Annotated in this window: 131 protein-coding genes, 1 pseudogene and 1 riboswitch; of the genes and pseudogenes, 47 read left to right on the top strand and 85 right to left on the bottom strand. The window is 43.9% G+C overall.

Features of this window, described 5'->3' with window-relative positions; genetic code table 11:
• From D1614_RS16740 to D1614_RS16705, 6 genes are all read right to left on the bottom strand, one after another.
• Window positions 1-3,761, bottom strand: a 3,761-nt coding sequence (locus D1614_RS16740; RefSeq protein ID WP_194086712.1) for a choice-of-anchor L domain-containing protein, incomplete at its 3' end; no start/stop codon positions are given.
• Between the two features lie 1,067 nt (window positions 3,762-4,828).
• Entirely contained in the window at window positions 4,829-5,047 is a 219-nt protein-coding gene (locus tag D1614_RS26385; RefSeq protein WP_119439109.1) for a porin family protein, read from the bottom strand.
• Window positions 5,048-5,091: 44 nt separating this feature from the next.
• Entirely contained in the window at window positions 5,092-5,460 is a 369-nt protein-coding gene (locus D1614_RS26380; protein ID WP_162304541.1) for an outer membrane beta-barrel protein, read from the bottom strand.
• A gap of 345 nt (window positions 5,461-5,805) precedes the next feature.
• Window positions 5,806-7,716: a sulfatase family protein gene (locus D1614_RS16720; protein ID WP_206610056.1), complete on the bottom strand. Its 1,911-nt coding sequence runs from the start codon at window positions 7,714-7,716 to the stop codon at window positions 5,806-5,808.
• A gap of 235 nt (window positions 7,717-7,951) precedes the next feature.
• A complete protein-coding gene (locus D1614_RS16710) occupies window positions 7,952-9,373 on the bottom strand; it encodes a sulfatase family protein (RefSeq protein ID WP_119439106.1) in 1,422 nt (473 codons plus the stop codon).
• Window positions 9,374-9,420: 47 nt separating this feature from the next.
• Window positions 9,421-9,705: a hypothetical protein gene (locus D1614_RS16705; RefSeq protein WP_119439105.1), complete on the bottom strand. Its 285-nt coding sequence runs from the start codon at window positions 9,703-9,705 to the stop codon at window positions 9,421-9,423.
• A 12-nt stretch (window positions 9,706-9,717) separates the two neighbouring features.
• Here D1614_RS16705 and D1614_RS27840 point away from each other — a divergent pair, with 12 nt between their 5' ends.
• Entirely contained in the window at window positions 9,718-11,997 is a 2,280-nt protein-coding gene (locus D1614_RS27840; RefSeq protein WP_119439104.1) for an NADP-dependent malic enzyme, read from the top strand.
• On the opposite strand, the gene D1614_RS16695 is transcribed toward D1614_RS27840, so the two are convergent.
• A complete protein-coding gene (locus tag D1614_RS16695; protein ID WP_119439103.1) occupies window positions 11,994-12,551 on the bottom strand; it encodes a hypothetical protein in 558 nt (185 codons plus the stop codon). The two genes, D1614_RS27840 and D1614_RS16695, sit on opposite strands and share 4 nt — an antisense overlap.
• Window positions 12,552-12,637: 86 nt before the next feature.
• On the opposite strand from D1614_RS16695, the gene recR reads away from it, so the two are divergent.
• From recR to D1614_RS16680, 3 genes are all read left to right on the top strand, one after another.
• A complete protein-coding gene (recR, locus tag D1614_RS16690) occupies window positions 12,638-13,264 on the top strand; it encodes a recombination mediator RecR (protein ID WP_119439124.1) in 627 nt (208 codons plus the stop codon).
• 78 nt (window positions 13,265-13,342) lie between these two features.
• Window positions 13,343-15,301 carry a glycosyltransferase gene (locus D1614_RS16685; protein WP_119439102.1) on the top strand — a complete coding sequence of 653 codons (1,959 nt, stop codon included), beginning with the start codon at window positions 13,343-13,345 and terminating at the stop codon, window positions 15,299-15,301.
• Window positions 15,298-15,825 (top strand): GNAT family N-acetyltransferase, encoded by a 528-nt coding sequence (locus D1614_RS16680; protein WP_175579287.1) that lies wholly within the window; start codon window positions 15,298-15,300, stop codon window positions 15,823-15,825. Before D1614_RS16685 ends, D1614_RS16680 begins: the two co-directional genes overlap by 4 nt.
• A 145-nt stretch (window positions 15,826-15,970) precedes the next feature.
• On the opposite strand, the gene D1614_RS16675 is transcribed toward D1614_RS16680, so the two are convergent.
• Window positions 15,971-16,420: a type I restriction enzyme HsdR N-terminal domain-containing protein gene (locus D1614_RS16675; protein WP_119439122.1), complete on the bottom strand. Its 450-nt coding sequence runs from the start codon at window positions 16,418-16,420 to the stop codon at window positions 15,971-15,973.
• 112 nt (window positions 16,421-16,532) lie between these two features.
• On the opposite strand from D1614_RS16675, the gene D1614_RS16670 reads away from it, so the two are divergent.
• The 6 genes from D1614_RS16670 (at window position 16,533) to D1614_RS16645 (ending at window position 21,701) form a co-directional block, all read left to right on the top strand.
• Entirely contained in the window at window positions 16,533-17,303 is a 771-nt protein-coding gene (locus D1614_RS16670) for an AMP nucleosidase (RefSeq protein WP_119439101.1), read from the top strand.
• Window position 17,304: 1 nt separating this feature from the next.
• The gene (holA, locus tag D1614_RS16665; protein ID WP_119439100.1) at window positions 17,305-18,306 is read left to right on the top strand and encodes a DNA polymerase III subunit delta; all 1,002 of its coding nucleotides are present in this window, start codon (window positions 17,305-17,307) and stop codon (window positions 18,304-18,306) included.
• 2 nt (window positions 18,307-18,308) lie between these two features.
• The gene (locus tag D1614_RS16660) at window positions 18,309-18,923 is read left to right on the top strand and encodes a rhomboid family intramembrane serine protease (RefSeq protein ID WP_206610055.1); all 615 of its coding nucleotides are present in this window, start codon (window positions 18,309-18,311) and stop codon (window positions 18,921-18,923) included.
• 2 nt (window positions 18,924-18,925) lie between these two features.
• Window positions 18,926-19,750 carry an aminotransferase class IV gene (locus tag D1614_RS16655; protein WP_119439099.1) on the top strand — a complete coding sequence of 275 codons (825 nt, stop codon included), beginning with the start codon at window positions 18,926-18,928 and terminating at the stop codon, window positions 19,748-19,750.
• Window positions 19,751-19,996: 246 nt separating this feature from the next.
• The gene (locus tag D1614_RS16650; RefSeq protein WP_119439098.1) at window positions 19,997-21,172 is read left to right on the top strand and encodes a sialidase family protein; all 1,176 of its coding nucleotides are present in this window, start codon (window positions 19,997-19,999) and stop codon (window positions 21,170-21,172) included.
• An 85-nt stretch (window positions 21,173-21,257) separates the two neighbouring features.
• Complete coding sequence (locus D1614_RS16645) at window positions 21,258-21,701, top strand: hypothetical protein (RefSeq protein WP_119439097.1); 444 nt, start codon at window positions 21,258-21,260, stop codon at window positions 21,699-21,701.
• A 91-nt stretch (window positions 21,702-21,792) separates the two neighbouring features.
• Here D1614_RS16645 and fabF read toward each other — a convergent pair whose 3' ends face one another.
• From fabF to mazG, 5 genes are all read right to left on the bottom strand, one after another.
• Window positions 21,793-23,037 (bottom strand): beta-ketoacyl-ACP synthase II, encoded by a 1,245-nt coding sequence (gene fabF / locus D1614_RS16640; protein ID WP_241558127.1) that lies wholly within the window; start codon window positions 23,035-23,037, stop codon window positions 21,793-21,795.
• A 69-nt stretch (window positions 23,038-23,106) separates the two neighbouring features.
• Window positions 23,107-23,667, bottom strand: a complete 561-nt coding sequence (locus D1614_RS16635; protein ID WP_119439096.1) for a TetR/AcrR family transcriptional regulator — start codon at window positions 23,665-23,667, stop codon at window positions 23,107-23,109.
• Window positions 23,668-24,107: 440 nt separating this feature from the next.
• Window positions 24,108-24,533 (bottom strand): SRPBCC domain-containing protein, encoded by a 426-nt coding sequence (locus D1614_RS16630; protein WP_119439095.1) that lies wholly within the window; start codon window positions 24,531-24,533, stop codon window positions 24,108-24,110.
• Between the two features lie 127 nt (window positions 24,534-24,660).
• Window positions 24,661-26,184 carry a glycosyltransferase family 39 protein gene (locus D1614_RS16625; RefSeq protein WP_119439094.1) on the bottom strand — a complete coding sequence of 508 codons (1,524 nt, stop codon included), beginning with the start codon at window positions 26,182-26,184 and terminating at the stop codon, window positions 24,661-24,663.
• Between the two features lie 207 nt (window positions 26,185-26,391).
• A complete protein-coding gene (gene mazG, locus D1614_RS16620) occupies window positions 26,392-27,168 on the bottom strand; it encodes a nucleoside triphosphate pyrophosphohydrolase (protein WP_119439119.1) in 777 nt (258 codons plus the stop codon).
• 216 nt (window positions 27,169-27,384) lie between these two features.
• Between mazG and D1614_RS16615 the strand changes: the two genes are divergently transcribed.
• The 5 genes from D1614_RS16615 to D1614_RS16595 all read left to right on the top strand — a co-directional run bounded on the left by D1614_RS16615 (window position 27,385) and on the right by D1614_RS16595 (window position 33,235).
• Entirely contained in the window at window positions 27,385-28,383 is a 999-nt protein-coding gene (locus tag D1614_RS16615; protein ID WP_119439093.1) for a PhoH family protein, read from the top strand.
• 114 nt (window positions 28,384-28,497) lie between these two features.
• Window positions 28,498-29,442 carry a phosphoribosylaminoimidazolesuccinocarboxamide synthase gene (locus D1614_RS16610; protein ID WP_119439092.1) on the top strand — a complete coding sequence of 315 codons (945 nt, stop codon included), beginning with the start codon at window positions 28,498-28,500 and terminating at the stop codon, window positions 29,440-29,442.
• A gap of 65 nt (window positions 29,443-29,507) precedes the next feature.
• Window positions 29,508-30,017 (top strand): TlpA family protein disulfide reductase, encoded by a 510-nt coding sequence (locus D1614_RS16605; protein ID WP_119439091.1) that lies wholly within the window; start codon window positions 29,508-29,510, stop codon window positions 30,015-30,017.
• Window positions 30,018-30,542: 525 nt separating this feature from the next.
• Window positions 30,543-31,742, top strand: coding sequence for a S8 family peptidase (locus D1614_RS16600; protein ID WP_119439090.1), 1,200 nt, complete (start codon window positions 30,543-30,545; stop codon window positions 31,740-31,742).
• A 260-nt stretch (window positions 31,743-32,002) separates the two neighbouring features.
• Window positions 32,003-33,235, top strand: a complete 1,233-nt coding sequence (locus D1614_RS16595) for a S8 family peptidase (RefSeq protein WP_206610054.1) — start codon at window positions 32,003-32,005, stop codon at window positions 33,233-33,235.
• Window positions 33,236-33,280: 45 nt separating this feature from the next.
• Here the strand turns inward: D1614_RS16595 and D1614_RS16590 are convergent, their stop codons facing one another.
• Both D1614_RS16590 and lgt read right to left on the bottom strand, forming a co-directional pair.
• Window positions 33,281-34,354, bottom strand: coding sequence for a serine hydrolase domain-containing protein (locus D1614_RS16590; protein WP_119439089.1), 1,074 nt, complete (start codon window positions 34,352-34,354; stop codon window positions 33,281-33,283).
• Between the two features lie 60 nt (window positions 34,355-34,414).
• Window positions 34,415-35,254, bottom strand: a complete 840-nt coding sequence (lgt, locus tag D1614_RS16585) for a prolipoprotein diacylglyceryl transferase (RefSeq protein WP_119439088.1) — start codon at window positions 35,252-35,254, stop codon at window positions 34,415-34,417.
• A 168-nt stretch (window positions 35,255-35,422) separates the two neighbouring features.
• On the opposite strand from lgt, the gene trhO reads away from it, so the two are divergent.
• Complete coding sequence (gene trhO, locus D1614_RS16580) at window positions 35,423-36,460, top strand: oxygen-dependent tRNA uridine(34) hydroxylase TrhO (RefSeq protein WP_119439087.1); 1,038 nt, start codon at window positions 35,423-35,425, stop codon at window positions 36,458-36,460.
• A gap of 132 nt (window positions 36,461-36,592) precedes the next feature.
• A complete protein-coding gene (locus tag D1614_RS16575; RefSeq protein WP_119439086.1) occupies window positions 36,593-37,576 on the top strand; it encodes a tRNA dihydrouridine synthase in 984 nt (327 codons plus the stop codon).
• A gap of 76 nt (window positions 37,577-37,652) precedes the next feature.
• On the opposite strand, the gene D1614_RS16570 is transcribed toward D1614_RS16575, so the two are convergent.
• The 7 genes from D1614_RS16570 to D1614_RS16535 form a co-directional block, all read right to left on the bottom strand.
• Window positions 37,653-38,240: a DUF2202 domain-containing protein gene (locus D1614_RS16570; protein WP_119439085.1), complete on the bottom strand. Its 588-nt coding sequence runs from the start codon at window positions 38,238-38,240 to the stop codon at window positions 37,653-37,655.
• Window positions 38,241-38,287: 47 nt separating this feature from the next.
• A complete protein-coding gene (locus D1614_RS16565; RefSeq protein ID WP_119439084.1) occupies window positions 38,288-39,547 on the bottom strand; it encodes a hypothetical protein in 1,260 nt (419 codons plus the stop codon).
• A 172-nt stretch (window positions 39,548-39,719) separates the two neighbouring features.
• Window positions 39,720-40,187 (bottom strand): response regulator transcription factor, encoded by a 468-nt coding sequence (locus D1614_RS25765; RefSeq protein ID WP_162304540.1) that lies wholly within the window; start codon window positions 40,185-40,187, stop codon window positions 39,720-39,722.
• 626 nt (window positions 40,188-40,813) lie between these two features.
• Window positions 40,814-42,289 (bottom strand): ketol-acid reductoisomerase, encoded by a 1,476-nt coding sequence (gene ilvC / locus D1614_RS16555; RefSeq protein ID WP_119439082.1) that lies wholly within the window; start codon window positions 42,287-42,289, stop codon window positions 40,814-40,816.
• Window positions 42,290-42,525: 236 nt separating this feature from the next.
• Window positions 42,526-43,239 carry a hypothetical protein gene (locus D1614_RS16545; protein WP_147384280.1) on the bottom strand — a complete coding sequence of 238 codons (714 nt, stop codon included), beginning with the start codon at window positions 43,237-43,239 and terminating at the stop codon, window positions 42,526-42,528.
• A gap of 291 nt (window positions 43,240-43,530) precedes the next feature.
• Window positions 43,531-44,412, bottom strand: a complete 882-nt coding sequence (locus D1614_RS16540) for an AraC family transcriptional regulator (protein WP_119439079.1) — start codon at window positions 44,410-44,412, stop codon at window positions 43,531-43,533.
• 6 nt (window positions 44,413-44,418) lie between these two features.
• Window positions 44,419-45,090 carry an outer membrane beta-barrel protein gene (locus D1614_RS16535; protein WP_119439078.1) on the bottom strand — a complete coding sequence of 224 codons (672 nt, stop codon included), beginning with the start codon at window positions 45,088-45,090 and terminating at the stop codon, window positions 44,419-44,421.
• Between the two features lie 118 nt (window positions 45,091-45,208).
• Between D1614_RS16535 and D1614_RS16530 the strand changes: the two genes are divergently transcribed.
• Window positions 45,209-46,012, top strand: coding sequence for a phosphatase PAP2 family protein (locus tag D1614_RS16530; protein ID WP_162304539.1), 804 nt, complete (start codon window positions 45,209-45,211; stop codon window positions 46,010-46,012).
• Window positions 46,013-46,321: 309 nt separating this feature from the next.
• Here the strand turns inward: D1614_RS16530 and D1614_RS16525 are convergent, their stop codons facing one another.
• From D1614_RS16525 to D1614_RS16505, 5 genes are all read right to left on the bottom strand, one after another.
• Window positions 46,322-46,660: a cupin domain-containing protein gene (locus tag D1614_RS16525; RefSeq protein WP_119439076.1), complete on the bottom strand. Its 339-nt coding sequence runs from the start codon at window positions 46,658-46,660 to the stop codon at window positions 46,322-46,324.
• Window positions 46,661-46,708: 48 nt separating this feature from the next.
• Window positions 46,709-47,935, bottom strand: a complete 1,227-nt coding sequence (locus D1614_RS16520; RefSeq protein ID WP_147384278.1) for a transaldolase family protein — start codon at window positions 47,933-47,935, stop codon at window positions 46,709-46,711.
• A 278-nt stretch (window positions 47,936-48,213) separates the two neighbouring features.
• The gene (locus tag D1614_RS16515; protein ID WP_119439074.1) at window positions 48,214-51,387 is read right to left on the bottom strand and encodes a T9SS type A sorting domain-containing protein; all 3,174 of its coding nucleotides are present in this window, start codon (window positions 51,385-51,387) and stop codon (window positions 48,214-48,216) included.
• Between the two features lie 483 nt (window positions 51,388-51,870).
• Entirely contained in the window at window positions 51,871-53,115 is a 1,245-nt protein-coding gene (gene odhB, locus D1614_RS16510; protein WP_119439073.1) for a 2-oxoglutarate dehydrogenase complex dihydrolipoyllysine-residue succinyltransferase, read from the bottom strand.
• Between the two features lie 97 nt (window positions 53,116-53,212).
• Window positions 53,213-55,975: a 2-oxoglutarate dehydrogenase E1 component gene (locus D1614_RS16505; RefSeq protein WP_119439072.1), complete on the bottom strand. Its 2,763-nt coding sequence runs from the start codon at window positions 55,973-55,975 to the stop codon at window positions 53,213-53,215.
• A 179-nt stretch (window positions 55,976-56,154) separates the two neighbouring features.
• Between D1614_RS16505 and D1614_RS16500 the strand changes: the two genes are divergently transcribed.
• Together D1614_RS16500 and D1614_RS16495 are read left to right on the top strand one after the other, a co-directional pair.
• Window positions 56,155-56,598 (top strand): DUF4293 domain-containing protein, encoded by a 444-nt coding sequence (locus D1614_RS16500; RefSeq protein ID WP_119439071.1) that lies wholly within the window; start codon window positions 56,155-56,157, stop codon window positions 56,596-56,598.
• 11 nt (window positions 56,599-56,609) lie between these two features.
• Window positions 56,610-57,335, top strand: coding sequence for a nucleotidyltransferase family protein (locus D1614_RS16495; RefSeq protein ID WP_119439070.1), 726 nt, complete (start codon window positions 56,610-56,612; stop codon window positions 57,333-57,335).
• Between the two features lie 188 nt (window positions 57,336-57,523).
• Here D1614_RS16495 and D1614_RS16490 read toward each other — a convergent pair whose 3' ends face one another.
• The 3 genes from D1614_RS16490 to D1614_RS16480 form a co-directional block, all read right to left on the bottom strand.
• Window positions 57,524-58,405: a glycosyltransferase family protein gene (locus D1614_RS16490; protein WP_119439069.1), complete on the bottom strand. Its 882-nt coding sequence runs from the start codon at window positions 58,403-58,405 to the stop codon at window positions 57,524-57,526.
• A gap of 109 nt (window positions 58,406-58,514) precedes the next feature.
• Window positions 58,515-61,316 carry a M16 family metallopeptidase gene (locus D1614_RS16485; protein WP_119439068.1) on the bottom strand — a complete coding sequence of 934 codons (2,802 nt, stop codon included), beginning with the start codon at window positions 61,314-61,316 and terminating at the stop codon, window positions 58,515-58,517.
• A 59-nt stretch (window positions 61,317-61,375) separates the two neighbouring features.
• Complete coding sequence (locus D1614_RS16480; RefSeq protein WP_162304538.1) at window positions 61,376-62,209, bottom strand: HAD-IIB family hydrolase; 834 nt, start codon at window positions 62,207-62,209, stop codon at window positions 61,376-61,378.
• Between the two features lie 361 nt (window positions 62,210-62,570).
• Here D1614_RS16480 and dapB point away from each other — a divergent pair, with 361 nt between their 5' ends.
• From dapB to D1614_RS16455, 5 genes are all read left to right on the top strand, one after another.
• Window positions 62,571-63,287 carry a 4-hydroxy-tetrahydrodipicolinate reductase gene (dapB, locus tag D1614_RS16475; RefSeq protein WP_119439066.1) on the top strand — a complete coding sequence of 239 codons (717 nt, stop codon included), beginning with the start codon at window positions 62,571-62,573 and terminating at the stop codon, window positions 63,285-63,287.
• An 11-nt stretch (window positions 63,288-63,298) separates the two neighbouring features.
• Window positions 63,299-64,639, top strand: coding sequence for a signal peptidase I (lepB, locus tag D1614_RS16470; protein WP_119439065.1), 1,341 nt, complete (start codon window positions 63,299-63,301; stop codon window positions 64,637-64,639).
• Between the two features lie 99 nt (window positions 64,640-64,738).
• Window positions 64,739-65,089, top strand: a complete 351-nt coding sequence (locus D1614_RS16465) for a LapA family protein (protein WP_119439064.1) — start codon at window positions 64,739-64,741, stop codon at window positions 65,087-65,089.
• 2 nt (window positions 65,090-65,091) lie between these two features.
• Window positions 65,092-65,727 (top strand): WbqC family protein, encoded by a 636-nt coding sequence (locus tag D1614_RS16460; protein WP_206610053.1) that lies wholly within the window; start codon window positions 65,092-65,094, stop codon window positions 65,725-65,727.
• A gap of 11 nt (window positions 65,728-65,738) precedes the next feature.
• Window positions 65,739-66,068: a transporter suffix domain-containing protein gene (locus D1614_RS16455; RefSeq protein WP_119439063.1), complete on the top strand. Its 330-nt coding sequence runs from the start codon at window positions 65,739-65,741 to the stop codon at window positions 66,066-66,068.
• 4 nt (window positions 66,069-66,072) lie between these two features.
• Here the strand turns inward: D1614_RS16455 and D1614_RS16450 are convergent, their stop codons facing one another.
• Complete coding sequence (locus D1614_RS16450) at window positions 66,073-66,648, bottom strand: porin family protein (protein ID WP_119439062.1); 576 nt, start codon at window positions 66,646-66,648, stop codon at window positions 66,073-66,075.
• 261 nt (window positions 66,649-66,909) lie between these two features.
• Between D1614_RS16450 and D1614_RS16445 the strand changes: the two genes are divergently transcribed.
• The 4 genes from D1614_RS16445 to rocD all read left to right on the top strand — a co-directional run bounded on the left by D1614_RS16445 (window position 66,910) and on the right by rocD (window position 72,901).
• Window positions 66,910-67,413, top strand: coding sequence for a hypothetical protein (locus D1614_RS16445; RefSeq protein WP_119439061.1), 504 nt, complete (start codon window positions 66,910-66,912; stop codon window positions 67,411-67,413).
• A gap of 762 nt (window positions 67,414-68,175) precedes the next feature.
• Window positions 68,176-69,153 carry an isoaspartyl peptidase/L-asparaginase family protein gene (locus D1614_RS16440; RefSeq protein WP_119439060.1) on the top strand — a complete coding sequence of 326 codons (978 nt, stop codon included), beginning with the start codon at window positions 68,176-68,178 and terminating at the stop codon, window positions 69,151-69,153.
• Window positions 69,154-69,206: 53 nt separating this feature from the next.
• Window positions 69,207-71,267 carry a BatA domain-containing protein gene (locus D1614_RS16435; protein WP_119439059.1) on the top strand — a complete coding sequence of 687 codons (2,061 nt, stop codon included), beginning with the start codon at window positions 69,207-69,209 and terminating at the stop codon, window positions 71,265-71,267.
• A gap of 410 nt (window positions 71,268-71,677) precedes the next feature.
• Window positions 71,678-72,901: an ornithine--oxo-acid transaminase gene (rocD, locus tag D1614_RS16430; RefSeq protein ID WP_119439058.1), complete on the top strand. Its 1,224-nt coding sequence runs from the start codon at window positions 71,678-71,680 to the stop codon at window positions 72,899-72,901.
• A 129-nt stretch (window positions 72,902-73,030) separates the two neighbouring features.
• Here rocD and budA read toward each other — a convergent pair whose 3' ends face one another.
• A complete protein-coding gene (gene budA, locus D1614_RS16425) occupies window positions 73,031-73,795 on the bottom strand; it encodes an acetolactate decarboxylase (RefSeq protein WP_119439057.1) in 765 nt (254 codons plus the stop codon).
• A 150-nt stretch (window positions 73,796-73,945) separates the two neighbouring features.
• Between budA and D1614_RS16420 the strand changes: the two genes are divergently transcribed.
• The 3 genes from D1614_RS16420 to D1614_RS16410 all read left to right on the top strand — a co-directional run bounded on the left by D1614_RS16420 (window position 73,946) and on the right by D1614_RS16410 (window position 77,077).
• Window positions 73,946-74,989 carry an agmatine deiminase family protein gene (locus D1614_RS16420; protein ID WP_119439056.1) on the top strand — a complete coding sequence of 348 codons (1,044 nt, stop codon included), beginning with the start codon at window positions 73,946-73,948 and terminating at the stop codon, window positions 74,987-74,989.
• A gap of 6 nt (window positions 74,990-74,995) precedes the next feature.
• Window positions 74,996-75,880, top strand: coding sequence for a carbon-nitrogen hydrolase (locus D1614_RS16415; RefSeq protein ID WP_119439055.1), 885 nt, complete (start codon window positions 74,996-74,998; stop codon window positions 75,878-75,880).
• 192 nt (window positions 75,881-76,072) lie between these two features.
• Window positions 76,073-77,077, top strand: coding sequence for a YeeE/YedE thiosulfate transporter family protein (locus tag D1614_RS16410; RefSeq protein WP_119439054.1), 1,005 nt, complete (start codon window positions 76,073-76,075; stop codon window positions 77,075-77,077).
• A gap of 176 nt (window positions 77,078-77,253) precedes the next feature.
• Here the strand turns inward: D1614_RS16410 and D1614_RS16405 are convergent, their stop codons facing one another.
• The gene (locus tag D1614_RS16405) at window positions 77,254-79,752 is read right to left on the bottom strand and encodes a LysM peptidoglycan-binding domain-containing protein (RefSeq protein WP_119439053.1); all 2,499 of its coding nucleotides are present in this window, start codon (window positions 79,750-79,752) and stop codon (window positions 77,254-77,256) included.
• A 209-nt stretch (window positions 79,753-79,961) separates the two neighbouring features.
• On the opposite strand from D1614_RS16405, the gene guaA reads away from it, so the two are divergent.
• The 6 genes from guaA to D1614_RS16375 all read left to right on the top strand — a co-directional run bounded on the left by guaA (window position 79,962) and on the right by D1614_RS16375 (window position 86,479).
• A complete protein-coding gene (gene guaA / locus D1614_RS16400) occupies window positions 79,962-81,491 on the top strand; it encodes a glutamine-hydrolyzing GMP synthase (protein ID WP_119439052.1) in 1,530 nt (509 codons plus the stop codon).
• 72 nt (window positions 81,492-81,563) lie between these two features.
• Window positions 81,564-83,192, top strand: coding sequence for a S41 family peptidase (locus D1614_RS16395; RefSeq protein ID WP_119439051.1), 1,629 nt, complete (start codon window positions 81,564-81,566; stop codon window positions 83,190-83,192).
• A 6-nt stretch (window positions 83,193-83,198) separates the two neighbouring features.
• Window positions 83,199-83,810 carry a nicotinamide riboside transporter PnuC gene (gene pnuC / locus D1614_RS16390; protein WP_119439050.1) on the top strand — a complete coding sequence of 204 codons (612 nt, stop codon included), beginning with the start codon at window positions 83,199-83,201 and terminating at the stop codon, window positions 83,808-83,810.
• The gene (locus tag D1614_RS16385; protein WP_119439049.1) at window positions 83,794-84,318 is read left to right on the top strand and encodes an AAA family ATPase; all 525 of its coding nucleotides are present in this window, start codon (window positions 83,794-83,796) and stop codon (window positions 84,316-84,318) included. The genes pnuC and D1614_RS16385 overlap by 17 nt, the downstream gene beginning before the upstream one ends.
• Window positions 84,319-84,402: 84 nt before the next feature.
• On the top strand, window positions 84,403-85,329 hold the full coding sequence (epsC, locus tag D1614_RS16380) for a serine O-acetyltransferase EpsC (RefSeq protein WP_119439048.1): 927 nt from the start codon (window positions 84,403-84,405) through the stop codon (window positions 85,327-85,329).
• Between the two features lie 13 nt (window positions 85,330-85,342).
• Complete coding sequence (locus D1614_RS16375) at window positions 85,343-86,479, top strand: THUMP domain-containing class I SAM-dependent RNA methyltransferase (protein WP_119439047.1); 1,137 nt, start codon at window positions 85,343-85,345, stop codon at window positions 86,477-86,479.
• A gap of 183 nt (window positions 86,480-86,662) precedes the next feature.
• Here D1614_RS16375 and D1614_RS16370 read toward each other — a convergent pair whose 3' ends face one another.
• Window positions 86,663-86,812, bottom strand: coding sequence for a bacteriocin (locus D1614_RS16370; protein WP_119439046.1), 150 nt, complete (start codon window positions 86,810-86,812; stop codon window positions 86,663-86,665).
• 135 nt (window positions 86,813-86,947) lie between these two features.
• Between D1614_RS16370 and D1614_RS26485 the strand changes: the two are divergent.
• Both D1614_RS26485 and D1614_RS16365 read left to right on the top strand, forming a co-directional pair.
• Window positions 86,948-87,487 (top strand): annotated as a pseudogene (locus D1614_RS26485) (tetratricopeptide repeat protein); the annotation flags it as partial.
• Between the two features lie 60 nt (window positions 87,488-87,547).
• Entirely contained in the window at window positions 87,548-89,821 is a 2,274-nt protein-coding gene (locus tag D1614_RS16365) for a CHAT domain-containing protein (protein ID WP_241558126.1), read from the top strand.
• Window positions 89,822-90,033: 212 nt separating this feature from the next.
• Here D1614_RS16365 and D1614_RS16360 read toward each other — a convergent pair whose 3' ends face one another.
• The 29 genes from D1614_RS16360 to D1614_RS16210 all read right to left on the bottom strand — a co-directional run bounded on the left by D1614_RS16360 (window position 90,034) and on the right by D1614_RS16210 (window position 128,134).
• Window positions 90,034-91,545, bottom strand: a complete 1,512-nt coding sequence (locus tag D1614_RS16360; RefSeq protein WP_119439044.1) for a ring-infected erythrocyte surface antigen domain-containing protein — start codon at window positions 91,543-91,545, stop codon at window positions 90,034-90,036.
• The gene (locus tag D1614_RS16355; protein WP_119439043.1) at window positions 91,535-92,122 is read right to left on the bottom strand and encodes an RNA polymerase sigma factor; all 588 of its coding nucleotides are present in this window, start codon (window positions 92,120-92,122) and stop codon (window positions 91,535-91,537) included. Before D1614_RS16355 ends, D1614_RS16360 begins: the two co-directional genes overlap by 11 nt.
• 361 nt (window positions 92,123-92,483) lie before the next feature.
• Window positions 92,484-93,227: a hypothetical protein gene (locus tag D1614_RS16350; protein ID WP_119439042.1), complete on the bottom strand. Its 744-nt coding sequence runs from the start codon at window positions 93,225-93,227 to the stop codon at window positions 92,484-92,486.
• 126 nt (window positions 93,228-93,353) lie between these two features.
• On the bottom strand, window positions 93,354-94,190 hold the full coding sequence (locus tag D1614_RS16345; protein ID WP_119439041.1) for a sugar phosphate isomerase/epimerase family protein: 837 nt from the start codon (window positions 94,188-94,190) through the stop codon (window positions 93,354-93,356).
• A 137-nt stretch (window positions 94,191-94,327) separates the two neighbouring features.
• Complete coding sequence (locus D1614_RS16340) at window positions 94,328-95,137, bottom strand: ABC transporter ATP-binding protein (protein ID WP_119439040.1); 810 nt, start codon at window positions 95,135-95,137, stop codon at window positions 94,328-94,330.
• Between the two features lie 4 nt (window positions 95,138-95,141).
• Window positions 95,142-96,161: a FecCD family ABC transporter permease gene (locus D1614_RS16335; protein WP_119439039.1), complete on the bottom strand. Its 1,020-nt coding sequence runs from the start codon at window positions 96,159-96,161 to the stop codon at window positions 95,142-95,144.
• 3 nt (window positions 96,162-96,164) lie between these two features.
• Complete coding sequence (locus D1614_RS16330; protein ID WP_162304536.1) at window positions 96,165-96,980, bottom strand: ABC transporter substrate-binding protein; 816 nt, start codon at window positions 96,978-96,980, stop codon at window positions 96,165-96,167.
• Between the two features lie 74 nt (window positions 96,981-97,054).
• Window positions 97,055-97,350, bottom strand: a riboswitch (cobalamin riboswitch).
• Between the two features lie 40 nt (window positions 97,351-97,390).
• Window positions 97,391-98,236, bottom strand: a complete 846-nt coding sequence (locus D1614_RS16325; protein WP_119439037.1) for a DUF4349 domain-containing protein — start codon at window positions 98,234-98,236, stop codon at window positions 97,391-97,393.
• A 63-nt stretch (window positions 98,237-98,299) separates the two neighbouring features.
• On the bottom strand, window positions 98,300-98,935 hold the full coding sequence (locus D1614_RS16320) for a chloramphenicol acetyltransferase (RefSeq protein ID WP_119439036.1): 636 nt from the start codon (window positions 98,933-98,935) through the stop codon (window positions 98,300-98,302).
• Between the two features lie 260 nt (window positions 98,936-99,195).
• The gene (locus tag D1614_RS16315; protein WP_119439035.1) at window positions 99,196-99,912 is read right to left on the bottom strand and encodes an RluA family pseudouridine synthase; all 717 of its coding nucleotides are present in this window, start codon (window positions 99,910-99,912) and stop codon (window positions 99,196-99,198) included.
• 235 nt (window positions 99,913-100,147) lie between these two features.
• On the bottom strand, window positions 100,148-100,588 hold the full coding sequence (locus D1614_RS16310; RefSeq protein WP_119439034.1) for a carboxymuconolactone decarboxylase family protein: 441 nt from the start codon (window positions 100,586-100,588) through the stop codon (window positions 100,148-100,150).
• A gap of 190 nt (window positions 100,589-100,778) precedes the next feature.
• Complete coding sequence (locus D1614_RS16305; protein ID WP_119439033.1) at window positions 100,779-101,639, bottom strand: hypothetical protein; 861 nt, start codon at window positions 101,637-101,639, stop codon at window positions 100,779-100,781.
• A 142-nt stretch (window positions 101,640-101,781) separates the two neighbouring features.
• Window positions 101,782-104,523, bottom strand: a complete 2,742-nt coding sequence (locus D1614_RS16300; protein ID WP_119439032.1) for a TrlF family AAA-like ATPase — start codon at window positions 104,521-104,523, stop codon at window positions 101,782-101,784.
• A gap of 1,934 nt (window positions 104,524-106,457) precedes the next feature.
• The gene (locus D1614_RS16285) at window positions 106,458-108,041 is read right to left on the bottom strand and encodes a beta-N-acetylhexosaminidase (protein WP_119439029.1); all 1,584 of its coding nucleotides are present in this window, start codon (window positions 108,039-108,041) and stop codon (window positions 106,458-106,460) included.
• A gap of 317 nt (window positions 108,042-108,358) precedes the next feature.
• Window positions 108,359-109,426, bottom strand: coding sequence for a dihydrodipicolinate synthase family protein (locus tag D1614_RS16280; protein ID WP_119439028.1), 1,068 nt, complete (start codon window positions 109,424-109,426; stop codon window positions 108,359-108,361).
• Between the two features lie 13 nt (window positions 109,427-109,439).
• A complete protein-coding gene (locus D1614_RS16275) occupies window positions 109,440-110,477 on the bottom strand; it encodes an NAD-dependent epimerase/dehydratase family protein (protein ID WP_119439027.1) in 1,038 nt (345 codons plus the stop codon).
• Window positions 110,474-111,601 carry a M20 family metallopeptidase gene (locus D1614_RS16270; protein ID WP_119439026.1) on the bottom strand — a complete coding sequence of 376 codons (1,128 nt, stop codon included), beginning with the start codon at window positions 111,599-111,601 and terminating at the stop codon, window positions 110,474-110,476. The genes D1614_RS16275 and D1614_RS16270 overlap by 4 nt, the downstream gene beginning before the upstream one ends.
• Before the next feature lie 10 nt (window positions 111,602-111,611).
• Entirely contained in the window at window positions 111,612-112,841 is a 1,230-nt protein-coding gene (locus D1614_RS16265) for an Nramp family divalent metal transporter (RefSeq protein ID WP_119439025.1), read from the bottom strand.
• Window positions 112,842-112,862: 21 nt separating this feature from the next.
• Entirely contained in the window at window positions 112,863-114,209 is a 1,347-nt protein-coding gene (locus D1614_RS16260) for a mandelate racemase/muconate lactonizing enzyme family protein (RefSeq protein WP_206610052.1), read from the bottom strand.
• 110 nt (window positions 114,210-114,319) lie between these two features.
• Window positions 114,320-115,738, bottom strand: a complete 1,419-nt coding sequence (locus D1614_RS16255) for a Gfo/Idh/MocA family protein (protein ID WP_119439023.1) — start codon at window positions 115,736-115,738, stop codon at window positions 114,320-114,322.
• A gap of 105 nt (window positions 115,739-115,843) precedes the next feature.
• The gene (locus tag D1614_RS16250; RefSeq protein WP_162304535.1) at window positions 115,844-117,424 is read right to left on the bottom strand and encodes a Gfo/Idh/MocA family protein; all 1,581 of its coding nucleotides are present in this window, start codon (window positions 117,422-117,424) and stop codon (window positions 115,844-115,846) included.
• Window positions 117,425-117,432: 8 nt separating this feature from the next.
• Window positions 117,433-117,927: a DoxX family membrane protein gene (locus tag D1614_RS16245; RefSeq protein ID WP_119439021.1), complete on the bottom strand. Its 495-nt coding sequence runs from the start codon at window positions 117,925-117,927 to the stop codon at window positions 117,433-117,435.
• A gap of 65 nt (window positions 117,928-117,992) precedes the next feature.
• Entirely contained in the window at window positions 117,993-119,009 is a 1,017-nt protein-coding gene (locus D1614_RS16240; RefSeq protein ID WP_119439020.1) for a carbon-nitrogen hydrolase family protein, read from the bottom strand.
• Between the two features lie 125 nt (window positions 119,010-119,134).
• Complete coding sequence (locus tag D1614_RS16235; RefSeq protein WP_119439019.1) at window positions 119,135-120,112, bottom strand: aldo/keto reductase; 978 nt, start codon at window positions 120,110-120,112, stop codon at window positions 119,135-119,137.
• A 19-nt stretch (window positions 120,113-120,131) separates the two neighbouring features.
• Window positions 120,132-120,635, bottom strand: coding sequence for a DUF2271 domain-containing protein (locus tag D1614_RS16230; RefSeq protein WP_262707222.1), 504 nt, complete (start codon window positions 120,633-120,635; stop codon window positions 120,132-120,134).
• Between the two features lie 232 nt (window positions 120,636-120,867).
• Window positions 120,868-122,583, bottom strand: coding sequence for a RagB/SusD family nutrient uptake outer membrane protein (locus D1614_RS16225; protein ID WP_119439116.1), 1,716 nt, complete (start codon window positions 122,581-122,583; stop codon window positions 120,868-120,870).
• A 22-nt stretch (window positions 122,584-122,605) separates the two neighbouring features.
• A complete protein-coding gene (locus D1614_RS16220) occupies window positions 122,606-126,037 on the bottom strand; it encodes a TonB-dependent receptor (RefSeq protein ID WP_206610051.1) in 3,432 nt (1,143 codons plus the stop codon).
• Window positions 126,038-126,209: 172 nt separating this feature from the next.
• Window positions 126,210-127,259 (bottom strand): FecR family protein, encoded by a 1,050-nt coding sequence (locus D1614_RS16215; protein ID WP_162304533.1) that lies wholly within the window; start codon window positions 127,257-127,259, stop codon window positions 126,210-126,212.
• A 266-nt stretch (window positions 127,260-127,525) separates the two neighbouring features.
• Window positions 127,526-128,134, bottom strand: a complete 609-nt coding sequence (locus D1614_RS16210; RefSeq protein ID WP_162304532.1) for an RNA polymerase sigma factor — start codon at window positions 128,132-128,134, stop codon at window positions 127,526-127,528.
• Window positions 128,135-128,413: 279 nt separating this feature from the next.
• Between D1614_RS16210 and D1614_RS16205 the strand changes: the two genes are divergently transcribed.
• Window positions 128,414-128,686, top strand: coding sequence for a DUF493 family protein (locus D1614_RS16205; protein WP_119439015.1), 273 nt, complete (start codon window positions 128,414-128,416; stop codon window positions 128,684-128,686).
• Between the two features lie 144 nt (window positions 128,687-128,830).
• Here the strand turns inward: D1614_RS16205 and D1614_RS16200 are convergent, their stop codons facing one another.
• The 10 genes from D1614_RS16200 to D1614_RS16155 all read right to left on the bottom strand — a co-directional run bounded on the left by D1614_RS16200 (window position 128,831) and on the right by D1614_RS16155 (window position 139,156).
• Window positions 128,831-129,211: a hypothetical protein gene (locus D1614_RS16200; RefSeq protein WP_119439014.1), complete on the bottom strand. Its 381-nt coding sequence runs from the start codon at window positions 129,209-129,211 to the stop codon at window positions 128,831-128,833.
• An 88-nt stretch (window positions 129,212-129,299) separates the two neighbouring features.
• Window positions 129,300-130,157, bottom strand: a complete 858-nt coding sequence (locus D1614_RS16195) for a LytR/AlgR family response regulator transcription factor (RefSeq protein WP_162304531.1) — start codon at window positions 130,155-130,157, stop codon at window positions 129,300-129,302.
• A gap of 107 nt (window positions 130,158-130,264) precedes the next feature.
• A complete protein-coding gene (locus tag D1614_RS16190) occupies window positions 130,265-131,191 on the bottom strand; it encodes a metallophosphoesterase family protein (RefSeq protein WP_119439012.1) in 927 nt (308 codons plus the stop codon).
• A 15-nt stretch (window positions 131,192-131,206) separates the two neighbouring features.
• On the bottom strand, window positions 131,207-132,172 hold the full coding sequence (locus D1614_RS16185; RefSeq protein WP_119439011.1) for a metallophosphoesterase family protein: 966 nt from the start codon (window positions 132,170-132,172) through the stop codon (window positions 131,207-131,209).
• A 9-nt stretch (window positions 132,173-132,181) separates the two neighbouring features.
• Window positions 132,182-133,357 carry an alpha/beta hydrolase family protein gene (locus tag D1614_RS16180; protein WP_119439010.1) on the bottom strand — a complete coding sequence of 392 codons (1,176 nt, stop codon included), beginning with the start codon at window positions 133,355-133,357 and terminating at the stop codon, window positions 132,182-132,184.
• 22 nt (window positions 133,358-133,379) lie between these two features.
• Window positions 133,380-135,674, bottom strand: coding sequence for a ligand-binding sensor domain-containing protein (locus tag D1614_RS16175; protein WP_206610050.1), 2,295 nt, complete (start codon window positions 135,672-135,674; stop codon window positions 133,380-133,382).
• Between the two features lie 8 nt (window positions 135,675-135,682).
• Window positions 135,683-136,282, bottom strand: a complete 600-nt coding sequence (locus D1614_RS16170) for a DUF1349 domain-containing protein (protein WP_119439009.1) — start codon at window positions 136,280-136,282, stop codon at window positions 135,683-135,685.
• Between the two features lie 37 nt (window positions 136,283-136,319).
• A complete protein-coding gene (locus D1614_RS16165) occupies window positions 136,320-137,129 on the bottom strand; it encodes an HpcH/HpaI aldolase family protein (RefSeq protein WP_119439113.1) in 810 nt (269 codons plus the stop codon).
• A gap of 113 nt (window positions 137,130-137,242) precedes the next feature.
• On the bottom strand, window positions 137,243-137,980 hold the full coding sequence (locus D1614_RS16160; RefSeq protein WP_119439008.1) for an HAD family hydrolase: 738 nt from the start codon (window positions 137,978-137,980) through the stop codon (window positions 137,243-137,245).
• A gap of 324 nt (window positions 137,981-138,304) precedes the next feature.
• On the bottom strand, window positions 138,305-139,156 hold the full coding sequence (locus D1614_RS16155) for an AraC family transcriptional regulator (RefSeq protein WP_147384276.1): 852 nt from the start codon (window positions 139,154-139,156) through the stop codon (window positions 138,305-138,307).
• Between the two features lie 177 nt (window positions 139,157-139,333).
• Here D1614_RS16155 and D1614_RS16150 point away from each other — a divergent pair, with 177 nt between their 5' ends.
• From D1614_RS16150 to D1614_RS16125, 6 genes are all read left to right on the top strand, one after another.
• The gene (locus D1614_RS16150) at window positions 139,334-140,281 is read left to right on the top strand and encodes a dihydrodipicolinate synthase family protein (RefSeq protein ID WP_119439006.1); all 948 of its coding nucleotides are present in this window, start codon (window positions 139,334-139,336) and stop codon (window positions 140,279-140,281) included.
• A 77-nt stretch (window positions 140,282-140,358) separates the two neighbouring features.
• Window positions 140,359-141,831 carry a sodium:solute symporter family protein gene (locus D1614_RS16145; protein ID WP_119439005.1) on the top strand — a complete coding sequence of 491 codons (1,473 nt, stop codon included), beginning with the start codon at window positions 140,359-140,361 and terminating at the stop codon, window positions 141,829-141,831.
• 23 nt (window positions 141,832-141,854) lie between these two features.
• Complete coding sequence (locus D1614_RS16140; RefSeq protein ID WP_119439004.1) at window positions 141,855-142,940, top strand: sialidase family protein; 1,086 nt, start codon at window positions 141,855-141,857, stop codon at window positions 142,938-142,940.
• Window positions 142,941-143,167: 227 nt separating this feature from the next.
• The gene (locus D1614_RS16135; RefSeq protein ID WP_119439112.1) at window positions 143,168-145,126 is read left to right on the top strand and encodes an FG-GAP repeat domain-containing protein; all 1,959 of its coding nucleotides are present in this window, start codon (window positions 143,168-143,170) and stop codon (window positions 145,124-145,126) included.
• Between the two features lie 18 nt (window positions 145,127-145,144).
• Window positions 145,145-146,140 carry a polysaccharide deacetylase family protein gene (locus tag D1614_RS16130; protein WP_119439003.1) on the top strand — a complete coding sequence of 332 codons (996 nt, stop codon included), beginning with the start codon at window positions 145,145-145,147 and terminating at the stop codon, window positions 146,138-146,140.
• 13 nt (window positions 146,141-146,153) lie between these two features.
• Entirely contained in the window at window positions 146,154-147,017 is an 864-nt protein-coding gene (locus D1614_RS16125; RefSeq protein WP_119439002.1) for a glycerophosphodiester phosphodiesterase family protein, read from the top strand.
• A 261-nt stretch (window positions 147,018-147,278) separates the two neighbouring features.
• Here D1614_RS16125 and D1614_RS16120 read toward each other — a convergent pair whose 3' ends face one another.
• The 12 genes from D1614_RS16120 to D1614_RS16065 form a co-directional block, all read right to left on the bottom strand.
• On the bottom strand, window positions 147,279-147,632 hold the full coding sequence (locus tag D1614_RS16120; RefSeq protein ID WP_119439001.1) for a DUF3088 family protein: 354 nt from the start codon (window positions 147,630-147,632) through the stop codon (window positions 147,279-147,281).
• A gap of 156 nt (window positions 147,633-147,788) precedes the next feature.
• Window positions 147,789-149,354, bottom strand: coding sequence for an ADP-ribosylglycohydrolase family protein (locus tag D1614_RS16115; protein WP_119439000.1), 1,566 nt, complete (start codon window positions 149,352-149,354; stop codon window positions 147,789-147,791).
• Window positions 149,355-149,454: 100 nt separating this feature from the next.
• Window positions 149,455-150,447 (bottom strand): metallophosphoesterase family protein, encoded by a 993-nt coding sequence (locus D1614_RS16110; RefSeq protein ID WP_162304530.1) that lies wholly within the window; start codon window positions 150,445-150,447, stop codon window positions 149,455-149,457.
• A gap of 120 nt (window positions 150,448-150,567) precedes the next feature.
• Complete coding sequence (locus D1614_RS16105) at window positions 150,568-151,689, bottom strand: glycan-binding surface protein (RefSeq protein ID WP_119438998.1); 1,122 nt, start codon at window positions 151,687-151,689, stop codon at window positions 150,568-150,570.
• 30 nt (window positions 151,690-151,719) lie between these two features.
• On the bottom strand, window positions 151,720-153,417 hold the full coding sequence (locus D1614_RS16100) for a RagB/SusD family nutrient uptake outer membrane protein (RefSeq protein WP_119438997.1): 1,698 nt from the start codon (window positions 153,415-153,417) through the stop codon (window positions 151,720-151,722).
• Window positions 153,418-153,437: 20 nt separating this feature from the next.
• Window positions 153,438-156,911, bottom strand: a complete 3,474-nt coding sequence (locus D1614_RS16095) for a TonB-dependent receptor (RefSeq protein WP_241558124.1) — start codon at window positions 156,909-156,911, stop codon at window positions 153,438-153,440.
• Window positions 156,912-157,109: 198 nt separating this feature from the next.
• Entirely contained in the window at window positions 157,110-158,135 is a 1,026-nt protein-coding gene (locus tag D1614_RS16090; protein ID WP_119438995.1) for a FecR family protein, read from the bottom strand.
• A gap of 82 nt (window positions 158,136-158,217) precedes the next feature.
• Window positions 158,218-158,823: an RNA polymerase sigma factor gene (locus D1614_RS16085; protein ID WP_119438994.1), complete on the bottom strand. Its 606-nt coding sequence runs from the start codon at window positions 158,821-158,823 to the stop codon at window positions 158,218-158,220.
• 158 nt (window positions 158,824-158,981) lie between these two features.
• Complete coding sequence (locus D1614_RS16080) at window positions 158,982-160,181, bottom strand: TolB family protein (protein WP_206610049.1); 1,200 nt, start codon at window positions 160,179-160,181, stop codon at window positions 158,982-158,984.
• A 277-nt stretch (window positions 160,182-160,458) separates the two neighbouring features.
• A complete protein-coding gene (locus tag D1614_RS16075; RefSeq protein WP_147384272.1) occupies window positions 160,459-162,234 on the bottom strand; it encodes a DUF6057 family protein in 1,776 nt (591 codons plus the stop codon).
• 69 nt (window positions 162,235-162,303) lie between these two features.
• On the bottom strand, window positions 162,304-163,152 hold the full coding sequence (locus D1614_RS16070) for an endonuclease/exonuclease/phosphatase family protein (RefSeq protein WP_119438991.1): 849 nt from the start codon (window positions 163,150-163,152) through the stop codon (window positions 162,304-162,306).
• Window positions 163,142-163,687 (bottom strand): sugar phosphate isomerase/epimerase family protein (locus D1614_RS16065; RefSeq protein WP_147384270.1); only part of this gene is annotated, 546 nt, incomplete at its 5' end. The genes D1614_RS16070 and D1614_RS16065, both read right to left, overlap by 11 nt.

The raw sequence follows: 163,687 nt of genomic DNA, 5'->3' as shown, positions 1-163,687 counted from the left end.
ACAGTCCAGGTGTAAGTTTCGTCTTCACAGATTGTTTCGTTGGTAACGATTGGCTGTGGTTCGTCATTTACCGTAATGTTCAGGATTGTATCGGGTGCGCAGTTTGCCCCTTCGTAATGAACGGTTGTGTCTCCGTCGGTTCCAAGGTATTCCACTCCGTCCACAGTCCAGGTGTAAGTTTCGTCTTCACAGATTGTTTCGTTGGTAACGATTGGCTGTGGTTCGTCATTTACTGTAATGTTCAGGATTGTATCGGGTGCGCAGTTTGCCCCTTCGTAATGAACGGTTGTGTCTCCGTCGGTTCCGAGGTATTCCACTCCGTCGACAGTCCAGGTGTAAGTTTCGTCTTCACAGATTGTTTCGTTGGTAACGATTGGCTGTGGTTCGTCATTTACCGTAATGTTCAGGATTGTATCGGGTGCGCAGTTTGCACCTTCGTAATGAACGGTTGTGTCTCCGTCGGTTCCAAGGTATTCCACTCCGTCCACAGTCCAGGTGTAGGTTTCGTCTTCACAGATTGTTTCGTTGGCAACGATTGGCTGTGGTTCGTCATTTACGGTAATGTTCAGGATTGTATCGGGTGCACAGTTTGCCCCTTCGTAATGAACGGTTGTGTCTCCGTCGGTTCCAGGGTATTCCACTCCGTCTACAGTCCAGGTGTAGGTTTCGTCTTCACAGATTGTTTCGTTGGTAACGATTGGCTGTGGTTCGTCATTTACCGTAATGTTCAGGATTGTATCGGGTGCGCAGTTTGCACCTTCGTAATGAACGGTTGTGTCTCCGTCGGTTCCAGGGTATTCCACTCCGTCCACAGTCCAGGTGTAAGTTTCGTCTTCACAGATTGTTTCGTTGGTAACGATTGGGGACGGTTCCGGAGTTACAGTAATTGTTAAAGTATCTTTCGCCACACAATTGTTTCCATAGCTGACTTCCACAATATAGTCTCCACTGTAGCTTGGAATAGCATTACTTATAGTCGGGTTCTGCTCAATAGAAGAAAAACTTGCGGGCCCACTCCAAGAATATGAATTGGCGCCTGAAACAGTGGAGGCCAAAAGCTCAATGTCTCCACCTTCACATACTGAGTTGTCAGTAGCTGATGCAGTAACCGTTTCGGTACAACATTCTTCGATAACTACTGTTACAATAAATCTTTCGTCGCTCTCACATCCGTTGACAGTTTGTGTCGCATAATAACTAGCGCCATTTACTAGTGGTTCTGTTTCTGCCAATGGAGTTCTGTCAGATTCATGCGCATACCAAATAACGTTATCTCCTATTACTTGTAAATTGGCTATCGTTGAATTACCTCCAGTACAAAACTTTTGGGTAGTCTCTCCTGTCGGTTTTGCAGGATCATTAACTTCTACAGTAACTTTAAAGCGTGCAAGGCTTTCACAACCAGCAATAGTTTGTGTAGCATAATAATCTTCTCCATCAATTAGTGAGGTAGTAGTGTTCAGAGGAAGACCACCAGTAGCATCTGCGTACCATTGGATGTTATTTCCCAAAACGGTTAGATCCGAAATTGTCGGGATGTCAATTGAGCAAAAGTTTTGTATTGAATCTCCTGTTGGGACTGGAGAATCGTTTACGACTACATCGAATGTACAGTTGTCAGACAATGTGAAACCACCAGGTTGTGTGAGAGTTCCTGTATAAATAACTTGAGTTGTTCCAATTGGGAATTCATCTCCTGGATTGTAATTTGCAGTAACAACAAAGTTAATTCCTTCTGAACATCCACTAAGATCAGATAAAATTGCATCGTAATGAATATAATCAACTTCAATTTTATTGCTTCCAGGTCCTGTAAATTCAAACTTTAATTTGTATACCCCACTTCCTTGTGGTAGGTCGTTGGCTGAAATTGTTATTGTCCAAGGGGTTTCTGAAGGATTACTGCTATCCCCTGAACCTAATAATTTTGAATCGGAATAAGTCTTCGCTATTGTATATGCCGTACCACTTGAATTAGCTTTTAAAACTACTAAATTCCATCCGATAGTTTTAGCTGTTGATGAATTTAGCAATTGAAGATTGACTGCGATATCAACCGAGTTATCAAAGTACTGAAATGGTGCAACAAAAAATACATCGCTACTAGTTCCGTGGTACAATGCCGGATCGGGAGTCGTTGCCGATTGCCACAAACGCATATTGTTACTTCCTATTCGTTGTGTTTTGTTATAAACCCAGCAGGAATTCTGACTTTCCGGAATATTAAATTGTACGTCGAAAGAAGACCCGTCCGTTCCCCCACTTGCACAACAATTGTATGAAAGCCTTGGAGGGGTCCAATAAACAGGAGTTTCTCCTTCTCCATCAAAACAAACCTCTGTTAAATCAGAAGGAGGACAATTCTCTTTCGAAATACGACAACTGCTCGTGGTTGGCTCCGTTATTTCGACTTCCAACGGGATAGTTGCTTCGCAATTGATTGCATCTCTTGCATATACATTGTATACCCCTGCAGCAAGCCCTTCAAAAATACCAGAAGTGTTAGAAAAGTTTACGTTATCTAGACTGTAGCTATATGGAGGGGTCCCACCACTTGCCTCTACCTTAAAAGAACCATCAGTGCCTCCAATGCAAATTAAGTCATTGTGATAATTGTTTAATTCGGTAATAACAACATTATGTACGACAACCGTTACTGGTTGTATATCCGAACATCCAGAAGAAGTATCGAACCCTTTAATGTAATATGTACCAGCTGGCGCTGTTTCAGGAGAACTATATGGAATTGTTGCAAGTTCATCCTGCCAATAGCTATATGTTAAACCAGGTGAGCTTCCGACAGTAATCGCAGGTGCTGTTAAATCTATTGTATTAGGGAAACAAACAGGAGCAGGTTGGTTTATATTTACGTTTGTCGTGGAAAAACTTTTAGCTTCCAGAAAAACCCCCGCGTCCCACTTTGCGTCACTAATATCCGCAATTGCAAGTTTAATTTGATAGGTCTGCCCCGGTTGTAGTCCTTCATAAACAGCTTTCAATACGGTAGTCATCCCATCAAATTGAGTGGTAGGAGAATTACTAGTATAACTTTTACCACTTCCATTATCAATATAATAACTCTCATTTTGGGCGGGACAAGGATAAGAACCTCTTTTATCTGAAGAATAATAAGACGCATCAGTACTGGTAAAAGCACTATGTATATTTTCTATTGTTACTTCAGTTCCGCCCGAAAGTTTTGCTAAATTTACTGATCCTGATATGCCAGGTCCACTCAAAAAGAATCCAAAAGCATCATTGAACTGTGAACATGTCCATTCACGGTATTCTTCCGAAGCAAATATGTAGCTGAACTCAAGATTGCTACCTACTGCAACAAAATCAAATATTAAAACGGCGGCATCATGGGAACCTCCTCCGCTTATTGCTTCCAAATCGGGATCTCTGAAACGAGAATAGCCTTCCATATCATCTGTCTCATCCGGCATGTCATTTGGCCCTTCTGCTGCATTGATTGTTCCTGTCGACAGAATCAATCCTTCAGATAAAGGAAAATCAGAAGCCCCTTTGTTGAAATAGCCTAATTGTCGATTACCTGCATTGGAAGCATATCCCCAATCGTGGTCGCGCCAGTTTCCATACGAATTATAATAGCCAAATTTGACATTGCTTACCTGCAGACATCCTGAAATTAAAATGTTTTCAACTAGCTCTGCTTTTGTATAAGCATTGTAAGTAGCATTATCTGCGACTTCAATAGAGGAACCTACTGCTGCCGATTTTAGGGTCGGTAAAGACATTATTGTTGCTGACTTTGTCGATTCCTCTTTACTTGAGTATCGAACAAACCCCTCTTCTTGTGCAGTTCCCTGATTAACTAATAATAAGTTAAGCAAAAGAACAAGCGTGGTGAACATTGCTGTTTTAGTAAAGAGATAAGATTTAAAATTTAAGAGAAAATAATTTTGCTTGGGTAAAGTTGTTTTCATATCATTTGTTGAGTTAATATTTACAAAACCACATAGTAATTTAATCGGCGCTCAATCCCCCATTCAACCGAATGAATGATCAGTCATTAGCCGTAATTATTTATAAACTTTTGTTGATATGAAATTTTCGGAAAGATGTAAATAACCCCTTATTTTTTATCTAACGTTAAATTTCAGAATCAAATATTGCTAATGCAAATCATGACTTAATAAGATAAAATCCAAATTTTAGATTGATTCGCGTCGCTTACATATTCAATATTTTATAATAAAAAATATGTTTGCTTGGATTAAAGCAATTGTTGTGCCGATTGCTTTAATTCAGTATAGCTGAGTTGTTTTTGTTTTTGCGTCCATGAAGATATAGTTTCATTTTGGGACAAAACTCCCGGGAAGAAAAAGTAAAAACACCTTCGGATATTCTTCAAAGACACGTTTTCTGTTAAAAAATAAATTCATACTGTTATAAGAAGACTGTTTGTTCATTCAGTGCATAATCGTCATTTGATTGACATAATATACATGTTCGACATTAAGTAGAGAGTTTAGCAAGGGAGGATCAACAATTAGATTTTGGATTTGGTCATTTGAAAATGCAGAAATCAATAGGAAGAATCTACTGTTATTTTTCATGTTTGTAGCCTGCATTATTTCAATAGCTATAATTGGGGCCATTGTACTTATTTGTGCTCTAATCAAGCTGGAATTATAACCACCGAATAAAGATTATTGAAGCTTTTTAGGGAATAAAAAGACCCCCCAATGACGACAGGCTATTTCTAATATCTGATTTATAAAAAAAGCCACAAATATTTTCTTGTGGCCTTTTCTCACATTTCCTTTTTTACCCTTTCGGCTGAGGCACGAATAAAGTACTTCTACTTGCCAAACATCAGTCCTACAGAAATTTTGAGGACCCTGTTTTTAGCAAAATTATCGCTGTCACCTGCGGGGTCAATATTCGCCAAACCCAAGTCGTATCCAACTCCAAATTGAAATTTGTCTATTTCAACTCCTGCTCCCATCATCAATCCAAAATCCATCCTTTTCAGGTCATCATCGCCGCTATTCCCAGTTTTATTATCATACTCACTCATTCCTGAAACATTCTTAAACTCTCCGGTATATTTATCTTTCGAGCTTAATGCACACCTACATACGGGCCAAATAAACCGTAAACACCAATACCTCCGAAATCATAAGAAGCCTTCAAGTTTACTGGGACATCGAGGTAAAAAATATTGGTAACCGCTTCACCGCTTACGCCGCCAATTGCACTGTCTTTGATTTTGGCCCCTTTGGTCTCAAGCATTGATCCTGTCTCAAAAGCAAAGATGTCTGTTAAAGAGTGATCCATGATTGCTCCAATATGAAACCCGGGTTTCATAGTTGTTACATCAATACCAATACCTGAAATTTTCATCGAGACATCGGCCAGGTTTAAGCCACCTCTTACTCTAAAAGTAGTTTGCGCAAAAGAATTGACAATAAACAAGAAGATAGCGCCCAATAAAAAAATTTAACAGTTTTCACTGTTGATTTTTTTTATTCATTGCTTACTCTATACGATTTTCAGCATACTCGCCTTGCAGTTTGTTCAAATGGGTTACAAGGTAGTTCCATTAATATGTGTAAAACAAAAGGTAAATCAAATGTGCGTTTTTATGTTAAAGTTTAACAACGTACTACCAACGTAAGATAAAGGAAATTAATAGATATGAAAAAAGCTGCGAATCTGAACCCGGTTGCTTTTTCAGCCCCCAACTAAGGCATCAATTACAAAACAGCAACAGCAAAGCTCAAAAACCAATCAATCCCAAAATTTGGAAAATCCTTTAACTCTTGTAAAACCGGGTTATTCGATCAATCCCCATTGAATAAGCAAGGCTTTCGCCATCAAGGCATCGTAGCCTTTGTAACGCTCGTTTCCCTGCAAAATGTGTTTTCGCCGTTCGTACATATCCAGTACATTTTGCTCCAACTCTGGCGTTCTTGCTCCAATGGCATCAACGCTGTTTAAGGCAAAGTTTCGGTCGGTTCGATGAAAGACAAGCGTATCTGTCAGTATTCGGTTGTAAGTTTCCAGGGCCGGTTTTTCTTCTCCCATTCTGAAAAGTAATTCCGCTGCCAGTGTTGCTACTGCGCCCGACTCATCTTTTGCTGCTTTCCGGATCGCTTCCTCCCATCCTGGCGTAACTTTTTCACGGTGAATCAGCAAACCAACGGCTCCCCAATAGCGGATGGCGGCATTGTTACTTTGCAGATTGTTAACAAAAACATCCATATTGGCGTCAGCAGAAGTAGCAGCTTGTGCTGCATCAAGCAACGCATCAAAAGGACAGGCTTCGGAACGCATGTAATCATACATCGAGCCATCACCGGCAAAATCGTCGTATTCAGTTTCAGGTACCAGCGCCACATCGCGCACTTCACTCATCCAGCGGGTTTCAGCTTCACGCATCCGGCTCAGCACATTGGCATAAGCCGGATCATCGGCCAGGTTGTTAATCTCCCATGGATCATTTTCCGTATCGTAAAGTTCTTCCAAAGGTTTCTCCAGGAAGTAACGGCTTTGCACTTCGTTGGTTTTTCCGTCTTTAAAAGCGTCTTCCCAAGCCTGTGCCGACGGTGCTTTAAACAAGTAATCGATGTGTTGCATCGAAATCCTGAAGGGCATGTAATTTCGGATGTAGCGGTATTTCTCATCCCGAACGGCACGCACCATGTCGAACCTTTCATCCATACGCTGACGGGTCATAAAAGCATACTCGGGAGCCTTTGTTTTTTGTTCACCCAAAAAAGCGTTGCCCTGCATGTGATCCGGAATCGAAATACCGGCAATGCTTAAAAAAGTGGGCACCAAGTCAACAAAACTAACAATCCGCCCAACTTTATCGCCCGGTTTTTCGGCCGGGAAAAGATGCCTGAACTTTTCGGGAATACGGATAATGAACGGCACCCGGGTTCCGGTTTCATAAACATAGCGCTTGCTGCGCGCCAACACCCCGCCATGGTCGCCGTAATAAATTACAATGGTATTCTCAGCTTCCCCGCTTTCCTCCAATTCTTTCAGAATGTCACCAATTTCAGCATCCATCTGTTGGTTACGGTCGTAATACTGCGCCCAGTCGTGTCGTATTTCGGGCAGATCGGGATGATAAGGTGCGATCTCAACTTTGCCCGGGTCGTGCTTCAGTTCATCTGCCGGAATTTGTTTATGAATCATACTTTCGTGCGTTGTGGTATTGCTGAAAACTGCAAAAAACGGTTGCCCCGGCGCACGGTTTCTATACGTAGCTTTCCGGCTGCAGTCGTCCCAGATTGCATTCCAATCGCCACCGTAGTTGTAATCGGTTTTAACATTGTTGGTACAGTAGTAGCCTGCTTCGCGTAAATACTCAGGATAGGTTTTTACAATCTCTGATTTCGCATATTTACTCCGCATTTGCTCGTTTCCGTTCGATGCCGCATAAACCCCGGTAAGTATCGTATTTCGCGCCGGCGCACAAACCGGGCAATTGGCAAAGGCGTGTGAGTACAAAAAACCTTCCGAAGCGAGTTTGTCCAGATTGGGAGTGGTAGCCATCTCGTTGCCGTAACAGCCCAGAAAATACGCGCTGTTATCTTCCGAAGTGATCATTAAAATGTTTGGTAACTCTCCAGAGGTTTCTGCTTTATGCTGGCACGAGGACAAAAATCCAGCTAATAAGACGAATGTCATTACCCCCACAATGCCTCTTGTACATTTATCTGTAATTTGTTTCATAACGATAGCTGTTTCTTTTTTCTGAAAGTCAATTTTAAAAAATATCCAATTCTCAATTTTGAATGTAAAATATCCAACAAAATCCGGAAAATTGAATACGGGGAATTCTATGTTGGATATTCTGCATTAATAAATAAAAACAAATCCCGAATAGAAGTATCCATCTTAACTTTCATTTCTTTTGGTGATTCCCCGTAATCATGATGGTTTTATTATCTAAACATTTCTCAGGCAGTCATTCTTTCTGGCCGGGCATGGTTCCCCTCACGCGCTTTACTTTGAGCGGACCACCTGTTTCGCGATCATACCAGTCGGGAGTAAGATGTTCCGGGGTAGTATCTCCTGTCTCTTTTCTCCAGTTATTCAGCAAAGCTCTCATTTCGCTTAACACCTCCTGATAATCGGGAAGCGAAGCCAGGTTCAACAGTTGCAAAGGATCTTTCTCCACATCAAACAATTCTTCTGCCGGGCGCGGAGTCACAAAAACATCGGCCTGCGCAGGCGTTAAGCGTTCCTCATCCCGCACAATATTCAAAGCATGCTGAGTGGGCGATTTTTTAGAATCAGCCGGACCGCCATTTGCCAACGCAGGACGAGCGTTCAATACGTACAAATATTTTTGCGTTCTCACCATCCGCTCGTGGGCTTCGTAATCGTGCCAGTTATGTTCAGAAAATACTTCACTTCGGATTTCTTTTTCAGGATCGTTTAACACTGCACTGAAACTAGTCCCCTGATAACTGTCGGGCGCGTTTACCCCGGCAAGCTCCAGAATCGTGGGCGCAATGTCTACGGCACTAATCAAACTCTCTGTTTTTTGCGCGCCTGTTCTGATTTTTTTAGGCCCATAAACCACAAAAGGTGTTTTCATGCCACTGTCGTAAACCCTGGTTTTACATCGAGGGAAAGGGCTCCCGTTATCCGACATCACAATAATTACCGTATTTTCCAACACGCCCTGCCGTTCCAATTCTTCTCTCACTTTTCCCACGTAATAGTCGAACCGGGCTATTTCGTTGTAATAAGAAGCAATATCCTGCCGGGTTTCTTCGGTGTCAGCATAATACATCGGCACTTCCACTTCGCGCGGATCAAAAGTTATATGAAAAGTATCGGCTCCCCACGGCCGGTGTGCATCGAGCGAAGCCAACCAAAAGAAAAAAGGCTTGTCTTTCGGCCTTTCCCTGAGAAACCTTACCCAATTGGCTTCACCGCCGTCTCCATTGTTGTAGCCGTTGTTATCCGTGTATCGGTCGAAGGCACGATGTGTAAAATTGCCCAAATGCCACTTTCCGGCGTGGGCCGTATAATAGCCATTTTGTTTTAGCAGCAAAGGAAAGGGAATCTCGCTTTCGGGAAGCGGCGTATGCAACTCGGCCGCTCCGTTCGAATGCGGATATTTCCCTGAAATAATGCTGCACCTGCTTGGGCTGCACGAACTCGCCGTTAAAAATGCATTGTTAAACTGCATTCCTTCCGCTGACAATCGATCGATATGAGGCGTTTTCACCACTCTATTTCCGTAGCATCCAATATCATTCCAGCCAATGTCATCGGCTATAATAAAAACAAAATTGGGAAATTCTGCCGCATATGTCGTAGCGGTAAAAAAATAAAAACAGACAATAAGCAGCACGTGTTTTACAAATGATTGCATCGTTCTATTGGTTTATATTGGTTACTGGTTTTGTCCTCAAAACGTTATTAAAAGAATACGCCAGAGTCTAATGCTACTAAATTAGTGTTTTGTATAAATGTTGCCACGCTTCTACCTATTATAATTCGGATATCCCACCAATTCATGCCTGTTTGTTCTCTTACTTTGAAAGCAGGGACAGTTTCCGGAAGCAGGCATGAACATAAAACATCTTGAAAACAAACTCCGATCTGCTCAATTCTTCTTTTTTTCACCTTGCTGAACAACACCTTTTTAACTGCTGAAAAATATTTTATTCCACTTTGATTTTCAGTAAATTTAAGAGAAACCATAATTAGCTAATCATGCCAAAATTGCGTAAGATTGATGCACTCAATTACCATCAAAAAGACCGTCCGGGAAAAATTGAAGTGATCCCGACAAAACCTCACAGTACTCAATACGATTTATCTCTGGCCTACACTCCGGGGGTTGCCCAGCCCTGTCTGGAGATCAAAAAAGACATCGACAACGTCTATAAATACACGGCCAAAGGCAACCTGGTTGCGGTTGTTTCCAACGGAACAGCCGTACTGGGGTTAGGCGATATTGGCCCCGAAGCCGGTAAGCCCGTAATGGAAGGCAAAGGTTTGCTCTTTAAGATTTTTGCCGATGTGGATGTATTTGATATTGAAGTAAACGAAAAAGATCCGAAAAAACTGATTGAAGTAGTAAAAGCCATCGCTCCAACTTTTGGAGGAATCAACCTGGAGGATATTAAGGCACCGGAATGTTTTGAGATAGAAGCGGCCCTGAAAAAAGAGTTGAATATTCCGGTTTTTCATGACGATCAACATGGAACAGCGATCATTTCGGCAGCGGGTTTGCTAAACGCGCTCGAACTTGCAAAAAAAAATATCGGAGATATAAAAGTCGTAGTTAGCGGAGCAGGTGCAGCCGCCATTTCCTGCATCAAACTGTACATCAGTTTGGGGGTAAAACCCGAAAATGTGGTAATGACCGACAGCAAAGGGGTGCTCAACCGCCACCGGACCGGACTAAATTCCAGCAAACAACAGTTTGTAACCACGCGCGACCTCGACACTTTGGAAGATGCCATGAAAGGGGCGGATGTTTTCCTGGGGCTTTCAGTAGCCGATGTAGTTTCGAAGAAAATGATAAAATCGATGGCTCCTAATCCGATCGTTTTTGCCATGGCCAATCCCAATCCCGAAATTTCGTACGAAGATGCCACCTCGGTACGCGACGACATTATAATGGCCACCGGACGAAGCGATTACCCGAACCAAATCAACAACGTCCTTGGTTTTCCTTTTATTTTCAGGGGCGCACTCGACGTAAGAGCGACCACCATCAACGAAGAAATGAAAATTGCCGCGGCACGTGCACTCGCCAAACTGGCCAAGGAATACGTACCCGAAATGGTGGCAAAAGCTTACAACCAGCAAAACATCACTTTTGGGAAAGACTACATTATCCCGAAGCCGCTTGACCCGCGACTGATCACCACCGTATCGACAGCCGTAGCCAATGCTGCCATGGAAACGGGAGTAGCGCGGAAACCGATCAAAAACTGGACAGTTTACAAGCAGGAGCTCACCAACCGCCTGGGACTCGACAATAAACTGATTATGGCCATCCGCAACAAAGCCAGGCAAGATCCCAAACGGGTGGTTTTTGCCGAAGCCAACAGTTTCCGCATCCTCAAAGCGGTTCAGTCTGTATTACGCGAAGGAATTGCCAAGCCTATTCTGATCGGAAACACAGCAAAAATAAAGGCGCTGATCAAAGAAAACCAATTGGAAATTGACAACGTTCCGATCATTGATCTGCACGAAACGGTGAGCGAGGAAAAACGCCATCAGTTTGCCAAAATTCTGTATGAAAAGCGCAAACGCAAAGGAATGACCTACGAAGAAGCGCTCGAAAACATGTACAACCGCGATTATTTTGGCCCCATGATGGTGGAAACCGGTGAAGCAGACGCCTTTATTTCCGGGTTCTCGCGCACTTACTCAAGTACCATTCGCCCGGCCTTGCAGGTGGTTGGCGTACGCGAAGATTTCAACCACATTGCCGGCATGTACATTATGCTCACCAGGCGTGGCCCGCTGTTTTTGTCGGATACCACGGTAAACATGAATCCCTCGCCACAAGTACTGGCAGACACCACCGTTCTGACAGCCTGGGAAGTACGCAGGTTTACCATCGAACCCAAAATTGCCCTGCTCTCCTACTCCAATTTTGGTGCTTACAAAGGCGAAGGCAGTCCGGTGAGGGTTAAAGAAGCGGTAAAAATTCTCCACGAAAAATACCCCGACCTGATCGTGGATGGTGAAATGCAGGCCAACTATGCGCTGAACGGAAAACTGCGCTATTCGCGCTATCCGTTTAACAAACTTGGCGACGAAGATGCCAACACGCTGATATTCCCCACCCTGAGTTCGGGCAATATCACTTACAAAATTCTTCAGTCGATAGGTCCTTGCGAAGCAGTTGGTCCGATTTTGATGGGCATGAAAAAACCCATTCATATTTTGCAGCGCGACAGCTCTGTCAGGGAAATCATTAACATGACGGCCATTGCAGTGATTGATGCACAATCGATGGATACAGAAACTTAAAAACCAACGCCTACGCCAATGGTATAAAACGGCTCCCAGTCTTTGTAGGGTGAGTTTTCATCCTGGATAACATCAAAAAGCAGCTGGGCATTTACCCAGGTGTTTTTTGATAGGGGCTGGCTGAAGCCGCCTCCGACAAACAAAAACGGAACCCAGTCGCGGTTGCTGTCACCCTGGTACGTTTGAAAGTCATAATTCATCATCGAAAATTCCATATGGGCGTACACCTGTGGCACAAACCGGTAACGGGTAAACAGGCTGGCCCCGTAGTTGGTGGCATTGTAATCGTAACTCCCCCTGTCGTATTTGAAATATTCAAACGTTAGCTGGCTACCTACCGAAAACTGCGGCGTAACCTTGTATCCGATCAGGGGAGAAATCCCCACTTCGGTAACACTTCCAAACGTAAGGTTCAATCCGCCACCGTAATAAAATTTTGACGGGGTGTAGACTTCATTTGGCGACCCGGCACTTTTTTGCGCGGTGGTATTGTTTTGTCCGTACACAAAAGCAACGATGGCTGCTATCACTAGTGTCAGGAATGCTTTTTTCATGGTTTCTGTTTTTTGATCATTTAAGATACACAAAAATTAAGTATCCAAAATTCAGAATGTTGCATATTTCACTTTATTTTTGGAGCATGAACATCGACAAATATCCTTCCCGCTTACTGGAAAACGCGGTAAATGAATTTTCCAAGCTACCCGGCATCGGGCGGAAAAGTGCGCTACGGCTGGTGCTGCATTTGCTACGGCAAGACACCGAACAGGTGCATGCCTTTGGGAAGAGCCTCATCCAGCTGCGCGACGAAATCAAACACTGCAAAGTTTGCCACAACATTTCGGATACCGAGTTATGCCAGATATGCAGCAATCCTTCGCGCAATGCCAGTGTTATTTGCGTGGTGGAAAACATCCGCGATGTTATGTCGATCGAAAACACGCAGCAATTCAACGGCCTGTACCACGTATTGGGAGGGATTATTTCGCCAATGGACGGGATTGGTCCTTCTGACCTTGAAATAGATTCGCTGGTTAATCGGGTGGCATCGGGAGAAGTGATCGAAATTATTCTGGCTCTGTCTACTACCATGGAAGGCGACACCACCAACTTTTATATTTTCAGGAAGTTGAAGGATTTCGAAGTACGGATTTCAACACTGGCGCGCGGTGTATCCATTGGCGACGAACTGGAATACACCGATGAGATCACGCTCGGGCGTTCGCTGGTAAACCGTGTTCCCTACGAAAATTCGGTGGGGAGATGAGTTTTGCATCAGATTTTGCCTGTTCTTCCGTTATCCAAAAGGAATGCCTACATTTGGGCATCTTTGACTGAACTGTGTATGGATTTATCGGTCGTTATCGTCAACTACAATGTCAAACATTTTCTGGAACAGTGTCTGCACGCTGTGTTCCGGGCTGCCCAAAATGTCAGCACCGAAGTGTTTGTGGTCGATAATAATTCGGTTGACGGCTCTTCGGAACTCATCCGCGATAAATTCCCCGAAGTTTTTCTGATTGAAAATAAAAACAACGTAGGTTTCTCGAAGGCCAACAACCAGGCCATCCGGCAGGCAAAAGGCAGGTACATTTTATTGCTGAACCCCGATACCGTAGTAGAGGAAAATACCTTTGAAAAAACCGTGGCCTTTATGGATCAGCATCCTGAAGCCGGTGGTTTGGGCGTAAAAATGATCGATGGAAAAGGAAACTTTCTGCCCGAATCAAAACGCGGATTACCTACGCCGTGGGTGGCATTTTACAAAATGTTTGGCTTGTCAAAACTGTTTCCCAAATCCAGGAAATTTGGCAAGTACCATCTCTCCTATCTCAGCGAAAATGAAATTCACGAGGTGGATGTGCTGGCAGGCGCTTTTATGCTGATGCGCAAGGAAACACTTGACAAAGTGGGCCTGCTCGACGAAACTTTTTTTATGTACGGCGAAGACATCGATCTTTCGTACCGGATTCAGCAGGGCGGCTATAAAAATTACTATTTCCCGGAAACCACCATCATCCATTACAAGGGCGAAAGCACCAAAAAGGGATCGCTGAATTATGTAAAGGTGTTTTACAACGCGATGGTGATTTTTGCGCGGAAGCATTTTCCGGGTGGCAAAGCAGGTGTTTTTGCTTCGCTTATTCACCTGGCCATTTATTTCCGTGCGTTTCTGTCCATTGGGAAGCGGGTCGTCTCACGTCTCTTTTTCCCCTTGCTTGATGCGCTGCTTGTTTTCCTCGGGTTCTTTCTCATCACTCCCGTTTGGGAAGAACTCCAGTTTCATGAAGTAGATTATTACCCTCCAGTTTTTTTACAGGTTGTTGTGCCGGTTTACATCCTTTTCTTTTTGCTGGGAATCGGTTTCTCGGGAGGCTACAAAAAGCCGGTTAGTATTTACAAACTCGGGCGTGGAATCCTGTGGGGGCTTATTGCCATTTTGCTGGTGTATTCGCTTGTAGATGAAGAGTACCGCTTTTCAAGAGCCCTCATATTGTTAGGTTCTGTTTGGGCGGCGGTTTCGCTGGCAATGCTGCGTTTGTTGTTACACTGGCTAAAACCGGGAACATTTCGCTTAAATATCCAACGCAACCGGAAAATGGCCATTGTTGGTCACCCAAAAGAAGCAGAAAGAGTACAACACATTTTGGAAGAAACCCAACTGAATGCACAACTGGCAGGCTATATTGCCATCGACAACAACGATAAAGGAACACAGTACCTCGGGCAAATCAGCCAGTTAAAGGAGATCATCCGCATTAACCGAATCGATGAGCTTATTTTTTGTGCCGGAAACATTTCTTCAGCCGATATTATCAAGGCCATGCTCGACCTTACCGAGCTTGATGTGGATTACAAAATCGCTCCTCCGGAAAGTATCAGCATTATTGGAAGTAACTCCATTCACACTGCCGGCGATTTGTACGTAGTGAATGTAAATGCCATTTCAAAACCCGTTAATAAACGAAAGAAACGGATGTTCGACGTGGAAGCGGCACTATTTTTACTGCTTTCCAGCCCGGCTCTCATTTGGTTTTACAAAAACAAATCCCGTTTTATCAGCAACATTCTCAGCGTTTTGGCAGGCAAAAAATCGTGGATCGGGTTTATCCCCGAAAAAGGAACCTTTGAGCACCTCCCGGCGTTAAAACAAGGTATATTGAATCCGGGTGATTTGTTTCCCGAACTGCGGCTCGATCCCGAAAAGTTTACCCGGCTGAACATGCTGTATGCAAAAGATTACCGTTTAATTACGGATGCTGAAATTCTGTATAAATCGTGGAAAAAACTCGACCGACAATGAACGCACTGCTCACATACGGAAAAATCAGTCTTCGACCGCTGGAGCCCGAAGACATCGACCTGTTGTACCAATGGGAAAACAACATCGAGATCTGGCAGGTGAGCAATACAAAAGCACCCTTCTCAAAACATATTCTGGCACAATACCTGGCCGAATCGGCCAAAGATATTTATGCCACGCGACAGTTGCGACTGATTATTCAGGATGAAAACATGCAAGCCGTGGGAGCCGTTGATCTTTTTGATTTCGAACCCTACCATTTGCGGGCGGGTGTGGGAATTTTGATCCACCAAACCGAAGACCGCGGCAAAGGATACGCCGGCGATACTCTGCTGGCTCTTTCTGTTTATGCGCTCGAAGTACTTGGGCTCAAACAGTTGTACGCCAATATTGCGGTCGACAATGCTGTCAGCATTCATCTCTTTGAAAAAGCTGGCTTTCAGCAATCGGGCATAAAAAAGGACTGGCTAAAAACTCGAAATGGCTGGAAGGATGAAATCCTTTTTCAGAAATCGTTATGCTGATTTACAAGCAGAGATAGTAATGTGAATGTCTCAAACGACGAAAAGGCAGGTTCTCGCAAAGGCGCAAAAAAGCGCAAAGAACGCAGAGTACTGACTTCCTGTCTCTATTTGCGTGCTTTGCGTGAAAGTTGCTTCTTGCCCTTAGCTAAACAATATTAAATTCAGGAATCTCGCGCAAAAACCGGTAGCTGTTATTTACATAATCTATTTCGCAGGCAAAATGCTGCATTCCGTTTGAAACCACCACCTGCTCTACCCGCAACGCCATGTTGTACCGCACCACCTGGTCAAAAGTATCCTGGGTAATTTTCACATTGGGCGCTTTAAACTCTGCAATTAAATGAGCTTGTCCGCTTTTCGAATAAATCAACAAATCAAAGCGGCGGGATTTTCCGTTTACCATAATCTGTTTTTCAACAGCCATGCGGTTTTCGGGGTATTTTTTTTCGTTTTTCAGGTACTGAATAAAATTCTGCCGCACCCACTCTTCGGGTGTCAGCACCACAAACTTTTTACGGATGCCATCAAAAATCCATCGTTTGCCATCTTCTGTTTTGGTACGAAAAGTATAATCCGGTAAATTTAGCTTCTCCATTTCAGTTTCTTTTGCACGCATTTTTGAAGGTGACGGCGAAAAATGTACATTTGTGTCAACCTTTCAACCTTACCCATTTCAGATTGTTCAAAGGTAAAATATTTCAAACTGTATGAAGACAAAAAAAGAAATCGTTGAAAACTGGCTTCCCCGGTATACCGGCAAAAATCTGGAAGACTTAGGACAATATATCCTGTTAACCAATTTTCAGGATTATGTAGAAAAATTTGCCCGGAAGTTTGAAGTCCCGGTAGAAGGCGCCGATAAAAACATGCCAAGTGCCACTGCCGAAGGAATTACCATTATTAATTTTGGAATGGGAAGCCCGAATGCAGCCACCATCATGGACCTCTTGAGCGCTATTCATCCCAAAGCAGTGCTTTTTCTGGGAAAATGCGGCGGACTAAAAAAGAAAAACCAACTGGGCGATTTTATCCTGCCGATTGCCGCCATCCGCCGCGAAGGTACTTCCGACGACTATCTGCCGCCCGAAATTCCAGCCTTGCCGGCATTTAGCCTCGAAAGAGCGGTTTCGCACATTTTACGTAACCAGGGACAGGATTACTGGACCGGCGTGGTTACCACCATCAACCGCCGTGTGTGGGAATTCGACAGCCAGTTTAAAAAATACCTGAAGAAAACCCGCGCCATTGCGATTGATATGGAAACGGCCACCCTGTTTACAGTCGGTTTTGCCAATTCCATTCCAACGGGTGCGCTTTTGCTGGTGTCCGATCAGCCCATGATTTCGTCGGGAGTAAAAACCAGTGCGAGCGACCACAAGGTAACTTCGCAATTTGTGGAAAGACATATACAGGCAGGCATCGATGCACTGCTGGAAATCAAAAACAACGGACTTTCCGTGAAACACCTGAGATTTTAACATGGAGTTTGGCGATATTTTACAAGACCTGAAAAAGGGAATTTACCACCCTATTTATTTGTTGCAGGGCGAAGAACCTTATTTTATTGACATTATTTCGGAGTACATCGAAAAGAACGTGCTGACCGATGCTGAAAAAGGCTTCAACCAAACTGTTTTTTACGGCAAAGATTCGGATGCGATCAACATTGCGGAAAGCTCGATGCGTTTCCCGATGATGGCCAACAAACAGGTGATTATTGTAAAAGAAGCGCAAAGTTTAAACAAAATCGAATTATTGTCGTCGTATGCCGAAAAGCCACTGGAATCAACAATTCTGGTGCTGGCGCACAAATACAAAACGGTAGATGCCCGCAGTAAACTGGTAAAGGCGATCAAAAAAAACGGGGTAATTCTGACCACCAAAAAGCTGTACGAAAACCAGGTTCCGGCCTGGATCGACAAATACCTGAAAAGTCACGATTACACCATTACCCCGCAGGCAGCACAACTCCTGACTTCTTTTTTGGGGACCGACCTCAGCAAAGTAGCCAACGAGTTAAACAAACTGGTGATTGCCGTAAAAGATTCGAACCGGATTACGCCCGAGCACATCGAGAAAAACATTGGGGTGAGCAAGGATTTCAATTTAATTGAACTGCAAACTGCACTCGGCAACAAAGATATATTACGGGCCAACAAAATAATCCAGTATTTTGGCTCCAACCCAACGCTTAACCCCATTCAAAAAACCATTGCCGGGCTGTATTTCTATTATTCAAAATTATTTACCTATCATTTTCTGAAAGACAAATCGGAGCGCAGTGTGGCCGCAGAGTTACGGGTGAACCCCTACTTTGTTCGCGATTACATCAGCGCCGCCAAAAAATACTCGCCCACCAAATTGTACGAGATTATGGGAATTTTGCGCGAGTACGATCTGAAAAGCAAAGGACTCAATGTTTCCACCATGGTGGACAGCGGTGATCTGCAAAAGGAAATGATCCATAAAATTCTACACTGATTATGATGATGACCTGGTTTATAATAGGGGTTACGGTACTTATTTCGTACCTGGCATTTCGCAACCCCGAAATGGCGTCGAAGCTGCAATTCAATGCCGCACAAATTATTCACCGTAAGGAATATTATCGGCTGATTTCGCATGCGTTTATTCACGCCAACTGGGCACACCTGGGCGTAAACATGCTGGTTCTGTTCTTTTTCGGGCGCAACATTGAAGCCTATTTTAACTTTTATTTCGGCAACAAAGGAACCGCGTTTTACCTGTTGCTGTATTTTGGCGGTATTCTGGCCTCCAACCTATGGAGTCTGATCAAACACAAGAACAACTACTACTACAATGCGGTGGGTGCTTCGGGAGCCGTTTCGGCGGTACTTTTTGCCACCATCTTTTTTGATCCTTGGGAACCGTTGTACCTGTTTGCCATTCTCCCAATTCCGGGAATTCTGTTTGCAGCCGGCTATCTTTTTTATTCGTACCGGATGAGCCAGAAACAGAGCGACAACGTGGCGCACGACGCACACTTTCTGGGAGCAGTGTTTGGCTTTGTATTCCCGATTTTGTTAAGGCCCGAACTTTTCGACCGCTTTATTGACCACCTTTTTGTATTCTTTTAAGCATGAAAACGCTGATCGTCAACGGAGAAGTTTGTTCGTTGGAGGAAGTCAGCATGAACCGCTGGCTGCTGGACGATCCGGTGATTCTGTCGCAAAAGGTGTGGTTTGGTTACGGTGGCATTCCTTTGCTGAATGAAAACGTGGAAAGTCTGCACCAACAAGCGCAGGTACTCGGAGCTTCGCTTCCCCCACTGTTTCGAAACCAACGCGAGCTTTTTCGCCTCTGCAAACGCATGCTCAATAAAAACCGGTTTTATCGTTCCGGGATCATCCATATCCGGCTTTACGTATCAGGGCAAACGGTGAACTACCTGATCACTTCCGAAGCCCGCGAAATTTTTGATTTCCCGATTTCGGAACAGGGAATGCTGATCAACATCAGCCAAAACCGGAAGCCGCTTAGTTTGCTGGGCTCCTACCCTTTTTACAGCCGCTTACTCTGGGAAACCGCTCGGGGCACCCTTCGGAACGAATACCGGAATTCCATACTTCTGAACGATAAAAATTACGTTTGCGAAGGAATTGCAGCCACTCTTTTTATGGTGAAAGACCGTGTGCTGATCACCCCTTCAACAGAAGCGGGATGCTGTAACCCGGTGATCCGCGAAATTGTGCTGAAACTGGGGCACCAGATGGGCTTAAAAGTAATGGAAGTACCGGAGCTGGAAAAAGATCTGCTTTTTCACGTAGAGGAATTATTTCTCGTTAGCGAAGCAAGCGGCATTGAATGGATACTCGGCTTGGAAAACAAACGCTTCGTTCGTTCCTTTTCGCTCGACCTTCACAATGAACTCAATATTTTTCTGCAAAAGAAAGCCGCCAACTAGGCCTTCAAACTAAATTTAGATTTATGCTTCTTCTGTTTTTCTCACGAAACTCCATTCTTATTTAAACGATTAAAATATGTTAAATACATTTTTCTTCTTTGGATCATTTTGATTTATATGTACTTTTAAACGCTTGCTAATCAATAAAACTCTAATGGCATTACCCAACATAAACGCTGAATTCAGAAAAGATAATCGTATGATTATTACTGATAATCAATTAACCCAACAACTCCTCTCAAACAAATGAAAACTTTCACCGTCATCGCCTTTCTGCTTGTATTCGCTACTTCGTGTAAATTAAACCCAGAGCGCGATGAAAAAGCCATCATTGTGAAAGAACTTTGGAGCCAGTCAGACACTTCCTACAATAATTTTCGCATTCCTTCGCTTATCGTTACCTCCAACAATACGCTGCTGGCTTTTGCTGAAGGCCGTGAAGGCGGCGACACCGGCAATATCGACATTCTGTTAAAACGCTCAACCGACCATGGAAAAACATGGGAAAGCCAAACCGTTGTGTGGGACGATGGGAACAACACCTGCGGCAATCCCTGTCCGGTGATTGATCAGAATACCGGCCGAATTATCCTGTTTATGACCTGGAACCTGGGAAGCGATCACGAATCGGATATCATCCGGAAAAAAAGCCAGGACACGCGCGTTCCTTACATGACCTATTCCGACGATGACGGCTTGACCTGGTCGGAACCACAAAACATGCTGGAAAGCTGTAAAGACACAAGTTGGGGCTGGTATGCTACCGGGCCGGGTGTGGGCATTCAGCTAACATCCGCAGCATTTAAAGGACGCCTGGTTATTCCCTGCAACAACAGCTATGATGCTCCTGATTTTGAAAAAACGGATGGATTTGGCTATGGTTGCCATGTGCTTTTAAGCGACGATGGCGGAACTTCCTGGCGAATGAGCGAGATGATTGAACCGCAGGTAAACGAAAGTCAGGTAGTGGAATTAAGCGACGGAACGCTGATGATGAACATGCGCTCGTACAACAACAAAGCCTGCCGTGCTTTTTCGCTGAGCACCGACGGAGGTGAGACCTGGAGTGACATTCAACACGCGGCACAACTCGTGGAACCGGTTTGCCAGGCCAGTATTATTCATTACGGCGACTACGAGGGAAAGAATATGTACCTTTTTTCCAATCCGGCCGTTCCGTTTAGCCGAACCAATATGACCATTAAAACCAGCTTTGACGACTGCTCAACCTGGAGTAATTCAAAACTGATTTACGAAGGCCCGTCAGCCTATTCCTGCCTGACCCGCTTAAATAACGACCGCATAGCGCTGTTTTTCGAATGCGGCGAAAAAAGTCCTTATGAAAAAATGATGTTTGTATCGCTCGACCCAAGGGAGTTATTTACCCCCGGATCGGTTTTAGTCAATTTTATCAAAGAGTAATTTATACCTGCAAAAACACCCCGGGCATCAGAAATTTTGCTTCCAAAATACAATTGCCATAGTTTTTCAATAAACCAATAATCACATGATCAAAAAAATTAAATTTAGCCTCCTCCTTTTATTCGCCGTACTTCTGAACTCCTGTTCTTCCACCACCAATTCAAATGACGCTGAGCTAACAAGAACCGATGTACTGGGCACCTGGACAGTGGCTTCACAATCGTACGAGAAGCTGGCAGAAGAAAAAAATGAGGATAAAATTGTTTCGAAAATTCAACTTAATAGTGATTCTACCGTAACTGTCTTCTTCGGAAAAAGGATGGAGAAAGAAACAAAGGGAAAATGGCGCTGGAAAGTTGAAAAAACGGTTGGAAACGACACCATTTCTTTTAGCATGGAAAGTGATGTGGTAATTACCATCGGAAGACACACCCTGCTGGCCATGCAGGCCATTGAAAACAAAGGCAGGTTAAAACTGATCGCCAGAAACTATATTTTTGAGAAGAAAAACAAAAGTAGCATCCGTTAATTCCAACATACACGAATACAAAAATACCGGTGCAACCATTCGAATCGACGACTCGGACAACTGCACCGGCAGAAAGTACACAAATGCTGTGTTAATTGTATTTTCGGAATACGCTGGTTGACGTATGTCCGCCAAAACCAAAGGTATTGCTAAGCGCCACTGTCACCTCTTTTTTATGTGCTTTGTGCGGAGTAAGATTTAACTCAGGGTTGATTTGCGAATCCAGCTCCCCAAGGTTGATCGTGGGTGGAATAACCCCCTGCTCAACAGCTTTTACACACGCAATCGCCTCAATGGCACCGGCTGCTCCGAGTAAATGCCCGGTCATGGATTTGGTGGCACTTATGTGGAGCTTGTCCAAACTATTCCGGAAAACCTTCTCAATGGCCAGGCACTCGCTGATATCGCCTACCGGTGTTGACGTAGCATGAGCATTTATATAATTTACATCCTCCGGTTTCAGGTTGGCATCTTCCAACGCACCTTCCATTGCCAGCACCGCTCCCAATCCTTCAGGGTGAGTGGCTGCCACGTGATAAGCATCCGAAGCGGCTCCGTAACCAGCCAGTTCGCAATAAATTCGGGCTCCTCTTTTCAGGGCATGCTCCAGCTCTTCAATCACTAAAATCCCGGCACCTTCGCCTGCCACAAAGCCATCGCGTGACTTATCAAACGGCCGCGAGGCAGTTTCCGGGCTTTCGTTCAAGGTCGACATTGCCTTCATTGAATTAAAACCACCAACGCAAGCCTGTGTGATTGAAGCCTCCGAACCGCCGGCGATAACCACATTGGCACGCCCCAGTCGAATCAGGTCCAGCGCATTGGCAATCGCATTATTCGAAGAGGCACAAGCCGAAGTTAAAGAGTAACTTACACCGTGCAAACCATAGCGGATAGAGATCTGCCCAGTGGCAATGTTTGAAATCATTTTGGTAATAAAAAACGGGCTGAATCTTGGTTGCTGCGTGTTTTCTCCAAACTTCAGAATCTCGTCTTCAAAGGTCTGCATACCGCCAATTCCGGTCGCCAGAATTACACCTATTTTATTCCGGTCGCATGCATCCAGGTCTAAGCCCGAATCCTTAATGCCTTCATCGGCGGCTGCCAATGCGTACAGCGTGTATAAATCCATCTTGCGAACTTCCGATTTTTCGAACATCGCCGAAGGATCAAAACCTTTCACCTCGCACGCAAATTTTGTTTTATGATTTGTTGTATCAAACCGGGTGATCGGAGTTGCACCACTTTTCCCGTTTATCAAACTCTGCCAAAAATCGTTGACATTGTTTCCCAATGGAGTAATGGCCCCCAATCCTGTTATTACTGCTCGTTTCATTTTTATCAATTTTTGAAAGTGAATTGTTTTGCAATACTTACTAGTAAGTAAGTTGATTGGACAAATTTTTTAGGACTTTAGGCCCTCCTGAATGGCCTGGCAAAAACTTTTGTAATCGAAATTTTTTACGATTCTTGAAAGTTGCAGGCTGGCCACCAAACTGGAAAAGATCATCGCCGCTTTGTTGTGCGCATCTTCATTAAACACAAAAAAGCCTTTTTCCTTTCCTGAAGTAAGTATTTCAGTCAGCCAGTTTACAATCAACTCGGTCATTTTTACCAGTTCGTTCTGAGTGTTCTCATTCAGTGTATCAAAGTCGGGACCGAGTGATCCGAAAATGCAGAGTTTCTGTTCTCTATTGCTTTTTATGTAGATTTTAATAAAGGCATCCAGCTGTTTCCATTCGTCAAATCCGCGGCTGTGCATGTTATCGATCATCTCTTCGAAACGCAGAATATTTGTCTTAACAATACTGGTTCCGAGATTGGCTTTTGTAGGAAAATAGTAATGAACCGCCGCATTTTTGATCCCAAGTTCAGTAGAAATATCCTGGTAGCTAAAAGCATTGTATCCTTTGGTCAGAATCAAATTTTCACCCAATTCAATAATTCTTTCCCTGGTAACTGACATCGCTATTTTTTTGAATTACGGAACCAAAAATACTTACTAATAAGTAAGTATCCAAATTTTATTGAAAATCAGTAACAAAATTGCTTTTGACAAAGGAAACAACCCCGCCAAAGGACATGGTTTTAAATAAGCCCGAATGACGTGATTTAAGAGTTAAAAAACGATGGCTATTTATTCTCACATTGATTTGACAGATATTTTCATTCCGCTTGCGGAACTTAATTGCCCACAGACAAGGCAGATTTACGCAGAAAATAATTTTCCCCATTTGGGTGAAATAAAATTTGCGGTAATCAGCGCAATCAGCGTGAAATAAAAAGCTTTTGCAGAAATCAGCTATAATTAGAAGCAAAATGAGTGCCTCTCTAAACACTTTCAGTGAACGTGAATTTCTAAGTTCAACGAGAAATATCCACAGCTTCCAACTTCAAGCTTAAAACTTACTTTGCCTCTTCTTCAGCCAGCTTTTTGAAGTTATTCAGAATGGCCTGCCAGCCGTTTCTTTGCAACACTACAGGGTGCATGTTTTCGGCTTCAAAAGTTTCGGTCACCCTGGTTTTATCGCTTTCTTCAGTAAAAACGATATTGACCATGCGACCGTCATCAATCCGGTATTCAATAACTTTCAGTTGCTCAACACGGGTGTACTCACCCGAGAAATCAAAGCCTACACTGTCGTCACTTGCTTTCATGAGATACGAGAAACGCCCACCGGTCTGAAGATCATTTTTCGCCGTCGGACATTTCCAGTCGTCGGATGCAAAATTCCATTTTGTAATAAACTCGGGCTCTGTCCAAACCTTCCATGCCTTTTCGAGAGGTGCATTCACCAGGACTTCTACCGTAACTTTTTCGTTGGGTTCCATACTTCATCGGTTTAAAATGTTAGAATTCCTTTAGTATCCAAGTTTTAAAACAATTCAGGTGCATTTTGGTTTTGAATCGGCAAGAATCACCAATTACATCTCCTCCCACTAGATGTAAATCAACCACTCAGTGTTTTCTGCTTTCGATCTCCTCGCGAAGAATATCGTTGATCGAAACTTTTGCTCCTTGCAAAAGATAGACACTGGTTCCACGCTCCCGTGCATAGGGATTTCGAATTTTTCCGATCAAACTGATTTCCTCAAAAAACGCCTGTTCGCGGGTTCGTTCCGGATCGTCGTCGTCGCTGGTCTGCACCAGAATCACATTTTCAATTTTAACCTCGTCCAGCGGATACCAGAAAATATAATCGGCGTTCATCGAAAGTGCTTCGGTGTATTTTTGTGCAGAGTAGTAATTGATTGCCCCGGCCTGTCCGTAGTTATCGCAATGAATGATGGTATGTGGCTTGTCGTCCACCAAAGTAAAAGCCGAATCCACCAAATGCGCCAGCTCTCTCCAGCCCTGCATGTCGGCATAGTCCTGCGGAAGGTCGTGCAGTTGGCCGTCTTCCCAGCGATTGGCGCCGTATTTATTAAACAATTCCTGTTTTTCAAGTATTTGCCCGGGCGAATAAACGGGTAGCATTATGGGTGCAACAGGCATAAAAACCAGCACCGGAACCAAAATTACAGGAATCCGAAGATACTGCAGCCACCCACGAGAAAGCAATTTTTCGAGATAAACCGCACCAAAGGCGATAAAAGCCGGATACAGTCCGATGCTGTAATAATTTTTGGCTCTCAGATAGGTAAAAATGACCATGGTAAATACAAAAGCGTAGAAAAACACCCGGTAATTTTTGTGTGGCTGGTACGTATAAAACGAAACAAAAGCCAGCAGGATTACCAACAAAGATCCGGGGAAAAAGATAAGCTGGTCTATCAGAAAGTCAGCCCGGTTAACATTTACCAGTTGGGTACTTGCCAGTGTTTGCATATGCGTTACCAAAGGCAAGGCATTACTGATTTGCCAGATTATATTGGGTAATACCAGCAGCACTGCCAGCAAAGCGGCCAGCCATAAGTGTTTGTTTTTTAAAACCGCGCGCTGCCGCGTAAGTAAAATGGCCGGAACAAGACCAAGCAACAAAAAACCAATGTTGTATTTGTTTAGCAGCCCAAGTGCTAAAACCACAGCCGTATAGTACAGCCAGCGGTTCTGCTGGGTTTTAATGTATTTCAGGAGAGTAAAAAAGAGCAGTGTCCAGCACAAAAAGTCAAGAGAATTAGGCTGGTACAAAATGTTTATGCGAACAAAGACCGAAAACAAAACGCTTGTTGCCGCCAGTATTTGTGCAAACAGTCCGCCATTGAGCTCTTCCACTATTTTCCACACCACCCAAATTACAAGAGCGCCAAACAACGCCGGGAAAAACTTTACCAAGAAAACACTGTTTCCGAGTAGCAAAATAAACGAAGAAAGCAGCCCCGTAAGCGGCGGAACCGAGGTGTAACCCCAGGCAAGGTGTTTGCCCAGATCGATGTGCAGGAATTCGTCGCGGTGTAATTCGTAAGCCGGGTTAATGGCAAAATACTGTATTACAAACTTAAGCACGATAAACGCCAGCAGGATGTATTTACTTTTCTTCATGACCGTTAGTTGGGTAAATTTAGCAAGACCACGAAAGGTACTTTTTTTTACAACTCCCGGCAACGTTTTAAGACAAGTACCGGCATTGCTTCTGTGAACTGCCTTTTGGAGCAGACAAACAACCCCATTTTCCCCAACAATAATTTAGACTATGCGAACATCAAATCTAAAAACTGCCCACTACGACTGAAGACCTCTAACTAAAACCTACTCCTCTTTCTTCGCCTCTTCCCAAATCTCGTCCATTTCGGCCAGGCTCATGTCATGCAGATTTTTACCTTTTAAAAGTGTTTGGCTTTCGAGGTAATTAAAGCGTTTAATGAATTTCAGGTTGGTGCGTTCGAGCGCGGCCTCCGGATCGATCCCGTACAAACGGGCCGCATTCACCATGGCAAAAAACAGGTCGCCAAATTCGGCTTCCATCTTGTCTTCGTCCACTTTATCAATTTCGTGGCTCAGCTCGTTCACTTCTTCCCTCACTTTCTCCCACACCTGTTCGCGGTATTCCCAATCGAAACCTACGCCACTGGCTTTTTCCTGAATACGGTTGGCTTTAACCAGCGCCGGCATGGCTGTTGGCACACCTTCCAACACACGTTTGTTGCCGCCTTTTTCTTTTAGTTTGAGTGCCTCCCAGTTTTCTACCACTGTCCGCGCCGAACCATCCACATCGGTATCACCAAAAACATGCGGATGCCGGTAAACCAGCTTTTTATTGATTCCTTCCAACACATCGCCCATGTCGAAAGCGCCTTTCTCTGCCCCTATCTTCGCATAAAAAACAATGTGCAACATCAAATCGCCCAATTCCTTTTTGATTTCCTGAAGATCGTTCTTCAGAATGGCATCTCCCAACTCATAAGTCTCTTCAATCGTTAATTTCCGCAGCGACTCCAGCGTTTGTTCCTTGTCCCACGGACATTTTTCGCGGAGCTCATCCATTATCGCAAGTAATTCTTTAAAAGCCTCTATTTTTCGTTCCATCGTTTGCTGTTTAATATTCCCGAAATTAACGAATCTCATCAATCGGGGTTGAAGTAATCGGGCAAAGTTATTGAAAATTAAAAATCAAACAGGTTTTGTATCCTGCAAGAAAAAATTGTTTTGCGAAAACGTTCGTACAGACCTTTTACGATCAGTGCCCAACACACAAATTTATTTTGTAATTTTGGGCACATTCAAAAACAATAGAAGAAGCACTTGGATAAACAAATATTACTGGAAGGAATTGACCCGCTGGAGTTTTTCGGGATCAATAATGCGAAGATCGAACTGATAAAGAAACTCTTTCCCAAGATCAACATTGTAGCCCGTGGCAATGCCCTCTTTGTTCAGGGCGAGCCCAAAGAAATAAAAGCATTTGAGAAGAAGTTTGCGCTTATTTTGGATCATTATTATCAATACAATATTCTTACGGAAGAAATTATTATTGAATTGATGCAAAGTGGTGTTTCTTCGATGGAAGAAAACGGCGGAAGCGAACCCGACATCATTGTTTTTGGCAACAGCGGGAAACCGGTGAGAGCACGTACTCCCAACCAACACAGGTTGCTGGAAGAATCGGCTAAAAACGATCTGATTTTTGCGATCGGCCCTGCCGGAACCGGCAAAACCTACACCGCCATTGCACTGGCAGTCAGGGCACTAAAAAACAAGGAGATCCGCAAAATTATACTGAGCCGCCCGGCTGTGGAAGCCGGTGAAAACCTGGGTTTTTTACCCGGCGATCTGAAGGATAAGATTGACCCGTACCTGCAACCTCTTTACGATGCTTTGCAGGACATGATTCCACTTAAAAAGCTGGAAGAATTCATGAAAGACGGAACCATTCAGATTGCTCCGCTGGCATTTATGCGTGGACGAACACTAAGCAATGCTTATGTGATTCTGGACGAAGCGCAGAATACCACGATCAACCAGCTGAAAATGTTTCTGACCCGAATGGGCTTGAATGCCAAGTTCATCATCACGGGCGACATTACGCAGATCGACCTGCCCAGAAAAAGTCATTCGGGTTTGATCCAGGCACTGAAAATTCTGAAAAAGATCGAAGGCATTTCAACCATTCATTTTGACAAAAAAGACATTGTCCGTCACCGTTTGGTGCGCGATATTGTGGATGCCTACGACAAACACCAGGAAGAGAGAGAAAGGGAGAAGGAAAAGGCGGAGGCTGAGGAAAAGCAAGGAAAAAAGTAGCTGTTCAGAACGAGTAATAAAAACTTTAAACTTTTGCGCGCTAAATTTGTATAAAAAACAACTCCCAACGAACAACTGGAAATTTAAAATTCAATCATAATTAAAAACAATACAATGAGTAACGCATTAACAAAAACCGAGTTTAACTTTCCGGGCCAGAAAAGCTTTTACAAAGGAAAAGTACGCGACGTGTACAACATCAACGACGATTACCTGGTAATGGTGGTTTCCGACCGTATTTCGGCATTCGATGTGGTGCTGCCCAAAGGAATTCCTTACAAAGGACAAGTGTTGAACCAGATTGCCGAAAAGTTTCTGGATGCCACTTCTGATATTGTTCCTAACTGGAAAATTGAATCGCCCGATCCAAACGTAACCGTTGGACACATGTGCGAACCCTATAAAGTTGAAATGGTGATCCGCGGATACCTTACCGGCCATGCGTGGCGCGAGTACAGTGCCGGAAAAAGAATGCTTTGCGGTGTTGCAATGCCCGAAGGAATGGTGGAAAACCAGAAATTCCCGGAACCAATTCTGACACCAACTACCAAAGCCGACGAAGGCCACGACGAAGATATTTCGAGAGAAGATATTATTGCGCAGGGCTTGGTTGACAAGGCCGAGTACGAAATGCTGGAAGATTATACCCGTAAACTTTTTCAGCGCGGAACTGAAATGGCTGCCGAGAAAGGTTTGATTTTGGTTGATACCAAATACGAATTTGGCAAGAAAGACGGAAAGATCTACCTGATCGACGAAATTCATACACCCGACTCGTCACGTTATTTTTATGCTGAAGGCTACCAGGAAAGACTGGAAAAAGGCGAAAAGCAAAAACAGCTTTCCAAAGAGTTTGTTCGCCAGTGGCTGATCGAGAACGGCTTCCAGGGCAAAGACGGGCAAACCATTCCGGAAATGAGCGAAGAATTTGTCAATTCGGTTTCGGATCGTTACATCGAACTTTTCGAGAACATTACCGGCGACACTTTTGTGAAGTCTGACACATCGGCGATTAACGGGCGAATTGAAAAGGCCGTTAATGATTTTCTGAAGAAATAATTAACCAATACCAAGTCATTGCGCCACAATACAGGCGCAATGGCTTTTATAATTTACATTCCACGATGAAACAACTACTTTTAATCTTCACCCTGTTTTTCCTCACCACCGTTTTATATGCTCAGGATGAATTCACTTTGGCCAAACAAGGAGAAGCTGCGCCTGATTTCACTTTTGAAACAGCACCCGGAAAAACAGTAAAACTTTCGGATTTAAAAGGAAAAGTAGTCTGGATTAATTTTTTTGCCACCTGGTGTCCTCCCTGCCGGAAAGAACTTCCCCATTTACAAACAGAGGTTTACGACCAGTACAAAAACAACGACGACTTTGTACTCATTATTCTGGGGCGCGAACACTCTTGGGACGAGCTTAATAAATTCAAGAAAGAACAAAATTTCACCATGCCTTTTTCTCCCGATCACGGAAGAAAAGTGTTCTCGCTCTATGCCCAACAAAACATTCCGCGAAATTTTATTGTCGACAAAGAGGGCAATATCGCCTACTCTTCCATTGGCTTTAACGAGGAAGATTTTGCCAAAATAAAAGCGACCGTTGCCAAACTACTGGCCAAATAGCAAGCGAACAAAAACCTTTTATCCCCCTTTGTAAGCTACTGCTCTCTTTTATGTATGATGAAAATTGATGTGAGGGATAAAACTCCTTGCAGCTGGTGGAAGAACTATGCCAATACACCTATCAGTTTTCTGTACAGAAAATAAAACCCACATCATCCCTCACTGCGCCCAAAATCCACGTCTGGCAGAAATTCGGCTAAATGATTTAACTTAGAACAAGAAGTAGCCCGGTTAGAAGCATAAACGAAGAACATGCGCTTTTCTTTGCCGTATTACATCAGGTCAGTCTCCCTGAAAAAATGCAATATAAGCAGGCCAAAGCTTACAAAAAGTCAATTCACATTTCCCATCCTTCCATTTCATTTCTCTGAACACCAACGACAATATTGGCAATCACCCCAAAACTCATCAAATAAAAGTGCTTACAGAACCTATCTTTTATTGACCAAATGTCAATAAAAACAAAATATATTATGTATATTGTAAAGGACAAACTCATTCAATCATCTCACTCAACAATTAAAAATGAAAAAAACGCTGTTTAAATTATTCGCATTGGCGTTGGTATTAACGTTGGCGAATGCATGTAACGACGCATTGGTACCCGATGGCGTTGAAGAAAGTATCGAACTAAAATCAGCGAACAGTGCTCTAAAGAGTTACATCGTTGTTTTACAGGACGCTGATCTTAACCTTGAACTGACAAAATTAAAAGGTTATGAGAAGAAACAACTAGCCGTACGATCAGCCTCGGAAAAGATCATTCAAAGAACCGGTGTTTCCGGAGCTGAAATTACCTTTACGTACGGAACAGCTGTAAAAGGTTTTGCAGTAAAAATGGCTCCCGGGCAATTGAAAAAACTGGAGAGCGATCCTTCTGTAAAATATATTAATGAAGACCAGGTAATCACCTTGGTTCAACCTTATGTAAAAACAAAAGTTAAACCTGCACCGCAACCAACAGCAGAAGTTACTCCCTGGGGAATTGCGCGTGTTAACGGCGGTGTTACTTATACCGGAAACAATAAAATATGGATCATCGATACAGGAATCGACCTGGATCACCCCGATCTGAATGTTGATTTGGTAAACGGATGGAATTTCGTTGCAAACACGCAGGTTGCTGACGATGACAACGGGCACGGATCGCATTGTGCAGGTACCGCTGCGGCTATTGATAACTCGGAAGGTGTAATTGGCGTAGCTGCCGGTGCTACAGTGGTTCCGGTGAAGGTTCTAAACCGAAGAGGATCGGGCTCGTATTCGGCGATCATTGCCGGAGTTGATTGGGTAGCCGATCATGCAGCCATTGGCGATGTGGCCAACATGAGTCTTGGTGGAGGCTATGATGCTACCTTAAATTCAGCCGTGGAAACAGCTGCCGCTCTTGGTATTAAGTTCTCGCTTGCCGCCGGTAACGAAAGTACTGATGCCAACACCAAATCGCCGGCCAGTGCCAACGGAGCAAACATCTATACCATTTCAGCCAGCGACGTGAATGATAATTGGGCCTATTTCTCCAATTACGGCAATCCTCCCGTTGATTTTTGCGAACCAGGCTACAGCATTTATTCTACCTACAAAGGTGGTGGTTACACTACTATGAGTGGAACATCGATGGCTGCACCTCATGCTGCCGGTATCCTATTGCTAGGTAATATAAAACCCGATGGGACAGTAAATGGAGATCCTGATGGGAACCCGGATACTATTGGAGTTCATTAGAAAATAAATCATACTAAAAGGCAAACCCGGGTGAATATCATCCGGGTTTCTTTTTATGCATATTTCCTGACACCAAACCGACTTAACACTCCACTATACCACAAACAAAAGATATCCTTATCTGCTGAAATTAAACAAAATACCACCTGATCTGTTTGAAAGAAAACGTAGAGTTATTTTGTAACATATAACAAACCTGATTACGTAAGCACTTACAATAAAAAACAAACTCTATCTATTAATTCAAACTTACAATGAAAATGAAAAAAACGCTGTTTAAACTGTTCGCATTGGCTTTGGTATTAACCTTTGGCAATGCATGTAACGACGCATTGGTAACCGAAGATCTGGAAGAAAACCTGGAGCTGAAATCGGCCAACACTGCAAAGAAAGGCTACATTGTAGTTTTACAGGACGCTGACATTGATCTTGAACTTTCAAGCCTAAAAGGCTACGAAAAGAAACAGCTTGCCATGAAGGCAGCTACCGGCAAAATTCTGAAACGGGCCGGCATAAGTGATGCTGAAGTAGGCCATGTTTTCGGATCTGCTTTAAAAGGTTTTTCTGTTAAGATTGCCCCCGGGCAGCTAAAAAAATTGCAGGACGATCCATCGGTAAAGTACATTGAAGAAGACCGCATCATTTCCCTCGGCTTGCCCGATATAGAAGCGAAAAAAGGAAAACCCGGAGGTGGAGGTACTACCAGTCCGGCCCAGCAAACACCCTGGGGAATAAGCCGTGTAAATGGAATAACAAATTACACAGGCACCAAAAAAGCCTGGGTCGTTGACTCAGGTGTTGACCTGGATCATCCTGATTTGAATGTAAATACCAGCTTAAGCCGAAGTTTTATTATTGGAGGAAAAACAACTACTCCGGACGATGAAAACGGCCATGGATCGCATGTGGCGGGAACAATCGCTGCTAAAAACAATTCGATTGGAGTGATCGGAGTGGCCCCCGGAGCCCAGGTAGTTTCCTGCCGGGTACTCGATCGTCGCGGTAGTGGTAGTTTCTCCTGGACAGTGGCAGCACTCGACTACATTGCAACCGATGGCGTTGGAACCGCCGGCGATGTGGTCAATATGAGCCTAGGACCATCATCGCGCTATATTGATTCGTCGGTTGATGCAGCTGTGCAGGCAGTGGCAGCCAAAGGAATCAAACTCTCGATTGCAGCGGGTAACGAAAGTGATGATTGTTTCTATTATTCTCCAGCCCACAACAACGGACCCAATATTTACACCGTTTCGGCCATGTGGGAAAGCGACCGCTTTGCAACCGAGTTTTCGAACTTTGGATCGCCGGTTGATTATGCTGCACCCGGTGTGTATATTCTTTCAACCTACAAAAACGGAGGCTATGAAACCTTACACGGAACATCCATGGCAGCCCCTCACGTTGCTGGAATATTGCTTTTGGGGAATGTTTCTACCGATGGTCATGTAACATCCGATCCGGATGGAAATCCAGATCCTATTGCCGTTCATTAATATTGAACAACACGATATTTAACCCGGATTCAAACTCCGGGTTTTTTATTGCTTTTTAGTTAAAAGAATCTCAGCCACTTTGTGCAGTTCTTTCCCCACTTTTGCGCGGGTGTCGTTGGTAATTACAGCAACAACCATCTTTTCTTCCGGATAAATAATCAGGTTACTGCAACCACCTACCGAGCCGCCTCCGTGTCCGTAATAAGGCCTTCCGTATTCATCAACACCCGAAAAGAACCCCATGCCGTATTCGGTCTTTTCGCCGTTTTTCAAACTCTGCGGCGTAACCAGTTGTTGCTTTACTTCTTCTGAAAAAAGTGTATTCTGAAGCATTGCATTTCCAAACTTCACCAGATCTTCCGAAGTGGAAATAAAACCGCCGCCTGCCCATTTGTAGCTGTTATCGACATACGGCGCATTGATCACTTTTCCTTCTGCCATATCGTAATAACCGGCGCGGTAAAGTATCAGTGAATCCATGTGTTCGGCCAAAGTCTCTGTCATTCCCAGCGGATCAAAAACCCGGGTTTGCATAAAATGAAGGAAGTCCTCCCCTGCTGCCCCTTCAATTACGGCGCTCAAAAGATTAAACCCGTAACTCGTATAACGGTAAGCAGTACCGGGCTCAAACAGCAAGGTATCGTTCATAAAAATTTCCAGTCCTTCGTTGACCGTTGGATAATATTTCGACGACAGAAACTCATCGCCGTTGTAATGCCGTATTCCGGCCTGATGACCCGCTACCTGCCGGGTGGTCATCGCATATTTCTTCTCGGGGAAATAGGGTGCGTATTTTTGTACCGGGGCATCCAAGTCAATCTTTCCCTCTTCGATCAAAACACCCAAGGCAGCTGCAGTAAGGGCTTTGGAAATACTTCCGATCCGGAATTTGGTTTTGTCGGGATAAACAGGCACCTGCTGTTCGTAATTCCCGAGTCCAAAACCTTTTGAAAACACGGTGGCGCCGTCAACAGAAACCGTTGCGGTCCACCCCACCGACTCACTTTCGGTTCGCAGTTGTTCAATGTACTCTTCAAGCTCTTTTTGTTTGGGATCTTCTGTTTGACAGGCGCACAAAAACAGGGTGCCTAGTAACAGAATTGTGATCATTGATTTCATAAGCACTTGGTTTTTATTACTAAAAAAGGAATTATCTCAAAAATACGAAAATCCGATGTATTATTTGTCTTCCAAGCTCTTAGCCGTTTTTCTGATCCCATAAAAAAGAAAGCCGGCACCAATAAGCACATATGGAATACTAAGGATCTGCCCCATGTCGAGTTTCATACTTTCCTCAAAAGCTACCTGCCGTTCTTTAAGGAATTCAATAAAAAACCGCGCGGTAAAAATGAGCAGAAGGGCAAGCCCGAAAAAAGCCCCGTTCCTGAGGTACCTGCGTTTGGTTAGGTACAGCGAAAAAGTAATTCCAAAAATCAGAAAATAGGCCAAAGCCTCGTAAAGCTGCGCCGGATGCCGTGGAATATTATCCACCCGTTCAAAAACAAAAGCCCATGATTGGGTAGTGGGCATTCCCAGAATTTCGGAGTTCATCAGGTTTGCCAGGCGAATAAAAGCGCCGCCCAATGCAGCCACCACTGCAATTAAATCAATGGCATCGAGTAAACGATGTTTGGTTTTTCTTGAATAGATAATCAGCGCCACAATTAACCCCAGTGCGCCACCGTGGCTCGCCAGTCCCTGGTAGCCGGTAAATTTGATACCACCACCCTCCGGAAATTTAAATGGCAGAATCATTTCCAACGGATGCGACAGGTAATAGCCAGGTTCGTAGAACAAACAATGGCCAAGCCGGGCACCCGCCAAAATACCGATAATCCCATACAGCGAAAGCTTTTCCAGGTTTTCTGCCGGAATGTTTTCGCGCTTAAACATCCACCCCAGAATATACAGGCATAAAATCAATCCGCCTACAAACAAAAGCCCGTAGTATCGGATCGAAATTCCAAAAACATTTACAATCTCAGGATCAGGGTTCCAATGAATATAGTTTAGGATCATTCCGGGCTCGTTTAGTTATTAAGTTTCAGGTTCAATGCGGCTAAATTTAAAGAACTTTCGTTCGCCTGCAAATTATATTTCACGCAAATATTTTAAGAATAAATCCTCCTTTGTTCTTTTTCTCAAAATACCTATTTTTGCACGGCAGTTTTTAAAACGATTTTAACGATGCATTTGTACAACCGTATTAATAAGGAAGAGCTAAAACAACGTTTAGCAGAAGAAAATTTTCAACGCTTAACCATATCGTTGTATCGCTATTTTATTCTGGATGATCCGCAAGCATTTCGCGACGAGTTGTTTCGCGACTGGTTTCCCTTAGGTTGCTTTGGCCGTATTTACGTGGCCCGCGAAGGAATAAATGCGCAGATGAGCGTTCCTGAACACAACTGGGAGGCTTTTTTGGAAACATTGCAAAAGCACGAGATCTTCCGTGAAATTCCGATAAAGTATGCGATTGAAGACGATGGAAAATCGTTTTACAAACTCACCATTAAAGTGCGCCCCAAACTGGTGGCCGATGGTTTGGACGACGATGCCTACGATGTCACCAATGTGGGGACTCATTTAAGCGGCGTTGATTTTCATAACCACATTGGGCAGGAAAATACGGTGGTAGTGGATATGCGTAACTATTACGAAAGTGAGATCGGGCATTTTGAAGGAGCCATTTGCCCCGAAGCCGATACATTTCGCGAAGAGCTGGAGATTGTCACCGATTTGCTGGAAGACCAGAAAGACAAAAAAATCCTGCTTTACTGTACCGGCGGAATTCGCTGCGAAAAAGCCAGTGCCTATTTAAAACACCAAGGCTTCAACGATGTAAACCAATTGCACGGCGGAATTCTGGAATATGCCCGCCAGGTAAAAGCAGCCGGACTGGAATCGAAATTTCTGGGTAAAAACTTTGTGTTCGACGAACGTTTGGGCGAAAGCGTAAACGGGCAGATCATTTCGCGCTGTCATCAGTGTGGAGTTGCCTGCGACACACACACCAACTGCGCAAACGACGGTTGTCATATCCTGTTTATTCAATGTCCGGAATGTGCCGGGAAATACCACGGTTGCTGTACGCCCGAGTGTGCCCATGAAAAAGAGAACGGAACCGGACGCTCGGCGAAAGACCGTATTGTTTTTGGCAACAGCCGGAAATACCGAAAGAGCCTGTCGCTAATTAAGGCAGAGCGGGAGAAGGCTGAAGTTTAACAAAGTTTCATTTTGAGCGTCATCCCGAACTTGATTCGGGATCCTCTTAAAAGCGCAGTCAAATTCAGATTCGTCAACCGACGAACCGAATGACTTTCCTCGTATTTAAACAATTCCTATTTTTGCACCGCAATGAGTAATTTCTGGAACGAATTAAAAGGCCCCGTGTTTTCGCTGGCTCCCATGGAGGATGTCACCGATACTGTTTTTCGCGAAATCGTAATGGGGATGGCTGCTCCGGGTAGACTTCACGTGGTTTTCACCGAGTTTACCTCTGTAGAAGGGATGAACCACCCGGTAGGCCGCGAGCGGGTTTCTGAACGTCTAATAGTGAACGACTCGGAGCGGGAACTGCTCAAAAAACTTAACATCAAACTGGTGGCTCAAATCTGGGGGCGCGATCCGGAAATCTACCACAACATTGCCCGGTACATCACCGAAAACTACGATTTCGATGGCATCGATATCAATATGGGATGCCCGGTAAAAAAGGTGTTCAAAATTGGAGCGTGCAGCGCGCTGATTGGCGACCCGCAACGTGCCAGGGAAATTGTACTGGCTACCAAAGAAGGTACATCGCTGCCCGTTAGCGTAAAAACCCGTACCGGAATAAAAGAACACATTACCGAAAACTGGATCGGCAATTTACTGGAAGTTGATCCGGCTGCCATTATTCTTCACGGAAGAACCCAGCGCATGCAATCGGAAGGCGAAGCCAGCTGGGATGAAATTGCGAAAGCTGTTCAGCTAAAAAACAGCCTGAAACCGCATATTCCTTTTCATGGAAACGGCGATGTTTTTTCCTATGAACAGGGCTTGGATCGCATTCGGGAAACTGGAGTAGACGGAGTAATGGTCGGGCGCGGTATCTTTCAGAATCCGTGGTTCTTCAACCCCGAAAAAACAGATATTTCGAAAGATGAGCGGATTGAAAAATTACTGGAGCACACGCGATTGTTTGAATCTACGTGGAGCCCCGACAAAAACTTCAACATACTGAAACGCTTCTACAAAATTTACCTGAACAGCTTTCCGGGGGCGGCCAAAATGCGCGCCGATCTGATGGAAGTAAAAGATTACAGCGAGGTTTACTCCTATTTTAATACGGTAATGTAGCGAAACACAAAGCCGCTTTCTTACAGCGGAAAGCGACTTTGTAAGAAATGAGCCCGACCAAATTCATTACAGCCGTTTAATTCTGTTTCGATTCTACTTTATCCAGTATCCGTTCAAATGAACTCAAATGATTGTAGGAACCGTTCAACAGGTGACTGTAAACCTGCTTTACATTTTTCAGATCGGTAATCTCAATCAGGCCAGAGATATCTTCTATATCAGCACTTTCAATTAAAACGCCTGCATTCAAGGCTGAAGCTAGATCCGTTATGCTGGCCATCAGGTCGTTATAAAATGTTTGCAGTTCCTCGTTGTTAAATTGCCCGGAGATCTCTGTTGCCGAATCTTCCAATTTATAATACGTAATAAGTCGCAGCATGGCATCCATATGTTTCTGCTCGCTGGTGGCAATGTTCAGAAAAACCTGATGACCAAAGTCGACGTACAACTGCTCATAAACATCATGTGCAAGCTTTTCTTCTTCGCGCATAAACAAAATACCAAGCGAATCGGCTTCAGTTAATTCAACAGATTTCTTCACTGAACCTTTCTTTAATTCAACATCGTCAATCGATTCGTCAATTTGACTAAAAGGACCTTCACAGCTTCCAAACAGTAATAAAACGGAAGCCAGTAACAAAAAATGAATTTTAATCGTTTTCATTTTGCCTGTTTTTTAATGATGGATTTAGATTTTAACTGAAAGGCTTTTTATTTCCGTCCGCCTTTGTTTTCGCCGCCACCTCGTTCGAGAATTGTGACGTCGATATAAGTGAGATTGTTTTCATAGTCCATTACGGCTGTGCCTCCGCCTTCATCTCCACTTTCTTCTGATTCGGCCAGCATAATTTCAGCTTCCACCGCTTCTTCCAGCGGAATTAAAATTTGGGTTACACCTTCGGTAAAGAATGTATTCAGCTTTGTTCCACTGTTTTCATCAAAACTGAAAGTTATCCGATAAACCCCTGCGGGAGTGCGGATTAAGCTACCGTCAACAGGAGTATCATCATTCAGTTGACGGACATTCCAGGTGTATCCGTAAATAATCCTGCCTTTTACGTTAATCTCTGCAGAATAGAACCCCGGGCCGTCGCCACCTTCGTGTACCGAACCGTTAAAAATATGATCGCCAATTATATCACCTATGGTGTCGTTGGGTTCTATCCAACCTTCACCAGGTACCCAAATTAACGAGTCGAGCAAGGGGCTGTCTTCTGCAACAAGTATCTTTTGGATCGTAAGTCTCGCACAGTGGGAATAGACCGTTGACCTTGTTCCTTCACCCAGTAAAGGCACACCGTTTAAATCGGTAGCTAATCCGTGCACCTCATCAATGCCCCAACCATCGGTGTGACGCATTTGGTATTCCAACATAGGTTCTGTCAAATCCTCAAACAAAACCACTTCTGTGCGAACCTGCGAACGCGTATACCAATCTACCGATTCGAGGTTATCTCCCCAGTCAACCCAGTGAATATCAACCGGCGAGGCATCCCAATTGTCCGAACCGGCTTGCCAGAGGTTTTTGGGATCTTTTTGCAAATAGGCCCTTGCCAAAGGCAGCGGATTATCTGCGACAGGCTCTCCGGCAACAACCGTCAGTGACGAATCGGTGTAATCGTTACAGTAGGGTAAAACCATTGGATTAAGAGTAGTATCACTTTCCTCCGGATCGGGAGGACAACTGGCAGGGAAAATATCCGGATCGACACCATTGGTGCCCCACTGGTACCACCACACGCCTGAAAGATTGGTAACGCCCACAGTTCCCGGTAAAGCTTTTGCCACACCATCTGACCAAATTACCGGATACGAAAGGTTATTGCCTGCTTCTACAGTGGGATCAGGCTTACCTTTTTTCAAACTCATCGTTTCTGCCGACTGATCGCTAAATTCTTCGTTCATACATTGCGCGGCTACGATCGCCAGGATGAACAAAATCAATACAAAATAAAGGCTTTGCTTTTTCATAACATTGAATTTAATTGTTTAATTACTTTGATACAGGCAAGTGAAGAGGGCAGTGGAAACACAACGGCACGAATTGAATAAAATAAATTTACAACAACTCTATTTTCCTATCAATCCGCAAACCGATGAAAAAAAAGTACTAAAAGACGAGAAAAAGTAACCGAAAGTGGTATTAATTGAGCTGACCAATAAACTTTTTATAACAGCAACCGCAATAATCGGTTTCTTCGCTCAAAAGATTTTGCCGGCATGCCAAACGAAGTAAACATAACAAACTTTTCGCCTTGAATTTCTGAAGCAAATTTCGACGGTGGGTTTTTACGGTAGAGGGACTAATGGATAAATCGTCCGCAATTTCGGATGTTGTTTTCATCTCAGCCAAAAGAGTCAAAATTTGCTTTTCGCGTTTACTTATCCTTACTTCCTCCATGTCGGAGCTATCGTTAAAAATCAGGTTTGCAACCAGCGAGGAATAGTATTTTTTATCGTCGGCAACTTGCTTCAGGGCAAAAATAAGTTCTTCGGCATCGCTGCATTTTAACACAATACCCTGGATCTTTTCATGTCGAATTAAGCGAAGAATGTACTTATTAACCATATTGGTTACCAGAAGAGTTTTGATGCTGCTGTCATGGATCATTTCATTATTTCTTATGAATTGATCCAAGTTTTGGCATGGCCAGTTGAATTCAAGAATGAGAATATCAGGATTCGGGTGAGTTGATATAAGATCCTTGTTGCTTTGGGAGATAGGATACTTCCTGACTGAAAAATCGTGTCGAACAAGAATACTTTCCAAACCCTCACCAAACAACATATTTTGGTATAATATCAGTGCAAACGACGTTGCCATCCTTCTAAATACTTCTCTGCAAGTTATGAAAAATAAAGCAGACTCTTGGCAAAACAAGCCATCAATTCGCCATTTTACGAACGATACAATTTACTGACAAACAGATTTTTGACACAGTACAAAGGAACAGAACCTCTGAAATAAAATTTAATGCAGCTTCCGGCGTTTCGTCTAAAAAACAAGTAGTTTTTCGGCTATAACAGCAAAAGGTATTATCCCGAAATAAGCCTTATCATTTCCTCGTGGCTCCCCGGTGAAAGGGAAAAAGCACCTACAGTCATTGTGGTGGAGAATAACCTCTGGCTCTTTTGAAAAGACAATATTCAAGCTTTAGTGGGAGCTAAAATTGAAAAATAAAAGCCTGCCCCAAACGGAGCAGGCTTCAATTATGAAAAGTCTGTTTTTCTTTTTTCCTAGATGATCGATTTCATTGCGCCCATTGCTTCGCGCAACTCTGCACCAATAATTTCCACATCGTGGTAACGGATTTCTTCGTTGATATCGATCAATTCCTTGTTATCCACATGCGCATCGATTCCTGCGTTGAAGTTTTTACCAATCAGGTTGGTTTCAATTTTCTTCATGAAATCGGCCAGCAAAGGCTTGCAGGCATGGTCGAACAGGTAACAACCGTATTCGGCCGTATCAGAAATGGTACGGTTCATTTCGTACAGTTTCTTACGGGCAATGGTGTTGGCGATAAGTGGCGTTTCATGCAACGATTCGTAGTAAGCTGATTCTTCCTTGATGCCTGATTCAGTCATTACTTCAAAAGCCAGTTCCACACCTGCTTTTACAAAAGCCACCATCAGTGTTCCGTTATCGAAATATTCCTGTTCGCTGATCTCCACATCACCGGCTGGTGTTTTCTCAAAAGCCGTTTCGCCTGTGGCAGCACGCCAGGTCAACAGTTTCGTGTCGTCGTTGGCCCAGTCTTCCATCATGGTTGACGAAAATGCGCCACTCATAATATCATCCATATGTTTTTCGAACAGCGGACGCATAATGTCTTTCAACTCCTGCGCCAGTTTAAAGGCTTCCACTTTTGCCGGATTCGACAAACGGTCCATCATATGTGTAATACCACCCAGTTTCAAGGCTTCGGTAATGGTTTCCCATCCGTATTGAACGAGTTTTGATGCATAACCGGGATCGATACCTTTTTCCACCATTTTGTCGAAACTCAGGATAGAGCCGGTTTGCAGCAATCCGCAAAGAATGGTTTGCTCGCCCATCAAGTCCGATTTCACCTCGGCAATAAACGACGACAAAAGAACACCAGCTTTGTGCCCACCTGTTCCGGCAGCATAAGCTTTGGCAATTTCCAGTCCGTCGCCATTCGGGTCGTTCTCACGGTGAACCGCGATCAAAGTAGGAACACCAAATCCGCGGACATATTCGGCACGAACTTCCGACCCCGGAGATTTTGGAGCTACCATAATTACCGTAATATCATCGCGCACCTGCATGCCTTCTTCCACAATGTTAAAACCGTGCGAATAAGCCAGGCAAGCACCTTTTTTCATCAAGGGAACGACTTTGTTCACCACCGGAGTATGTTGTTTATCCGGAGTAAGGTTCAGAACCAGGTCGGCTTTCGGAACCAGTTCCTCGAAAGTACCCACTTCAAAACCGTTTTCAGTTGCGTTTACATACGATGCACGTTTCTGCTCAATCGCTTCCTGACGCAATGCGTAGGCAACGTTTAACCCGCTGTCGCGCAGGTTTAAGCCCTGGTTCAATCCCTGGGCGCCACAACCTAAAACAACTATTTGTTTTCCTTTTAATTTTTCTACTCCGTTTGCAAATTCACTTTCTTCCATGAAATCGCATTTTCCCAGCTGGTCTAACTGAAGACGTAAGGGAAGTGAATTGAAATAATTTGCCATCTGTTTTATTTTTTAATGATTATTCGTCTGTTACGGCTGCCGGGAAACGCTGATAGCACCTTTCACGGCTTTACTTTACAAAGCAATAAAATAATAGCCAGACTGGAATGTAAATTTACGGGATTTTTAGGTAATTTTCATGGGAGACATCAGATTAAGCCATTACTATCTCCGGAAGATAAACTTAATTTTCAATGATTTACAAATTTAAAGAAATTGCAATTTTAAAGGCAACGTTATACTCCCGTCAATTTAAATGAATCGAGAAAATAGTTGACCGAAATATTGAAATTAAATTTTGCAGGATAAATTACCTGCATGATATACATGGTATTTTTCACCAAATAACTTCTCATTTTAGTGACAGCCATACCATCCTTTATTTCTATATTTATTTCACGACCAGGATAGCCGTTGTAATCAATTACATAAGTGGAAAGTAATTTTCCCTGCACACTCGAGACCGTACCGTCTATTGAATTTTCAAAGAATGTTTCCAGTTGTTCGTCGCTCATTTTTTGGGAATCAACCACATCAGGATAAATTGTGAAACTAGCTCCATAAAGCATATTTGCATCAGAGCCCAACTTGGGTTCATACATGTACAGAATAACCTTTAAATCACCAATTTCTGTTTGCACATCCTGAGAATATTCCGCAGGTGTTTTCGGAAACATCATCTCAAAATTAGCTTTATCGCAGGTAAACGAATTCCAGTTAGTAGTATCAGAGGCGGCAAATTCTACCGATTCAATTTTTCGCATCTGTATGACCTCTTTTAATTCAGTTGCGGCATATTTTCCAACCTGAGTGAATACAGCGGCTACAACAGCACCCACAATAATCCCAATCAGCTGACTTTTGGTAAGTTTTCGCTTAGTCCGTTTTTGGGGTACTGAAGATGATGTGTCACTTTTCTTCGGGGGCTTTACAGCTGTTGTATTTTGCACCGGTACATCCGATTGACGGATACAAACCAGCTGTTTAAAATCCTCAAAATTCTTGCTTGGATTTTTACTCACCCAATCAATATAGTTATTGGGCAGATGTATTTTACATTTTCCGCAATACACCATATATTCTGAAACAACAGAATTATAATGCTCACATTTCTCACACTTTAGATAGTACATTCTGAGAGTTGATTTTTTATGAAAGTAGTAATATTTTCGATATTAAAACGGACCGGAAATTTTATTTCTCAGATTTCTTCTATGCGTTTAATTCCGTCCCTCATAAAACTACTTTAATGATCTTGCCCGGTATTGCAATGGAGACAAACCCGTTTCACGTTTAAAAAACTTAGCAAAATAACTTTGATCGGCAAAATTCAGCTGGACCGCAATGTCAGAAACACTTAAACTGGTATGCACCAGCAGCCGTTTTATTTCGAGTATCTGCTTGGCTTTAATAATTTCCGACGATGTTTTGCCGGTAAGGCGGGTAACGGTTTGCGTTAAATGATTGGGAGTAAGCGCCATCAAGTCGGCATACTGGGCCACGCTCAAATTATTAGCATAGTTCTCTTCCACCAACTGATAGAATTTTTTCACAAGCACATGTCCCTTCCCCGCAAGAACGCTTTTATCGGTATCGTACAAAGCTGCACAGAAGTGCAAAATGAGATCGAGTAGCGCGTGCAACAATTCAACCGAATACCCCTCGTTTTTCTCCAGTTCGGCAATTCCTTTCTGAAAAAGGTTTTCCAGAAACACCACATCAGAATCGCTTTGAAGCAACAACGGCGGGTTATCCTGCCGGATGGTAAAGAAAAACGGAAACTCGATGAGCCGGTTGGGGTTGTTATAATCGATCAGGTAAAACTCGGGTGTGAAAATAAAAATGAAGCCTTCGATATCGTGCGAGAACTCAATTTTATGCGCCTGTCCCGGCGACATAAAAAACACACAGGGTGGTTTTATTTCGTATTTATTGCCGTCAATTACATGCGAGCCGGTTCCCCGCGCGAGGTAGAGTACCTCAAAAAAATCGTGGCGGTGCGGATACTTTACCGAAAAATGCCGGTTGGTGTCGAACACTTCCACCTGGAACTGCTGGCTTTCGCGCTCCTGCTTGCTAAAACTGCGAAGGCTGTAAACCGGTATCCTCTCTGTTGAACTCATCTATTGCTAGTCAGACAAAGGAAGCGCATACCCAATGGTCAGCCGGAATGCACGGTGTTTCATGCTTTGATTTTTATAGAGCACGAAAACATCCGGAAATCCATAATCATACGAAGCAGAAATATCAAACCCGCCGTAACTACGATAGCCTGCTTTGGCACTTACCCCGTAATCCAGAGGTTTCATATAATCTTCATTTTCCGTACTTCCCCAGGTAATTTTGAATTGTCCTCCTTCCATCTCACCTACACTGGCTACTTCTCCCCGGCCGCTAACGCCGTAACTAACATAAGGCCCGGCCCCCACATATACTTTTGAACGGGAACGCAACTTGTAGCGGTAAAACAAATACGCAGGCATGTTTACATAAATCAGGTTTAATTTGTTTTCAATGTTGTAATCACTGATTTTCTGAGTCGTCATTTTATACTCACCCAAAAGCCCGATCGAAAATACCAGCTCTTCTTTTCGCTTCTTTTTCAGCGTTCCTTCCAGAAAAGCACCTCCATGTGCCCCCGGTCCTACAAAGCTTTCATTTAAAAAGCTGTTTCCGGCAGCCTGCTCAAACGGAATCATGGAATAACTTCCACCGGCGCTTAACACAAGGTTCTGACTTCCGGCAACATAGGCAATCACACAAAAAGCGATGGTAAATAAAATTTTTGCCTGGTTCTGCATGTGGATCTGTTTTAGTTGTTGCGGCAAGATAGTGATTATTTGCGAAACAAATTTACATAATCCGCCCAGACGCCGATGCACAGGGAGTTTGTTTCCTTCGTTTTCTTATTTTTACGGCATGAAGAAACTACCTTTAATTCTGATCGTATTTGCAACTATGTTGTCAGGCTTTCCATCGTTGGGCTTTGCTTTTTTCCCTGAAAAATCGGGGCACTCGAAACCAGCCTTCGAGAGTGCACGTTTTGGCGAATTTCATAACGACAGCCTGCACCGGATTGATTTCCGGTATGCCGACCGGAAAAGAGGCATAAAACCCTTCATCATTCCGGCTGTGCTGATTGCAGGTGGTACCGTATTTAATTACTCCGATCTGAAATACGATGCTCAGGAATGGGTATGGAAAAACCACAATTACCAGGGCGCTGCTGACGACTATCTTCGTTTTGGACCGGTTGTAGGCCTTTATGCGCTAAATGCCCTGGGCGTGAAAGCCCAAAACAACATCGGTAACCAATCGGCCATTTTGTTTAAAAGCCTTCTATTAAATACCGTCATTACCAAGTCGCTCAAAAATATCTTCGATGAAAAACGCCCGACTGGCGATCCCGGTTCCTTCCCGTCGGGGCATACATCCCTGGTGTTTGCTGCGGCACAGGTCATTCATCACGAATACGGAGAAAACAGCGTTTGGTACAGCATTGGCGCCTATTCGTGTGCCACTGTTGTAGGAGCTATGCGGTTTGCCAAGGGAGGCCACTGGTTTCCGGATGTGCTCGCCGGCGCCGGAATTGGAATGATCAGCACCGAACTTATTTATTTAACCCACCAGTACAAATGGGACTGGCAGCACATGAAACGACTCGATATTTTCCCCTTTTCCATGGGCCGGCAAAAAGGACTTACGCTGGTTTATACTTTTTAACTGAGGGATTGAGGGATTGAAGGACTGATTCGTTTTCAGTATTACAAAAGTCGCAGTTTTCAGTCACAGTTTTCAGGGAAAAATGGGTTGAATTAGATTGAATGGGTTGATCGTGAGATTGATTTTTTTGATTTTCAATATTCAACTGCCCATGGCTTGCAGCTTGTAGTCCATAGCTTATTCTCGCATTAAAGCATTAAAGCATTAAAGCATTTATGCTTTTAACAACTGAGACTGAGACAGGAAACTTGAATGCACTTGCTCCTCTGTCTCAGCCTTTGCCTTTGCCTTTGCCTTATCCTATCTTATTTACTTCAGAAAATCTTCGCGTACGGGATTAAAGCTGTCGACCAGTCGCGCAGTTGGGCTTACCAGCTTAATTGCATGCTTTACATACGGCGGAACCGCAACCATATCGCCTGCTTTTAACCGTTGCTCCGGCTCACCTTCAAAATAAAAAATAACCTCACCTTCCGCAATAAACGTGGTTTGCTCGTGTGGGTGATTGTGCAGGGGATCGGCCTCCGCCCATGGTCCTTCTGAAAAATCAACCACTACCGTCATCAGGTTTTCGGTGTGGATTAATTTTCGCTTTACCCTGTTGTTTATGATCTCGTAAGGTGTTTCGTCAAACAGTAAAACCGACATACAATTTTCTTTTCAAATATTTCTCAAACTACTTTATTCGTCTCTCGTTCATCCTGCGGTGATGATTCTTCGGATACGGTCGTCCAGTTCCTTCTGATCGTCCGTAAACGAAGCCAAACCTGCCAGGTTCAGCAAGGTATCGATGGCCAGTTCGCCACTTTCGATACGCGAAGCCCAGCGTTCGTGTTTGGGTATCTTCCCGTCAGATGCAATAAAGCCCAAATCCTTTTCACTTAAGTACGGGAACATATCGCCGCAGCCGGCACGGTGTACCCGGTCAATCAGTTCGTTGCCGTCTTTGGGGCAATCCCGATCCAGGTTGCGGGCCAAAGTTAGTTCTCCTTCGCTGATGTCCCAAAGCTTTTCGGGCGAATATTTTGCTGCCTCTTCTGTTAAATCAACCGGATACACCTCGTTCACTTTTGATGTAAATTTCCCGTCGAGGTGGATTTTTCCGTCAGCGGCCACTTTGGTGGGCATGGTAAACACATCGGTTCCGGCCAGCGCATCGAGCTGGGAATAACCGCGCAAACTGGCGGCGATCAACTGTGTCGGCACCGCATTGTTTCCACTTATTTCTTTTACTATTTTCTGAGTCGAAAGCACGGTCCGCTCCCCTGCTCCTTCACCACTACCCAGTCCGTTGTCTTTCATGTAAGCGCCAATCCGCCCCAAAAACACGTTGCAGTAATTGGGTTTGGTAATGGCCGCTACCATCAGGTTTTGACGTGCCGAAAATTCGAGTGTAAAATTGATCTTCACCCCTAACTCGCGCAAGCGGCGCGCCCCCAGCAAACCAACCGCCGTGTAGGGAACTTTCACAATAAACTGTTCGGGATTGATATCGAAATACCGCAACCCGTAGTCAACAATGGCATCAAAGTGATGGGCCGTGTTGGTATGAAGTTCCACACTTACAAAGCCGCCAAATTTCCTGGCCAGCCGCATGCCATGCCGCGCATTCAGGATAAAAGCAATTTCAACAATCTGCTCCTCCACCGGAAGCTCGCTGACAATTTCGCGTGCCTGTGCAATAAAATCATCGTAAATGCCTTTCTGAATTTCCTTGTTTACCAGCGTATTGTTGGTGGTAAGCGCGGTCATTTCGGCCGACCAGTTTTTTTCGGCTTCGTCCATGTCGCCGGTATCGAGCCACAGCTGGGTTCCTGCCTCACGCAGCGACTGCCAGAACGGATCGGCTTTTGCACTGATGCGCTCTTCGTGAATATCAGCCAAAACAAACTCTTTGATTTGCGTCTTTAATGTTTCGTTCATGGTGAAGTGATTTGAATTTGCTTTTGAATTTACAATAAAGCCCAACGGTGTCCAAGAAGATTTTCAATTTTATTAGGGGCATGAAATACGATTGCTCAGGTACGATTGTCCGTCGCATTAAAGTCAAAAAATATTTTACAAGCTACGTGAAAGGATTCGCATCAGAGCGGAGGATATGGGCAAACTAAAACGAAAAATTACGCAACCATAAACAACCTTACAAGTAGCCACATATGAACCACAATATTACTTCCGATGAACTTTTAGACATAAAAGTCTTATTGCAATATAATTTTACAACTATTGTTTGGGTTTCTGTCTATCATTAACAGATAGTGTCCGGGATTTAGGGGCGAAAGATTAATGTTGTTTTCACCTGCTGAATTGATAAATAATATTTTGTTATAAACAACATTCCCCTTCATATCATATAGCTCAACATTGCATTTTTCATTTAGGTTGTTCTCTTGAAATTTTATATGCAATAAACCATTACTTGGATTAGGATAAACAGTAAAATATCCGTTTGGCAAAACATTTGTATTTATATCCGTTGTTGATTCTAATCCGTAAGTCATAATCAATCTATCATATGCGCCATGACTATCTGTCGCTTTCAATATTATTAATGAATCCGTTGAATAATTATCATTTCGAGACAAAATTCCACCGCCAGTTAATGTTAACCAATCTGGCCCTTGCTCAATTGAATATGTAATAGAATCTCCATCAGGATCTACTGCCAGCAGTGTATCGCGATAGTTTGGATTAGAAAATTTTTCTATCTCAGGTCGCTTTATAAATAACGGAGGTTGATTAATAGACTCAGGTTGTGAAAATTTAGCTACAGTGCCCACGCTCCACACATAATATTGAATGGATGATATGTTGTTGATATAACCACAAACTAACGGATTATTAGAGACATCTACTTTAATATCTGTTATTTGAAAATTCGCGGCTAAAGTGTCGTTAATATATTGATGACTAGTTATTGAATCTCCATTGGGAGCTATTTTCATTATTGTACTATTGGGATAATTGTCTGTTATAAGTAAATTTTGGAGACTATCTTCACAAATAAGAGTCATTTTAACCGGGTACTCTTTTTTATAACAAAACTCTCTTTTATCATTAAATCGTAAGTAAATACTGCCATCATCCGATCCACCAAAAACAACAATATCGCCAGATGGCAAATCCATCGAGTGTTTACCTTCAGCTATATTCTCATCTCTATACTCCCAAAGAATTTTTCCCGTAGAGTCTATCTCAACAATCTTTATACGATCTCTGTAGCCATACTTTATTGTGCCTGTTAACAGGTATGTTCCTTCTTTTGTTTTTCTTACATGATTAATTCTCTCAAACTCCGAAATTGTTGTTCGGGAATTAAGTATTCCGTTCTCTGTCATTTCAATAATATCTCCATCTTTCGACATAAAACAGATATTACCATTATCTTGCTCTATGAAAAATCCAGGTTCATCTCTTTTTAACTCTTCCTCAAAATCTAAACGCCACAACTCTTCTAAATCGGACGATAATTTTACTATTTGTGATGGTTTGGAGTAATAAGGTAAATACAAATAAATGTTGTTCTTCGAATCAATCTGAATATCTCTTACAAGCGTACTTCTTTCTGTTTCTATAATATTTTGGGCAAGGAGATCTCCCTCTGGGGAAAATTTATAAGTATAAATATTTGGATAAACAAAGCCTGCTAAAAGAATATTACCATCTTTATTAAACACTAACTTAATATGTTCAGATCTATATGATAATTGCGTTGTCGCATCAATCGATAATCTCCTGAACCAAAGCAGATTACCTAAGGCATCAATCTTTTGCAGTAATAAATGTTGATTGTAAAAATGCTTATCTCCATCACCTATTGGTCCAATTTGGCTATCTCCGCATACATAGGTGTTGTTGAAACGATCCGAAATAACCTTTTCAAATTGAATATCTGAAGCCCCGGCACCAGTATTTATTACGCTCCATTGTTCAATCCCCTCTTCATTAAAACGGGCAACCCATTGTTCGCTATTCGTATCTTCGGGATATTGAGGTGTGAAAGTATTTCGAAGCTCTCCTGTAAAAATCAGAGAATTTTTCGTCTTAAATATATTCTCTGGATGACATCTATAGCCGTTGACACCAATTTCTTTGCGATAGTCAATTTGAGATGTATTTACAATGCGCACAAGGTTTGTTGTATAGGTTAACGAATCGAATACATTCTCTGTAAGATATACCGTATCATTTGAAACATTTAATGATCTAACGAAACCTCCCTGATTGTACTTATTATCTAAATAAATAAGGTTTTCATTTGCATTACTATCGTATTGAAGGATAAACGGCTTCATAGACATGTCGTCGTCAAATGTATAGTAAACGCCGCCATTTATATATATATTTTCGCCACACAAAGTAACTTTATGAGGATAAATGTCATCTATAGGGATACTTTCTGGTTCAATATCTGCTATCTGATTCCAGTTACTGTCAAAGTAGAATATTTTTAATTTATAATACTTTTTACCACCCCAGTCATACCACAATTTACCTACAATGACTTTTTCGCCTGTTGGAAAATTAACAAACCAAATCCTTTCATATCTCCTTGCCCCCATACCTACATCTCCTGTGTTACCTAAATGAAATTCCCTTTCAATCTCACCACTATCAGAAAAGATAGTGACCAAGAACGGGCCAACACCTGTATGAAAAGAAATAAAAGTGATTTTTCCATCAATAAGATCTAATTTGGCATTGCTATTATCGGTATTTTCAGGTAAATCAAAATGAGAAACAAAGATTTGATTCCCCTCGTTGTCGTATTTAACCAAACTATTGCCCGTATCAATTGGAGCCCGGGTTAGTAACCATGAATTCCCTACCGAATCAACAAAAAAACCACGAAAATAATCGTCTAACGCAAAATCGATCCTCTGACGATAGAAGATATTTTTCCATAAGATATTTCCCTGACTATCCTGTTTTATTACAGCTACATCTTGTGAAAAATGTCCATTATTGAAATTCTCCACCAAAATAACTGCACTGTAAAGGTTATCGTCCTTATCTAAAAAGCTTGAAACAGGAATATCTTGTGAATTAATTCCTCCTCCATCATAATTTAAAACAATTGCATCTGCTTCATCTTTAATTGATGAATACTGGGTTTCCCACAAAATTTTCCCGTTTTCGGATATTCTTGCTGAATTAAAATCGGTATTGGTAAAACTCGATTCTATTCTCCCTGTAAAAATAATTTCGTTGTTGTCGGTTATAAATGATTTTACGAGATAATCTCTACTTGTGCGTAATCCGTCGTCATAATTATAGTTCCAGAGTAAATCTTTTTGAGCTATAGAAGAATTAATAAATAACTGACTTATAATTAAAACAATAAAAACACTGTAAATGAAAGAAATCTTAGACATGGGGCATAAATATATGCACGCAATTTAACAAAAATAGTGCCTCTTGCAAGTACCTGTTTCGCGGAAACCTTCCTTTGGATTCGGTTCAAGTATTCCGCACGTGCGGAAGCCTTGCCTGAAATCGGATTCATACTTTCCGCACGTACGGAAACCTTGTTTTGGCGCCGGTTCTGACTTTCCGCAAGCCCGGAAAGGTTGATTTTTATCCGTTTCGAATGTTCCGCAGTTGCGGAAGGGTGGTTTTTTACTGAATTCGGTATTTCGGAGAGTTCAGAATACCTGTTTTTGTATAGACCTTACAGCAATTAAATTATTTTTTAATGTAGAATATCCAATTTAGAATTCCCAATATCCAATTTTCGGATTTCGTTGGATATTTCAAATTCAAAATTGAGAATTGGATATTTATTAAATTGACTTCAAAAAAAAGAACCGCTCCCCCAAAAAGAAGGAACGGTTCTCCCATATCGTATAAGTACGTTTTTAAATCCCCAGCAATAACTCGCCGGCGTCTTTTCCGTTGGTAAACATGCGTTCCGGATTTTCAATCATTTCCTTCACTTTTACAAGGAAGCCCACCGAGTCTTTACCGTCGATGATACGGTGGTCGTACGACAACGCCACGTACATCATCGGGCGGATCACCACCTGCCCGTTAACAGCCACCGGGCGTTCCACAATGTTGTGCATCCCCAGGATGGCCGATTGCGGCGGGTTGATGATTGGAGTGGAAAGCAGGGAGCCAAACACACCACCGTTGGTAATGGTAAAGGTTCCACCGGTGAGTTCTTCCACCGATATTTTTTTCGTACGGGCTTTTTCTGCCAGTTCCTTAATTTCCAGCTCGATCTCCGGCACCGATTTACTTTCGGCATTCCGCACGATCGGCACCATCAAACCTTTGGGCGTGGAAACGGCAATTCCCACATCCACAAATTGCGGCATTACGATCTCTTCCCCGTCGATCTGTGCATTTACCATCGGGTAAAATTCGGCAGCCACTGCCGCTGCTTTGGTAAAGAACGACATAAAACCGAGCTTCAGCCCGTGTTTGTCCACAAACTTTTGCTGGTACTTTTTGCGCATGTCCATCACAAAGCTCATGTCGATCTCGTTGAAGGTCGTCAACATGGCGGTTTCGTTTTTCACGGCCACCAAACGCGCGCTTAATTTCCGGCGCAGGCTCGACATCCGTTCACGTTCTTCGGCACGGCTGGCTTCGCGTTTTTGCACCACAGCAGCTGCTGCAGGAGCACTCAAAACGGCTTCCACCTCTTTTTTGCCCAGGCGTTTCAACCCGTTGATCACATCGTCTACCGAAAGATCATTCTCCTTCATCATCTCTTTGGCCACAGAAGTCACTTTCACCTTATCGTAAGCTTCCGATGCTTTTACTTCTTTGGCAGGCCCGGCTTCTTTCTTCGCCTCCACCTTCGGTTCTTCCTTTACCTCAGCCTCGGCCTTTGCCTCCGCCTTTTGGGCCACCGGAGCAACACTGGTATCGATGGTGCAAACAACGGCACCTACCTCAATCGTTTCTCCTTCGGCAGCTTTTATTTCAATTTTACCAGCTTCGGCCGCCACAATGGTCAGGGTCGCCTTATCCGATTCAACCTCGGCAATTTCCTGGTTTTTCGACACCACTGCCCCGTCTTCAACAAGCCAGCTGCCTATTTCCACTTCGGTTATCGATTCTCCCGGACTGGGAACTTTTACTTCGATTATCATGGTTTTTTATTTATCTCTAAATTTCATTCAAAGCTTTCCATAATTCTTCACATTCACAAGAAACAATGCCGAAAGCTACATAGAACTTTTCGATGGTTCATTTCCTGATGAAATGGGAGGAATCTTCTAAACGGTCACCTCTTTTTTTTGAAAAAACCGAACTGATCAGTTTCTCCAGTCCCTGACGGTGTTTCTCCATCAGTCCAACCGCAGGGCTGGCACTTTCAGGACGTGCAATCCCTTTGATTCCCAGGCAATCGAGTTTTCGCGCAAGGAACGGCCATGCACCCATGTTTTCGGGTTCATCCTGTGCCCAAATCAATTCTTCCGACTTTGGATATTTTTTCAGAATATCGTTGATCGCTTTGTGCGGTATCGGATAAATCTGCTCCATTCTCACCAGCGCCACATCTGTAATACCGTGTTCCACCTTGTACTTCGCCAGGTCGTAATACAGCCTTCCGGTAGTCAGCACCACGCGTTCCACCAAATCGGGTTCTGCCACATGGTCGTCAATAATTTCCTGGAAACCACCTTTGGTAAATTCTTCGAGCTTGGATGTTACCATCGGGTGCCGCAACAAACTTTTGGGTGTAAACACCACCAGTGGCAAACGCATGTTCATTTTCACCTGACGACGCAGCAAATGGAACAAGTTGGCCGGTGTGCTGGGCACAATTACCTGGATGTTGTTTCCGGCTGCCTGTTGCAAAAAGCGCTCGATACGTGCGCTGGAATGCTCGGGCCCCTGTCCTTCGTAACCATGCGGAAGGAAAAGTGTCAGGCCGTTCATCAACCCCCATTTTTCGATGGCGGAAGTAATGTACTGGTCGATGATTACCTGTGCCACGTTGTGGAAATCGCCAAACTGTGCCTCCCAAATCGTGAGTCCGTTGGGCTGTGCCAGCGAATAACCGTACTCAAAACCGAGAACGGCATATTCCGAAAGCAGCGAGTTATACACGCTAAACGGCGCCTGATTTTCAGCTACGTGTTGCAACGGATAGTATTTATCTTCGGTTCCTTCGATCACAAAAGCGGCATGACGGTGTGCAAAGGTTCCCCGTTCGCTGTCCTGTCCACTCACCCGCACCGGATGACCGTCGGTTACCAGCGTTCCGTACGCCAGCAACTCTCCCATCGCCCAATCCAGCCGGTCGTCGTGGATCATCATTTTCCGGTCCGAAATAATACGGTCTACCTTTTTAAAGAAAGGCAGGTCTTGTGGAAGTTCATTGATTTTTTCAGCAACCGACAAAAGCACACTTTTCTTTACACCGGTTTCGATCGTTTCGTTGAAGATCGCTTTTGAGGGCATTTCGTAAGGCTCGTAAGGCTTTACCATAAACTGGCGAATCTTCAGCTTCTCAATCTTTTCCGATTCCGTGTATTTTCCCTCCAGAAACTGGTCAAACTCTTTCACTCTCGCCCTCGAATCCTCCAGTGTCATCACACCCAGTTCGCTGAGCTTGTCGGCATAAATATCGCGTGGGTTTTTGTGTTTTGCGATGGCTTTGTACAATAAAGGCTGGGTAAAACGTGGCTCGTCGCCCTCGTTGTGCCCGTATTTGCGGTAACACAAAATATCAATAAAAACATCAGCATGAAACTTCTGACGAAACTCCATCGCCAGTTTTATCGTATAGATCAGTGCCTCCACATCGTCGCCATTCACATGGAAAACGGGTGAACGGGTAACCTTCGCCACGTCGGTACAATAGGTGCTGGAGCGCGCCTCCAGGTACGGGGTGGTAAAACCCACCTGGTTGTTGATCACCAAATGAATGGTGCCCCCTGTTTTGTAGCCGGGCAGCTGCGACATCTGAATGGTTTCGTACACCACGCCCTGTGCAGCAATGGCCGCATCGCCGTGAATAATAATGGCCGCCGCTTTGTCGTAATCGCCATGGTAAACCGAGTCGATCTGCGAACGGACCATTCCTTCGGCAATCGGTGCCACGGTTTCGAGGTGCGACGGGTTGGGCAACAGCTTCAGTTTTACCTTCTTGTTAAAGTCGGTGGTTACCTCATTTTCGTAACCCAGGTGATATTTTACATCGCCCTGCGAAATATCGTCTTCGTATTCTTTTCCGTAAAATTCCTTGAAAATATTCTGGTAAGGTTTTTCCAGAATATTGGCGAGCACATTTAAACGGCCACGGTGTGCCATTCCAATAATAAACTCTTCGAGGCCCAGTTCGGCGCCTTTCTCAATGATTGCATCCAGTGCCGGAATCAAGGCTTCGGCTCCTTCGAGCGAGAAACGTTTCTGCCCCACAAACTTTTTGTGGATGAAGTTCTCAAACCCAACCGCCAGTTTAAGGTGGTAAAAGAAATGCAACCTTTTCTCGTGGGTGTATTCTTCCGAATTCCGGGAACCTTCCATGCGTTCACGAAGCCACTGCAACACTTCAGGGTGCCGTATGTACATGTACTCCACTCCCACCGAACGGCAGTAAGTGTCTTCGAGGTGCGCTACGATGTCTTTCAGTTTTGCCGGCCCCATTCCAATTTCGTTACCGGCCTGAAATACCGTTTCCAGGTCTTTTTCTCCGAGCCCGAAGTTTTCGATCGCCAGTGTTGGCAGGTACTTACGACGGGCTCTTACAGGGTTTGTTTTTGTGAACAAATGCCCACGCTGACGATAGCCGTGTATGAGGTTTAATATTGCAAATTCTTTGTCGATGTTCTCCAACCGAACGGTGCCCGGTTTTTCCGGATAATTTTTGCGGGCCAGTTCAAATCCCGCAAAAAAATGTTGCCAGCTCTTGTCAATCGACTCAGGGTCTTCAAGATACGATTTGTAAAGGTCCTCAACTGCCTCTAACTCTTGATTTCCCACAGATGAAAACTTGTCCATTGTTGATTTTATCTTAACTTTTGATTAATATTCACAGAAACAAAGCATAAATTTTATTGTTTAGCCCTGCGCATACTTTTTATTGCTAAAGTTAGTGTTTATTCGGTTTTTTACTAATCCGCTTCATTTTGATTTTGAGAAACCTTTTGATTGGCTATTTTTGCTGAAAAATAACAACGATGATCCAACGAATTCAAACGGTATATATCCTGATTGCAGAAGTGCTGATTGTAACACTTTTTGGTTTAAAACTGGCCGACCTTTCGGTGAACGGCGAATTGCTGGAATTCTACGCCAAAGGAATTATGAACGGGCAGGAAAGTGTATTCAACGGCTTGCCTATCCTGATCTTTATCGGTCTTATTACTTTGTTGCATGTAGTGATCCTGTTTATGTACAAGAAAAGAGTCAGCCAGATCAGGTTGCTGGTTTTCACCATCATTCTGCTGCTGGGTCTTTTTGGCATGTTCTTTTACTTTGCGTATGCAGGTTTCGACGGTGCCCAGGTGGCTTTTAAAATTCCGGTGGCATTCCCGGTAGTGGCGGTTATTCTCGACTGGCTGGCCATTCGTGCCATTGGTAAAGACGAAGCGCTGATCAGAAGCCTCAACCGCTTGCGCTAAATTCGCGACCAATGGAAGCAATGATTTTTGCGGCAGGACTAGGCACCCGGCTTTTGGGTGAAACGGCCGACACACCCAAAGCGTTGGTGGATGTGGGCGGAAAACCCTTGCTGCAAAGAGCCATTGAAAAACTTTCGGCTGCCGGAGTATCAAAAATAGTTGTAAACGTGCATCATTTTGCCCGGCAGGTAATCGATTTTATTGAAAGACAGAAATGGGAAGTACCCGTTTTGATTTCCGATGAATCGGACCAGTTGCTGGAAACCGGAGGCGGACTAAAAAAAGCGGGTCCTTTGTTCTCGGGGAAAGTCCCCATCCTGATTTACAACGTCGATATCATCAGCAGCCTCGGTCTGCAACAGCTGGAATCAGTACACCTTGCTTCGGATAACCTGGCCACACTGGTGGTTAGCGAGCGGAAATCACAACGCTACTTTAAGTTTGATGCCGACATGCAACTGGCAGGCTGGATCAACAAACGAAGCGGTGAAACCAAAATCTCGCGGCCCGAAGTTTTTGACCAGGCAAAAGAACTGGCCTTTAGCGGCATCCACATCGTTCAGCCCGAAATACTGAATTACATGCCTCCCCAGGACCGTTTTTCGATTATCGAAGTTTACCTCGAACTGGCCAAAACACAAAAGATCAAAGGATTTTTAGACACTTCTGAACTTTGGATGGATGTGGGCAAACCGGATGACCTGGCTGCTGCCAGGAAGTTATTTAGTGGTCAGTGATCAGTATTCAGTCGCAGTATTCAGGGACAGAAGGATTGATGGATTGAGTACACAGTGTTCAGTCGCAGTTTTCAGTTTTCAGAGAAGGATGGATCGAATTTCACTATCCAATGATCAATTACCAGCAGCTTGTGACTCGTTACTCGAAGCACTTAGCTTATTTTCGCATTCAAGCATTTACGCATTTCTCATCTCTTCAGAATCCGGTAATTCCGGTACTCGAAAAGCCTCGCTCCAGTCCGTTTCTCAATCCAATACAACAAACGGTATTTTAGTTTCATGTTGATTTTGCTGAGATCGGGGTGAAAATCCCAGTTCAAACGGGCAATCCGCTCGCTCATCACTGCGGGATGAGTTCCGTCGAAACGGGCCAGCGCATCAAATTCTTCGGCGTAATTAAATTCCTGATCGGTTGCTTTTTTCAGGGCTTCTTCTTCCGAAATACCATCGTAAAACGCTTTTACCGCCTCTACTTTTTGCTTCATAAACCGCGGATGCCGCACCCAGCCGTAATGATAAACCTCGGCCTTAACAGGTACCACCTTTAGTTTCTGCCCGTCTTTACGGAAACCCTGTGCGTCTTTGTATGAGCGAATACTTTTGTTGTTGCGGATCACACGAATTTCTTTCCGGTACCAATGCCTGCAATCGCCCACATAATCATACGAACCATAAAAATGCCGGTAATCAAAAAGCAAGCCTTCCACTTCTTTGGTTTCGAGGTGCTTCTGCATGGCCGCTTTTACCACCGGCAGTGACTTTTCGTGCAGCGCCTCATCGCCCTGGATGTACAAACACCAGTCGTACTCCGCGGGAATGGCATCAAACGCCTTGTTGGTTTCCGAGGCGTACACACGGCCACCTTCCTTTAGCTGCTCATCCCACTCCGTGTCCACAATCGAGATCTTGCCGGGAGCAATTTTTTCAATCATGCTTCGGGTGTCATCTTCCGATTTTCCAACTGCCACCACCACATGATCACAGATGGGCAAAACCGAAGTTATCGCTTCCACAATCGGAAAATCGAACTTCCCGGCGTTTCGTATAAATGTAAATCCGCAAACTTTCATTCTGTTATTTTTCAGACGCTGAATTTGGAGCACCTAAATTATAACTTTTGATGCACAAAAAAGCCGGAGTCCCAAAAGAACTCCGGCTTTGATATCAATTATAAGATTCTTATTCGGCAGGTTCAAGCGCTACGCTTACGTAGTTCTTGAAATTAAAGTAATCGTTGAAAGCCTTTTGGGTCGACTCAACTGTCAGCTTATCTACAAGCTGTCCGAAAGTTCCGAATTCAGAGAAATCACCCTCTTTGATATAATAGGTGTTGCTCAGATTGTTGAGCCAGAAGCGGTTTTCGCGCACCTGGATTTCGCGTTCGCGGTGCATTTTTTCCTTTGCCTTGCTCAACTCATCTTCTGTCGGACCGTTTTCTGCGTATTCCTTGATAATATCGAATACTGCTTTTTTCAGCTCATCCAGTTTATCCGGCGATGTTCCGTACGAAATGGCAACGGTATATTCCGGCTGCGGGAACCTGGAAGATGACGGGTAAGCACCGATGGAATAAACACCGCCCTTGTCTTCGCGAATCACTTCCAGCAAACGTGTGCTCAGGATTTTTCCCACTGCATCAAGCTGCACCTGGTTGGCTCCGCTGTAATCAAAAGCCCCGTGAAATACGATGTATTGAATGCCTTTTTCTTCCTGGCCTTTGTGTACAACTTTTTCAACAACACCTTCCGGTTTTCGTATGCCGAGGTCCACCCATTTTTCGTTTCTGTTCAATGTAGGAATTCCTCCAATGTATTTTTCCACCAGCGGTTTGAAAGTTGCCAAATCGATGTTTCCGACAAAGAAGAATTTGAAATCAGCAGCGTCTTTGAAACGGTCTTTCCCGATCTTTTTCATTTCGGGGAAAGATGCTTCAGCCAGACGTTCAACCGACATTGGCTTTGAGCGCTCGTTGTAGTTCGACAATACGACGTTTAAGGTGTCTCTGAAGTTGGCCTCGGGTGAAGCCGATTTATTTTCCAGCACCGTGGCGTATTGTTTCATGAGCGACTGGTAGCTTACTTCATCAAAACGGGGCTCGGTGAAATAGAGGTAGAGCATCTGCAGCAGGGTTTCCACATCTTTTACAGAAGAACTTCCGTTGAAACCTTCGCGCAAGTCGCTGATATACGGGTTCAGACCAAACACTTTGTCTGAAAGCATTTTATTCAGGGTAATCTCATCAAAACGGGCGATCCCACTTTCTGACATAACATCGGTAGTAAGGTTGGCCGACACATCGTTTTCTTTCGGGTAAACCGACGTTCCGCCCAGGCTCCAGGCGTTAAACAGCACTTCATCTTCTTTGAAATTTGTTTTCTTCACCACCACGGTTGCCCCGTTTGCCAGTTTCCATTCCACGGCGTCCACCTTCTCGATCGAACGCTCTTCGTTCACCTTGCTTCCAAAAGGTTCGTCGGCAATTAGCGGCACATCCGAAACAGCATCCACATAAGCTTCCACCTCGGTGTTTTCCACCTCGTCCAGCAAAGCTCTTATCTCTTCCTCGGTTGGAACCTTGGTTTTTTCATTTTCAGGAGCAGTAATCACCACCACCCGGTTTTCTTTGGTGATCCATTCTTTGGCCAGAGCGTTTACTTCGTCCACGCTAATCCCCGGCATGAATTCCTTGAAATAAGCATATTCGTTTTCCATTCCGGGGAAAGACTCTTCAGTCATCAGGAAATTGCGCTTGTATTCGTTGGCATAACTAACCGACTTGGTGTTATTGCGTTCGTTATACGCTTTCTCCATATTGTTAAGAAGTGAGCTTTTCTGACGTTCGAGTTCCGTTTCGGTAAAACCGAATTTCTTCACCCGCTCGTTTTCAAGTAACACCTCTTTTAAGCCGGTTTCCATTTTGTCGCCCTGCGTAACCGCAATCGAAACATAGGTACTCAAAGGGCCAAACTGATGACCGTAAGCCGACTGTCCCATCAGGAAAGGAGGATCAGCTTGCTGGGTCTTCTCTGCCAAACGGCTGTTGATCATGGCTGTATACAGTTTTTCCAAGATCGAATGACGGTAATCGCCAAGAGTTTTTGATTTTTTCAGGTCGTGTTTGTAATAAACAAAGGCAACCGGGTATTGTGCTTCTTTGTCGGTGTTAATGCTTACCAGTGTTTCAGCATGGCCCGGAATCTCGAAATATTTCTTTTCTCTTGGGTTGCTGCGAGCCGGAATGGCCGAAAATTTTTCTTTTACTTTCTCCACCATCTCATTTTGGTCGAAATCGCCTACCACAATCACCGCCTGCAAATCGGGGCGGTACCAGTCGTTCCGGTAACGACGCAGTGTTTCAGGTGCACAATTTTCAATAATATCCACTTTCCCGATCGGCAAACGCACGGCATATTTTGAATCGTGCAAAAACACAGGCAACCATTTTTTCATCATGCGGTCGTTGGCTCCGCGGCCCATTCTCTCTTCTTCCAGAATGATGCCTCTTTCAGCATTGACTTCTTCGTCCGAATCATCGATCTGGCAAGCCCAGTCGTACAGTACCTGCAATCCTTTTTCCATGTATTCCGGCTGATCGAGCGGAACTTTCAACATGTAAACCGTTTCATCGAAACTGGTGTAAGCATTGATTTCGGGTCCAAATTCCATCCCGATCGATTCGAAGTAGTTAATCAATTCGTGCTTGGGGAAGTTTTTTGTTCCGTTAAAAGCCATGTGTTCACCAAAATGCGCCAACCCTTGCTGGTCGTCGTCTTCGTCAACCGAGCCGGCCTTTAAAACCAGCATTAGCTCGGCCCTGTTTTCCGGCTCGCTGTTGGCACGCACGTAATAAGTCAAGCCATTTTCGAGCATTCCTTTGCTTACTGCAGGATCTTCAGGCAGTGAACTTTTTAAATCAACATTGGTCTGAGCAGTAGCGAACAACGTACCCAGAACCAAGAATGTAATCCAGAATAACTTCATTTTTAATTTTTTTGAAATTTGTTTATGTGTATTCAATTGGGGGGAGAAATTACAATTTTTTATTCGAGTAAACGCTGAACAGAAACAGCAAAAGCGTCATTTTCGTTGCTGGGCACCAGCGGATATTTGTGCTGAATCGCCTTGGGTGAATTATCGGTAAGAAAGGAATGCCGCGTGAAATCGAGCAGATCAAAGTCGTTGTAGTCGTTTCCAATCCCCATGGTTTCATCGGCGCCAACACCGGTAAGTTTACAAACTTCATGTACACCATTCCCTTTTGAAACCGAATGATGAAATACTTCGATCCAAATGTATCCGGGCGTAATGGGCGACGACGAACGAATGACCCTAATTTCGGGGCACAGGCTCTCTATCTCGGCTTTTAGCTTTTCAAAATCGTCTTCATTCTCCTTAATAATGACCAAAAATTGGCAAAGCTCGGTTTGCGGAAGCTGAGCCGGATCAAGTTCGCTGGCATAAAACCGGTTAAAGTTGAAATAGCGTTCAAACTCTTCGCAAGGTTCGGTGCCTCTGAAGAAATAATGATTGTGATTTTCAGGCACCGGGTAAAAAGCATGAAAATTCAGCCCCCGGCTGATAAATGCATGCAGCAGCTTTTCCGAAGAAGTTTTACTCAGGTTCTGTGCAAAAAGATGTTCCTTTTTATTCCATTGGTAAATGCCAGCCCCCGACGAAAAAACAACATAGTCGAAAGGCACTTCATCGTTTAAAACTTCTTTTACCTTATTTAAATTACGTCCGGTAGCCGCTACCCTGATAATGTTACGTTCACCCAGTTTTCTCAGTGCCTCCAGGTTCGGTTCACTAATTGTCCGGTCGTTTCGGAGAAATGTCCCGTCGAGATCTGTTGCCACCAATTTAATGTTTCTCATGCTTTCAAAATTGAGGTGTAAAAGTAGCCAAAATAAGATGAGCCGCGAAAACATCTTTCTCATTTGTGGAGCTTCATTTATCCGGTGCTTTCACGCGTTGGTCGAAATAATTTTAAGTTTGGGCGCTTACTGGGTAGATTTGAGTAATATTATATCTTTGTGCCTTGATTCAGACGGCCATACTTTTAGATGCGGTGGTAAGAAATAAAGATTTTGTGGTAAAACAATAATGCCTGGTACCGGTTTTAATATGGTTCTGTCGACGATATAAACTGAAAATATTAAAACGCTTGTGAGTAAAAAGTTCTGACAGTTGTTTTTATACATCGCTTTATGCTCACCTTCTCAAATCAGAATAAAAATGAAGATCGCTCTTATAGGCTACGGAAAAATGGGACAGGAAATTGAAAAAATTGCCCTGGAACGTGGCCACGAAATAGGCTTAAAAATAGACATCAGCAACCAGCAGGACCTTACGGTTGAAAACCTTAAAGCGTGCGATGTTGCCATCGAGTTTACCATACCTGCTTCGGCTACCGCAAATTACTCGCTGTGCTTCGATGCCGGAATACCGGTAGTTAGCGGAACCACCGGATGGCTCGACAAAAAGGAGCAGGTTTACCGCGAATGTACCGAGAAAAACGGAACCTTCTTTTATGGAAGTAACTTTTCGGTAGGTGTTAACCTGTTCTTCGAACTCAACAAAAAACTGGCTGAACTAATGGCTCCCCGGAGCGAATACGATGTGGAAATGACCGAAGTGCACCACACTCAGAAACTGGATGCCCCAAGTGGAACCGCCATCAGCCTGGCAGATGATATGCTGAATATTCTCCCCGGAAAAGATACTTGGGTAAACGATGCTATACCGGCCAAAAATGAGCTAAACATTAAGTCGGAACGCGAAGGGCAAGTCCCCGGAATTCATACAGTGAGGTATGAGTCGGACATCGATTTCATTGAAATAACACACAGTGCCAAAAGCCGCAAAGGATTTGCATTTGGTGCCGTTCTGGCTGCCGAATATTGCCTCGACCACAAAGGCATTCTTAACATGAAAGACTTACTAAATCTATAATTCAAGATCGGATGATACGTTCAATACTAAGCAACAAATGGTTTAAGTTCCTTACCGTAGGACTCCTGTATTCATTGTGGGTAATTTGGCTAGGCAGTTATTTATGGTTTATCGGGCTTGCCATCATTTTTGATATTTACGTTACCCAAAAAGTACATTGGGCATTCTGGAAAAAGAAAAATCCGCCCAACGGCAAACAAACCAAAGTGGTTGAATGGGTAGATGCCATTATTTTTGCGGTAATTGCGGCTACTTTCATCCGGATGTTTTTTATCGAAGCCTACACCATTCCAACATCATCCATGGAAAAATCGATGCTGGTGGGCGATTACCTGTTTGTAAGCAAAACAGCATACGGGCCAAAAACTCCCAATACGCCGCTGTCTTTTCCTTTTGTTCACAACACGATGCCGGTTGTTGGCGGAAAATCCTATTCCGAACTTATTCAACGTCCGTACAAACGTTTGGCCGGTTTTGGCGAAATTAAAAACGATGATGTGGTGGTTTTCCACTTCCCCGAAGGCGACACGGTAGCTTTGGGAATTCCCAATGCAAGTTACTACCAGCTGATCAGGGAAAACGGAAGAGCACGCGTTTGGAGCGACAAAAGGAATTTTGGTGAAATTGTTTCGCGGCCGGTTGATAAACGCGAAAACTATATTAAACGGTGTGTGGGTATTCCGGGCGACGAAATTAAAATAACCAAAGGCCAGCTGTATGTCAACGGAAAAACACAGAAAGACTTTCCGGGCATTCAGTTCGATTATGTGGTTGAAACCAACGGAACATCCATCAACCCCAAAGCGCTTGAGAGGCTTAATATTTCGGAAGCCGATCGCGGAGTTTTCTCCAGCCAGCGCTATTTCTTCCCGCTTACCGAAAGCACTGCCGAAGAAATGAAGACATTTGCCAATGTAAAAGCAGTAACCAAAGTACTGGAAGAACCGGGCAAATGGGAACCTGCGATTTTCCCTTCCGATTCAAGATTCCCGTGGAACGTAGACAACTTTGGCCCGATAACCATTCCGGCAAAAGGTGCTACCGTTAACTTAACGGTTGACAACCTGCCTTTGTACCAACGAATTATTGCCGTGTACGAAAACAATGAACTGGAAGTAAACGGTACGCAAATCAAAATCAACGGAGAAGCAGCCACCAGCTATACCTTCAAAATGGATTACTACTGGATGATGGGTGACAACCGCCACAATTCGGCAGACTCGCGCTACTGGGGCTTTGTTCCGGAAGACCATGTGGTTGGTAAAGCTAAGTTTATCTGGCTTTCGCTGGACAAAGACAAAGGTTTCCCGGCCAACATTCGCCTGAAAAGAATGTTTAGTGTTGTGAAGTAAAGTTCACCGAAAACCACTGAGACCATCAGTAATAAAAATATTCGCAAAAAAGGATAGCCGGTACGCTATCCTTTTTTACATTTATAAAAACATTTTGTCATGAGTGCACTTGTCGTTGTAATTATTATCCTGGCCGTTCTGCTCGTGATATTCACACTTCAGAACTCGGTCGGTGTCACCGTTCATCTTTTCTTTTGGGAAATAGCCAATGCCCCCTTTGTGCTTGTCATCCTTGGATGTCTTATTCTGGGCTATTTGCTGGCCACCCTTTATTTTTACCCGAAGCTTTGGAAAGCCAGGCGCGAGTATAAAAAGGTGCTTAGGGCAAACGACGATCTTCAGCAACACGACTTAAATCATCCGTCCAAAGAGAGTTCACCGGAAATATCTGATCCGGAAGGAATTGAACTAAATGACGACGATGACAGCCATAAATTTTTTAGAGATTAAGAATGAAAATGCCGCTTTTGCTCAGCACCGCCTATTTTGGGCCAGTGCATTACTATGCTCGCTACCTTCATCATCCGGAAGTGTACCTCGAACAATACGAAAACTTTACCAAACAAACCTACCGCAACCGCTGTGTTATTCTGGCCGGCAACGGACCGGTGTCGCTGGTATTGCCCGTGGTAAAAGGGCGCGGCCCCAAAACGCTTATCAAAGACCTCGAAATATCCTACGATACAGAATGGCAAAGAAACCAGTGGCAAACCATTGTTTCGGCCTACAATTCTTCGCCTTATTTCGAATATTACCAGGACGAACTTCTGCCCTTCTTTGAAAAGAAAAGCCGCTTCCTGATGGACCATAACATGCAGATTCATGAAATGCTATGCGGTTTTATGGAAGTGGAAAACAAACTAAAGCTGACCGAAGATTTTGAAAAGGTTCCGGAAAACACCTTAAACTTCCGTCAGGCAATTTCGCCCAAAGTCAAAGAGACGTTGGACGATGCCTTTCATCCAAAGCCTTACATACAGGTTTTTAGTGAAAAGTTCGATTTTGTTCCCAACCTGAGTATTCTCGACCTGCTTTTTAATGAAGGTCCCAATGCTTATGACGTATTGATGGAAAGTATTACCTTGTAAAAAAACAAGGCATGGGAATTTCGCAAAACAAACGAATCAAACTGGGTATTTTCCTGATGGTTTTCTCGGGTGTATTTTTTGCTGCTACATTTGTGATTCCATTTTTGGAATTCTCCACCAAAACCAAAGTAATTGCCACTACCACCAGCCTTGTTCTGATGGAAATAGTTTTCTGGCTGGGAGGATTGCTGGTTGGAAAAGAGTTGTTTTCGAAATACAGGAAGCAGTTAGATCCGCGCACCTGGTTCCCCAAAAAACAGAAAACGGGAAAAGCCCTGCTTCCGGCAGAAGAGCAACAAAAAAGGCCTCACACAGGTGAAGCCTCTTCTGAAGAATTATAGTTGTCTACAATATTTTAAACCCGAGCGTGACCATAAACGTGCGGTTTTTGGCCTCCAATTCCGGTGAATTATAAACCTTGTTCGCGTGCTCCATTCTAAAATCCAGCGAGAGAAACAATACATCTACACCTACTCCATACTGAAGAGCGGTATAACGATCTTTGAAATACTGTTCTTCCAAAAAGTTAAATTTATCTGCGTCGTTGTCGGTTACAAAACTAAATACAGGGCCAGCCATTACCCGCAGATCCACCGCTTTGGCATCCAATAGTTTAACCCCCAGTAAAACCGGAACATCCACCGACTTGTAATTAAATTCAGCAGCCATCTCTCCAACATCCTTAAATTCACCGCCTTTCCGCGTAAAATACACTTCGGGTTGAACATAAACTTTACCCACTCCTACCCGGGCAAATGCTCCCCAGTGCATTTTTGTGATCGACTCTTCGCTGTAATCATTTATATCCAGACTGACTTTTGAATTATTCAGCCCCGCCTTGAGTCCCAAATCGAATATCGGCTGTGCATGTCCGATAACAGAACAAAGCACCAGTGAAAAAATAAAAAAAATACGTTTCATGTTTCTGTTTTTTTGAGTTCAATATAGTAAATAACGAAAGGTTATTTCGTTCAGTATACTCACAATACAAGTTAATTTATTTTTATTGCGGGAACGAAATTGCAGGCACGAAAATTGTTTGTCGAACCAAAAGCCAAATGAGAATCTATCTCAATGAAACGAGCATCTAAAATATTCGCATCCGAGAGGACGATTAATCCCAATAGCTATCGGGACATGCGAGTTCCATACTATGCCTTTGAATAAAACAATTTTAATAGTATGAAAAAGCGACTAATCCATATCCTAAGTCTTACCTCACTGGTTCTTTTGCAAGCCTGCGCCGCTCCAAAATATTTTCATGACCCGCTAAGCCTCAAAAGACAAAAGGAATTACGGCAATCACGATCGGCCAATGTTGTTTTCGATATCGGAGCCACTCTTACCAGTTCCATTGTAGGAGCTGCACTTGATACTGAAGTTACTTACGAGTTCTCTGATCAGCAATTCAAAAAAATAAAGCTTCTGAATATCTCTGCAGATACCATGTACATTAATATGCTGACTGATGTTTACTGGGATGAGGATAACTATTGCGATTTTATGGACATACGAATACCGCCCATGCTTGGCTGCAAAGTAATGGTTCCGGTTGATGCCAACTACCACCTGTATTTTAGCAACACCCCCGAAAGCGAAGACGATGAAATGCTCGAGATTTATACCTCATCAACCAAAAGAGTAAAGCTGGTACCGGGAATGACTCAGATAAAGGAAGAGGAATAGCTGAAAGTAAAACATTATTCCCAAAACAAAGATCCCTCAAACAACCTCCCTATAAAACTAGTTCTGTCTCCTCAAGATAATGGGAACTAGCACAATGAAGATACATTCCGCCCCCCTTCGAGACTACATTTATCCACTACCAATAAGTGTTTACAAAACACAAAAGCTCGCAAAACAGCCATCAACCGCAGAAAGCCTGCGTATTTCAATTGTTAATAAACTCACTGATTAATAAACAATACCGCCAACTGTCTTGCGCCGTATTTACAATTTATTGTATATTGTTGCTTAAGGGACAGTTTTTATTTTCTATCGGAAAGATGACAAAATCTTTGTAATCGTCTTGACACAAACAGGATGTTATTAATCAATGGTTATTTCTAATGTTTTGAATAACCATAAAAAGGGATTTAAAAAAGGGATGAAAAGTAACAGGAATCGTAGTTGGACAGTTGTGATAATCTTACTTTGTTGTATTTCGGCTGTGGTGTTTTTTCCAATGGCATCAGATAATATGACAGTGTACAAGGGAATTGTTTTTACATCTATTGCAGTTGTTTTGCTTTTATTATTTTTTCTGGTAAAAGTACATATTATTGAATCGGATGAACACCGACATATAATTGACTAACTCCGGCAGATCCGGAATTAGTCTACATTCAGCATTGTAAAACGTAGTACTCAGGACTTATAAATTCGATAATGATTTATTTTATTATCGGCATTATTATGTCATTTTTGTAAATCATTAATCAAATTAAGATGAGACTTAGTACGGTTTTATTTTTCGCCTTTCTGATTTTATCACTATCAGGTCAATCGCAAAAAAAATATACGGTCGTCATTCACGGTGGCGCCGGTGTAATGTCGAAAGAACTTATAAATGAAACGGCACGCAGCGAGTATAAAGCCAAGTTGAACGAAGCACTGGAGCTCGGGAACAAAATGCTTGCTGAAGGAGCAACTGCAACTGATGTTGTTGTAAAGGTCATTAACATAATGGAAGATTCTCCGTTGTTTAATGCCGGAAAGGGCGCTGTTTTTACCCACGAAGGAGTTAACGAACTGGATGCTTCCATTATGGAAGGTCGCACACTGAATGCAGGAGCGGTTGCCGGAGTTCGTGACATTAAGAATCCGATTAACGCGGCCCGAGCCGTTATGGAACATTCAGAACATGTGATGCTAAGCGGCCCGGGAGCTTCGCAGTTTGCCAAAGAACAGGGCCTCGAAATCGTTCCCAATACCTATTTCTATACTGAAAGCCGCTACCAGTCGCTTCAGCAATTACTAAAAAAGGAACGGGAAAGAACCGGTAAAGACAATACCGGCACTGTTGGTTGTGTGGTTCTCGACAGCTACGGAAACCTGTGTGCAGGAACTTCCACCGGCGGCATGACCAACAAGCGCTACGGGCGTATTGGCGACTCTCCTGTTATTGGCGCCGGAACGTATGCCAACAACAATACCTGTGCGGTTTCCTGCACGGGGCACGGAGAATATTACATCCGGCTGGGATTTGCCCGCGATATTTCGGCCTTAATGGAATACAAAAACCTGGATTTGCAGACCGCCTGCCGCGAAGAAATCAATAAACTCACCAACATGAGGGGCACTGGTGGTGTTATAGGAGTTGACAAGCAGGGAAACATTGCCATGGAGTTTAATACCAGTGGCATGTTCCGTGGCTATTTAAAATCAAGCGGAGAAAAAGAAATCGCTATTTTTGAGAACGAATAATAAATACATAAACCTCAGACTTCGGCCCTCCGACTTCTGAATATCACTTGTATATGAGATTTTTGTTTCCATCCTTTCTGTTCGCATTGCTGGCCATCGCTATTCCGGTCATCATTCACCTTTTTAGTTTTAAAAGACACAAAACGGTGTATTTCAGCAATGTCGATTTCCTGAAAGACATCAAAAAGGAATCAAAAAAGAAATCACGGCTCAAACAATTGCTCATCCTTGCCGCGCGCATTTTGGCCATCATTTTCCTGGTTTTTGCTTTTGCCCAGCCATACATTCCGGCCAACAGGGACACTCAAAAACAGATTCGGCAAACGGTGGCAATTTACATCGATAATTCGTTTAGTATGAATGCGCTTTCAGAACAGGGACAGCTGCTGGAAGTGGCCCGCAACAAAGCACTGGATATTTGTCTGGCTTACCCGGCCGGCACAAAATTCAGACTGTTTACCAACGACTTAAAACCCAAACATCAGCACGATTTAAACCGCGAGCAATTTATCCGCGAAGTTTCCGAAGTTCAGCCGTCACCCAATGTTGTTCCCTTTTCGCTCGTTTACAATCGCTTTTCGGAAGAACAAAATGCGGATGGATCGAAATCAGATAAAAACCTGTATTTTATTTCCGATTTCCAGCGCCCGGTTAGCGACTTCGGGAATTTTTCGGACAAAAGCATTTTCAGTTACTATCTTCCGCTGGTTCCGAACGAAGTGGCTAATCTTTACATCGATTCGTGCTGGGTGGAAGTTCCCGCTCACAGGCTGGGGCAGGAAGAAAACGTGATGGTTCGGATTAAAAACAGCTCCAACCAGCACTACCAAAACCTGCCATTGAAACTTTACCTGAACGACTCACTCAAGTCGATCACCAACTTTACCGTGGAAGCACAAAACGACATTGTGGCCAGCCTGAAATATACCAACAACACCAGCGGACTGCAGCTGGGGCGGATTGAAATAAGCGACTACCCGTTTACGCACGACAACAACTGGTACATCAGCTACCAGGTAGAACGCAACCTGAAAGCACTGGCCATTTTCAGCAACTCGAAAACGTCACAGGAAGGTCTGGCTTACCTGGAGGCTTTGTTTGCCAACGACGACTATGTTATTCTGGAGAAAATGAATGAGCAGAGTTTACAGGTTAACCGCTTGAATGAATTTAATACCATTTTCCTGGTGAACACAGAGAATTTCTCCAGCGGTTTTTTAAACGAACTGGAAACCGTGGTCAAAAACGGTGCATCCGTGGTTCTGTTTCCCGAATTAAAATCGAATCCGGCGCTGCTCAATAATTTCCTTTCGCGTTTTAATGCCAACCGGATTACCGGAACAGATTCCACCACGCAGGAAATCTCGCGCATCGAGTTTGAGAATACTTTCTACAGCGATGTTTTCAAAAAGCGGGAGCAAAATCCCATACTTCCAAAGATTAAAGGCCACCTCCGTTTTGAATCGGCCACCCGTTCCGACGAACAAAACCTGCTGGCTTTCCAAAACGGAGACAAAGCTTTGTCGCAGCTAAACATCGAAAACGGAAAAGCCTGGATTTTCAGTTTCCCGTTAAACAACGAAAACGAAGCTTTTGCGCACGATATTTTGTTTGTACCCACGCTTTACAACATGGTTCTGAACAGCCTCCCCAAACAGGAAATTTCGTTTACCGTTGGGCAAAATACTTTTTACTACCTTCCGCGAAACATCAATCTCGATCTGAATGCTTCGGTTGAAATTGTAAACCGGAAAAACCAGGATAAAATTATACCAACCGTCACTGCATCGGGACAAGGCATGCGCATCGATTTTGGAGACCAGATAACAGGCGACGGACATTACCTGATCGAAAATGATGGTGTGGCTGTTGCTTCCATGGCTTTTAACTTCGACCGCAAAGAATCGGACCTGCGCTACTTCACTGCCGACGAAATTGAATCGAACCTGGAAGAGAACCAACTGAACAATGCCACTTTGGTGCGTGCAGTAGACCGTAATTTTTCGGAAGTACTGAGCGAGATTCAGAATGGCAAACAACTTTGGAAGCTTTGCATCCTGCTGGCACTGTTTTTTATTCTTGCTGAAGTGTTGCTCATCCGTTTCTGGAAATAAAACCTTTGAACAGTTTCTTCTCTGCCAAAATCCATCAAAGATGCGATGCTGGGATTTATGATATTTTTTTCTCAATCCTTGGCTTATCTGACGGACTTTACTCATTGTCCTCTCAATGATTTCCGCTGTGACTCCCGGTGGTTAAGCCACTTGATTTTTCATCACAGAGTTACACTGAGACTTTCTGCACATCTTTAGCCCTCCGGCAGGAAAAGGACGAAATATTTATTGGACAGTAGCGATAAAAAAATGGAATCGCCTCATTCCAAAACCTTGCAACGCTTGCATTCATCTAAAAACCTTGTGAAAAATCTTCCGAACCTGATATTTCTCACTGCTCTTTAACACGGAGTTTTGGTTGCTTTTTCGGGGTAAAAATCGTATTTCTGCATAAACTTAAAACAATTTAAATGACTACACTGACCTCGAAAGATTACATGGCCAAAGAAGACAAGTTTGGCGCACATAATTATCACCCGCTACCCGTGGTTTTAGCTAAAGGCGAAGGAGTATTTGTTTGGGATGTGGAAGGAAAAAAGTATTTTGATTTCCTGGCGGCCTATTCAGCCGTTAACCAGGGTCATTGTCACCCCAAAATAGTAAAAGCCCTTACCGACCAGGCACAAACGCTGGCTCTTACCTCACGCGCTTTTTACAACAACGTACTTGGCGATTGGGAAGAATACATGACCAAATTGTTTGGCTACGATAAAATGCTGCCGATGAACTCGGGAGCCGAAGCCGACGAAACCGCTTTAAAACTCATCCGCAAATGGGCATACAAAGTAAAAGGCATTCCTACCAATGAAGCTAAAATTGTAGTATGCGACGGAAACTTCCACGGAAGAACGATCACCATTATTTCCATGTCGTCTGATCCCGATGCCTACCAACATTACGGACCTTACACGCCGGGCTTTGTCAACATTCCGTACAACGATCTGGAAAGACTCGAAGCAGAGCTGAAAGATCCAAACGTAGCCGGATTCCTGGTAGAACCGATTCAGGCAGAAGCAGGCGTTTATGTTCCCGAAGACGGCTACCTGAAAAAAGCGTCGGAACTGTGTAAAAAATACAACGTGCTTTTTGTTGCCGACGAGGTGCAAACCGGTTTGGCGCGTACCGGGAAAATGCTGGCGTGCGATCACGAAGGTGTTCGTCCCGATATTCTGGTGCTGGGAAAAGCCGTTTCTGGCGGTTTGTACCCGGTTTCGTGTGTACTGGCCGACAACGAAATTATGCTTACCATTAAACCCGGAGAGCACGGCAGTACCTATGGAGGAAACCCGATGGCCGCTAAGGTAGCCATGGCCGCCCTTGATGTATTACAAGACGAAAAACTGGTGGAAAATTCGGAACGTCTGGGTAAGATATTCCGCGCCGAAATGAAAGCAATTAAATCGGAAATGATTGAAATCGTTCGGGGAAAAGGCTTGCTGAATGCCATTGCGATTAAACCGACCAACGGCAAATCGGCATGGGATGTTTGCCTGGCAATGAAAGAAAACGGCCTGCTTGCCAAACCAACTCACGAGCACATTATCCGTTTTACACCGCCGCTGGTGATCACGGAAGAGCAAATGATGGAAGCCATCGAAATTATCAAAAAGACTTTTAAAGAATTTGAAGGATAAAATAAATTAGAATAATGCACTAAAGGGGTTCAACGTCGGTTGGACCCTTTTTTTTGACAATACTTGAATACTGAAACATTCGAGTAGATTTTGATTCAAATCGTGAAAAAACGTATTTTCATTGAAAACCTATTCTCCTTCCGCCTTTTGCAGTTCCTCACTCAGATCCTCGTCAAGCGAAGTTTTTAGAAAATGTCCTTCGGTAGGAATCTTCAGGGAGAACTCATTAATCTGATCAATTTGCAGTTGTCCGCTTTTTAGTTCGAATGCGAGCAAGTGTCCGCCAAAGTTCTTATCGTCTGACAAAAAATGCAGATGATACCCCGGAACATTCAACCCGGTAACATACGGAGGACAGTAAAAACCAACCAAGGTTCCTGAAACGTTGACAGTTTCAAATTCAGGTTGATTTTCGGTCACTTCAACCAATGGAGGATACGGCTTTCTTTGCATGGGCACACTCCGCGTTTTTACCTTTTCAAAAGTTCCCTTCAGTTTGATCGCATAAAACAAATTGGGGCTTGGGGCCAAACTGTCTATGGTCGCTTTCAGTCCGGAATATGAAAGCTTATTCAACGGGTATTCTTTCCCCGGTTCAAAATTAGTTACTGATGCAAAAGGCGTTTGAACATCAGACTCGGGATGATAAATTTTACCGTCGGCTTTTATTTGGTAAAAATGCCCGTCAAGCAGAATCATTTCCCCATCCAGGCCGTTAAAAGTACCAATGCCAAAATCTCCATATTTACCAAGTGTCTGCAAACTGGTATTCCCGTCATAAACTCCCTGCAACAAAGCATCGATAGTGGAAACCTGCACCAATTTTTGCGGCCGGTGTTGACTGCAACTAACAAATAAAAATACACCCAGCAGGAAAACCACACTTTTTATCATGAGTTCGGAATTTTGATTTAGTTTCTAAAATTAAGACAATTTTAAAATCTACGTAAGACAAAAAGATAGCCTACCAAGAAATTGGAGACATCATTAAAATATTATGTATTTCATACTATTTTTGCCCCCGGAAGTTAGTTTAAAGAATACATGAGCAATACATCAACATACGATCGTCGCTTTCCTGCCGAATGGGAGCCGCAGTCTTTTTTGCAGCTTACTTTTCCACATGCCAACAGCGACTGGGAATACCTTTTGCACAAAGCATCTGAATGTTTTGTAAACATTATCGAAGCGGCAGCCCATTTTCAGCCGGTGTTGGTGGTTTGCGACAGTGTAGCCCAGGTAAAAGCCTATTTCCCGGATTGTACAAACATTCATTTTGCCGAGGTTCCGTCAAACGATACCTGGGCGCGCGACCACGGTGGTATTACTGTTTTAACCAACGGCGGAGCGGTAGCGCAGGACTATATTTTCAACGGCTGGGGTAAAAAATTCGAGGCCGGACTTGATAATCAGATTACCCGAAAACTGTTTGAACAAAACCTGATTCAAAACAGCGAATTGGAGAGTTTCGATTTTGTGCTGGAAGGCGGTTCTATCGAAAGCGATGGTAAAGGAACAATTCTGACTACAACAGAATGCCTGATGGAGAAAAACCGAAATCCGCAGTTTTCTAAAGCAGAAATTGAAACGTTCCTGAAACAACATTTAGGAGCGCAAAAAGTGCTTTGGCTCGACCACGGATACCTGGCTGGTGACGACACCGATTCGCACATCGACACGCTGGCCCGCTTTTGCGACGAGAATACAATCGCTTATGTTGGCTGCAACAATCCGGATGACGAACATTACGAAGCTTTGCAGCAAATGAAAGAACAGCTGCAACACTTTACCAACGCTGAAGGGAAACCCTATGATTTGGTTGAACTCCCCTTCCCCGATAGTTGTTTTGACAGTGAAGGCAACCGTTTGCCGGCCACATACGCCAACTTTACCATTATAAACGGGGCCGTGTTGTTACCGGTTTATGGCGTTTCGCAAGACGATGAAGCAATTGAAATATTGACAAAAGTTTTTCCCGAAAGAGAAATTATTCAGGTAAATTGCCGGGTATTGATCGAACAGCACGGATCGTTGCATTGCGTAACTATGCAATATCCCCAAGCAGTAGTATTGAATTGTAAAAAGTAAGAAATCATGAGCAAAATAAAAGTTGGAATCGTTCAGCAGGAATGTTCAGGGAATAAGACAAGTAACATTCAGAAAAGTATTGAAGAAATAAAAAAATGTGCTTCAATGGGTGCTGAGATTGTGGTTTTACAAGAATTACACGCCAGCTTGTATTTCTGCCAGACAGAGGATGTGAACCTCTTTGACCTGGCCGAACCAATTCCCGGGCCCGATTCCGAAATTTTTGCGCAGGCAGCCAAAGAAGCGGGCGTTGTGCTCGTCACTTCGCTGTTTGAAAAACGGGCCGCCGGCTTGTACCACAACACCGCTGTTGTTTTCGAAAAAGACGGTTCTATAGCCGGTAAGTATCGGAAAATGCACATTCCGGACGACCCTGCTTTTTACGAAAAATTCTATTTCACGCCGGGCGATCTGGGTTTTAACCCGATCCACACATCGGTAGGCAAACTCGGATTATTGGTTTGCTGGGATCAGTGGTACCCCGAAGCTGCCCGCCTGATGGCGCTGGCAGGAGCAGAACTATTGATCTACCCAACGGCCATTGGCTGGGACCCATCGGATACACAGGAAGAAAAAGCACGTCAGCTGGATGCCTGGATCATTTCGCAACGCGGACATGCTGTGGCCAACGGTTTGCCCGTGATCAGCGTTAACCGCACCGGTTTTGAATCCGATCCTTCGGGCGTGGGCAAAGGCATCACTTTCTGGGGCAACTCTTTTGTGGCCGGCCCCCAGGGAGAATTTATCCGTCGTTTTTCGGCGGAATACGAACAATCCGAAGTGGTTGAAATAGATAAAGCGCGCACCGAAGATGTTCGCAGAATATGGCCTTTCTTTCGCGACCGTCGTATTGATGCCTACGGAGATATTCTGAAGCGTTACAGGGATTAAGAGTAACCTGCTTCTTTTTTCCGATTTTTAGGTTGGATTGAAAAAGGAAACTTCATACAAGAAAAGGTCATCCTTGAGCAGGAAACAATCGCAATCAGTTTCCGGAATGTGCTTTATATCAAAAATCATCCATTACCTTTAGGCTTTCAATTCTGACAACACGACCGAAAACCTTTGTAAAAATTCAATACCATGATTGTACTTACACTGTTTTTAGGATTTCTGTTTGGGCTTACACTTCAGTACGCCAGCCTCAACAAATTTAACGTCATTAGTGGCATGGCCACCCTCGACAATTTAACGGTTGCCAAAGCCATTGCCGTAGCTGTTGGTTTAGGGGCCATTCTTATCAACATCGAAATCGGAGCTGGCATGGCTTCGTACCATGTAAAACCACTGATTTTGGGAGGATTGGTTTTCGGAGGCATTCTTTTTGGAGTCGGCATGGCCATTCTGGGATATTGCCCCGGAACGCTCGCTATTTCGTTGGGAGAAGGATCGCTTGATGCACTGCTTGGAATTATCGGAGGCATTCTGGCCGGCGTTGTTTACACCCTGGTGCTTCCTTCCCTGCAAGGAATACTGGGTCCCAACCTGGGTTCTTTTTCACTCAGAACGGCGCTAGACAGCAACCTGGCTTTTTATCTGCTGGTTTTCCTGATTGGAGCCTTGTTTATCGGAGTTGCCTTTGTTTTGAACAAAGCGGAAAAGTCGAACAACTACCGCTGGCTCGTAGCTGGAATTGCGTTGGCGGTTTTAAACGTGATCGTATTCTCGAAGTTTGCTTCCGACCGCCCCATTGGAGCTTCCACCACTTATCCGTATGTAGGCGATGCTTTAGCCGGACTCACTCAAAACGAATATTTCACCAAGATTCAAAAACCGGGAAACTGGGAACTGATCTTTTTATCCGGGGCATTTTTGGCCGGGCTGATCGGATCGTTGTTGCAGAAGAAATTTGAATTTCGCCTGGTGTATGAAAACTGGGAAAAATACAAAGGCACTTCAAAAACACAGCGTGCCTTTTGGGCGTTTGCAGGCGGCTTTTTACTGATTTTTGGAGCCCGAATGGCAGGCGGATGTACCAGCGGACATGTTCTCTCCGGAGGAATGCAGATAGCTTTCAGCAGCTTGCTGTTTGCCGCAGTAGTTTTTGCCAGTCTTTTGCTTACCGGAAAATTCTTTTACAAGAAATAATTGCACCCAGGCATCAAAATAATTCACGCAAAGTCCGCAAAGCGTTGTACAAAAGAATGCAAAAACAGAATTTGACATTCAGCATTTTGTGCCCTTTGCGCTTCTTTTGCTTCTTTGCGTGAACCGGGTTCTTGCAACTTTTGGGATGCCTTCTTTTTTCTTTTAATAATTGTTGCTTATTCAGAAATCTCAGCCACCAACCGCGGTTGCCCTTTTACCCGTTCGCGTTTTACCTCGTAATTTCGGGTATAGGAAATAACCGATACGCCCTGGTTCATGTATCCGCCAAACTTGGAATATTTATCGAAGTGATAATTACCCTGAATCAGATCGACATGAAAATACGGGAGGCATTCGCCAAAATCACGACCTAATTCTGCCAAAGCCTTTACAAAATAGGTAGTAACATCGTATCCCTGGAATCCAAAATTATCGGGTTCAGTAGCAAACGCGGTCTTGAAATCGCTGACAAAACGAATCGTTTTTGGCGACCTATAATCGGTCCAGTATGGAGCCAGGTATTTAAGTTTCAGATTATGAAAATGATCAATCTGAATACTTTGATAGCTTGGGTAACGATGGGTGCCAATCAGCGTCATCGAATAATCGCTGGCAAGGTTATTCAGGTTCGAAATGGAAATGCTAAGTATTCCTTCGTCGGATGAAGGTATGTAAATGACGTTTTCCTTGGTGGTCGACATAATCCGGCGTAAACCAAAAGCGCCTTCCCGTTGAAAGTCATAGATGGTAAAATTCACCCCGTCCCGTTCACTCATAAAACCTGAGTTAAAAAACTTTTCCTGGAGCATATCCACCATTTTCCCTTCGGGCGTGCCGGCATATTCCTGTGTTTTCAGAATAATAAAATTACTGTTGTGGTATTCTTCCGCCACCATGTCTGCCGTTTGCTGTGTCAGGTAATCGCGGGTTGGGTTTACCTGGTAATAATACGGATTGGAACTCAGCAACCCGGATTGCGCAGCCAGCGGTGACACCAGCGGAATACGGTTTTTGGCGGCTATTTCAGCCACTTCCTTTTGCACTTCCGGATAAATCGGGCCAATAATCAGGTCGGTCTGTAAAAACTCGTCAGTAAAAATAAACTTTCGGACCGCATCCATACGTTGTTCGGTGTCGAAAACATGCAGGCGAACGTTTAGCCCGGTCTGCTGCAAATGATCGAGCGCCATCAAAACTCCCTCATAAAACTGCACAAAGTTTTCGCTGCTCCGGTAAAACTTCTTAAACATCGGTTTTCGCTCCACTTCAATGGTGGTATCCTGACTTGCCATCACTTCCAGCAAATGCTGATTGTTCGGAGAATGACCGTTAATATCAGCCAGAAAAATCATGGAGTCGGGAATGGCTTCTTCCCGGTTCAGCGTATCGTTGGCTTCCAAAAACAAGGGAAGGAAAAGTGCCACGTCAAAAGTTTCGGATGAAAATTCCCTTAATTGTGGTTTGCAAAACTCAGGAATTTCCATGGTCGCATCTACGGCAAAGTATTTTTCATCCGGCAGAGCCGCTTCAGGTGACACTACAGTTTCGGATACTGATTCAGTTTCGGGTTGTGTTACCGCTGCTTCCTCTGTTTTGTGCGGTATCAGGATCGTTTCGCCTTCCACCAGGTTACGGTGCTCCAACACCGGGTTGTATTTTTTTAATTCATATATACTTACATCAAATTCCTTTGAAACACCATACAATGTTTCCCCTTTCTTAACATCGTGTTTATCAAAAGCCTCTTCGTTCAAAGGCCTGGCCTCGGTTTGCTCGATCTCCGTTTCTTTAACCGGCACACGAATCACTGCACCGGCCGGAAAGTCGGTATTCAGAATCGGATTGAGTGTTTTTAATTCATTTTCTGTCACATCGTATTTCCGGGCAGTTCCCCAAAGTGTTTCTCCCGACTCGATGATGTGTTCAAAATATTTTCCTGAAAATTCTTCCTTTGGTTTTTCTACCGGAACAATCGCTGTTTCTTTCTTCGTTACAGGGATTGATAGCTTCGCACCCGCTTTCAGGTTTTTGGCAGCCGGATTCAACGCTAGAATTTCCGCCTCGCTCACACCGTATTTTTTTGCAATGGAATACACGGTTTCACCTGAAACCACCTGGTGTGTTAATGTTCCCGCAGGCAAAGGTTGCGGCTGGATTTTTACTTCCTCTTTCTTTTCTGCCACCGGTACTTTTGGAGTCTCTGCCACAGGAGCTTTTTCATTCCAAAAAGGAATTTGCAGCTTCAACCCTTTTTTGATGGTAGTTACCCCCGGGTTATGAGCATACAATTCCTCTACCGAAATTCCATACTGACGGGCAATAAAATAGGCCGTTTCATTTTTCGATTTTACCTTGTGCGTTAAAAATCCAGACGGTTTCCCCCGCTCCTGTCCCGATTTTGCCGACACATCTGCATCTTCGCGGTAAGGAATTTTTATGACATCGCCAATCTTCGGACCTTCTGTCAACTTTGGATTGTACTTCTCCAACTCTTCCCTGCTAACCTTGAATTTTTGCGTCAGAGAAAAAATGGTTTCACCTGTTTCGATCTGGTGTACAACGAATTTTTCGCCACTGATTACCACTACCTCATTCTTCTTCAGACTCTGGGCGTTTAGCGGCAATTCAAAAACAACCAACAGGAAAACAACAATAAATTTCAGAATAACCCTCATTGATAAGCGCTTAAATTTTGGACCAAAATTAACAAATAATACCCAACACAAAATTCTAACGTTTTAATTTGAAATTAATTTTAAGCCCGTTACTGAAACCTTACTTTCTGGCAGGGTTGTTAACATGTACTTCTTTTTAACCAACAATTGGCCAGGTTTTCTGGCGATATTCTTACTTTTGTGCATTCACAATCAAAAGTAAAATTTTCATGCAGGAAAAGATTCTAATTCTAGACTTTGGGTCGCAGTACACGCAATTGATCGGAAGAAAGGTCCGTGAGTTGAATGTTTATTGTGAAATCCATCCTTTTAATCACTATCCTGAGATCGACGAAAGCGTGAAAGGCGTGATTCTTTCAGGTAGTCCTTATTCGGTAAGAGACGAAGATGCGCCCCGACCCGACCTCTCGAAAATCAAAGGAACTTTGCCTGTTCTTGGGATTTGCTACGGCGCACAATACCTGGCTCATTTTTATGGCGGAGAAGTGGCTCCATCGGATTCAAGGGAATACGGACGTGCCAACCTGGGGTACATTGACCACGACAGTGAGCTTTTCAAGAATATCGGACTTCATACGCAAGTGTGGATGTCGCATGGAGATACCATTGTAAAACTTCCGAAAAACTACAAGGTAATTGCATCGACCGAAGATGTTAATTATGCCGCCTACAAAGTAGACGATGAACGCACGTGGGCTATTCAGTTTCACCCCGAGGTTTACCACACCACCGAAGGCAAACAGCTGCTGCAAAATTTTGTTTCCGACATTTGCGGATGCGAGCAAAACTGGACACCTGATTCGTTTGTGGAAACTACCGTGAATGAATTAAAGGCACAGCTGGGTAACGACAAAGTAGTGTTAGGCCTTTCGGGAGGAGTTGATTCGTCGGTTGCCGGGGTGCTGCTAAACAAGGCAATCGGTAAAAACCTGACCTGTATTTTTGTGGACAACGGACTTCTTCGTAAAAATGAATTTGAAGATGTTTTGCATTCATACAAAGACATGGGATTGAATGTGATTGGCGTTAATGCCCGTCAGAAATTTTGGGACGACCTGGCCGGAGTAACTGATCCGGAACAAAAAAGAAAGATTATTGGCCGCAACTTTATTGAAGTTTTTGATGAAGAAGCGCACAAAATACAAGATGTGAAGTGGCTCGCACAAGGCACTATTTACCCCGATGTTATTGAATCGGTTTCGGTAAACGGCCCATCAGCCACCATTAAATCGCACCACAACGTGGGTGGTTTGCCTGAGAAAATGAAACTGAAAGTAGTGGAACCGTTGAAACTGCTTTTCAAAGACGAAGTTCGTCGTGTAGGGCAAGCCCTTCAGATTAAACAGGAATTACTGGGACGCCATCCTTTCCCGGGTCCGGGGCTTGGCATCCGAATTTTGGGCGATGTAACTCCCGATAAAGTAAGAATCCTCCAGGAAGCTGATGCCATTTTTATCAACGGTCTGAAAAAATGGGGATTGTACGATGATGTTTGGCAGGCAGGGGTAATGCTACTCCCCGTGCAGTCGGTAGGCGTAATGGGCGACGAAAGAACCTATGAAAATACCGTAGCATTGCGGGCGGTAACTTCTACCGATGGAATGACGGCAGACTGGGTGCACCTCCCCTATGATTTCCTGGCAAAAATGTCGAACGAGATCATTAACAAGGTGCGGGGAATTAACCGAGTAGTATACGACATTAGTTCCAAACCGCCGGCAACAATTGAATGGGAATAGTTGTTAGGCTTTTGATATTGGTTGCCTGAAGCAATATTTGGCAGCTTACCGGGTTACATTAACAAAAAGACTATGAAAGTTTCGAAATTTAACAGAACGTCCAACTTCGGGCTAAGGGTGCTTTTAGCTTTTTTTCTGGCATGGCCTTTTGCGCAGCTTTCCGCACAGGAAAACGTTCAGCAAAGCCAGCTGAAATTTGGCCGCTTGCTTCGGTTGATTGACGGTTATTATGTTGATTCGGCCAATGTCGAAAAACTGACAGAAGATGCCGTTGTTCATGTCCTGAGTGAACTGGACCCGCATTCTACCTATATTTCAAAAGAAGAAGTGGAGAAGATGAACGAACCTTTAAAAGGGAATTTTGAAGGTATCGGCATATCGTTTAACATTTTCAAAGATACTTTGCTGGTTACAACCACCATTGCCGGAGGCCCTTCCGAAAAAGTTGGCTTACGTGCCGGCGACCGGATTGTGGAAGTGGATGGTAAAAACGTTGCAGGTATCGGGCTTAAAAACTCCGATGTTTTTGACATGCTTCGGGGAGATAAAGGCACGGAGGTAAATCTGAAGGTTTCGCGCAAATCGGAAAAAGACCTGTTGGCTTTTACCATCATCCGCGATAAAATTCCGATCTACAGCCTCGATGCCTCTTACATGCTGAATAAAAACACAGGCTACATAAAACTGAGCAGGTTTTCGGCAACTACCAACGACGAGTTTGTGGATGCCATGAAAGACCTGAAACAACAGGGGATTGAAAACCTGGTGCTTGACCTGCGTGGCAACGGCGGAGGCTATTTAAAAACCGCGATTGAAATTTCGGACCAGTTTCTTGACAACAATAAGTTGATTGTATACACAAGCGGCAGGAACGATCCCAAACGGGATTACGATGCATCGGCCAAAGGTTTGTTTGAAACCGGAAAGCTGGTTGTTTTGGTAGACGAAGGATCAGCCTCGGCAAGTGAAATTGTATCCGGTGCTGTTCAGGACTGGGACCGTGGAATTATAATTGGACGTCGTTCGTTTGGAAAAGGGCTTGTACAAAAACCGTTTTTCCTGACTGACGGATCGATGGTTCGGCTTACAACCGCCCATTATTATACACCAAGTGGCCGCTGTATTCAGAAACCGTATGAAGATGGTGTGAGCGAATACCGAAAAGATTACGCCAACCGGATGAGCAACGGAGAAATGTTTAATGCCGACAGCATTCATTTCGATACTTCTTTAAAACACAAAACACTGGTGAATGGCCGAAGTGTTTACGGAGGAGGCGGTGTAATGCCCGATATTTTTGTTCCGCTTGATACTTCACACAACTATATTTATCTGAACCAGTTGAGAAGAAAAAATGTGGTTTTCAACTACGTCCTCGATTTTATTGATACAAACCGCGATCAGCTGAAAAAAGACTATCCGGAATTTGATCAGTTCAACCGGAATTTTACCATTGGTGATGATGCGGTGGAAGAGATTGTAAGCCGGGGAGAAAAAGAAGGCGTGGAAAGAAACGATGAAAGCATTGCTTTTACAAAAGACAATTTGAAGCAAGAATTAAAGGCTTTTATCGCCCGCGATGTGTATTCGCGTAACGACATGTACAAAGTTCTCAACGAGGATGATGCTGAAATAAGTAAGGCACTGGAAGTACTCGACGATAAAAAAGAATACGAGGGCTTACTGGTAACCAACGAATAATTTTTTATGACCGAAACAATTCTGGAATGGCTTTCAGAAAACCCAATAGAGGTGCTGGGAGCCATTCTTGGTATGATATATATCTTCTTTTCGATCCGCCAGAATATCTTCACCTGGCCCACCGGACTGATTTCCTCTTTTCTGTACGTTATCGTATTTTTTGACGCAAAATTATACGCCGACATGGGACTACAGGTGTACTACGTGGTTATAAGCTTGTATGGCTGGTATTTCTGGTTGAAAGGTAAAAAAACGGATGCCGACACGCAAGTTCCTGTCAGGCTCACTGCCCCAAAACTAAGATACCTGCTGGTAGCAGCATCGGTTGTTTTGTACGCACTTATCCTGTTTATCCTCAAAAATTTTACGGATTCGGATGTTCCATACATGGATTCGTTAACAACAGCGTTGAGTATCGTCGCCACCTGGATGCTGGCAAAAAAATACATTGAGCATTGGCTGATCTGGATTTTTGTGGATGCAGTTTCGGCAGGCCTCTATGTATACAAAGGTTTATGGGCCACTGTCATCTTGTTTTTGATATACACGTTTATGGCCATTTATGGTTATTTTGCATGGAAGAAAGATTTATTGAAACGAGTTGAAGCAACGTCCTAAAATAATAGCCATTACTGGAGCCGAATCTACGGGAAAAAGCAACCTGGCCCGGGCATTATCCGAACATTACGGAGCGCCGTTTATTCCGGAATATGCACGTGACTACGTTCAGAACCTGGATAGAAAATACACCTTTGAAGATGTTGAGTACATTGCACAAAAACAGGTAGAACAATACAATGATCTCATCAACTCCGACTTCCAGGTCATTTTTCTGGATACCTGGCTACTCATTACAAAAGTATGGTTCGAAGTCGTTTTTGGCAGGGTTCCCCACTGGATTGAAAACGAATTAAGAAACACAGAAATTGATCTTTTTCTTGTCTGCGACACAGACCTTCCCTGGGTCTCAGATCCTGTTCGTGAAAACGGAGGAGAGAACCGCGAACGCCTACAGGAAAAATATATCAGTGAAATCGAAAAATATGGCTTCCCCTACAAAATCATTCAGGGCATGAACGGAATAAGAGTACAAACTGCCATCTCATTAATCGACAGGATACTTTAACCTTTATCAACAAAACATTCAATAAATCGTTTTTAATGTAATTTGTTAAGCGATACTGCTTAGCTTTGCATTAGACTAAAAATTATGACAACACAGGAATTCGAAAACCGATTGCAGAACACCATTGATAAACTGAGTGAACCCGAGTCTTACAAACTGGTTTGCCACGAACATCTCAAAGGAGAACCACTGCCTTCGAATAAAAACATTGCCCGGATTATTGAACTGGTTCGGGAAATCCTGTTTCCCGGGTATTTTGGAAATACAACCCTGCGGGGAGGAACGACCAAACACTACATGGGAGTTTATGTGGATGAACTTTACGAATTACTAAGCGGTGAAATTCTTGCCAGCATGTGTTTCGAATGTGAAGAAACAACCATTAGCAAAGTAGAACGACACCGTTCAAAAGCAGAACAAGACGCCATTGACCTGATCGAATTTCTGCCCGAAATGAGGCGCCAGTTGGTAACCGACGTTGAAGCAACTTTTCTAAACGATCCGGCTGCAAAAAATTACGGAGAAGTCATTTTTAGTTATCCCGGCATACGGGCCATCACCAACTACCGATTTGCACACAGACTGTTACAATTACAGGTGCCGCTCTTGCCACGCATTATAGCGGAAATGGCGCACAGCGAAACCGGGATCGACATCCATCCCCGGGCGCAGATCGGGGAAAGTTTTACCATCGACCATGGAACTGGTGTTGTAATTGGCTCTACCTGTATTATCGGAAGCAATGTAAAAATATACCAGGGAGTAACTCTGGGTGCCAAAAGCTTTCCGCTTGATGAAAATGGAAACCCAATAAAAGGTATACCGCGCCACCCGATCGTGGAAGACGATGTGGTAATCTACGCCGGAGCTACGATACTTGGCCGGGTAACCATTGGGAAAGGGTCAGTAATCGGAGGAAATGTATGGGTGACCAACGATTTGCCCCCCAATTCACGTATTATTCAAAAAAGACCAAAAGAATCAACATTTACCGACGGAGCCGGTATTTGATAAACTCAAAATATTGAAAGATTATAAACTGATTGCAAAAACTTTTGCAGGGCTGGAAGATGTACTGGCCAAAGAGGTAAAACGTCTGGGCGGGAAAAATGTGCACCGCGGCAAACGAGCTGTTTTTTACGAAGGTGATCTTGAAATGATCTATCGTTCCAATTACTACTTGCGAACGGCCTTAAAAGTATTAAAAGAGATTGATCATTTTCAGTTCAAAAATGTAGACCAGTTTTACCTGAAGTGTAAAAATATCGACTGGTCGAAGCATCTCGGACTTGAAGATACTTTTTCCATCGACAGTGTGGTGGTCAACTCCAGGGATTTCCGTAACTCAATGTTTACCTCCCTCAAAGTTAAAGATGCCATTGCCGATTATTTTCGCGAAAAACAGGGAAAACGTCCCAATGTTGATACAGATAATCCTGACCTGATCATTAATGTTCATATTTTTCAGAATACCTGTACCATCTCACTAGATAGTTCGGGTGAATCACTGCACAAAAGGGGATACCGCATAAAGCAGGGAGATGCTCCTTTGAATGAAGTACTGGCAGCCGGAATGATTATGTTGGCGGGCTGGTACGGAAATTCAGATTTTATGGATCCGATGTGTGGGTCGGGAACCATTGCAATTGAAGCAGCCATGATTGCCCAAAATATTCCGGCGGCTAAATTCAGAAAAGAATTTGCTTTTCAGAACTGGAACGATTACGACCAGCTTTTATGGGACAAAATTACTGAGCCTTCAGAGAAGCGAGAGTTCCGCTATACTATATATGCTTCGGATATATCGGCAGGCAATCTCTTAAACGCACAAACAAATGCTCGACGGGCATTGGTTTTTAACAAAATCAAATTTGCGGTAGCTGATTTTAAGGATTTGCCCATTGAAATGCACAATGGCACCATCATTACCAATCCGCCCTATGGAGAGCGTTTAAAAAGCGAAAATTTGGATAGTTTGTACCAAATGATCGGAGAACGCCTAAAGCATCATTACTGCGGAAATGAAGCCTGGATTATAAGCTCAGCCAAAGAAAGCATGAAATACATTGGATTAAAACCCACGAGTAAACAAGAGCTTTTCAACGGAGCGTTGGAGTGTAACTTTAATAAATACGAAATCTTTGAAGGGAAAAGAAGTTGAGTTGAGTCTTTCAAACCAAAAGGGGTTTAAAACGTTGCGTCTTAACCCCCTGTACTAACAACTTAATTGGTTCTGTATATAGGCTACTCTTCTTCCTAATTTTAAAGAAACGTATTAATCTTAGTTAAACAAGGATACTCTATCCTGTAAGACAATAAATAAAACAGTTAATGATTTGAAGTATTATTCTTCTAAAGTATCATAAACATCTTTATCTCTGGATTTTGGACGATCTACACCACCCTTAATTGATTTCATTTCGTCATTTGTCAAAACTTCGAAAGTAAAATTAGCAAAAGCGTTTTCAGTTGTTTGTCCCAGTACCCTTTTCATGATTAAATAGATTAATTCGTTAAACTTTTTAAATACACATTCACTTATATATTCCTAAAAGCTCAAAAAGGTAACCCCCGAATTTGAAAAAAATTAAAAAACTTTTACTTTGGCATCAGAAATCACAACATTATCATGGGCAAGATTTGTATCTTTTATCCGCTAGTTTTCCTGATTTTACTTTCAAATATTCTTTTTGGTCAAACAAACAGTAATGACCATTACAACATGAGAGTCAGACAATTGTACTCTGCTGGGATTAATCTAAACAATGAAAAAAGAAGTATTGAAGCTCTTGATTCATTTAAATTGGCCCTCAGCTATCGAAAAAAGAGTTATGGTGAAGAGAGTTACTTTCTAGGTAGCATATATGTTTCCATAGGGATTACGTACAAATTATTGGGAAGAAATGAGCTTGCTCTAAGAAATTATAAACTAGCAGAACAAAGTTACTTACTGCGCAATGACTCCAATTTAATTAGCCTTGGAAGATTATATCGCAATATTGGCAATGTATATAGAGCAAAACTTGATTACACCAACGCCTTGAATTATTTTAATCGATCTTTAACCATATTTTCGAACCAAGACAATATTGATTATATCGACATCTGTGATGCTAATTATGCTATTGCAGAGATTAACTATTTACAGAATAATTTTAATAAAGCTCTGAGTATATTAAAAACATTTTATTCAAAAGGAGATATAGTAAATAGAATCTATTACAGTGAGTTGATTGCAATCCTGTATCAGGAATTGAAAGACATTATAAATGCAGATAAGTATTATCAGATTAACATTGATCTAGTAAGAAATGAATACGGCGATCAAAGTATTCAACTGGCTAACTCCTACTTAAACTATGCAGAGTTTCTATCTAACGTTTATAAATTCAATTCGGGTATGGAGGCATTGGAGAAAGCCTTCTTAATCATCGCCAAAGAGCAGCCTTCAAAAGGTAAGGATCTAGCTGATTATTACACTTACAAGGGCGACCTTATTGCACGAAAGCCAGTCGCATCTCAAAATATATTCACCTTTAAACAACAAAAAAAGCAGAATCTCAACGAAGCGATAAGTCTGTATACTAATGGATTAGACGCACTTTACAAACCAAATGAAAAAATGGAAATTGGTAAATTAACCGTTGATAACTGTTTGTCATTTCTAAATTGCTTAGGTTTACTAAAGGCAGTTGCCGACTCCTACCTAGAGCTTGCTGATTTGGAAAAGGAAGAACGAACTGCAACCTACGCCAGAGCTTTGGATAACGCACTGAACTACTATAATGTAATCGGAAAACTGGTTCAACGCGCACGAATGGAAATCTCTAGTGATGAAAGCAAGTTGCAACTCGCCACACTGGAATCATCAACCTTCTCTAAAACCATCGAAACCGCTTATCTGGCTTATGATTACAGTCAGGATGAGCAATACCTGGACCTTGCTTTTCAAAGTGCAGAACAAATGAAAAGCAGCGCAGTCTTCGATAAGATATCTAATGACCTGGCACAGGAAAACAGCCTGATTCCGGATACTTTACTGGAGCTCGAAAGCAAACTAAACAGCACCATATCAACTTTTAACGAAAAATTATTTGAAGAGCAAAGTAAAGACAGTGCCGATTCAGAATTAATTGCCGAATACAACGATAAAATTTTTGAGGCCTCGAAAAATCGCGACGAGCTCAATCATCTGCTGGAGGAAGAGTATCCGGATTATTATAATCTGAAATACTCCGTTTCCATGCTAAGTGTAACCGATGTACAAAACAAACTAAAAAAGAACGAAGCAATAATAGAATATGCAATCAATCAAACAGATACTACGTCGGAACTGTTTACTTTTCTGATTACAAAAGACCACAAGTTCTTTACTTCACAAAAGATATCTTCCGAAATGCAGCGGTCGTTCGAGTACATGTTTCATTTTATGACTACCCCAAATTTTCTTTTTACCCACAATGAAGATTCAAAGCAATATTGTCAAGCCGCCAACGATATGTATACATTGCTGTTACAGCCTTTTCAATATGCGCTAAAGAATATGAACTTAATTATTATTCCTGACGGGAAACTGAATTACATTGCGTTTGACGGCCTGTTAAAATCACTCCCGGACACAAGCCAGGTGATCGATTTTTCAAAATTAGATTATTTGATCCGTGATTTTAATATTAACTACGCCAACTCAGCCAATATCTATTTCAAGAACAGCCACTCCAAGCGCCAGTTAAAAAATCACACACTGGCATTTGCTCCTTTATACGCTTCAGAAAAGTTTGAACTATCAAATGCTAGCTATACACTAATGCCTCTTCCGGGTGTGCAAAAAGAAGTAGATGCCATTTCAAAGACCGTAAAAACAGACGTTTACAGGGGATCCGAAGCAACAGAAGAAAATTTCAGAAAATTTAGCCAGGAATACGACATATTGCATTTGGCTATGCACGCATACATCAATGATTCCCTTCCGGCGTTTTCAAGACTTGCTTTTTCGCCCATGCCGGAAACACCTAATGAACCGCTCGACAAAGACGGCTGGCTCAATACAGCAGATATCTACAACCTGAATTTACGAAACGCAAAATTAACAGTACTTAGTGCCTGTAACACAGGCGTCGGAAAAATGCAAAAAGGAGAAGGACTAATGAGCCTTTCCAGAGGATTTTTATATGCCGGCTGCCCCTCGATTGTGGTTTCGCTGTGGGAAGTTGAAGACCAGGCGGGAACGGAGATAATGACCTCCTTTTACAAAAACCTGAAAAAAGGAAAAACCAAAGACGAAGCGCTAAGATTAGCTAAAATCGAATACCTGGATCATTCCAATTCCAGACTGGCGCACCCTCACTATTGGATGAGTTTTAAGTCCATCGGAGACAATTCGCCACTTTACACGAGTTATGATATCTATTTCTTTGGAATTCTTATTTTACTCATTCTTATTTTCTCTATTGACCAAATCTTACGCATAAAGAAAGCCCGTCAGAAAAGACAGGCTTTGTGAATGTGTATTTTTTCGAATAAATCTATTTCGCGTTGAATGTGTATATCTTCTACTTTGTTTCTTGATTCAATTTTATGGTGAATGTGTATTTAAAATCGAATCAGTCTATTTATTTCATTTGAACGCTTGTGTTATTTTGTTTCTCGATTCAATCTCTAAAAAGGTGAATGTGTATTTAAAATTGAATCAATCCACTTTTGAATGAACAGAATTTATTTAAACGTGTACCTTAACTTGCGAATAATGGCTTTTGCATCTTTTTCGTAGTGTCCCTTCCGGTCGATTACTGCCAACAGCTCAGCCCTTGCCTCACTTCGCTTGTTCTCTTTCAGGTAGCACAAAGCTTTGTACCACTCTGCTTCTTCCACAAATAAGTTATTTCCATGGTTTATAACTTTCGTGTACTCCTGAATTGCATTATCGTACTGATCCAGGTTCTGATAACTCAAGCCTTTGTAAAACTGAGCAACAAAGGCCTGGTCTTTCTGCGGAGTGACATTATCCAGCTCTTTGATCACTTTTTGATAATCGGATTGCTGGAAGTATATTTTTGCCGTTTGAATGGCATCCAAGCTTGCGTTCACAGAACGTTCTGATGCCCAGGCTGGCGTTTCAAAATATTTGGCATAGGTACCCTGAGTCGACTGCATTCCCGTATTTAAGATGCCGGCCAAACCGATCAAAACAACGATCATAGCCACACTGTTTCTCCAGAATCGCGTAGACTGTGTATCGAACCGTGGCATTACGATCGATTTCACTTCTTGCTTTTCCGAACCTCTGCGTGCCTCTGACAGGCTTTCCCGTAACGAGATAATGTCTTTTTCACCGATGGCTGAATTTATGTTCTCACGCAACGAGAGCTCTGCCATCAGGTCCGTATTTTCTTTTAATTCGATATTAAATTCTTCGAGCAATTCTTCATCGTCAAGAACACCATCGATAAAGTCTTCAATTGTATTTTCACTTACATTCCACGAAGTTTCTGCCTCCATGATGCTGCTCATTTCGTCTCTCAGCTTCATTACATCAAATTCTTCGAGTGCAGCCTCCAATTCCATATGCAGATTCACTTCTTCGAGTAATTGCTTATTCTGCTTCATTTCAGCTTCAAACTCAGCCAAAATATTGTCTTCCATCTCTCCATTCAGATAGTCATCTATTTCTTCGGCAGAATACTGAGGTTCAACAGATTTTGCGACCTGCTGCAAAGTTTCACGGAGATTCATTATGTCTGCCTCCAGAACGGCTTCTTCAAGGCCATCCAAATCTTCCATTTCGAAGCCATTCAGTTCTTCGTCATAACCGTTGACTTCTACCCCATTCTGACTTTGTTCCTTGTAGAAATGATGAATATTCTCGTTACTTGTCTTTTCGTGTTGATACACGTGTACCTTTGGCAACGATTCAAAACTGTCCACCAGTTCGGCAAAAGACAATTCGTCTGTCAGCTCCTGGATTTCTTCCAAATCCTCCAGCAACGCAAACGATCCGTTTGTAATTTTTTCTGATTTTGTTTCCTCCTGAATTTCCAGAAGTTTGCCTTTGAGGTTTAACACGTCCATTTCGAGCACTGCGGCCTGTAGATTTTTGTGAAGTTCTACTTCTTCCTTCAGCTCTTGATTGAATTCCAGTTCTTTTTCGAATTCAAGTCTTTGCTTTGCGTCCATTAAATCTAAACAATAGTCTTCAATGCGTCCAATTAATTCTGTTTTAGGTGTCATCTTCAAGTATTTTTTTAAATTCTGTATCTTGCTTAATCCTCTTTATAAGCAGCTCTTTACACTTGAATTTTCGGGTTTTTGCATATTTCTCCGTTTTAAAGCCCATAATGCTTGCAATTTCTTTAAGCGAGACTTTTTCGAAAAACAGCTGCAACAACTTCTGGCAATCAGAACTAAGGGTTTTAAAATGCTTTTGATACAAACCGTACTTTTCGTTTTTTTCTACCAACTCCACCAGATTATCATCGTAAATATCTTCCTGATATGGTAACGAATCGTTTAGTTTTTCTCGTTCTATTCGTCGTTTTTCAAGTTGTTTCAACCATAGAAACCTGCAAACCGAAAATAAATAGCCTTGAAAAGAACTCTTTTCGAAAATTAAATCATTCTCCTTTAATTTTCTGTAAATCACGATAATGGCTTCCTGAAATATATCGCTGGCATCATCTTCACTTCCCTGGTTCTTCTTAATGAAATAATTTACTTTATAGTAGTACTGTTTGTATATGTACTGTAAAATTAAATTATCATGCCTTAAGATTCCTTTCAGGATTTGCGCATCCGTATAGTTTATCATGTTCTATTATATTATTCGATTATTACGAAAAAGGTAACCCTTTATTTAAAATTATTCTATTCACAACTTAATCAACAATCTCTACTAAAAGTATCAACTAAGCTAATAAACAATGAATTACAATAAAAGTTAAAGATAAAAATTATCTTAAAAAAAGAAGCATCAGAAAAAAAATATGTTCAAAGGGGACTAAAAACAAAAAGGACGGGTTCAACAACCCATCCTTTTCTCATTAAACTAACTAACCTAACTAAACCTAAACTTATGAAAATAAACGTACCGCAAAGATATAGCCGGAGAGCAAATGGAGCAAAAGAAAGGTGTTAAATCATGTTAAAGGCCCGATAAATTAACATGAATGTTACTGAGCAACGAAAGTATAATGAATTGTCCCCTTCTGAAGGGCCGGGGCAGCATTGTCTTTGTTAAAAATGGTACGGGTTGCCGCTTCCTGTGCGTACAAAAATATTTGCTGGTCGCGAATGGAATTGTTCTTTCTGGCGGTGGCATCCACCACCGTGCCGTCGCGGTTCACTTTGATATCCACAATAACGGTTCCACCACCCTGCGCCAGGTAAACCGGAACAGGCAGACTCACATGGTAGCGGTTCTCCAGGTAATAAACAATATTACTTTCGCCTGCATAAATCACATTTTTAATGGAATCCCTGTCCATTCCCTCTGTCGTTTCAACGGGCATCTTAATTTCGCTGAGGTCCACCACGTCCTTTGATAGATTGTTACTAACGCTTGACGACAGTTTTTGGGCGGCTTCCACTTCTTTTAAATATTCATTGTCGAAGAATTCGTCTTTTGAAGTGGTTGTATTCTCGCGTGCCGAGCGGTTGGACGCCAGGTTGGTCCTGTTGTTGACCATTGGAGCAGGAGCTTGCTGTTGCTGCTCCTCCTGTTGTTCGGGCTCTTCTTCCGGAAGCTCAGGTTCGGGGATATTATCCGGAAACTCAATTAGGATAACTTCCTCCTTAATGTTTCCCTTTTTGTCGATATCGGCCAGCAGGAAAGCTGAAAAAAGAAGAATGTGGAAGACCAGTGTCCCCATCACCCCGTAAATATTTCTCCGGTATATTTTCCCCAGTTTTTGCACCCGACAAAAGTATAAAATTAAGTTCGATAAAAATTCTGTGTTGCTGGCATGAAACTACTGCAAATAAAAAAGGTGTTAACAATAACGCTAACACCTTTCAAATATTTAGTAAATTATAAACTTCTTTTAGCGGGTTGCTACAATCATGGCCCTGAAATAACCGATTGATTCCGCAATTCCCATAAACGGGTTATCCATATTACGTTCGTGTTCCAAACTGATTACACCCGTGTAATTCACTTCTCTCATCATCTTTACAAAAGCAGGAAAGTTGATAATCCCACGTCCCACTTCCACCGAATAACCCAGTTTTGTAGTTCCGGTAACATCTTTGAGGTGAATGTCAAAAACACGCGAATGATACTTTTTAAGGTCAGCAACCGGATCTTTACCGTTTCGGGTATCGTGACCAATGTCCAGGCACATGCCCATTCTCGGATCAAGGTCTTTTGTTTTTTCCCAAACCTCGTCGGCATCCTGATAAATATCAATGTCCGGGCCGTGCAGGTGAATGGCATAAAAGAAACCGTATTCTTTTACTTTTTCTTCGACATACGGTAATAGATCGTAATTCGGAACCCCGACAATCGTATTCACTCCTACCCTTTTGGCGTATTCAAAATATTTGTCGATGTCTTCTTTCGAACGCATGTAGAGAGGCCCCACTGCATAGCCTTTTACACCGTATTCGGCACATTTGGCATGAAAAGCTGCAATTTCCTCATCGGTACTTTCAATGGGTAAATGAAAATCCTTGATACACAAATAATGAACATCGCAACGCTTCAGGGTTTCCAACGTAGTTTGCAAATCAAATTTATGAAAGGTATAACCGGCAACTCCCAGTTTGAAATTTTCTTTTGTTTCGGGTGCGGGTTGCGGATCGGGCCTTTGAGCTTGCTGAGCAACCACCGCCAGTTGCAAAAAGAAGATCAGAAAAGTAAAAGTCAGAAATTTCTTCATGGATCAATGATTTAGATTTAATGGGCATAAAAGTAGCAAATAATTTACGGAAGCGGACTTACAAAGTAAAAATGGAATGCAGAGGATGGCATAATCACCAGTCAGAAAATCTCGATTGCTGAAAATTCCAACAGTTTTTAGGAAAGCTTTTTTGTGCTCATTACGTCTTCCGAAATCAAGAAGACAACCGGTTTCCCCGAAACAGGATTGGTACGCGTAATCACTACCGTATCATACACCGCCTCAATGTCTTGGTAATTGAGTACGTCCATCGGGACACCCGTTTTTCTGACACCACCCTTCTGCATCATGATCAGCTGATCACAGTACTCACCGGCCAGGTTCAGGTCGTGAATAATCATCAGAATGGTCAGTTTCAAATCGTGGCTCAGGCGTCGGATAAGATTCAGAATCTGCACCTGGTGCGTAATATCGAGATGCGATGTGGGTTCATCCAGCAAAAGCAACTGGGGCTCCTGGGCAAGCGCACGGGCAATGCCGGCCAGCTGTTGCTCTCCCCCGCTCAAAGCATTCATGTATTTATTCCGAAGCCGGTCCACACCGGTTAATTTCATGTATTTCTCGGCAATGGCGAAGTCGTTCTCGTTTTCAAAAAACTGAAACTGTTTGCGGTAAGGCATGCGGCCCATTAGCACATATTCTTCCACCGTCATCGCACCAGCTTCGATAGTTTGGGTAACAATGGCCAGGTTTTGTGCCCGTTGTCGCAGGCTCATTTTGTGAATATTTTTCCCCTCTAAAGTAACTACACCGGTTAAGGCCGAAAGTTCGGCAGAAATTCCTTTAAACAAGGTAGTTTTCCCCGATCCATTCGGGCCGATGATACCCACAAAATCACCTTTCTGAATGCCAAAGCTGACATCGTCGAGGACAAAATGCCCCGGATATCCGCACGAAAAATGTTCTATTTTAACAAACGACTGCATGTATTCAATTCAACTTAACGTGAGAACGTGACCGACTCAACACAATGATAAATACCAATCCACCGGCAAAGCCAGTAATTACTCCAATCGGCAATTCGTTGGGGGCAATGATTGTCCGTGCAATGGTATCGCTCAGCACCAGGAAAATAGCGCCTCCCAGAAACGACCCCGCCAGCAATACCCGGTAATCGTTGCCAATGACCAAACGCACCAGATGCGGAATTACCAGCCCCACAAAACCGATTACCCCGGCTACTGAAACCGCGATCCCGGTCAACAACGACGCCACAAAAAACAACAGGCGAACTGTTACGTCGGTATTGATTCCCAGATGCTTTGCTTTGGCATTTCCCAAACGCAGCGCATTCAGTGGCTGCGCAAAGAAATAAGTGATGATCAGCCCGGCCAGCGACGAATAAAGCGCAATGCGTATTAGCATCGAATTTGATTCATCCAGCGAGCCCATGACCCAAAAAACAATGCTTTGTAGGTTATCAGTGGTGGAGATCGACATCAAAAACATCATGGCCGAGGATGAAATAAAACTCACCATTACACCGATCAGCAACATGCTGTTGATGCTAAGCCCGGCCCTTTTTATGCTTAGGAAATAAACCAGAAACAACGTAATTATCGCTCCTAAAAAACCAAACACCGGAAGTGTAAGAAAGCTCAGACTGTTCAGTCCAAAAACAATGGCAATGGCAATTCCCAGTGCTGCACCACCCGAAATACCCAGGGTATAGGGTTCCACCAGCGGGTTGCGGTAAATTCCCTGCAAAATAGCCCCCGAAAGACTCAAAGCTCCTCCAACGGCAATGGCCAGAATCAAGCGGGGAATCCGGATTTTTGTCAGAATCGTAAACTCCATCGAATCGGGTTGGGAAAGTATTTGCGGGAGCCGGGACAAAGTAATGTCGATCTCGCCCGACGACAAGGAGATGGCCACCGACACGACCAGCAAAAGCAACAAAGCCGCCAAAAACACGATCCACTTCCAATACCTGGTACTTATTCCTGCCATTTGCTATTCACTTAAAAAACGATACACATCTTCCAGCGCGCTGACAAAATTCTGAGGTGTGGGACTGCACGAAGTCTCCGAATCGATCAGAAAGACCTTGCAGTTTTGCACGGCCGACACACTTTTGTAATTCATCCACTCTTCTTTTTCCGTCTCGCCAAAACCTCCCATCGTTGCAATAATAATCACATCGGGGTTACGCATCACCACACTTTCGCGGGTCATGGTTCCCTTGGTAAGGCCTGCTGCAATGTTGGAACCGTTGCAAAAGGTAATGAAATCGTTCATAAAGGTATTTTCCAGCACCGTAAAAATCGGGCTGGCGCCAATCTGGAAAAAGATTTTCTGTGGTTTCAGCGATTTCGTCAGCTGCTGAATTTCGGTCGCCCGCTTTTCCAGCGGAGACAGCACTTCGAGTGCTTGTTCAAAGCTACCCAGCAAGCCGGCAATGTATTTTGTCTGTTCGCAGATTTCAGCAAAATTGCGCGGCGATTTCATGGTCGCTACCCTTATTCCCAGCTTTTCCATGGCTGCAATGTCCTGTTGTTTGGTCAGTTGCAAAGCCAGCACCAGGTCGGGTTTGAGCGAGAACAGTTTTTCAATGTTTACATCGATGGTGGAGCCTACCTGGTCAACGCCGTCGTTTACCGCCTGTGTGCAGTAACTGGTGCAGCCCACGAGCTTGCTTTGTGCGCCAATCAGGTAAATATTTTCGGTAATGGAAGGTGCCAGCGAAACCACTCGTTGCACCCCGGCAGCAATTCCCGGAATAACAAACAACAACAGCACTACCGACAGCCAAATGCTTTTCGCATTCATTGGATACATTTTTCAACCCGGAAACAAATGGCAAAATCATGTGAATGATTTCCGACACTTTATTCCCGAAGTTCGTTCATCTTTTTTTGTTGGCAGGTTTTCGGGCTTGTTCTCTGACTTCAACCTTCTCATCCGTCCACCGACGGATAATGGCGTAAGAAAAGTCAGTTTGTTTTTGAACAGATCCCTCGAAAACCACCATTTCGTTTGATTTTCTTCGGGATTCTGTTTTTCTAAGGATTTGTTTCGATTCTCTCACAAATCATAAGAAAAACTAGAACTTACAGCTGCGGGTACAGCTCCGGAATTGAACCGGATTCCCTTTTAACGGTCCTTCGTTACCAACCGCGCCAAAGGTAGAAATTTTTTTGAGGCAGTTGTCTTGTCCTTATTCGGTCTGCAAAATAATCCTACTTTTTTGCTTTCCTTTTTCCCAGCCGTATCAATCCATAAACAAACAGCGTTACAATCACCCAAAACGGCCACAGGTTAATCACAAAAAGGATAAAATCGACAAAGCCAAACCAGCCTTTTGACAGGGCCTGTTTTAATCTTTCGCCAAAGTTGTCGCGGTCGGTTGGATTGTATTTAAAATCCTTTCGTTTCGAGAGGGTCAGGTTCAGCGTACTGTAATCAACCAGATCGCCCAGGTATTTCAGCCTGCCGGTAGTGCTTTCAATCTCTTCTTCCAGCCCACGAGTTTCCTCTTGAATCTCCAGTATTTCCTTTACCGTTTTTGCCTGGGCAAGCAGCTCGTTGTACCGTGCCAGGTAATTCTTTTTGTTTTGAAGCCGGGTTTCCAGGTCGATGAACTGATCGGTTACATCACGTGCGTCAATTTCCTTGTATTTTATTTCGCCCTTACCTTTTTCCACCTCGCTGATAAAGCGGTCGAAGTTTGACGCAGGTATCCTGATCTTCAAGTCATACGACGATTCGTGGTCGGTGTTGTTATAGCGCTCGTTGTCGTAGTAACCCTCGTAAATTTTCACCAATGTATCCACACGCGCTTTGGTACTTTCAAGGTCTTTTACTTCTATCCCCAAACGCCCGTCTTTGATGATTTTCTTTTTCACCACTTCCAGCTCTTTTACCGGGGGCGGAGGTGGCGGTGGCGGACTGAGTTGATCTGCACGGGATATTGGCATTACTTCATCGTATTGCTCTCCTAAAGCATACGAAGCCTCGCCCCCTGACTGCTGTCTGCACGAAGCAAGCAGAAAGGTCAAAACGATGATGGCAAAAATGGATTTCATTGAGTATGATTTTTTATTGTTTTTGAGATAAAGATTCTCCCGCCTTTAAAATGGTTGATACTCCTACGTTATTTCGTCCAGAAAAGTTTGCAAGCGATCGACATACTTTCCCACATGATAGCCGTCGACCAGCGCATGATTTACCTGTACTGAAAAGGGTAACAGGATTTTGTCGTCGTGCTTAAAATATTTTCCCCACGAAATTCGCGGCACTGAATCATTTTTGTTAAACGAAATCGTATGCGAAATATGAGTGAACGAGATCCAGGGAATACAGCTTATGTAAACAAGGTCGTCGCGGCCGGCAAGTTTGTCGAATTCGAAATAATCCTGTTGGTTTTCGCTGGTTTCTTTCGCCCGACGCTCAAACTCAAAAATATTATCGCACAGATCGGGAGTTACAAACTTAAACAGTTCTTCGGCTCCGGCTTTGTCCATATCGGTAAACGACGGGTGCACCTTGTCATGAAGTACCACTCTGTCTCCGCGTATCCGGTACCGGAAATTTTCGATCTGATTAAGCACCGAAGTGCCGGCAAATACCATGGCGTAGTAGAACGATAAATTGTGTCGTCGGGCAAACTGCACAAAGTTCGACACATCGATGTTCATACAAATGTTGTAATGCGGATAGTCCATCCCGTGAAAAAACGCGAAATGTTCTTTTCGTTTCCAAGTCCCAATATCTATGTACTCCATTGTTTTTATGCTTTGACGGTTTTCTGCTAATGCGGATTCAGAATTCGTTTATCCAGTATTTCAGCCCGCTTAACATCTGTTGCCACAGATCATTACACGGCTGTTAATTTAATAAGTATTGTTTTTATTTTAAGTGCTGATTTTAAAAAATCGTTTTTGTGCGATCGTTCGAATTTTCTTTATCCTTTTCGTCGGTGTAACTATTTCTCCTCCATCTCCCCACTATACATCTTTATAATTTCGGGTGCCCCAATCCGGAATCAGTTTCTGTTTTTGCTGTCTTTTGCACTCATCAACGCGTTAAAACAGGCAGGAATACCGGTCTCAAAAATCATTTCTTTTTGGGTAGCCGGATGCTTGATGGTGAGCGAGCACGAATGCAGCATCAAACGTTTTACGGCTTTATCGGCCAAGCCGTACACTTTGTCACCCGCAACCGGATGCCCCGTTTCCGCGAAATGAACACGTATCTGGTTTTTTCTTCCGGTAAAAAGATCAATTTCCACAAGGCTGTACTTTTCGCTTTCGTTTAACACCCGGTACCCTGTTTTTGCGAACTTCCCCATGGCCTTGTTTTTGGTGGAATACACCTTAAACATTTTATTTTCGGCCAGATACGATTCAATGATCCCTTCTTTACTGTTGAGTTTCCCGACCAGTACTGCCACGTATTTCTTCCGGAAATCGGCCCAGTTTTCCTGTAAAAAGAACTTGGCCTTTTCGCTTTTGGCAAACACAAGCAGCCCCGAAGTGTCCCTGTCGAGGCGGTGAACAATAAAAACCCGCTCCCTTGATTTTGGGTTTCCTTTTTTCACATAGGCATTCAATAAGAAATGAGCGCAGTGCTGTTTGTCCCTGTCGGTGCCCATCGACAACAAACCACTTATTTTATCCACCACAATAATCTCGCGGTCTTCGTACACAATCTCAAGCCCCCGGGGCTGGTGCTTTTTTGCCCCCATTCTATTTTCCGCCATACTTCTTTTCTGAATTGATTGCGAAGATCGTCATATTTTGGAATTCTAGTGTCGCTGGCAGAGATGAAAGGGATGAAACAGGTGGAATAATGGTTCGGAAGCTTCGGCACGCAGCTGGCACACAAGCCCCCCTCTATGCTATAGCCCTGTGCATAGTTATTTATTTGATTTCGTACTTAATTTTTGGATTCAAACAAATTATCCTTCTTTTTTCAGACATGCTCTATTTCTTGCTTCATTCTTCGTGGTACATATGTGTCGAAACCGCAATTCTGTTCCAAGTATTTATCACACTTATTTGCATAATTATCTGTGCGATTTCATTATCGTTAAAATTCATTTTTGCCTCTTCATATGTTTTTTCAGTCAATCCGTTGTCTGCAATTCGAGTAATTTCTTCCGTCATTTTCAGAACAACTTTTTCTTTTTCATTAAACAAAGGCGATTCCCACCATGCACTTAAAGCAAAAATACGTCGATTACTTTCTCCGTTTTTTAATGCATCTTTTGTGTGCAGTTCAATACAATAAGCACAACCATTGATTTGCGATGCTCTTATTTTTATCAATTCTTTTAAGGATTTATTTAAGCTTGTTGAACCCAGGTATTTTTCAAGCCCAAACATTGCTTTATACGATTCAGGTTCAAGTTCATTAATTCTAATTCTCTTTTTCATCTCTCTATTTTATTGTTGATTTGAGTTCCGTTTGCATTCGGGTAGCGGATGTACATGTTGTAGGGGCGTCCCGATAGCTATCGGGATCGGAGAGCGTCAGCGTCCGGTAGGACATGACGGTCATGCAAGAATCTGCGGCTCGAAAACCACCGACCCCGCTCTGAAATTTACACATTGTTAACGCCAGATTTTAATTTGATTTTTTAATTTCATATCCAAATTTATCATTATAGAAAAGAGTGAACCTACCATCGCCCATTACGATTTTCTTTCCGCAAAACTTGTCATTGAATATATACAAATTTTCATCGTCTCTAATAATTTTATAGCGTGGATAATCTTTCTTTTTACCTATCCGAATTATCTCAATAATATTTCCAGTTTGATTTAGTGTAACTTTATATTTATTGTCAAGAATGACAGCCTTGTCAACAAATTTATACTCATCGACACTTCTCTTGTGTGTTTGATAATAAAAGGTTTTGTCCTTTTTTTGAATTTTATCAATAACTCTTTTTGTACTCATATATTTGGTAAGCGAATCAACTGTTACAATTGAATATCGATGTTTATTTCTAAATGAAATACTTAAACTGTCATTGAAATATTTTACTTGTAATTTATCGTAAATCTTTTTTTTGCGTTTGGACTCAATCGTAAAATTCCCTTCATGACTTTTAAATCTCCGATTCCATTTACTTTTAGAATATACTTTCTCTATTTCAAAATCATTTTTGGTATCAATATTTAATAAATAATCTATACGTAAGGAAAGATTGTCATTCAAATCATAGAATAGACCATTGCCCAAATTAAATCCAAGAAGGTGATACGGAACATCTTCAGTCTCAGTTGTAGAGTCATTTACTTGTTCCTCTGTTGTTTGTCTGATAATGTCTATTCGAAAATCGTAAAGTTCAATATCTGGTTGAATAAATAGGCTGTCAAATTCAATTTTTGATAAATCTTTAATCTCAGATATTTTAAGAGTTGTTTTACATCCGAAATTTATCAAAATCAATATTAATAATATGTAGTTATTTCGCTTCATTTAATTTGGCGTCAACGGTTGGTACATGTTGTCGGGGCGGATTTCGGAGAGCGTTCCTGTCCGGCAGGACGGAACGATGTTGCGAGAATCCAGCAAACGACACACCACAAACCCCGCAATGCAATTTACAATTCCTAGTATTTTATATTCCATATTTGTTTTCTCGTTTTTTGAATGCTTCTTCTCCTCCCTCCAGCTTAAGTAACTTCTTTCTATTCTCAACACATTCTATGCTTGTCGAAGTATTAGAGGTATAAACACTTTCATTTGAAATGTCTAAGATGTGAATTAACCCCGCATCTCCATTGATGACAAAGTTTGAATTATGGCTGGCAAAGATGATTTGACGGTCAAATTGCTTTTCTTTAACAAGTCCTACTAAGTAATCAGCTACTAATTTGTTATCCAGATGAGCTTCCGGTTCATCAATAACTAATGGTTTTACTCCTGTCATTAGTAGAGTTACAATTACCGCTGTACATCTTTGACCAAATGAACAAGACTCAAGTTCTTTATTTCCGTAAAATCCTTTAATCTTCAGATACTTGGAAAGATTAAATAAATGCTTTCTAACCAAGTGCAGATAAATCGAATAGTTACCAGTATTCTGAAAAATATTCGAAACAATTTTTACGTAATTATTTTCGCGCCTGTAATTATTTTCGTCGATAAGATTATCTAATCTCTGTTTAAACGCTTTATAATCTAGCTTTAGTAGTTCTTTATCTGGTACAATTAGAAATAATACTTCTTTTACTCTAGAATCAGAGGTACCTGAAATATGATATTCTCTAAATTTGTTATAAAACTCTTCGAATAATTGTTGTTTATAAAATTCAAAATCAAATTCAAAAGTGAAATTAATATCTAGAACATTCTCATCGTTAATCTTAAGCTTGTTATTAATAGCCGTAAGGCTGTTAATAATTAATGCTTCATTCTTGTCGTAAATATTGGATAGTTTATTTATGTCTGTTAAATTTTCTTGATATTGAGCTCTTAGCTTTTCTTCTTCTACTTTAAGTTTATCGATATCTGAACTAACTCTAGCCAAGTTATCAGAAGCCTTTTGAGAATCCTTTATAGTTTCCTCATTTGTACCTTTTTCGATAAAAAATTCTCTTAATTTTTTTGCTTCATCTTCTAAATCTGAATTTATTTTATGGATTCTATTATTTACAGCTTCGTATTTTTTTAAGACTATTTCAATGTCTCCATCTTTTTCCTGCAACTCCTCCAATGACATTAAATGACTTACAATTTCATCAATTCTCGAATCAAAATCATTAGAAATTTTATTCAATTTATAATCTGTAGTTATTCTATGTATTTCTTCAATAATTGAAGCATAGTTTTTTGCACTGTTTTGAATTGAAGTCAATTCTTCTTTGAGTGCTTTAATTTTTGAAGTAATCTCCTTGTATTTATCATCATTTATAGAGTCAATTATTTTTTGAATTGTAAGCTGTTCTTTTTTCTTTTCTCTTGAAGTATTGAAATTCTTAATTAACTTAAAAACAATATCAATATTAGAATCAACCTTGTTTACAGTGTCTTCAAAATCACTCTCAATCTCTATGAAATCGCTTTCAATTTCCTTTATTCTTTCATTAAAAATCAGCTTAGTTAGCTCATTTGCTTCTGCTAATTTTTCAATTTTTCCTTGACTAACAAATTCAATTTCATTGGTTCCAGATATTTCAATATGGTTCGAAGGGTCATTCTCAATATCATAGGTTGAACCATTAATGAGTAGGTCAGACTTTTTGAAGAAATCCGTTTTCTCATTAAGTTTTTCAGCTAACAAATTGATAATTGTACTTTTCCCAGTTCCACGACCTCCAATAATACATGTGAAATAATCACTGAAATAAACAGGTTGTTTTAGTTGCTTCAAACAAAAATCTTGCTGTTCTCTGGAATCTTTTCTCTTAATTAATGTTTGGATTGGGAAATTGAATTTAATATAGTTTAATCTTCTTATAGGTGTTCTAGGCTCTAACTCGTTTATTTTAATCCTAAAAGTTGGCTCATACAGAATTTGCTTTAATCCTTCAAACGTAAGGTCACTTTTTATCCAAGTAACATCCTTAAGAATCTCTACCTTTTGACCTACTTCCTTGGTAACATATTTACCGAGAAAAGTGTCCATGTCATCAAAAGAATGGGCATCACAGCCATTAACTACTGGTTTTGCTTTTGCTAATTCTTCTGTTTCATATCTATCCGTCCGAAGATAATATTCAACATTCTGACGTCCACCGAAAAATGCATCACATAATTTATCAATTTCATCAGTTATAGCTAATTTTCTAGGAGATTTGCTTGGTGGGCGAAGTCCTTGGTTGTTTGCTGCGGCAAGTATAATATATGTTTTCTCTGTTCCAAATATTCGCTTTAAACTTGCTACCAATTCGTTGTGATTAATTGTAGCACTAACAAATTGCTCTTTTTGTAGGTTTTTACATGAGATTTTTGCCCCACCTACATTTGTATGATTTGTTTTTAAATCGGTCAAAAAATCCTCTATTTGATTTTTTTCAATTTGATTTGAAAAAATCACATGAATATTGACCTCTTCGCCTTTGGGATTTACAGATATGTCAAGCCGAAATTCGATATTTAGAAAAAACACCTTTTTAGATTCGGGGAACTTATTTCTATGAAAATCTATGAAGTGAAAAAAATTGTCACAAGAGAAATAGTCAGTAATTCCAAATGCAGCAACAGAGGATTCTTCAATTTTTGTGGAAAATGTATCCCAAATATTCTCATCTCCAACTTGCTTAAAGTTATCGCTCAGTTTTGTAAAAGGAGTATGAATATGTAAATCCCACTTTCTCCAAATGGAGCCTTTTTCAGATGTTTTTTGGTTTGTGTTCATGTTTAGTTAATGTATGTTTTTTGTATTGAGCAGACTCAATTTAATATTAGGCATAACGTACGTGTATATCTCACTGTGCTATACATTTTATTAGTTGCTGTTGTTTTAAGTCGTTGATTTCTTTGGCTTTGATCCTGGAAAACCAAGTGTATTTGTGTTTCGTATTTGCAAGAGATATTTTCAATGTATTGGGAATGATTGATTTTTCGTGCTCTAAAATAAACATAAAGATTGTTGGTAGTACAGCGGCCGATATGTTATAGAGTAGTTTTCAGTTTAATAGGGGTACTTCGGAAGTGCGATTCCCGGTGCACATTTTTTTCCGGAGCTCGAAGAAAATATAAACGTTTCTTAATCATTACTGTCCGGGAAAAACAACTATTCCGACGATTAAACCGATTATGCTGCGCTGCAGCTTAACGGTTTTTTGTCTGTTTGTCTACAACGATCTTGCTGCTCTGCAGCTGATTTTTTAGCAACAGCGTTGCGATGCTATTAATAGAAAACTCGAGGTGAGAAAAAATAAGCCCCATCGGGGCGGAACATCCTGTAGCAGCAAGAATGAAAAGATAGCAGTAGGGGCCAGTTAATCTTACAGATTGCGTCTCCGTTCCTGATCCGACGAACAGATCGCAATAACGTACAATTCAAGGCTTTTTGATAGGGAGAGGGGTACTTCGGAAGTGGGTAGGGGTACTTCAGAAGTGGGTAGGGGTACTTCAGAGGCCCGCGTTTGGGCCTCCGAGGCCCGCGTTTGGGCCTCCGAGGCTCAACGTTGAGGCTCGGAGAAACTAATTTTAGCCTTTTTTGTTAAAAGCCGGGGCAAAAAGGCTCAAGCGCGGGCCTCAATTGTTAAAATTCGGGGCAAAAAGGCTCTCGCTTGAGGCTCTGAGGTTCAAATTAGTTCTTCCGAGGCTGAAATTAGTTTCTCTGAAGCCCAAAGGAGTACTTCGGAGGGGTGACGTTGGGGCTCGGAGGGCAAAATAGCCATTTAACCGTTTAGCAATCACTGGTAGCTAGTTCAGAGTTCAAAGTTCAGAGTGGCTGTGTTGCCGTGATGCCGTGCTGTTGTACTCGCAGCTCATGGCTAGCAGCTCGCAGCTTGTCGTTCAGAGTTGAGCTCTTTGCCCTGTGCTCCATGCTCTTCGCTCCATGCTTCCTGAAAGAGTTGGCTTCGCAAGCTCGCCATGACGCCAAGGGAGAGGTGTTCCGGCAGCGGACAGCAGCAGACAATTTCCCGTTACGACACCTTATGTCCGCTGCCAAACGAAAACAAAAACGGGCGTCATTGCGATTCGTCTGGCAGCAGACGGACGGAGAAGCAATCTGAAGGAGCCGTATTGCTGTAATGCCGTGTCGTTGTACTCGAAGCTCATGGCTCACAGCTCGAAGCTTGTCGTTCAGAGTTGAGCTCTTTGCCCTGTGCTCCATGCTCTTCGCTCCATGCTTCCTGAAGGAGTTGGCTTCGCAAACTCGTCGTAACGTCAACGACGATGTGTTCCGGCAGCGGACAGCAGCAAACAATTTCCAGTTACGACACCTTATGTCCGCTGCCAAACGAAAACAAAACGGGCGTCATTGCGATTCGTCCGGCAGCAGACGGACGGAGAAGCAATCTGAAGGAGCCGTATTGCTGTGGTGCCGTGGTGTTGTGATGCCGTGTTGTTGTACTCGCAGCTCATGGCTAGCAGCTCGAAGCTTGTCGTTCAGAGTTTAGTGTTCAGAGTTCAGAGTTGCGCTCCATGCCCTTCGCTCTATGCTCCATGCCCTTTGCAATTTAACCGTTTTACAATTTAGCAATAGCTTACAATTCGGTGATGCCGTGATGCCGTGTTGCAGAAAAATTATAGCATTTAAGCATTTCTGCATTCAGTCCATCAGTCCATCAACGTAAAAGCTTGTGTCGTTCACCGCTAAAAGTCATTAATTCCCCACTATTTCTGAGGGCCTTTTATTTCGGCGTCTTTCCCCGAGATATGGTCGAAATATTCAATCTGCTCTTTTTGATAGACTTGGAACATCTTCTGTATCCGCTGCTGAAAATCGTTGTAGTCTTTGGCTGCGTCGTTTGTCCAGGCGGCTTCGGCCAGCGCCGCAATACGCGGGAAGGTCATAAACTCCAGCCTCGATGCAGTGGCAATGGTTTCGGTCCATAAGTTGGCCTGAATCCCCAGCACTTTGGGGTTTGCCAACGCCGACACCGGTAAAAATTCTTCGGAAGGAAAACGATACACGCTTTCAACGGGCGCAAATCTCCCGCCCCATTTCCGCCCCGAAGTATGCTCTTCAATTTGTACAAAATCGAAGTACAGCGGGATGCGCGGACACAGGATCACCGGAAAATCCTTTTCGAGCGCTTGCAGCAGAATTTCGGGTTTATCGTGCCGCCACCACATGGTAAGGGCTTTGTCGCTGTCGATACCCGACGAAACCACTTCGTCCCAGCCAATCACTTTCTTTCCCAGCGCTGCCACCGAATCGGTCATCTGCTGCAAAAACCAGTGCTCCACTTCCACCAGGTTTGTCAGGCCCTGCTCTTCCATCAGGCGTTTTACGCCCGGCAGTGTGGGCCATTGCTGGTTTCCAAAACTCACTTCGTCGCCGCCAATGTGAATGTACTGCGACGGGAAAAGCGTGGTTACTTCGCGCAAAATATCGGTTAAAAAGGCATACGTGGCCATGTTTCCCGGGTTGAAGGTAAAGTCGGGGTGTCTTTCAGAGCCGCCCCCGCTGTAATCGGGGTATGCCTTTACGGCAGCCGTGGCATGTCCGGGCATGTCAATTTCGGGGATCACTTCGATAAAACGTGCAGCGGCGTAGGCCACAATCTCCCTGATTTCGTCCTGGGTGTAAAACTGAGCCGGAGCCTGCCGGTTGCTTTGGTTTCCGATGCCGCCCACCTCGGTCAGCAGCGGGTATTTTTTAATTTCGATCCGCCAGCCGGGTTCGTCGGTCAGGTGCCAGTGAAATACGTTGAGCTTCTGCAGTGCCATTTGGTCGAGCAGTCTTTTTACCTCTTCCACCCCAAAAAAGTGACGGGATTCATCGAGCATAAAGCCCCGCCAGCCAAACCGGGGTTCGTCGTCGATCTGTGCGCAGGCAATCTCTCCCGGTGTATCGGAAAACACAAACAGCTGCAACAACGACTGTAATCCGTAAAAACAGCCCTGCCCGGTGGAAGCCTCCACGGTAATTTCTTTGGGGCCGATGGTAAGCCGGTAGCCCTGGGTATTCGTTATTTTCGGGTTATGCACCAGGCGAACGGCAGCCTTCTTGTTCTCCACCACCGACAAGCCGGCCAAACGTTGGGCCGATTCGGCAAATCCGGGAATCAGCGAACGAAAGGCATCGTTGCTGCTAAAAACCGTCAACTCATTTCCACCCGTGAAAACACCTTCGTGCTTCACCACTGCATTGGGACGCGGTATTACGGCCTGCCCCATCGCAAAGCCACTGGCCAATACCAGCCACATCAATAACACTACTTTTTTCCTGCTGCAAAATCGAAACATACTCATCGGTTCAATTATTTTATTGTACAAATTGATTTAGAAGTACTCAAAGCCAGGCGTCTTTCTGCTTTCAAGCCGTTAAAAAACAAATATGTCCATCTCCCCGGCTATTTTTTCGTTCTGAAAAAACTGCCGTGAAGTTATATAAATCATTGATTCCGGGGGTTCTCTTTGCTTTGAAAAATGGGAAATGGCTTTTACTGAAGCCGGTAAACACCGGCGCAGATTTGCAATCGTGCATTTTCTATGTTTTGAAAACAGATTACCCACCTGCGCCGGTGAAAAAGGAAATAACTTTTAGGAACGGAGATAAGTTTCTCCGCTTATTCCAGCCATTTATGCAGGTTTTCCCGCACAAATTCGTCGTCGTTTAAATGAGGATATGCCGCGTATACCCGGTCTATTTCTTCCTTCTGCCCCGGTGAAAGTGCTTCGTCCGGATTCAGGGTCCAGATGCCTTCAAGCAGCCCCTGGCGGCGCAGTACTTCGTGGATTCCGGTTATGCATCCCGCAAAATTGTTGGCCACGTCAAAAAAGGCTGCGTTGCTGTCGGTTATCTGGTTGGCCAGGGTCAGCACCTCCCGGATGTCTCCGTCCATTTCTCCTTGCTGCACTTTTTCCAGCAGCTGAACAGCCGAGCGGGTCCACACCGCCCAATGCCCGAGTAAACCGCCCACAATCTGCTTCTTCACCACTTGTCCGCCCACGTCGATTTTGTATTCCGCCAGCAGATCAACCAGAATATTGTCGTCGTTACCGGTATAAAGCGCAATTTCGTCTGCCCTGCCCGACTCTGCCACGCCCCGCACCACATCAAAAGTATGGTAGCGGTTAAAGGGAGCCATTTTGATGGCAATTACATTTTCAATGCGGGCAAACTCGCGCCAGAAAGTGGTGTCGAGCCTGCGTCCGCCAACAGCAGGTTGCAGGTAAAAACCGATTACCGGCATCACACTCGCTACCGCCCTGCAATGTTCAATAATCTCGTTGTTGGTGGCATTGGCAAAGGCTGCCACGCTTAGCAATACCGCATGAAACCCGCTGTCGAGCGCCTGTTTTGCTTCGGCCACTGCCTGTTCTGTTTTTCCGATTACTCCGGCCACCCGGAAAACGGGTTTATGTTCTTTTGCCTCAAAACGGTCAAATTCTTCCCGCGCAATTTCCAAAACCGGTTTGAAAAGATCTACCCCGGGCCAGCGGATTTCAAACTGGGTGGTATGCACGGCCACGGCCACACCTCCGGCTCCTGCATCCAGGTAATACCGCATAAGCGCGCGCTGGCGGCGTTCATCCAGCTTTCGGTTTTTATCGAGTGCCAGCGGAAGCGCCGGAATCACCGTTCCTTTTTTAAAAGCATCCAATATGTTTTGCTGAATTTCTTTCTTATCCATGTTTCCGTTCTTTTTAATATTTCCCGTCTCTCACTTCGAAATGAGTAGGTTTTCCTAATAATTTTTTGTCTTCCTTCATCCAGGCTGCTGTCCACTGAATGATTTTTTCTACCGGAACTGTTGCCGGGCCAAAAAGAGCACTGGCTTTTGCCGGATTGCTCAACAAAGCTGTTGGAGCTTCTTTGCCACTAAAAACAGGTTCCACATCCAGTAATTCGCCGAATTGCCGGGCAACCGCACGCACCGACAAGGTCTCTTCCCCGGTAATATTCAATGCCAGTGCCGGGCTTTGGGCATGTTCGGTTGAACGCAGCACCATGGCATTCGCATCGCCCTGCCAGATGATGTTAAAATACCCCATGGCCAAATCCACCGGCTGCTGGTTCTTCACCTTTGTTGCGATATCAACCAGTACCCCGTAACGCGGCTCCACGGCATAGTTTAGCCGGATGATCGTTACCGGCGTTCCGTATTTTTTGCTGCCATATTCAAACATCCGCTCGCGCCCCAGACACGACTGAGCATATTCTCCTGCGGGTTCGGGGCGGTCTGTTTCCACCGAGCCTCCCGACTCTACGGGAACCAAAGGGTAAATACAACCCGTTGAATAGGCAACGATCCTCGAGTCTTTAAAATGTTCGGCCACCAAACCGGGCAGAAAAGTGTTCATGCCCCAGGTAAGCGACAGGTTATCTTCGGCGCCAAATTTCATTCCGGCCAGAAAAAATACATTTTTCACTTGGGGCAGACTCTTCAAAAAAGCGGTATCCAGCAAATCGCCCTGGATGGTTTCAATGCCCAGTTCTTCGATGTGTTTCTTTTCTTCCGCATTGCTGAAACGTGAAACCCCGATGATTCTCCTTTTCACACCGGCTTCGTCACACGCCCGCCGGGCCATGTGTGCCAGCGAAGGACCTATTTTTCCGGCAATCCCTAAAAAGATAATGTCTCCGTCCAGGCGTCTGGCCCACTCAACTACCTCTTTCCCCGGACGCGACATTTGCTCTTCCAGTGCGTCTTCGGTTTCAAATTTATCCGGATATTTCCTCATTGTAAACTATCTCCTTTCAAAATTATATTCGTGTATATTTCTACTGCATTTGTAAGTTTATCCAAACAACAAAACTCATCTGTTTTGTGTGCCATTTCAGGTTCTCCCGGCCCCAGAATTACCAGCGGAGCCCCGTTAAAAGCAGGTTGAAGCACAGCTCCGTCCGTCAGGTAAGGGAGCGACTTTGGATAACCCGCCGTTTGCCCGGTAACTCCACATGTACTGTAAACGAGCTGCACAAAAGTATCTGCTTCGTTTGTCGATACGGCCTCCATATCAACCAGTGTTTCAATGGCAACGTCTGTTCCCAGTGCCTGCGTCAACCGCTGGAGCAGATCACTGTGCTTAGTATGGGGCGTGGTTCTTGCATCGATGGTAAATAGGGCATAATCGGGCACCGAATTCAGATTCGCTCCCCCCTGCATTTTTCCCACATTCAGCGTTGAAAGGCCCAGCAAAGGATGCTTTTCCTCTTTAAAATCAAAACTTTCGGCCTTTAAAATGGCGCGCGCTACTTTGTAAATGGCATTATCGCCCAGGTGCGGCATCGACGAGTGAGCGGTTTTACCGGTAGCCGTTACATTCAAATAAAGTGCTCCCTTGTGTCCGATGGCAGGGATGTTTCCGGTGGGCTCGGCCACCACAATTCCTTTTGCCTCCGCAAACTCTTTGTAAGTTGAAACAAGATGTTTGGCTCCCTGGCAACCGGTTTCCTCCCCCGCTGTAAAAACAAGGCAAACATTCGCATCAGGCTTTTGCTTTACCGCACGAATGGCGGCAACCATCATCGCTGCCAGCCCGCCTTTCATATCACTCGAACCGCGGCCGTAAACTTTGCCGTCTTTGATGTCTCCCCCAAGCGGGGAAACAGTCCAGTTTTCCACGGCAAAAGGAACCGTATCAAAATGACCGGAAAAAACCAGGGGACGCTCTCCTTTCCCGCTTCTATTTCGGGCCACCAGGTGCAAACGGTTCTCTTCGTAAGGTATGTATTCCACCTCAAAACCATTTCCGGCGAGCCATGCACCGCATAGTTTTGCAGCACTTTCCTCGTTGCCCGGCGGATTAACCGTATTCAGCCGGATCAGCTCACGTGTTAAGTCTGTTACATCAGGAATTGGCATAATTTTTTAGTTACAGTGATTGAATATAAACGACGATTTTATTGTACATAAAATAAACCATGATGCTGATCAGGATGAACCCCAGAATGGCTAATACATTTTGCCAGGTATTGTTCTTCAACTTGCCCATTACTTTAGCATTGTTCATGATCAAAACAATACCGGCGGCAATTAAGGGAACCGCCAAAATAGAAGATGCCGAAGCTAAAATGAGGGCATAAACCGCATCGCCTTTAAAAAACACAGCCACCAGCATCCCGATCAATAGTATAACAGAAGTAAAAACTTTGGGCATTTTTTCATTCATCGAACGCCCCAGCCCCAAACCATCGGAAAGAAGGCCCCCTCCCATCACAGCATTCACCATCAGCGATGAAAAAGCAGCCGCAGAAAGCCCGATACTGAAAACGATTTTAGCCGAACTGCCGAATAAGGATTCCAGTTGCATGGCCATATCAGCTGCCGAGCGAACCATTATTCCCTGTGGGTGAAGAATGGCAGCCGAGGTGGTTATTAAAAGGATGGAGACAGCCGCCAGTACGAAAATTCCCATGTAGGTATCCGTCAATCCTTTTTTCAGGCTTGAAATTTTCCAGCCTTTGTCCTGGGCAAAATACGCCTGATAGATCGACCCGTGCAAAACAAACGTGGTTCCCACCAAAGCAGCTATTATATCCAGATTTTCAAGGGCAAAGGAATGCGGAATAAACCCGGAGGCCAGTTGCACCGGATCAGGTTTAGCCAGCACGAGATTAAAAAAGAAGGCCAGGATCATGATCATAACCATACCTACCATTAGCTTTTCCAGTATTTTGTATAGGTTTTTAGCCCAGAAAACCAGGAGCATTCCCAGCGGTGTAAAAACAAACGGCCATACCCGTTCATCCACTCCGCTTATTCCTTCCATGGCAATTCCAATCCCCAGGTTGTTTCCAAACTGGAAACTGCAAGCCGACAGAAAAGCGGAAATCCCGATTACACCGGCAAACCAGCGGCCGTAGTTCGAAGCGATGGACTGTAAAATAGAGTCCTTGTTGGAGACTCCAAAGCGAAGTGCCATCGAAGCATAAGCCACCATTGAAATTCCGGCCGGCACAATGACCCACAGAAACGCATACCCATGTTCCGAGCCTATCCGGGAGGCCACCGTAATACTTCCCGGGCCCAGGGCCGCAGAAGCCACTATAAATCCGGGCCCCAGCGACCTGAAAAACTCTTTTATTTTTTTTAGAAAATTCATTCTTACCTCTTCAATTGAAAATTAGTTCGCGAATAATTCGTTGTAATGTTCTGATGGCTGAAAAATGCCGCCTCCGTCTTTAAAAAACTCCTCACCGGTGGTGAACAGCCCCTTGCTGACATTCACCCAGGGCTTGTTACGGTCGGGCAGGTAGCCCATCATTTTTTCCCAGTTCCGGTAATTCTGATGTCCGTTGCTCTCGAGCAGGCCCAGGTTCTGAAGCCCCGGGAATGGTTTCAGCCGGGCGGCAATGTTCCTGTTCCATTCCACCAAAACGGGATTCACGGTTAAATCGGCACAAAAACACGGAACATCCCTGTCGGTGGCGGCTTTGGCAATTTTCATGGTCATGCTCAGTGTTTTGGCAATGGGTTTAAGCGCCACCGCCCGGTATCCCATTTCAATCCGCTTTTCGGTATCCACATCGGTATGGGCACTTTCATCGGCCGCAAGACGTACCGGGATGTCGCTTACATCCGTTTCATGTTCTTCCGGAAAAGGCTCTTCGATAATAGCAATCTGCTCAAATGCACCTATCTTTTGGGCATGATCCAGAAACCGGAGAAAGGTTTCTTTGGTCTCGTACCGCCCGTTTGCGTCAAAATAGTAAGGGAGTTTGCCCGACTGGGTGTGCGGTGTTCGGACATCTTTTAGCATTTCATGAAGGGCACTCAGGCGTTCGGTATCTTTCTGCAGCATCTCCTCCTGTGAACCCGGCTGCCCGATTTTTATCTTCATAAAAAAGTAACCCTCATCAACCGTCTGTTTTAACTGTTCGGGCGTTGTTCCATACGAAATCAGCGGAATAGCTGCAATTTTTTGGTGTTTTTCCGAAAAGGTTGGCCGGTATTCGGCCGGAATCATCTGGTCGAAACCGGTAATCCCGTTCTCTTTTGCATACAACAGCCAAAGCGCATTGTCCACGGCCACAAGGGCATTTAGTACAAATGTTTTCCGAAGGTGAGGATTGCCCGTCACTTTTTTGCCGTAAGCAAGCAACTCGTCCATGATGCTCTCCAGTAATTCCACGGGGTTGGTATAATACTGGCCTTTGAGTATCTCCAAAGCCCTTTGGGTGATGGCATACATCATTGCGTTACCTTCTGTTTCGGAGTGGTTCAAAAATACCTTCTGATCCGACCACAATACGCTTTGTGTGCCCAGGCCTACCACCTTGTTGTTGCCGGAACCGCTTAACCGCGCTGCCGTTTGCCACAGTTCCGACAAGTAGCCGCCTTTAAAACCGAAGGGCTGAAGCAGCGGTTCTTTTTCCACGGCCGATGCAGTATCTGCAATGTATATTTTACCGGGGGACTGCGAGCTGCAACTTCCGGGCACAATGTTGCACATACCCAAAAGACAGAGCATGCCGGAGTCTTTTAAAAATCTACGTCGTTCCATTGCGGAATTTTAGTGCTGCCGCACGTTTCATAAAAGAAAGTTTCCCCACTGAATGCCCAATGGGGAAATGCAGCTATTTATAATTGCCAGGGTTTCCGGTATTCGTACGACAATAACTTGTTGGCTTCGTCGCAGTTGGTGATCATTTCCTTTTCGGCATCCCACTTAAGGGTTTGCTGCACCTGCAAAGAGATGGTTGCCAAATGGGCCATGTTCGTGGAAAGGTGTCCCTCTTCGAGCGAAACCATGGGCATTTCGCGCGATTTCACACAATCCAGGAAGTTGCGCACAATATTGGCTCCCGGATTGGCGTACGTGCCATCCGACAGTTTTCCGTTGCCGGCGCTTTCCACCTCGTAGCTTTCGTCTGCCATCAGCTTGTCCCAGGTCTGAAACTGACCGCTTGATGTGGAAACAATCTTGTATCCGTTGTTTCCCTCGGCATAGAGTGTTCCTTTGGTTCCGCGCATTTCCAGGAATCCCTGGCGAACCAGGCTGCCGGAACTGCCTTCGAGCTGGGTAAAGGAGACAATCGCTCCGGACGGGAATTCAAAAATCGTTTGCATGGTGTCAGGAATCGTGCGGTCGTCGTCCACCACATATTTTCCTCCCAGGGTAGTAACCGAAACCGGTGCTTTTTCATTTAACAACCACCGAATCAGGTCAAGCGAGTGTACCCCGTTGTTCAAAACCTGGTTGTCGTATTCTTCCCACCAGCGGAACATGTAGGGTGCAATATTGTACTGGTACGGCCTATAAGGTTTGGGGCCCAGCCACATGTCCCAGTCGAAATTCTTCGGCGGTTTTTCGGGTTTCATTTTCCCGATGCCGTTGGGTGCCATGTTTGAAACATGACTGCTTAAAGCAAAAGTTACTTTTCCGATCTTTCCTGCGGGGATTTCCTGTGCCAGCCGTTGATACGTTCCCGAGCCCCGGCGGTTTAAACAAACCCCGGCCACCTGGTTACTTTTCTCCCAGGCTTTTATGATCGCCCTTCCTTCGTGAATGCTTTTGGTAAGCGGTTTCTCTACCAGCACGTCTTTTCCTGCCTCTATCGAATCGATGGTTTGAAGCGCATGCCAGTGATCCGGCGTGCCGATATAAACGGCATCAATGGTTTTATCTTCCAGCAACTTACGGTAGTCGGCATAACGGCCCACATCTTTGCCAAAGTTTTCGCCCATTTGCGGAATCTGGCGCGGACGGGTTTCGATGTACCGCGGATCTACCTGCGAACGGTCGCGGGTTATGTACGGTTCATAAACATCGCACAGGGCTGCCACTTCGCAATCGGCTTCGTTCATAAACTCATGCATTACCTGCGTGCCCCGGTTTCCAACCCCGATAAAACCAACCCTGATTTTATCGTTCGATCCCAGTATCCGGGAATAACTTTTCGCACTTACCGATTGTGCGCCAAGAGTAAGGCCTGCTGCCACCATGCTGGTCTGAGACAAAAAGGCACGACGCGTAGTCTTTTTTATATTTTCTTCCATAGTTCATAAGGTTTAAAAGTGGATAGAAACTGCATCAGGAACGCTCTCTCTATCCCTCTGATTAGCAGTTAGAATATTTATTCATTTTGAAGATCGATCCTTCACTTATACAATTTTCTTGTTCTCGCTGTCCCAGCTCATTGTTCGCTTTTCGAGGTAAGACCGATGTGCCATAATACAGGCAATTCCTTCCTGAAATGCCATTTCGATGTTGGCACTCGGAGTTCCGCCGTTCCGGATACACTCCAGCCATTCGAGCAGGTGGAGGTGTGTAACATCCACATTTCGTCCGTTGATACTGGTGGTAGTCAGTCCCCTCGATGCATAATATTTTTCGGAAGCGGAGCTTACAGCATCAATTTGCCCGGCACCCGGGTTAAACGAAATCATGGGTGCTCCGGGGTCTATTGCTCCCGAACGGATTCCTTCTGCATAGCGGGTTGAATTTTGATCAGCCATAATAATGGCATTGTTTCCCAGTTCCATCGAAGCATCGTGTCCCATAAACACCCGTCCGCGGCCACGACTGGAGGCGAGGTTACCGCTGTAAAGCAGGGTTAAGTCGCGGTTCGGATATTCAAACACACAATGCAGCGAGTCGGGCATTTCGCGGTTATCTTTCCAGTAGTAAATACCACCGGAGGAAGTAACCGACTGAGGAATACCGATGTGCAGCAGCTGGTTTACCGCATCGAACTCGTGGGTAAACAATTGCCCGATCATCCCGGTGTCGTAATCAAACCACTTGGTCCAGTTGTAATATCGGTCGACACTGAAAGGAGCATCCGGAGCATTTCCCAACCACTGTTTCCAGTCGATGGTGTCCTCGTTTCCCGGTTTCGGATTTCCGTTCGGATCCAAATGCCTGATCCAGGCTCCGTTGGCAGTATTCCGGTTCGAGGTGGTTTCTATCAGCGTAATTTTGCCCAGAATATTTTTTTTGATAATCTCTTTGGCTTGCTGAAACACAATACTCTGTGTAATCTGATGGCCCAGCTGGTACACAACCTGGCTGTTTTTTACGGCCGTATAAAGTTCGTTTAGCTCTTCTTCGTTCAATGCCGGACTTTTTTCGCAATAAATGTGCTTACCGGCGCGGGCTGCTTCGGTGGCAATGCGCGCATGATGATGGTCGGGCGTGGCAATAATCACCGCGTCAATATCTTTATCCGCCAACATTTCCTGGTACGAGGCATACCTTTTTACGGGTAGTTTGGGCGCATCCTGCCCGCCGGGACGAATCTCATTCCCGGCTGTGGCCATTCCTTTTTGAGCATGCAGGTCAAACACGTCGCAAATCCCGGTAATGGCTACGTTCAGGTATTCCTGTCCCAGCCAGTCGGTCAGCGTGTTGTTTTGCTGTCCTTTTTTCACCTCCATTGGGTGCATAAAACCCAGCGCTTTGGACAACTGTGTGGCCCGTGTTCCAAATCCAATAAACCCGATTCGAATCAGCTCCCCGGAAGGTTTCGTTTTGCCATAATTACTTTCCGGAAATTCGATGGAATCAAGTCCGAGTTCCTTTAAAACCGAATTTCTTTTTTCAATGGCGTAGTTATTCTTTTTGAATATCTCAAATCCCATAAAACCGACAACCGGCAGGCCAGCCAGTGCTTTTAGCACGGTTCTGCGCTGCATCCCCTCGTTCGATCTGTTATCGCTTTCCTTTGAACTTTCTGCTTTCATTCTGTCTGTCATTTCGCTCCTCCTTTCTCTTGTTTACGTTTTAGCAGCCATGCATCGAGCCCGAATATTTTACTCGTGGGAAACAATGCCAGAACACACAATGCGCCTGCTTCAATAAGAGTTTTATTAACAATAAGATTGTTCCCATCGGTAGGCAGGGAGTATTCCAAACCGGTAAGTGGCGGGGCATTCAAATAGTAAACAAATACCAGTACAGCGCCGGAAATTGCTGCTACCCGGGAAAAGATTCCGAGTATCAACCCCAGACCGATCGCGATTAAGCCCCAGGTATTCAAAAAATCAACCGTAGCTAAAATGCCGCTGTTTGACATCACCCAATCGGCAAATCCGGAAAGTATCCACGTTGACTCTTTCAGAAAACCGGCAGAAGTCCACTGCGGGTTTAGCAACTTGGCGATCCCTTCGTACAGAATATGCCAGCCAACCAAAAATCGCAATACCACCAGTGTGGTCAATTGCAGGTTTGAATAGTTTTGTCTCATCTTTTTATACGTTTTTACAGCCTTCTTTTGGTTTGTTTCTGTTCACCGTTTGGCGGCAAATAATATCAATGTTTGTTGCCCGGTTCTTCGCGAAAATTACGGGAACGATCAAAGTATTCGTCGAGCGTTTCAATTTCAAACTCAGCCAACATTTGTTGCACATTAACTTTGTCATGCTCACTTGTTATCAATACTGCCCCAACTTGTCCGGGATCATTAATAATTACTGCATCACCATATTTTTTCTTTAGATCCACAAGCTTTTCCCAGTTGTAATCGAGATGAACCAGTTCGTAGTCGAGATTAACGGTTCCCACGGTGTAGTTGAAATAATTGGTACTTGAAGCCACAACCTGTCCCAAAGGATTTCGAATTTCGGAAGGAAGCTGGACAAACCCCATCGCCCCCACAAAATACGACTGGCAGGAGTAAGCCCAGTAGCTTTGTACCAGTCCGCCGTGATACATCGACGAGAAAAGGATAAGATCGGGCTTTGCTGCCACAAACTTTTGGCGCAACTCATCAAAATTGAGATCGAAGCAAACGGCACATGCCACAGTTCCAAAGTCGCACTCAAAAACAGGAACTTCGTCGCCCGCTTTAATGCCTAGTTCCATCTCACCTATTGTCGGGTAATTTTTGTGGTAAACCCCAATGGTTTCGCCCTGGCGATTCAACATAAAACTTGAGTTTAAGAATTCCTTATCCCCAACCTCGTGTTTTGAATTAAAGGCAATATAGCACTGATTGCTTTGGGCCACCGATGCAAAGAAATCAAGCACCTGGTTTTTCCGTTGCCTGAAATATTCAAGTTGTTCAACGGGCGACAATCCCCTCGGACGATCACAGGCTTCGGGCAAAACAATCAAGTCGGGCTTTTGTATCAAAACTTTTTGGAACTCCTTTTCCCAAAATTGAATCACTTTATCCACTATTTCCTGCGGATTATTGGTTCCCGGAAAATGAGGGGGGATACTCCCTATCACGGCTATTTTTACATTTTCTTTTGCCTGCACAATTCCGGAAGACAGAATGCCCGACAGCAACAAAATCAAAATAAATGCTACGTTTCTATTTTTCATACTTTTTTCGTCTGATTAAATTTACTAGTTCTCAATGGAATAACATCGAAGTCCCATGGCCGTCTGCTACCGGATAGTTATAGGCATATGCGGCTAAATTTTGTCATGGTCGTTTCATGTGTTAATCAAGCAATGTATTCTCCGTCAGTATATCCCGGTTGAGCCCAGCACAAAGCATGTGGACCTGCATATTTCGCCATTCTGTATTCCAACTCGCGCCGGTCGACACTTGCCATAAACTTCCCGGGGTATTCTTTTGCCAGTTGAATATTTTCCCTCAGCGGTTCTATTCCGTAATGCGCAATTAAAGTACTGCTAACGCCATCCTGTCCCCAGGCATATTCAAGCAATTCGCGGGGTGTGGCATCTTTGCCAACAATGTTTCGCATCACTTTCATGGAAATTACACCGGTATTTTGTTTGATTGCCGCGGGTAATGCCAGCTCTGCAAAATCGCCGTAGCGTGTGGCATTCATTGCCAAAAGAGCGACATCCATATCCAGGTTATCAAGCAAATCTTTGGAGCGTTGAGCACTGTCCATGCTGGAGAAACCGATAAAGCGGATCACTCCTTCTTCTTTCAATTTCTGCATCTCCCGATACACACCTTTTTCAATCTCGGATACAGAATCTGAATCTTTAATGGCATGTATTAACAAAATATCGATATAGTCTGTCTTCATTCGGGACAGGCTTCCCTCTATTTCTTTTTTCACCTCATCGGGGTTTCTGGTTTCCAACTTTGTGGCAATCGTTACTTTATCCCGGTAAGGAGGAAGAATTTGCCCAAAACGCTCATCACTTCCCAAGGCCTGATCTCCTTTGTAGATGCTGTAACTGGGAGCTGTATCAAAAAGATTTACACCACTTTGAATTGCTTCTTCCATAATTTTTTCCCATTCGCCACCCTGGTTTTTACAAAACTGCGAGCCTCCGCCAAAAGACAGAATCGAAACCTCGAGGCCGGTTTTACCCAAAACCCTGCGGGGAACCTGGTTACTATTCCCAGAGTCAGAACATGATGCTAAAAATCCGCTGGCAGATATCGCAGCTGTTCCCAGAACGGAATGTTCAATAAATTTTCGACGAGATATTTTTTTCATAACATATGCTATTTACAGGTTACTTTTCAAATTGCACTTTCACATTCGACAAGAGTCCACTTCCTTTTTCATATTTCCCAGGTTGGTAAGTTACGGCCACCTCGCTAATACCGGGTTCGCCGCTTTCTTCAATCTCAATGTCGCCGGCATACAGTTCATTGTAGTTTTCGGCCACATGCACTTCAATACAATATTTGTACTTTCCGGGCGCTAACTCATCTCCCGGAAAATCAAATTCAAGCACTACTTCGCCAACGTCAGGCGTTGCCTGCGAAACGGCGTCAACCACTTCGCCCGATTGTTTTTGCCAGTCAGACTTACTGACCCAATTGGGGCAAACATCGGGAATTGTGTATCCACCATACGAGAGGTAATCACAAACAAAAAATGTTTCGACGTAATTTCCCTCCGAATTTTGCAACCAAATTGCAATTTGATTGGAGGCTATAAATTCCTCTTTTTTATTTAAATGAAACGAGAACTTCAATTTTGCAGTTTCCTTAGAAGTACACCCTGTAACCATTAATAAACCCAATAATACAGCCATTGTACTGTAGTATTTTCCAAATTTCCAGGCTAAAATTCTATTTCTAAAAAATCTCATAATAGTATATAACTCACTGTTTAGTTGATGGGAGTTCTTTCTTTCATTATTTTCCAAATTGCCTTTTGAAATTTCAATAACCCGTCGAAACGATTCGTAACAACAGGCTATTGAAATTTTTTATTACCTATGAAAGGTCTAAATTAACCTGTTAATCATCCCATCCGGGGTTTTGCCCCAGGTTCGGATTTAAAACAAGTTCTGTTTCTTTTATCGGGTACAAATAGTCGCGGTTGATATTAAAGCCATATCCGTTAGGAAGAGCAGTTCCAAATGGATCAATAAAACCATTCTCATCATCCGAATAAGGAGGTGTTATCGAAAATTGGTCAGATTTCGCTCCTTTGGGTCTTTTCCCTACGAGTAATTCATCGGCAGCAGCCCATCTGGCAATATCGTCAAACCGGAACTCTTCCAACACCAGCTCGATCTTACGTTCTCTTCTGATTTCGTTAATAACCGGAGACAAGTCCGGAAATTCCCAATTAGGATCAGGAACAATACTATTTATCTGCAGGTTAGGCATTCCTACCCGGTCTCTGAGTTTTTTCACCGATCGGTCGATATCATTCTGAATCAATGATCCTAACTCTGCCTTAGCCTCTACAAAGTTGAGAAGTACCTCGGCATAACGAAACTGAATGGATGGTGTTTCCTCAAAATTCATGTCGTGGTATACCGCATTCGGATTGTAATCCTTTCGGCGCTGGTAACCAGTAGGTGCCGTGAGATCCTCGTTGGTAAAAAGCTTATTGTAAATGTAAACCCAGTTTGTTGTATTGCCATCCTTAATTAGCCAGGGAGCATCGGGCGTAAAAATGGTTTGATAAAACCTGGGATCCCGGTTCGTTGCTTCAGTTGCAATAGTTGCGTACCCTTGGAAAAGTGGGCTAACAGCAATAGGCTGTCCATCAACACATAAATACGAATCAGCCAGTGACTTTGTCAGTCCCATTGCCCTTGGCCAACTTAAATAATCAAGTGTTCGATGAGAATGAACCCCTAAATCAATATTCATCTTACTCCAGAACATCACTTCACTGTTGTTGCTGTAGTCTCTTAATCCAAATAAGTCAACATAGTCGGTTTCCGGGGAACCTGTGGAATAAATATCATACAATCCCGAGTTCATAATCTTTTCGGTGGCTTCCACCACTTTATTGAAATATTTCTCAGGTTGCGGATTATCTACTCCAAACGGATCGTTTGCATGGTATTTTTCCCAGGTACCTTCATACAAGGCGACCCTGCTTTGCAATAAAAGAGCAGTCCATTTATTGAGACGCGAATGCCCATTTGTTTTCTCGTTGCTTAAATACAAAGCAGCAGAATCCAGGTCGGCAATAATTTTGTCAGCAACATAATTTCGGGGATCTCTCGCTTCAAAAAGTTCAGGAGAACTTGTTTCGAGTACTGTGGATATCCACTGAACATCTCCAAAGTTTTTCAATAACCCAAAATATAAATAGGCCCGAAAAAAGTAAGCCTCACCCATGTACTGTTTATACGTTTCAAACTCGTCTTCACATTTTTTATAATTATCGAAAAAATAGTTGACTCCCCTGATACTTCCGTAGGCCAGACCCGGACCTGCATTTATTGTTAAGGTACCTTCCAAACGGCTGTCAATAGAACGACCTGTCATATGAATATCACTACCAACATCGCCTCTGGAATAATATTTAAGAGGAAAAATTCCTCTGTTGTAAAACTGATTCATATAGATCTCCATGTCACTGGAATGCTTAAAAAAGACTGCATCAGTTACCTGGTCCAAAGGATATCTCTCCAGAAAATCGTCATTATCACATGACCATAAAAATGCGCTTAATCCGATAAACCCTATCAATAATTTTAAATAGTTCATAATCATTAATTTTGTTCAGTTATTAAAAAGTTAAGCTAACACCGAATGAAAACATCTGTGTAATCGGATAAATTTCACCAAGGTCAACCCCGCCATCATTTGGATTTGACGATACTGCAGTTTCCGGTTCAAAAAGCTTAGGCAGCGGCGTAAAGGTTAACAAGTTCTCTCCTGAAACGTAAATTCTGGCCCTCTGAATAAAAATTTTATCCAATACACTTTGAGGAATGTTGTAACCTATTTGCAGGTTTTTTAGCCTTAGGTAAGCAGCATTTAATACATATCGAGTTTGGTACTGCGTGTTTTTATCTCTTTGTGCCGAGAAATAAGGTTTTGGAAAATAAGCATCAGTATTGGGGCCTAAAATATTTGTTTCATCAGCTGGTCGCCAATAATCTAACATATTACCTTCTTTAAAAAGAGACGAGTTATTGGGACTGTTATTAAGTCCCCAGAAATACTCGGAATTTCTTCCCGGCAACAAATCGCGCTTTCCAATCCCTTGCCAAAACATTTTGAAATCGAAATTTTTCCAGTTTGCTCCTACTGAAATATTGTATGTATAGCGGGGGGTTGTATTGGCAATTATTGAAAGGTCGCCATGGTCATCCAGTGTCATTGTGCCTGGATTAATTTCTTTATCGTCATTCAAATCTTTGTACTTGATATCGCCGGGGCCCCATTTAGAATAATAGTAGGTCTGATCCCACATTTCCTCATCGGGAGTTTGAATTATACCGTCGGTGGTTAATCCCCACTGATCCCCATACACCCTGCCCGGGTACCAGGAATAAATGTTTCCGGATTCGTTCAGGTACTCTTTGATAATTGTTTTGTTATCGCCAAGGCCGACTTGTACCTCATAAGAAAAGTCAGACGACACTCTGTCTTTCCATCCAATAGAAAGTTCAAACCCTTTGGTAGATAACTTGGCGTTATTGCTGCTAGGCGCACTCGTTCCCAAAACTGATGGAAGCTGCATGGAAGGCCCAATCATATCAGAAGTAACACGGTCGTACCAGTCGAAAATAAAACTCAAACGATGATTAAGAAACTCTGCATCAAATCCAACATCAAATGTTGTTACGGTTTCCCAGGTCAGATCATCACTTATTATTTTGGGACTAGTGGCATACAACGGGAGTTCATTATTTATAATATAATCCTGCCTTAGTGCGACTGGTATAGTGGCTAGATACAGGTAGTTAGCTACATTCTGATTGCCTAGCGACCCGTAAGAAGCCCTGATCTTCAAAGTATTTACATGGTTCTTAATGGGTTCCCAGAAATTTTCTCTTGCAATGTTGTAGCCTGCAGAGAAAGAGGGAAAAAAGCCCCAGCGCGAACCAGACGAAAACCTGGAAGATCCATCATAGCGGGCACTGAATTCAAACAGGTATTTCTCATCAAAGTTATAATTCAACCTTCCAAAGATACCTTTTGTGGCCCAGTGGCTAATCCTGTCATCAAGAGTGGTTGTACCTAAGGCTGCCCTTATAGCAACTACCTCCTGAGTAATTAAGTCCATTTTTGAACCATACAACCATCTGTAATTGCTTTTATCCTGTTCGTATCCAATCAACCCTTTCAAATAGTGCCGTCCGATTGTTCTTTCATAGGAAGTATGGGCACTAAACAGTGAATATTTTGTTTGATTTAAACTTGAAATTACCCCTGTAGTCGACTCTCCAATATTCCCCCAGCTTCCGTTAGGAACTGAAACCGGCACAGGCTTGGGATTTTGCGATTCAGAGCCTGCTTTATAGTTATAATTGTAACGAACGTTTGTCTTCCAGCCTTTTACAGGCTCTATCTCAGTCCCAAGGTTAATCCACAAATCGTTTCTTTCCGTTAAAATCCGGCCGCCATCCTGAAGTACGCGTACAATCGGGTTGTTTATCGAACCGTCAATATTGTACATAGGCATGGTTGGCCAGAAATCAATGATTTGAGACCACGTATATGTTCTTGGTAATCCGACCATTCCTATTGGGCTATCCGTATTGGAACGGGCATATTTTGTACTGAAATCAAAGCGTGCCCAATCGGTAACATTGGAGGATAAATTGGCCAGGATATTATATCGTTTGTAACCGTCATCTCCCCAACTGTATAATCCGGGTTGATCATAAAATCCGGCAGTAAAGAAATACTGCGTTTTTTCACTGCTACCGCTAAGGTTTAGATTGTGTTTCTGTTGAAACGCGTATTTTTTATAAAATTCCTGCGTCCAGTTTACATTTGCATTTCCAACATGTCTTCCTGCCCAAATATAAGTGGGTGGGTTTTCCGGATCATAGGGATATGGATAAGTGCCGTCAATGTATCCTTTGATTCTTTGAACTTGTTCCTCAGGAAATTTGGGAGATAATCCTGAATTTGCCATCGCCTGGTTAAAAGCAATTGCATAGGTGTAAGAATCTTCCATATTGGGAATATAAATAGGAACAGCAAAAGAGAGGTTATTGCTGTATTGTATCTGTACGGGTTGGTCTTTCTTTCCTTTTTTGGTTGTAACCAAAACCACCCCAAAAGCAGCCCTTGAACCGTAAACAGCAGAGGCAGAAGCATCTTTCAAAATCGAAATACTCTCAATTGATTCCGGGTCCAGCAGGTTAATATCCATCTCCACTCCATCTACCAAAACCAAAGGAGAGGAATTCCCTGAAATGGAACCGACACCCCGGATTTGCCATTTCTGACTGGCTCCGGGCTCTCCGCCCATGTTACTTAGCGAGATATTTAAGTTGGGCGAGGCTCCCTGTAACAAAAGAGAAACGTTGGAAGCAGGACGGTTTGCAAGCTTTTCTCCGGCTACAACATCCACCGAACCTGTTACGTTTACTTTTTTCTGTGTGCCATAGCCAATGGCCACAACTTCCTCCAATCCGATAGCGTCCAACTGCATCACCACATTAATCGCAGTTTGACTTCCGACTTCAATCTCATGTGCTCTCATTCCGACAAAAGAGAATTGAAGTACCGCGTCGGCAGGTATATTGTTTAGTGTATATTCTCCGTCGGCATTGGTAACTGTACCGTTTGAGGTACCCTTTACAACAACCGTTACTCCGGGCAATGGCAAACCATCGGAATCAGCAACCTTTCCGGAAACCGACTTCTGCTGTGCCACCATTTCGTTGATTATTTCGACATTGGAAAGAACAATTTGCCTGTCGTACACTGTATAAGCAATGTCTTTCCCCTCAAAAATACCATCAAGAATGGCTTTAATGGTCTCATTTCGGGCATCAACACTCACTTTCTGATCAACATCAATTAAGTCTTTGTTGTACAAAAAGAAAAATTCAGTAGCATCTTCAATTTCTTCCAGCACTTCTTCTATCGACTGATCGTTTACTTTCATTGACAAGCGTGTCATTTGTGCATACGATTCAACAGCCAATACCTGTGCAAAGCCAAGGAAGACAAACAGAACTGTTAGTTTAGTCATAAGTAGTAGTTTTTTAATAGCCTGAGTTTCTTTAAAGAGGAAACTCATCGAGGCCATTCGGTCTCGTTTTTTTTTCATAGTTTTACCATGTTAGAGTGAATAAAAGCTTTATTGATTCTCGCTCTGCAAATCATACAGGAAAGTGCTGGAACCACTTTCCTGTTTGCAGTTTTTATCTTTTTAGTCTCATCGTTACTTTTTTCTGTTTAAACACCCCGCCAGCATCCGCTGACCTTTGCTCAATCGTATATCTAATAGGCGTTGTTTTGGCCATTAATTTCAATACCTCTTCCAGGAGCTCGTCTTTAAAAGTGGCTTTAAACCTGTAACTTTTCAAAACTTCATCCTGTATTTCAATGTCCACATTGTACCATCTTTCCAGGCGGCTAACAACCTGTCCCAGTGGCTCATTGTCAATCACCAGGTAACCGTCTTTCCATGCCGAATAACGGGACGCATCTACCTCCGACAATGAAACAGTGCGGGAGTTGCGGTTAAATAGTATTTTCTCGTTGGGAGCCAGTACCTGGTTAAATACGGCTCCTTTCCCGTTAATCTCTATTTTCCCTTCTTCCAGGGATACATCCGTAAAAACATCGTTGGTATAGGCCGAAACATTAAACTGTGTTCCCAGCACCTTTATATCCATATCGGGAACACTCACAACAAATTCAGAATTATTCTGATGTTTTACATCGAACCACGCTTCACCCGTCAGTTCTACTTGTCGCTGCCCGCCAAACTGGCTTGGGTATCTTAGTTTCGAACCGCTGTTCAGCCAGCCTCTCGAACTGTCAGGAAGCATAAATTCAACACGGGCACCTTCGGGCGCATTTATACTTACCCAAGCTTGTGCCACTGCTTCGGGCAATGGCTCTCTTGCTCCATCCCGGATGTTTACAGAGTAATACCACGCAGAAAATGCCAAAAGAGGAACAAGAAGAATTGCAGCCACCTGGCGGTAAAAATGCCAAAGGCTTATTTTTTTCTTCTGTTTCTTTTCTTCCAGCAAAATGTTGTATTGGATTCTCTCGAAAATATGATTCAATGACTCATCCGCTCCTTTTTGCTGCTCAGTAATTTCGTCCCACTGAGCGGACAAATGCCCTGCCATGTCTTCCCTGTGGCGAATATCTTCAAACCACTCCCTGATTTTCGTATAATCGTTGTAGGAGTATTTTCCGTTTGAAAAATTTATAAGTGTATTTATATCTATGTTCATCTTCATTTCTCTTCAAAGAGGAGGAGCAAACTTGTTCTCCTCCCTCTTTAATCTAACTAAAGCTAACTATTCAATTAAACTTACCTTGCTTGTACATTATATATCCCGGGAAGCCAGATATCCCTAGTTCAAAAAGAAAAAAATTTCAGAAAAAACAGATTTTAACCTGTCGGACTTAAACCTCGCCCTTAACCGGGGCCGGCAAAAACGACGCAAAACCACTGATTATAAAACGAGTAAAAAAAGGAAGAGATCAAATAAAAGGCTTATTTAAAAGTTTTATTTCTTTTGACAAAAAGATGAAAAAAAATCAAGCCTCCCGCTTTAAGTTTCTCAAACTCCGACTTAAGAAATTTCATGGCCTCTGTGATATGGTATTCCACCGTTTTGGAAGAAATGTCGAGTTCACTGGCAATTTCGTTCAGCGACTTTTCCTGTAGTTTCTTCATCACAAAAACCTGCTTACGCTTTTCGGGCATAAGATCTATGAGCTCTTCAAGCTTATTTAGTAAGGCCTGATAATCGTCTTTATCATCAAAAACGGGTTTGTTGCTTGATAAAGAGAACAGAATTTCGTGCCGGGCTTCGTTTAATTTTGAAAGCTTATTGAATTGTTTGCGGATGGCATTTAACGCAATCGTAAACAGGTACGATTTAAAGGAAGTGTCTGACTTTATTTCCGTCTTTTTACTCCACACTTTGGAAAACACTTCCTGCACAACATCCTCCGCTGCATCTTTCGATTTCAGGTAGTTTAAGGAGAACTGAAACAGGGGTTTGCTGTACAAATCGAACAAGGCCCTGAAAGAATCATGATCCCCTCTGTTAAGTCCGTAAATCAGGTTTTTCTCGGTATTTTGACTGCCTTTGTTCAAGTTTGTTTCGGTTCGATCAGCCCGAAAGTAATAACTTTTTGCACATTTCACTAACGAATACTCACCGTAGGAGAAACATTAATAATCCGCCTTTTCACCCGGGCAAGCCTTCTCAACACCTATTGCACTGATCCCTAACCATAACACCCCAAAAAATCAGTTCTTTCAAAGAAATAATTGCGATTAAGTTCGTTCAGATGCCCGTTTTAAAACATCGAACCAACCCGTCCCAAACAAATGGAACGTTTTTTCTGTTAGTTTTGGCAGAAAGAGTCTTTCATGAAAACAGATAAATTCAAAACATTACGATACAGGCTGATGGAAACAGAGACCTGGCCGCTTAAATACATGTTTAAGTTTATAACACCGAACAGTAATGGCAAGGTGGAACAGATCAAAGTACTTTTACCGCCTCATGGCGAACTGGCGTTTAAACATACTTCCGACCTGAAACACGTTTCAATTACCTGCGTTGCCGAAATGCAAAATGCCGATCAGATCATCGAAATCGTAGAAAAAGCGGATAAAATTGAAGGGGTAATTATTCTGTAGATAAAAACTGGTTCTGCCAATGACAGAACTTTGCAATAAATTCACCGAATGCAAGATACCAAAGCAGCCAAAATGCGCTAAGCAGTTTAGAACTGCTAAGCGCATTTCTCATTTTCATTAAGCAAATCAGGATATTAACCCGGCTTACTCTTTTGCTTTTACTCTGGTGGCCGACAATTCCATGCTCCCTTCAGACGACGTTACTGTTCCGGTCATTTTCTGATCCTGGATTTTTGCCTTCAGGTTTACATATTCGTAATCAACATACAACCCGCATTTAAAAACACCATCGGCAAAGCTTACATCTTTCAGCTGAATTTTGTACCCATCGGCAAACTTAACTTCTCCGGTAAGTTTCTTTTCCTTTTCTGCAATGGTCAAAGTGCCTTTTTCGTAACCATAAGGAGCCGACGGCACATTAAAGTTCCATTCGCCAACCAGCTGTTTTTCGGAAGTAAGTTCGGCGCTGTTTCCTGTCATTGGAAGCAGGGCGATCATAAAAATAAATACCAGTAACTTTTTCATTTTCTTTGATTTTAAAATTTAACCTGAACAAAAATGAATGCACCAAATTTAATTTCAAAAAAATAGGGTTTAAGTAGCTTATTTGGGGTTAAACAGATTCCTGCTGGGATAAAAACTCCAAAAACAGGGGTGAATATTTTTCGGAAACAGGGATTATTTTGTCGCAATGCCGCAGTTTGATTTGCAGTTTTTTCCCTTTCAGCTGAACCATCTCAATTTGGTTCCAGTTTACGATAAAAGAACGATGGCAGCGAACCACTTTGTTTTTGGCCAGCATTTCTTCCACACGTTTCAGCGAATTGCGCAACAGTTGCCGTTGTACCTTTCCTTCCGCGTAATAATGCACCGAAATGTAATTATCGGTCGCCTCCAGAAACAGCACATCGGGCGTGCGCACCGAGAATTTTATGCGATCGTATTCATCCTTAAAAACCAGCATTTCCTTTATTCCCGGCTTGTTTATCTCCTCTTTTAACGAGCGAATTTCGGCCCGCTGGTTCTTGTAAAAAATAATCAACAGCGAGAATGAATACGGAAGAAGAATGCCCAACAGGGTGTATTTCAATGAAAAAACAAAGTCATTGAAAAAGTTTCCCAGCGGGTTTCCGTAAAGAAAAATATACACCAGGCTGATCAGCAAAACTTCAATCAGCAGCCAAAGCGAATAACTTTTTATAGTGAACGAACTGGCCTTAAAAAGCTTTCGCAAAGGAAACTGGGTAAACAAAAGCACCAGCGAAACAATCAGCCCGTAGCTGGAAAGCCGGAGAAACTGAATAAAACCCGAGTCGGAAAACCAGCGGTTGATATTAAACGGGACAAACACATTGATGTACAGCACACTAAAAACCAGGCAAATCAGAATCAGCAGATAGCGATCTGACTTTTGGTCAAGCAGCGTAAACCTGTTATTCAGAAAATTGATTGGTACAAATGCTAATCCCATGAAATACGTTCTGCAAAAGAGTGACGGATAAAAGTAAAAAAATATTTTCATCTGTGGAGATGAAGACTCTTTCCCCAACCCTCAACCGGGCTCCTTCGCGACTCTGTTTACTTTGCTTCAGGAAGTGACTCTGCTTTTTTTAATCTTTCGGCCTCCCAGCCGTGATCGACATATTCCCACGAAAACCCATCGCCTTTAACTTTTACCAGCACAAAACCTTCTTTTGTATTGTGGCGTCTTCCTTTCCAGCCGTTTCCGGCAATGGAGCCGCCGGTAATGTAATGAAAACGGTCGTTTACGTAACCGTACTCTTTCCAGTGAATATGCCCCTGTAAAACCAGTTTCAGGTTGTAAGATTCCAGCATTTTAAATACTTCCGCAGCATTGCTCACATTTCCTTTTCCTTCCGAGCCGGTAACCTGCGACCGGGTGGTGATCATCGGAATATGTGTTACAATTACAATGGGTGTTAAAGTATCAAGTTTTGAGATGTCCGTTTTTAGCCACGCCAACTCTTCCTCGCTGAAAACTCCGGTGTAGCGTTTATTTTCTGTCACGCCCAGCGAATTCAGTACAATAAAATGCCAGTTTTTATGATCGAAAGAGTAATACGTTTTTCCAAAATATCGCTCAAACATCCCGTATTTGTAATCGGGATGATCGCTGCTTTCGGGGCTTTCAGCATAAATTGCAAAAAGATCGTGGTTGCCCAGACAATTGTACACCTGCATATTAAAACCCGCACTCATTTCTTTATACAGCGAAAAAAGGGTGTCAGACCTGCCTTTATTTCCGCGCATGGCATCAAAAACCAGGTCGCCGCCCGTAAGCACAAAATCAGGATTGAGTTCATTTACCTTGTCAATGGCCATTTGAAAACCTTGCGGAGCGCCCATTTCGGGTTTTAAGTGAATATCGGTCAGAAATGCAAAAGTGAAATCAGCTTCTTCAACGTTTAAGTTTTTTGCCTGTGAAAAGGCAAATTGTACAAGCAGAATAAAAAGAAAAATAGTCAAAAGCTTTTTGGTGAACATAGCCTGTTTTTAAGATTAGAATTTAAGATAGCGGTCAGAAATAGCCGGCCGCATGTATTGTTTGAATTGTTCGGGATAACCCAGTTCCCAGGGCGAAGGACCTACCCACTCCGACTCCCGTCCTTTAATCTTTATGTATCCTTCTGACGAGATCTCAACCACGGCCCAAAGCGGTTCTTTAAACGGAGCGGTGTATTTTATCCATTTGAAGTTTTTGTCCACCTCATCGCTGTACCGAACGTGCACATAATCATCGCCCAACCAGTGATAAGCCATTGAGGTAAGCGTGATGTAATAGATTCCGTTTACCTGGTCGGCTACGTCCCAATGCGTATGCCCGTTAAAACAAGCAATCACTTTTTGCTTCGGATGGTCGGCGTTGTGTTTTTCGAGGATGGTCTGTATTTCACGGTAGTTTTCCACACCGTAATTCTCGTCTGCCCCGGGATAAAGAATCAATCCCTGATGCGAGAAAACTATAACCGGAAACTTTGTGTTTTCCAGATCGTTTTTCAGCCAGGCAACCTGCTCGGGGCCAATAAACTGCTGATAACCTTTTACGTCCGGATTTTTCTTGTCGTTGCCATCGAGTACGATAAAATGAAAACCGTTCTTTTCAAACGAATAATAGCTGCTTTTCATGTTCCGGTAAGCCAGTGCAGCTTCGCGGCTGGTACCACCGTCCATTTCGTGATTCCCGATTACATGGTACTTTTCGCCTTCAAATGAATTCCAGGTATCGAAATACCCGGCGTACTGCTCTTTCGGAATTATAAAGTCGCCCAGTTCAATAATGAAATCAGGCTGAGTAGCTTTCATACTGTCGATGAAAGTTCGGATGCGGTATTCCGAATCGTGCATGGTAGGCAGGTGAACATCGGTACAAATTCCGAATGTCACCACATCTGCCTGCTTTGGCGCGCACGACGCAAATGCCAAGACTACAATACTGGTCCAAAAGAATGTTCTCAGTTTCCTCATCGGCTTATTTTATTTCAGGTTCAGATACTTCATCACAGCCTTGTTCCCTTGCAAAGCATTAGCCGGCAGCTGATTTTTTTTATTGAACACCCGCAACTCGTCCGGTTCCAAAACGGTGACAAAACTTTCGTCGTAACCATAATTATAGGGAAGCTTGTTTTTATCGAGCCCCAGATGATGGGCAAAAAAGTTGTAAACGGCAAATCGCTTCGACGGTCCGTAATCGTGCTTTTCCAACGGAAGATGCACATTCTCCGCCTTGTGTTCGGCGTTGTACAAAGCATACACTTTTTGTATGTAAGGATATTCAATCAGCGGGGTGTTGCTGGTCCAGTCTCCTCCGTTGGAAACGATCAACATCGGACGTGGCGCACAAAGGGCAGCAATTTCCACATTATTGGTTTGGTGATGATCGCTTTTGTGAACCGGCATTCCGCTTTCGCACACACAGCCGCCAAAAAAATGAGCCGAAACCTGCACTACCGGAGCCGAAACTTTTATTCGATCATCGATGGCCGCGAGCATAAAAGTCTGTGTTCCTCCACCCGAGCCTCCGGTAACGCCAATTCTCTCCGGATCCACATCGCCTCTCGAAAGCAGGTAATCCAATACCCGCTGACTGTTGTAAGTTTGCAGAACCAGCGCAATCGGAATGTCGTGGGTTACTTGTTTCGAATCGGCAAAACCCACCATGTCGTATGCCACCACAATGGCTCCCATGCGGGCAAACGCTGCCGACCGAATCTGAACATCAGCCTTCAAACGCTTGTCTTTCAGATGCCCGTGCGGACACAAAATGGCCGGATTCTTACTTTTCAATTCATGTGGACGGTACAAATTCCCGGTGATGTAAAAACCCGGAAAACTCTCCATGATGAAATTTTCCACCACATAACCATCCATTTTTCGCGCGTTTGAAATGGTAACGTTCAGTTTTGAAGAGCGCTCCGGCATTTGATTCAGCTTCATTCCTTCAATGATCCCTTCCCGAACCACAGTTGCCCGCTTTTCCCACGATTCGCGGTCGTTCCATGATTGGGCAAATTCTTTCATTTTCAGGTTGGCCTCGTCTTCGGTCCAGTGCCGCCCCTGGCACAACATATTCTCCTGGGCTTTCATTCCGCTTGCAAAAGCCAGCCAAAAAGCGGCCAGCAGAACCAGTGTTTTGTACGTTTTTCTATTCATCAGTTGGTTTATTTTAGTTCTTCTAATCTTCAATTATTCCCAGGTAACGGGCTTCCCAATACGGCCATAGCCAAAATACAGGCTCACGTACCTGTGCCGGATTTCCCTGAACAGCAGCCCACGGATTTTTATCCCAGCGAACCGTAGCGCGGATACTGGCCGGCGGCAGCTCACTGATCTGCACCTCTTCCAAAATCGGTTTTCTTACTACCTGCACATCTTCCCGAAGTGTATGATCGATGTGCCAATCCACCAAATCAAGCGGCGCGTCTTTTAGGAAATCGATGGTTTGCTGCACGTTTGTTTTTTTCCCGGTCACAAAAGTGTACACCAAATTATTGTACAAGTTCTCTCCTTCCGTTTGTTTTTCCATCCATTCATCCATTAAATTTTCATAAAAAGATTTCAATTCCGGATCGGTTTCATACTTGATCAGCATCGGAAAAAGATAGCCTTCCATGGTCAGGTCGAAATAAATCTGCCAGGCCGGATTTTTACGATTCAAACGGGAAGCATTGTCCAAATAACCTTCTTCATTGATCAATCGCCGGTATTCGGTTTCGTATTTTTCATTACCGGTGATGTGTGCCGCAAATTTCAAATACGCCAGCAGTTCAAAAGAATTCAGACTGCGTTCCGACGACCAGTCGGGATCGCGGTTTAGTTGTTCGGGCGACCAAACGGCCCAACGCGTGTGCTTTCCGTCAATATCGATAAAATTGTAGTTGTGTTTTACCAGGTAATCCATGATTTTGCTGACATGATTGCGCACCAGTTGCTTTTCTTCATCGTCGGCTGCCAATTCATAAAAGTAGAAATAGGCCATCATATGTCCGTCCATTTCGTCGCTGCTGGTGTCGCCTTTCCAAAGCCACTTGCCGTCGGCTGATTTTCGCCAGCGCTCTTCCACGGGTTTGTAACGCGGGTCCGCAACCTGTGCATCGGCAATCTGGCGCTCGGTATAAGTTCGGTTGGGATCGTGCACCTGCTGCCAGTCGACCGGGACAATCGTGCGTGCAAAAAAGCCATCGGTTCCGGTAATGGTTTGAAGCTTCACCAGGAAGTCAAAAGCTTTGCGTGCTTTCATTTTCGCATCCGGATCGCCGGTGGCTGCATACCTGAAACTTTCCATCGCCAGGTAGCCTCCGGTGTATTCTCCATCGTTGTCATCGTCGGAATGTCTCCATGTAGAAGTATCTCCGGGAACCTCCAAACGAAGCGGCGCACAAATCCAGGGCTCGCGCATGTGTTTCCGCATCATTTGAGTGTAGAAATTCCGCTCTTTTTCCGCCAGTGTCATCTCTATTTTTTTGATCAGGCTTACACCGTTTGCCGTGGCAATCCAGGCATTCCCGTTTCCATCAAAAGCGATATCTGTAACCTTATCATGGGTCAGCCATCGCTTGCTAAAACGAAGCGAATGCGAACCATCGGGCGAAAAACGAACCACCCCCACGTCGGTTCCTACCCACATCACTCCGCCGGGCGCCTGCTCTATACTGTTCACAAAAATGGACGGGATGCCGTTAGCTGGCTGGAGATTTTTTACAAGCAGATTGTTTTCGCGAATGGAAACGCCGCCCATAACACCTGCCCACAATTTATTCTCCGGCCCAAACGAAACCGCCTTTACATAGCAGCTGATCAGTTCATCCGTATTTTGAAACAACTCTGTTTTTCCCTCTTTGCATTTATAAAGTCCGGCATCGGTTCCCACCCACAGGTTTCCATCGGTATCAACCATCGCATCGCGCACCGAGCGGGCAATTGCATAGGGTTGTAATTCCCATTTTTGATTGACTGAATGCCAGATTCCATGCGGTCCCAATGCGTAATTCTCTTCGCCGTCGGCACAGATCACAGAAACTGGAGGATTCACACCTTCTTCTTTTGCAAGTGTTCCGGCAGAAAAACGATACAAACCGTTCCAGGTCCCCAGCAATACATCGCCATTGGGATTCACCACCACCGAATAAGCAGGGCCGCGATCTTCCCCGGTAATTACTTCCTCCCAGTCTCTTGTATTTTCATCTTTTCTGAAAACACCTGCTGCAGTGGCCACCCAAACATTGGAACTATGGTCCACTGCAATGCTTCGTATCTCATTGTCGTCTTCCTTATCACTGATGTAAAAAGCCTCGTGCGTTTCCTGCACAAAAGGCACATCCTGATAGTTTTCGGGCACGGACACTGCCGGCACTTCCGCTTTCTGCTGACACGATGCAACGGTTAGCAACAACGTTGACAATAAAGCAAATGCTGAAAAAAGAAGGCTGCGCTTACTGCTTGCCGGGGAAAAAATAATCTGTTGATACATGATTGCTTTTATTTGTGAGTTTCGTATTCGGGCCACAAACAAGGACCGCTTTTAAATTCAGAAAAAACTGCATTAAAGCTTGACTTCAGCGGGCTGCATGCATAAACCCCCACTTTTATTTCTACGGATGCTTTGTGCAAGTGCAGCATTCTCATTTGCCGGAATCCGGTTCCATCCACCGAATTTTCGATGTAAAGATCCTGCCCGCGCCGACTCACCCGGTACCACATCTCTGAGATGCCTGCGGGAATGTCAGTAGTTGCCCAGTCGGAAAACCCCAGGTTGGTCACCACCGATCCCAGTCGTGCAAAAGTTTCATTCTCGTATTCCACCGACACCTTTACCCAGTTCTCGTTGTCGATGAAAAGCAGCACCCCACACTGGTCGTACCGGAAAGCGGTTTCTTCAAATTCGGCCTTCACTTCAAAGCTGAAATCACCGTTCAAACTAGTAACAAAAGCCGGTGCATTCGCATTCTGAAAGCCATAATAAGTACGCTGCCACAAATCGGTTTCCGGCCGGGTTTCAATCAGCACACGGTTGCGGTCAACCACAAAGTTTTCCGGTTTGTTTATCCATTCAAAGTTTTCGAGCGTTCGTTTTTCCATTTAGTCAGTCATTGGGTTAGTTATCTATGTTCGGCGTTTACACCACAAAGGCTTCGGAGACATCATCCGGTTTATCCCCGGCACTTTCACGGATTATATTGAAATCGTCGCTAAGTTTCTGTGTCAAGAGCATAATGTCAGAACTGTAAATAATGAAATTCACGCCTTCGGTTATCCACTTTGTTTGCCGCCCGGGATGATCGGAAAAATGAATGCCCACCGCTTTGTTTTTCGACCGGCATTTATGAACAATAAGTTTCACCACTTCTTCAAACTTTGGGTGGTCGTATTGCTCCGGAATGCGCAAACTCAGCGATAAATCGTGCGGACCGATAAACACCGCATCCACTCCCTCCACATCCAGCAAATCATCGAGTTTTTCGAAAGCAGGAACACTTTCGATATTCAGCATACAAATATTCCCGCGGTTATAGTTGGCCAGATAATCCTTCAACTCAGGTTCCACCGACCCGGAATTGTTCAACAGCTGTTTCAGTCGCTCCCCTTTCAAAGGCCGGTATTTGATCGCGCCAACCATTTCCCTAACCTGTTCCACATTTTCAATATAAGGAGCCAGAATTCCTTCGGCCCCGGCATCCAGCATTTGGCAGGCCCGAATTGGATCGGGAGAAGGGATTCGCACCACAGGAGCTATTCCGGCTGCCCCATAAAGCTGACACAGCGCGGCCACTTCCATCCTTTCCAGCGGTACATGTTCGGTATCAAGAAACACAAAATCGAGCCTGGCACTGCGCACCGCTTTTATCCATAACGGAGCCGTAGAAGTGATACAGGTTCCGTAAACCCGTTTTCCGTCTGCCAACTTTTTCAGTAATTTTTTCGCCATTGTTAGTGATACTTTATCAATATTATTTTGTGTTTCCTGCTGATTGAAAGGATCAAAAAAATCGCTCAATCTGCCATCAATTATACCTGATTGTTAAAGTTTGTTTTGGCATTTCAATCTTCCGCAAACAATAGTCTTGTCAGTTTTTCAAAATCATCCACCACAATGTCCGCTTCGCCCTGGTCCTGGCTTTCGGAGCTTGCTCCGCCATAAGCCACACAAAACATCCCGGCACTTTTCGCTGCTTTAATCCCGTTTTTTGAATCCTCGATCACCAGGCAGTTTTCGGGCTCAACCCCCAGCAACTTTGCTGCATGCAGAAATACATCGGGTGCGGGTTTGCTTTTGCCAACGCTTCCGCTGCTGATGGTGTGTCTGAAATACTTTCGAAGACCCAACTTATCGATAATAATTTGTACGGTTTCCGGATTGGAGGAAGAAGCCACCGCCATTGGCACTTTCTTGTTTTCAAGGAAATCGAGCAATTTTCTCAGGCCCGGCATTGGCTCCAATTTCTCAAGGGCAGAGAAAAAAGGAATCCCTTCCTGATTGGTAAGCCGTGTCATTTCCTCCTCATCGTGCGAAAGTTGCCGCTTTTCGATGATCTGACGCCACATAACATCAGTGGCAGTCCCCATGTAGGAGGCATGTTCCTCGTCGGAAACATCTACCCCAACTTTCTGAAACATTCGCTTTTCTACTTCAATGTGATAGGGCTCGCTGTCCACCAATACACCATCCATATCAAAAATGATGGCTTTGGGAAATCGTTTTTCAACTGGTATTTGCATGGTATCTTTTGCTATTACGATTCCCGGAATTGTCAATAAACTGTCAATCTGAACAATCAAAAAGATTTATCTCCATTCCGGAAACCAGGTTCCAATGCATGATACCAAATTAACACACAATGGCCAAACAATACCACACATTTGTTGGCTAATACAAATGCAATATTGACTTTCAGGAAATAAATGCTTAACAGGAAATTTCAACATCAACTGATCATCAAAAACCTTAGTTAAATCGATCGATCCTTAAATTTATTTGGCTTGTATGGATTCATAAACAGGGCAAATCTTTCGTAAAGTCCTGAAAGGATTTAATGTGAATAACCGTGCGTAAAACGTACGGCAAAAACCTCAAAGGAATAAAAATCACTCAGAAAGAAAAACTTAGCGAAAATCCTTCCGGTAGTCTGAAGGTGTTTTCCCCATGATCACTTTAAAGTAGTGGTTAAAATTTGCGAGGTTGTTGTAGCCGCACTCGTAACAGATCTGGGTTATCCGCTTATCGGTTTCGGCCAGTAGTTTGGCGGCAATTCCAATTCGCACGGTTTTAACATATTCCATAAATGTCTGGCTGGTTTTCTTTTTAAAGTAACGGCAAAACGAACTGGGTTCCATGTAAACCACCTTGGCAGCTTCCTTTAAATTGATGCCTTCCTGAACATTCTGAAAAACGTACTCGTAGATTTTGTCGATCTGATCGCGGTCTTTATCATAATTACTGGGCAGTTCTGAAGGCAAGGCCAGGTATTCACGGTCTTCCACTTTTAGTAAAAGACTGAATACCTTCAGCAGGTTAATGTACCGCTCCAAACCTTTCAATTCTACCATGCGGTTCAGCGTCAAGGCTACTTTCTCAATTTTAGGGCCTTTAAAAAGAATCCCGCTGTGCGCCTCTTTCAGCAACTCAACCACCTGCTCCAGTTCCGGGATATTGAAAAAATCGGAACTGATCAGGTTTTCGTAAAAATGGGTAACCACGCATTCGGGCTCCTCATCATTACTGGTCTCCAGCACTTCCCAACAGTGAGAAATGTTTGGCCCCAGCAATACCAGATCGCCCGGAGTGTAACTCGAAATATTATTCCCGACAATCCTTCTTCCCGATCCCGAAGTGATCAGGTTTAACTCAAAGTTATTATGGGAATGAATCTTTTCGGAGTTCGGATCCATCTTTAGTCGCCGCGTAATAAAAGAGTGCTTGTGAGGAACAAAGATTTTTTCGTATACAAATTCCACCGTGAATATTTTTTAACCCTAAAACACAAATATTAATTAATAAGTTCAAATTAAGGTCAAAATTCAATGCAAAACAAACAATATACAAGAAGTGTGACGCAACAAAATGAACTTTCTTTGTATGTGTAGTTTTTACGCTAATCGATTTAACTGATTAAAAAATTCAATATAATTCAAATGAATTCATCATTAAAAGGAATAATTCCTCCGATCGTTACACCTTTGATCAACGAGGAAGAGCTGGACGAAAGCGGGCTGGCACGCTTAATCGAATACCTTATCAGCGGCGGTGTGCACGGCATATTTTTGCTGGGTACCACGGGCGAAGCCACCAGTTTGAGCTATTCGTTGCGCAGGGAGTTTGTGGAGAAAGCCTGTGCCTTTATCAACAAAAGAGTTCCGGTAATGGTGGGAGTTACAGATACTTCTGCCGCAGGTTTACTCGAAATGGCCCATGTTTCAAAAAGTGCGGGAGCCGATGCCCTGGTGATCTCTTCTCCTTACTACCTCCCCATTTCTCAGAACGAGTTTGTTGATTTTTTAAAGAATATCAGCCCTAAACTTCCTTTGCCATTTTTATTGTATAACATGCCCAGCTGTACCAAAATGCACATGTCGGTTGAAACCGTGCGACAAGCCAAAGAACTGGGTGCGATCGGGATCAAAGACAGTTCGGGCGACCTTGCTTATTTTTACACGCTTTTGGATGAGTTTAAAAACGAAACCGATTTTGCGGTTATTTGTGGAACCGAACTATTCCTGCCCGAGTCGGTTAACTTTGGAGGAAGCGGCGGAATTACAGGCGGTGCCAATATTTTCCCCCGGTTGTTTGTTGACATGTACAAGGCATCGTTGGATGGAGATTTAAATAAAGTGGCCAGATTAAGAGACATTGTCATTCAGATTGAGAAAAAAATATATAATATTAGTGCAGACAGTTCGAGGTACATTGAAAGTATAAAATGCGCACTTTCGGTTTTGGGAATTTGCAGCGGCTACGTGGCGCAGCCTTTCAGTGGTTTTGAAGAGGCACAAAAGCAACAAATGCAAGTGAACATAAAAGAGTTGGCCGAAATGTATCCAGAGCTGAATGAAGAAATAAGTATGTTAAACAGCATCACCTGAAAAACAGGATAACCCGGTAACCAGCCGACATAAAAGCCGGCAGCGTTACCGAGAAACCAATAGTATAACAACATCCAATGAACTTACCTGTAACCGACTTAATCGTTTTTATAATCATCACTTTAGGGAACGTCATTTTCGGCGCCAGTTTTTTTCTGAGAAACAAAACATCGAGCCAGTTTACCACCGGCGGAGGAAAACTCCCCGCCTGGGTAGTGGGCATGTCCATCTTTGCCACCTTTGTCAGCAGCATCAGCTTTCTGGCATTGCCCGGAAAAGCTTACATGAGCGACTGGAATGCACTGGTCTTCAGCTTTGCCATTCCGGTGGCGGCCATTCTGGCGGCTAAGTTTTTTGTTCCGCTGTATCGCAACCTCGGAAGTGTTTCCGCCTACAATTACCTGGAAGTCCGCTTCGGAAGCTGGGCCCGGATTTATGCTTCCATCTGTTACATTTTAACCCAACTGATGCGGACCGGAGCCATTTTGCTTTTACTGGCACTTCCGCTAAATGCACTTTTTGGGTGGAACATCAAAACCATCATTATCGTTACCGGAATAGCTGTTACCGTATATTCCATGATGGGAGGAATACAGGCAGTGATTTGGACCGACGCCATCCAGGGAATCATCCTGGTGGTGGGAGCGCTGATTTGTGCAGCCGTTTTAACCTTCTCCATGCCTGAAGGCCCCTCGCAGATTTTTGAAATTGCAGCTGCCAACCACAAATTCAGCCTGGGAAGCTTAAGCGCCAGTCTTTCGGAATCTACTTTCTGGGTGGTGCTGATTTATGGTTTGTTTATCAACCTCCAGAACTACGGAATCGACCAAAACTTTGTACAACGATACATGACGACCAGCACCGAGAAAAAGGCCAAGTCGTCGGCACTGTTTGGCGCTTTGCTTTATGTACCGGTTTCCATCGTTTTTTTCTACATCGGCACGGCGTTGTTCTCGTATTATACGGCCCGCCCCGATCTGCTTCCGGCAAACATCGATGGCGACAAAGTGTTTCCGCATTTTATCGTGAACGGCTTGCCTACGGGTTTAACGGGCTTGTTGATCGCTTCCATTTTTGCTGCCGGAATGAGCACCGTTTCAACCAGTATCAACAGCACTGCCACCATTGTTCTTTCGGATTACTACCAGAAATATTTCAATAAAAATGCCGACGACAAATCATCCATGAAAGTGTTGTACTCGGCTTCCGTTATTTTTGGAATTTTGGGCGTTCTTATTTCGCTTTCGCTGGTGGGTGTCGAAAGTGTGCTGGATGCCTGGTGGTCGCTCGCATCGATCTTCAGCGGAGGTATGCTTGGCCTGTTCCTGCTGGCTTTCCTCTCCAAAAAAGTAAGAAACATGGACGCGGCCATCGGTGTAATTGTTGGCGTTCTGGTTATTATCTGGATGAGCTTATCGCCACTTTACTTTACCCAAGGAAAACTGCTGGCTTTCAGAAGTCCTTTCCACAGCAATCTCACCATTGTAATTGGGACCATGGCTATTTTCCTGGTAGGATTTTTATCGCTGAAACTGGCAAAAAAGAAATAAATATCAAATAAACTATACGACTCATGAAACTAATCACTTTCATCTCAGCAATGTTCCTGGTAAGCTCTCTTGGGGCGCAAAAACCCTACACCGGCAACCAGGCGATAGTAAAATCTGAATTCATTTATCAACCGGAAGATGTACCCTTTCCGAGTTGCCACGCATCAACCATTGAACAAACCAAAGATGGTTTAATTGCTGCCTGGTTTGGAGGCACGCACGAGAAACACCCCGACGTAGGCATTTGGGTGAACCGCTTTGAAAACGGCAAATGGACGGTTCCGGTGGAAGTTGCCACCGGCGTTCAGCACAAAACGTTGCGTTACCCTACCTGGAACCCGGTATTGTTCAATTACGGCGACGAAATCATTCTTTTTTACAAAGACGGCCCTAATCCGCGCGAATGGTGGGGCGAATACATTACCTCAAAAGATGAAGGAAAAACCTGGTCGCAAAGCATTCGCCTACCCGAAGAAATTGCGGGTCCGATCAAAAACAAACCGATTCTGCTGGCAAACGGCGACCTGCTTTGTCCGTCGAGCACTGAAGACAATGGCTGGCAAATCCACATGGAAATCACTCCCGACCGTGGCAAAACCTGGGAGCGCACCAAGCCGCTAAACGATGGCGAAAAATACCGCGTTATTCAACCGGCCGTATTGGTTCATCCAGGAGGGAAACTACAGGCACTGTGCAGAAGCGGCAATAAAAAGATCATCACTACGTGGTCGGAAGACAACGGAAGAACCTGGACCGAGCTGGAGCCAATCGATATGCCCATCCCCAATTCAGGAATCGATGCAGTAACCCTGAAAGACGGACGTTTTGTGCTGATCTACAACCACATTACACCCGGAGAATCATGGGGCGACCGCAACATTCTGAACATGGCCGTTTCAAACGACGGAATTCACTGGGAAGCAGGCGTTTTACTTGAAAACGATCCGGATAAAGACGGTGAGTACTCCTACCCTGCCGTTATTCAAACCAGCGACGGAATGATTCACATCACCTACACCTGGAACCGGAAACTGGTGAAACACGTGGTAGTAGATCCTGCTAAAATTAAGGTGCGCCCGTATAAAAACGGCAACTGGCCGGCGGAATAAAACAATCATGATTCCGGGGAATCATTAACAGAAATGAACGTTAAGATGTGTATTCCTACCGGGATCAGTTTTTATTTTTTTAGGCAGAATATCCAATGTAAAATTCCCAATATTCAATTTTCCGGATTTTGTTGGATATTTTGCATTCAAAATTGAGAATTGGATATTTATCAAAACTGATTTTCAGAAAAAAGCCAGACGGCAGTGAAATTTTTAAACCAAAAGAAATGCAAACCCGACGTAGTTATTTAGTGCTGATTTTTAGTGTTCTCTTTTTCCATGCCGGCATGGCGCAGAATACAAACTCCGGCGATCTGGTGCGTATTCAGTACAACCAGCCGGGAATGCATTCCGATCTGGGCGTGGGACTTTGGGCCTGGCCTTTTCCGGTTGACTACGACAAGGACGGGGACCTGGATTTGCTGGTGAACTGCCCCGACAAACCGTTTAACGGACTTTGGTTGTTTGAAAACGCCGGTGGCGGGAAAAACCCGGTGATGAAAGCGCCGGTAAAACTGGCCGAAAGCCAGAGAAACCTGCAAATTACCTATGTCAACGGAGAATATATTGTAATGACACCGGGGATTGTCTACCCCTATTTCTTTACCTCCTTTTTTGCGGAGCCCGACACCTTGTTTACCAAAGATTTTTACCAGCCATTGCTAAAAAAAGCGCGTTTTAATTTGTGGCGGCAAGTGGACTACGACGGTGACGGAGACCTCGACATCGCGATTGCCATCGACGATTGGAGCGAATACGGCTGGGACAACGCGTTTAACGAAAAAGGCGAATGGACCAACGGGCCGCTTCATGCACGGATTTACTGGGTGGAACAAACGTCGCCGGGTGTTTACAGCCAGCCGGTGGCATTAAAAGCCGGTGGTGAAGAGATTGATAACTTTGGAATTTCGGGTGCCGTTTTTGAGGATTTTGACGGCGATGGCGACCTGGATATCATCATCAGTGAATTTGTGGACCGCCTCACCTGGATTGAAAACATCGGGACCCGGCGAGCTCCCGAATACGCAAAAGGTACATTCATAAAAATTAACGGTGAAGTGCTGCACCTCGACCTTGAAATGGTTGTTCCCTCATCTGCCGACTGGGACGATGACGGCCACGTTGACCTGATTGTGGGGATTGAAGACGGCCGCGTGGTTTTCATGAAAAATACCGGTAAGAAAAACAAAGACGGGATCATTTTCCAATCACCTGAATATTTGCAGCAGGAAGCCCGGTATTTGAAATTTGGCGCACTGGTTACTCCCTACTCCGTAGATTGGGACGACGATGGCGACGAAGACCTAATTTGCGGAAATACAGCCGGACACATTGGTTTTATTGAAAATGTAGGTAACAGCAATTTTCCCAAATGGGCAAAACCTGTTTACCTGGAAGCCGGCGGAGAAAGCATTATGATCCTGGCGGGAGAAAACGGATCGATCCAGGGACCTGCCGAACGCAAATGGGGCTACACCACCCTCTCGGTGGTCGACTGGAACGGTGACGGTTTGAATGACATTGTTTACAATTCCATCTGGGGAAAAATTGAATGGCTGGAAAACATTGGGAAAAAAGGCCGTCCGAAACTGGCGGCAGCAAAACCCGTTGAAGTGGAATGGGAAGGAAAAAATCCGAAACCAGCCTGGAACTGGTGGAATCCGGAAGGAAAGAACCTGGTTACGCAGTGGCGTACAACCCCGCTGGGATACGACTGGAACAACGACGGGCTCATGGATCTGATCATGCTCGACCACGAAGGCTACCTGTCGTTTTGGGAGAGATACCGCGAAAACGGGGTACTGAAACTCAAACCCGGCCAGCGCATTTTCACCGGTGAAAGTGCCAGGGGTTTTTCCGATAAATTTGAAAACGACGCCAACGGATTGCTCCGTCTGAACACCAAAAATGCAGGTGGTTCCGGACGGCGGAAAATATGCATTGTGGACTGGGACCGCGACGGAAGACCGGACATTCTGGTAAACACCGAGAACGTCAACTTACTTCGGAACAAAGGCGAAAAAAACGGGCTTGTTATTTTGGAGGATATGGGGCCACTCAGCAAAACCCGGCTGGCTGGTCATTCAACATCGCCCACTATTGTTGACTGGGACAAAAACGGAGTTCCCGATCTGCTGATAGGTGCTGAAGACGGACACTTTTATTTTTTGAAAAATAACAACTGATAATCAAAAAACTAAAATATGAAACAGGTATTTACCCCATACAAAAACACGAGCGTTATTTTTGTATGTAGTTTTTTGTTTTTCGCTTTTTGGGGTTTTGAAAATGCACAGGCACAGGAAAAAACCACCAATGCAGAAAAACTGGGTTTCCCAAAAGGCAAGAAAGTACTGCTGCTCCATTGTGACGACGCCGGAATGTGTGAAGAAGCCAACATCGCGGTTCAGGCGTATGTGTTAAAAGGCGACATTACTTCTGCCGCCGTAATGATGCCTTGCCCTGATGCAGAAGAAATGGCAGAGTGGGCCAAAACACACCCGCAAGCCGATATTGGCGTTCACCTGACCTTAACATCAGAATGGAAAACGTACCGCTGGGGGCCACTCACCCAAGCGGAAAAGGTTCCGGGCCTGATTGATCCCCAGGGAAAATTGTGGCCCGAAGTTCGGGACGTGGTTGCGCATGCTTCGGCCAACGAAGTGGAGATCGAAATCCGGGCCCAAATCGACAAAATGATTGAACTCGGCCACCGTCCCTCGCACATCGACACGCACATGGGAACTTTGTACGGATCGGCCGAATATGTGCGCGTTTTTATGAAAGTTGCGGAAGAATATGGTATTCCGGCCAACGCAATCGATTTGTCGGATCCGGAGGTGGTAGCTTATTACAAAAAGGCAGGCTACCCGATTACCGATGACGTAATCGACATCCTCAAAGAATACCGTTTGCCCAAGCTCGATAACTTCTCAAGTGTGCCTTCAGGAAAAACATACGAAGAGAAACGCGAGAACTTTTTCAAGCTGGTGCAATCGCTGAAACCGGGGCTTACCGAAATCATTTTTCATCCGTCGATTGTTACCGACAACATGAAAACCATTACCAATTCGTGGCAGCAGCGTGGCTGGGAAGCCGAGATGTTTTCAGACCCCGTTGTAAAACAATTTTTTACCGATAACAACATCGAGCTCACCAACTGGACCGAAATCATGAAACGGTTTAAGCAGCAAAAGTAAGTAACACAAACACATGAAAACAAAGTCGCTTTTTCAATCCTTTACGATTCTCTTCGCCCTACTTCTTTTGGTTTCGTGCCGGGAAGAGCGCACCATCGACCGGATTCTGGAGGAATTTCACAATGCCCAATCAGATTACGTTATGGTAGCGGCACACCGCGCAGGCCACAACGGTTATGTCGAAAACTCCATTCCGGCCATCGAACATGCCATTAATATCGGGGTTGACATTATTGAACTGGATGTAAAAGTGACCTCCGACAGCGTTGTGATTCTGAACCACGACCGAACCATCGATCGCACGACCACCGGAACGGGTGACCCCGAAAGTTATTCGTGGGCGGAGCTTCAAAAGTTCAGACTAAAAATGCCCGACGGAACAGTAACCGATCTGGAGCTGGCCACTTTTGAAGAAGCCCTGAACCGGGTTAAAGGGAAAGCAATGATCGACATCGATCTGAAAACATCGAACCTGAAACCCGTTTTTGACGTGCTGCAAAAGACCGGCACGCTAAACCAGGTGATCTTTTTCGACAGTGATTTTGAGATTTTGAAAGAGGTACAGGCTTATTTTCCGACCGCCAATGTTATGCCACGCGCACGCTCGTTTGGAATGGCTGATACCGCACTAATGATTTTTGATGCCCCAGTGGTTCATATCGACGATTCGTTTTATACCAACGAACTAACTCAGCTGATAAAAGGAAAAAATGCCCGGATCTGGATCAATGCCCTCGGCGATCAGGACCGTCTGATCAATGCAGGCGAATCCGACCAGGCTCTTGCGAACCTGCTGGACAAAGGCGCCAACATCATCCAGACCGATGAGCCAGAAAAGCTGATTCCGCTACTGGAAGCGCGGGGACGACGAAAATAAAAGTAGCTTCAGATAAATCAGTGAGACTCTGATTTCAGGAGCGCTAGTGAACTGAAATTATGAAGTCGAACTCCTGCCCGTCCGGCAGGCGGGGATCCCGATGCACCGCAATCGGGATCTAATGGGTTTTATTCCCCGCCCCTTGGGGCGAATTAAGAAATATCATGCCTTTGATACCCCGCCTGCTTGCAGCGGGGTAGTTCATTTAAAATATTGAATCAGAAAAGCCAATCCGGGAAGATACCGGGTTGGCTTTGTTTTTTAGTGAGGTGCCCCGATTGTGTGCTTTTCAGACAAATAACGGGCAATCAACTCCACTGAATTTACAAAGTAATTGCCGTCATACGAATCAAAATAGCTTAGATCATCGTCAGTCGTTACATCCTCTTTGGGAATTACCAGGTTGGGGCATCCCTGGTTGGCTTCGCCCACCAATTCCACCAGCCCTTTTCTTGGCCGTTCGAAATCAATAAAAATAACTTCCAACTCGTCATACAAGCGCGGATAATAGTTCAACACGCCCAGAATTTGTGCCGAATACGGACAATAATACAAGGTATCTTCGCCAAGGGCTTTATCGGTAAAACCGGGTTTTAATAAAAATAGCTTTGCCATGCTGCATTCCTTTTTCTGTTATTACCTACCATTAACAACCCAAAGGCAAAAAACGTTCGCGATTCGTTTACTCTCCGGTGCACAAGCTTATTCAAAAAAACAAGGCGAATAGCCTTTCGGTCTACCCGCCCTGTCACCATAAGCCTCTAACTAACCTTACTTTTCTTTATCATAAATAAGGGCTGAAGTAATTGTAACCCTGTATCCTTCAGGCACGTCGGCAGCAACCAACTCCAACTGAACATCGCCTTCCGGAAGTTCGTAATTCCAGTAAACATCTGTTTTTCGCATAGCTACTTCAGTTGGCAGTGTAAGCACATCTATTTGTTCGCCATTCAGCAAAACATTTACTTTTAAATCCTTTTCGGGCAAGGCACCATTGGTTCGCTGTGCATAACCGGTCAAAACAATCCCGGCACCTTTAAAATCAATCTGGTAATTCTTTTCGGCATGTGTGATTTGTTTCTCAGCAAGCGGCCACTGGTGTTCAACACGCTCGCGCGGATATAATCCATCAAAAGATTGCTCCAAACGAACCGGCTCAACTTCCTGGTATGCAATCACCACCGAGTCATTGGTTACTTGTCCGCCTCCGCGTTCAATCATTTGCAAAGCATGCTTGTACCCCAGATAGTATACATCGCTCAGCGCCAGATCGGTATAACTGAAATTCCGGTCTTCCACGCGGTCCAGGCCTTGTGTCCAGTAATCGGGAATATTGCTGAATCCGATCATCGTGCCTAAAATTCCGGCAGCATTCGACGGATTACAATCCGAATCCTGCCCCGCACGGGTACTGATGTCAATGGTTTTTCCATAATCGCCGTCACCGTAAAGCAAACCCAACACAATGTAGGCAGCGTTAAGGCTCGCGTCAATATTAAACGCTTTGAACACACCGTCAGGACATCCTTTTTCGAACGACCATTTGCGCTGGATTTCAAACCAGTTTCTTTTCCAGTCGTCCGGGAATTCTTTGTGCCACTTGATCACATCGGCAATCAACTGGTAAAACCGGCTTTCCTTCGGTAGAGTTTTTAACGCCTCGTTAACTACAAACTGAATATCGTCGGAAATAAAAGCCTGTGTATACATGCCGGCCACAAAAACGCCGCCGTACCAGCCATCACCATAATTCATGATGTGCCCAATGCGGTCGCAAATTTCAGAAGAAGCATTGATCATTCCGGGTGACATCAGCCCTGCAAAATCAGCTTCAATCTGAAAATCAATGTCATCGGCATGCGGGTTGTTCAGGTAATGCCCCGAAGCCGGAGGCATAATTCCCTGGAGAATGTTGTAACGGGCAGCCTGGTTGGCATGCCAAAGCATGTAATCTGCCGTAGCAAAAGCCATTGCGTGCAGAGAGTCGGGAGCATCAATGCCGTGTTCTTCAAATACCGACACAAACGTCAGATCCATATACACGTCGTCGTACAAACCAGGAAACTCGTCGTACCACATGGTCATTTGGTGTTCGTCCCAGGCAATCGGAACCTGATCATTAATCATGGAACCCAACCATTTAAACTCAGTCGGCCCGCCATACGAACAGCCAATAACCTGGCCTGCCCATCCTCCTTTTATTTTATCCTGGAGTTCGGCTTTACTCAATTTAAACGTTGAACTTTTGTTGCCTCCCGACGGAGACTCGGCTGAGGGTGAACTACAGCCAATAGCTGCCAGCAACAATCCGGCAATACCCACACGTAACATTTTCATTTCTTATATTTTAAGGTAAATTATTCATTTACTCTCCTTTTCCTGAATTAATGTGCCTTCTTCCAACGATCCCTGTCCTACCCTTCGCACGCAACTTTGGTTAATAAGGAAAAGTGTACTCGAATAGCTTTTCGGAACGAGTACGGATATAGGTATTAAAAGAAGTAGCTCCTTCCGTCAGCTCAATCACTCTGGCTCCGCGATCCAGTATCTCGGTATAAGCCGGAACGTAACCTGTTTTCCTCCCGTAGGCAAGAGCAACTCCAAATAAACCTCCGATATAATCATTGTTATGATCATGTCCGACAAAAACCCCTTTTACATCATTCATTTCCACAAAAGCAGATAACAAACCTGTATTTATGCTGGCAGCATGAACCTTTTCAGTATTGTTTCCCAAAGTACCTTCCTGCTCGCGTACCACCGCATATTCGGGCAGTGGAATGTGGAAAAATGCCAACGCCGGAAGTACGCGTTTGTTTTTTTCGGTAAACTCCCTGCTTGTTTTACGGTACCAGTCAATCTGGTCGTGTTTCACCCATCCGTAACCACTTACTTTTCCGTGCTCAGAATAAGCCTTTGAGTCAAACAAATAAACCACCATTTCGTCCTGGTCTCCGTTGGATGAACGAATGGGCAAAGAACAATTTCCCTGTCCTGAAACTCCCTCGATCTGGTTGCTGGTTACACTCATCGGATTTTTGCTCAGATGCTCCAGAATCTCGCTGGTTTTCAGATCCGTTTCGGTATCATGGTTTCCAAAGTTAACGGCAAACGGAACCTGTAGTTCGGTCATTGGTTGGGTTACGCGGTCCCAGCCCGCAACCGCCGGAGAAGATACCACCACATCGCCGGTAAAAACAACCAAATCAGGCTTTTCTTCTTCAATCAAAAGCCGCATCAATTCGATGGTACTATCGTTCCGGGCCTTGTGCTTATCTGAATGCACATAATGCAGGTCGGTAAACTGAATGATCTTGAATTTTTTATCCTTAAACTTCAGACCTGGTCCGGCCGATGCGCTTACGCCAATGCATGTAAAAAGAAGAACAGCAGTTAATATTTTTCCTTTCCTAAAGAACTTGTCTAACATTTTCATAGTTGTTTTTCAAAATTTCAAGGAGTGAAACACTTTACCGCCGACCTGCCATAAACTGCATTTGTGTGGTAAAGCCTTTCACTCCAAAAGTTTATATTCAATCGCTTTTAATTTCTACTCTTTCAGTGTCACCCTGAAATTGTCCCATCCCATCTTCAGCGGTTCACCAGCAGGCGATTCAATCCGGATATTAAAGGAGCCAATGTAGTCCTTGTTCCCGGCAAAATCAACCGGAATTACGCGTTCAAGCGGGAAACGAATGGTTTGCCACACTCCTAAACTTTGTACTACCAGGTCGGCCGGCGTTATCTTAGCCGGGGTATGGTTCCAGTAATTGTAAAGATAAAAGTGGGTATTCATAATCGGAAGAATCATGTTCAACTCAAATTTTACTTCATACTTATCCGGATTATCTTTCATATCAGCAGTGTATGGAAACGCAGCTCCTATCAGGTACGACCACCCGCTACCTTCGCTTCCAACCGTAAGCAACGAATAGTTACCATCAACAGGTTCCGGGTTCTCCCAACTTCCGACATAAGCTACACCGCTTGTTCCCTTGTAGGGCACATCATCAAAATTGGTTACCAGGTTTTGGCGGTCGCGGTAATACCCCGGACAAACAGCCCTGGCATTGTACTTTTTATTGACCAGTTCAATTTTGATATTTTCGTTGGCATCAGCAGGAACGGCGACTGTTATAAAGTTGCTACCCACCTGAATAACCGGCTGCTCTTTTCCTTCAAAAACTACAACGGTGTTTAACGAGTCCACTTCGTACAGATTGAAAAACTCTCCGTAAATCTTCATCGTGTCGCCCGGAGCTGTATACTCGTTGAACATTCCGGTTAATTTGATGGCCGGAATATTTACCGTAAAGTCGAAGTCGAAAGAACCACCTTCTGTGGTCACTTTCACCTTATTCGTAATTTCAGATGGCATGGCAATCGGTACCTGAAGGTACAACACATCCTCTTCGTAATACACCTCTTCAATCGCTACCGCAACATCGTTAAAGTAAATTTCGGTTGCTTTTTCAATGTTCTTTCCCTGGATCGCAATCCAGTCTCCCATCTCACCGGAAGCAATTACCGAATCGAGGGCGTAAAGCGATGTTATTTTTGAAAATACCGGCGCTTCGGGCACCAGCTCATCATCCTGACAAGCTAAAACCAGCAGCACGCAACACCCGATAACAAGGCCTTTGAAATATATGGTTGTCAATAATTTATTCATGATTCATGTTTTTATAGTGAAATGAATGGCTTACCACCCCGGGTTATTTGTTTCGATAAACGGGTTGGTGTTGATCTCATTGGCCGGAAGTGGAAGCAGCAAGTGCCTTTTTTGTCTTCTTTTGATGACATCTTTCTCGTCCACATCAATGGCATTCATGGTTTGCAGGTAAATTCCCCAGCGTAACAGGTCAAACTTCCGGATTCCTTCTGCTGCAAACTCTTTCACACGTTCTTCCAAGATATACGAGCGGAATGACTCCTGGGTCCAGGCCCGGGTTTCCCCAATTTCTCCGACCGGCGTGCTGTTGTTCCTGAAATTCAGTTTTTCCACCTGGGTAATTGCTTCAGGAGTTGGTCCTCCGTTTACTTCGTTGGCAGCTTCGGCATACAACAAAATTACCTCGGCATAACGCAAGAACGGGAAATTGAAGTCGGTTCGCTGACCATCCAGCGGTACTGTTACCTGGTAGAATTTCTTCAGTTTCGATCCGTACAAGTGTGCGCTGTAATAGAGGATGTCCGACGGGTCGTATCCATCCAAACCTAAACGCACTTTTGCGCTATCCTTGGCCGGGTAATACGAATAAACCAGTTTCCCTGCAGAATTCGTTGACACCGGCACCCGGTGAACAACTCCCCATTTCACCCGGCCATCGTTCTCTTCGAACAGCTGATACCAGTGATCGCGCTGCACATAATAGCCCGACGACATGACTCCTGTTTCTTTAAAGTAACCCGAATAGTCGGTTGCCACATAGTTGCTGGTTTCGGTGCTTCCCGGTGTTGTTTGAAGCGTAAAGATAAATTCGCCCCGGTTCCGGCTTGCCACCGACCACAACTCCTCCTGCGAAGGATACAGCATAAAATCGTTGGATTGAATAACTTCCATGGCCTTGTCCATCGCCAGTTTGTAATACTCTGCCGAATTGAAATCTTCGTAGCCCGCCACCTGCGTTTTCTGGAACGTAAGTTTTTGCGGAACAGGGATAAACTGTTTGGCTCCGTTTTCATTGTAAAAATGACCGGGGCCGCCCATTACTGAGATATTTCCAGAAGCCATTGAAGCCGAACCAATGGTTGCATATACCTTTGCCAGCAAAGCTTTTGCAGCTCCCCGCGAAACATGACCGATTTTGTATTCGGGATCCTGCGTGGAGTACATCGCTTCTTCGGCAAACTTGAGTTCTTCAATAATGTGTTCGTACACTTCTTTGATGGGCGAACGCGGTTTGTAAAGGTCGGCACCTTCAGCAATCGATTCTTTGTACAAACACAAATCGCCAAAAAACTGAACCAGGTTGAAATAACTCCATGCTTTAAGAAACGCCAATTCGCCCATGGCATTTGCTTTCACTTTATCAGGAATACTCATTTTGGCGATCAGCGATTTGTGGTAGTTCGCCCGGTGAATGGTGATGTAGTAGTAGTTGTAAAAGTTGATCACCGATCCGTGCTCGTAAAAGTTTCCGGCACCAAGTGTACCAAAAGCCCACGCCGGCCCACTTTGATAGTCGCAATCGAAGTTAACTACCGTATGGTAGTTTCCCCATTCAAAACCGTAATTCAGCGAGTTGAATGCCCCCGTCACCAGTTGATCGTAATTGTTGTTGTTAACCAGGTCTTCGCCTGCAATAAAAGTATAGGTCTTTTCTTCCAGCAAATCAGCACATGAAGCCAGGAAAAGCCCAATTACAAGGGTTGCCAGATATTTTATATGTCGATTCATAATGTCAAGGTTTTAATGGGTTAAAATTCCATTTTAAAGCCAAATGTTATTGTCCGTGCACTCGGGTACGAAGCCATATCAACTCCCCTTCTCGAAACATCGCCTCCGAAAGTGTTCACATCCGGGTCGTACCAGCGGTATTTGGTAATGGTGAAAAGGTTGTTCACACTTGCGTTTAGTTGCAACGACTGAATCCAGGGGGCAGGATTACGGAAGAGATAACTAAAGTTCAGGTTTTTAAGACGCAGGTAAGAACCGTCTTCCACATACCTGTCAGATGCTTTCATGCTTCGCGTAAACGTTCCGTCGGGGCGTGGAGCTGTTGCGCCTTCCCGGTTTTCAGGAGTCCAGCGGTTATCGTAAATAAAGTGCGGCATGTTACTAAAGCCCGACAAGCTGTAGCGCTTTATGTTAACGTTCAGGATATCGTTTCCGTAAGTTCCCTGTAAAAAGAAGCTCATTGTAAAGTCTTTCCAGGTAACCGTGTTGGTAAGTCCGTACAGAATTTTTGGATTGGTGTTTCCAATAATCTCTTTATCCCGGTCATCCACTATTTTGTCGTTGTTGGTGTCCATGTATTTCACCTGTCCAATCATGCTTCGAATGCGGGAATCTGTTTCGTCCTTAAACTGAGGATCGGCACGCACTTCAGCTTCACTGTCGTAAAAGCCGTCTTCCCGGTAGCCATAGATCAAACCAATTGGCTCGCCGTTTCTCCGCAGGAACATACTTTCCATTCCCCAGGCAACGTCAGAGAACTGATCGGCTTCCAGGCCATCCACTTTATTTTTGTTAAACGAAGCATTGGCATCCACTTTCCAGCTGAAGTTTCGTTGCGAAAAGATGTACACGCTTCCGGCCAGTTCCAAACCTTTGTTTTCCACTTCGCCATAGTTCGACGCCAGTGTTGAAAACCCGGTACTTGCCGGAATAAAGCGGTTCTGCAGCAGATCCACCGTTTTTTTATGGTACAGGTCAACGTTCAGGTTCACGCGTTTATTAAGCATGGTAATATCCAGACCGAGGTTGCTCTGCGTGGTTGTTTCCCATTTCAGATTTGGGTTGGCAGGACCTCCCCAGCGCGATTCGGCATAACCACTGGCCAGCCGGCCATCGTACGGATAGTTCAATGCCACCATCCGGGAACGGGTAGCGTAGGCACTGATCCCCTGGTTTCCGGTTTGTCCGTAACTGGCGCGCAGTTTCAGGTCATCAAAAATCCCCAGGCTTTTGATAAAGTTTTCGTCAGATAAACGCCATGCAAAAGCCACCGAAGAAAAATCGGACCATCGGTTTTCCTCCGAGAAACGACTCGAACCATCACGACGGTAAGACACAGTAAACAGGTACCTGTCTAACAAGGAGTAGTTTACCCTGCCGAGGTAAGACATCAGTGAACTTTCTCCGCGGGTACTGGTGTTGGTTTCCTGGTGAAGCGCTGCTCCCATGTCGTTTTCCTCTGTCAAATCATTCGGAAATCCGGTAGCGCTCATTGTTTTACCACCCCAGTTCACGTTTTCGTAGGTCCAGGCAAGTACTGCATCAATCCGGTGATTTTCGTTCAACTCTTTGTTGAATTTCAGAATCGATTCCAGGGTTGTGCTTTCATAAAAGTTATCAGCCTGGCGTCCGTAACCGTTTTTAGGAGCCAAACCCTCGGCTACCCAGCGGTTGTAATATTCGTTTCGGGTATTCTTGTTGTTCCCGTAGCCCAGGTTTTGTCTGAATTTCAGAAAGTCAGTAAACGTAATTTCAGCAAAAGCCGAGTTGAAAATATTAAGCGCTCCCACTATGTTTTTAGCCGTACGGGTATACAAGTAAGGGTTGGCCAACCCCGACGAAGTATCTTCGGTGTAGCCAGAGTCACGATCGGGGTCGAAAACAGGGCGGGTTGGATTGAACGAAATGGACGACGGAATTACCCCGTAGTTTTCACTGTTGGTACGTGCCAAACGGTTGGTCGATTTCGTAATGCTCAGGTTATTTCCAACCTCGATCCACTTTGAGATCTTTTTGGTGATATTGGAACGAACCGTGTAACGTTTGTAGAAAGAGTTTACAATTACCCCTTCCTGATCCAGCATACCGGCTGAAAACAGGTAATGTCCTTTTTCATTTCCTTCCGAGAAACTCAGGTTGTATTCCTGGGTAGCCGCAGTTTGAAAAATCTGATCCTGCCAGTCGGTACCGCCGCCTTCATACCCATTCCGGAAATCATTCGGCCCCGGGTAGTAAGTGCTGTCAACAATCATTTCCAAACCGGTTTCAGGATCGGTTTCTTTGCTGTACGACCAACGCCCGTTTACCGGGAAAGGAAGGAAGTCGTCGCCAACATATTCTTTGCCATCGTAGGTATAACCATTGATTACCTGCTCATTCCGGTATTCGGCATAAGTAGCGGCATCCAACACATCAATTTTACTGATCACATTGGATACGCCAAAATTTGAACTGAAAGTAACTTTTGCTTTCGCTACTCCCTGCCCTTTGGTAGTGATAATAACAACTCCGTTGGCAGCGCGGGAGCCATAAATAGCTGTTGCCGATGCATCTTTTAATACTTCGATCGATTGAATATCGTTGGGGTTGATCAAACTTAGCGGGTTGTTGCGCTGTTTGTCGCCAAAAGTTCCCGGTGCCGGAGCTTCTCCTGCTTCAAATGGAACCCCGTCAACAATGTACAACGGTTCGTTACTGGTAGTAAAAGAGTTGGCACCACGAATTAAGATATTGATTCCCGCCCCGGGAGCACCGTCAGCCTGCTGCACCTGAACACCTGCCAGCCGGCCCTGAAGTGCCTGGTTGATTCCCTGTGGGTTGGTTTGCATCAAGTCTTCGCTTTTCAAAGAAGAAACCGAACCGGTTAAGTCACGTTTGCTTACCGAGCCGTAACCAATAACTACCACTTCGTCCACTCCAATGGCCATATCCTTTAGAACCACATGCAGTTCTTTTTTTCCTTTTACTGCAACTTCCTGCGTTTCCATCCCGATGAATGAAAAAACAAGAACGGCATCCGCCGGAATATTATTCAGTCGGAACTGCCCTGTTTCATTGGTTACCGTTCCGTTGGTGGTTCCGGCTACAACCACCGTAACTCCCGGAAGTGGAGCACCTTGAGCATCAACAACTTTTCCCTTCACTTCTCCGGACGACTGATCAGCCAAATTTCCATTTTCTTCCAAAGAATCGCCTTTAAACAGAAAAATCTGACGGTCGTTAATGGAGTAGGCCACACCAGTTCCCCGCAAAATCGCCTTCAATACGTCATCAACCTTCTTTTCTTTCACTTTAATGTTGACCGTTTGATCAACATCAACCATGTTTTTGTTGTAAAGAAAAAAGAATTCCGACCTCTTTTCAATCTCGTCAATCACCTCCTCCAGCGTGGCATTGTTCATATCGAGCGAGAGCTTTGCCTGCTGTGAATACGAGCTTACAGCAAAAGCCTGGGAGATAGAGACAATCACAAGAATAATAGTGAATCGCATCATTTTAATCAGTTCTATCAAACCATGGCACAACCATGACCTGAGATTGTGTTTTTTTTTCATAAATTTGTTCATTGGTGGATTTAATTCCTAGCATAATTAATTCTACATCAAGACAGGGCTGGTACGGGAATACCGCCCTGTTGTCATTTTGGATCTACTTCATTGGCAATCTGTTTGTTTTTTATTGATTTATAACTTTTATTCTTTTAACCATATCTCAACCCGTTCGCGGTCAAATGTTCCATCCTGGTGGCTTGTTCTTTTGTGCACCTCGTACCGAATGGGTGCTACCGAGGCCAGCATCGAACATATTTTTTCCAGACTTTCATCCTCGAATGTTGCCCTAAAAATCAAGGCTTTCAGCTCGTCGCCGTGCAAAATAATTTCAGAGTTGTATTTTCGCTCCAGTCGTTTGGCCAGTTCTGCCATCGGAACATTCCGAAAAATCAGCAACCCGTCTTTCCAACTGGTATAAGCTTTCGAGTCGATGTGTCTTTTCTCCATTCTCCGGTTTTCTTTGCAGTAGATCAGTTGTTCATCGGGCTGCAGAGTAAGCTCTTCATTGGTGGCCTGGCAAGAAACGTTGACCCGTCCCTGTTCCAGAATTACTTCGGCGATGTCCTCGTTTTCATAAGCCACCACATTGAACCGGGTTCCCAAGACATCAACATCCAGAAACGGCGTTTTCACCCGAAACTTTTTCCGTTTGTTATGGACTACGTCAAACCAGACTTCACCCGACACTTCCACTTCCCTCTTTTTAAAATCAAGCGGATACTTTACCACCGCACCGCCATTCAACCAACCTTCCGTACCATCAGGCAAATGAAACTTGGTTCGGGCCCCAATCGGAGAATGAATTTCGGCCCAGGCGTCGGTATGTCCGTAGAATTTAATTCCGAAATAAGCCAGGGTGGCACCAAACAGCAAAGCCGGCAGCAGAAGCCATACTGCCACTCTTGCAAACCGTAACTGAAACCTGCTCCGGTCACTGCTTGCTGACGGTTCTTCTTTTCCAATCTGCAGATGCAACTGATCCAGCAAGAGCTCCAGTTCCTCCTCCGACATTCCTTCTCCTCCCGCTTTATCCCAATCCTTTTTCAGCATTTGCTTTAATTCCTCGTCCAACGATTCATTTTTAAAATAGGAAGCCACTGACAGGTAATCGTTAAATGAAAACCGCCCCGTCTTAAACCGTGCTATTTTATCCTGTTTTGTATCCATTCTTGTACGTTATATCCTTTAACTTGATTTTTCCACTATCCGGAAATTGAAAAAAAAGAAATATTTTTTTTTGAGCATTCCGCTATTGGTCGGCTGGTGAGAAAAACATCCAAAAAAGAAGTTCTGAAATGTTGTTGCGCCGTAGTTCTTCCCGTAGGTTTTTCATCGCCGCAGTTAAGTGATTTTCAACAGTATTTGGCGAAATACCAAATTCTTCGGCAATCTGTTTTACCGGCCAGCCTTCGTATTTTCGCTTCAAAAAAATTTGTTGACGACGTTCGGGAAATTGCAGAATTATTTGTTCAACCTTTTCCAGCAAAGAGCGGAAATCCACCACGCGGTCCAGGTTGTTTTCCTGCTTCAGCAAGGAATAAATCAGTTCGTCCCGCGCATGGTTATCACGTAGTTTTCGAAGAAAGAACTTTTTCACCCGGCTGTATGCAATGGTAAAAAGATAGGCATTGAACGAACATTCCGGTTTCAGATTTTCGCGCGACTCCCAAATGTACAGAAACACGTCCTGCACAATTTCCCGCGCTTCTTCTTCAGATTTCAGGTAGCTCATGGAGAATTTGTACAATCGTTGCGAATACTTTCGAAACAAGTGATCAAACGATTTCACATCTCCCGATTTCAAGCTCTTTACGGCATTATAATCAATCGAAATTACTGGCTTATGGTCCTTCATTTTACATCAATCCGACTAAACAAACCGGCAATTGAAGTTGCCCTGTGAAAATAACAGGAAACCGGGTCTGCTTCCCTCCTGCCGTTTTTGTAAGTTTAGTCTCATTTGTTTAGTTATTAGCTTATTGATAAGGTTGAGTTTTCCGTTAGTTGGCTGTACTACCGAAAAAGCGCCGGCATAGCCTCTTTATCCCGAATCCGCTCAAAACTCCTCGGGTCAAGCAGTACTTTCGATTTCACCAGCTCCGGAACATTGAATGCTTTGGTGAATTTCTGACTAAAAAGCGGATCCTTAAAAGGAAGCAAAAATGGCTTGTGAAACTTCCCTGAAGTGTCAAAATAGGCAATGTACGAACGTGTGTAAAGCCCGTCCTGGCGGCGGCTGCTAAAAACCATCCAGCGACCGGTTGAAGACCAGGAATGATAACTGTCAGCCTGATCGCTATTCACCACCGGACGACTGATTTCCATGGCTGCCAGATCCAATAACATTAAATCACTTTCGCGATGCCAGATCGAGAAGTTTCCATAATCCGACTGGCAATAAACCAGGTAACGTCCCTCCGGTGATACACGCGGAAAAGAAATGCTTTTCCCACTATCGGCAGCATTCACAACAAGCTCAGGCTGTCCAAACTGCCTGCTTTGCGGATCAAAAGCCACCTGGTACAAATCGTATCGGATTTCATCGTATTGATCGGGGGGCAACGCTTTTGCGGCACAATAAAACAAAGTCTTTCCGTCCGGAGCCCAGGTGGGGAAGGTTTCCAAAAGCGCTTTGGTAGCCAGCTGTTTTGGCTGACTGATTACCTGATTTCGGGTATCGTACAAAACCAAATCTGACAATGTATCCAACACCTCTACTTGTTTGTCGGGCAGCGCATGAAAGCTTTGTACAATATTATTGACCGAGAATGCAACAAAATCACCACTTGGATGCCGGGCCGGGTAAACTGCTGATGACAGCGTTTCTGCCGTTTTTGTCTCCACCTTCGAGAGTTGCTGTTCCTGCCAGAAAACGGTTCCTGCTCCCGACCCGCCACGCATGTGAAAAAGCATATTGTCCGGATCGTTCATCCGAAAAGAATGGCAATTGACACAGCCACCGTGGTTTACCTCGTTCGTAACAACCGGGCTTTCCTCAAAATTTTCGAGGCAACGCTGGTAGATCCCCATGCTTTTCCAGGTTTCAAATCCAGGTTCAATCAGCCGATAAACCAGGTACGAATCGATCCGATCCGCAACCACCCGGTTTTCAAACCGTTGAAAACGCGCCCAAGTTCCATCTTTCTGAGCCAGTATTTCAACCGAATATTTGCCTCCTGTACTTTTTGCCGTAAGCAGCTTCCACTGCTTCATACCCAATTCAATCTTTCCTGAATTTGAATGAACGGAAAACAGCAATTCCTTTTCAACAAAAAAGCAAGCTATAAATTGGTCATAGTCTTCTTGAACTTGGAAATTGAGTGGCGCAATATTTTCAGGAATGGTTAACTCCGCATAATCAGGAAATAATTGCGGAAGACGATCAAGCTGAAGATCTGCCTTTGGCAACTGTTGCTGGCAGGCGCTAAAGAGTAAAATCATCAACCCCCAAACTACCCCAAATAGAATGTATCTTTCACCCTTTCCCATTTCAATAAAAATAAAAGTAATACCAAAATGTAGTGCCAAAGGCAGCTTCTAGCTGATAAGCAGCCTGACTACCCCGATTCCGGCTTAAAGCCCGTGCAAACTCCTCGAACCGATGATAAACAGCAGGCTCCACCTGAATTTCATCCAGCGGTTTTCCGCTCAGTTTTTGATACAAAAGCACGGCTTCGGCCAACGGACCATGAAGAGGCCCAGCAAAACGATCCGGATTATTCAACACAAGGTCTGTCAGTTCCTCCAACTTCTTATCCAACAACAAACTGGCCGTATAATAATCAAAAGCAGCCTGATTCTCCGGGCAATTTTGCAACAGTTCCTCCACTTTCAAATCAAAACCTCGAATATCGGATGTAAAATCCGTGTGCACCTGAAAAGGATGGTTAACAGTTTTCAACTCGGGAGCCGAAGCAGCCTGCTCCATCTGCTCACGAAACCGGAAAGCCCAATCCTTGTAGAAAAGGGTTTCCTCCAACAGTAACACGTATTTTTTTGCCAACTCCAGGTGTCCGTTTGCCAGGCTGGTTTGGGCCATTCGTTTTACTGCCCGCGGGTTCAGCCCATGCGATACGGATGATTCAAAAGCCCAGCGAAATGCCTCGTTGTAGTAATGAAGCTGATAAAACACTTCTCCTCCCAAAAGAGAGGCCAGCCGGTTTCGCTCCCAACGCAGGCGAAGTCCTTTGCTCCCAATTTGCGGATACTCAAAAAGCTTCTCCGTCAAGAGCCCTTGTTTGGCCAGTGCGAGATTGGAGTAATATATAACCAGCTGATTGACTCCCGGGTAGCTTTTGCCCAGCTCAAGCACCTTTTCCCATTGCTCGTGCTGTACGTAGTAATCCATTTTCAGAATCAACTCCTGCTTTTTGTTTAATCCGTAATCATAAACACCCCAAAAGCCAACGCTCAACAGAACAACTGTCAATCCAATCGTTTTGAAATTCCAGCCCGACCAGGCTTTACGTATTTGAAGAGGAAAAAGCCAGGCCACAATCAACAGAGCCGGCAAATAAAGTAAGTTCACAAGCCCCCAGCGATAAAGCGATTGATCCATCTGAATAAAAGGATAGCCCAGAAACACATCGCGGGGTAACTGAAAAACGCCCCAATAGCCTACTGCCAACCAAGCAAAGCCAAGCAAACAGTAACCCAAAGGGAGCAATATATCGGACAATTTCCGGACCTCGTTCAATGTAACTAACAGACATAAGATCAGGAAGACAAACGCATAAGCCCCAGCCAACCAAAACAGTAATGGCCAGCCGAAGGCAAACCCTGCCAAACGCCACCATTTGTTCTCCACCTCTAAATAAAGGCGAAAGCCAAGCAAAACCACAATCAAGTGAAATGAATAAACCGGCGAATAATGCAGGTTGGTTTGAAGCATCAATAAGCCAAGGACAGGCAAAAAGGACCAGAACAATCCATGAACGTTTAGTTTTTTCAGATTGCTTCGGATCAGGATAAACAACAGAACTCCGACTGCAGTAAGAAGCAGGGCCCCAAACCGGGGATAATAAAAAAACTGCACCAGAAAAGAACCGGCATATTCAAGCGGTTTTCCCGGGCGCCCCAGAAAACCAGCCAGATAATCGGCATTAAAAGAAAAAAGCTGAGTTTGTTCTGAATGCCACAAATGATAAGGGATACAGTATGTCAGTAATAAACCGTAAAGCGCAAAGAAAATACCGGAGGCAAGCAAAAGCAGACGCCTTTCAGAAAACAATTTCCCAAATACACGGAGTTTCGTTCTATGTTTCAACCCTGTATCCATAATGGTCCTCCAACCAAAAGGAAAAATAAGTTTTACTCTGCCCTAAAAAACGAACAACTAGTTCTTTTTCAAAATTGCTTCGAGAGGCAGATGATCCGAAGCATACGTTTCATTTACTGTCTGATAATCCTGAATTCCAAACTGCTTATTTGCCTGTTCGTTCAACAGGATGTAGTCCAGTGTCCGATCCGGCTTATCTGCAGGAAAAGTTAACGGACAATTTTCGCAGCCGAAAATAAGAGATTCTTTCAAATTACTCATCACCGGATTGTCAGGTTTCATATTAAGATCCGCACCAATAACCAACGGATATTGTTGATAAGCCTCTATTACATCGATCATGGTTTTTACCTGAAGCAAGCGGTCGTCATCTGACAGGTGATCGAGATGCGCCGATCCAAAAGCCATTATATTTCCGTCAGGCAATTGTACTTTTACCAAGGCCAATGCCCTGATTTCAGATTTGATGCTATCGCGAACAGGCAGGCGATATCCCTGAGCCTCCACAATCGGGAAGCGTGAAAGCACGGCCACACCATAGTCGCCACCCGAACGGTCGACTGCCTTGGCAAAGAAATAATTCATCCCCGTCATTTTTGCCAGTTCTTTCGCCTGATGAACGGTTTTCCCCGAGCGTTCGGTAAATACATCCACTTCCTGCAGGGCCACCAAATCGGGTTTTATGCGCTTAATTGCCTCTCCTATAGCGGGCAAATCAATCAGGTCCCAACCTCCCGAAGGAGGATGAGCAATCCGGATATTGTAGCTCAATATCCGGATTGCATCTTGTTTTGTATCTTGTGGGTAAAGGGGTTCAGTGGCTCTTGCAAGCAGCCCGGCACATAAAGCCAGCCCCAGCAGCAAGCACCTCATCCTCCCCCAACTTAGCTCTTTTCTACAATCCATCAACTACCTGGTTAAAGTAAGCGATGTTTTGCTTGATATCCGGCACCGAATTGTCCCAGTTGTATTCGTACTCGATCGAGAAAAGGCCTTTGAATCCCTGGCGGTCCAGTTGTTTTAACATGCCTTCAACATCGCACACACCGCGTCCCCAAATTACATCGTGTTGTTCTGCTTCGCCTTCTTCTTTCTCCTTCACATCTTTAAAGTGAAGCGATTTCAAACGGCTTCCGTATTGTTTCAGACCTTCCACCGGATCAACACCCATGCGCTTCCAGTGACCAACATCGGCACAGGCGCCAATGCGATCGCTCAAGCCTTCAACAGCCTCCAGAAACATCTCGGGTTTCCAGTAATTCGATGGTTTCGGATGGTTGTGAATCGCCACATCAACCTTGTATTTGTTGGCCAGTTCGTCAACATACTTCAGGTGTTTGTATTCAGGCTCGCAGGTAATAATTTCGATTCCCATTGCATTGGCAAACTGGAACAGTTGTTCCCATTCGGCTTCATCTTTACAGATTACCACTCCGCTGGC

Origin of the sequence: Maribellus luteus (genome assembly GCF_003576475.1) — a bacterium.
Taxonomy (GTDB): Bacteria; Bacteroidota; Bacteroidia; order Bacteroidales; family Prolixibacteraceae; genus Draconibacterium; species Draconibacterium luteum.
This window is presented reverse-complemented; position numbering and strand designations above follow the sequence as displayed.

Coding starts and splice junctions, on each gene's coding strand:
- D1614_RS26385 (WP_119439109.1), bottom strand. CDS start 5,047: ATGAGTGAGTATGATAATAAAACTGGGAATAGCGGCGATGATGACCTG.
- D1614_RS16720 (WP_206610056.1), bottom strand. CDS start 7,716: ATGAAACAAATTACAGATAAATGTACAAGAGGCATTGTGGGGGTAATG.
- D1614_RS16710 (WP_119439106.1), bottom strand. CDS start 9,373: ATGCAATCATTTGTAAAACACGTGCTGCTTATTGTCTGTTTTTATTTT.
- D1614_RS16705 (WP_119439105.1), bottom strand. CDS start 9,705: ATGGTTTCTCTTAAATTTACTGAAAATCAAAGTGGAATAAAATATTTT.
- D1614_RS27840 (WP_119439104.1), top strand. CDS start 9,718: ATGCCAAAATTGCGTAAGATTGATGCACTCAATTACCATCAAAAAGAC.
- D1614_RS16695 (WP_119439103.1), bottom strand. CDS start 12,551: ATGAAAAAAGCATTCCTGACACTAGTGATAGCAGCCATCGTTGCTTTT.
- recR (WP_119439124.1), top strand. CDS start 12,638: ATGAACATCGACAAATATCCTTCCCGCTTACTGGAAAACGCGGTAAAT.
- D1614_RS16685 (WP_119439102.1), top strand. CDS start 13,343: ATGGATTTATCGGTCGTTATCGTCAACTACAATGTCAAACATTTTCTG.
- D1614_RS16680 (WP_175579287.1), top strand. CDS start 15,298: ATGAACGCACTGCTCACATACGGAAAAATCAGTCTTCGACCGCTGGAG.
- D1614_RS16675 (WP_119439122.1), bottom strand. CDS start 16,420: ATGGAGAAGCTAAATTTACCGGATTATACTTTTCGTACCAAAACAGAA.
- D1614_RS16670 (WP_119439101.1), top strand. CDS start 16,533: ATGAAGACAAAAAAAGAAATCGTTGAAAACTGGCTTCCCCGGTATACC.
- holA (WP_119439100.1), top strand. CDS start 17,305: ATGGAGTTTGGCGATATTTTACAAGACCTGAAAAAGGGAATTTACCAC.
- D1614_RS16660 (WP_206610055.1), top strand. CDS start 18,309: ATGATGATGACCTGGTTTATAATAGGGGTTACGGTACTTATTTCGTAC.
- D1614_RS16655 (WP_119439099.1), top strand. CDS start 18,926: ATGAAAACGCTGATCGTCAACGGAGAAGTTTGTTCGTTGGAGGAAGTC.
- D1614_RS16650 (WP_119439098.1), top strand. CDS start 19,997: ATGAAAACTTTCACCGTCATCGCCTTTCTGCTTGTATTCGCTACTTCG.
- D1614_RS16645 (WP_119439097.1), top strand. CDS start 21,258: ATGATCAAAAAAATTAAATTTAGCCTCCTCCTTTTATTCGCCGTACTT.
- fabF (WP_241558127.1), bottom strand. CDS start 23,037: ATGAAACGAGCAGTAATAACAGGATTGGGGGCCATTACTCCATTGGGA.
- D1614_RS16635 (WP_119439096.1), bottom strand. CDS start 23,667: ATGTCAGTTACCAGGGAAAGAATTATTGAATTGGGTGAAAATTTGATT.
- D1614_RS16630 (WP_119439095.1), bottom strand. CDS start 24,533: ATGGAACCCAACGAAAAAGTTACGGTAGAAGTCCTGGTGAATGCACCT.
- D1614_RS16625 (WP_119439094.1), bottom strand. CDS start 26,184: ATGAAGAAAAGTAAATACATCCTGCTGGCGTTTATCGTGCTTAAGTTT.
- mazG (WP_119439119.1), bottom strand. CDS start 27,168: ATGGAACGAAAAATAGAGGCTTTTAAAGAATTACTTGCGATAATGGAT.
- D1614_RS16610 (WP_119439092.1), top strand. CDS start 28,498: ATGAGTAACGCATTAACAAAAACCGAGTTTAACTTTCCGGGCCAGAAA.
- D1614_RS16605 (WP_119439091.1), top strand. CDS start 29,508: ATGAAACAACTACTTTTAATCTTCACCCTGTTTTTCCTCACCACCGTT.
- D1614_RS16600 (WP_119439090.1), top strand. CDS start 30,543: ATGAAAAAAACGCTGTTTAAATTATTCGCATTGGCGTTGGTATTAACG.
- D1614_RS16595 (WP_206610054.1), top strand. CDS start 32,003: ATGAAAAAAACGCTGTTTAAACTGTTCGCATTGGCTTTGGTATTAACC.
- D1614_RS16590 (WP_119439089.1), bottom strand. CDS start 34,354: ATGAAATCAATGATCACAATTCTGTTACTAGGCACCCTGTTTTTGTGC.
- lgt (WP_119439088.1), bottom strand. CDS start 35,254: ATGATCCTAAACTATATTCATTGGAACCCTGATCCTGAGATTGTAAAT.
- trhO (WP_119439087.1), top strand. CDS start 35,423: ATGCATTTGTACAACCGTATTAATAAGGAAGAGCTAAAACAACGTTTA.
- D1614_RS16575 (WP_119439086.1), top strand. CDS start 36,593: ATGAGTAATTTCTGGAACGAATTAAAAGGCCCCGTGTTTTCGCTGGCT.
- D1614_RS16570 (WP_119439085.1), bottom strand. CDS start 38,240: ATGAAAACGATTAAAATTCATTTTTTGTTACTGGCTTCCGTTTTATTA.
- D1614_RS16565 (WP_119439084.1), bottom strand. CDS start 39,547: ATGAAAAAGCAAAGCCTTTATTTTGTATTGATTTTGTTCATCCTGGCG.
- D1614_RS25765 (WP_162304540.1), bottom strand. CDS start 40,187: ATGATCCATGACAGCAGCATCAAAACTCTTCTGGTAACCAATATGGTT.
- ilvC (WP_119439082.1), bottom strand. CDS start 42,289: ATGGCAAATTATTTCAATTCACTTCCCTTACGTCTTCAGTTAGACCAG.
- D1614_RS16540 (WP_119439079.1), bottom strand. CDS start 44,412: ATGAGTTCAACAGAGAGGATACCGGTTTACAGCCTTCGCAGTTTTAGC.
- D1614_RS16535 (WP_119439078.1), bottom strand. CDS start 45,090: ATGCAGAACCAGGCAAAAATTTTATTTACCATCGCTTTTTGTGTGATT.
- D1614_RS16530 (WP_162304539.1), top strand. CDS start 45,209: ATGAAGAAACTACCTTTAATTCTGATCGTATTTGCAACTATGTTGTCA.
- D1614_RS16525 (WP_119439076.1), bottom strand. CDS start 46,660: ATGTCGGTTTTACTGTTTGACGAAACACCTTACGAGATCATAAACAAC.
- D1614_RS16520 (WP_147384278.1), bottom strand. CDS start 47,935: ATGAACGAAACATTAAAGACGCAAATCAAAGAGTTTGTTTTGGCTGAT.
- D1614_RS16515 (WP_119439074.1), bottom strand. CDS start 51,387: ATGTCTAAGATTTCTTTCATTTACAGTGTTTTTATTGTTTTAATTATA.
- odhB (WP_119439073.1), bottom strand. CDS start 53,115: ATGATAATCGAAGTAAAAGTTCCCAGTCCGGGAGAATCGATAACCGAA.
- D1614_RS16505 (WP_119439072.1), bottom strand. CDS start 55,975: ATGGACAAGTTTTCATCTGTGGGAAATCAAGAGTTAGAGGCAGTTGAG.
- D1614_RS16500 (WP_119439071.1), top strand. CDS start 56,155: ATGATCCAACGAATTCAAACGGTATATATCCTGATTGCAGAAGTGCTG.
- D1614_RS16495 (WP_119439070.1), top strand. CDS start 56,610: ATGGAAGCAATGATTTTTGCGGCAGGACTAGGCACCCGGCTTTTGGGT.
- D1614_RS16490 (WP_119439069.1), bottom strand. CDS start 58,405: ATGAAAGTTTGCGGATTTACATTTATACGAAACGCCGGGAAGTTCGAT.
- D1614_RS16485 (WP_119439068.1), bottom strand. CDS start 61,316: ATGAAGTTATTCTGGATTACATTCTTGGTTCTGGGTACGTTGTTCGCT.
- D1614_RS16480 (WP_162304538.1), bottom strand. CDS start 62,209: ATGAGAAACATTAAATTGGTGGCAACAGATCTCGACGGGACATTTCTC.
- dapB (WP_119439066.1), top strand. CDS start 62,571: ATGAAGATCGCTCTTATAGGCTACGGAAAAATGGGACAGGAAATTGAA.
- lepB (WP_119439065.1), top strand. CDS start 63,299: ATGATACGTTCAATACTAAGCAACAAATGGTTTAAGTTCCTTACCGTA.
- D1614_RS16465 (WP_119439064.1), top strand. CDS start 64,739: ATGAGTGCACTTGTCGTTGTAATTATTATCCTGGCCGTTCTGCTCGTG.
- D1614_RS16460 (WP_206610053.1), top strand. CDS start 65,092: ATGAAAATGCCGCTTTTGCTCAGCACCGCCTATTTTGGGCCAGTGCAT.
- D1614_RS16455 (WP_119439063.1), top strand. CDS start 65,739: ATGGGAATTTCGCAAAACAAACGAATCAAACTGGGTATTTTCCTGATG.
- D1614_RS16450 (WP_119439062.1), bottom strand. CDS start 66,648: ATGAAACGTATTTTTTTTATTTTTTCACTGGTGCTTTGTTCTGTTATC.
- D1614_RS16445 (WP_119439061.1), top strand. CDS start 66,910: ATGAAAAAGCGACTAATCCATATCCTAAGTCTTACCTCACTGGTTCTT.
- D1614_RS16440 (WP_119439060.1), top strand. CDS start 68,176: ATGAGACTTAGTACGGTTTTATTTTTCGCCTTTCTGATTTTATCACTA.
- D1614_RS16435 (WP_119439059.1), top strand. CDS start 69,207: ATGAGATTTTTGTTTCCATCCTTTCTGTTCGCATTGCTGGCCATCGCT.
- rocD (WP_119439058.1), top strand. CDS start 71,678: ATGACTACACTGACCTCGAAAGATTACATGGCCAAAGAAGACAAGTTT.
- budA (WP_119439057.1), bottom strand. CDS start 73,795: ATGATAAAAAGTGTGGTTTTCCTGCTGGGTGTATTTTTATTTGTTAGT.
- D1614_RS16420 (WP_119439056.1), top strand. CDS start 73,946: ATGAGCAATACATCAACATACGATCGTCGCTTTCCTGCCGAATGGGAG.
- D1614_RS16415 (WP_119439055.1), top strand. CDS start 74,996: ATGAGCAAAATAAAAGTTGGAATCGTTCAGCAGGAATGTTCAGGGAAT.
- D1614_RS16410 (WP_119439054.1), top strand. CDS start 76,073: ATGATTGTACTTACACTGTTTTTAGGATTTCTGTTTGGGCTTACACTT.
- D1614_RS16405 (WP_119439053.1), bottom strand. CDS start 79,752: ATGAGGGTTATTCTGAAATTTATTGTTGTTTTCCTGTTGGTTGTTTTT.
- guaA (WP_119439052.1), top strand. CDS start 79,962: ATGCAGGAAAAGATTCTAATTCTAGACTTTGGGTCGCAGTACACGCAA.
- D1614_RS16395 (WP_119439051.1), top strand. CDS start 81,564: ATGAAAGTTTCGAAATTTAACAGAACGTCCAACTTCGGGCTAAGGGTG.
- pnuC (WP_119439050.1), top strand. CDS start 83,199: ATGACCGAAACAATTCTGGAATGGCTTTCAGAAAACCCAATAGAGGTG.
- epsC (WP_119439048.1), top strand. CDS start 84,403: ATGACAACACAGGAATTCGAAAACCGATTGCAGAACACCATTGATAAA.
- D1614_RS16370 (WP_119439046.1), bottom strand. CDS start 86,812: ATGAAAAGGGTACTGGGACAAACAACTGAAAACGCTTTTGCTAATTTT.
- D1614_RS16360 (WP_119439044.1), bottom strand. CDS start 91,545: ATGACACCTAAAACAGAATTAATTGGACGCATTGAAGACTATTGTTTA.
- D1614_RS16355 (WP_119439043.1), bottom strand. CDS start 92,122: ATGATAAACTATACGGATGCGCAAATCCTGAAAGGAATCTTAAGGCAT.
- D1614_RS16345 (WP_119439041.1), bottom strand. CDS start 94,190: ATGAAGAAATTTCTGACTTTTACTTTTCTGATCTTCTTTTTGCAACTG.
- D1614_RS16340 (WP_119439040.1), bottom strand. CDS start 95,137: ATGCAGTCGTTTGTTAAAATAGAACATTTTTCGTGCGGATATCCGGGG.
- D1614_RS16335 (WP_119439039.1), bottom strand. CDS start 96,161: ATGGCAGGAATAAGTACCAGGTATTGGAAGTGGATCGTGTTTTTGGCG.
- D1614_RS16330 (WP_162304536.1), bottom strand. CDS start 96,980: ATGAATGCGAAAAGCATTTGGCTGTCGGTAGTGCTGTTGTTGTTTGTT.
- D1614_RS16325 (WP_119439037.1), bottom strand. CDS start 98,236: ATGAAATCCATTTTTGCCATCATCGTTTTGACCTTTCTGCTTGCTTCG.
- D1614_RS16320 (WP_119439036.1), bottom strand. CDS start 98,935: ATGGAGTACATAGATATTGGGACTTGGAAACGAAAAGAACATTTCGCG.
- D1614_RS16315 (WP_119439035.1), bottom strand. CDS start 99,912: ATGGCGGAAAATAGAATGGGGGCAAAAAAGCACCAGCCCCGGGGGCTT.
- D1614_RS16310 (WP_119439034.1), bottom strand. CDS start 100,588: ATGAAAAAGAGAATTAGAATTAATGAACTTGAACCTGAATCGTATAAA.
- D1614_RS16305 (WP_119439033.1), bottom strand. CDS start 101,639: ATGAAGCGAAATAACTACATATTATTAATATTGATTTTGATAAATTTC.
- D1614_RS16300 (WP_119439032.1), bottom strand. CDS start 104,523: ATGAACACAAACCAAAAAACATCTGAAAAAGGCTCCATTTGGAGAAAG.
- D1614_RS16285 (WP_119439029.1), bottom strand. CDS start 108,041: ATGAGTATGTTTCGATTTTGCAGCAGGAAAAAAGTAGTGTTATTGATG.
- D1614_RS16280 (WP_119439028.1), bottom strand. CDS start 109,426: ATGGATAAGAAAGAAATTCAGCAAAACATATTGGATGCTTTTAAAAAA.
- D1614_RS16275 (WP_119439027.1), bottom strand. CDS start 110,477: ATGAGGAAATATCCGGATAAATTTGAAACCGAAGACGCACTGGAAGAG.
- D1614_RS16270 (WP_119439026.1), bottom strand. CDS start 111,601: ATGCCAATTCCTGATGTAACAGACTTAACACGTGAGCTGATCCGGCTG.
- D1614_RS16265 (WP_119439025.1), bottom strand. CDS start 112,841: ATGAATTTTCTAAAAAAAATAAAAGAGTTTTTCAGGTCGCTGGGGCCC.
- D1614_RS16260 (WP_206610052.1), bottom strand. CDS start 114,209: ATGCTCTGTCTTTTGGGTATGTGCAACATTGTGCCCGGAAGTTGCAGC.
- D1614_RS16255 (WP_119439023.1), bottom strand. CDS start 115,738: ATGGAAGAAAATATAAAAAAGACTACGCGTCGTGCCTTTTTGTCTCAG.
- D1614_RS16250 (WP_162304535.1), bottom strand. CDS start 117,424: ATGAAAGCAGAAAGTTCAAAGGAAAGCGATAACAGATCGAACGAGGGG.
- D1614_RS16245 (WP_119439021.1), bottom strand. CDS start 117,927: ATGAGACAAAACTATTCAAACCTGCAATTGACCACACTGGTGGTATTG.
- D1614_RS16240 (WP_119439020.1), bottom strand. CDS start 119,009: ATGAAAAATAGAAACGTAGCATTTATTTTGATTTTGTTGCTGTCGGGC.
- D1614_RS16235 (WP_119439019.1), bottom strand. CDS start 120,112: ATGAAAAAAATATCTCGTCGAAAATTTATTGAACATTCCGTTCTGGGA.
- D1614_RS16230 (WP_262707222.1), bottom strand. CDS start 120,635: ATGGTTACAGGGTGTACTTCTAAGGAAACTGCAAAATTGAAGTTCTCG.
- D1614_RS16225 (WP_119439116.1), bottom strand. CDS start 122,583: ATGAACTATTTAAAATTATTGATAGGGTTTATCGGATTAAGCGCATTT.
- D1614_RS16220 (WP_206610051.1), bottom strand. CDS start 126,037: ATGACTAAACTAACAGTTCTGTTTGTCTTCCTTGGCTTTGCACAGGTA.
- D1614_RS16215 (WP_162304533.1), bottom strand. CDS start 127,259: ATGAACATAGATATAAATACACTTATAAATTTTTCAAACGGAAAATAC.
- D1614_RS16205 (WP_119439015.1), top strand. CDS start 128,414: ATGAAAACAGATAAATTCAAAACATTACGATACAGGCTGATGGAAACA.
- D1614_RS16200 (WP_119439014.1), bottom strand. CDS start 129,211: ATGAAAAAGTTACTGGTATTTATTTTTATGATCGCCCTGCTTCCAATG.
- D1614_RS16195 (WP_162304531.1), bottom strand. CDS start 130,157: ATGGGATTAGCATTTGTACCAATCAATTTTCTGAATAACAGGTTTACG.
- D1614_RS16190 (WP_119439012.1), bottom strand. CDS start 131,191: ATGTTCACCAAAAAGCTTTTGACTATTTTTCTTTTTATTCTGCTTGTA.
- D1614_RS16185 (WP_119439011.1), bottom strand. CDS start 132,172: ATGAGGAAACTGAGAACATTCTTTTGGACCAGTATTGTAGTCTTGGCA.
- D1614_RS16180 (WP_119439010.1), bottom strand. CDS start 133,357: ATGAATAGAAAAACGTACAAAACACTGGTTCTGCTGGCCGCTTTTTGG.
- D1614_RS16175 (WP_206610050.1), bottom strand. CDS start 135,674: ATGTATCAACAGATTATTTTTTCCCCGGCAAGCAGTAAGCGCAGCCTT.
- D1614_RS16170 (WP_119439009.1), bottom strand. CDS start 136,282: ATGGAAAAACGAACGCTCGAAAACTTTGAATGGATAAACAAACCGGAA.
- D1614_RS16165 (WP_119439113.1), bottom strand. CDS start 137,129: ATGGCGAAAAAATTACTGAAAAAGTTGGCAGACGGAAAACGGGTTTAC.
- D1614_RS16150 (WP_119439006.1), top strand. CDS start 139,334: ATGAATTCATCATTAAAAGGAATAATTCCTCCGATCGTTACACCTTTG.
- D1614_RS16145 (WP_119439005.1), top strand. CDS start 140,359: ATGAACTTACCTGTAACCGACTTAATCGTTTTTATAATCATCACTTTA.
- D1614_RS16140 (WP_119439004.1), top strand. CDS start 141,855: ATGAAACTAATCACTTTCATCTCAGCAATGTTCCTGGTAAGCTCTCTT.
- D1614_RS16135 (WP_119439112.1), top strand. CDS start 143,168: ATGCAAACCCGACGTAGTTATTTAGTGCTGATTTTTAGTGTTCTCTTT.
- D1614_RS16130 (WP_119439003.1), top strand. CDS start 145,145: ATGAAACAGGTATTTACCCCATACAAAAACACGAGCGTTATTTTTGTA.
- D1614_RS16125 (WP_119439002.1), top strand. CDS start 146,154: ATGAAAACAAAGTCGCTTTTTCAATCCTTTACGATTCTCTTCGCCCTA.
- D1614_RS16120 (WP_119439001.1), bottom strand. CDS start 147,632: ATGGCAAAGCTATTTTTATTAAAACCCGGTTTTACCGATAAAGCCCTT.
- D1614_RS16115 (WP_119439000.1), bottom strand. CDS start 149,354: ATGAAAATGTTACGTGTGGGTATTGCCGGATTGTTGCTGGCAGCTATT.
- D1614_RS16110 (WP_162304530.1), bottom strand. CDS start 150,447: ATGTTAGACAAGTTCTTTAGGAAAGGAAAAATATTAACTGCTGTTCTT.
- D1614_RS16105 (WP_119438998.1), bottom strand. CDS start 151,689: ATGAATAAATTATTGACAACCATATATTTCAAAGGCCTTGTTATCGGG.
- D1614_RS16100 (WP_119438997.1), bottom strand. CDS start 153,417: ATGAATCGACATATAAAATATCTGGCAACCCTTGTAATTGGGCTTTTC.
- D1614_RS16095 (WP_241558124.1), bottom strand. CDS start 156,911: ATGATGCGATTCACTATTATTCTTGTGATTGTCTCTATCTCCCAGGCT.
- D1614_RS16090 (WP_119438995.1), bottom strand. CDS start 158,135: ATGGATACAAAACAGGATAAAATAGCACGGTTTAAGACGGGGCGGTTT.
- D1614_RS16085 (WP_119438994.1), bottom strand. CDS start 158,823: ATGAAGGACCATAAGCCAGTAATTTCGATTGATTATAATGCCGTAAAG.
- D1614_RS16080 (WP_206610049.1), bottom strand. CDS start 160,181: ATGAAGCAGTGGAAGCTGCTTACGGCAAAAAGTACAGGAGGCAAATAT.
- D1614_RS16070 (WP_119438991.1), bottom strand. CDS start 163,152: ATGGATTGTAGAAAAGAGCTAAGTTGGGGGAGGATGAGGTGCTTGCTG.